Consider the following 223,900-nt stretch of genomic DNA (forward strand, 5'->3'; position numbering starts at 1 on the left):
CTGTTTGCGCTGCAGGAAGCAGCAGCGACCGAGACCGCCCGGGTCAAGCGCCTGAAGGACCGTTTCGAGGCGGCACTGGCGCAGCGCTATGGCACAGCGACCGAGGCCGAGCGTTCAGCACAAGGCAAGACCTCCGGCACCGTCCGGATCGAGGATACGGGCGTGGTGGTGATCGCCGACTTTCCGAAGAAGGTCACGTGGGATCAGGACCGGCTGGCCGCGATAGCAACCCGGATCCGCGAGGCGGGCGACGACCCGACCCAGTACCTGGAAATCGCCTATCGCGTGCCGGAACGCCGTTTCGGGGCCTGGCCCGACGCCATGCGCGAGGGCTTCGCCGCCGCCCGGTCCGAGACCACCGGCAAACCCGTGTTCCGGCTCGAGACCCGAGACCGGTGACGCGCGGCGGCGGGACGCCCGAGCGGCAACGCCGGGCAGGTTCCCCTTCGGCACCCGGTCACCCCTGCCGCCGCGCCCTTTCAATCCTTCGGAGAACCCCATGGCCTTCCGCATCATCACCGCCGACGAACGCCTCTCGGCCGCCGAAAACAAGACCTCGCTCGCCATCTTCGGCCCACCGGGCGTGGGCAAGACCACGCTTCTGAAAACCCTGCCCGCCGAGGAAACCGTCTGCCTCGACCTCGAGGCCGGGATGAAATCGGTGCAGGACTGGCGCGGTGCGTCGATCCCGGTGCGCAGTTTCACCGATTTCCGCGACCTTGCGGTGCTGATCGGCGGGCCGGACCCGGCGCAGCATCCGCAGTCCTGGTACGGGACCGAACGGCATGCGTGGCTGCAGGCCCAGCACCGCGACAGCGGCATCGAAGCCTTCCTTGCCTCGCGCCGCATCGTCTTCGTCGACTCGATCACCGATCTGACGCGGCAGGCGATGGCCTATGCCCGCCAGCAGCCCGAGGCCTTCTCGGACCGGACCGGCAAGCCGGATGTCCGAGGCGCCTATGGTCTTCTGGGGCGTGAGGTCATTCAGGCGCTGAAGCACCTCCAGCACGCGCGCGGCAAGACCGTGATCTTCGTCGGCGTGCTGGAAAAGGTGACCGACGACTTCGGTACCGTCACCTGGCAACCGCAGATGGAAGGCAGCAAGGCCGGGCGGGAGTTGCCGGGCATCGTGGACCAGGTGGTGTCGATGCACCTCTTCGCCCGCGATGCCGAGGGTGGTTGGGTTCTGGACGAGACCGCCACCGACCGCCGCCTCGTCTGCAAGTCCGGCAACCCCTGGCGCCTTCCCGCCAAGGACCGTTCCGGCCGTCTCGACCTGACCGAACCGCCCGACCTTGGCGCGCTGCTCGCCCGGATCGACGGCCGCGCTCCCCATCAACCCGCTTTCGCCTCCTGATCCCTGAAAGGACATGATCCCATGAGCTACGATCTGAACGACGCCCAGCCGCAGATGGCCCCCATCGGCGAACTGATCCCGGACGGCACCTTCGCAAAGGTGCGCCTGACCATCCGCCCCGGCGGCGTGAACGGCGCGACCCCGGCGGATGCGGGGCTTCTGAAGGCCTCGCAATCGAGCGATGCCCGGATGCTCGACTGCGAATTCACCGTGGTCGACGGCCCGCATGCCCGCCGCAAGTTCTGGCAGAGCTTCACCGTGGCGGGCGGCAAACTGGACGAGAAGGGCCAGTCCATCGGCTGGAAGATCTCGAAATCCACCTTTCGCGCCATCGCCGACAGCGCCCTTGGCCTTGATCCAAGGGACGAAAGCCCCGCCGCCAAGGCCAAGCGGATTCTGCCCGGCCTGCGGCATCTCGAGGGCATCGTCTTTGCCGCCCGCATCATGGTGGAGCCCGCCTCCAACCCGCAGTACCGCGACCAGAACCGCATCGCCAACGTCGTTCTGCCCGACGAGCCGCACCATGCCGCCATCATGCGCGGCGAGACCGTGCCTCCGGAGCCCGTCAATGCTCCGCCGCGCAAGGCCGCGAGCGCCGCGGCGCCGGGCTGGCAGGCCCCGGCACCGGCCTGGGGCTCGGCACAACCGTCACCCGCGGCACCGAACTGGGGCGCGGCACCGCAGCCTTCGGCGGCACCGGCGCCCGCCTGGGGGACGCAAAACGCCCCGGCCGCTCCGCCCGCGCCACAGGCCCCCGCGCCCGCCGCGCCGGGCACCCCCGCCATGCCCGCCTGGCTCAATGGCTGAGGCGCGGCGGAAACGGCGGTCGGGTGGTTCCGCAGGTTCACCCACCGCTGAGACCGATGGGGCTGGGCCGGGCGACCGGCCCATGACCCCGGACGAATGGCAGGCGCATGTAACGCGCGCCGCTGCCCTGGAGATCGGAAAATGGCTCGAGGCACGAGGAAGACTGCACCAACCCATCGCAAGCCTTACCCTCGGCGACCTCGAGGCCATGGCGGTGAACGCCATCTCGCGCTGGATCGTGATGCAGTCGGAACGGCTTCACCGACAGGACTGGCCGCAGGACGACCCGATCGTGACGCTCTTGCTCGGGTAGCGCTTTGCGCTGTCTGCGCCCGGGAGGCCCGCGGCTTCGGCTACGTCCACCGTCTCCAGCACGACCGCTATCCCTATCACCGCTTCTGCTCGCTCCGCTGTCAGGACGTGGGCAGCACAATCGCTCAAAGGAACAATGGCATGATCGACAAGACTGCCCGCGAGGCACAGGCCATTCGCGATGCCCGGGTGCTGTTTGCCGAAGCGCTGACCGACCTTGGCCTGATGGCGCCTTTCTTCAACCGCTCCGCCGCCGATATCGACCGGCTGATCGAGGCGGCCGTCACCGGCTACGTCGACAGCATGCTGGCGCAAGGCGCGCACAAGGAGCGGACCGGCACGGCCCATGACGACCCGATTCCGTTCTGAGGGGGCCGTCATGATCGATCTAAACAATGAGGACGCCCCCTGGGCCGACCTTCTCGTCGCCGCGACGGCGAATGCCATCACCGACTTCGAGGTCGAGTTCTGCGACAGCCTGCGCCAAAGGCTAGAGAGGTTCGGAGCGCGCGCCCGGCTGACGGAAGCCCAGCATCACAAGCTGACCTGCATCGCGCAGGCCGGCGGGTTCTGGGAGCGCGACCAATGATCGACCTGAACCACGGTTCCGGCTGCAACTATGGCGAGGCTGCGCCGCGTCCACCGGTCGCCGCCGCCGTCTCGTACGCCATCGATGCCGCCCTGACGGCGCGCAATCGCGCCGAGCGTCCCCGCACCTATGTCAGCTCCTCGGGGTTGGGGCGCGACTGCCTGCGCCAGATTCAGTACGATTTTCTCGCGGTGCCCAAGGATGCGGGCCAGGAGTTCGAACCGCGCATCCTGCGGATCTTCGAGGCTGGCCACCGGGCCGAGGACATCGTCGCGGGCTGGTTCCGGATCGCCGGGTTCGACCTGCGCACGGAACGCCCCGATGGTCGCCAGTTCGGCTTCGAGTCCATGGCGGGTCGGTTCAAGGGCCATATCGATGGCTGCTTCGTCTCGGGCCCCGTCGCGATGGACTATCCCGCGCTTTGGGAGAACAAGGCGCTCGGCGCTTCCAGTTGGAAGGATGTGGTCAAGCGCGGCGTCAGCATCGCGCGGCCTGTCTATGCCGCCCAGATCGCGCTTTATCAGGCTTACATGGACCTGCCCAACCCGGCGCTGTTCACCGCGCTGAACCGCGACACGATGGAATTGCACGCGGAACTCGTTTCGTTCGATGCCCGCCTTGCGCAGGAGATGTCGGATCGCGCCGTCACGGTCGTCCAGGCCTCGGCAGCGGGCGAGTGGCTGCCCCGGATGGCCACCGAGCCGACGGCGGTCGTCTGCCGGGGCGGCATGGCCGGTGGGAAGTGGCACGCGCCCTGTGCTTGGGCGGAGCGGTGCTGGAGGGGCGGCGGTGTCTGATTTTGTCCCCTCGGCGGCGCAGGCCGCCGCCATCGCCGAAGTCCGCGACTGGTTCGAAAACCGCACCGAGGATCAGCAGGTGTTCCGGCTCTTCGGCTATGCCGGGTCGGGCAAGAGCACGGTCCTGAAATTCGCTCTCGACGACCTCGGACTGTCACCCCACCGCAGCGCAAGGGACGGCAGATGCGTGCCGGGCGTCGTCACCGCGACCTTCACGGGCAAGGCCGCACTGGTCCTGAGCCGAAAGGGCACGCCCGCCCGCACCATCCACAGCCTGATCTATTCGGTGATCGAGGCGACCGAGGAGGAAATCGCCGCCGCTGCCGCCAAGGTTCAGGAGGCCGAAACCGCCGCGCGCAAGCTGACCGGTTTCGACAGGACCGCGGCCGAGGCGGGGATCGAGGCGATGCGCCAGGCGCTGTCCGCGATGAAACACCCCCGCTTCGCCCTGAACCCGCAGAGTGATGCCGCGGATGCGCGGCTGATCGTGCTGGACGAGGTGTCGATGGTGGGCGAGGAGATGGCCCGCGACCTGATGAGTTTCGGCAAGCCGATCCTCGTCCTTGGCGACCCCGGACAGTTGCCACCGATCAAGGGCGAAGGGGCCTTCACCCGTGACGCGCCCGACGTGATGCTGACGGAGATTCACCGTCAGGCGGCCGAAAGCGCGATCATCCGTCTGGCCACCATGGCGCGGATGGGAGATCCCATCGGCTTCGGGATCTACGACGCCCATGTCGCCAAGCTGCGCAAGGGCGACATCACGCCGGATCAGGCGCTGCGCGGCGGGCAACTGATCTGCGGGCTGAATGCGACGCGCTTCCAGCTGAACAACGCGATGCGCGCGGCGGCAGGACTGGGCGGGACGTATCTGCCGACCGGCGGGGCGGAAAAGATCATCTGTTTGAAGAACGACAACTCGCTCGGTCTGATCAACGGCATGTTCCTGACCCTCGAGGATATCGTCGATGAGAGTAGCCTCTACTTCTCGGCCGTGGTGCATGACGAAGACGGGCGACGCGTGACGCCATTCGACAGCGACGGCCGTCCGGGCCGGTTGCGCATCTACAAGGGGCATTTCGAGGATCACGTCGCCTACGATGCCAAGCGCCATGACCGCGACTGGCGGGAAAAGCGCAAGCTGACCGAGGCGACCTTCGGCTGGGCGATCACCGCCCACAAGGCGCAAGGGTCGCAGTGGGAGAACGTGATCGTCTGGGACGACGGGCTGGGTCGCAGCGAGATGGACCGCCGCCGCTGGCTCTACACCGCCATCACCCGCGCCGAGCGCGGGCTGGTCCTCCTTGCGTGAGGGGGCGCGATGATCGATCTCAACGATATCGCAAGGCCGAAGGCACGCCACGATCTGGCTGCCGTGAAGGATCGGCTGGCGGCGACCGCAGGCGACTGGCTTCCCGGCATATTCCCGGAGGCGCGGCTTGCGCGCGACCGTCGCAGCCTGAGATGCGCTGACCTTTCCGGCCGGCCGCCGCGCAAGGAGGGGTCGTGCACCATCCACCTCGATGGGCCCTATGCCGGCTGGGGTTTCGACTATGCCACCGGTGAAAGCGCCGGGCCCATCGATCTGATCGCGCAGGCGACGGGGCTGAGCGACGGCGCGCTTTTCGACGAAGCGGCGCGGATTGCAGGTATGGATCGCCCCTCGCCCCAATCCGCGCCGCGCCCGAAGCCCGATCATTCAACTGAGGTTATGCGCCTGGTCGATGGCGCCCAGCCGCTCGCCGGAACCGTAGGTGAGGCATACTTGCAAGCACGGGGCCTCTGCGATCCGGGATGCCCGGATCTGCTCTTTCACCCCGACCTGCCAGATTTCGACACGCGGCGTGGATGGCCGGGGCTGATCGCGTTGCCTCGACTGGCGGACGGCACCCGCGCGCCAGGCATCCACAGGACCTTCCTTTTGGACGATGGCAGCGCCAAGGGCCCGGCTGGCAAGAAGATGTTGGGTTCGGTGGCCGATGCGGCCGTGCGCCTGTTCGCAATGCCTGCGGATGGCCATCTTGGCATTGCCGAAGGGATCGAGACTGCCCTGGCGGCGCATGCCCTGTTCGGCACCGCCGTCTGGGCGGCGCTGTCCGCGGATGGCCTCGCGCGCTTTCGCTGGCCCGAGGGCACGGCGCGGGTCACGATCTACGCCGATGCTGGCGATGCCGGTCGGCAGGCGGCCGCCACGCTCTCGGACCGGCTGAACCGAGCCGACATTCCGAACGAGATCGTGGTCCCGCTGCATGGCGACGACTTCAACGACGATCTCATGCGTGGCGCACGCGCCGAGGACTATGGCCCGCGCCAGGAGCTTCCGTCCGAAGACCTGCCTGCAGAGACAGAGCATTTGCCGTCTGCGGGCGACATGATCGCTAACCTGGTGGCGGCCGCCGATGCGCTGACCAACCCGCCCGATATCTCTGCCCTTGGCGAGCTTCTGGGCCGCATTGCCCTCGCACGGCTGGACCCGTTGCCCGCGCGCCAGATCCTCGCCCGCATCAAAACCACGACCGGCATCGCCATGTCGATCCTCGACAAGCAGCTGGTCGAACTGGTGAAGCGCGTGAACGCCTCGGGCGATCCCCATGCGCGGATCGCCAAACCTGCCTGGTTCAACCGCATGCGACAGGATCTGGCGGGAACGCCCGAGCGCAACGAGGCCAATGTCATCATCGCACTGACGTCCGACATCGCCTTCGCGGGCGTGCTGGCCTTCGACGAATTCTCCCAGGAGATCGTCGTGCGCCAACCGCTGCCATGGGATGCCGCGACAGGCCCGTTTCCCCGCCCGTGGGAGGACGCCGACGATGTCCGGACCGCGGAATGGCTGCAGCTGCGCGGGGTCAATGTCGCGCCGCTCGTGGTCGGCCGTGCCGTTGGCGCCGTCGCCCGCGAACACCGCATTCACCCCGTCCGCGACTGGCTGGAACATCTTCGCTGGGACGGCATCCCCCGGATCGAGACCTGGACCAGCAGCTACCTCGGCGCCGCACCGACCGCGTTCCATCATACCGTCGGCGCGCTCTGGCTAATCTCGGCCGTGGCGCGCATCTTCCGCCCCGGCGTGAAGGCCGATCACATGCTGATCCTCGAAGGCCCGCAGGGCGCGCGCAAATCGACAGCCATCAAGGTGCTGGCGGGTGAAGCCTGGTTCACTGACGAACTCCCCGAGCTTGGGTCCAAGGATGCCGCCATCCACATGCAGGGCGTCTGGATCGTGGAAATCGCCGAACTCGACGCCATTGGCCGCGCCGAGGTCTCTCGCATCAAGGCCTTCCTGACCCGCACCACCGACCGCTTCCGCCCGCCGTACGGCCGCTACACAGTCGAGGTGCCGCGCCAATGCGTATTCGCGGGCACCGTGAACCCCGACACCTATCTGCGCGACGAAACCGGCAACCGCCGCTTCTGGCCGCTCCGCTGCGGGACCATCGACATCGCGGCGCTGGCCCGCGACCGGGACCAGCTCTGGGCCGAAGCCGTCCATCGCTTCCGCGAAGGTGCGATCTGGTGGATCGACGATCCGGCGTTGCTGGCCGAAGCTGCTACCGCGCAGGAAGCGCGCTATCAGGCGGATGCCTGGGACGCCCGTATCGACCGGTGGCTGACGCACGACACCCGCAGCGTCAATCGCGGCCATGCGGGCTATGAGGACTGGCAGAACGAAGAGGTTGAGCGTCCAGAGCCTATCCGTGATGTGTCGGTGGGCGAGATCCTTGAAAGTGCGCTCGGCATCGAGCCCGCGAAATGGACGAAGGGCGATCAGATGCGTGTGGGAGCATGGCTGAAATCGAGGAACTGGGAGCGGTACCGCAGTGGCGCGGGCGCGACCCGCGAATGGCGCTACCGCAGGCCGCAGGGCGGCGGCTGAAGGTAGCTGCAACATGTCCAGCATCGAGAGGGCACCCGTTCGGGTGCCCTTTTGCGTCTTGGCCTTGTCCCACTTCGGGCCTTGTCCCACTTCAAGCCCAAGGTGGGACAGAAAAAGCCTTTCAAGATCAATGCTGTCCCACCTGTCCCACTTGGACCGCCAACTTCTCCCTTTCCTATACGGAGCGCATGATTTCCGGTCGACGTCATTCTTCTTTATGCGACGTAGGGAAAAAGGTGGGACAAGTGGGACAGGTGGGACAAGCATTGTTCTGAAAGGAAAATTTGACGTCCCACTTGAGCGGTGAATGGGACAGCCCAAAGCGAGGTGGGACATGGATGCGGTCGGGAGCATTTTCCTTGATCGAGTGCCTGCAACGTGATTCCCTGCTCATGACCAAAGCCGAAGGCCCACGATCCAGGTGAGCCTTCATCATGACCCCGAACTCCGAAGTGCCGGACCAGCGCCTTGAACAGGGGCGCCTTGCTGTACTCTGCATCCTCGCCCTCGATCTCGGCACATCGACCGGATGGGCGATCCGCAGTCATGACGCCCTGATCACCAGCGGCACCGTCTCGCTGCGTCCCGGCCGCTTCGACGGCGGTGGCATGCGCTACCTGCGCCTCACCAACTGGCTGACCGAGATCGACCGACTGTCCGGACCAATCGCGGCTATCTGGTTCGAGGAAGTCCGTCGCCATGTCGGTACGGACGCTGCCCATGTGTATGGCGGTCTGATGGCCACCCTCACGGCATGGGCCGAACTGCGCGGCATTCCTTATCAGGGCGTTCCGGTCGGCACGATCAAGCGCCATGCCACCGGGAAGGGAAATGCCGACAAGGATGCAATGGTCGCCGCTGCGCGGGCCCGAGGCTTCAGTCCGGCCGATGACAACGAAGCCGATGCCATCGCTATCCTGCACTGGGCGATCGAGACGAACGGGGGTGTCGCATGAGGTGGCATCCGAGGGGCTACGGCGGCCAACGCCGGGATCCCGAGCAGGTCAAGCGGGATGGATGGCAGGAGCAGGGACTGCTGGCGATTTCGGCGGATGATCCGCGCCTGACGTGGCCCGAGCGAGAACTGGTGCGTGAACTGGGCGAAAAGCTTTATGAGCCGCGCATGGCCGAACGTGAGGTCGCAAATGGCTGACTGAACGCTTGCCATGGTCGAGGACCGGCTCGAGCGTGCCGCCGACGTGTTCCGGTCGCTCCCCCGAGGTGAAGCCGCAGGGTTACTTCAACGCGTGGCCTGAGTACTTCCACACCTTCGCCGATCAAGTCGGCCAGGAGCCTCGGATGCGACGGCCGAAGCCAGGCCCGCGTGACATCACGCAGGCCGAGGATACTCTCCTCTGGCTGCGCTGGCTGGACCCCGCCGACGTCCGCCTCTTGTGGCTTCGCGCGAACCGCAAGCCTTGGAAGCCGATCTGCTGGGAGTTGGGCATCAGCCGCGCCACGGCCAACCGGCGCTGGCAGTACGGCATCGCGGTCATCGTCTGGCGATTGAATGGGAAACGGGTGCCATCTAGGCGATCTATCGACTATATCGTGCGAGTAGCTGGCTGAGCACGGGAAGATAGATTTGTTCGCGTTCGTTGACGAAACTGGGAATACTGGCTCGAACATCTTCGACGAAGCGCAGCCAGATTTTTTCACGGGAGCGCTCATTACCAAGTCAAACTTCGATGTTCTGCACAAGAAATCGCTGAGCGCCCTCTGCAGGAAACACGGCATCGCGTCCCTGCATGCCTCGGTCCTTGGCTTCGGACCGATCGAGAAGATCGCGCCCGATCTCCTCAACATCCTCAAGAGGGTCGACGCGAGGTTTTTCGTATCGCGTGTCGAGAAGCGCTATCTGGTCGCCACCAAGCTCTACGACACCTTTTTTGATTCCGGCGAGAACCCGGCGGCGAACTGGAATGCCTACAACGTGAGGGTTCTGAAGCTGACCCTGTGCTTCAAGGTTGCGACGATCCTGACCGAAGAGATTGCCCGCGAGTTCTGGTCAATGCTGATGGCCCGCAACGAGAAACAGGCGCGCGCGAAGATCCCGGCCATTTGCGACGCCATCCTTGAGAACGTGCACCTGCTTGCCGACCAGAGGTCGAGGGATGTCGTCACAGAAACCCTGTTGTGGTCGCGCGGCCACCCGGAAGCCCTCGACATCTTCATCGCGGGGCGCCAAGCCAAGAACGGGCACATGCCGAACATGGTAGCATTCGCCAACCTGCTCGACGGCTTGGAAGGGTTCTCGAAACGGTGGAACCGCCCTCTAAAGAAGATCATCCATGATAGGCAGTCGCAATTCGAGAGTTCGCTTGAAGAGTGGCACCGCTTGTTTTCAAACGCCTCCTGCGAGCCAATCCACCGACCCGGTGAGACAATCGTTCTACGCAAGGTCCCAGGTTCGACCTTCGAGGTCTCGAGCTCCGACGATAGCGCGGGGATACAGATCGCAGATCTGACGCTCTGGCTGTTTCGGCAGTTCCTCGCCGGGAAGGAACTCCCCGAGGGTTCGGCTGCTCTCCTCAGCTACGTGTTCAAGAAGGGCTACCAGCAAGACTTCTCGTTTCGTGGTGTCGGGGCCCAGGTGGAAGTGCAACTCCGCGAGATCATGGAAAAGGATATTCCTCCCGAGGCGATGGAAGCAGGTCGACGTCTGCGCGAAGAGCAGGAACAACTCCGACAGCATCTCATCGCCAAATACGAAGAAGATGGTCTAATGCCGTATCAGCGCGGCCCGTTGAAGTTGGTGTCGCCCGAAGACGACTGAGGCTCTTGTCAATCCCATTCCGGGTAGTGAGACGATTTCTTGCGAGACATCGCATGGTGAGACGGATCGCCCAAAAGCAGCTATCCATAGCGATATACTCGGAGTGGAGCGCGCAGGCAGAGGCCGCGCCGCTGGCTTCCCGGGTCCAGAGAAGGGTCCAGCCGGGGTCCAATCGGCTAACCCATTGAGTTCTTGGTTCCTTCCTAGCGATATTCGTATGCTGGCGGGCGAAGCGCGGGACATCGCCAGCGACAGGGCCGGATTTTTGGGAAGCCACCCGGAAGCCACTGCCGTCTGAACCCGCCTGAAACAACGCAAAATCAGACCCTTGAAGCTGGACACCCCTGGTGGCCGCTGGACCCCACTTGGAGTCCAGTCTGGACCCCGGAGTCCGGAAGCCAGGGGTATCCATCCTGATCCGAGGAATGACCCGCCCATGACGCTGAGCTTCGCCCCAGAGCGGATCGAGATGTGGCCGCTGGCCAAGCTCCAGCCCTACGCAAGGAACGCGAAGGCCCATCGCGCGGACCAGGTCGCGAAGATCGCCGCCAGCATGGCGGAGTTTGGCTGGACGGTGCCCTGCCTCGTGGCAGAGGACGGTGAGTTGATCGCGGGCCACGGCCGGGTGCTTGCAGCCACGCAGTTGGGGCTGACCGAAGCACCGGTAATCGTGCTTGGGCATCTGACCGAAGCGCAGCGCCGGGCTTACCGGATCGCGGACAACAAGCTGACCGAACTCGGCACCTGGGACGAGGCACTGCTGTCAGCGGAGCTGAACGACCTCTTGGCCGAGGATTTTGACCTGTCGCTGGTCGGCTTTTCGGACGGCGAGTTGGACAAGCTGCTGGCCTATGTGCCGGAGGGGGACGGGGAAGAAGGTGCCGCTGGGGGCTCCGTGCCGCCGGTGACCATTCCCGAACCGCCCCGCAATCCGGCGTCTCGCACTGGCGACCTGTGGATCCTCGGCGACCATCGGTTGCTCTGCGGCGACAGCACCAGCGCGGCCGACGTGCGCCGCCTGATGAACGGCGAGCGGGCGATCCTGTTCGCGACCGACCCGCCCTATCTGGTGGACTACGACGGCTCGAACCACCCCACCCGCAACAAGGATTGGTCCGCGTCCTATGGCACGACCTGAGACGACAGTTCGCAGGGCGCGGAGCTCTACGACGGCTTCATCGCCGCCGCGGTCGCAGAAGCCATCACTGAGGATGCTGCCTGGTACTGCTGGCACGCCTCCCGCCGCCAGGCGATGCTGGAGGCCTGCTGGGAAAAGGCGGGGGCCTTCGTCCATCAGCAGATCATCTGGGTGAAGGACCGCGGGGTTCTGACCCGCTCGCACTACCTCTGGAAGCACGAGCCCTGCTTCATGGGCTGGCGCCGCCCGAACCGCCCGCCGAAGGTGGCCGAGCAGACGCTGCCCTCGACCTGGGAGATGCCGTCCTTTGCCAAGGACGAGCGGCCCGACCATCCGACGCCGAAACCCCTCGATGCCTTCGGGATCCCGATGCGCCAGCATGTGGCGCGGGGCGGTCTCTGCTACGAGCCCTTCTCGGGCTCCGGTTCGCAGATCATGGCGGGCGAGGCCAACGGCCGCCGCGTCTTCGCAATGGAAATCAGCCCGGCCTATGTCGATGTCGCCGTGGAGCGCTGGCAGGCCGAGACTGGCAAGGAGACCATCCTCGACGGCGACGGCCGGACCTTCGCGCAGGTGAAAACCGAGCGGCTTGGTGACGGCACCGAACCCGCGACCGATACGCCGGACACGGACGCCGCCCCCGAACCCGCGCGAAAGCGCAAGACCCCCGCGTGACATGCATGACCTGGCTTTACCTTCCTCCGGACGCGCTTCCGGAGCCGGAGACGCATGCCTCTTCGGCCTCTCCCTCTGCTCCGGCGCGGGCGGGCTCGACCTCGGGCTCACCATCGCCATCCCCGGATATCGTGCTGTGGGCCATGTCGAACGGGAAACCTTCGCCGCAGCCACTCTCGTGGCGCGGATGGAAGACGCGTCCCTGGATCGCGCGCCTGTCTGGGACGATGTTGCCACCTTCGACGGCCGCCCGTGGCGCGGCGCGGTGGACATCGTCACTGCGGGCTATCCGTGCCAGCCATTCTCGGTCGCGGGCAAGCGCCGGGGCGCGGACGATCCGCGCCATCTCTGGCCCCATGTCGCCCGCATCATCGGCGAGGTCGAGCCGCCCTTCGTGTTCCTCGAGAATGTCGCCCATCATCTCCGCCTCGGCTTCCTCGAGGTCGCCAGCGGACTGGTCGGCATGGGCTACCGCCTTGCGGCAGGCCTCTTCACGGCGGCGGAAGTCGGCGCGCCCCACAAGCACGAGCGGTTGTTCATCCTTGCCATCCGCGAGGGGGACGAACTTGCCGACCCCGCGCGCCTGCTCTGGCACCCGGTCGAATGGCGGGAACCGGACGGAACTGCTCCGGCTGTGGCCGACGCCCCGTGCCAGCGCCAACGAGAACCGGCAGACGAAGCCGACGCCCTCACAGGCAGCGGGCCAGCACGGCATGAACCTCGCGACGACGGCAGCCCTATGGCCGACGCCGCAGATCGACAGTTTCCGCAGCCGGGGTGGCGAGCGGAAGGACGAGAAGGGTCTGGACCGGATGGCCCGGGACTGGCCGACGCCGATGGCGAACGACGGCTGCAAGCCGAGCGCGGGAAACCGGCGGACGGCCGACCTGACCCATGCGGCGGGGCTGTGGATGACGCCAGCGCGAGTGCGCGCATTGCGCGAGCTCCTTGATGCGGGATGAGGCGTCGGAGCGGTGCAGCTCTGCCGTTCCCTTGGGGAGGGGGGTCACCCCCTCCTGTCGCTGTCATTCATCCTCAGCATCCATGGGAAGCGGACCGTGCATCGTAAAGCACGCCTTGAGTTGCCCCTCATGCGCCAGCAAGTCCGACAGACGCCATCGCACGGAACCCGGACCGGCCTGTCGCGCCCTTGGAAAGTTCCCCTCTCGTCTCCATCGGTGAATCGATGCCGGACTTCACCTTATAGCGCGCTGCGACTTCTTCGATCGTCAGATACTGTTCATCGGCTCGTGCTGCGGGTTCCAAATCTTCTCTCCGGTAGTGCATTCGGCGGTCGGAGTGATTCACCTGAGAACGCGCCGATGTCAATTTGCGCGCAGATGGCGCAGGCGCACCATGTTACCATCTGCCTATCGAGAGGTATCCGCACATGACGCAAGAAGGCCTAGCGAGCGCGGAATGTAGCCCAGATGTAGCCCAGAACTGGGTGAGCACAGCAATGCAGCCTCAACGCTGAAAAATTTGCTTTGCTTTCGGGGGTTTGAAGTGGTGCCCAGAGCCGGAATCGAACCAGCGACACGCGGATTTTCAATCCGCTGCTCTACCAACTGAGCTATCTGGGCACCGGGTCTGCTTAACAAGGTCGTCAAGCCGGTGTTGGTGCGGGGTTACTAGACGAGGGCGCCGGGACTGTCCAGAGGGTATCTGCACTTTCTTGCGCAAAATCGACTGCCCCCGACACCGCGCGGAAAACGCGCACGACACCATATGCGGATCGGCCCCGCCCGCTTTCCCGGGACCTGCGCGGCCCCTTGCGGCGCCCCGTCCCTTGCGCCGCCGCCGGCGCCGCGGCGCCTGGCCCAAGCGGCTTCCGGGGGATTTGCGAGTCGGGCCCCGGCCCATCCGGGCGGAGAATATAATTCCAAAAACACGACAAACTAAGGCGTGATTATTCCCTTGATAATCCCGACTATCTCGGTGGATATTAAATTCATACGCCGATCACCCGCCGGAAAGGAGATGCCGATGATCCGTCCCGTTCAGACCGCTCCCGCCGCAAGCCTGCGCGCGCCGATGCGGGAGATGACCTGACTCGCCCCCCGCCATCCGGGCCCCGGCCATCCCAGCCATCCGCACCCCATCCATCCGGGCCCGCTCAGGCTGCACCCGATCCCGTCCCATCCGCTTCCGCACCTCTTTTCCTGATCGAGAGACCCATGCTCACCACGATTTCGCTGTCCCGCCACATCACCGCCCAGGGCCAAAAGACCGCCGACCATGCCGACGGCCGCGTCACCATCGCCGATGGCGCCCGCCGCCTGACCGGCTGGCCGATCGCCCGGATCGCCCGCACCACCAGCGCGCTGGTGGCCCTGCTGCTGGCGGGCCTGGCCGGGGCACCGCAGCTGCAGGCCGAAACCCTGCTCAATGTCAGCTACGACCCGACGCGCGAACTTTACCGCGAGGTGAACGCCGCCTTTGCCGAACACTGGACCGCCACCGGCCATGATGCGCCGCAGATCGAAACCTCGCATGGCGGCTCGGGCGCGCAGGCCCGCGCGGTGATCGAGGGGCTGAACGCCCAGGTCGTCACCCTTGCGCTGGCCTCGGACATCGACAAGATCGCCAAGGCGGGCAAGCTGCCGAAGGACTGGCAGGGCAAGCTGCCGCACAATTCCTCGCCCTATACCTCGACCATCGTCTTCCTGGTGCGCGAGGGCAACCCGAAGGGGATCAAGGATTGGGGCGATCTGGTCAAGGAGGGCATCGAGGTGATCACGCCCAATCCGAAGACCTCGGGGGGGGCGCGGTGGAACTATCTGGCCGCCTGGGCCTGGGCGGAAAAGAACGGCCAGGATCCGAAGGCCTTCCTGCATGATCTGTTCGCCCATGTGCCGGTGCTGGACAGCGGCGCGCGGGGGGCGACGACGACCTTTGCCCAGCGCGGCATCGGCGACGTGCTGCTGGCCTGGGAAAACGAGGCCTATCTGTCGCTGAAGGAGCTGGGCGAGGATCAGTTCGACATCGTCGTGCCCTCGGTCTCGGTTCTGGCCGAGCCGCCCGTCGCGCTGGTCGAAGGCAACATCGCCAATGACGCGCAAAAGGAGCTGGCGACGGCCTATCTGGACTTCCTGTACAGCCCCGAGGGTCAGGCGATCGCCTACAAGAATTTCTACCGCGCCTGGGATGCGTCGAAAGCCGATCCGGCCGATGTGGCGCGGTTCCCGAAGCTTGAGCTGGTGGACATCGCCCATTTCGGCGGCTGGGCCAAGGCGCAGCCCGAACATTTCGGCGACGGCGGCATCTTCGACCAGATCTACACCGCGAAATAAGCCCGGTCCCGGCCCGGCCCCGGCCCAGCTTGCGGCGCCCCTTCGGGGGCGCCTTTCGTTTTGCCGCAACGGCACGGGCGCCCGCGCGCATCAACGCTTCCTTGTCGGTTTTCCTGCCCTATGATCGGGCCACCGTTCGGCCGGGCATTCCGAATCGCCCGCCCGATCCCCGGACCCGCTGCAAAGGGAGAGACGATGCGCAAGACGGCGCTGCATGGCCCCGCCCTTCCGGCCCTGGCGCTGGCAGGCCTGACCGCTTTCGCCCCGCCCCTGCCCGCCGAAACGCCGCTGGCGGTGGAGCTTGTCACCGCCCATACCGCGCCGGTCTTCGTGCATTTCGAGCTGTCGGGCAGCATCGAGGCGGCCGAGGCCGTGCCCGTGGGCTTTCGCGCCGGCGGCCGGATCGTCGCGCTGCCGGTGCAGGTGGGCGCCCGGGTCGAGGCCGGGCAGGTGCTGGCCGAACTGGACCCGACCCAGGCCGCCGCGGCGCTGCGCGGCGCCAAGGCGCAGGCCGATGCGGCGGCGGCGATGCTGACCCAGGCGGAACAGGCGCTGACCCGGGCGGCAGAGCTGACCCAGCGCGGCGCCGCGACCCAGGCCGCGCTGGATGCCGCGACCGAGGCGGCGCTGTCCGCCCGCTCGGCCCAGGATCAGGCCCAGGCCGCGCTGGCCAAGGCCCGGCAAACCCTTGCCGATTGCACCCTGACCGCGCCCGCCGCGGGGATCGTCACCGCCCGCTCGGCCGAGCCCGGCCAGATCGTCGGCGCGGCGCAGACGGTGCTGACCCTGGCCCGCGACGGCGCCCGCGAAGCCGTGCTTTACGTCCCCGATTTCCCCGCGCTCGACCGCTTTCGCGACCGCCGCGTGACGCTGCGCCCGGTCGAGGGGACCGGCCCCGTCATGGAGGCGGTGGTGACCGAAATCGCCCCCCTTGTCGCGGGCACCACCGGCACCGTCCGGGTCAAGGGCAAGATGCGCGAGGATCTCCCCGCCCCCGGGCTGGGCACTGCCATCGTCGCCGTTCTGGACCTGCCGCTCGGCTCGGCGATGGGGCTGCCCTGGACGGCGCTGGTGACGAAGGATGGCGGCCCCGCGGTCTGGACCGTCGATCCGCAAAGCCTGCGGGCCACGCTGCGCCCGGTGCGGATCTCGCGTTACACCGACCGCGGCATCGACGTCGCCGAGGGCCTCTCCGAAGGCGCGCTGGTGGTGGCCCGCGGCGCGCATCTGCTTTACCCCGGCCGCGCCGTCCGGCCGACGGAGACGACGCCATGATCCGCCCGGTCCTGCTGTGCCTGCTGGCGCTTGCCCCCGCCCCCGCGCGTGCCGAGGCCCCGGTCCGCCCGGTGGTGTCGGAAATCGTCACCGGCTCGGCCATCGCCACGCGCGATTTTCCCGGCGTGATCGCGGCCGAGGTGGAAACCACGCTCGGCTTTCAGACCGCGGGGCGGATCGAGACCCGGCCGGTCAATCTGGGCGATGCGGTCACCGCCGGGCAGGTGCTGGCGACGCTTGATCAGGTGACCCTGGCCGAGGATGTGGCCGCCGCCAGCGCCGGGCTGCGCGCGGCCCGGGCCGAGGCCGATTTCGCCCGGCAAAGCCTTGAGAGGGCGCAGGAATTGCAACGCCGCGGGGTGGCGCCGCTGGCCACGCTCGAAGCCGCCGCGGCCAAGGCCGCCGCCGCCCGCGCCACGGTCGACCGCGCCCGCGCCGATCTGACCCGGGCCCGCGATGCCGAACGCTTCGGCCGCCTCACCGCGCCTTCGGCGGGGGTGGTCAGCCAGATCCTGGCCGAACCCGGCGCCGTCGTCACCCCGGGCACGCCGGTTCTGCGTCTGGCCACCGCCGCCGGGCGCGAGGCGGTGATCGACGTCCCCGACGACCTGCGCGCCGTGCTGCCGAAAGACGCGCGCTTCACCATCGAGACCCGCGGCGACGGCCCGCAGACCCTGCCCGGCCAGCTGCGGCTGATCGAGCCGGTCGCCGATGCCTCGACCCGGGCGCATCGGCTGCGGATCTCGTTCGCCGACGGCGGTCAGGCGCTGCGGCTGGGCACACTCGTCACCGCGCGGCTCGATCTGCCCGAGGCGCCGCTGCTGACCCTGCCCATGGCCGCGATCCGCCCCGACACCGATCCGCCGCAGGTCTGGCGCCTCGGCCCCGACCGCCGCGCCGAGGCGGTGCCGGTGACGCTCGGCCAGCGCCTTGACGACCGCGTGGTGATCACCTCGGGCCTTGCGCCGGGCGACGAGGTGGTGATCCGCGGCATCCGCTCGGTCACGCCGGGCCAGCAGCTTGGACCAAGGGTATCGCCATGACTTTCAACCTGTCCGACTGGGCTTTGCGGCATCGCTCGATGGTCTGGTATCTGATCCTCGTCTCGCTTCTGGCGGGGGTTCTGGCCTATCGCAACCTTGGCCGCGAGGAAGACCCCTCCTTCACCATCAAGATCATGATCGTCACCGCGATCCTGCCCGGCGCCACCGCCGAGGAGACGCGCGAACAGGTCACCGACCGGATCGAGAAGAAGCTGCAGGAACTGCCGAACCTGAAGTTCACCCGCTCGGAGACCTTTCCGGGCCGGGCCGTGGTGCAGCTGGAACTGACCCCCGAAACCCGGGGCGAGGCGGTGACCCGGACCTGGCAGAAGGTCCGCAACATGATGGCTGACATCCGCCCGGATTTTCCGGCGGAATTCGCGGGGTTCTATTTCAACGACAGTTTCGGCGATGTCTATGGCTCGATCTATGCCTTCACCGCCGACGGGTTTTCCCCGCAGGAGGTGAAGACCCGGGTGGAAAAGGTCCGCTCGGCGGTGCTGACGCTGAAGGCGGCGGGCAAGGTCGAGCTGATCGGCACGCAAGACCCTGTTGTCCATGTCGAATTTTCCGCCCGCAAGCTGGCCGCGCTGGGGCTCGATCAGGCGCAGGTGCTGGGCACGCTGGCCGCGCAGAACGCCATCGTGCCCTCGGGCGTGATCCGCACCGCCGACGAGCTGGTCGCGGTGCGGATGTCCGGCCGCTTTGCCGATGCCGCCGAACTGGCCGCGGCGCCGCTGCGCGTGGGCGAGATCTTCTTTCGGCTCTCCGATGTGGCGACCGTGCGCGCGGGCTTTGCCGATCCGCCCGACACCCTGTTTCGCTACAACGGCCAGCCCGCGGTGGGGCTGATCATCGGCATGAAACAGGGCGCCAACATCCTCGAGTTCGGCGCCGAGCTGAGCGCGCTGATGGACAGGGTGGCGGCCGAATTGCCGGTCGGCATCACCCTGCACAAGGTCGCCGATCAGCCGCAGGTGGTCGAGCAATCGGTGAACCATTTCCTGCGCGCGCTGGCCGAGGCGGTGGCGATCGTGCTTCTGGTCTCCTTCGTGTCGCTGGGCTGGCGGGCGGGGCTTGTGGTGACGATGTCGATCCCGCTGGTTCTGGCGCTGACCTTCGTCATTCTGGACGCGATGGGGGTGACGCTGCAGCGGATTTCGCTGGGCGCGCTGATCATCGCGCTGGGGCTGCTGGTCGATGATGCGATGATCGCCATCGAAACGATGATCGCGCGGCTGGAGGCCGGGGACACGATCGCCAAGGCCGCGTCGCATGCCTGGACCTCGATCGCCTTTCCGATGCTGTCGGGCACGCTCGTCACCGTCGCGGGCTTCATCCCGATCGGGCTCAATTCCAGCCAGGCGGGGGAATACACGCTCTCGCTTTTCTACGTCATCGCGATTTCGCTGATGTTGAGCTGGGTCGTCGCCGTGCTGTTTGCGCCGCTGATCGGGGCCAGTTTCCTGCCGAAGACGATGCCGCATCACGACGCCACCCCGGGTCGGCTGCGGCGCGGCTTTCATGCGCTGTTGCGCGGCGCGATGCGGGCGCGCTGGCTGACCATCGTCTTGACCGTCGCGCTCTTTGGCGCCTCGCTTTACGGCATGCGCCAGATCGAGCAGCAGTTCTTCCCCGCCTCGGACCGGCCGGAACTGCTGATCGACGTGACGATGCGGCAGAATTCGGCGATTGCCGCGACCGACGGGGCGATGGCGGAACTGGACCGCTGGCTCGCCACCCGCCCCGAGGCCGCCTATTGGACGACCTATGTCGGCCGTTCCGCACCGCGGTTCCTGCTCTCGCTTGATGCGCCGACGCCGGTGCCCTTCATCGGCCAGATCGTGGTGATGACCAAGGGGCTGGAGGAACGCAACGCCCTGCGCCGGGCCCTGGCGGATCATGCGGCGACCCTGCCCGGGGTCGATGTGTTCTCGAAGCTGATCGAGCTGGGGCCGCCGGTCGGCAAGCCGGTGCAATACCGGCTGATGGGCCCGGACCGCGGCCTGCTTCTGACCGAGGCGCGGCAGCTTGCCGAACGGCTGGCGCAGGATCCGCGGCTGTCGAACATCACGCTCGACGAGGGCGAGCCGGTGCGGGTCGCCCGCGTCGTGCTGGATCAGGAGCGGCTGCGCCAGCTTGGCCTGACGCAAAAGGACGTGGCGCAGGCGCTGCAAACGCTGTTCGAGGGCGTCACCGTCACAGAATTGCGCGACGGTCAGACGCTTGTGGACGTGCTCGCCCGCGGCGCGGCGGCGGACCGCTCGCGGGTGGGGTCGCTTGCCTCGCTGCAGCTGCCCTCGCCCTCGGGGGTGCCGGTGCCGCTGCTCAGCTTTGCGACGCTCGATTGGCAGATGGAGCCGCCGGTGCTGCATGCCCGCAACCGGGTGCCGACGATCACCGTCAAGGCCGCGGTCACGGGGGCGAACCAGCCCGCCACCGTGACCCGCGATCTGGCCCCGGCGATTGCCGAACAGATGGCGCGGCTGCCTGCCGGAACCACGATCGAGCCGGGCGGCGTGGCGGAATCGAGCGGCGAAAGTCAGGCGCCGATCGTCGCCGTCGTGCCCTTGATGGTGCTGATCATCCTGACCCTTGTGATGGTGCAGATGCAAAGCTTCCGGCTGATGTTCATCGTTCTGGCGGTGGCGCCGCTCGGCCTGATCGGCGTCGTCGCGGCCATGCTGCCCTCGGGGCAACCGCTTGGGTTCGTGGCGATATTGGGCGTGCTGGCGCTGGTCGGCATCCTGATCCGCAATTCGCTGATCCTGATGGCCGAGGTGGAGGTGCTGATCGGCGCCGGGAAAAGCCGCTGGGATGCGGTTTTCGAGGCCTCCGACAGCCGGGCGCGGCCGATCCTGCTGACCGCGGCCGCGGCCTCTCTGGCGCTGATCCCGATCTCGCGCGAGGTGTTCTGGGCGCCGATGGCCTTTGCGATGATGGGCGGCATCATCGCGGGCACGCTGATCACGCTGGTCTTCGCCCCCGCGCTCTATTGCGCCGTGTTCCGGGTGCCTGCCCCGCCGCGCCCGCCCCGGCCGCCGCGCCCCGAGCCCGAGGCCATGCCCGGGCGATCTTAACCCGCCGTTCACCAATTCCTGTCATCCTCGGGCATGTTTTGCCCGAGGCCCGCTCATGCTGACGCCCCTGCCTCTGCCCACCGCCCCCAGCCCGCTGCCCGCGGGCACGCAATCGCTGCCGCTGCCGCACGGGGCCCCGACCTTCCGACAGGGGCCGATCCCCCTGCCCGATCTGCCGGACCTGCCCGATGCGGCGCCGACGCCCCAGCCCCGACCCGGCCCCGCCGCCGAAAGGCCGCTGCCGGGCGCTTCGGCCGACCGCGCCGCCGCCCTGATCGCACGGGCCACCGCGCTCTCGGCCGAGGCGCTGGCCAGCGCCACCACCGCCGCGCCCCAGGGCGGCGCCGCAACGCCGATGTCGCTCGTGGCGGCGCAGATGCTGGTCGATCCCACGGCGCTGCAGGCGGTTCTGGCGCAACAGGCCGCCACCCGCGCCCTGCCCGGCGCGCAGCGCCGCCCGGAACCGCATTCCGACGATCCCCCCGCGCCGCTGCTCGCCGCCGCAGATGACAGCTTCGACCCGCATGCGCCGCATCCGCCGCCGGTCCCGCCCGGCACCCACGGGGCACGGCCCCCGCCCGGACCGGATCAGATCGACCCCGCCGCGCCGCAGCCAGAGCGCAAGACCGGCCCGGCGCCGCTGCCGGCGCACCGGCCCGATCTCGCCCCGCCGCCGCCCCTTGGCGATCTGACGCAACGCCCGACGCTCTGGGCGCTGGCGGGGGCGGTCTTCACCGGCGTCTTCGTGCTGGCGCTGCTCTTGATCTGACCGCCGCGAAAAGCAAAAGGCCGCCCCGAAGGACGGCCCTGAACCCTTGCGGTCCGCAAGATCTTACTTGATCTTGCCTTCCTTGTATTCGACGTGCTTGCGCACGACGGGGTCATATTTGTTCACCGTCATCTTCTCGGTCATGGTGCGGGCATTCTTCTTGGTCACATAGAAGTGCCCGGTGCCCGCCGTCGAGTTCAGACGGATCTTGATCGTCGTCGGCTTCGCCATTCTCAGTCTCCCAGAGTCGGATGCGCCTGCATCCGCGAAATCCTTGAAGCCTGCCTTTTAGTCAGCCGCCGCGCGGAGTCAACCGCAAAGGCGCGGGCAGGCGCGTTTTTTCGCACCTCCCCGGACCGGATCACAGCGCCGGCTTGCCCATGCCCAGATGCACCTGCGCCACGACCCCGGGATCCAGCGCCAAAGCCGCCGCAAGATTGCGCAGATAGGTCTTTTCCGCCTCGGTATCGACGGTGATCGCCATCAGCGCGGCGGAATAGACCTGCACCCGCGCCGCCTCGTGGACATCGGCCGCCAGCCCGGCAATGTCGATCGGCGCATCCAGCTCGGCCTGAACGAAAGCCACCTCTTCCTCGGTCGCCTCGCCCAGCTGCGCCAGGATCTGCGCGCGTTCGGCGTCATCGATGGTGCCGTCGGCCTTGGCGGCCTGAATCATCGCGCGGATCATCAGCTTGGCATGCGCCTCGGCACCCGCCGCCACCGCCGGATCGGCCAGCGCGGTGCTCATCATCTCGCCCAGCCCCTTCGCGCCGGTCCCCGCCGCCGCGCTCATCGAGCCCAGCATCGCGCCGATATTCGTCTGCGCCGTCTCGGTCGCCGCCGCGGCCTGGGTGCCGAACGTCGCCAGCATCCGGCTGACCGTCTCCTTGCCGCCCGGAACGCCCATCCGGGCCGCCCAGTCGCCCATCTGCTCGGCCATGCCGCCGGGCTTGCCGGCATCGCGCAGCGCCCCCTTCATCGCGTCGATCCCGCCCGCCTGCTGGAATTTCTGCACGCCCTTGGCAGCGGCAAAGCCCACCGCCAGCGTGGCCAATGTCTTGACGAAACTCATCCCGTTCCTCCCGGTTGGTGATGTCAGCCCGGCAGGGACCGCCCGGAGGCGACCGATCGCGTCCCCCCGCCGCCCCTTGCCTTCGTCTTCCAATCTCGGAGCACAGCCGCCCCGGTTCAAGAGGAATCACGTCAAAGCGAAGCGCCGCAGGCCGCCGCCGCCCCGAAAGGCGGCAGGCGCGCGGAAGACCTGTAAGCCGGATTTTGTCCGGGGTTGCCCCCTGGATGACCATTCCTCTGGGTCTGCGGTCACCCGCAGCCTCAAGCCGCCAACCCGGACACCTCGGGGCGAAGCTCCCCTGCCGTCCCCCGTTTCCGGTTGCGGCGCGGCATCCCTATTCGGCGTTGCTCCCGGTGGGGCTTGCCGTGCCGGTCCTGTTGCCAGTCCCGCGGTGGGCTCTTACCCCACCGTTTCACCCTCACCCCGCAAGCGGGGCGGTCTGTTCTCTGTGGCGCTTTCCCTGGGGTTGCCCCCGCCGGGCGTTACCCGGCACCGTTGCTTCATGGAGTCCGGACTTTCCTCGGAGGCCCAGCTATCCGAAAAACGGAGCTATGGGCCGCCGCGGTCATCCGGTCTTCCGCGCCCTCGTGCCATACGCCGCGCCCGGGGCAAAGGTCAATGGGGGCTCTGCCCCCATACCCCCGGGATATTTGGAGCAAGATGAAGGGAAGGCCGGGTTTGGCTTTCATCTTGCCGGAAATATCCCGGGGGGAGGCGCAGCCGGGGGGCAGAGCCCCCCTCCTCAACTGGCCCGCCAGGCGCCGCCGTCCGAGCCGAAGCGCAAGGCCAGATCGTTGATCATCGCAATGTCGGTGGCATCGAGCGCGCCCTCATGCCGCGGCCGGAACCGCAGCCGGAAGGCCGAAAGCAGCACGTCAAAGGGCGCCTCGGGATAGCCGAAGGTTTCCGCCAGCGCGAGGAAGGCCTCGGGCGTGACCGGCGGCAGCCGCCCCGCGGGCGCGGGCCAGATCGCCAGATCCTGCCGGGCGAGCCGGGCCCAGTCGAAGCGCGGGCCGGGGTCGATCTTGCGCCCGGGCGCACAGTCGGAATGGGCGATCACCGCCTCGGGGCCAAGGCCCCAGCGCGCGAAGATCTCGGGCAAAAGCCGCTCCAAGGCCGCCATCTGCGGTTCGGGAAAGGGCGCATCGCCCGTATTGGCCAGTTCGATCCCGATGGAGCGGGAATTCACATCCGCCTGCCCCATCCAGCCGCCCGCCCCGGCGTGCCAGGCGCGCAAGCGTTCCGGAACAAGGGCTTCCACCCGGCCATCCTCGGCGATCAGCCAATGCGCCGAGACCTCGGCCGCGGGGTCGCAGAGCCGATCCCGTGCCACGGCGCAGCTTTCCATGCCGGTGTAATGCAAAACGATCAACTCGGGCTGCGCGCCGCCGCGCCGCTCTCCGAAATTCGGAGAGGCGGGCGTTCCGGTCATGGACGCGCCGCCTGGAAGGGTCGCGGATCCCAGGCGCAGGCGAAGCCGTCGCCATCGGGGTCCAGATTGCCCGGATCCTTGACCGGACCGCCCTTTTCCAGAAACGCGCGCTGCGCCAGATCCGAGGAGACGAATTTCGCGCAGGCCTTTTCGGTCGAGGTCATCTTGAAGCCGTTGCGCTCATAGACCTTCTGGCCCGGCGTGTTGGTCGCGGCCAGGGCATAGGCGGCAAGGTTCGGCCCTGCCGCGCCCTGGGTCGTCATGTCGGTGACCGGCGCGGCGCGGGTGCCGTCGAAATGCGACATCGCATCCATCGGCAGGCCGGGCGCGCGCGGCTGGCCGTTCACCCCCACATATTCGCCCGTCGCCGGATTGACCGGGGCCGGGCCGGGGCCGGAGGGCGCGGTGGCGCGCAGCGCGGCGATCGCATCGGCGCCGATCGTGCCCTGCGTCGTCTTTGCCGCCGCCGCATCCAGCGCCGCGGTCGAGCTTGCGGGCGCCCCGGGCGGCGGCAGGGTGGTAGCGCTCAGCGGCGCCCCCTGCAGGGCGGCTTCGCGTTGCTGCTGATAGCTTTGATAATCGCCAAAGCCCACGCCCGCCGCCGAATTCGGCACCGAGGGCTCGCAAGCCGCCAGCACCAGCCCCGTCAGAACGAACCCGACCGCCTTGCGCATCACCGTCTCCTTACCACCATTTCGCCGGTTTCGCGGCAAAGCCCGCGGCTTTTTCCAGCACCAGCGCCTGATTGAGCAGATCGCCCTCTTCCCAGGGCCGACCGATCAGCTGCAGCCCCATCGGCAGACCCTTGGCATCCAGCCCCACCGGCACCGAAATGCCGGGCAGACCGGCCAGGTTCACGGTGACGGTGAAGACGTCGTTGAGATACATCTCGACCGGATCGGCATCCTTCATCTCGCCCAGCCCGAAAGCCGAAGACGGCGTCGCGGGCGTCAGGATCGAATCGATCCCGGCGGCAAAGGCCTGATCGAAGTCCTGCTTGATCAGCGCCCGCACCCGGCGCGCGCGGTTGTAATAGGCGTCGTAGAAGCCCGCGGACAGCACATAGGTGCCGATCATGATGCGCCGCTGCACCTCGGGGCCGAAGCCCTCGGCGCGGGTCTTTTCATACATGTCGACGATGCCTTCGCCCGCCGAAAGTGTCGCGCGGTGGCCGTAGCGCACGCCATCATAGCGGGCCAGGTTCGACGAGGCCTCGGCCGGGGCGATCACGTAATAGGCGGGCAGCGCATATTTCGTATGCGGCAGCGAGATTTCAACGATTTCCGCGCCCGCATCGCGCAGCATCGCCGCGCCATCGGACCAGAGCTTTTCGATCTCGGCGGGCATGCCCTCCATGCGGTATTCGCGCGGAATGCCGATCTTCTTGCCGCGGATATCGCCCGTCAGCGCCGCTTCGAAATCGGGCACCGGAATATCGGCGCAGGTCGAATCCTTGGCGTCGTTCGAGGCCATGGTGCCAAGCATGATCGCCGCATCGCGCACCGATTTCGTCATCGGCCCGGCCTGATCAAGGCTCGACGCAAAAGCGACGACGCCCCAACGCGAGACGCGGCCATAGGTCGGCTTGATGCCGACGATGCCGGTGAAGGCGGCGGGCTGGCGGATCGAGCCGCCGGTGTCGGTGCCGGTCGCGGCAAGGCACAGATCGGCGGCGACGGCTGCGGCCGAACCGCCGGACGAGCCCCCCGGCGTCAGCTGCCGGTCATCGACCTTCCACGGGCTGACCACGGGACCATAACAGGCGGTCTCGTTCGACGATCCCATGGCGAATTCGTCCATGGAAAGCTTGCCCAGCATCACCGCGCCCGCATCCCAAAGGTTCTGCGTCACGGTCGATTCATATTCCGGCTTGAACCCCTCAAGGATGCGCGAGGCGGCCTGCGAGGCGACGCCCTTGGTGCAGAACAAGTCCTTGATCCCAAGCGGAATCCCGCACATCGCCGGGGCATCGCCCGCTTTCAGCCGCGCATCGGCGGCCTTGGCCTGCGCCAGCGCGATCTCGGGCGTTTTCGCGCAGAACGCATTCAGCGCGCCCGCGGCGTCGATCTCGGCCAGACAGGCCTCGGTGATCTCGACCGAGGTCACTTCCCCCGCCTTCAGCGCATCGCGGGCGGCGGCGATCGTCAGTTTGTTCAGGCTCATTCGACCACCTTCGGCACGGCAAAGAAACCCTCGCGGGCATCGGGGGCGTTTTTCAGCACGGCTTCGGGATAGTTGCCGTCCGTGACCACATCGGCGCGCCGCTTCAGCCGCATCGGCGTGACCGAGGTCATCGGCTCGATGCCGTCGACGTTCACTTCGTTCAGCTGTTCCATGAAGGTGAGAATGCCCGAGAGCTGCTCGGCCAGTTTCGGCAGGTCGGATTCGGGCACGCGGATCCGCGCCAGATGCGCCACCTTGCGGGCGGTGTCGATGTCGATGGACATGGGTTGCTCCGGTTGACTTGGGCCGGGTTTAGCGTCCGGGGGCGGGTGTTTCAAGCGCCGCTTCCCTTTCGGGCCGCCTGCGCTAGACTTTGCGCGGAAAATGGGAGGAACGGCATGAAACTGACATGGTTCGGGCATTCCGGGTTCCGGCTGCAGATCGAAGGTGCGGTGATCCTGATCGACCCCTGGCTGAGCGGCAATCCGATGTTCCCGATGGACCGGCGGGCCGAGGCGCTGACGGGGGCGACGCATATTCTTCTGACGCATGGCCATGGCGATCATTCCGCCGACACTTTGGCGCTGGCGCGCGAGCTTTCGGTGCCGGTCGTGGGCATCTATGACACGATCAGCCATTGGGAAGCGGCCGAGGGGATCGCGGGGCTGGGCTTCAACAAGGGCGGCACCGTCGATCTGAATGGCGCCAGGGTGACGATGGTGCCCGCCTCGCATTCCTCCTCAATGAGCGGTCCGACGGGGCCGGTCTACGCCGGGACCGAGTCGGGCTACATGATCGCGGGCGAGGGTCACGTGATCTATCTTTCGGGCGACACCGGGATTTCGGCCGAGATGGGCTGGATGGGGGAATATTTCCGCCCCGATATCGGGATTCTGTCCTGTGGCGGGCATTTCACCATGGACATGAAGGCCGCCGCTTGGGCCGCAAGGAAATACTTTGATTTCAAGGTGGTGGTGCCCTGTCACTACCGCACCTTCCCGCTTCTGGAGCAATCCGCCGCGGTGCTGGCCAAGGGTCTGCCCGGCGTGCAGGTGATCGAACCCGAGGTTCTGGTGCCGATCGTGCTGTGAGCGGGAAGATTTGACCGAGGCCATCGCCGAGGTCATGTGACACAGCCGTCCCGGGACCGCCGGGGCGCCAAAGCGTCCCGGCCAGCGCCCGCCCCGCCCCTGGCGGGCGCTTCTCGCCCGCCGGGCCGGGCGCCGGCCTCTGTTGTGCCTCGCGGAAACGGTCCTGCACGCCCCCTGGCGCTGCCGGGCGGGGAAAAGCGGTGCTTTTCCTGATCCGCCCGAAACCAAGGCGGGCTTCGGGCCTTGACCAACTCGGCTGCACAGCCCGCTTGCAAGCCATCGCATCCGCCCTTATATGAGCGCTTGAGAGGTTGGCGCGGGCGAGCGCCTCGCCAACCCGGTCAGGTCCGGAAGGAAGCAGCCGCAACGAGCCCCGCTTGGGTCGATGTCCAGCCTCTCACCCCCCTCCCCCCGTTTCGTCGATTGCCCCGCCCCCGGGCGGATCACTGGCAGGTCTGCCGGATCCGGCACAGGACCGCGGCCACCGCCTCGGGATCGGGGGAAAGATCCGCGGCGGAAACCCCGAAACCGGCCGCATGGGCCGAGACTTTCGCCAGATCCTCGGCGCTGAAGCGCAGCAGATCCGCCTCGCTGCGGATCCCGGTCCCGGATTTGGCCTTTGGCTCGGGGAAGGGCCTGCCTAGCCGCCGCCCGGCCCAGTCGAAGATCTCGCGGTTGACCGCGCGCGTCTGGTCCAGAACCTCGGGATGCAGATCAAAGGGCACATCCGGCAGACGGCCCAGATCTTCGGAGAACCCGTTCTCCAGCCGCCGCGGCCCGCGGTTGGCAAAGGGACAGGCGCCCAGGCGGCGATAGGTGTAGATCAGCTTCACCCCCAGCTGCGACATGCCCTCGTTGCTCTCGAGCGGCGAGAGCGCACCCGAATCGATCCCCAGCGCCGAAAGGAAATGCCGGACCACGCTGCCTTCGGGAAAACCGGCCCGGTCATAGACATGGGCCTGCACCCGGTCCGGCCCGACGCAGCGATCCAGGATCCCGACGATGGCGTGATGCTCCAGCGGCAGCACGGTGCAGCCAGTGGGATCGAACACCGGATTGAGCGGCATCCGCAGCTTGAGAATTTCCTGAAAGCTGGAGCGCAGATAGGTCGCGGGCTCGCGGATGTAGCCGATGAACTCCGGATCGACCGGCAGATCCTGAAAAAAGGCGACCATCGCCTCGGCCTCTTCGGGCACGAAGGACGAGATCGATTCCGCCGACAGGATCAGCGGCCCCCGCGGACAGGTCTCGATCCCCTCGAGGATGATCCGGCGCAGATGCCTGCGCGCCCCGTCCCGCATCGCGGGCAGATCCGCGCGGGTGGCTTCGCTTGCGCGGATCGACAGCAGCTTTTCCGGCCGCAGGAACGCGTTCTGCATCATCGCAGAGCTGTTCGGATGCCCTGCGAACAGCAGAAGGAACCCGTTCTTCGGGTCATTGGCCGCGTGCAGCGTCTCCTGAATCGCCGAGCTGCCGGTCTTGTGGCCGCCGAAATGCACGACAAGCCGGGTGCGGCCGTCGCGCGGGCGGAAGTTTTCGGTGTCAGTCATTCCAGCTGCCCCCGCATGCCGAGACCCCAGACGCCCGCGCCGCAGGCGGACCGATGGCGCGGCCCCTGCCACGAAGCCATCCACGAAGACCGCACCCGTATCAAGCGGCATCTGCCCGCCGCCTTCGGGCGGGGATCGGTTTGACTTGCGCGCCCCCGCGGGTAGAGTGGCGCCGAACCGAGGAGACCCCATGACCGACGCCGACAGCCCCGCCGCGACCTCTTCGGGCTATCAGGTCCTTGCGCGCAAATACCGCCCCGCCACCTTTGCCGATCTGATCGGACAGGAGGCGATGGTGCGCACGCTGAAAAACGCCTTTGCCGCCAGTCGCATCGCGCAGGCCTTCATCATGACCGGCATCCGCGGCACCGGCAAAACCACCACCGCGCGGATCATCGCCAAGGGGCTGAACTGCATCGGCCCCGACGGCACCGGCCAGCCGACGACCGAACCCTGTCTGGTCTGCGAGCATTGCCGCGCCATCGCCGAGGGGCGGCATGTCGATGTGCTGGAAATGGACGCGGCCTCGCGCACCGGGGTCGGCGACATCCGCGAGATCATCGAAAGCGTGAACTACCGGGCGGCCTCGGCGCGCTACAAGGTCTATATCATCGACGAAGTCCACATGCTCTCGACCTCGGCCTTCAACGCGCTTTTGAAAACACTCGAGGAACCGCCCGCGCATGTGAAATTCATCTTCGCCACGACCGAAATCCGCAAGGTGCCGGTCACGGTCCTGTCGCGCTGCCAGCGCTTCGATCTGCGCCGGATCGAGCCCGAGGTGATGATCAACCACCTCTCCAAGGTCGCGACCAAGGAAAATGCGCAGATCGCCGAAGATGCGCTGGCGCTGATCACCCGCGCCGCCGAGGGGTCCGTCCGCGATGCGATGTCGCTTCTGGATCAGGCGATTTCGCATGGCGCGGGGGAAACCACGGCCGATCAGGTCCGCGCCATGCTGGGTCTGGCCGACCGCGCCCGGGTGCTGGATCTGTTTGACATGATCCTCAAGGGCGATGCGGCCGCGGCGCTGACCGAACTTGGGGCGCAATACAGCGACGGCGCCGATCCGATGGCGGTTCTGCGCGATCTGGCCGAAATCACGCATTGGGTCTCGGTGATCAAGATCACCCCCGAGGCCGCCGAGGATCCGACCGTGCCGCCCGAGGAACGCACTCGCGGTCAGGCGATGGCGCAGGCGATCCCGATGCGGGTGCTGAGCCGCCTGTGGCAGATGTTGCTCAAGGCGATCGAAGAGGTGTCTTCGGCGCCGAATGCGATGATGGCGGCGGAAATGGCGCTGATCCGGCTGACCCATGTCGCCGATCTGCCCGACCCGGAAACGCTGATGCGCAAGGTGATGGCGGGCCCCGGCGCCGCGGGCGGGCATGGCCCGTCGCAGGGCGGCGGCGGTGGCGGCGGGCCGCGCGCCGAAGCCACGACGCGGCACATGATGGGCGGGCGGCCGCTGTCGGTGCAGGGATCGGCGGCGCTGGCGGTGTCGCCCGCGGCCTCGGCCCTGGCGAAATATGCGCGCTTTGAAGATGTCGTGGCGCTGATCGGCCGGATGCGCGACGTGAAGCTGCTGGTCGAGGTTGAAAAAGGGGTGCGGCTCGTGCATTACGCGCCGGGCCGGATCGAATTCGAACCCGCCCCCGGGGCGCCGCGCGATCTGGCGCAGACCCTGGCGCAGCGGCTGCAGGGCTGGACCGGCGCGCGCTGGGGGGTTTCGGTCGTCTCCGAAGGCGGGGCCGCCACGATCGACGAGACCCGCAATGCCGCCACCCTCGCCGCCGAGGCCGAGGCGCGGGCGGAAAACCGCGTCGTGCAGGCGATCTTCGCCGCTTTCCCGACGGCGAAATTCGAAGACATCGTGCTGTCGGACGCGCTCGAGGCCGAACAGACCGCCGAGGCCCTGCCCGAGGTCGAGGACGAATGGGACCCGTTCGAAGACGGCTGACCCCCTGCGGCGCTGACTGCCTTGCCCCGGCCCCGGCCGATGCTTATCTGTGAGCGCGAAACCGATCGGAGGACCACGATGTTCAAGGGACTGGGACAGCTTGGCGACATGGCCAAGATGATGAAAGCGGCCAAGGAAATGCAGGAGCGCATGCTGACCCTGCAGGAAGAGCTGGGCCGGATGATCGTCATCGGCGAAGCGGGCGGCGGTCTGGTGAAGGCGCGCGTCACCGCCAAGGGCGAGCTGACCGGCCTTGATATCGACCCGACGATCCTTGTCGCCTCGGAAAAGGAAGTGGTCGAGGATCTGATCGTCGCCGCGGTCAAGGATGCGCAGGCGCGCGCGCAGGACAAGGCCGGCGAGGAACAGCGCAAGCTGATGACCGAGCTTGGCCTGCCCGCCGACATGGGCCTGCCCGGCTGAGATGCGCCCCTGAAATGAGCGGCCCCCGCGACGAGATCGAGGCGCTGATCGCGCAGATGGCGCGACTGCCGGGGCTTGGCCCCCGCTCTGCCCGGCGCGCGGTGCTGCATCTTCTGCGCAAGCGCGAGGGGCAGATGGCGCCCCTTGCGGCGGCGCTGTCGCGGGTGGCCGAAACCGCCCGCGATTGCCCGATCTGCGGCAATATCGCGATGGGCGCCAGCTGCGAGATCTGCGACAGCCCCGCCCGCGCCATCGGCGAAATCTGCGTCGTCGAGGATGTCGCCGATCTTTGGGCGCTGGAACGCGGCGGCGCCTTCAAGGGCCGCTACCACGTTCTGGGCGGCACTTTGTCCGCGCTTGATGCCATCGGCCCCGAGGAATTGCGCATCCCGCAGCTGATCGCCCGCATCCGCGCCGAGGCGGTCACCGAGGTGATCCTGGCGCTGAATGCCACGGTCGAGGGGCAGACGACGGCGCATTACATCGCCGAGGCGCTGGAGGGCACGGGGGTGCGCGTGACCTCGCTGGCGCAGGGCGTGCCGATCGGCGGCGAACTCGACTATCTCGATGACGGCACGATCTCGGCGGCGCTGCGGGCGCGGCGGGCGCTGTGATGGGCACCCGCACCGAAACCGTCGCCTTCTTTCTGGAACAGCTTGACGGGCGCGGGGTCACGGCGCGCAAGATGTTTGGCGAATACGGCATCTATGCGGGCGGCAGGATGGTGGCGCTGATCTGCGACGACACCCTTTTCGTGCGCCCGATCCCCGAGGCGGCCGCCTATCTGGGCACCCCGGTCGAGGGCCTGCCCTACCCCGGCGCGAAACCGCATTTCCGCATCGAACCCGACCTTTGGGAACAGGCCGACTGGCTTTGGGGCCTGATCGCGCTGATGGCGCGCAGCCTGCCCGAGCCGCAGCCCAAGACGCGTAAACCCGCCAAACCAAAGGGAAATGGTTAACGTCCTCGCATGAAGCATTGATCCCACCCCCCGCCGGGTCTATCAGGGGGAAAAGCTTGCAGCGGGTGTTGCCGATGAACCGCCTATATCACGTTGCTCTCTCGCCCTTTTGCCGCAAGGTGCGGCTCACGCTCGCCGAAAAACGCATCGAGGTCGAGCTGGTCGAAGAGCGCTACTGGGAAAAAAGCACCGATTTCCTGCGCCGCAACCCGGCCGGGAAAGTGCCGGTGCTGCGCTATGACAACCGGCTGTTTTCGGAAAGTCAGGCGATCTGCGAATATCTCGACGAGGTGGTGCCCGGCCCGCCGCTGATGCCGCGCGACGCCGATGCGCGTTACGAGGTCCGCCGCCTCTGCACCTGGTTCGACGACAAGTTCAACACCGAGGTCACCGCCAAGGTGATGGGCGAACGGGTCTGGAAGAAAGTGCAGAAAAAGGGCTATCCGGACAGCAAGACGGTCAAGGAGGGCCTCGGCGCGATCAAGTATCACATCGATTACATGGCCTGGCTTCTGGACAGCCGCCGCTGGCTGGCGGGCGACGTGATGACCCTGGCCGATTTCGCCGCCGCCGCGCATCTGAGCTGTCTTGACTATATCTCGGACGTGGATTGGCACCGGTCCGAAGCGGTGAAGGAATGGTATGCGAAGATCAAGTCGCGCCCGGCCTTTCGCTCGCTTCTGGCAGATCAGCTGCCCGGGGTGCCGCCCTCGCCGCAATATGCGGAACTTGATTTCTGAAGCAAGCCGGGGGCTCTGCCCCCGGACCCCCGGGATATTTGAGGCAAGATGAAACACGCCCCTTTCATCTTGCCCCAAATATCCCGGGGGTGAATTTGCCGTCAGGCAAAGAGGGGGCAGCTCCCCCTGCCCCGGCTGAGGGAGGCGGAACTGGAAACCTTGAAGACCCGCCTGATCGAAGAGGCCCGCGCGATCGGCTTTGCGAAAGCGCGGATCACCCGGCCCGACGCCTGTCCGGACCTGCCCGACCGGCTGTCGGCCTTTGTCGCGGCCGGGTATCACGGGCAGATGTCCTGGATGGCCGAGCGGATGGAGTGGCGGGGCAATCCGGCCGCGCTTTGGCCCGAGGCACGTTCGGTGATCCTGCTCGCCGAAAGCTACACGCCCGAGGTTGACCCGCGCGAAGCCACGCGGCAGCCCGGGCACGGCGCGATTTCGGTCTATGCGCAGGGCAAGGATTACCACGATCTGGTGAAGCGGCGGCTGAAGCGGCTGGGGCGCTGGTTGATCGAGAATTCGCCTTGCGAGATCAAGGTCTTCGTCGATACCGCCCCGGTGATGGAAAAGCCGCTTTCGCAGGCCGCGGGGCTGGGTTGGCAGGGCAAGCACACCAATCTTCTGGCGCGCGATCTGGGCAATTGGGTGTTTCTGGGCGCGATTTTCACCACGCTGGATCTGCCGCCCGATGCGCCCGAGATCAGCCATTGCGGCAGCTGCACCGCCTGTCTGGACGCCTGCCCGACCGAGGCTTTTGTCGCGCCTTATCAGATGGATGCGCGGCGCTGCATTTCCTATCTGACGATCGAGCACCGCGGCCCGGTCGATCCCGAGCTGCGCCCGGGGCTGGGCAACCGGATCTATGGCTGCGACGATTGTCTGGCCGCCTGCCCCTGGAACAAATTCGCCGCCACCGCGCGCGACATCGGTTACGCGGCAAAACAGGGCACGCCCGCGCTGACCGAGATCCTGGCGCTTGACGACGCCGCCTTTCGCGCGCGGTTTGCGGGCAGCCCCGTCAAGCGCATCGGCCGCGACCGGATGATCCGCAACGCGCTTTATGCGCTGGGAAATTCCGGGCGCCGGGATCTGGCCGCGGCCGCCCGCCCGCATCTGGACGACCCCGATCCCGCCGTGGCCGAGGCCGCCGCCTGGGCGCTGGCGCGGCTCGGCCTTTGACCCTTTCCTTCGGCCCGCAAAGGCGTAAGCTGGCCGCATGTCTGCCCCCCTTGCCGCGGTCGGCCCGCCCCCCAACCCGGTGACCGGGATCACCCTGAAGATCCTGTCCGTTCTGGTCTTCATCGCCATGTCGACGGTGATCAAGGTTCTGGCCCCGCATGTCCCGCCGGGCGAGACTGTCTTCTTCCGCTCGCTTTTCGCCATTCCGGTCATTCTGGCCTGGCTTTTGTGGCGGCGCGAGCTTTCGGTCGGGCTGAAGGTGCGCCAACCGATGGGCCATGTCTGGCGCGGCGTCGCAGGCACCTCGGCGATGGGGCTGGGCTTTGCGGGGCTCGCCTTTCTGCCCCTGCCCGAGGTCACGGCCCTGGGCTATGCCGCGCCGCTTCTGACCGTGATCTTCGCCGCGATGTTTCTGGGCGAGGAGGTCCGGGCCTTTCGGCTGAGCGCCGTCACGCTTGGTCTGATCGGCGTTCTGATCGTGCTTTGGCCGCGGCTGGGCAGCTTCGAGAGCGGCAATCCGACCGCCACGCTTGGCGCGATGCTGGTGATCATGGGGGCGACATTCGCCGCGCTGGCCCAGGTCTTCATCCGCAAGATGGTCGCGACCGAGCGCACCTCGGCCATCGTGTTCTGGTTTTCCGTCACCTCGACCGGGCTGTCGCTGATCTCATTGCCCTTCGGCTGGGTCGTCCCCACGCCCTATGAGGCCACGCTTTTGATTTCCTGCGGGATTCTGGGCGGGATCGGGCAGATCCTGCTGACCTCCTCCTATCGCTTTGCCGATGCCTCGATCGTGGCGCCGTTCGAATATGTCTCGATGCTGTTTGCCCTGGGCATCGGCTACTGGATGTTTGCCGAAGTGCCGACGGTCTGGATGCTGGGGGGCGCGGGGCTGATCATCGCCGCGGGGGTGATGATCATCTGGCGCGAGCGGCGGCTGGGGCTGGAACGGCAGCGCGCGCGCAAGGCGGTGACGCCGCAGGGCTGACCGAAGCGCGAGATTCCGCCCGACCATGATCCTGAGCAAAGACAGGGCGGTGATTCTGTGCTAGTCTTCCCTCAGATGAAGCGAAGGAGGCAACCATGACCCGTTCCATCATCGATCACGCCGAACAAGCGGCCGAAGGCACGCGGATGCGGCAATTCCTCGACATCGACCGGCGTAGCGGCATGCATCCGGCTGTGGATGCGCTGGTGCGGCGCCCGGCGGAACGCTCGGAAGCTAAGGTCCGGGAGTTCCTGCGCATCGATCGCGAGGAAGCCCGGAGGGACGAGTGAACCGGACCCCCTGAAACCCGGGGGCCGCAACGGTGACGGGCATGTCTCCGGCGTGCCACCGTAGCGGCGGGATGAAAAAGACCAAGGCGGGCCGTGCGCAGACGGCCCCGCCTTGGTCTTTTCGGGGGCGCATTCTCTGAAAGCGCCTGACTTGGCCGCGGCCGGTGACGCGGCCATGCGAGACATCTGCAGTCACCACCGCCGGGGACCAAAGTCCCCGGCCAGCGCCCGCCCCGCCCATAGCGGGCGCTTCTCGCCCGCCGGGGCAGGCGCCGGCCTCTGTTGCGCGCGGGGCAGACGGTCTTGGCGCAAGCGGTGTCCGAACGGGCGGGGAAAGGCGATGCCTTTCCTGTTCCGCCCGAACCGAGGGGGCAGGTTCAGGCCCGCACCAGCTTTTCGTAGCTTTCCGCCACGTCGCGGGTCAGCGCGCCGACTTCGAAGTTGAAATCGCCGATCTGCCCCACCGGGGTCACCTCGGCCGCGGTGCCGGTCAGCCAGCACTGCTCGAAGCCCGCCAGTTCCACCGGCTCGATGTGGCGCTCATGCACGGTGATGCCCTTGCCCTTCAGCATCTCGATCACCGTCTGCCGGGTCAGACCGTTCAGGAAGCAATCCGGCAGCGGCGTGTGCACTTCGCCGTTCTTCACGAAGAACACGTTCGCGCCGGTCGCCTCGGCCACATAGCCGCGGTAATCCATCATCAGCGCATCCGAGCAGCCCTTGGCCTCGGCGGCGTGTTTCGACATCGTGCAGATCATGTAAAGACCGGCGGCCTTGGCGGCGGACGGAATGGTCTTCGGATCGGGGCGGCGCCATTTCGAGATGTCGAGCTTGGCGCCCTTCATCTTCGCATCGCCGTAATAGTTGCCCCATTCCCAACCGGCGATCGCCAGCCGCACCGGGTTCCGACGCGCCGAGACCCCCATGTCATCGCCCGCGCCGCGCCAGGCGATGGCGCGCACATAGGCGTCCTTCCAGCCGTTCGCTTCCAGCATCGCATATTTCGCCGCCTCGATCTCCTGCACCGAATAGGGGATCTCGAAATCCAGCAGCTCGGCCGAGCGGCGCAGCCGCATCGAATGCTCCACCCCCTTGAAGATCTTGCCATTGTAGCAGCGCTCGCCCTCGAAGACGGAGGAGGCGTAATGCAGCGCATGGGTCAGGATATGGACCTTGGCATCGCGCCATTCGACCAGTTTCCCGTCCATCCAGATCTTGCCGTCACGATCGTCGTAAGCCCCGGCCATCACGCCCTCCTTGGCTGCTTCGTTTTCACAAGTTGCGCCATCTAGGTCCGTCTCGGACATAATATTGCGCAAAATCTGCGCTTCGGTAACAATTGATTCTTGGAAAGTCAACAAGGCTGACATAAAGTCGCGCAAAAGCGAGGATCACATGGCCGATACCGGAGCCCCCGGGGGCGAAACGCTCCTGTTTCTGACCGACGAACAGCTGCGCAAGGGCATCGAGGCGATGTTCTTTGCCTATCGCGGCTTCACCGCCGATCCGGACCGGATCCTGGATCAGCACGATTATGGCCGGGCGCATCACCGCGCCATCCACTTCATCAACCGCGAGCCGGGGCTGACGGTGACGACGCTGATCTCGGTGCTGGGGGTGACGAAGCAAAGCCTGAACCGGGTCCTGCGCACGCTCATTGACGATGGTCTGGTCGAAAGCCGCGTCGGGCGGCGCGACAAGCGCGAGCGGCATCTGCACCTGACCGAAAAGGGCGCGGTGCTGGAACGCGAATTGTCCGAGGCGCAACGGGTGCGGATGCGCGCCGCCTATCGCGCGGCGGGGCCGCAGGCGGTGGCGGGCTTCCGGCAGGTGCTGGAGGCGATGATGGATCCGGCGATGCGGCGCCATTACCAGATGCTGAAGGATGCCGAATGATGTCGGCCTCGCCCCCGCATCTTCTGATCGTCGATGACGACGAACGGATTCGTGGTCTTCTGCAGAAGTTCCTGATCCGCAACGGCTTTCTGGTCACGGCCGGGCGGGATGCGGCGCATGCCCGCCGCCTGCTCTCGGGGCTCGAATTCAACCTGATCGTGCTTGACGTGATGATGCCGGGCGAGGACGGGCTGTCGCTCACCCGCGATCTGCGCACGAAGATGGCGACGCCGATCCTGCTTCTGACCGCGCGCGGCGAAACCCGCGAGCGGATCGAGGGGCTCGAGGCCGGGGCCGATGACTACCTGCCCAAACCGTTCGAGCCGAAGGAACTTCTGCTGCGCATCAACGCGATCTTGCGGCGCGTGCCCGAGGCGGTGACGGCGGGGCCGAAATATCTGTCGCTTGGTCCGCTGCGCTATGATCTCGACCGCGGCGAGCTGAGCCAGGGCGATCAGCCGGTGCGACTCACCGCGACCGAGGCCGCGCTGATGCGAATCTTCGCCGCCCATGCGGGCGAGGTGATCGGGCGCACCGAGCTGATCGAGGAGCTGGGCCGGGACCGTTCCGCCAGCGCCGAGGAGGCCGCGGGCGACCGCGCCGTCGATGTGCAGATCACCCGTCTGCGCCGCAAGATCGAGCCCGACCCGCGCGAACCGCGCTACCTGCAGACGGTGCGCGGACTTGGCTACATGCTTGCACCCGATTGAGGCCTGCAAGCGCCTGCCCCAGCGACAAAAAAGCGCGAATCGGGCCGAGCCGCGGCTTTTCGCCTCACCCTCTTGTGAATGTATGCTGGACTGCGGGTTTCCCGGACGCTAAACGGGCACTGTCCGGCCGCATTCTGTGTGGCCCGCAAAGGCGCATCGACTTGAATTTCAAGTTCGGGGAAGGGAGAAGACACGTGTCCCACGCAGAAGACAACGCAGGCACTCGGAGGGATTTCCTCTATCATGCCACCGCCGCCACCGGGGTGGTGGTGACCGGCGCGGCCGTCTGGCCGTTGATCAACCAAATGAACGCTTCGGCCGACGTCAAGGCGATGGCATCGATCTTCGTCGATGTCTCGGCGGTCGAGGTGGGCACCCAGCTGACCGTGAAATGGCGCGGCAAGCCGGTGTTCATCCGGCGTCGCGACGAAAAGGACATCGAGCTGGCCCGCTCGGTGCCGCTTGGGGCGCTGCGCGACACCTCGGCGGAGAACGCGAACAAGCCGGGCGCCGAGGCGACCGACGAAAACCGCACGCTTCCGGCCTTTGACGGCACCAACACCGGCGAGTGGCTGGTGATGCTTGGCGTGTGCACCCACCTCGGCTGCGTGCCGATGGGCGACAAGTCGGGTGATTTCGGCGGCTGGTTCTGCCCCTGCCACGGCTCGCACTACGATTCGGCGGGCCGCATCCGCAAGGGTCCCGCGCCGCGCAACCTCGACATTCCGGTCGCGGCCTTCGTCGACGAAACCACGATCAAGCTGGGCTGAGGGGAAAGACACATGTCCGGAATTCCGCACGACCATTACGAGCCCAAGACGGGCATCGAGAAGTGGCTGCACGACCGCCTGCCGATCGTCGGCCTTGTCTATGACACCATCATGATCCCGACGCCGAAGAACCTGAACTGGTGGTGGATCTGGGGGATCGTCCTTGCCTTCACGCTGGTGCTGCAGATCGTCACCGGCATCGTGCTGGCGATGCACTACACGCCGCATGTCGACCTGGCCTTCGCCTCGGTCGAGCACATCATGCGCGACGTGAACGGTGGCTGGGCGATGCGCTACATCCACGCCAACGGCGCCTCGCTTTTCTTCCTGGCCGTCTACATCCACATCTTCCGCGGTCTCTACTACGGCTCCTACAAGGCCCCGCGCGAGATCACCTGGATCGTCGGCATGGTCATCTATCTGCTGATGATGGGCACCGCCTTCATGGGCTACGTGCTGCCGTGGGGCCAGATGTCGTTCTGGGGCGCCACCGTGATCACCGGCCTGTTTGGCGCGATCCCGGGCATCGGGCCGAGCATCCAGGCCTGGCTGCTGGGCGGGCCGGCCGTCGACAACGCGACGCTGAACCGCTTCTTCTCGCTGCACTATCTGCTGCCCTTCGTGATCGCGGCGCTGGTCGCCATCCACATCTGGGCCTTCCACACCACCGGCAACAACAACCCGACCGGGGTTGAAGTCCGCCGCACCTCGAAAGCCGATGCCGAAAAGGACACCCTGCCCTTCTGGCCGTATTTCGTGATCAAGGACCTGTTCGCGCTGGCCCTCGTGCTGCTCGGCTTCTTCGCCGTCGTCGCCTACATGCCGAACTACCTCGGCCACCCGGACAACTACGTCCAGGCCAACCCGCTCTCGACCCCGGCGCATATCGTTCCGGAATGGTACTTCCTGCCGTTCTACGCGATCCTGCGCGCCTTTGCCGCCGACGTCTGGGTGGTGATCCTGGTCGATGGCCTGACCTTCGGCATCGTCGATGCGAAGTTCTTCGGCGTGATCGCGATGTTCGGCGCCATCGCCGTGATGGCTCTGGCTCCGTGGCTCGACACCTCCAAGGTCCGTTCGGGCGCCTATCGTCCGAAGTTCCGGATGTGGTTCTGGTTCCTCGTGCTCGACTTCGTGGTGCTGACCTGGGTGGGCGCGATGCCGACCGAGTATCCCTATGACTGGATCTCGCTCATCGCTTCGACCTACTGGTTCGCCTACTTCCTCGTGATCCTGCCGCTTCTGGGCGCGACCGAGAAACCGGAACCGATCCCGGCCTCGATCGAGGAAGACTTCAACAGCCACTACGGCAATCCGGCCGAGTGAGGAAAGGAACCGACATCATGAAAAAACTTCTGATCTCTGCGGTTTCGGCCCTGGTGCTCGGCTCTGGCGCGGCCTTTGCGAACTCCAACGTTCCGGATCACGCCTTCAGCTTCGAAGGGATCTTCGGCAAGTACGATCAGGCGCAGCTGCGCCGCGGCTTCCAGGTCTACAACGAAGTCTGCTCGGCCTGCCACGGCATGAAGTTCGTGCCGATCCGCACGCTGGCCGATGACGGCGGCCCGCAGCTCGACCCGACCTTCGTGCGGGAATATGCGGCCGGCCTCGACACGATCATCGACAAGGACTCGGGCGAAGAGCGCGACCGCAAGGAAACCGACATGTTCCCGACCCGCGTCGGCGACGGCATGGGCCCGGACCTGTCGGTGATGGCGAAGGCGCGGGCGGGCTTCTCGGGCCCGGCCGGTTCCGGCATGAACCAGCTCTTCAAGGGCATGGGCGGTCCGGAATACATCTACAACTACGTCATCGGTTTCGAAGAAAACCCGGAATGCGCCCCGGAAGGGATCGATGGCTACTACTACAACAAGACCTTCCAGATCGGCGGCGTGCCGGACACCTGCAAGGACGCCGCGGGCGTGAAGATCACCCACGGCAGCTGGGCGCGCATGCCCCCGCCGCTGGTGGATGATCAGGTCACCTACGAGGACGGCACCCCGGCCACCGTCGATCAGATGGCCCAGGACGTCTCGGCCTTCCTGATGTGGGCCGCGGAACCGAAACTGGTGGCGCGCAAGCAGATGGGTCTGGTCGCGATGGTCATGCTCGGCCTGCTGAGCGTGATGCTTTACCTGACCAACAAGCGTCTTTGGGCGCCCTACAAGGGCCACAAGGCCTGAGAGACGCCGGACAGCTGAAACGGAAACGCGCCCCACGGGGCGCGTTTTGCTTTTCCGCAACGGGAGAGACGACAGGCCGCCGGGGGGGACCCTGGGGGGCTGGGGGGGGCCCTGCCCGCTCAGCCGCGGGCGCCGTAACGGGCGAGAAACATCTCGATCGCGCCCTCGATCACCCGGTCGCGGCGCGCGGGCGGATAATCCGAGGTCACGCCACACAGGAAGCCGTGATAGGCATCGACCTTGCACAGCTCGGCGAACTGATCGGCGGCCAGATCGAAATCCTCGATCACCAGATCGCCCCGCGCCACCGCCGTCCGCAGATATTCGACCATGCGCGCGCGCACCAGAAGCGGCCCCGAGGCATAGAACTGCTGGCCAAGCGCCGGAAAGCGGTCGGTCTCGGCCATGCACAGCCGATAGGTCTGCAGCCCCAGCGGCGAGGTGATGTAATCGATCAGCTTGTGGCCCGCATAGCGCAGCACCTCGCGCACCGGCCTGTCGCCCGCATTGATGAATTCCAGCGCTTCATCGGCCTGGCGCTGGCATTCGCCCGTCGCGATCGCCATGAACAGCAGCCGCTTGTCCGGGAAATAGCTGTAGAGTGTCGCCTTGGACACCCCCGCCTCGCGCGCGATGTCATCGACCGAAGCGCCCTCGAACCCGTCGCGCAGAAACACTTTCCGCGCGCCGTCAAGGACCTGGTCGAACTTGCGTCCCTTCTTGATACCGACTTGAACCTGCGTCATGACAAGCCCGCCTCCACGGGCGTCTTACCTTAGACCCTGGCCGGACCACGGGCAAGCCGCGCCGCTGCGCCGCCCGGTTGCGACGGCGGCGCCATCCGGCCCTTGCCCCCGCGCCCGGGCACGCTAGACTGAGGCCATGTTCAAATTCCTGACGGGCCTTCTGGCCGATCCGCATCCGAAGCCGCTGACCGCGGATGACGCCGACCTTGCGCTGGCGGCGCTTCTTGTGCGGCTCGCACGCGCGGATGACCGCTATGACGAGGACGAGCGTTTCCACATCGATCAGGTGCTTTGCGCACGTTCCGGCCTGTCGCAGGCCGAGGCGGCCGAGCTGCGCGCCCGCGCCGAGGCGCTGGAAGCCGAGGCCCCCGACACCGTGCGCTTCACCCGCGCGCTGAAGGACAAGATCGCCTATGAAGACCGCATCGGCGTGATCGAGGCGCTGTGGCAGGTGGCGCTGGCCGATGACGCGCGCAACCCCGAGGAAGACGCGCTGATCCGCCTCGCCGCCCGGTTGCTGGGCGTGTCCGACCGCGATTCGGGTCTGGCGCGGCAAAGGGTAGCGGCCGGGCTTTGCTGACCCGGGGCATTGCCCGATCTTGCGGCATCTGCCCGGGCTTTTGGCGGCTTCCCCGGCGACAGACGCAAGTCGCCCGTTGCATTTGCCCCCGAAATCGCGCCAACTTGACCGACCGGACAAAGAGAAGCCGCAAAGTGACCAACAGCCCGACTGCCCCGATCCAAGCCGCGCCCGTCATCGAAATCAGGGACCTGCACAAGAGCTACGGCGCCCTTGAAGTGCTCAAGGGCGTGTCGATCCGTGCCGAACGCGGCACGGTCGTGTCGCTGATCGGCTCTTCGGGCTCCGGCAAATCGACGCTTTTGCGCTGCTGCAACCTGCTCGAGGACAGCCAGTCCGGCGAGGTGATCTTTTCGGGCGAGGCGGTGACCTGGACCGGCACCGGCCTTGCGCGCCGCCCCGCCGACCGGGCGCAGGTAACGCGGTTTCGCACCAACCTGTCGATGGTGTTCCAGCAGTTCAACCTCTGGAGCCACATGACGATCCTGCAAAATGTCATGGAAGCGCCGGTGACGGTTCTGGGCCGCAAACCGGCCGAAGTCGAACCGCTCGCCCGCAGCCTTCTGGCCAAGGTCGGCATCGGCGACAAAGCCGACGCCTGGCCCGCGCAGCTCTCGGGCGGCCAGCAGCAACGCGCCGCCATCGCCCGCGCGCTCTGCATGCAGCCGCAGGCGCTTTTGTTCGACGAGCCGACCTCGGCGCTCGATCCCGAATTGCAGCAGGAAGTGGTCAGGGTGATCAAGGATCTGGCCGCCGAACATCGCACGATGATCCTTGTGACGCATGACATGCGGCTTGCGGCCGATGTCTCCGATCATGTCGTTTTCCTGCATCAGGGCCGGATCGAGGAAGAGGGCCCGCCCGAGACCCTGTTTGGCGCGCCGAAATCGGAACGTCTGAAGCAATTCCTGTCGGCGACGCTGCCGGCGTAAGAAGAACAACAAGACCCCAACCGTGGAGAGAGCCATGAAGAAGCTGATCCTGACCGTCGCCGCGCTGGCGCTGAGCGCAGGCACCGCCCTTGCGGGCGATGTCGTGCGCATGGGCACCGAGGGCGCCTATCCTCCCTACAACTTCATCAACGACAAGGGCGAGGTGGACGGGTTCGAACGCGAACTGGGCGACACGCTTTGCGCCAAGGCCGCGCTGAAATGCGAGTGGGTGACGAATGAATGGGACAGCATCATCCCGAACCTGCTCTCGGGCAACTATGACACGATCATCGCGGGCATGAGCATCACCGACGAGCGCAAGCAGACGATCGATTTCAGCGACAATTACAACCCGCCCGCCGCCTCGGCCTATGTGGCGACCAAGGCGGATGCCGATCTCAAGGGCGTCGTCGCGGCGCAGGTGGGCACGATCCAGGCCGATTACGTGGCGAAATCGGGCGCGACGCTTCTGGAATTCCCGACGCTCGATGACACCATTGCCGCGGTGAAGAACGGCGAGGCCGATGCGGTCTTTGCCGACAAGGACGCGCTCAAGCCCTTCGTCACCGAGGGCGGCGAGATCATGTGGACCGGGTCCGACGTGCCGCTGGGCGGCGGCATCGGCATCGGCCTGCGCAAGTCGGACACCGAGCTGAAGGCGAAGTTCAACACCGCCATCGCCGCGATGAAAGCCGACGGCTCGCTGAATGCGATGATCAAGAAGTGGTTCGGCGACGACGCGCCGGTGTTCTGAGAAAGAGCCTCCGGCGGGCGTATTGGACCGAGGAGAGCCCCGGGTTTCTTCTTGGTGCAAATACGCCCCCGCCGGAGGCGCCCCTGACCCATGTTCGACATCTGCGCCGATCCGAAATCCCTCGAGGGCCTGGCCTGGGCTCTGTGCTACCTGACCACGGGCAAGCATCTGCTGTTTTATGGCTCGTTCTTCGTGGTTCTGGCGCTGATGCTGATCGTGGCGCCGATCGCGCTGGCTTTCGGCTTTGGCGGCGCGATTGCGGCGCGCTCCTCCGTGCTGCCGCTGCGCCTGTTCGGCAAGGCCTATACGGCGATGGTGCGCGGCGTGCCCGACATCGTGTTTTTCCTGTTCGTGCCCGTGGCGATGGACCAGGGGCTGGAATATCTGCGCCATCTCTGGGCCTGCCCGCCCTCTGACGGTCCGGTCTGGTCGAACGGCGAATTCGCCGTCTGCGCCGCGGCAAAGCTGCCGCTCTCGACCGCGCCGCAGATCTGGCACGAGATCTACGGCTTCGGCCTGGCCGTGATTGCCTTTTCCATCGTCTTCGGCGCCTTTGCCGCCAATGTGCTTTACGGCGCGATGAATGCGGTGCCAAAGGCACAGCTGGAAACCGCCGAGGCCTATGGCATGACCACCGCGCAGGTGCGGTCCCGCATCCTGATCCCGCAGATGTGGACCTATGCGCTGCCCGGCCTGTCCAACCTCTGGATGATCCTGATCAAGGCGACGCCGCTTCTGTTCCTGCTCGGCGTCGAGGACATCGTCTATTGGGCGCGGGAACTTGGCGCCACGAAATCGGCCCTTTACGACTATCCGCATGGCGACTGGCGCGTCTGGTATGTGCTGGCGCTGCTTGTCTATTACCTGGGCATGACCAAGGTTTCGGAACGCGTGCTGGACCGGGTGACCAACCGTCTGTCCAAGGGACAGGCGACGATGGCGGGCGAAGCGCAACGGAAGGCCGCGGCATGAGCGACAGCTGCACGCAGATCATCGCGGATTACGCCTTCCGCTCGCTGGGCTATGGCAAGCGCGTGCTGCCGCGCAGTGACTTCACGCTCTGCCATGAATTCACCCTGATCGGCTCGGGGCTGATCTGGAACGTCTATTTCGGCACGCTGGCGCTGTTTTTCGGCTTCTTCGCCGCCACGGCGCTGGCGCTGGCCAAGGCCTCGCCCCGGGGCTGGCTGCGCCGCCCGGCCGAGGCCTTCATCTTCGTCTTCCGCGGCTCGCCGCTTTTCATCCAGTTCTTCCTGGCCTACGAGATCCTGGTGCAGCTGCCGAAAGCGGGGATCACGCTGGGCGGGCTGATCATCCCGACCGACTGGACCACCTCGGCCTGGGCGGGGGCGCTTCTGGTTCTGTTTCTCAACACCTCCGCCTATTCGGCCGAGATCTTCCACGGCGCGCTGATGGCAGTGCCCAAGGGCGACATCGAGGCCGCCGATGCCTATGGCCTGACCGGCTGGCAGAAGTTCCGCCGCATTCTCTGGCCCACGACCTTGCGCCTGGCCTGGCCCGCCTATACCAACGAGGCGATCTTTCTGTTTCACGCGACGACGATCGTCTTCTTCTCCGGCTTTCCGGCGTATCAGCAGCGCGGCGACGCGCTTTATTACGCCAAGTTCTTCGCGGACAAGACTTTCAACCCATTCATCCCCTACCCGATTGCCGCCTTCTACTTCATTCTGGTCACGTTGACGCTGATCGGGTTGTTCGGGATGATCAACCGCCGTCTGAACCGGCATCTTCCGGGGCAATCCCGCCCCAAGCTGAGGATCAGACCGCAAATCATCAGGTGAGGACATGGACTGGCTGAAGGAGCATCCCGAGGTGCGCACCATTCGCGTGGCTGCGGCGGACCTCAACGGGGTGGCAAGGGGTAAGCGCATACCCGCACGTTTCGCAAGCAAGGTTTTTTCCGAGGGAACACGGTTTCCGTTCTCGGTGATGAACCTCGACATCTGGGGCGAGGACATCGAGGAAAGTCCGCTGGTGTTTGAAACCGGCGACTGCGATGGCCTGTTGCGCCCGACCGAGAGGGGCTTCATGCCGATGCCCTGGCTCGAGGCACCGACGGCGCTTCTGCCGATCTGGATGTTTCACATGGATGGCCGCCCCTATTCGGGCGATCCACGGCAGGCGCTGGCGCGGGTCAAGGACCGCTACACCGAAAAGGGCCTGACGCCCGTGGTGGCGACGGAACTTGAATTCTTCCTGATCGACGACAGCGGCACGAAGCTGCGCGTGCCGCCCTCGCCCCGTTCCGGCAAGCGCCGCACCGGGGGGGAAATCCTGTCGCTGCGGGCGCTTGACGCCTTTGACGGCTTCTTCACCGCGCTTTACGAGGCCTGCGAGGTGATGGACATTCCCGCAGATACGGCGATTTCCGAGGCCGGCCCGGGGCAGTTCGAGATCAACCTGATGCATCAGGCCGATCCGCTGAAGGCCGCCGATGACACCTGGCTGTTCAAGATGCTGGTCAAGGGTCTGGCGCGGCAGCACGGCTTTGCCGCCTCGTTCATGGCGAAACCCTATGATCTGTGGTCGGGCAACGGGATGCACACGCATTTCTCGATCCTCGATCAGAACGGCGAGAACATCTTCAACGATGGCACCGAAAAGGGCTCGGATGCGCTGCGGTCCGCGGTGGCGGGCTGTCTGGCGGCGCTGCCGGGATCGACGCTGATCTTTGCGCCGCATCAGAACAGCTACACCCGGCTGGTGCCCAATGCCCATGCGCCCACGGGCATCGGCTGGGCCTATGAGAACCGCACCGCGGCCTTGCGGATCCCGTCTTCGGGGCCCGCGGCGCGGCGGATCGAGCATCGGGTGGCGGGGGGCGACGTGAACCCCTATCTGATGATCGCGGCGATCCTTGGTGCGGCGCTGGTCGGGCTTGAAGACAAGATGGTCCCCGACGAGCCGATCGTCGGCAATGCCTATGCGCAATATCTGCCGCAGCTGCCCGCAACGTGGAACCTCGCGATCAACCAGTTCGACAGCTGCCCGCTGATCAAGCGCATCTTCGAAGAAGAGCTGATCGAGAACTTCCTGATGACCAAGCGTCAGGAGATCCACTACATGGCGGAACTGTCCGAAGAAGAGCAGACCGAGCTTTACCTCGACACCGTCTGAGAAAGGCCGGGGGGCGCAAGCCCCCCGGACCCCCTGCGCGTATTTCGACCAAGAAGAAGGCAGGCGCCTTGCTTTTTGATCAAATATCCGAGGGGGCACCCAAGGGGCCGACGGCCCCCCTTGCCCGGGTCGCGCCGCAGGGCTACGCTTGGGCCACCCAATCACGAGACCTTCATGCGTATCGGCATCTTGCAGACCGGCCAATCCCCCGACGTGTTGCGGGGGGAGGCGGGCGATTATCCCGACATGTTCGTGGCGCTGTTGCGCGACCACGGGCTGACGTTTCAGACTTTCAACGTCGAGGCGATGGACTTTCCCGCCTCGGTGCAGGACTGCGAGGGCTGGCTGATCACCGGCTCGCGGCATGGTGCCTATGAAAGCCATCCGTTCATCGCGCCGCTGGAGGCGTTCATCCGCCAGGCGATCGCGGAAAAGGTGCCGATGGTGGGCATCTGCTTTGGCCATCAGATCATCGCCCAGGCGATGGGCGGCAAGGTCGAGCGGTTCCCCGGCGGCTGGGCCGTCGGCCCGCAGACCTATGATTTCGGCGGCGATCCGGTGGTGCTGAACGCCTGGCACCGCGATCAGGTGACCGCGCGCCCCGAGGGCGCGCAGGTCATCGCCTGCAACGACTTTTGCGAGAATGCCGCGCTGGTTTACGGCGACAGCGCCCTGACGATCCAGGCGCATCCGGAATTCCGCGACGCCTTTGTCGAGGGGCTGATGGCGACGCGCGGCCCGGGTCTTGTCCCCGATCCGCTGATGGCCGAGGCCCGCGCAAAAATGGCCGCGGGCAAGGGCACCGATTCCGCCCGCATCGCCGAGCGCATCGCCGCCTTCTTCCGCGCGAAGCGGGGCTGATCATGGTCCCCGCGCCGCAGCCCTGCCCCTCTCCCTTCACCGCCCCCGCGGCGATGGAGGGGCGGCGCGCGGCGGCGGCGCATCGCAAGCCGATCCTGACCGGCTGTGCCGATCCCGAATTCTTTTCCGAAGGCGTGCCGCTGGCCCGGCTGATGCCCGACCCCGAGGCGTGACTGTCCGACTTCCCGCAAACACATTGGAAAGCGAAAGACATGTCACGCAAATCTCCGGACTGGACCGCCCTTATCCCGAAAGCCGCCCGCGACTACATCGCCGGGCGCCGCCTTGACGAGGTGGAATGCATCGTCGCCGATATCGCGGGTGTTGCCCGCGGCAAGGCCATGCCCGCCTCGAAATTCGCCTATCAGGACCGCTTCTACCTGCCGAATTCGATCTTTCTGCAGACGATCACCGGCGAATGGGCCGACAATCCGATGGGCGCCTTTACCGAGCCCGACATGGTGCTGACGCCCGACTGGTCCACCACCTCGGCCGCGCCCTGGACCGCCGACATCACGCTGCAGGTGATCCACGATGTCTTCGACCAGCAGGGCAACCCGATGCCGGTGGCGCCCAGAAACGTGCTCAAGCGCGTCGTCGCGCTTTACGAGGCCGAGGGGCTGAAGCCGATCGTCGCCCCCGAGATGGAATTCTTCCTGGTGGCGCGCAACCTTGACCCGAACCAGCCGATCATCCCGCCGATGGGGCGGTCCGGGCGGCGGGCGGCGGCGAAACAGGCCTATTCGATGAGCGCCGTCGACGAATACGGACCCGTCATCGACGACATCTACGATTTCGCCGAGGCGCAGGGCTTCGAGATCGACGGCATCCTGCAGGAAGGCGGCGCGGGGCAAGTGGAGATCAACCTCGCCCATGGCGATCCGGTCGCGCTCGCCGATCAGATCTTCTACTTCAAGCGGCTGATCCGCGAGGCGGCTTTGCGCCACGATTGCTTTGCCACCTTCATGGCGAAGCCGATCGAGGGCGAACCGGGGTCTGCCATGCACATCCACCAGTCGGTGATCGATGCGAAGACCGGGCGGAACATCTTTTCCAACCCTGACGGCGGCGAAAGCGAGGCGTTTTTGCATTTCATCGCCGGGATGCAGACGCATCTGCCCGCGGTAGTGGCGCTGCTTGCGCCTTACGTGAACAGCTATCGCCGCTACGTTCCGGATTTCGCCGCGCCGATCAACATCGAATGGGGCCGCGACAACCGCACCACGGGGCTGCGGGTGCCGATCTCGGATCCGTCGGGGCGGCGGCTGGAAAACCGGCTCGCGGGGATGGATTGCAACCCCTATCTCGGCCTCGCCGCCTCGATGGTTTGCGGCTATCTGGGGCTGAAAGAGAAAAAGATGCCGCGGCCGGAATGTCAGGGCGACGCCTATATGGGCGAGACCGACCTGCCCTTCAATCTGGGCGATGCGCTGGATCTGTTTTCCGACAGCGGCCCGGTGCGCGAGGCTTTGGGGATCGAGTTCTGCACGGTCTACGAGGCGGTCAAGCGCAACGAATACAAGGAGTTCCTGCAGGTCATCAGCCCGTGGGAACGTGAACACCTGCTCTTGAACGTGTGACGCATGGATCTGTTGCATGTGAATGATCGGGCGGGGGAATACCCCGCCAGCTTCTACGCATCCACCCGTGACCCCGCACCCGAGCGCCCCGCGCTTCGGGGCGAGCTCCGCGCCGATGTCTGCGTGGTGGGGGGCGGCTATACGGGCTTGTCGGCCGCCCTGCATCTGGCGCGGGCGGGGCGCAAGGTCGTCGTGCTGGAAGCACACCGGGCGGGCTTTGGCGCCTCTGGCCGCAACGGCGGGCAGATCGGCTCGGGGCAGCGGCTGGATGTCGGCACGCTGGAAAAGCTGGTGGGCCGGGAAAGGACGCGCAGGCTGTGGGACATGGCCGAGGAGGCCAAGGCCCTGACTTATGCCCTGGCCGATCAGGCGGGCGTGCCCACGCGGCGCGGCGTCGCCCATCTGGGCCGCAAGCGCGCCGAAGTCGCCTGGCTGCAGGAGGAGGCCGCGCATCTGGCCGCCCATTACGGCTATGACCGGATCGAGGTGCTCGACAAGGCCGCGGCGCAGGCGCTTGTCCCCTCGCCCGTCTACACGGGCGGCGATCTCGATCACGGCGCGGGCCATGTGCATCCGTTGAACCTCTGTCTGGGTCTGGCGCGTCTGGCCGAGGCGGCGGGCGCGGTGATTCACGAACGCTCCGCGGTGACCCGGATCACCCACGGGCCGCGCGCCGGGGACACCAGCCGGATCGAGACCGCCGCGGGCCATGTGATCGCCGATCATGTCGTGCTGGGGGCGAATGGCTATCTGGACCGGCTGGAGCCGCAGATCGCCGCGCGGGTGATGCCGATCAACAATTACATCGTCGCGACCGAGCCTTTGGGCGATCGTGTGCGCGAGGTGCTGACCCGCGACATCGCCGCCCATGATCTGAAATTCGTGGTCAATTACTGGCGCCTGCACGAAGACCGGCTGATCTTCGGCGGCGGCGAGACGGTCAGTTATCGCTTCCCCGCCGATATCGCCGCCAAGGTGCGCAAGCCCTTGGAAGAGGTCTATCCGCAGCTGAAAGGCGTGAAATTCACCCATGCCTGGGGCGGCACGCTGGCGATCACCGTGAACCGGATGCCCTGCTTTCGCCGTCCGGCGCCGAATTGCCTGTCGGCCTCGGGCTATTCCGGGCACGGGGTGGCGCTGGCGATCCATGCGGGCAAGCTGATGGCCGAGGCGATCACCGCGACGGGCGACGGTTTCGACGTGATGGCCAGCCTGCCGCAACCCACCTTTCCGGGCGGGGTGGCGCTGCGGTTTCCGCTGCTTCTGGCCGGGATGACCTGGTTTTCGCTGCGCGACCGGCTGGGCCTCTAGGCGGCGCTTGGCCGCGTCGCGAAACTTTCACTTGGCGGGCGCGGGGCACGGGTCTAAAGCGTTTCTGAATGTCACATTCAGGAAAGCTGAACATGCCCCGCGACGGTCAGACCCCTCCGAATTGCTATGATGCCGAACCGATCCCCGAGGCCGCCCGCGCCGAGATCGAGCGGCTGCTCGCCACCGGGGATCTGTTTCGCTACACCTCGGACAATGCGCCGGTCGCAAAACTGGAGGCCGAATTCGCCGAATTGATGGGGGTGCGTTACGCGGTCTGCGTCGCGTCGTGCTCGGCGGCGCTGTTCCTGTCGCTGAAAGCTTTGGACCTGCCGCGCGGCGCGCGCGTGCTGGTGCCCGCCTTCACCTTTGCCGCCGTGCCCTCGGCGATCGTGCATGCCGATTGCGAGCCGGTGCTGGTCGAGGTGGGCTCGAATTTCCGCATCGATCTGGACGACTTCCGCGCCAAATTCGACGACACGATCGCGGCGGTGATGATCAGCCACATGCGCGGCCACACCTCGGACATGGATGTGATCCTGGAGCTGGCCAATGCGAAAGGCGTGCCGGTGATCGAGGATGCGGCGCATTCCTTGGGCACGCTCTGGCACGGGCGCAAGATCGGCACGATCGGCAAGATCGGCTGTTTCAGCTTTCAAAGCTACAAGATGGTGAACGCGGGCGAAGGCGGCGTGCTGGTGACGGATGACCCGGAACTGGCGGCGCGGGCGATCATCATGTCGGGCGCCTATGAGCAGAACTGGAAGAAGCACCCGGGGTTGCAGAACAGCTTCGTGCATTGGCAAAACAAGCTGCCGCTTTACAACACGCGGATGCAGAACCTCTCGGCCGCGGTGATCCGCCCGCAGCTGCCCGAGGTGGATCGGCGCGTCGCCGCCGGGCTGGCGAACCATGATTATGTGGCGGAAAAGCTGAACCAAAGCCCCTGGCTTGACGTGCCGCCGCCGCTGGCGCCCGAGACCCGCGCGCCCGACAGCCTGCAGTTCAATCTGGTGGGTGACTGGACCGATGCCGAGGCGATCCGGCTGCAGGACGAGGCGAAAGCCCGCGGCGTTTCCGTGCAGGTCTTCGGGCTTTCGCCGGACAATGCCCGCGCCTTCTGGAACTGGCAGTTCCTGGGCGAACAGCCCGATCTGCCGAAGACCCGGGCGATGCTGATGCGCGCCTGCGACACCCGCCTGCCCGCGCGGCTGACCCGGCCCGAGCTGGATTTCATCGCCTCCGCCATCGTCGAGGCGGCCGCGGCGGTCAAAGGCTGACACCGCGCCGCCCCGGTTCGGCGGGGGAAAGAGCGTATTTGGGCCAAGAAAAAACCCCGGGGCTTTTTCTTGGGAAAAATACGCTGGGGGGTATGGGGGGCAAACCCCCCCGCCTCACATCCCCAGCCGCGCGATCTCGATTTTCGGGCAGCGGTCCATCACCACAAGCTTGCCCGCCGCCCGCGCCCGCGCCGCCGCCTCGGGGTGGATCACGCCGAGCTGCAGCCAGAGCACCCGCGCCTCGGGGCGGTGCGCCAGCATCTGATCGACCACCCCGGGCACGGCCTCGGGGGCGCGAAAGACATCGACCATGTCGATCACGATCTCTTTCGGGATCGCCGCCAGATCGGCATGGACCGTCTCGCCCAGCGCCACCTGCCCGGCCAGCCCCGGATTGACCGGGATCACCCGGTAGCCGCGCGCCTGCAAAAACGCCGCCACCGCATGCGCGGGGCGGTCGGGATTGGCGGAAAAGCCCAAAAGGGCGATCGTGCGGGTCGCGGTCAGGATCTCGCGCAGCTCGGCATCCGTCATCGGGCCTCCGGTCAGAAAAAGCGCCCGGACCACTTGGGCACCGGGCGCGAAAGTGCGGAACGAGGGACAGTGACAGTCAACGCGGAGGTTCCGGATCCGCGTCTCACCACTGAGACATAGGAATGTGAAAGCCGCGTTAAAGGGTCGCAGCCAAAGATTCCCGAAAAATCGCCCTTTCGTGATCTTGGCCGCCCTCTGTCGGCGGCCCCCGTCAGCCCTTCGTGCGGGCGCTGGTCGCGGCATAAAGCGCCACCGCCGCCGCATTCGACACGTTGAGCGAGCCGAAAGCCCCGGCAAAGGGGATCCGCACCAGATGATCGCAGGTGGCGCGGGTTTTCTCGCGCAGGCCCGGGCCCTCGGCACCCAGAACGATGGCCACGGGCCGCGTGCCCACCTCGGCCAGCCCCTCGGCAAGCGTCATCTCCGCCTCGCCCGCCAGACCGATCAGCACATAGCCCATGTCGCGCAGCGCGCCCATCGCCTCGGAGAGGTTGGTGACGCGCAGATAGGGCTGGCGTTCCAGCGCCCCCGAGGCGGTCTTGGCCAGGGCCCCGGTTTCGGGCGCGGAATGGCGCGCGGGCGCGACCACGGCGCGGGCCCCGAAGACCTCGGCCGAGCGCAGGATCGCGCCGACGTTATGCGGATCGGTGACGCGGTCGAGCATCACGACGAGGGGCAGCCCCGCGCCGGTCAGCGCCACATCGGCAAGCTTGCCCCAGTCGAGCGGCTTCACCTCCAAAGCCGCGCCCTGATGCACCTGATCGGGGCCAAGCGGCACATGCGCGTCGAACTTGCGCGGATCGACGATCTCGGGCGCGAGCCCGCCCGCCGCGATCGCCTCGGCCAGCTTGTCGGCGGCGTTCTTCGTCAGCACGAGGCGCAGCTTCACCCGGGCCGGGTTCATCAGCGCGTCGCGCACGGCATGCAGACCGAAAAGCCAGAGCGTTTCCGCCGCCGCCGCCCGCTTGGCGCGTTCCTTGTCGATCACCCAATCCGGTTTCTTCATCTTGCACCTCTCATGCGATCTCTGTGCGCTGCGGGGCAGGCTTTGGCAAGAGGGCGCAAAATGCTGCTTGACGCCCCCCGCCCCCTTCGTTACATCGCCCCACGTCGGGTGACGAGCTGCAAGGTGCGGCAGCGGACTGTAACTCCGCCGGGGAGACCCACGCCTGGTTCGATTCCAGGGTCACCCACCACTTCCCAAAGTGGTGAGGATACCGACAGGCCCGCTTGTGCCGGGCGCAAATCCCGCTACTGTGACGCCATTGATTGCAGCAGGCGCGAGCAAATGCAGCCGGATTACACTGTTTTCTTCATCGTTCAGGCCGGGCGGCTCGAATATGAGGCGCTGATCTTCGTGGCCTCGTTCCGCGAGGCGAACCCCGATTTCAAGGGCCGTCTGATCGCCGCCGAACCGACCGGGGCGAAATGGTCCACGCCCGTCGCGATCTCGGATCCGGTGCGCCGCTTCCTGCGCGATCATGGCGTCGAGATCCTGCCCTTCGAGAACCGCCATTTCGGCGAAAGCTACCCGCATGGCAACAAGATCGAGGCGATGGCCGCCCTGCCCGCGGGGCCCTTTGTCTTTTTCGACACCGACACGCTGTTTCTGGGCCCGCTGTCGCAGGTGGCCTTCGAGTTCGACCGCCCCTCGGCCTCGATGCGGCGCGAGGGCACCTGGCCCGAGCCGCAGCTTTACGGCGCCGATTACACCACGATCTGGAAAAGCCTGTACGACAAGTTCGGGCTCGATTTCGACAGTTCGCTGGACGAGAGCCAGTATGAAAACTACTGGCAAAGGTATCTGTATTTCAACGCGGGCTGGTTCTTTGGCGCCGATGCCCAGGCCTTCGGCAAGCGCTTCCTGCATTACGCCCATGCGATCCGCTGGGACACGCCCGACGCGCTGGCCAGCCAGTCGCTTGATCCCTGGCTCGATCAGGTGGCGCTGCCGCTCGTCATCCACAGTTTCGGCGGCGGCCGGCCCGGGCCCGGGCTGGCGGGGCTGGATGGCGATGTGACCTGCCATTACCGCGCCCTGCCGCTGCTTTATGCGCGCGAGTCGGATGCGGTGGTGGCGCGGCTCGAGGCGATCTGCGCGCCGCAGCCGGTGAAGCGGATCTTGCGGCTGCACGAACCGGCCCGGAAGCTGATCTACCAGCGCAAGGGGTTGAAGCTGCGCGCGAAAATCGACCGCAACGCGCTGCCGCGGCGGGAATCGATGCTGCGCAACGCGATCAAGCGCGAGAAGCTCTGGCTGCGCTGAGCCTGCTCCATAGTGACGCACGGCGGGTTTCCCTGACTTGCCGGATCGCCACGACGGCGCGACCCTCGCCCCGAGACGCTCGTATACGGTGACACGCGCATCCGTCCGGGGCCTTGCCGACCGGCTTCGGCATCCTGCGGATCCGGGGCGCTCGCGGACTTTGAAGCGCCAGGGGTCATTGCCGGATTCGGATCATCGCCCGGGCGTCAACCATTGCGACCATGCTCAGGGGAAACAGATGCCAGCAACTTTCATCACGACGGATTCCATCGGCGCAGGATACCAGTTCACCTTTTCCGCAAATGACGAGCAGCTGACCGTTCTGGCGGGCGCGACCCTCGGCTCGACGACAACCTCGGCGATCCAGGCAACTTTCGCCACCGGCCTGAGCCTGTCGATCCTCGGCACGGTCTTTGGCGCACGCGGTCTGTATCTTTACGGAGAGGCGACAACGGTGTCGATCGCCACGGGGGGCATGCTGCACACTTCGCAGCAGAACCCGATGGAGATTGGCGTTTACCTCGCCGGGACCGGATCAAGCCTGAGCAATGCCGGAACCATTTCCGCCCCGATGACCATTGGCGTGCTGTCTGCGGGCCACAACATGATCGTGAACACCGGGCGGATCGACGCGGCTTCCGCGGTGTTCATGAACCTGTTTTCGGGCACCGGCGACAGGCTTGTCAACTCGGGCACGATCACGGCCAACAGCGCCTCGGACGGGTCGATGGACAATCGCTACAACAACGCCGTCTTCAACGAGGGCGGCAATGGCCGGATCACCAACCTGGCCGGGGGCGAGATGACCGCAATGTCCAGCGAGGGCGCCGGGGTGCGGCTGGGGGCCTATGGCGGCGGAACCGTGGTGCAGAATTTCGGCCAGATCACCTCGGCGCAGGATTGCGGCATCAACCTGGAAATGGTGAATGCCGGGCAGGCGCTGATCCGGGTGATGAATTACGGCACGATCACCGGCGGCGAGGCGGCCTTTCTGGGCAGCCAGAACGCCGATCTGCTGCTGAACTGCGGGCGGCTTGTCGGCGATGTGACAATGGGCCTGGGGGCTGACACCCTGCGCAATGTCGGCGGCACCATCGACGGGGCGGTGCAGATGGGCGACGGGGCCGATCTGCTGATCAATTCGGGCGGGCGGATCCTTGGCGATGTCGTTCTGGGCGCGGGGGCCGATCGCTACGACGGGCGCAGCGGCGCGCTGGATGGCAGCGTCGATGGCGGCGCTGATGACGACACCTTCATCGGCAATACCCTGGCGGCCGAGACTTTCAACGGCGGCGCGGGGCTCGATCTGCTCGACTTCCGTTTCGGCGCCGCGGTCACGGTGGCGCTGGACGGCACCTTCGCCAATGACGGCGCGGCGCTGGGCGACAGCTACATCGGCTTCGAGAACATCCTCGGATCGCAGCGCGGCGACGTGATCCGCGGCTCGGCGGGCGACAACAGCCTTGCCGGGCTGGGCGGCGCCGACCGGCTCGACGGCGCGGCGGGCAATGACGCCTTCACCGGCGGCGCGGGCGCCGACACGCTGACCGGCGGGCTGGGCAACGACCTTTTCCGCTTCACCGCGCTTGGCGATTGCGGCGACGTGATCACCGATTTCGGCGCCGTCACCGGCAACAACGACTCGTTCCGGATCGTGGCCTCGGCCTTTGGCGGCGGGCTTGCGACCGGCACCCTGGCCGGGTCGGCCTTCCTTGCCCGCAACGACAACCTGGCGCAGGACGCCAGCGACCGCTTCATCTTCCGCACCACCGACACGACGCTGTGGTTCGATGCCGACGGGTCGGGCGCGGGCGCGGCGGTGCTGGTGGCCGATCTGCAGGCGGGCGCGGCCCTGACTGCCGCCGATATCGTGCTGATCTGACCGGCAATATCTTCGACGGCACCACATCTTCGAAGCTGAATGTGTTTGAAGGGGCACGGGCGGGCGGCTAGGCTCGCCCGCGACCATTCAGGGAGACCCCGATGACCGACCAGGCCTTTGACACGCTGCAAATTCACGCGGGCGCCGAACCCGATCCCGCGACGGGCGCGCGGCAGGTGCCGATTTACCAGACCACCTCCTATGTCTTCAAGGACGCCGACCATGCCGCGCGCCTGTTCGGGCTGCAGGAGGTGGGCTATATCTATTCCCGCCTGACCAACCCGACCGTTTCGGCACTGGCCGCCCGCGTTGCGGCGCTTGAAGGCGGCGTGGGCGCGGTCTGCTGCTCGTCCGGCCATGCGGCGCAGATCATGGCGCTGTTTCCGCTGATGGGGCCGGGGCTGAACATCGTCGCCTCGACCCGGCTTTACGGCGGCACGATCACCCAGTTCAGCCAGACCATCAAACGCTTCGGCTGGTCCTGCACCTTTGTCGATTTCGACGATCTGGCGGCGCTCGAGGCCGCGGTGGATGACAACACCCGGGCGATCTTTTGCGAATCGATCTCGAACCCGGGCGGCTACATCACCGACCTGCCCGCCGTCGCGGCGGTGGCGAACAAGGTCGGCCTGCCGCTCATTGTCGACAACACGCTGGCCTCGCCTTATCTCTGCCGCCCGATCGAGCATGGCGCGACGCTGGTTGTCCATTCCGCCACGAAATACCTGACCGGCAACGGCACGGTGACGGGCGGGGTGATCGTCGATTCGGGCAAGTTCGACTGGTCGGCCTCGGGCAAGTTCCCCAGCCTTTCGGCGCCCGAACCCGCCTATCACGGGCTGAAGTTCCACGAGGCACTCGGCCCGATGGCCTTCACCTTCCATTCGATCGCCGTCGGGCTGCGCGATCTGGGCATGACGATGAACCCGCAGGGCGCGCATTACACGCTGATGGGGATCGAGACGCTCAGCCTGCGCATGGACAAGCACGTCGCCAATGCGAAGGCGGTGGCGGAATGGCTGGCCAAAGACCCGCGCATCGACTTCGTCACCTGGGCCGGGCTGCCCTCCTCGCCCTGGCACGAACGCGCCGAGCGGCTTTGCCCGAAGGGGGCGGGGGCGCTTTTCACCGTCGCGGTCAAGGGCGGCTATGAGGCCTGCGTGAAATTGGTCAACAATCTCAAGCTGTTCAGCCATGTGGCAAACCTGGGCGACGCGCGCTCGCTGATCATCCATTCGGCCTCGACCACGCACCGTCAGCTGACCGAGGAACAGCAGATCAAGGCGGGGGCGGCGCCGAATGTGGTGCGGCTCTCGATCGGGATCGAGAATGCCGCCGATCTGATCGCCGATCTGGATCAGGCTCTGGCCGCCGCCACCGCCTGAGGCCTGCAACGAAAAGCCGCCCTCACTTTCCGGTGGGCGGCTTTTCATGCGCGGTTTTCTGCTTTACCTAGCTTTCCCTGTGCGGTGCCCGTATCGGCGCCTCTGTCCCTGTGTTAATGCTGCGACGCCCCGCGGGGCGCCCCTGCCCCTGTGTTGAAGCCAAGGCATGAAACCGAACTTCGCCCTCAATCTCTCGCATGACGGAATCGGATTGCTTCACCGCGGCAAGAGCGGCTGGGAGCGGGTGGGCGAGGTGGCGCTGGACGCCCCCGATTTCGGCGAGCGGCTGACCGCGCTGCGCCGCGCCGCAAAGACGCGCGCGCCCGAGGGCGTGACCACGAAGATCGTCGTCCCCGCCTCGCAGATCCTTTACACCGAGATCACCGCCCCCGGGCCGCAATCCGCCGTGCGGCGTCGGCAGATCGCCGATGCGCTGGAGGGGATGACGCCCTATGCGGTGCCCGATCTGGTCTTTGACTGGTGCGGTCAGGGCGAGGTGGTGCAGGTCGCCGTCGTCGCGCGTGAAACGCTTGCCGAGGCCGAGGCCTTTGCCGATGATTGCGGCTTCTTTCCGGTGTCCTTCGTGGCCGCCCCCGATCCGGCGCAATTCGCGGGCGAGCCTTGGTTCGGCATCACCACCACCGCCCCCGCGCATCTGCCGCAGGGCGCAAGGATCGAACGCGACACCGAGGCGCTGCCGCTGGATCTGCTGCACGCCGCCGCCGCTCCGGTCGCCCCCGCGCCTGAACCCGAACCTGCGCCCGCGCCCGCGCTTCAACCTGCGCCCGAACCCGCGCCCGAGATTTCGCCTCCGGCGCAGGCGCTGACGCCCCCGGCCCCGGCGCAGACCGCGCCCGAACCGCCCGCCGCCAAACCCGCGGCAGAGGTCGCCCCCGTCAAGGCGCCCGCGGCAGAGGCCGCCCCGATCCCGACCGAACCGACCCCGGCCGCCGACCCGAAACCGGCCCCGAAACCGGCGCAAAAACCCGCCGCCAAACCCGCGCCTGAACCGGAAAAGGCCGCCGCCCCGGTTGCCCCGGCCACGCCCGCGACGGAGGCCGCAGAGGCCCCGGCCGCCGCGCCGAAGCCTGCCAAGCCGCAAGCCGCAGAGCCGCCGAAAGCCGCGGAGCCCACGCCGCCCGCCCCCGCCGCGCCGAAAGCGAAGCCCGAGCCGCAACCGAAGCCCGCGCCGCAACCGACGCCGGAAGCGCAGGGCAAGCCGGAAGCGCAGGCCAAGTCCGAGCCGCAGCCCAAGCCGCAACCGAAGCCGGAGGCCCAGTCCAAACCGGACCCCGCCCCGAAAGCGCCCGCCGCCAAGGCGGAGACCCCGGCCCTGGCCGAGAAGGGCCTCGATCTGCTGGCGGCGCTGGAAGAAACGCAGCTGAGCGGCATCGACACCGTGCCGCCGCTGAAGATCGACATGCCCGAGGCCCCCGCCGCCGCGCCGCGTCCGGGCGATGCCGCCCGCGCCGGGGCTGCGGCCCGCAAGCCGCTGCCGGGCGCGGCCCGTCCCGGAACGACGCCCGACGGCGCAGACAGCGCAAAACCCGCGCCGCGCAAACCGCTGCTGGCCGAGACCGACCGCCCCGCTTCCGCCGCCGCCGACCCGGCCGCGCCGCTCAGGCAACCGGACCTGCCCGCCGCCGCCGAGGCCCCCGGCGCGACCGAGCCCTTGCGCAAGATCGCCGAGGACGGGCGCCGTCTGGCGGCGCTTGGGGCGGCGGCGCTCGAGACGACCGCGAGCAAGGCGCTGGCCAAGGCGCGCGACCTGCGTCCGGGCGCGGCCACGGCCGAGCCCTCCGCCGCCGAGGCCGCGCCCGAGGCCGATCCCGCAGAGGCGCGGACGGTTTTCGGCGCCCGCAAGACGCCCCGGATCGGCGGCAAGCCGAAATACGTGGGCGTGACGCTGCTGGGCGGGCTGGTGGCCTTCCTGGCCATCGCCGCGCTGTGGTCGAGCTTCCTGATCGAGCCCGAGGCCCCGACCGAGGCCCCGGCCCCGACCGAGGCGATCGCCACCGCCCCCGCGGCGCCGGACGCCACACCCGAAGCCGCCACCGCCCCGCAGGCGCCCGCCCCGACACCGCCCGCAAGCCCGGCGACGGATGCGGTCCCGGCGACGGACACGCCGCCCGAACCGACGCCGCCCGCGACGGCGACGCCCGCCCCCGAAACGCCTGCGCCAGAGACGCCCGCGACTGCGACGCCCGCCCCTGAAACGCAAGCCCCCGCGGCGGAAGCGCCCCTGACGCTGCCCGCGCTGCCGACCCTGCCGCCGCTCACGACGCCGCCCGCGGCAACGGCCCCCGAGGGTCAGCCGCCCGTTCAACCGGCCGTCCCGGGGGCTCCGGCCGCCGCGCAGGCGACGCCGAGCCGCGACGGCACGCTGACCGCCGAGGGCTTCACCCTGTTCGAGGGCACGCCGCCGTCGAAATCGAAACCGCGGCCCGCCTCGGTCAGCCGTGCCGCGACGGAAGCCGCCGAAGCGGCCGCGGCCCCGCCCGCCGATCCGGCGCTGAAAAACGCCCGGCCGAAAGCCCGCCCGGCCTCGGTCGCGGCGGCTGCGGCGAAAGCGGCCGCGACCCCGCCCGCCGCCACGGAGCCCGCAACGCCCCCCGGCGAGGCCGCCCCGGCCGCCAGCCCCGAGGAGGGCGCGCTGCTGGCCCCGGGCCTCTCGCCCGATCTGGCGCGGGTGCTGCGCCGGGCGCAGCCGAAGGAACGGCCCGGCTCGGTCGAACGGCGTGCCGCTGCCGCGCTGGCCGAGGCCGAGGCCGCGAAAGCCGCCGCCGAGACGGCGCTTGCCGCGGAAACCGCCGCGGCAGAGGCCGGGCTCGCCTCCTCCCGCCGTCCGATGACGCGGCCGCGCAATTTCGAAGCCTCGGTGCAAAGCGCGCTGGCCGCCGCCATCGCCGCCGAACCGCCGCCCCCGGCGCGCGTCGCCGCGGTCGAGCCCGCCCCCGTCGCGCCGGAAAAACCCGTCCGCGCCAAGCCCTCGCCGCCGCCCGAACCGACGGTGATTTCCGGCCCCGATGTCGAGACCGGCGAGGTCGAATCCGCCGCGGTGATCCCGCGCGGGCCCACCGCCGCCTCGGTCGCGCGCGAAGCGACGCAAAAGAACGCGCTCGATCTGAACAAGATCTCGCTGATCGGGCTTTACGGCACCCCCGGCAGCCGCCGCGCGCTGGTGCGGATGCCGAATGGGCGCTTCTTCAAACTGCAGGTCGGCGACCGGATCGATGGCGGCCGCGTCACCGCGATCGGCGACAGCCAGATGACCTATCAGAAGGGCAACCGCCCGATCACGCTCAAGCTGCTCAAGGGCGGTTGAGCCGTTCACATCCGGTAACAGGGCTGAAACCTCGGGCTTTTGCGCTTGGCGCAAAGGCCCTTTCTGTTTAGGGTCGGCGCATCCCCCGCGTTTGACGCCGTGCCGCCGCTGCCCCGCAGCCGGGCGTCTTCTCTGAATGGAATTGCATGGAAAGCTTTCTGCTCCAGGCTACGCTTTATCTTGTCGCCATGGTCGTGGCGGTGCCGCTGGCGACGCGGGCGGGGCTGGGATCCGTGCTGGGCTATCTGATCGCCGGGGTCTGCATCGGGCCGGTGCTGGGGCTGGCGCAGGGCGAGGCGCATGATCTGCAGCATTTCGCCGAATTCGGCGTGGTGATGATGCTGTTCCTGATCGGGCTCGAACTCGACCCGAAGGCGCTGTGGTCGATGCGCGACAAGCTGGTGGGCCTGGGCGGGCTGCAGGTGCTGATCACCACGACCGCGGTGGCGCTGGCGGCGCTGGCGGTGGGGCAGCCGCCGCGGGCGGCGATTGCGCTGGGCGCGATCCTGTCGCTGTCCTCGACCGCAATCGTGGTGCAGATGCTGACCGAAAAGCGGCTGATGCAGACCGCCGGCGGGCGCTCGGCCTTTGCGGTGCTGCTGACGCAGGACATCGCGGTGATCCCGATGCTGGCGCTGTTGCCGCTGCTCGCCCTGCCCGGGGCGCGCGAACTGGCCCGGGCCGAGGCCTCGGGCCATGGTGCGGCGGCTTTCATGGATGCGCTGCCCGCCTGGGGGCTGACGCTGGTGACGCTGGCCGCGGTGGTGCTGGTGGTGGGGATCGGGCATTTTCTGGTGCAGCCGCTGTTTCGCTTCGTGCAGGGCTCGAAGCTGCGCGAGATCCATACGGCGGTGGCGTTGATGCTGGTGGTCGGCATCGCCTCGCTGATGAATCTGGTCGGGCTGTCGCCGGCGCTTGGCACTTTCCTCGCGGGGGTGGTGCTGGCCGATTCCGAATTCAAGCATGAACTGGAAAGCAGCCTCGAGCCGTTCAAGGGCCTGTTGATGGGGCTTTTCTTCATCGCCGTGGGCGCGGGGATCGATCTGGACGTGCTTTACGCCGGGCCGCTGAAGATCGCCGCGCTGGTGCTGGCGCTGGTGGCGCTGAAATCGGCGGTGCTTTACGGGCTGGCGCGGCTCTTCGGGCTTTGGGGTACGGACCGCTGGCTGTTCACCTTTGGCCTCGCGCAGGCGGGGGAATTCTCGCTGGTGCTGGTGTCCTTTGCGACGATGCAGCGGATCTTGCCGCAGGAGACGGCGGAAAAGGCGCTGCTGGTGATCGCGCTCTCGATGCTGCTCTCGCCGATGCTGTTTTTGCTGCATGAACGGCTGGCGCGGCGGCTGAAACCGGCCGCGACGCGCCCCGACCCCGACCAGATCGACGAGGAACAGCCGATCATCATCGCGGGGGCCGGGCGCTTTGGCCAGGTGGTGAACCGGATGGTGACGATGTCGGGCTTTCGCACCACGGTTCTTGATGCCGATCTGAAGACGGTGCAGACCCTGCGCACCTTTGGCTTCAAGGCCTGGTATGGCGATCCGGCGCAGCCGCAGCTGCTGGCGGCGGCGGGGCTGAGCCGTGCGCGGGTGCTGGTGGCGGCGCTGGACGACAAGGAGGCGACGAACCGGCTGGTGGCCTATGCCCGCAAGGAGCGGCCCGACCTGCATATCATCGCCCGCGCCCGCGACCGCTATCACGTCTACGATCTTTACGCCGCGGGCGCCGATGACATCGTGCGCGAGATGTTCGACAGCTCCTGCCGGGCGGCGCGTTATGTGCTGGAAAACGTTGGCCTCAGCGCATTCGAGGCACACGAGCTGGAACGGCTGTTCTGGAAGCTGGACCGGTCGGCCGTGCGCGATCTGGCCGAGGTCTGGAAACCCGGGGTCGAGGCCGAGAAGAACACCGAATATGTGGAGCGGGTGAAGGCGCTGAACACCGAGTTCGAGGCGCAGATGCTGGCGCATTTCACCGAGCGGCGGCGGCAGTCCGACGCCCAGGGCAAGGCGCCGCAGGACCGCGACGTGATCGAGGAGGGCTGAGCCCCCCTGCCCCTTCCTGCCCTTCCGGAAACGAAAACGGGCCCCGCAAGGGGCCCGTTCGATAATGCGGGGGGAACGCCTCAGGCGGCGCGGCCGACCAGAACCTCGTCGACCTTCTTCGCGGCCCCGGCCTCGTCGGTGCCAGAGACGGCCGCCACTTCGCGGGTCAGCCGCTCCAGCGCGGCTTCGTAAAGCTGACGTTCCGAATAGGATTGTTCGCGCTGGTCGTCGGCGCGGTGCAGGTCACGCACCACCTCGGCGATCGACAGCAGATCGCCCGAATTGATCTTTTGCTCGTATTCCTGAGCCCGGCGCGACCACATCGCCCGCTTGACCTTGGCCTTGCCCTTGAGCGTTTCCAGCGCCTTGGTCACGACATCCGGGCTCGACAATCCGCGCATGCCGATATCCACCGCCTTGTGGGTGGGAACGCGGAGCGTCATCTTGTCCTTTTCGAACGAGATCACGAACAGTTCCAGCCGCAGACCGGCGATTTCCTGTTCCTCGATCGAGATGATCTTGCCGACGCCATGAGCCGGATACACAACGAAATCGTCCGGACGGAATTCGGTCTTCTTCATTTTGGTCATTCAGTCGCTTCCTTGCACCCGGTTACGGCCCCATCACAAAAACAGACTCACGCGGCACGGAATGCGCTGCGAGGCCTGATTTTTCGCGAAAGAAGCCCCGTCAGACGAGCAGTTCTGGCCGGGGCATGGGGCGTTCTCCTTTGTAACGACTTTATAGCATAAAAATCAGCCGATTCATAGCTTCGCGCGGGGGAACATGCGCGTGAACGGCCGGAATTTGAGGAAAAATTCAGGTTTTGGCTTAATCTTGCGGCCCGCCGCGCAGCGACGAATCCGCGCATGCAACGGCGCCGCCCGCAAGGGCCGGTCAAACGGCCCCCGCGGCGACTCGGACCGGGGCGGGACAGCCCCGCGCCCCGGGCCCTGACGCGGTGCTCAGTCGCCCGCGCTCAGTCGCCCGTGCCGGGATTGGGCGAGAAGTATTTCTCGCGCTTGCCGGTCTCGCCGTCGTATTTCTTGTGATCGGGCATCGGGTCTTTCTTGATCGTGATCACCGGCCATTGGCTTGCATAGGTGCGGTTGAACTCGACCCAGTCTTCCATGCCCGGCTCGGTGTCCGGACGAATCGCGTCGGCCGGGCATTCCGGTTCGCAGACCCCGCAGTCGATGCATTCATCGGGATGGATCACCAGCGTGTTCTCGCCCTCGTAGAAGCAGTCCACCGGGCAGACTTCCACACAGTCGGTATATTTGCAGGCGATGCAGTTGTCGGTGACGACATAGGTCATTCTTTGTAACCCCAATCTTTGGCGCAGGGATGTCCTAGCCCTCCGGGGGCGATCAATCAAGAGCAGGAGATATACAAAAACCGGGTGCGGCGAAGTGCCGGGGGGCTGAAGCGCGGCTCGGATCGGGCAGACGGGCCGAGGCCATCGCCGAGGCCGCGCGCGACAGAAGCCCCGTGACCCCCGAGGGCCCAAAGGCCCTCGGGCAGCGCCCGCCCCGCCCCTGGCGGGCGCTTCTCGCCCGCCGGGCCGGGCGCTGCCCTCTGTCGCGCCTGGGGAAACGGTCTTGTCACCGCCGCTGCGGCACGGGCGGGGAAAGGCGATGCCTTTCCCGATCCGCCCGAAACCGGTGATGGCAACGGATCACTCCCCCGCCGCGTCGATCAGCGCGTAGAGCGTCACGGCTTCCGGCGCGGGGCCGCGGCGCGTGCCGCAGGCCAGGATGCGCAGCACGCGCACCTCGGCGCCCAGAACCAGCGTCAGCACGTCGCCCGGGCCGACCGCACGGCCGGGCTTTTCAAGCTTCTGCCCGTTCACCCGCACCCGGCCCGCGGTGACCAGATCAACGGCCAAGGCGCGGCTCTTTGCGAACCGCGCCTGCCAAAGCCATTTGTCGATGCGGATGCGATCGCCTTCAGACAAGGGTCAAAGCTTGCCTTTCAGCCCCATCAGCGCCGCCGCAAACGGGTTGTCGGGATCGATCGGCTTGTCCTTTTTCGGCGGATGCGATTCGAAGCCGCGGCCACGGTCGTCCTGCGGCTTGCCCTTGCCCCAGGGCTTGCCGCCCTTCGGCCCGCCCTTGCCGCCCTCGCCACCGAACTTGCGCTCGCCGCGCGGGCCATCCTCGTCGCGATGGCGCGGCTTGCCGCCCTCGTGACGCTTCTCGCCGCCCTTGTGATCACCGCCGCGGTCACCGCCGCGATCACCGCCCTTGTGCGGACGGTCGCCGCCCTTGTGATCGCCACCGCGGGCCTCGCGCGGGCCGCGATGGCCCTCGCCGCCGCCTTCGCGCGGTTCGCGACGCGGGCCGCGTTCGGTGCGCGGACGCGGCGCCCAGGCGAAGGTGTAAAAGCTCTCCATCTCGACCGGAACGGCTTCCACCTCGGCCTGCGCCTCGGCGATCGGCGAGGCTTCCTCGGGGATCGGATTGTCCGAGCCCGCCTCGGGCGCCTTTGCCTCGACCACGGGTTTCGCCTTTTCGCGTTCGCCCTTTTCGGCGCGATAGCCCAGCCCGCCCATCAGATCGGCGAATTGTTCCAGCGTCATGCCGGTGATCGACAGCATGTCCGGCGTGGCTTCAAAGCCTGCCTTGCTGTCTTGCGTGCGCAGCATGTCGGCCAGCCGCTCCAGCATGTCGATGCGGATCGCCCGCACCCCCGCCGGACGATAGCCCGAGCGCGTATAGGCCGAGACCGGCACTTCCGCGATATAGGGGATCGTCACCAGACCGGGCGGCGGGCTTTCGGGGAATTCGGACAGCCCGTCCCAAAGCGAGGCCAGCACCAGCCGCAGCCGCGTCGGCGCGGGTTTCAGCAACAGCTGCTGGAAGATCGTGTATTGGCCAAAGCGCACGCCATGCTTGCGCAGCGCGCCGCGGGCCTCCTGATCCAGCTCCTTGACCTCGGCCGCGACGCCCTCGCGCGGCAGGATGCCCATATGCTCGACCAGCCGGAAGGCAAAGCCGCGGGCCAGACCCGTCAGCGCCTCGTCGCGGCTCATCGCCAGAAGCGGCTCGAAGAGCGCGGCGATCTTGCGGTCGATGAAATGCTGCAGACGGCGGCGGACCTTTTCGGCAACCTCGGGACCGGCTTCCTCGTCGACGAAGGGCTCGACCGCGGGTTTCAGCGGATCGGCGCCCTTCACCAGCTTGCCCACCGCCTGCGTGCCCCACATCAGCCCGCCTTGCTCGGTGAAATCCATCTCGGTGTCGGGGGCATTGTAGAAGCGGTCGGACCGCAGGCTGAATTCGGGCTTCAGCGCCTCATAGGCGGCCCGCGCCAGCATCTTCGCCTCGTCGGGCGAGGACGTGGTGTCCTGCCGGAAGCGGAAGCCCTCAAGACGGCCGGCGAATTCGCCTTCGACCATCACTTCGCCCTTGTCGTTCACCTCGGCCACGAGGGTCTCCTTCTGCTTGAGCCGCCGCAGCAGAACACTGGTGCGCCGGTCCACAAATCGTTGGGTCAGCGCGCCATGCAGCGCATCCGACAGGCGGTCTTCTACAGCGCGCGTCTCTTCGCGCCAATGGGTTTCGTCATCCACCCAGCCTTTGCGTTGCGCAACATAGGTCCAAGTGCGGATGAAGGCGAGACGTTTCGACAAAGTGTCGATATCGCCCGAGGTCCGGTCGATGCGTTCGATCTGGGATTTCAGCCAGTCCGAAGGCACGCCCTTGCCCGTCTGCAAAAAGCCGAAGATGCGCGCCAGAAGGGTCGCATGTTCGGTTTCGGAAATCGAGCGGAAATCGGGGATGCGGCAGGTCTCCCACAACAGCCGCACATCGGCGGGGGCGCGGACGCGGTCGCGGATCTCGGGCATCTCCGACAGGCTTTTGAGCGCGCGCAGATCATCGGCCTCGCGGCCGCGGCTGAGCCATTCGTTCTGCGGGCTTTCCTCGAGCGACTGGATCAGCCGCGGCACGGTGCCGAATTCAAGCCGCGGATTGCGCCATTGCAGCCGCTGGATCGGCGCGAAGCGATGCTCCTCGATCGCCTCGATCACCTCTTCGGGCAGGGGATGCGCCTCGCCGGTGATGCCAAAGGTACCGTCCGTCGTGTGCCGCCCGGCCCGGCCCGCGATCTGGCCCAGCTCATGCGGGAAGAGATGCCGCATCCGCCGGCCGTCGAACTTCGCCGTGGCGGAAAAGGCGACATGTTCGATGTCGAGGTTCAGCCCCATGCCGATCGCATCGGTGGCGACGAGGTAATCGACATCGCCATTTTGATACATCGCCACCTGCGCATTGCGGGTGCGGGGCGAAAGCGCCCCCATCACCACCGCCGCGCCGCCCTTTTGGCGCCGGATCAGCTCGGCGATCGCATAGACATTTTCAACCGAAAAGCCCACGATTGCCGCCCGTGGCTTCATCCGGCTTATCTTTTTCGAACCTGCCCAGGAAAGTTTGGACAAACGCTCGCGCCGGGCGAATTGCACTTTCGGAACCAGCGCCGCGATGGCGCCCTTCATCGCATCCGAGCCCAGAAACAGCGTCTCGTGCAACCCGCGCATGTACAAAAGACGCTCGGTGAAGACATGGCCGCGCTCGGGATCGGCGCAAAGCTGGATCTCGTCGATGGCAACGAAATCGGCGCCCACTTCGGGCATCGCCTCGGTGGTGCAGACCCAGTATTGCGCCCGTTCGGGAACGATCCGCTCCTCGCCCGTGACCAGCGCCACGACCGAAGGGCCGCGCGCTTTCACGATGCGGTCATAGACCTCGCGCGCCAGAAGCCGCAGCGGCAGGCCGATCACCCCGGTGCGGTGCGAGAGCATCCGCTCGATCGCCTAATGTGTCTTGCCGGTGTTCGTCGGCCCAAGGACCGCGGTGATCCGCCCCGTCATCGCATTCCTCCTGCAGGCTCACAAGGTGATGCCCGCAAGCTCCTTTTCCAGCCGTGTGATCGAATCCTTCACATCCTGCTGATGCGGGTTCAAGGCGAAAGAGGCGCGAAAGGCCGAAAGCGCCCGCGCCCTGTCGCCCATGTCGGCGAAAATCATGCCCAGACCCGCCAAGGCGCCCCAGTGCCGCGGTTCCAGCCGCAGCACCTGGGCGATATCGGCCATCGCGGGGCCAAGCTGCCCGGCCATGTAATAGGCGGTCGCACGGGCATTCCAGCCCTCGGGGAAATCGGGGGCGTGATCGGTCAGCGCGGTCAGATGCTCGATCGCGGCGGGCAGATCGCCCGCATCCATCGCTTCCTCGCCGCGTTTCAGAAGCAGATCCATCGTCGAGGACCCCGAGCGCGACCAGGCGCGGCGGATATCCGATTCGGCACTTTGCCAGCCCGCATAGCCCGGATCGGCCAGTTCGGAAAACTGCCGCTCCAGCCCCGTGGTTTCGGCCCCGGCCGGAAAACCGAGGTTGACGAAGACGGCAACTGCCGCAACGATACATTTGTCTCTGATCGATCGCGCCCGCATAGTTGGAACTCTATCCCATATGCCGCGAAAATCGAGGGGGCGGCGTTCACAATCGGAGGCAACATGAGCAAAGTCATCGAAAAAGCCGTGGAACAACTGTCGGCGAAGCTGCCGAACGGCTTTTCGTCCACCGCGAAATTCATCATCGAGGGGGAAGGCAGCATCATCTGCGACCCCGATGGCGTGCGCGCGGGCGATGACGCGGCCGAGGTCACGCTGACCGCCGACACCGACACCTTCCGCGGCATGATCGAGGGCACGGTGAATCCGACGATGGCCTTCATGTCGGGCAAGCTGAAGATCGACGGCGCCATGGGCGTGGCGATGCAGCTCGGCTCGGCGCTTTCGTGATCGCGGACGCCCCCCTTTTCCACGATCTGGCCGAAGGGCCCGCGGGCGGTCAGGCTTGGTGGCTGACCGCCGCCGATGGTGTCCGGCTGCGGCTGGTGCTGTGGGGCGGGGGGGCGAAGGGCACGGTGTTCCTGTTTGCGGGCCGGGCCGAATATGCCGAGAAATACGGTCCCGCGGCGGCGGATCTGGCGGCGCGCGGCTATGGCACGCTGGTGATCGACTGGCGCGGACAGGGGCTGTCGGACCGGCTGATCGCCGATCCGGTCAAGGGCTTCGTCGGCAAGTTCAGCGATTATCAGCGCGATGTCGATGCGATGCTGGCGGCGGCGGCGCAGCTTGATCTGCCGCGGCCCTGGGTCGTGCTGGCGCATTCGATGGGCGGCACGATTGCGCTGCGCCGTCTGATGGGAACGCATCCCTTTGCTGCCGTTGCCTTTTCCGCGCCGATGTGGGGCGTGGGCCTGCCCCGGGCGATCCGGCCTTTCGGGCCGGTGCTGGCGCGGATGACCGGATCAAGCCCCTTTGCGCTGCGCTATGCGCCGGGTTGGGGGCCGGTCACCTTCGTGCATCGCGCGGGGTTTCACGACAATTTCCTGACCACCGATCCCGACATGTGGGCGCTGCTGCTGCGGCAGGTGGCCAAGGCGCCGGGGCTGGCGATCGCCGGGGCCTCTCTGCACTGGGTGGCCGAGGCGGTGCTGGAATGCGAAGCCTTGGCCGACGTGCCCGCGCCCGACCTGCCCTGCCATTGCGCCCTTGGCACGCGGGAGAGGATCGTGCCGAAGGCGCCGATCCGCGACCGCATGGCGAGCTGGCCGCGCGCGGAGCTTGCCCTTTACGACGGCGCCGAGCACGAGGTGATGATGGAAGGCCCCGCGATGCGGGCGCGGTTCTACGACGCCTGCGCCGCGCTGTTCGACGCCAACCGGGGCTGACCGGCCGCCCGGGCGGAGAAGGAAAGGCATCGCCTTTCCCCGCCCGCAGCGCCCCCTGGTCGAAAGACCGTTTCCGCGAGGCACAACAGAGGCCGGCGCCCGGCCCGGCGGGCGAGAAGCGCCCGCCAGGGGCGGGGCGGGCGCTGGCCGGGACGCTTTGGCGCCCCGGCGGTCCCGGGGCCGGTGTCGCGCGTGACCTCGGCGATGGCCTCGGTCATGGCCCGCGAGGCCCTTAAAGCGTGATCCGACCGAAGCCGTCGCGCAGGGCCTCGGACCAGGCCTGCGACATCGCCGCGAATTGCGCGTCGTCCTTTTCGATCCGCTTGCGCAGCCCGACCCGGCAGGCGTCTTTCTCGATCACCGCCAGATCCAGCGGCATGCCCACCGACAGGTTCGAGCGCAGCGTCGAATCCATCGACAACAGAACCGCCTTTTGCGCATCCTCGAGCGACGTCCCCGGCCGCACGACGCGGTCCAAAATCGGCTTGCCGTATTTGTGCTCGCCGATCTGCAAGAAGGGCGTGTCCTCGGTCGCCTCGATGAAATTGCCCTCGGGATAGACCAGGAACATCCGCATCGCCCCGCCCTTGCGCTGCCCCGCCACGATCATCGAGGCAGAGACGGTGACCTTGGACGCGTTCATCTTGTGATCGATGTCCTGGCGCACCGACGCCAGCGTGTTGCCGATGATCTCGGCCACGGCCAGCATCGTCGGCGCCTGCATGATCGAGGTGTCGGCGCTGGTTTCGGGATGCTCGATCGCCTCGCGCAGCCGGGCAATCGTCGTCTGCGTCACCGAAAGCGAGCCCGCGGTCAGGATCGTCACCACCCGCTCGCCCGGCTCCTCGAAGACGAACATCTTGCGATAGGTCGCAATATTGTCCAGCCCCGCATTGGTGCGGGTGTCGGACAGAAGAACCATGCCCTGATCGAGCAGCAGGCCCACGCAATAGGTCATCATTCCCCCGGAAAAGCAGGCGGCCACATTATTGTTGCACGGCCTCCAAGGCAACCGTGACATCGAGACGCTCGGACCCGTCGCCCTGCGCGATGCCCTTGATCGGCGCCGCCTCATGCGCGTCGAGCCCCGAGCCGATGCGGATATAGCGCGCATCGGGGCAGCATTCATTGGCCGGATCAAAGCCGATCCAGCCGATGTTTTCCACCCAGATCTCGGCCCAGGCATGAGCGGCCTCGTGCGGCGCACCATCCTCGCGCGCGAAAAGATAGCCCGAGACATAGCGCGCGGGCATTCCCACGGCGCGGGCACAGGCGATCAAGGCCTGGGCGTGATCCTGACAGACCCCCTCGCCCTGGGCCAAAGCCTCGGCCGCGGTCGTATGGGCATGCGTCGTGCCGGGGCGATAGGCGATGGCGTCGCTGACCGCGCGCGACAGCCGATGCGCCCGGTCAAGCGGCTCCTTGACGCCCGTTACCGCGGTTTCGGCCAGATCGCGCAAGGCATGATCGATCCAGGTCGCCGAGGTCTCGCGCAGATAGGCAAAGGGCGAGACGATCTCGCGGTGGCCGCGCAGCACCCCCGCGGTGTCGGTGGTTTCGACCTGCCCGATGGCGGAAATCGTCACCTCGCTCACCGGACCGCGCAGCGACCAGCCCTCGACCTTGTCGCCCGCGCCGTCGCGGAAATTGCCGCCGCGCAGGCCGCCTTCGACCGCGACATCCCAGCGGATCGTGCGCTGGCCATCGAACCGCGAGGGAAACAGCCGCAAGGATTGCACGGCCCCGCGCATCGGCGCGTCATATTCGTAGGTGGTGACGTGATGGACCGTCAGGATCATCGCGCTTCTCCGCTCAGATAAGCCGCCTGCACCATGTCGGACAATTCGCCGACATCGCGGATGAAGCGGGTCAGGAATTCATGCAGGCCCTCGTCGAAGATCTCCTCGACGCGGGTTTCGGCGATCTCGCCCACAAGCGCGCGCGCCCGCATCTGCGCCGCGCCGGATTTCTGGTACCCCCTTGCCAAGGCATCCAGATTTTCCATCGCCATGGTAACGGTGGTGACCAGAGACCGCGGCGATTGCGGATTGAGGATCAGGAAATGCGCGATCTTCGCCGCGGTGATCTCGCCGCCGTAAGCCCAGTGGAAGGCCCGATGGGCGGAAAGCGCCCGAAGCAGCGTCTGCCATTGGTAATTGTCCAGCCCCGAGCCGATGAAATCGACCGAGGGCAAGAGGACGTAATATTTCACGTCGATCAGCCGCGCGGTGTTGTCGGCCCGTTCCAGCGCGAAGCCAAGGTTCAAAAACGCATAGCCGTCGTTGCGCAAAAGCGTCGCGTCAATCGCGCCGCGCACCAGCGCCGCCTGCCGCGTCACCCATTCGGTCAGCTCGGTCAGCTCCATTTCCGAGCGCGGCTTGCGCTCAAGCTGCCGCATCTCCTGAAACGCGCCATTGAGCGCATCCCAGACCTGAGAGGTCAGCGCCGTGCGCACGATGCGCGCATTTTCCCGCGCCCGTTCGATGCAGCTGACGACCGAGGACGGGTTGTCCCGGTCAAAGAACAGATAGCTTTCGATGTTGCGCTGCACCGGGTCGCCATATTTCGCGGCAAAGCCCTCGGCGGTGCCCGAGGCCTGCAGCAGGCTCTCCCATTCGCTGCGGTAGCCATGCCCGGCCGAGGGCATCAGCGCGATGCGGGCGCCCACTTCCAAAAGCCGCGCCATGGTTTCGGCGCGTTCGATGTAACGCGCGATCCAGAACAGATTTTCAGCGGTCCGGCTCAGCATGCTCTTACTCCGCCAAAACCCAGGTGTCCTTGACCCCGCCGCCCTGAGACGAGTTCACGACCAGCGATCCCTCTTTCAGCGCGACACGGGTCAGACCGCCCGGCACCAGTTCGATTTTCTCGCCCACAAGGCAATAGGGCCGCAAATCGACATGCCGCGGCGCGATCCCCTCCTCGACAAAGGTCGGCGTGGACGACAGCGCCAAGGTCGGCTGGGCGATGTAGTTTTCCGGATGCGCCGCGATCTTGGCGCGGAAGGTCTCGATCTGATCGGCTGTCGATTTCGGCCCCACCAGCATGCCGTAACCGCCCGAGCCATGCACCTCCTTCACCACCAGCTCGCCCAGATGGTCGAGCACATATTTGCAATCCTCGGGCTTGGCGCATTGCCAGGTGGGGACATTGTTCAAAAGCGGCTCTTCGCCCAGATAGAACCGGATCATCTCGGGCACGAAGGTATAGACCGCCTTGTCATCGGCCACGCCCGCGCCGGGCGCCGAACAGATCGACACCCCGCCCGAACGGTAGACATCCATCAGCCCGGGAATGCCCAGCATCGAATCCGGCCGGAAACAAAGCGGGTCAAGGAAAGCGTCATCGATGCGCCGGTAGATCACGTCGAGCTTCTTCGGCCCCTCGGTGGTTCGCATCCAGACGAAGCCGCCTTCCACGAACAGATCGGCGCCCTCGACCAGTTCGACGCCCATCAGATCGGCGAGGAAACTGTGTTCGTAATAGGCGCTGTCGTAATGGCCCGGCGTCAGAATGGCGATCGTCGGCTCGCGTTCGCATTTCGCCGGGGCAACACTGGCCAGCGTGCGGCGCAGCGCATCGGAATAGCCGTCGACCGGCTCGATGCGGTTTTCGCGAAACAGCTGCGGGAACATCCGCATCATGATTTCGCGGTTTTCCAGCATGTAGCTGACCCCCGAAGGCGTGCGGCAATTGTCTTCCAGCACGAAGAACTCATCCGCGCCGGTGCGCACGATGTCGATCCCGACGATGTGCGAATAGATCCCGCGCGGCGGGGTGAAGCCTGCCACGGCGCGCTCGAAGGCCTCGTTCTGAAACACCATCCGCGCCGGGATCTTGCCCGCCCGGACGATTTCGGCGCGGCCATAGACATCGAGCAGAAAGGCATTCAGCGCCCGCGCCCGCTGCTTGATGCCGCGTTCGAGCTTGCGCCATTCCCCTTGCGTGAAGACGCGCGGAAACATGTCGAAGGGGATCAGCCGGTCCGGGTCGCCCCCCTCGCCATAGACCGCAAAGGTGATGCCGATCCGGCGAAAAAGCGCCTCTGCCTCGGCCTGTTTCATTGCGCGCAATGCGGCGGGCATGGCCTTCGTCCAGTCTTCGAGCCGCGCATAGGGCTCGCGGACGGTGCCGCCTTCGTACATTTCGTTGAAATAAGTCGTCATGCGTGATTCCCTCGCCCTGATTGAATCCTAGGCAGGCCGCGGGGGAAGCGGAAGCGCCGCAGCAGGAAACAGGCCAGAAAGCCGGAAGAAGCCGCCCGATCGCTGTGCGTTTGCGTAAAAATTGGGCATCACCGCAATCCAGACCCGGCTTGCACGGTGCCTGCCCTGCCCCTATCTCTGATCCGACCCGCAAGGAGAAAGCCATGATCCGTTCCTTCCCCGCCCCGAAATTCGACGCCGCCCCCGCGCAGGGAGGGGCCGGAGAGTTCGGCGCCCTGCCCGACTGGGACCTGAGCGATCTTTACACCGCCCCCGACGCGCCGGAATTCCTGCATGACATGGCCTGGCTCGAGGCCGCTTGCGCCTCCTTTGCCAAGGATTACGAGGGGCAGCTGGCCGACCTGGACGCCGCGGGCATGGCGGACTGCATCGCGCGCCACGAGGCGATCGAGACCGTGGCCGGACGGATCATGTCCTATGCGGGGCTGCGCTATTATCAGAACACCACCGACGCCGAACGCGCCAAATTCATGTCGGATGCGGGCGACAAGATCACCAGTTTCACCACGCCGCTGGTCTTCTTCAGCCTGGAATTCAACCGCATTGACGACGCGCGCTATGAAGCGGTCTTTGCCGATCCGCTTGTGGCGCGGTTCAAGCCGGTCTTTGACCGGATGCGGGCGATGAAACCCTATCAGCTTTCGGACGAGCTGGAAAAGTTCCTGCACGATCAATCCGTTGTGGGGGCCTCGGCGTGGAACCGGCTGTTTGACGAAACCACCGCGGCGCTGCAGTTCACCGTTCAGGGCGAGACGCTGAACCTTGAAGCCACGACGACGCTGATGAGCGATCACGACCGGGGCAAGCGCGAGGCGGCGGCGCGCGAGCTGGCGCGGGTCTTCGGGCAGAACGTCAAGCTTTTCGCCCGGGTGCACAACACGCTTGCCAAGGAAAAGGAAGTTGAGGACCGCTGGCGCAAGATGCCCACGCCGCAGCTGGGCCGCCACCTGTCGAACCATGTCGAGCCCGAGGTGGTCGAGGCTTTGCGCAATGCGGTCGTGGCCGCCTATCCGCGGCTCTCGCATCGCTATTATGCGCTGAAGGCGAAATGGCTGGGGCTTGAAAAGCTGCAGGTCTGGGACCGCAACGCGCCGCTGCCCAGCGAAACCCCGCGCAAGATCCTCTGGGACGAGGCGAAGGCCACGGTTCTGGGCGCTTACGGCGCGTTTTCGCCCCGCATGGCCGAGATTGCCCAGCCTTTCTTTGACAAAGGCTGGATCGATGCCGGGGTGAAACCGGGCAAGGCGCCGGGGGCTTTTGCCCATCCGACCGTCACCACCGTGCACCCCTATGTGATGCTGAACTATCTGGGCAAACCGCGCGACGTGATGACCTTGGCGCATGAGCTGGGCCATGGCGTGCATCAGGTTCTGGCCGCGAAACAGGGGCCGATGCTCTCGGACACGCCGCTGACGCTGGCGGAAACGGCCAGCGTTTTCGGCGAGATGCTGACCTTCCGCGCGCTTCTGGATGCGGCCAAGACCCCTGCGGAACGCAAGCAGCTGCTGGCGGGCAAGGTCGAGGACATGATCAACACCGTCGTGCGGCAGATCGCGTTTTACGATTTCGAATGCAAGCTGCATGCGGCGCGCGCGCAGGGGGAACTGACGCCCGAGGATATCAACGCGCTCTGGATGTCGGTGCAGGCGGAAAGCCTTGGCCCGGTGTTCGAATTCATGCCGGGCTATGAGACCTTCTGGACCTATATCCCGCATTTCGTGCATTCGCCCTTCTACGTCTATGCCTATGCTTTCGGCGACGGGCTGGTGAATGCGCTTTACGCCACCTATGCGGCGGGCCTGCCCGACTTCCAGACGAAGTATTTCGAGATGCTGGAGGCGGGCGGCTCGAAACACCACAAGGATCTTCTGGCGCCCTTCGGTCTGGATGCCTCGGATCCGGCCTTCTGGGACAAGGGGCTGTCGATGATCGCGGGGCTGATCGACGAGCTCGAGGCGATGGAGGCCTGACGCCACGTTGGCGCTTTGCGCCTGCCCCCGGCCCTGCTAGCCTTTCCGAAACAAGGGGGGGGCGCGCATGGGCTGGGGCAAAGGCATCGGATGGGGCCTGGGCGGGGCCGTGATCCTGGCGGCGGGGGCCTTCTTCGCCCTTGCCCCCGGCATCGTCGAGCGGGGGCAGAACCGGGTCGTGCCGCATGAGCCCTGGCCGGTCTCGGCGCAGGCGGCGGCGCTGCACAAGACGCTCGTCATCGGCGATTGGCATTCCGATGCGCTTTTGTGGGACCGGGATCTGCTGACGCGGTCCGACCGCGGCCATGTCGATCTGCCGCGGCTGCGGGCGGGCAATGTGGCGGTGCAGGTCTTCACCACGGTGACGAAAACCCCCGCCGGGATGAATTACGACCACAATGCCAAGGACGCGCGGGACAACATCACGCTTCTGGTGATGGGGCAGTTGCGGCCGGTGCGGAGCTGGTTCAGCCTTGCCGAACGCGCGCTGGATCAGGCGGCGCGGCTGCGGGCGATAGCCGAGGCGGCGCCCGATCAGCTGGTGGTGGTGCGGCGGGCGGGGGATCTCGACCGGGTGCTGGCGGCGCGGGCGCAAGGCGCGCAGACCGTGGCCGGGATTCTGGGCGCCGAGGGCGGTCATGCCCTGGAAGGCCGGATCGAAAATCTGGATCGGCTTTACGACGCCGGGTTTCGGCTTCTGGGGCTCACGCATTTCTTCGACAACGAACTGGGCGGCTCGCTGCATGGCGAGGATGACGCCGGGCTGACGCCCTTCGGGCGGCAGGTGGTTGAAAGGATGGTGCAAAAGCGCATGGTGATCGACCTTGCCCATGCTTCGGAACCGATGGCGCGCGAAGTGCTGGCGATGCCGGGCACGCGGCCGATCGTCAGCCACGGCGGCATTCACGGCGTCTGCCCGGTGAAGCGCAATTTCCCCGATGCGCTGATGCGGGAGATCGCGGCGAAAGGCGGTCTGATCGGGATCGGCGCCTGGGCCGAGGTGACCTGCGACGCGACGCCCGCGGGCGTGGCCCGGTCGATCGTGGCGGCGGTGCGACTGGTGGGCGAGGATCACGTCGCGCTCGGCTCGGATTTCGACGGCGCGGTCGAGACGGAATTCGACAGCTCGGAACTGGCGGCGCTGACGCAGGCGTTGCTGGATGCGGGGCTGAGCGAGAGCGTGATCGCCAAGGTCATGGGCGGCAACATGATCCGCTATCTGCGCGAGACGCTGCCGCAGTAGGGGAGCAGGATTTCGCCTCGCTTGCGCGAGGCGACCCGCCGGGGGCTTCGCCCCCGGACCCCCAAGAGGCGTATTTTGCCAAGGAAAACCCCTTCGGTTGCCGCCCCGCAACCCGTCGGCGGCCCAGCGCCCTGCTTTTCCTTGGCAAAATACGCCGGGGGGTGCGGGGGGCGGAGCCCCCCGCGGGTCGCCCCGGCTTGCCGGGGCGAAATCCCCCGCTCAGTCCCAGAGACTTTCGACCTCGAACCGGGTCAGACGCGGATGCGCAGGCGGGCCGAAAGCCGCAAGGCTGGCGAATTGCGGGAATTGCGCCTCGAAAAGCGACAGCATCCGCGGATCGATCATCCGCTCCACCCCCTCGCCGGGGTGGAAGGCCTCGACCTCGAGCCCCGCGACGCGCAGCGAGCCGTGCTGTTCCAGCACCACATGATAGACCGTAACCGGCGCCGAGGGGGTGACCTCGATCACGCTGATGCCGTCGAGGAAGGCGCGGGCGGGCACATAGGCCGCCTCGAGGCCCGAAACCCGGCGCAGGCGCGGATCGCGCAGGCACAGCCGCGCCCGCGGGCCCAGCACCAGATCCAGGGCGGGCCGTCCCGCCCCGAAAGCCTCGGCGGTGATCCGCGTCAGGCTGACCTGTTCCTCCAGATCGCGGCCGGTCTCGGCGCCGGGATAGATCACCATCGAGCCGATCCAGCACACCCGTTCCGCCCGGCCCTCGGCGGTCAGGACGCTTTGGCCGGGCTGCAGATCCTCGATCGCGACCGGACCGTCTTCGGTCATCAGCACCGAGCCCCGCGCCAGCGCCGAGAAGGCCTCCTCGAAAAGCGGCGTCGCCGGGGCCAGCCGGGTGCTGGTCTGCACCGCGCCCTCAGGCGTCAGCCAGCAGGACTGATACCGCCGCGTCAGCGGCATCGCGCGCAGCGATTTCGCCGCCAGCAGGGGCGGCTTGCGGGCGCTCAGCCCGGCAGAGGGATCATCGCGGTCCACGGGCAGGGCAGCCTGCCCGGCCCCGAGCCGGTGGGTAATCGACATGGCACAGCCTTCCGGTCTGGTCACATCTGCGACGGCCCCCACCGCATGCAGAAAGACCGGGCCAGAATGCCCGCCGGGCGGCCCTGCGTCAAATTTCGTGAAGAATTGCTGAACGGCGGCAACCAATCCGCCCCGCCTGCCCGCCACTTGTTGCGGTTACGGCAACAATGCCCGGATTTCGCCGCAATCGGATCGAATCATCCGCTTTCGGCCGGGGGTGGCAGCCCCCGGCCGCTGCGGCAGCCGATCATGCCCGAAGGCGCGGCCCCAAAGGCGGAAAGGATCAGCAGGCGGCCAGCGCGGGCCGCTTGGCCGCGACCGGGGCAGCGGCCCCCTTGCGCCGTGCCAGCATCTCGGCCCGGCGGGCACCGCGTTGCCAGGGCATCGCGACGGAGGCCTTGGCGGCGCTGTCAAGGGCGGTCTGCATCCAGCGCGGGGTCGGTTTCAGGGTCATTCTGCTCTCCTGCGGTTCTTGCGGACCGATGCCAGGCATCGGCCCCTGAGGTGTTTTCCCCCCGCAATACGGCGGCGATTGGGCACCAAGCGTGCTTTCCTGCGCCACCCGCGGGCGAAATCATGGCAGGAAGTGTTGCGCGAAACTGCAAAATAAAGGGTTAACGGGCGTTGCGGCGCGGATTGCGCCACAATCCGGGCCCGACAGGCGCGGACCGCCCGCGCCTAAAGCCGAATCGCCGAGATCAGGCGGCCGTAATCGGCCTCGCCCGCATGGGTGGTGCGGCGGAAGGAATAGAACCGCTCGGGATCGGCATAGGTGCAGTGCCGCGTCCATTCCGCCTGCCCGACCCCGGCCGCGCGCAGCCGTGCAAGCCCGTAGCCCGGCAGGTCGAACATCGGCTTGCCCGCGGGGCCGCCCGCAAAGAACCGCGCCGCCTGCGGATCGTCGATCAGGAAGTTTTCCATGAAATCATCGCCGACCTCATAGGCGCGCTGCGAAATGCAGGGCCCGATCACCGCGGAAATCCGCGCCCGATCGGCCCCCAGCGCCTCCATCGCGTCCAGCGTCGCTTCCAGCACGCCGTCGCGGCTGCCGCGCCAGCCCGCATGGGCCGCGCCCACCACACCGGCCACCCGGTCGGCAAACAGCACCGGCTGGCAATCCGCCGTCAGCACGCTGAGCACGATGCCGGGGCGTTTCGTCACCAGCGCATCGGCGCGCATCGTCTCGGCGGGGACCTCCTCGACCACCAGCACATCGGCGGAATGGATCTGATGCACCCCCACCAGCGCCGCGGGCAGGACCCCCATCGCCGTCGCCACCCGCGCCCGGTTCAGCGCCACCGCCTCGGTCTGATCCGAGGACCCATGGCCGCAATTGAGCCCGGCGAAGATGCCGGAAGAGGCCCCCCCCTTGCGGGTGAAAAACCCGTGCGTCACCCCCGAAAGGGCCGGAGAGGTCAGGATTTCAAGCGTCGTGGGCATGGATCAGACATCGAAGCCCGGGGGCACCGGGGCGGTTGCGGGAAAAATGGCAAGACTTTGGAACACCTGACCCATTTCTTCGGGATGGGTCAAGCGCCGATGCGCGGCGACATGCGCCTCCCGCGCCGCCCCGGACAGCCGCGCCGCCAGTGCCTCGGCCCGGGCGGTGATGCCGAGACGTTCCAGCAGCACCCCCTGCGCGGTCATCGCCGAGGCCTGCGCCCCCGCCGCCCGGGCGGCTTCGGCCAAGGGTTCGAAGGCGACATGGGCGGTCAGATCGGCCTCGCCCGGGGTGGCGAAAGGGTCGCAAAAGCCATGCGCCCTGACCGCCTGAAAGGTGTCGCCCAGGCTGCGCCAATGGCCGTAATCGATCACCAGCGCGACGCCGCCATGGGTGGCGATGCGGCGGGCGATTTCCCCCATGATCGGCGCGGCGGCGGGACAGGTTTCCACCACATCGCCCGGTGTCGTATCGACGAGCCGGTGTTCCAGCGCGGCAAAGCGGGTCGGCGGCGCAAGGCCGGGCACAAGGCACTCGCCCACGAGACCCACCTGACGCTCGGCCCAACCTGCCTCGGTGCGCAGGAATTGCCGGATCGGCAGGGCGTCGAAGAACTCGTTCGCGAGCAGGAACAGCGGCGCCTCGGGCAGGGTTGCGACACTGTCATGCCAGCTGACCGGATGCGCGGCGAGCGTCTGGCGCTGCACCGCGCGCAGGGTGGGCGAGGCCTCGATCAGATGCAGCCGCGCCGCATCCGCCATGCCGGGCACGCGGGCGATCACCCGCGTCACATCGGCCAAAAGCGTGCCCCGCCCCGGCCCGATCTCGGCCAAAATGAAGGGCGCGGGGCGGCCCTGATCCAGCCAGACCTGCGCCAGACAGAGGCCCAGCATCTCGCCGAACATCTGGCTGATCTCCGGCGCGGTGATGAAATCGCCCGCCCGGCCAAAGGGATCGCGGGTGGCGTAATAGCCGTGCTCGGGATGCAGCAGGCAGGCGGCCATATACTGGTCCAGCCCGATCGGCCCCTCGGCCGCGATGCGCGCAGCGAGAAGCCGGGCGAGCGGCGTCACCTTGCCCCCCGCATCCGGGCGTAAAGCACCAGCATCAGCCCCATGGCGATCATCGGCGCCGAGAGCAGCTGCCCCATGGTGATGCCGATATCGCCCAGAAAATAGGCATAGCCCATCGGATTGGTCGCGCTGGCGAATTGCGCATCGGGCTGGCGGAACAGCTCGACAAAGGCGCGGGCGAGCCCGTAGCCGATCAGGAACACCCCCATCAGCAGCCCCGGGCGGCGCAGCGCGCCGCGGGCGAACAGCGCCCAGAGCACGGCGCCCAGAACCAGCCCCTCAAGCCCGGCCTCGTAAAGCTGCGAGGGATGGCGGGCGCAGGCGTAATCGACCTGCCCGGCCCAGCCGTTGCAGATTTGCGCCGCCTCGACCGGGAAGATCACGCCCCAGGGCATGTCGGTCGGCCGCCCCCAAAGCTCGGGCTTGATGAAATTCGCGATCCGGCCCAGGAACAGCCCGATCGGCGCCACCAGCGCAAAGGCATCGCCCACGGACAGGGGCGCGATGCCGCGCCGCCAGCAAAAGACGAGCCCCGCGACGACGACGCCCGCAAAGCCGCCATGGAACGACATGCCGCCTTCCCAGACCCGGAAAATCGCCAGCGGATCAGCCAGATAGGTGGCGGGATCGTAGAACAGCACAAAGCCCAGCCGCCCGCCGAGGATGACGCCCAGGATCACCCAGGTCAGCAGATCCTCGACCGCTTCGGGCGGCATCGGCGCGGCCCTGCCCCAGAGCTTCGGGCGCCGCATCAGCGCGACGACGATGCGCCAGCCCGCCAGAAGGCCTGCGATATAGGCCAGCGCATACCAGCGGATCGGCCAGTCGAGGATCGGGATCTCGAACGCGTCGGGGGAGATGTCGGGGAAAGGAAGGGCCATGACGTCCTCGGGCTGAAGCGGTGCCACTTGGCCCTTGCGCTGCGGCGAAGTCAACCTTGTCTCGGCGGGCCTGACAGCCCATATAGGGCGCAAGCGGGGCCGGTGCGGCGGCCCGCAGGCAGAAGGTGAAGACGATGCAAGCTCCGAACAAACTTTTCGACGAGATGTCGAAGCTGATGACCAATGCGATGGGCGTGGCGCAGGGCGCCAAGACCGAGGCGGAAACGGCGATGAAAAGCTGGATGGACCGCTGGATGGCGGATCGCGATTTCGTCACCCGCGAGGAATTCGACGCGGTGAAGGCGATGGCCGCGAAAGCGCGCGAGGAAAACGAGGCGCTGAAGGCGCGTCTCGACGCGCTGGAAGCGAAGTAAGCTTTCGGCTTCTTCCCGGGAAAGATACGCCCGCCGAAGGTTCGCGCCTTCGGCGGTTTTGCTTTGATCGGTCCCTTCGGGCGGATCAGGAAAGGCACCGCCTTTCCCCGCCCGCGGCACGACGCGGATGAAACGACCGCATCCCCGAGCACGACGAGAGGCCAGCGCCCAGCCCCGGCGGGCGAGAAGCGCCCGCCATGGGCGGGGCGGGCGCTGGCCGGGACGCTTTGGCGCCCCGGCGGTCACGGGACATCTGTTTCGCATGGCCTCGGCGATGGCCGAGGCCAGATCAGCGTCACTTCAGCGCCACATCCTGCGCCAGCCCGCCATCGGGGCGATAGACCAGCACCCGGCCGCTTTCCGTCACAACCACGGTAAAGCCCCGCCCGAAGGTCACGGCCTCGGCCTTTTCCCCCGCGGGGAGCGTGATCGCAGCGGGCAGCGCGGGCAGTTTCGTCGCCCCCGGCAGGCGGGTGACAAGCAGGAAGATGATCGTTAGAAGGCCGAAGATCATCACCCCCGCAAGGGTGGTGGTGAGAATCTTCAGAAACTTCACCTCGGGCGGCGGCGCCGGATCGGAAGGCATCATGTCGGACATCGCGGCACACCTCCTGCGCATCGAAATCGGCGAAGACCCCGCCGAGCGGCTTGATAAGGCATTGGCGGCGCTTGTGCCAGAAGAAGCGGCGCTGTCGCGCTCGCGTCTGGCCCGGCTGATCGCCGAGGGCGCGGTGACACGGGACGGCGTCGCGATCACCGATCAGAAGGCCAAGGTCGCCCCGGGCGAGGTCTACATGATCGCGGTTGAGCCGCCCCGCGCGGTCGAAACCCTGGCGCAGGACATTCCGCTGACCGTGCTTTGGGAAGACGAGGACCTGATCGTGATCGACAAGCCCGCGGGGATGGTGGTGCATCCGGCGCCCGGCTCCGAGGACGGCACGCTCGTCAATGCGCTGCTTCATCATTTCGGCGGCAGGCTGTCGGGCATCGGCGGCGAGGCGCGGCCGGGCATCGTGCACCGGATCGACAAGGAAACCTCGGGCCTGCTCGTCGTGGCGAAATCCGACCGCGCGCATCACGGCCTTGCGGCGCAATTCGAGAAACACACGGTGCACCGCCATTACACCGCGCTGGTGCAGGGCGTGCCCTCTGCCGCCGATCCGCGGCTGCGCGGCATCCGCGGGGTGAATTTCGAACAGGGCGGCATCCTGAAGATCACCTCGCAGCTCGCCCGCCACCCGACCGACCGGCAGCGCCAGGCGGTGCTGTTCACCGGCGGGCGCCATGCGGTGACCCGCGCCCGCACGGTCGAGGCCTTTGGCGGCGTCGCGGCCTTGATGGATTGCTGGCTCGAAACCGGGCGCACGCATCAGATCCGGGTGCATATGGCGCATGTGGGGCATGGGCTGGTGGGCGATCCGACCTATGGCGGCAAGCGGAAACTCTCGGTCCGCGCGGTCGGTGCCGCCGCGGCCGAGGCGGTGGCCAATTTCCCCCGTCAGGCGCTGCATGCGACGACGCTGGGCTTTACCCATCCGGTCACCGGCGAGGAGCTCAGCTTCACCTCCCCCCTGCCCGAAGATTTCGAGGCGCTGCTGGCAACCTTGCGCGCCGGGCCGCAGATCACCTGATCTCACGCTTGCGTCATCAGTGCTTGCCCGGCGCCGGATTCCGGCCCATCCTGCGTTCATCCCCATGACCGGCGGCCGAACCCCTTGAAAGGGCAGGCCTCCTTCCCCATCTGGGGCCCGAAGGGAGACTGAACCGATGTCGAGCTATGCCAACCTGCCAGCCCCCAGCCCCGAACAGGGTCTGAACCGCTATCTGCAGGAAATCCGCAAGTTTCCGCTTCTGGAACCGGAAGAGGAATACATGCTGGCCAAGGCCTGGGTCGATCATCAGGACCCGAAAGCCGCGCATCGGCTGGTGACCTCGCACCTGCGGCTGGCGGCAAAGATCGCCATGGGCTATCGCGGCTACGGCCTGCCGCAGGCCGAGGTGATTTCCGAGGCGAATGTGGGCCTGATGCAGGCGGTGAAACGCTTCGACCCGGAACGCGGCTTCCGGCTGGCGACCTATGCGATGTGGTGGATCCGCGCCGCGATCCAGGAATACATCCTGCGCTCGTGGTCCCTGGTGAAGCTGGGCACCACCTCGGCGCAAAAGAAGCTCTTCTTCAACCTGCGCAAGGCGAAATCGAAGATCGGCGCGCTGGACGAGGGCGATCTGCGCCCCGATGCGGTGGCGAAGATCGCGCATGATCTGAACGTCAGCGAAGACGACGTGATCGAGATGAACCGCCGTCTGGCGGGGTCGGATGCGTCCTTGAACGCGCAGGTGGGCGCCAGCGATGGCGAAAGCGCCACGCAATGGCAGGATTGGCTCGAGGACGAGGATGCCGATCAGGCCGAGGCCTATGCCGAGGCCGACGAATTGCAGGCCCGCCGCGCGATGCTGGTCGCGGCAATGGATGTGCTGAACGAACGCGAACGCGACATCCTGATGGCGCGGCGGCTGCGTGACGAGCCGGTGACGCTCGAGGAACTCTCGTCGCAATATGACGTCAGCCGCGAACGCATCCGGCAGATCGAGGTCCGGGCGTTTGAAAAGCTGCAGGGCCGGATGAAGGCGCTGGCCAAGGAAAAGGGCATGAGCCTGCCGGGCTGACATTGCCCGCCCCGGCCCCGCGCGCTAGCTTGGGGCCAAAGGGAGAGGACCATGCAGCCAGTCAATTTCGGAATTCTCGGCGCGTCGGATTTCGCGGCGCGCCGGATGGGGCCTGCGCTCCATGCGGCGCGGGGCGCGCGTCTGGCGGCGCTGGCGACATCCAGCCCCGCGAAAGCTACGGCCTTCACCGCCTTCGCCCCCGATCTGACCCTGCATGAGAGCTACGAGGCGCTGCTGGCCGATCCCGCGATCGAGGCGGTCTATATCCCGCTTCCGAACCATCTGCATGTGGACTGGGGGATCAGGGCGCTTCAGGCGGGCAAGCATGTGCTGATCGAAAAGCCGCTGGCCCTGCGGGCCGAGGAGATCGACCCGCTGATCGCCGCCCGCGACGCCAGCGGCAAATGCGCGGCCGAGGCCTATATGATCGTGCATCACCCGCAATGGCAGCTGGCGCGGCGCTGGCTCGACGAGGGCCGGATCGGGCGGCTGAAACATGCCGATGTCGTGTTCTGCTTCGACAACCCCGACCCGGGGAACATCCGCAACCGCGCCGAGACCGGCGGCGGCTCGATCCCCGATATCGGCGTCTATGCCTATTCCTCGATCCGCTTCGCGGCGCGGGCGGAACCGGTGCGGCTTGCGTCGCGGATCAAACGCGAGAACGGCGTCGACACGTTCGCCCAGGTCTGGGGCGAGATGGCGGGCCCGGGCGGGGAGTTCACCTTTGCCGCGATGACCTCGACCCGGCTTTTCCCGCGCCAGGAGGTGACCTTGCAGGGCGAGACCGGCCGGATCACCTTTACGGCCCCGTTCAACGCCGCCGCCTTCGATCAGGCCGAGATCACCTTGCACGGCATGAGCAGCACCGAAACCCACCGCTTCCCCGGGGTGAACCAATATGTGCTGCAGGTCGAAGCCTTTGCCCGCCACATCCGCGACGGCGAACCCTTCCTCTGGACGCTGGAAGAGGCGCGCAAGGGACAGGCGATGATCGATCTGGTGCGCGCGGGCGAGATCTGAGGGCAAGGCGGGGGGCGCTGCCCCCCTCTTGGCCTGACGGCCAATTCACCCCCCGGGATATTTGGACCAAGGTGAAAGCAGATCCCGGTTTGCCTTTCACCTTGGCGCAAATATCCCGGGGGGAGTCCCGCGGGGACGGGGGGCAGAGCCCCCCTGCCCCCCTGGGGCCGAGCGCTCAGGCGTGTTTGGCGAGCCGCTCTTCGAGCACGTCGAAGGGCACGCCGGGGTCGTCCTTGGCGCAGCGGATGACGAGCGAGGTCTTCACGCTTGCCACATTCTCGGCTGCGGTCAGCTGCCCGGTCAGGAAATTCTGGAACGTGCTCAGATCCGGCGCCGCGCATTTCAGCACGAAGTCGATCTCGCCGTTCAGCATGTGGCATTCGCGCACCAAGGGCCAGGCCTGGCAGCGGCGCTCAAACGCGCTCAGATCCGTTTCCGCCTGGCTGTGCAGCCGCACCATCGCGAAGACCTGCACCTCGAAGCCCAGCTCGCGCGGGTTCACATCGGCGTGATAGCCGCGAATGTAGCCCGCCTCTTCCAGCGTGCGCACCCGCCGCAGGCAGGGCGGTGCCGAAATGCCGACGCGCTTGGCCAATTCGACGTTCGTCATCCGGCCATCCGCCTGCAGCTCGGCCAGAATCTTCCGGTCGATCTCGTCGAGCTTGCTCGTGCCCATGCCGAACCTCCTTGGCTGCGCAAACCTTATCTTCCAGCGCCAAGCTGCGCAATATTGTTTCGCCCTTTCGGGCGCAAGCGCAATCGCCCGGGAAAGCCCCGGGTGCGACACAGCGGTGCCGCGCGGGGGTTTTCCCGGGCCTGTCTGCTGCTTATATGAGCGGCGTCACAACAGGAGTTCCGGCATGAGCGACACGAAGCATACGAAGGTTCTGATCATCGGGTCGGGGCCGGCCGGCTATACGGCCGCGGTCTATGCCTCGCGCGCGATGCTGAAGCCGATCCTCGTGCAGGGGATGCAGCCGGGCGGGCAGCTGACGATCACCACCGAGGTGGAAAACTGGCCCGGCCGCACCGAGGTGCAGGGGCCGGAGCTGATGGTGCAGATGGAAGAACATGCCCGCGCGATGGGCGCCGAGGTCATCACCGACATCATCACCAAACTGGATCTGGGCACCCGGCCCTTTGTCGCGACGGGCGACTCGGGCACGGTCTATACTGCGGACACGGTCATTCTGGCCACCGGGGCGCAGGCGCGCTGGCTTGGCCTGCCGTCGGAGCAGAAATTCCAGGGCTTCGGCGTCTCGGCCTGCGCCACCTGCGACGGGTTCTTCTATCGCGGCAAGGAGGTCGTGGTGGTCGGCGGCGGCAATGCGGCGGTCGAGGAGGCGATGTTCCTGACCAATTTCGCGTCGAAGGTCACCGTGATCCACCGCCGCGACAGTTTCCGCGCCGAAAAGATCCTGATCGAGCGGCTGAAGAAGAACCCGAAGATCGAGGTGATCTGGAATGCCACGGTCGAGGAGGTGCTGGGCACCGAGGCGCCTTTGGGCGTCACCGGCTGCCGCATCAGGGACGTGCAGACCGGGGCCGAACGCGAGATCCCCTGCCACGGTTTCTTTGTCGCCATCGGCCATGCGCCCGCCTCGGAGCTGGTCAAGGACCAGCTCGAGCTGCATCACGGCGGCTATGTGAAGGTGGAACCGGGCACGACCCGCACCGGCATTCCGGGCGTCTTTGCCGCGGGCGATCTGACCGATCACACCTATCGGCAGGCGATCACCTCGGCGGGGATGGGCTGCATGGCGGCGCTCGATGCCGAACGCTGGCTGGCCGAACAGGGCTGAGGCGCAACGAAAAGGGCCGCCCGAGGGCGGCCCGTTTCAGACTGTGACAGGCTCAGGCCGCGACGGCCTTGGCCTTCAGTTTCGCCTTGGCCTTTTCCTTGGCGCGGATCTGCGAGCGTTTGATCGCATCGGCGATCCCCACGACCATCGAGATCACCAGAGCCGCCGAGAGCGTTTCGGCGAAGCTGGCCGGGCCGTAGAGCTGGAACATTTCCATCGGCATCGGCGCATAGTTCCACAGCGCGACCAGCGACAGGCCGACCACGAAGATCCACGAGACGATCCCCGCCGCCAGCACGTTGAAGCGGGACACCAGCATCCGCATCGCCAGCGCGAAGACAAGACACCAGGCAGCCCATTTCATCATGTCGTCGGGATAGGCCATCCCGAGCGTGCTGTAGTATTCTTCCCACTGGCTTTTCAGCCAGACCTGATTGATGCCGTACTCGCAACCGGAGATCCACACCCAACCGGCAATGATAGGCGTCAGACTTGATTTCAGACCCATGACTTCCCCTCAAAGCAAACTTCGGGGCACGATAGCACCGCTTCGGACCGCAACAAACGGCGTGGATTGACGCAGTTTGCAGAAACTTCGTTCCGGCCTTCGGCACAAACGCACCAAAACCGCCTTCTTTCACCGGGCACCCCCGGCTTTTGCTTGAAAAACGCCCTATTTGCGGGCAAAGCCGCGCCCAAGCGCCGGTGTGGCGCGGCGGTTAGCCCTCGAAAAAAAGCAGGTCAAGCGATGACTCTTCCCAATCTGGCTCCCATTCCGGAGCTTTATGTTTCCCACGAATCCGCCCAGAAGCTGAAGATCGAAGCGGGCAACCTGCCGTCCTGGGACCTGACGCCGCGGCAGATCTGCGACCTTGAACTCTTGATGAACGGCGGTTTCTTCCCGCTGAAAGGCTTTCTGGGCGAGGCCGATTACGACGGCGTCGTGGAGAACATGCGTCTGGCCGATGGCACGCTTTGGCCGATGCCGATCACGCTCGACGTGACCGAGAAATTCGCCGAAGGCATCGCGCCGGGCCAGGACATCGCGCTGCGCGATCAGGAAGGCGTGATTTTGGCGATCCTGTCGGTCACCGACAAATGGGTGCCGAACAAGGCCAAGGAAGCCGAAAAGGTCTTTGGCGCCGATGATCTGGCGCATCCGGCGGTGAATTACCTGCACAACACCGCGGGCGCGATCTATCTGGGCGGGCCGATCACCGGCATCCAGCAGCCCGTGCATTATGATTTCAAGGGCCGCCGCGACACGCCGAACGAGCTGCGCGCCTATTTCCGCAAGCTGGGCTGGCAAAAGATCGTCGCCTTCCAGACCCGCAACCCGCTGCACCGCGCGCATCAGGAACTGACCTTCCGCGCCGCCCGCGAGGCGCAGGCGAACCTGCTGATCCACCCCGTCGTCGGCATGACGAAACCGGGCGATGTCGATCACTTCACCCGGGTGCGCTGCTATGAAGCCGTGCTCGATCAATACCCGCAATCGACCACGACGATGAGCCTTCTGAACCTGGCGATGCGGATGGCGGGCCCGCGCGAGGCGGTCTGGCACGGGCTGATTCGCAAGAACCACGGCGTCACCCATTTCATCGTCGGCCGCGACCACGCCGGTCCCGGCAAGAACAGCCAGGGCGTCGATTTCTACGGCCCCTATGATGCGCAGACCCTTTTCAAGCAATATGAAGAGGAAATCGGCGTCACCATGGTCGATTTCAAGCACATGGTCTATGTGCAGGAAAAGGCGCAATATTACCCGGCGAACGAAGTGCCGGAGGGCTGCACCGTCCTGGACATCTCGGGCACCGAACTGCGCCGCCGTCTGCGCGAGGGGCTTGATATCCCGGAATGGTTCAGCTTCCCGCAGGTGGTCGCAGAGCTGCGCCGCACCTCGCCTGCGCGGGCCAAACAGGGCTTCACCGTCTTCTTCACCGGCCTCTCGGGCTCGGGCAAATCGACGATCGCGAACGCGCTGATGGTCAAGCTGATGGAGATGGGCGGGCGTCCGGTGACGCTGCTTGACGGTGATGTGGTGCGCAAGCATCTGTCCTCGGAACTCGGCTTCTCGAAAGAGCACCGCGACATCAACATCAAGCGCATCGGCTATGTCGCCTCGGAAATCACCAAGAACGGCGGCATCGCGATCTGCGCGCCGATCGCGCCCTATACCGCGACCCGCCGCGCCGTGCGCGAGATGATCGAGGCCTATGGCGCCTTTGTCGAAGTGCATGTGGCGACCTCGCTTGAAGAATGCGAAAGCCGCGACCGCAAGGGGCTTTACAAGCTCGCCCGCGAAGGCAAGATCAAGGAATTCACCGGCATTTCCGACCCTTACGAAGTGCCCACGAGCCCGGAACTGGCCGTCGACACCACCGGCGTCGATGTCGATCACTGCGCGCATCAGGTGATCCTGAAGCTGGAATCGATGGGCCTGATCAAGGCGTAAGCCTTTCGAAAGACACAGGAAACGCCCCGGGAAACCCCGGGGCGTTTTGCTTTTGCCCCGTGCTTCAGCTTGGCCGCGGCCCGTGACGCGGCCATGCGAGACATGCGCCCCAGGACCCCGGGGGCCCAAAGGCCCCCGGGCAGCGCCCGCCCCGCCCATGGCGGGCGCTTCTCGCCCGCCGGGGCAGGCGCCGCCCTCTGGTGTGCATGGGGCAGGCGGTCCTGTTGCGGCCGGGGGACACCGGGCGGGGAAATCCCCTGCCGCCCCTGTCGCGATGATGTCGAGCGGTTCAGTGCACGCTGACCGCGGTGATCTCGTTTTGCCGCGCCAGCACGAAGGCCATCTCGCGGTCCTTCACCAGCGCCAGCCGCTCGCCGTTGATGTTGTGCAGCGCATACATGTGGTCGATATGGCCCACCCGGTCGCGGATTTCGGCCGGGATTTCGGTCACCGGGACCGGCCGGACATAAACAATGCGCTCGCCCGCGGCGACGTCGAAGTCAGCTCTGTGATCCATGATGCCCCCTTATTTTCTGCGGATCGGAATCGTCTGCACCACCGGCTCGGGCTGGGCCCGTTTCAGCTCGACGTGCAGCAGGCCATTTTCCAGCGCGGCCCCCGAGACCTCGACGCCATCGGCCAGCACGAAGCTGCGCTGAAAGGCGCGGGCCGCGATGCCGCGGTGCAGGAAGATGCGCTCGGACCCGTCATCGGCCTGTCGGCCGCGGATGACCAGGGCGCGATCCTCCATGGTGATCGCCAGATCGGCCTCGGCAAAGCCCGCCACCGCCAGGGTGATGCGGAATTCGTCCGGTCCCGATTGCTCGATATTGTAGGGCGGATAGGCGTCGGACCCGGATTTTGCGGTCCGTTCGACAAGGCGCTCCAGCTGGTCGAAGCCCAGCAGATAAGGATGTGCGCCGAAGCTCAGTTTCGTCATTGGCAAGCCCTTTGGAAAGCGACGTTGCATGTGGACCCCGCAAGGCGGCAGCCCCATGCTCAGGATATGGGCAGCCCGCCCGCAGGTGCAAGGGGGCGGCGGCGCGTCGCAGTCAGGAAATTTCCCGCAAGGCCCGCGGATTTGATATGATCGGACAAAAGCGGGGCGAGTCGGGGGGGCTTGGCTCTGCTTGTCTGTCTCAGCCGGTGATCGGACCATGCCATGAATGCTCATATCGACAGCCCGATCGAGATGAACTCGGACGAGGTATTGCGCGTCAAGCTTGAAGTGCTGCGGCGCGAGCACCGCGATCTGGACGAGGCGATTTCCGCGCTGGTCAACGCCGCCCACCCCGATCAGCTGCGGCTGGTGCGGCTGAAAAAGCAGAAACTGGCGCTGAAAGACCAGATCGCCCGGATCGAAGACCGGCTGACCCCCGACATCATCGCCTGAGACTTGCCCCTGCGGTCGGTCTGCCTATAGTGCCGCCACAGAATGGGGGGCCGAATGGGCGTGAAAGTGGGAATCATCATGGGAAGCCAGTCCGACTGGGCGACCCTGCGCGAGGCGGCGACGGTTCTGGATGAACTGGGCGTGGCTTACGAAAAGAAGATCGTCTCGGCGCATCGCACCCCGGACCGGCTCTGGGCCTATGGCAAGACCGCGGTTGAACGCGGGTTGCAGGTGATCATCGCGGGCGCCGGGGGGGCTGCGCATCTGCCGGGCATGATGGCCTCGAAAACCCGCGTGCCGGTCGTCGGCGTGCCGGTGCAGACGAAGGCGCTGGCGGGCGTCGACAGTCTTTATTCGATCGTGCAGATGCCCAAAGGCTTTCCCGTCGCCACGATGGCGATCGGCGCTGCGGGCGCGGCCAATGCCGGGCTGATGGCGGCGGGGATCCTCGCGCTGCAGGATCCCGACCTTGCAACCCGGCTCGATGCCTGGCGCGAGGCCCTTTCCGCCTCCATTCCCGACGAGCCGCAAGATGACTGAGATGCTGAAACCGGGCGCCACCATCGGCATTCTGGGCGGCGGGCAGCTGGGGCGGATGCTCTCGGTCGCGGCCTCGCGCCTTGGTCTGACATGCGCGATCTTCGAACCCGGCGCCAATCCGCCCGCGGGTCAGGTCGCCGACCGGGTCTTTACCGCGCCCTATGACGACGAAGCCGCCCTGCGGGCCTTTGCCGAAGCGGTCGATGTCATCACCTATGAATTCGAGAACATCCCGACCTCGGCGCTCGATCTGCTGGAAAGCCTGCGTCCGATCCGGCCGGGGCGCAAGGCGCTGGCCACCTCGCAGGACCGGATCCTGGAAAAGTCGTTCCTGAACGGCATCGGCCTGACCACCGCGCCCTGGGCCGAGGTGACCGATGCCGCTTCGCTGGATGCCGCGATTGCACAGATCGGCACGCCCTCGATCCTGAAGACGACGCGGCTGGGCTATGACGGCAAGGGGCAGGCGCGGATCATGACCCCCGCCGACGCGCCCGGGGCGCTGGCCGCGATGGGCGGGGCAACGGCGGTTCTGGAAGGCTTCGTCGATTTCAGCGCCGAAATTTCGGTGATCGCCGCACGCGGGCTGGACGGGTCGATTGCCTGTTTCGATCCGGGCGAGAACGTGCACAAGTCGGGCATCCTGCATACGACGACCGTGCCCGCCCGCATCCCCCCTGCCCTGCGCTCGGATGCGGTGCTGGTGGCGGCGCGGATCCTCAATGCGCTGGATTACGTCGGCGTGCTGGGGGTCGAGCTTTTCGTGACGCCCGCGGGCCTTCTGGTGAACGAGATCGCGCCGCGGGTGCATAATTCCGGGCACTGGACACAGGCGGGCTGCGCCGTCGATCAGTTCGAACAGCATATCCGCGCGGTCGCGGGCTGGCCGCTCGGCGATGGCGGGCGCTATGCCGATGTCGAGATGCTGAACCTGATCGGCGCCGACGTGGACCGCATCCCCGAATTTGCCCGGGCAAAGAACACGCAGATCCATCTTTACGGCAAGGCCGAAGCCAAGCCGGGTCGCAAGATGGGCCATGTGAACCGCATTCTCTGACCGCGGCAGCGGGGGCTGTCTGCCCCCGCACCCCCGAGGATATTTCCGCCAAGGTGAAAACAACGCCCTTTCACCTTGGGACAATAGTCCCGGGGGGAGACTTGCCGCAGGCAAGAGGGGGGCAGCGCCCCCCTGCCCGGCTCACGGCAGGGCCAGCCGCTGCAAGGCCGCGCCCCAGCCCGGCACCGGCTCGAACTGGCCCGTGTCCAGAAATGCCAGCACTTCGACGATCACCCTTGGATCATCCATCATCCAGGTGTGGGTGACCGGCAGCACGAGGAAATCCCGCATCCCCGCCTGTTTCGCGCTTGCGACCGAGACCTTGCCGTCATCCGGTCCCGGGATCAGCCAGGAGGTGATCGGGTTCAGGCTGTCCGAGCCCGCGATCACCGCGAAATCGAACCGCGGCACGGCCAGGCGCGCGGGCGCATCGGTGGCGCCGGTGCCAAGCGCCAGCCCCGCCGGGCCGTTCATCCAGCCAAACCAGGCCTGATCGCGAAAGGTGTCGACGATCTCGGACCCGCCATTCGGCGGCGCCAGCATCACCGCGCGGCGGATGCGCGGGGCGTTTTCCCCGCGCTCGGCCCAGATCTGCAGCAGGATGCCGCCCATCGAATGCGTCACCACATCGACCGGCCCCGGCCCGCAGGCGGTAAAGCCCGCCTCGATCCGGTCCGCCAGCTGCGCCACCGTCTCCCTCGTCGAAGGATAGCCAAGGTTCACCACCCGCCTGCCCCGCGCTTCCAGCACCCGCTCCAGCACGAAAAGCGAGCGCGGGCTGCGGGCAAGCCCATGCAGCAGCACGACGCAATCGGCCGCGGCCGGGGCGGCAGTCAGACAGAAAAGCAGAAAGGCCCGGATCAGCATGACCCGAGCCTTGTCGAATTCCCCCGGCCTGTCCAGCGGTTACAGCGTCGAATAAAGCCCCTCGTAGATCGGCACCAGCGTGTCGGTCTCGAACAGCGACGACACCGACGTGCCCGACCAGGTGTTCAGGATCGCCTGCGCGAACATCGGTGCGGTCGGCACGATGCGGATGTTGCGGGCGTTCTTCACCTCTTCGGTGGGCTCGATCGAATCGGTGATGACCAGCGATTTCATCACCGAATTCTCCACCCGCTCCACCGCCGGGCCCGACAGGACGCCGTGGGTGATATAGGCATGCACCTCGGTCGCGCCCGCCTCCATCAGCGTCTCGGCCGCCTTGCACAAAGTCCCCGCCGTGTCGCAGATGTCATCGACGATGATGCATTTCTTGCCGGTGACCTCGCCGATCACCGTCATCCCCGCGACCTCGCCCGCCTTTTCGCGGCGCTTGTCGACGATGGCGAGCGGCGCCCCGATCCGTTTGGCCAGTTCCCGCGCCCGTGCCACCCCGCCCACGTCGGGCGAAATCACCATCAGATCTTCCCGCGCGCCCTTGAAATTGTGCAGGATATCAAGGGCAAAGACCGGCGCGGCGTAAAGGTTGTCCACCGGGATGTCGAAAAAGCCCTGAATCTGCGTCGCGTGCAGATCGAGCGTCAGGACGCGGTCCACCCCGGCTTCCGTCAGCAGGTTCGCCACCAGTTTCGCCGAAATCGGCGTGCGGGCCTTGGCGCGGCGATCCTGCCGGGCATAGCCGAAATAGGGGATGACGGCGGTGATCCGATCCGCCGAGGAGCGCTTGAGCGCATCGGTCATGATCAGCAGTTCCATCAGGTTGTCATTCGCCGGGTTGGAGGTCGGCTGGATGATGTACATGTCCTCGCCGCGGACGTTTTCGTAAACCTCGACGAAGATTTCCTGATCGTTGAAGCGCTCGACGCGGGCATCGACCAGCCCCACCGACATGCCGCGATGCATCGACATCCGCCGCGCGATGGCCTGCGCCAGCGGCCGGTTCGCATTGCCGGAAATGAGCTTCGGTTCGGTCATCGCAGCCATGGCAGTTCCTTTCTTGCCGCTGCGGCAGCAGCGGATTCGGCGGATTGCGCCTGCCTTAGCACCGGGCTAGCCTGCCCGCAAACCTTGCAAGCCGGGGGAGCGATAAGATGGCGCAGATTGATTACTTTTTCTCGGTGTTCAGCCCCTGGACCTATCTGGCCGGGGACCGGCTGGAACGGATCGCCGCGAAACATGGCGCGGCCATCAGGTACAGGCCGCTGGACGTGCTGGCGCTGTTTGACCGCACCGGCGGCGTGCGGCCCGCCGCGCGGCATCCGGCGCGGATGGCCTACCGCAATCAGGAGCTGGCGCGGTGGGCGCAGCATCTGGGGATGGAGATGAACGTCAAGCCCACGATCTATCCGCCGAATGCGGCGCCGGGGTCCTATGCCGTGATCGCGGCGCAGGCAGAGGCGGCGAAAGGGGGCGGCGGCGATGTCGGCGCGCTGGTGCGGGCGATCCTGCGCGCCCTTTGGGTCGAGGATCGCAACATCGGCGAAGATGAGGTGCTGCGCGAAAAGCTGGCCGAGACCGGGTTCGATCCGAACCTCGTCACCACCGGGCTTTTCACCGGCGCGATGGCCTATGAGAAGAACCTGGAAGAGGCGGTGGATCGCGGCGTCTTTGGCGCCCCCTTTTATATCGTCCGCGAAACCGATCAGCGCTTCTGGGGGCAGGACCGGCTTGAGTTCCTTGACGCGCATCTGGGGACGCTCTGATGCCCAAGGACATCCGGCAGGGGCAAGAGATCTTCTGGCAAAGCTTTGGCAGCGGCCCGCGGCCGATGCTGGCCATTCACTGCACCCTTGGCACTTCCGGCCTTTGGGGGCCGGTGCTGGAGCCCCTGGGCGAGACTGTCACCGCGACGAGTTTCGATCAGCCGGGGCATGGGCAATCCGCCGACTGGTCGGCCGAGGGGGCGGAACCGGGCGCATTTCAGCGGCTGGTGACGCAGATCGCGGCCAGTTTCATCGACCGGCCGCTGGATCTGGTGGGCCACAGTTTCGGCGCCTCGGTGGCGCTGCGGCTGGCGGTGGCGGCGCCTGATGCGATCCGCTCGCTGACACTGATCGAGCCGGTGCTGTTCCGCGCCGTCGAGGGCAGCGCCGATTGGGTCGCCCTGCGCGGCCATCAGGACCATTTCGAGACGCTGATCGCCGCGGGCGATCACGACACCGCCGCGCGCGGCTTCATGGGCGCCTGGGGCGCGGGCGTGCCTTGGGAGGATCTGCCCGCGCATCACCGCGCCCGCTTTGCCGCGCAGATGCCGATGGTGGGCAATATTTCTTCGGCCAACTTCACCGATCCGGGGCAGATCTGGCGGCAAGACGGGATCGAGGCGATCGACGCGCCGGTGATGATCCTGCATGGCGATCAAAGCCCGGCCATCGTCCCCCCGGTCTGCGAGGCGATTGCGGCGCGGCTTTCCGATGTGGGGGTGGCCTGCATTCCGGGCGGCGGGCACATGCTGCCCGTGACCCATCCGGCGCAGGTCCGCGATCTGATCGCGATGAACCTCGAGCGCAGTTGAGGAGACGGGAACCGGACGCACCGGTTCCCGCCTTTGGCCTCAGCCTTTCGGGCTGATCATGTCTTCCGGGCGCACGACACGGTCGAAGGTCTCGCCATCGACGTAGCCCAGCGCAATCGCTTCCTCGCGCAAAGTCGTGCCGTTCTTGTGCGCGGTCTTCGCCACCTTGGTCGCGGCGTCATAGCCGATGGTCGGCGCCAGCGCCGTCACCAGCATCAGGCTTTCCTTCATCAGCTTGTCGATCCGCGCGGTATTCGCCTGCGTGCCCACCACCATGTTGTCGGTGAAGGCCGAGGCCGAGTCGCCCAGAAGCTGCATCGATTGCAGCACATTGTAGCTCATCATCGGGTTGTAGACATTGAGCTCGAAATGGCCCTGCGAGCCCGCAAAGCCGATGGCGGCATCATTGCCCATGACATGGGCGCAGACCATCGTCAGCGCCTCGGCCTGGGTCGGGTTGACCTTGCCCGGCATGATCGAGCTGCCCGGTTCGTTTTCCGGCAGAATCAGCTCGCCCAGACCCGAGCGCGGGCCGGAGCCGAGCAGGCGCATGTCGTTCGCGATCTTGAAGAGGCTTGCCGCAATGGTCTTCAGCGCGCCCGAGAAGAACACCATCGCATCATGCGCGGCGAGCGCCTCGAACTTGTTCGGCGCGGTGACAAAGGGCAGGCCGGTGATCTCGGCTATCTGCGCGGCGATGCGGGTATCCCAACCGACGCGGGTGTTCAGCCCGGTGCCGACAGCGGTGCCGCCCTGCGCCAGCTCATAGATATGCGGCAGCGCCAGCTTCACCCGCTCGATGCCGCGGTCAACCTGCGTCGCATAGCCGGAGAATTCCTGACCCAGCGTCAGGGGCGTCGCATCCTGCGTATGGGTGCGGCCGATCTTGATGATATCCTTGAACTCTTCCGACTTCGCCCAAAGCGCCTTGGACAGCTTTTCCAGCCCCGGGATCAGCACGTCGCGCGCATGGCAGGCAATCGCCACATGCATTGCGGTCGGGAAAGTGTCGTTCGAGCTTTGCCCCATGTTCACATGGTCATTCGGATGGACGGGCTTTTTCGAGCCCATCACGCCGCCCAGCATCTCGATGGCGCGGTTCGAGATCACCTCGTTCGCGTTCATGTTCGACTGCGTGCCCGACCCCGTCTGCCAGACCACCAGCGGGAAGTTGTCGTCGAACTTGCCCTCGATCACCTCGGTCGCGGCGGCGGCAATGGCATCGGCCAAAGCCGGGTCCAGATCGCCCTGCGCCTTGTTCACCAGCGCGGCGGCCTTCTTGATCACGCCCAGCGCGCGGATGATCGGTTTCGGCTGACGTTCCCAGCCGATCGGGAAATTCTGGATCGAGCGCTGCGTCTGCGCGCCCCAATATTTGTCGGCGGGAACCTCCAGCGGACCGAAGCTGTCGGTCTCGGTGCGGGTCGCGGTCATCGTGGGCCTCCGTGATGCGAAATGTCCCGCGCGTCATAGGACGGCGGGACATTTTTTGCAATCGGCATGCCGAGGTATACCGCCCTCAGGCGTCGACCGACATCCGGTAGACGCGGGCATTGCGGCACAGCGGATGATGCGCCAGCAACTCGGCCAGCGCGGTTTCGACGATCCGCGGCGAGCGGCAGTGGAAATACAGCTCGACCGCGCCCGGATAGGTGCCCGCGCCCTGCAGCCGCCCGGCAGAGCTGACGCGCTCCTCGATCGGGCCCATCAGCGTGGCGGCGACCTGCGCGGCCGACTGGCCCGCGGGCAGGACGGCCGGGTCCAGCTCCAGCACCACGACCTCGGTGGTGCCGAAGCGACGCAGCTCCTTGCCCTCGGCATCGGTGAACCACGAGCCCTTGGGCGAGCCGAGGCTGTCGAAATGCGCCACCAGCCGGTCCAGCAGCCTGGCATCCAGCCCGGTCACGGTGAAAACGACCTGCGAGGCGGTCCCCCGCCCTTCGGCATTCACCGAGGACTTGCCCGAGGTGACGCTGCCAAAGCCCTCGGCGGCAAGCCATTTCTGCACCGGGGCGTCGTAGCGCAGGGCGCGGTCCTCGGCCAGAAGGCAGGTCGGCAGATGCGCGGTAAGGGTGGTGGTGACTTTCGGTTGAGGAAGTTGAACATCACTCGGGTCTCATTTGCGGAATTTGTCGAGACTGACCACTTCGGCTTCGGTCCGGGGTTTTTCCGGTTCCTCCTGCGGTTCGTCCTCGTCGTCCTCGTCCTCGTCCTCTTCGTCGCTGTCTTGCGATTCGAAGCGCAGGCCGAATTCGACCGAGGGGTCGACGAAGGTGTGCACGGCATCGAAGGGGATCACCAGCGGTTCGGGCTGGTTGCCGAAGTTCAGCGTGATCGAGAAGCCCTCGTCGGTGACGACAAGGTTGTCGAACCAGTGCTGAATGACGATGGTCATTTCTTCGGGATAGCGGCTTTTCAGCCAGTCCGCCATTTCCACCTTCGGCGCGCGGGTGTCGAAGGTGATGAAGAAATGATGCGCCCCGGGCAGGCCATGTTCGGCCACCTCGGTCAGGACGGTCTGGATCAGCCCGCGCATCGCGCGGTGCATGAGCGTGCCGTAGTCGATCGAACGGGTCATCTGTCCGCCTTTCCTTTCGGCCCAGCATAGGGGATTCGCCGTGCAAGAAAAGGGGGCAAGAACAAGCCGCAAGCAGCGTGCCACGGGGCGGCGGCCCCGGCATCGGAGAGGCCGCGCGGCGGAAGGGGGTGGGGGAAAGTGCAGGTTTCTGTTGCCAGGCACCTGCGAGCCCCGCCTTAAGCGGCTAAGCGTAAGGACTTTAGGTTTCGGTACCCGAGCTGCTTACGCAGCCAGAGCCACCGGAGCACGGTTGTCGTTGGCAACTGTACATTTGAGCAGATAACGGCTGCGTCCAACCGAGATGCAAGTACCCATTCAACCGTTCGTCGACCCTAATTCACCCCCGCACTCCTGTTAGCCCAGGAGAAATGGTGGAGGTGGGGGGATTCGCACCCCCGTCCGATCCAGCCTAGTTGGCCCGTCTACACCCATAGTCCCTTGCGGAACGGGATCAATCTAGGTGTCGCGGGGCGAAAGCGCAAGACCCCCGCGGCGGCGGCCCGCCATCGGGGCCCCTTTGGCGCCGGCATGGTCCATCTTCATGGCCCCGCTCTTGCGGCGAAGCCGCGCAGCCCGGCACGATTGCGCTTGTGCGGCGGTCCTGCCGACCCTACCTGTAGCGGATCATGCCTGCTGACGCCCCTGCTCCGCCGCCGACCGCGGCCACCCTGCCCTTTTCCAGCCGCCTTTCCCTGACGCCCGGACCCCCCGATGTTTCTTGAAATCGCCATCGTCCTGCTTTTGACCCTCGTCAACGGCGTGCTTGCCATGTCGGAACTTGCCATCGTCTCCTCGCGCCCGGCGCGCCTGAAGCTTCTGGCCGACCGCGGCAGCCGCGGCGCCCGGATCGCGATCCGGCTGGGCGAGGAACCGGGGCGGTTCCTGTCCTCGGTGCAGATCGGCATCACCGCGGTGGGCGTGCTCTCGGGGGCGTTTTCCGGCGCGACCCTGGGCGAGCGGCTCTCGAACTGGCTTTCGCTGCAAGGACTTGCGCCCAGCCTTGCCGACACCCTCGGCGTCGGCGGCGTGGTGGTGGCGATCACCTATGCCTCGCTCGTCTTTGGCGAACTGGTGCCGAAACAGATCGCGCTGCGCCGTCCCGAGGCGGTGGCGGTGCGGATCGCGCCGCTGTTGCAGCTGATCGCGATTGTCGCCGCGCCGGTGGTCTGGCTGCTCGACATTTCCGGGCGGCTGGTGCTGCTGGTGCTGGGCCAGTCGGGCGGCGCCGAAAGCAACATGACCGACGAAGAGGTCAAGATGGTGCTGGCCGAGGCGCAGACCGCGGGCGTGATGGAAGAGGCCGAAACCGAGATGATCGCCGGGGTGATGCGGATTGCCGACCGCTCCGCACGGGGCGTGATGACGCCGCGCCACGAGGTCGATCTGGTCGACATCACCGACAGCCCCGCCGCCATCGTCAAGCGCTTCCGCGAGACCCGTCATTCCCGCCTGCCGGTGCGCGATGGCGGCCCCGATGACATCGTCGGCGTGCTGTCCTCGCGCGATTTTCTCGATCACCGCCCCCGCGCCGAGGCGGGCGATCTGCGCGCGCTGATCCTGCCCGCGCCGGTGGTGCGCGACGGCATGTCGGCGCTGGACGTGGTGGAAACCCTGCGCAGCGCCCCGGCGCATATGGTGCTGGTCTTTGACGAATACGGCCATTTCGAGGGCATCGTGACGCCGATGGACCTGCTCGAGGCGATCACCGGCGATTTCCACGACCCGGGCGAGCCCGAGGAGCCGAAGATGGTGCCCCGCGCCGATGGTTCGGTTCTGGTGGCGGGCTGGATGCCCGCCGACGAATTCGCCGATGCCTTCGGCTTTCCGCTGCGCGAGGGGCGCGATTATCAGACCGTCGCCGGGCTGGTGCTGGACGAGACCGGCCAGCTGCCCGAGGTCGGCGCCGTCTTCACCCTTTACGGGCTGCGCATCGAGGTGGTGGACCTGGACGGGCGGCGGATCGACAAGCTGCTGGTCAGCCGCGCGCCCTGAGCGCCCATTTGCGCGCCGCGCGCGGCTGCGGCCTCAGTGCCGCAGCGCCAGGGTTTCGGCGCGCAGATCGGCGAGGAACTGGCGCGGATGTTTCAGCGCCTCGGCGATCTCGGCGGCCGTCTTCGGCGGCCCGATCACCGGCGCTTGCGGCTTGAAGAGCGCGCGCTTGATTTCATGCAGCAAAAGCCCCTGCCGCAGCGTCGCGCCCAGCTTGTTGGCGATCTGATAGGCGCGCGAATTCTTGCCGGGGAAATAGATCGGCAGCACCGCAGCCCCCGAACGCGCCAGCATCTTTGCGGTGAAGGGGTTCCATTCGCCCTCGATCGCCGGGCCGAAGAAGGTCTTCGAATGCGCCACCGCGCCCGCCGGAAACAGCACGATCACGCCGCCGCGCTTCAGCTGCGCCATGCATTCGGCCCGCATCTTCAGGCTTTCCTCCTGCGCATTCGGCTCATGCGGGAAGGGCACCGGCAGCATGAATTCCTCGATCTCGGGAATGCCGGTCAGCAGCGAACGGGTCAGGATCTTGTAATCGGTCCGCACCTGCCCGATCAGCCAGGCCAGCACCATCCCGTCCACCAGCCCGTGCGGGTGGTTCGCGACGACGACGAGCGGCCCGGTCGCGGGGATGCGGGCGATTTCGGCGGCGGGGGTCTTCACCTCGATCCCCATGATCTCCAGCGCCTGCGGCCAGAACGGCTGACCCACCGGCGCGCCGCGACGCTCGAACTTGCGGATCAGCTGCAACAGCGTCCATTTCGCCGTCAGCCATTCGATGGTGCGGATCGTATTCGCCTTCCACGGGTTGGTGAACGTCCCCGCATAGGACAGCCGCTTGATATCATAGGGTTTTTGTTCGACCAACATGCGGTCGACGGGTTGGCTGTCGGTCACGACACTTCCCTTCTTGCCTTGCGGCTCACATCTCTTCGCCGAAGCGGTCGGCCACCAGCGCCTCAAGCGCGGCGGACAGCTTGTCGGCCTCAGGCCCGAAGGTCGTGACCTCGATCGTGGTCCCGCGCGAGGCGGCAAGCATCAGCAGACCCATGATCGAATCGCCCGAGACCTTCATCCCGTCCTTTTCGACCTCGGCCCTTGCGTCATGCGCCTCGACCACCTCCACGAACCGCGCCGAGGCCCGCGCATGCAGGCCCTTTTCATTCACGATCTTCAAGACCTTGCTGACACTCACTTGGCCGAGGCTCCGCCCGTCGAATAGCAATTGATATATTTGCGACCGGCATCAAGAGAGGCTTCCACCGCCGCATGCACGCCCAAAGAGCGCGATTTGGCGAGCTTTATCAGCAAGGGAAGATTGGCACCATAGATGATCTCGCGCCCGCCGGCCTCGCAGGCCATCAGGCTCAGGTTGGAGGGCGAGCCGCCGAACATGTCGGTGACGACGACAACCCCGGCGCCGCTGTCGACCGCATCGGCGGCGGCGCGGATCTCGGCCTGTTTCGCCGCCCTGTCATGGTCGTCTTCTATGGTGATGGCGCGTATGCCCTCTTGCGGGCCGACGACATGCTCGACCGCCGCGAGATATTCCCGCGCCAAACCCCCATGTGCCACGATCACGATCCCGATCACGCGCCCTCTGCCTCTTTCCCTGTGGGCATGGCCTGTGCCCGACGTTCCAGCTCCCTGTGCCGTTTAGACACTTGCCAGTTCGCCTGTGCAAGGGCCTTGGCTACGGCTTCCGTTACGGCAACCGAACGATGTTGCCCGCCGGTACATCCGAAGCCCACGGCCAGATGGGCCTTGCCTTCGTCCAGATGCGCCGGAAGTTGAAACAGCAGTAGATCACACACCTTCTGAATGAAGGGTTGATAGCGGGCATCGCCCTGCACATGCGCCGCTACCGCCGGATCCAGCCCGGTCAGCGGCCGCAGCGCCTCGACCCAATGCGGATTCGCCAGAAACCGGCAGTCGAACATCATGTCGAGCCCGCGCGGCACGCCGCGCTTGTAGCTGAAACTGTGCAGCGAAATCGCCAGCCGCGAGATCTGCCCCATGTCGAACCAGCGCCCGACCTCGGCGCGCAGGTCATGCGGGCTCATCGTCGAGCTGTCGATCAGCACATCGGCCCGCATCCGGATCGGCGCCAGCATGTCGAATTCCTGCACGATCCCCGAGAGCGGCTGCGCCTGCGGCGCCAGCGGATGGCGGCGCCGGGTCTCGGAATAGCGCCGGATCAGCGCCTCGGGCGTGGCGTCCAGATACAGCACTTCGAGCAGCAGGCCCGGTTCCCGCGTCAGCCAGTCGATCAGCTCGATCAGCGCCGCGACGGAAAAATCGCGGTTGCGCACGTCGATGCCCAAAGCCATCGGCCGGGTCAGCGGGCCATCGATCAGCCGCGGCACCAGGGACAACGGCAGGTTGTTGATCGCCTCGTAGCCCAGATCCTCGAGCGCGACGATCGCGGTGGTGCGCCCCGCCCCCGAAGGGCCGGTGACAAGAACCAGCCGGTTCACCGTCTCGGTTGCCGCGCGTTCGTTCACATCGCTCTCCCGGCCTTCAGCCATTGCAGGATCACCGCCTCAAGATGACCATGTTGCAGGCGCAGCACAAGGGGCAGGGTGACGCCCAGAAACGCAATCTCGCGTGAAGGTGGCAGCCTTTCGGCCTCGTCCCGCCCCATGTCCACCGCCAGCACGATCCGCGCCTGCGCCAGCGTCTCGGCGCGCAGGATGCCCGCGCCCCGCGCCTCGATCAGACCGGCGATCGGCGCGGGGGCACGGGCGATCAGCGCGCCCTCTTCCACCGCCAGCAAAACCCGGTCATCGGCCACCAGCCGCGCCCCGAAGGCCATCAACCGCAAGGCGAGCCCGGATTTCCCCGCCCCCGAGGGACCAAGGATCAGCACCCCCGCCCCGGGCGTCAGCGCAACCGCCGTGGCATGCAGCGGCGGGCCCAAGGCTCAGACCGGCAGGCCGACGACGAAGCGGGCGCCCAGCGGTTCCGAGGTGATGTCGGCATCGGTCGGGCGGATGTTCTCGGCCCAGATCACGCCGCCATGCGCCTCGACGATCTGTTTCGAGATCGCCAGCCCCAGGCCGGAATGGTCGCCGAACTGGCCCTCGGGGCGTTGCGAATAGAAGCGCTTGAAGACCTTGGACAGGGCCTGTTCGGGAATGCCCGGCCCGGTGTCCTCGACCACCACCAGCACCCGGTTTTCGCGTTTGCGCGCCCAGACCCGGACCGCGTCGCCCTCTTCGCAGAAGCTGATCGCATTGCTGATCAGATTGACGAAAACCTGCGCCAGACGGGCCTCGAGGCCGGTGATGCGGATCGGATCCGCGGGCAGGTCGGTGATGAATTCGACCCCTTTCGCCCCCGCCTCCCGGCCCAGATGGTCGCCCAGATTGGCAAGCATCTTCAACAGGTCGAAGGGCTCTTCCTCTTCCTTGACCAGATCGCTGTCGAGCCGCGAGGCGTTCGAGATGTCGCTCACCAGCCGGTCAAGGCGGCGCACGTCATGGTCGATCACCTCCAGCAGGCGCAGACGCTGATCCTCGCGCTTGACCACATGCAGCGAGGCCACGGCCGAGCGCAGGCTGGCCAGCGGGTTCTTGATTTCATGCGCCACATCGGCGGCAAACTGTTCATTCGCGTCGATCCGGTCGTAAAGCGCCGCCACCATGCCGCGCAGCGCGCCCGACAGCCGCCCGATCTCGTCGGGCCGCGCGGTCAGGTCGGGAATGCGGATCCGACCCGGCGTCATCTTGCGGGAATGCCGGTCGCGGCCGATCTCGGCGGCGGCGGCAAGGTCGGAAAGCGGGTTGGCGATGGTCGAGGCCAGCACCAGAGACAGCCCGATCGAAACGATGATCGCCACGACGAACATCTGCAGCACCTGTTCGCGCTCGACCCGGACGAGCTTGTCGATTTCCCCCGCGGCCGAGGTCATCGCCACGGTGCCGACATGGACGTCGTTCTGGAACAGCCCGGTCGCCACCGAAAAGATCGTCGCCCCCGAGGTGTTGCGCCGCGTCGCCATCACCGTCTGCCCGGCCGCGACCTGCGGCACCAGCGCCTCGGCCATGGCCCGGGTATCGACGGGCGGCGCCGCGCCCGGATCGCGATGCGCAAGCCGGGTCAGCCAGTCCCAGGCGCTGTTGAGCAGATCGGTGAGCATCGTCGAGCGGCTGTCGACCCCCAGCCCCTCGACCCTTTCGCGCGGCGCGGTGCCGACGGCGCCGGAGTCCGCCAAAAGATTTCCTGCCGCATCAAAGACATAGATCGTCGCCCCCTCGGGCAGTTCGATCCCGCGCATGACCTCGGCCACGTCAAGGCCGTCGCCCGCCGCCAGATTGACCGGCGCCGACAGCGGCATCCGCGCCTCGAAGACATCGGCGATCAGCTCGGCCTCGCTGACGATGGCGCTTTCGCGCTGAAACACCAGGCTGTCGCGGAACGGGTTCAGATAAAGCACCCCCGCCACCATGACCAGCATCGCCAGAAGGTTAAAGGTGATGATCTTGCGCGCGAGCGGCGAGTGGTTCAGCGAAATGTAGCTGCGCCGCTGACGGCCCTTGGCCAGATCCTCATCGACCGCGCCCGAGGGTGCGACCCAGTCCTCGCCCAGAACCACATCCGTTCTCGGATTTCGCGGCCTTGGTCACACGCCCCCGCCTTGCTGCAAGAAATCCGGCAATGGTCATTCTTCGTTGTAACGATAACCGATGCCGTAAAGCGTCTCGATCGCCGAGAAATCGTCATCCACCGTGCGCATCTTCTTGCGCAGCCGCTTGATGTGGCTGTCGATGGTGCGATCGTCGACATAGACCTGATCGTCATAGGCGACATCCATCAGCTGATCGCGGCTTTTGACGAATCCGGGCCGGATCGCCAGCGCCTGCAGCAGCAGGAATTCGGTCACCGTCAGCGTCACCTCGCGGCCCTTCCAGGTCACCGAATGGCGCAGCGGGTCCATGGAAAGGGAACCGCGCACGATCACCTTGGTATCTTCGGCCACCGGCGCTTCGCCGGTCGAGATCGCCTCCTGACGGCGCAGAAGCGCGCGGATGCGTTCGACCAGAAGCCGCTGGCTGAAGGGTTTCTTGACGTAATCATCCGCGCCCATGCGCAGGCCCAGAACCTCGTCGATCTCGTCATCCTTGGAGGTCAGGAAGATCACCGGCATCGTCGTCTTCTGGCGCAGCCGCTGCAGCAGTTCCATGCCGTCCATCCGCGGCATCTTGATGTCAAGCACGGCCATGTCGGGCAGCCGCTTGCTGAACGCGTCGAGCGCGGCCTGACCGTCGTTGTAGGTCTCGACCTCGTAGCCCTCGGCCTCAAGCGTCATCGAGACCGACGTCAGAATGTTGCGATCGTCGTCGACCAGCGCGATCCTCGACATGTGCTGCACCTCATACTGCCTGTATTATGATTGCCGCCATTGTCCGCTTTCCGGCCCCCGGAATCAACTGCGATGTGCGAATCGCCCACGTGATGCGAATCATCTGAGCGCAAAAAAACGAAGGTTTGACTAATTTGTCTCACCTCTTCGCGATGATGGCGCTAAATCGGCCCTGTTTTGCGCTAGCTGCGACAAACCCTTCTGTTCCTTCGCAATTGCGCCATGGTATAGGGCGCCATCCGCAACATTCTTGCGCGGATCGGTGCCCGCCCGTCACGGTCACCGCGAGGAACCACTGCGCCGCACGGGCGGCAACGGGAGCGAAACATGAGCATCGGACGCGTGAACCCGGCGAAAAAGCTGGAAGATCAGGGCATCACTGGTCTCGGCAACGTCTATTACAACCTGCTGGAACCCGCGCTCATCGAACTGGCGCTCAAGAACGGGGAAGGCACGCTTGGCAAGGGCGGGGCTTTCTACTGCTCGACCGGCAAGCACACCGGCCGGTCGCCGAAAGACAAGTTCGTCGTCCGCACCGCCAGCGTCGAAGACACGATCTGGTGGGAAAACAACAAGCCGATGGATCCGGCCAAGTTCGACGTGCTGCATGCCGACATGCTGGCGCATATGAAGGGCAAGGATTTCGTCGTCGAGGATCTTTATGGCGGCGCCGATCCGGCCCACCGTCTCGATGTGCGTCTGGTCGCCGAACTGGCCTGGCACGGCCTGTTCCTGCGCACCATGCTGCGCCGCCCCGCCCGTGAAGAGCTGGACACGTTCAACCCGGAATGGACAATCATCAACTGCCCGTCGTTCAAGGCCGACCCGGAACGCCACGGCTGCCGCACCGAAACGGTGATCGCGCTGAACTTCGACAAGAAGCTGATCCTGATCGGCAACACCGCCTATGCGGGCGAAAACAAGAAGGGCGTGTTCACCCTTCTGAACTACATCCTGCCCGGCAAGGGCGTGATGGCGATGCACTGCTCGGCCAACCATGCGATCGACAACCCCGATGACTCGGCCGTCTTCTTCGGGCTTTCGGGCACCGGCAAGACGACGCTTTCGGCCGACCCGTCGCGCGTGCTGATCGGCGATGACGAACACGGCTGGTCGGAAAAGGGCATCTTCAACTTCGAGGGCGGCTGCTACGCCAAGACCATCAACCTCTCGAAGGAAGCGGAACCGGACATCTACAACACCTGTTCGATGTTCGGCACCGTGGTCGAGAACATGGTCTTCGACCCGGAAACGCTGGAACTTGACTTCTTCGACAGCTCGCTGACGGAAAACATGCGCTGCGCTTACCCGCTGCACTATATCGGCAACGCGTCCGATACCGCGCTCGGTGGCCATCCGAAGAACGTGATCATGCTGACCTGCGACGCTTACGGCGTCCTGCCGCCGATCGCGCGTCTGACCCCCGCTCAGGCGATGTATCACTTCCTCTCGGGCTTCACCTCGAAGACCCCGGGCACGGAAGTCGGCATCGTCGAGCCGGTGCCGACCTTCTCGACCTGCTTCGGTGCGCCCTTCATGCCGCGTCGTCCGGAAGTCTACGGCAAGCTTCTCGCCGCGAAGATCGCCGAACATGGCGCCTCGTGCTGGCTGGTCAACACCGGCTGGAGCGGCGGTGCCTTTGGCGTGGGCAAGCGGATGCCGATCAAGGCCACCCGCGCGCTGCTCACCGCCGCGCTCGACGGCTCGCTGCACAATGCCGAATTCCGCAAGGACCCGAACTTCGGCTTCGAAGTCCCGGTCGCGGTGCATGATGTCGACAGCAAACTGCTGAACCCGCGCGAGACCTGGGCCGACAAGGCCGCCTTCGACGCGCAGGCGGCGAAGCTGGTGAAGATGTTCTCGGACAACTTCGCGCAATATCTGCCCTATGTGGACGAAGACGTGAAAGCCGTCGCGATCGGCTGAACCGCCTTGGAATGACAAAGGGCCGGGGATTTCCCCGGCCCTTTCCTTTTGTTCAGCGCGCTTACTTGCGGCTGCGTTTGACCTTGCGCGAGATCGCCCGTTCCTTCGCCTTGAAGGCCACGGATTTCCGCCCCGGACGGAACGGCCGCTTGCCGCCCCTGCCCGCGCCGGGCATCGCCTGACCTTCCAGCTCCAGCAATTCCAGCTCCAGCCCGCCGGTCACCGGCACGGCCTCGGCCAGCCGCACCAGAACCCGCTGCCCGATGCCGAGCGTGATGCCGCTGTCGGCGCCGATCAGCTGTTGCGCATCGCGGTCGTAGTGGAAGAATTCCCGCCCCACGGATCGGATCGGCACCAGCCCGTCCGCCCCGGTCTCATCCAGCTTCACGAAGGCGCCGAATTTCTGCACGCCGCTGATCCGCCCGGTAAATTCGCTGCCCACCCGCTCGCTCAGATAGGCCGCCAGATAGCGGTCGGTGGTGTCGCGTTCCGCCGCCATCGAGCGCCGCTCGGTCTCGGAGATGTGCTGCGCGGTGTCTTCAAGCTGGGCGATGTCGTCGCGGCTGAGGCCATCCTTCCCCCAGCCATGCCCGGCAATCAGCGCCCGATGCACGATCAGGTCGGAATAGCGCCGAATGGGGCTGGTGAAATGCGCGTAAGACCGCAGCGCCAGCCCGAAATGCCCCAGATTCTGCGGCGCATAATAGGCCTGCGTCATCGAGCGCAGGGTGGAAATGTTGATCAGCTCGTCAAACTCGCTGCCCTCGGCCTCGGACAAAAGCCGGTTCAGATGCGCGGTCTTCAGCACCTGCCCCTTCGCCAGACTGAACCCGGACGCCTGCGCAACCTCGCGCAAAGCATCGATTTTCTCGGGCGAGGGTTCCTCGTGCACGCGGTAGAGCAGCGGGCGGCGCAGCCGTTCCAGCTCTTCGGCGGCGGCGACATTGGCCAGCACCATGAATTCCTCGATCAGCCGATGCGCGTCGAGCCGTTCCTTGAACTTGACCGAGGCGACCTTGCCCGCCTCGTCGATCTCGATCCGGCGCTCGGGCAGATCCAGATCCAGCGGTTGCCGCGCCGCCCGCGCCCGGGTCAGCGCCCGGTAACAGGCGTAGATCGGCGCGATGATCTCCGCGACGAGCGGCGCGGTCTTGTCATCGGGGCGGCCATCCTGTGCCGCCTGCACCTGCGCATATTCCAGCGAGGCGACCGAGCGGATGATGCCCCGGGTGAAGCGATGCGCAATCTTGCGCCCCTCGGCCGAAACCTTCATCCGCACCGCCAAGACCGCGCGCGGCACATGTTCGTGCAAGGAACACAGATCACCCGACAGCCGGTCGGGCAGCATCGGCACGACGCGGTCGGGGAAATAGGTGGAATTGCCGCGATTGCGCGCCTCGCGATCCAGCGCCGAGCCCGGGCGGACGTAATGCGCCACATCGGCAATCGCGACCCACAGAAGGAACCCGCCCGCATTCGCCGGATCCTCGTCGGGGGCCACGAAACAGGCGTCGTCGCGGTCGCGGGCATCGGCCGGGTCGATGGTGACAAAGGGCAGGCCGGTCAGGTCTTCGCGATCGCCCAAGGCGGCGGGGAGTTCGGCATCGGCCTCGGCGATCACGTCATCGGGGAAATCGTCGGGAATGCCGTGCTGGTGAATGGCGATCAGCGACACCGCCCGCGGCGCGGTCGGATCGCCCAGACGCTCGATCACCCGCGCCCGCGGCAGGCCCATCCGGCCCTTCGGCCCCGACTGTTCCGCCTCGACCAGCTCGCCGTCGCGGGCGTCATTCGTCGCCCCGGGCGGCACCACCCATTCATTCATCTCGCCCTTGTCGATGGGGGTGATCCGGCCCCCTTCGGCGCCCTTGCGGAAGATGCCGACGATGCGATGCCGCGCCTGACCGAGCTTGCGAATGAGCCGCGCCTCGGGCCCCTCGGTCCCTTGCGCAATCCGCGCCAGCACGCGTTCGCCCGGCCCCACCGCGGGATCGTCGCGGCGGGTCAGAAAGGCGATCCGCGGCGCCTCGCCGGGACCCGCCCATTCCACCGGCCGCGCCCAAAGATCGCCCATGGCGTCGGCGGGCAGGATTTCCAGCACCGTCACCGGCGGCAGGCTGGCCTGATCGTGATAATGGCTCTTGCGCCGGGTGATCTGGCCCTCGGCGCTCAGCTCTTTCAAAAGGCGCTTCAACTCGATCTTCGCCGCGCCCTTCAGCCCGAAGGCCTTGGCGATATCGCGTTTCGCCCCCTGATCGGGGTTTTCGGCGATCCAGTCGAGGATCTGCTGCTTCGTCGGGATGGGGCTTTGTGTCATGGCCTTGCCTAGCACGACGGCGTCGCGCAAGAAAGTGGGGCTGCACCGGTGGGCAGAGGGTCGGGGCCGGGGCACAGCAGGGGGGCGGCGCATGCGGATCGCGGGGATCATTCTGGCGGGCGGTCAGGGGCGGCGGATGGGCCGCGAAAAGGCGCTGGTGCCGCTTTCGGGCGTGCCGCTGATCGCGCGGGTGCTGGCGCGGCTGGCGCCGCAGGTCGAAGCGGTGGCAATCTCGGCCAATGGCGATCCGGGCCGCTTCGGCCTTGGCCTGCCGGTGCTGCCCGATCGGCCCGGGGAATCGGGGCTTGGCCCGATGGCGGGCATCCGTGCCGGGCTGGACTGGGCGGCCGGGATCGGCGCCGAGGCGCTGGTCAGCACCGCCACCGACACGCCGTTCCTGCCCGAAGATCTGGTGGAGCGGCTGGCCGCCGCGGGCGGGCCCGCCCATGCGCAAAGCTTCGGGCGCGACCATTACACCGCCGCGCTTTGGCGCGTCGCCGACCGTCCCCGGATCGACGCGCTCTTCGCCGCCGACGAGCGGCGGATGCGCGCCTATCTGGCGGGGGCGGTGGCCGTGCCCTTCGACACCACGCCCGACCCTTTCGCCAATCTCAACACCCCCGAAGACCTTGCCCGGGCCGAGGACCGGCTGCGCCAGAACGCCCCTTAGGCGCGGAAACTGCCCGACTTGCCGCCGTCCTTGGACAAAAGCCGGATCCCCTCGATCCGCATGGATTTTTCCGCCGCCTTCAGCATGTCATAAACGGTCAGCGCCGCGGCCGAAACCGCCGTCAGCGCCTCCATCTCGACCCCGGTCGGGCCGGTGGTGGCCACCGTCGCCTCGATCCGCAGGGAACTGGTGTCCGGCTCGGGCAGCAGCTCCAGCGCGACGCGCGACAGCGCCAGCGGATGGCAGAGCGGAATGAGATCCGCGGTGCGCTTGGCCGCCATGATCCCGGCCACCCGCGCAATGCCCAGCACGTCGCCCTTGCCCGCCCGGCCCGCAATCACCAGCGCCAGGGTCTCGGGGCGCATCACCACCCGCCCCTCGGCCACCGCCGTGCGCTTCGTTTCCACCTTGTCCGAGACATCGACCATATGCGCTTGCCCCGCGTCGTCGAAATGGGTCAGCATGCCGCCCCCTTTCCCCGGCAGACCGGGCAATCCTCGCGCCGATGCGTGCGCAGCAGCCGTTCCTCGTTCCAGAGCGTGTCGATCATCCAAAGCCGTCCCAGCAGGCTCTGCCCCGCCCCGGTCAGGTGCTTGATCGCTTCCAGTGCCATCCGCGCCCCCACCACGCCCGGCAACGCGCCGACGACGCCCTTCGATTGCGCGGGCGGCAGGTGGTCGGGCTCGGGGAAGGTGCAGGCATAGCAGGCCCCGCCCCGCCCCGGCGCATAAAGACCGATCTGGCCTTCCCATTGCGCGATGGCACCGGACAGAAGCGGCACCCCCGCCGCGACACAGGCCCGGTTGATCAGATGCCGCGCCGCCAGATTGTCGGTGCAGTCGATCACCAGATCGAAGCCCGCGACCAGCACCGCCGTCTCGACCCCGAAGCGGATCGCATGGGTCTCGATCTGCACCTCGGGGTTCAGATCGGCAAGCCGCGCCCGGGCAGAGGCGGTCTTGCTTTGGCCCAGCCGCGCCGTGCCGTGCAGCACCTGCCGCTGCAGGTTCGACAGCGACACCACATCGTCATCAGCCAAAGCCAGCCGCCCGATCCCCGCCGCCGCCAGATAGAGCAGCACCGGAGAGCCAAGCCCCCCCGCGCCGATCACCAGAACCGAGGCAGCATTCAGCCTGGCCTGTCCGACCGGCCCGATCTCGGGCAGGATCAGATGCCGGGCATAGCGGCCCTCGGGGTCAAACGCGTGACCGTCCATCTCAACCCCCCGTCATCGGCGGGAAAAACGCCACTTCGCGCACGCCCGCCAGGGGCGCGGTGAAATCGGCCAGGTCCTGATCGAGCGCGACACGCAGCACCGCGGGATCGGCAAAGGCGGCCGCATAGCGCGGATCCTTCGCGCACAATTCGGCCACCAGATCGGCCACGGTCGCGGCCCCGGTTTCCAACCGCTCGCGCGGCTGCCCGATCCGTTCACGGACCCAGGCAAAATAGACGATGTCCAGCATCTCAGCCTCCGGTGTGGTTCATGCCGCGGACCATCTGGCCTGCGACGCTGCAGGGGCCGTAGCCGAAGGCATGGCCCGCAGGTTTCCTTGCGATCGCGGCGCGGATTTCCCGGGCCAGCGCTTCGCCCTCGACGCCCGCGCGCAGCACGGGGCGCAGGTCGCTTGACCCTTCCTGACCCAGACAGGTGTAAAGCTCGCCCTTGCAGGTCAGCCGCACGCGGTTGCAGCTGGTGCAGAAATTGTGGCTGAGCGGCGAGATGAACCCGATCCGCTGCCCGGTTTGTGCCACCGTCACATAGCGGGCGGGACCGCCGGTATTCAGCCCATTGTCGATCAACCGGAACCGGGTTTCGAGATGTGCGCGGACATCATCAAGCGGCCAGAACTGGTCAAGCCGGGTGCCTGCGGGAATGTCGCCCATCGGCATCAGCTCGATGAAGGTCAGATCGCAGTGATGCGCCGCCGCCCAGTCGGTCAGGGCAAAGATCTCGTCGTCGTTCACGCCCTTCAGCGCCATCGCATTGAGCTTCACCCGCAGCCCGGCCGCCTGCGCGGCGGCGATGCCCGCGAACACCTGTTCGATGCGGCCAAACCGGGTCAGCCGGGCATATTTCTCGGCCTGAAGCGTATCCAGCGAGACATTGACCCGCTTCACCCCGCACTCGGCCAGGGACTGGGCATGGGCGGCCAGCTGCGTGCCGTTCGTCGTCAGCGTCAGCTCATCCAGCCGCCCGGCGCGCAGATGCGTCCCCATCGCGGCAAAGAAAGTCCCGATGCCGCGCCGCACCAGAGGTTCCCCCCCGGTCACCCGCAGCTTGCGCACGCCAAGCCGGATGAAGGCGGAACAGAGCCGGTCCAGCTCCTCAAGGCTCAGCACCTGATTGCGCGGCAGGAAGGTCACGTCCTCCTTCATGCAATAGGAACAGCGCAGGTCGCAGCGGTCGGTGACCGAGACCCGCAGGTAACGCACGTCGCGGCCGAAGCCGTCGCAAAGGGGATCAGGCAGCATGGGCAACTCCCCGGCTGTCGTCCAGCCAGTGATGCAGGGTGGTTTCGTCGGGCATCAGCAGCAAAGCCGCGCCCTCGGTGAAGCGGATCCAGTCGGGCAGGTTGCGCGGATGCAGCGCGGTCAGCACCGGGATCTCGCGCGCCAGCGCCGCGGCGATCACGTCGCGAAAGCCGCGACCCTCGGCCTCGGCCTTGCCGAAGCGGTTCAGGATCAGAAGATCAAGCCCGGCGTCGATCTCGCCCAGCAGATCCTGTGCGACCTGCGCCAGCGCGCCGAAATCCAGCCGGCAGCCGGTCGAACCGGGGCCGAGCGGCTGGGCCACGGGCGTGCGGTGGCCGCTGGCCAGCGCCAGAAGCGCCATCTCGGCGCAGCGGCAGCCCGCCGCGGTGGCCGGACGTTCCTGCACCACGCCGCCGACGCGCAGGCCCTGCGCGATCAGGCGACGGGCAAAGCCCGCCAGAAGCGCATCGGGCGGCGTGTCCTGATAAAGGATCGCGGCCAGCGGGCCGATCGGGGCGCGGTCGGGGCGGTCGGATAACAGATCCTGCGCGGTCATGTCCTTGGTCCTTCGGGCCCTGGGTCTCGGGTCTTGGGGCAGCACCGCGCCCGCCGGCGCGGTGGAAGGGAGGGCCCCGGAGGGCCCTCCGTCAGGCGCAAGGGCTTATTCGGCCGCCTTCGGCGCGACAAAGCCGGTCAGGGTGACGGCGGGGCCGGTGTATTTCTCGACCTCGGCCAGCACGGTCTGACCACAGTTGCCCTGCGCCAGTTTCGACGTGCCGATATCGGCCGACAGCACGTTCACGTCGCCGTATTTGTCGAGCGTCCCCGCCTCGGTCACGTCCGAGGGATCATACCAGCCCCCTTCGTAGATCTGGATTACCCCCTTCATCACCGCATCGGTCACCTTGACCCCGGTCAGGATCTGGCCGCGATCATTGTGCACCCGCACCACGTCGCCATCGGCGATGCCGCGCGCGGCGGCGTCGTCGGGGTGCATCAGGCAGGGCTCGTGCCCCTGCACCGCATAGCCTTCGCGCAGCACCGTGCCGTTGAGCTGCGAGTGCAGCCGGTTGAACGGGTGCGAGGCCGCGATGTGCAGCGGATATTTCGCCCCCGGCCCGTCGAGCCGTTCAAGCGGTTCCATCCAGGTCGGATGCGCCGGGCAGTCGTCATAGCCCATCTTCTCGATGTTCTTCGAGTAGATCTCGATCAGGCCGGTCGGCGTGCCCAGCGGGTTGAGCAGCGGATCTTCCCGGAAGCTGGCATAGCGCACGAAGTCCGCGCCGTCGGTGACCGGGAATTCCACGATCCCTTCCGCCCAGAAGGCGTCGAAGGCGGGCATCTCGACGCCGCCGGCTTTGCCCTGCTTGGCGGCATCGTCGTAGAAGGACTTGATCCAGCCCATCTCGTCCTTGCCTTCGGTGAACTCCTTGCCCTTGCCCAGCCGTTCGGCGACCGCGGCGAAGATGTCGTAATCGCTGCGGGCTTCGTAAAGCGGCTCGACGATCTTCTTCATCGCCAGGATGCCGGTGTTCGAATAATCGCCGATCGTCTCGATGTCGTTGCGTTCATAGCTGGTCGTCGCGGGCAGCACGATGTCGGCATGCCGCGCCGTGGGCGTCCACTGGAAGTCATGCACGATGAAGGTTTCCAGTTTTTCCCAGGCCTTGACCATGCGGTTGCGGTCCTGATGGTGCACGAAGGGGTTGCCGCCAACCCAATAGGCCATCTTCACATCCGGGAATTTCGACCGCGTGCCGTTGAAGTCGAATTCGGCGCCGGGGTTTTCCAGCATGTCGACCACGCGCGCCACCGGGATCACCGAAGCGCCGCTCGCCGCCAGCCATTCCGGCCCCTTCGTCGCCGCGCCGCCATCGGTGATGCCCGAAAGCGCCGGACCGCTGCTCGAGGGCGTGCCGCCGCCCGAATAGTGATAGGACAGCCCGAAGCCGCCGCCCGGCAGCCCGATCTGACCCAGCATCGAGGCCAGCGTCACCAGCATCCAATGCGCCTGCTCGCCGTGATGCATCCGCTGCATCGACCAGCCCGCCGCCAGCATCGTGCGTTTCGATTTGAACAGCCGCGCCAGTTCCTTGATCGTCTCGGCCGGAACGCCGCTGATATCCGACGCCCATTCGGCGGTCTTCGGCGTGCTGTCGGTCTCGCCCATCAGATAGGGCAGGAACTTGTCGAAGCCCGAGGTGTAGTTGGCGATGAAGTCCTTGTCATACAGGTCTTCGGCCACCAGCGTATGCGCCATGCCCAGCATGATCGCCACATCGGTCTGCGGTTTCGGCGTGACGTGATCCGCGCCGAAGAATTCGACCGTCTTGGTGCGGACCGGATCGATGACGATGACCTTGGTGCCCTTGGCCTTGAGCGCCTCAAGCCCCGGATAGGCGCCATGTTCGGGGATCACCCAGCCGATCTGGCTGGTCTTGATCGGATCGGCGGCCCAGAACACCATGACTTCGGTGTTTTCCGCCAGCACCGGCCAGGCGGTCTGCTGTTCATAGACTTCCAGCGTGCCGACCACATGCGGCATGATCACCTGCGCCGCGCCGGTCGAATAATCGCCCGCGCCGTTCACATAGCCGCCCGCCAGCGTCAGCATCCGGCGCAGAAGCGTGGTGCAATTGTGCAGCCGCCCCGGGCTTTTCCAGCCATAGGAGCCGCCAAAGACGCCCTGCGGGCCGTAGGTCTCTTCGACCCGTTTCACCTCGGCCGCGACCAGATCGAGCGCCTGATCCCAGCTGACGCGGACGAAATCGCCGTTGCCGCGGGTGGAGCGATCAGCATTCACGCCTTTTTCGAGGAATTCGCGCCGCACCATCGGATATTTGATCCGCGTCGGCGAATAGATCGAGTCCAGCACGCCTTCCAGCATCGGCGTCGGATGCGGGTCTTTTTCCCAGGGGGTGAAGGCGGTGGCGCGGCCGTTTTCGACCGTCGCGGTAAAGACGCCCCAGTGGCTGCCCGACATCACCGTGCCATTGGCCAGCGCCTCGGCGCGGGCGCCCTTGGCCAGAAGCGACGGGCCGAACATGCCCAGCGCGCCCGCGGCGACCGAGTAGCTGAGGAAAGCGCGGCGGGAAAGCTCTGCGCGCAGCTCGTTTCCGGAAATCTTCGTCATTTGACTGTCCTTTCTTCCGGTTGGGGGATGAGTTCGTCGTGATCAAGCGCCGCCAGGAGCAGCGCCGCAGCCCCGGCAAAGAAGCCGGTGCGATCCTCGGCCCGGACCGCGGCGCAAAAGCCGGGCAGCCAGAGCCGCAGCCGGTCGCGCAGCGACCCGGCGCGCGGATCGGCATGGGTTTCAAGATGGGCGAGCAGCATCAGCTCGACCGAGAGATGGTCGGGCGCCTCGCAGCAGCCCTCGGCCAGACGCAGGTCGCAATCGGCCAGAAGCGCGGTCATCTCGGCCACCGGGGCGCGAAACAGCCCGCCCTCGCTCCAGGCCGAGTCGTTCGGCGCCAGCGTGCGCTTGCCGCCCAGACCGAGGAAGAGCCCGTTGAAGGCGATGGTCAGCCGCGTCTGCAGCTGCGCCGTCTCCTGCGGGGCCGCCAGCGCGGCGCCGATCTCGGCGACCGGGGCGGCAAAGGCCGGTTCGGTCGCCAGCGCCGCCAGCCATTTCCGCCCCGCCCCGTCACGCAGCGCGGCCAGAGCATCGGCAGAGGGCGCGGCCAGGAAGACCTCGGCCAGCCAGTGCCAGAGCAGCGCGCGATCGGCCAGGACGGCGGGGGGAAGGGTCATCACGGTCATTCCTCGACCTCCCCGCCCATGTCTTTCGCATGCATCTGCACGTATTTCTGCACCAGCCGGAACTGTTCCTCGTTCAGGGGCGCCTTGGGCTTCATCGCATTCAGCGTGCCGATCCACTGGTTCGCCAGGAAATGGCTGGTATGGGGCAGCACGTGGCAGGTGCCGCAGGCGGCGCTGAACATCGAGCCCGCATAGGACCAGACCTTGTCGAGACTGTCGGTCAGATCGGCATTCTTCACCCAGACCGTCAGCGTGCCGTCGGTCCAGACCTGATCGGTGTCGGGATCGGTCATGCGCGCTCCCGGCACCACCGCGGCCACCGCCGTCGGCGCCAGCGCCACGTTGAAGATCCGCCGCCCCTGCGCGGCATAAAGCATCCGCTCGGCGCCTTCCTGCTGCCAGCCTTCCAGCTTGACCTGCAGCGCCTTGCCCGAGACCGCCTCGACCACCATCGGCGTCGCCGCGATCACCTTGCCCGCCGCCTTCACGCCGTCTTTCGGTTCGTCCAGATAAAGCTCGACCGTCTGCAGCGGATAGACCGTGTCGCCCGCCTTCGGCCGCAGCTGCCCGGCTTCGGCCTGCAGATCCTCGAAGAGCTTCTTGTAGCCCGAGGACATGTCGGGCAGCTTGTGCGCGATGCCCTTGTGGCAATCGATGCAGGTGCCGCCGTCCTTCATCGCCTGCTGCATCTGCTTGGCCGCATCGGGCTTGGTCTGATGCGCGAAATCCATCGCCTCGAAACTGTGGCAGGACCGGCAGCCGACCGAGTCATTCGCCTTCATGTCGGCCCAGACGGTTTCGGCCATCTCGAGCCGGTGCGCCTCGAATTTCTCGGGCGTGTCGACCTTGCCGGTGATCTCGCCCCACAGATCCTTCGCGGCCAGCACCTTGGCCCGGTAAAGCCGCCAGCCCGATTTCGGCACGTGGCAATCGGCGCATTCGGCGCGCACGCCCATCGGGTTCACGTAATGGACGGTGGTCTTGTATTCTTCGTAATTGCCCTGCATCGAGTGGCAGGACAGACAGAATTTCGTCGTCGTCGTCTGCTCGACCGCATAGTGAAAGCCGTTCCAGCCCAGCGCGCCGACGAAGGCCCCGCCCAGCACCAACGTGCCCAGCCCCCAGCGCGTGCTGGGCCTGCGCATCACGCCCCAGATTTTCCTGATCACTTTCGCCTCCGGTCTTGCCACGGTCCGACCCCGTTCGAGTCCCTGTCTGGACCCGCGATGTGAACCGCGTTGCGTCCGGTTGTGAACAGGATGAAAAATCATGTGAACAGGATGTTAAAACCCGGAAAAACCACGGGAAATCGTGCGAAAATCATTGCCCGGCGGGGCTTTTGGCGCGATGACGGGGCAAAGGGGCCGTGATGAAGACGTCCTATCATATCCTTGTCGTCGAAGATGATCCGGTGGGGCGGCAGACGCTGGCCGCCTATCTGGTGAAGGACAATCACCGCGTCAGCGAGGCGGGCGACGGCGAAGAGATGCGCCGCATCTTCGCGCGGGGCGATGTCGACGTGATCCTGCTCGACATCAACCTTCCGGGCGAGGACGGGCTGTCGCTTTTGCGCGAATTGCGGCGGCAATCCGAGGTGGGGGTGATCATGGTCACCTCGCGGCGCGAGGATGTGGACCGGATCGTGGCGCTGGAACTGGGCGCCGATGATTACGTGACCAAGCCCTACAACATGCGCGAGATCCTGCCGCGCACGCGCAATCTGGCGCGCCGAGTGACGGCGGCGCGGGTGGTGAAGGCGGATGAGTCGCGCAAGAGCTTCGAGGGCTGGACGCTTGACATCGCGCATTGGACGCTGAGCGACCCGGCGGGCGAGGCGGTGAAGATGACAAGGGCGGAATTCGAACTGCTGGCCACCTTCGTCACCCATCCGGGGCAGGTGCTGAGCCGCGATCAGCTGATGACGCATGTCAGCCGCCGCGGGCATGAAAGCTTCGATCGCACCATCGACGTGCTGGTGCGGCGGGTGCGCCGCAAGATCGAGCCCGATCCGGCCAAGCCCCGGCTGATCGTCACCGTGCACGGGCTGGGCTACGTGTTTTCGGCCTGAGCGGCACTGCCCTGACCGAGGCCATCGCCGAGGTCATGCGGACCAGAAGTCCCGTGACCGCCGGGGGCCCAAAGGCCCTCGGCCTGCGCCCGCCCCGCCATCGGCGGGCGCATTCGCGCCGCCGGGGCTGGGCGCAGGCCTCTGTCGTGCTTGGGGAAACGGTCTTGGCACAGGTGATGCGCCAGCGGGCGGGGAAAGGCAGTGCCTTTCCCGATCCGCCCGAAACCTGGGGACTCAGCCCGCGATTTCGGCCCAGATCGCCTCGACCAGCCCCACCGCCGAGCGGCACGACAGCACCAGATCGGCCACCGGCCCGGCCAGATCCGCACTGCGCCGCCCGGAGGCAGAGGCCAGCATCTCGGCCCGTTCGGCCTCCTCGGCCAGCGCGCGCAGCCCCACATGCCGCGCCGAGCTTTTCAGCCGATGCGCGATCATCGCCACCTCGTTCCAGCGCTCCGCCCCGACCGCCGTTTCCAGCGCCGCCGCAGTATGCCCCAGACTGGCCTTGAACGTGGCGACGATCCGCCCGGTCGGCCCCGTCCCCAGCGCCTCGGCATGGCCGCGCAGCACCGTCAGATCGACCAATCCCGCGCCCTGCCCCGCGCCGTCGTCCCGCAAAGGCCCGCCCGAGCCGACCGGCCGCGGCGAGGCAAAGCCGGTCAACCGGCGCAGCAGATCTTCCAGCCGGGCAAAGGCGAAGGGTTTCGCCAGAAAGCCGCCGATCCCCGCCGCCGCCAGCGCCGCCGCATCGACCGCGGGCCCATGCGCCGACAGCGCCGCGATCGGCAGCCGCGCAATCGCCGGATCGGCATGGGCGCGGATCGCCCGGCCCAGATCGAAGCCGCTCAGATCGGGCAGGTTGAGATCGGTCAGCACCAGATCGAACGCCTGCCCCGCCAGGGCCTGCAACGCCGCCTCGCCGGTCTCGGCCAGCCGCAGCTGATGCCCGGCCTGACGCAACAGCGTCTCGGTCACCAGCCGGTTCACCGCGTCATCCTCGACGATCAGCAACCGCAGCGCCTTCGCGGGCAGCGCCTGCGCCTTGGCCCGCGCCCGGGCGCAATCCGCCCCCTGCCGCGCCGCCAGATCAAGGGACACCGCCAGCCGGAAACAACTGCCCTCGCCCGGATGGCTTTCGACCGTCAGCTCCGCCCCCATCAGCTCGGCCAGCCTGCGCGAGATCGCCAGCCCCAGCCCGGTGCCGCCATGCTTGCGCTCGATCGAGCTGTCGGATTGGGTGAAGGGGCGGAAGATCTGCTCCAGCCGCTCGGACGCGATGCCCGGGCCGGTGTCGCGCACCGAAAACCGCACCAGCACCCGCCCCGGGCTGCGCGAGATCAGGTCAAGCCCGATCACCACCGCCCCCGCCTCGGTGAATTTCACCGCATTGCCCGCCAGATTGAGCAGGATCTGCCGCAGCTTCGCCGGATCGCCGCTGACGCAGGGCAGATCGGCCGGGGCATCGACATGCAGCACCAGCCCGGGCTTGCGCGCCACCAGCGGCTCGATCACCCGGGCGACCTCGGCCGTCACCTCGCCCAGCGGAAAATCCACCCGTTCCAGCATCATCCCGCCCGCCTCGATGCGGGAATAATCGAGGATCTCCGAGACGATCGAGGTCAGCACCCGGGCCGAGCGGTCGATCGCCTCGACATAGCCCGCCGCGCGCGGCGGCAAGTCGTCCTGCCGCAACAGCTCGACGATGCCGCCGATGGAATGGATGGGGGTGCGGATCTCGTGGCTCATCGTCGCCAGGAAATCGGTCTTCGCCCGGGCCAGCGCCTCGGCCTCCTCGCGGGCGCGGCGCTCGTCGGTGACATCGGTGAAGCTGATCACCGTGCCCAGAAACTTGCGCGACACATCCAGCATTTCCTGCGTCGAGACCGAGACCCAGCGCCGCCCGTCGATCGTGTCGATCTCGTGTTCGGGCAAAAGCGGGCCGATGCCGCGCGGATCAAGCCCGAACAGCCCCTGAAAGCTGCGCCGCGCCGCCGCGCCGTAATAGACCGAGCCGGGCACGACATCCTTCGACAAAAGCAGCGCCGCGGCATGGTTCATGTTCTCGATCGCGCCCTCGGCATCGATCAGGAAGACCGGGGTCTGGATGCTTTCGAAAATCGTCAGATACTTGTTCTTTTCGGTCACGACGCGCTGGTTTTCCGCCAGAAGCTGTTCCTGACCGGCATCGACGACACCGCGCCCCCATTGCGTGCAGATGCCGATTTCGGCGCGGTCGAAAAAGCCGCGCAACAGCCGCAGATACAGCGTCTCGGTCGCGGCGGGAAAGCCCGTCATCTGCACCAGCCGCAGATAGCTGTCACGGTAGCCCTTGAAATTGCTCAGAAACATCGCCAGCGGCACGCCGCGCAGCCCGTGCCTGCGGGCGACCTCGATGCCATAGGCGGTCGAGGGATCCCCGCCGATGTCGCTGTCGTAATCGGCCTCGGCGGCGCCGCGGGTTTCCAGCATCAGCGCGATGGCGCCATTGAGCCCCTGCACCGAGGCCCGCCAGGCCTCGGGCAGCGTCGAGACATGGGCATTGTAGCTGCGGGTGATCGAATAGGCGATGTGCATCTCGATCAGCCGGGTCTCGTTCGCCTGCAGGAACCGTGTCAGCGCGGTCAGATCGGCGCGGGCGGCCTCTTCCGCCGCCGGAGGGGCAAACTGGCCTTGATGTTCGGATATCATTCGCAACGTCCAGATCGTGGCACCCCTGCGGGCGCGTCTTCTTGTGCCGGTCCCCCGGCGCCAACCCCAAGCCACGGCCCAAGGGCCCGCATCATCGTCACGAAACAGCATCCCTGTTAGCGCAGACGGCGCCGCCCCGCCTTGATCGGGATCAAAGGCCCCGCTCGCAGCCGCGACAGGAGCGGCAATCCGCGCGGCCGCGGCGGAAACATCCTGTCCCCGGCCACTGGACAAGCCCCGCCATCCGTGCTTCCCTGCCCTTGCGACAGGGGCGTCCGGGCATCCGGGCTGAGAAGCACCCTTTGAACCTGAACCAGATCATGCTGGCGTAGGGAGTCCGCAACCGGTGTCGGACCCAGCGTCCGCCCGGCTTCGGTCTTCCGCGTCATGGGAGGACCGATGACCGAAACCGGATCGTTCGCAGCTGTGGGACAGCCGCTTGCGCAGATGCGGGCCACTGCGCCGCTTGTGCACAACATCACCAATTTCGTCGCGATGAACGTGATGGCGAATGTGCAGCTGGCCGTTGGGGCCTCGCCCGCGATGCTGCATGCTTTGCCCGAGGTGGCGGAATTTGCCGCGCTCTGCGGCGCGCTGACGGTGAATATCGGCACGGCGGATGCCGACTGGGCCGAAGGCATGGTGCAGGCGGCGCGGATGATGCACCGGCTGAACCGGCCCTGGGTGCTCGATCCGGTCGGCATCGGCGCGACGCAGTTCCGCAAGGATCTCTGCGCTAGGCTGCTCGATCTGCGCCCGACGGTGATCCGCGCCAATGCCTCGGAGATCCTGGCGCTGGCGGGGCTGGGCGGGCAGGCGCATGGCGTCGATGCGCGCGACACGGTCGCGGCGGCCGAGGTGGCGGCGGCGCAACTGGCCGCGCGGACGGGCGGCGTCGTCGCGGTCTCGGGGCCCGTCGATTACGTCACCGACGGGAGCCGCGCCTTCCGCATCGGCAATGGCCATGCGCTGATGCCGCAGGTGACGGCGCTCGGCTGTTCGCTCAACGGGGTGATCGGCGCCTTTCTGGTCGGGCAAAAGCCGCTTGAGGCCACGGTGGCGGCGCTGGCCTATTACGGTCTGGCGGGCGAGATCGCCGCAAGGGAGGCCAAGGGCCCGGGCAGTTTCGCCGTGGCCTTCCTTGACGCGCTGGCCAATCTGACGCCCGAGGCGCTGAGTGCCGGGGCAAAGGTGCGCGCGGCATGATCGGGCCCGTCTATGTCATCACCGACCCGGGGGCGGCGCTTTCCGTGCCCGATCAGGCCCGGGCCGCGGCCCGCGGCGGCGCCCGCGCGGTGCAGTTGCGCGACAAGACCGCCTCCGATGCAGATCTGCTGGCGCTCGCCCGGCAGCTGTTGCCCGAGATGCGGGCGCATGGGGTGAAGCTCTTCCTGAATGACCGGATCGAAGTGGCCATCGCCGCCGGGGCGGACGGGCTGCATATCGGGCAGGGCGACGGCGACCCCGTTGCCATCCGCGCCCGGATCGGGGCGGGGATGCTGCTGGGGCTCTCGATCGAGACCGAGGCGCAGGCCAGCCGCCTTCCCGGCTGCGTCGATTACATCGGCGCGGGGCCGGTGCGGGCGACGGCGACGAAACCCGATGCCGCCGCGCCCATAGGCTTTGACGGGCTGGCCCGGATCGCCCGGCTGGTCGCGGTGCCGACGCTCGCCATCGGCGGGCTGACCCGGGCCGACATTCCGGCGCTGAAAGCCGCGGGCGTGGCCGGGATGGCCGTCGTTTCCGCCGTCACCCGCGCCCCCGACGCCGAAGCCGCCTGCCGGGCACTCGTGCAGGACTGGAGGCCGCGATGATCCCCAACATTCTGTCGATTGCCGGCTCCGACCCCTCGGGCGGGGCGGGGATTCAGGCCGATCTGAAAGCGATTTCCGCCAATGGCGGCTATGCGATGGCGGCGCTGACCGCGCTGACGGCGCAAAACACCCGCGGCGTCACCGCCGTCGATCCGATCCGCCCCGCGATGGTCACGGCGCAGATCGCCGCGATCCGGGCCGATATCCGCATCGATGCGGTGAAAATCGGGATGCTGGGCGACAGCGCGATCATCGCCGCCGTGGCCGCCGCGCTCGAGGGGCTTTCGGCCCCCCTCGTCCTTGATCCGGTGATGGTGGCCAAGGGCGGCGACCGGCTTCTGGCGATGGATGCCGTCACCGCCCTGCGCCAGATCCTGCTGCCCCGCGCCGCGGTGATCACCCCGAACCTGCCCGAAGCGGCCGATCTTCTGGGCTGCGCCGTGGCGCAAGGCCGGGCCGAGATGGTCGCGCAGGCCCGCGGGCTTCGGGTGCTGGGCGCGCGGGCGGTCTATCTCAAGGGCGGGCATCTGCCCGGGGCCATCTGCCCCGATCTGCTGCTCGATGCCGCGGGCGAGGTCTGGTTCGAGGCGCCGCGGGTCGAGACGAAAAACACCCATGGCACCGGCTGCACCCTGTCTTCGGCCTGGGCGACGCAGCTGGCCCGCATCCCCGATCTGCGCCAGGCCGCCGCCGCCGCCCGCGCCTATACGCTGCGCGCCATCGCCGCGGCCGACCGGCTTTCGGTCGGACAAGGCCATGGCCCGCTGGATCATTTCTTTTCGATGAGGTCGTAAGATGAAACCGCTTCTGCTTGCCCTTTTGCTGCTGGCCCCCCGGGCCGAGGCCGCCGAGAGCCTCTCGGTCATGCTCGATTGGTTCGTGAACCCCGATCACGGGCCGATCATCGTCGCCGCCGAGCGCGGCTATTTCACCGAGGCCGGGCTGGACGTGACGCTGATCCCGCCCGCCGACCCGTCCGACCCGCCGAAGATGGCCGCCGCCGGGCAGGTCGATCTGGCGGTCAGCTACCAGCCGCAGCTGTATCTTCAGCATGCCGCGGGGCTGGGCCTGAAACGGGTCGGAACGCTGATCAATGCGCCGCTTTACTGCGTCATGGCCGATGCGGCGGGGCCGGTGCACACCATGGCCGATCTGCGCGGTCGCAAGGTCGGCTATTCGCTGGCGGGGATCGAGGCGGCGCTGATGCAGCGGATGCTGCGCCACAACGGCGTCGATCCCGCCGAGGTCGAGACGATCAACGTCAATTTCGCGCTGACCCCCGCGGTGGCGACGGGGCAGGTCGCGGCGGTCTCGGGGGCGTTTCGGAACTTCGAGCTGCATCAGATGGCGGCCGTCGGCCATCAGGGCCGCTGCTTCCTGCCCGAGGAAAACGGCGTGCCCGCCTATGACGAGCTGATCTATCTGGCCCGCGCCGATCTGGCGCATGATGACCGCATCGCCCGGTTTCTGGCCGCGACCGGCCGCGCCGCCGCCGAGATCGCCGCCGATCCGCAGGCGGGCTGGGACACGTTCCGCGCCCATGCGGCGGAACTGGATGACCCGCTGAACGCCAAGGCCTGGCCCGACACCTGGCCGCATTTCGCCCGCGATCCGGCGGCGCTGGATACAGCGCGCTACCGCGATTTCGGCGCCTTCCTGGTGGAAACCGGGCTGATTCCGACCGCCCCGCCGGTGGAGACGATCGCGGTGGGCAAATGACCGTTGCGATCGCGGGTCAGGTCTGGCTGGGCGGGCGCCCGCTTGTCGCCGCGCTTGATCTGCGGCTGACCCCCGGCTGGACCTGCCTTCTGGGGGCCTCCGGCGCCGGGAAGTCGACGCTTTTGCGGCTTTTGGCCGGGCTGCCCGTCGCGGCCCGGCTGGAGGGCACCCGGCAGGCGCCCGACCGCATCGGCTGGATGGCGCAGGCCGATCTGTTGCAGCCGCGGCTCTCGGTTCTGGGCAATCTGCGGCTGATGGCGCGGCTGCGCGGCGAGCCCCTGCCCCGCCCCCGGGCCGAGGCTTTGCTGGAGGCCGTCGGGCTGGCGGGCCGCGGTGCCGACCGGCCCGAGGCGCTGTCGGGCGGCGAGCGGCAGCGCCTTGCGCTGGCCCGGGTGCTGGCCGATGATGCCGCGCTTGTGGCGCTCGATGAACCCTTTTCCGCGCTTGATGTCCCCACCCGCGCCGCGATGCAGGATCTGGCGGCGGCCTGTCTTGCGGGCAAGACCGTGGTGATGGTGACCCATGATCCGACCGAGGCTCTGCGGCTGGGCGACCGGGTGTTGCTGCTGCAAGACGCCCTGCTGCACGAGATCCCGCCCCTGCCCGGGCCGCGTCCGGTGCCGCTTTCCGATCCGGGGCTGGCGCAGGCGGCGGCGGCGCTTCTGGCGCGGATGCGGCGGCCATGAGCGCGCGTATCTGGCCGGTTCTGGCGATTTTCGCGCTGTGGCAGGCGGTCTGCGCCGCGGCGCTGGTGCCCGCCTTCGTGCTGCCGCCGCCCTTGCGGGTGTTCGAAACGCTGTGGCACGAGCGCGGCCTGATCGGGCAGCACGCGCTGACCACCCTGGCCGAGACCGGCGCGGGGCTGGCGCTTGGCATCGGCCTGGGCGTCACGCTGGCACTGGCGATGGCGCTGGCGCCATGGCTGCAAAGGCTGATCGGCCCGGTGCTGGCGGGGGCGCAGGCGCTGCCGGTCTTCGTGCTGGCGCCGGTGCTGGTGCTGTGGCTGGGCTATGGGCTGGGGCCCAAGGTGGCGATGGTGGCGCTGCTGGTGGTCTTTCCCGTCGCCTCGGGGCTGCATGACGGGCTTTGCGCCACGCCCGCGGCGGTGCTCGATCTGGCGCGGATCGCCCGGGCGTCACGGCTGCGCACGCTGCTCTGGCTGCGGCTGCCGCATGCGCTGCCGCAGGGCGCCGCCGGGCTGCGCATCGCCGTCACCTATGCGCCCACCGGCGCGGTGATCGGCGAATGGGTGGGCGCGTCGCAGGGGCTCGGCTATCTGATGCTGATGGCGAACGCCCGGATGCGCATCGATCTGATGTTCGCGGCGCTTCTGGTCATTCTGGCGCTGACGCTGCTGCTGAACCGGCTGACCGACCGGGCGCTGGCGCGGGCGGGGCTGTGACCGCCCGCGCCGCGTTCATGCCATGCGCTGCGTGCGCTGGAACATCCGCATCGTCGTGCCGATCCCCTCCGAGAGCCGCATGATCGTTTCCAGCCGCAGCCGGATGTCGGAATGCGAGACATCGAGCTGGTCGATCGTCGCCGACAGCTGCGTGTTGGTGCCGCGCATCCGCCCGGTCTCCACCCGGCCCAGCACCCGGATCGTGTCGAGCCCCAGCATCTGACGGCGGATCTCGGCGCTGGCGCGGCCCAGCACCTCGGCATGGGCGATCGCCTGTTCCATCGCCGTGCCGGTGTCCTGCTGCGCCTGTGTCTCGATCGCGCGCAGGGTCTGGCGTTCCCGCGCCCAGTCGATCCCCGGCACCGGCGTCGCATCGGCGAAGTTCTGCCGCATCTCCGACAGCACCCGATGCGCCCCGATCAGGAACAGCGCCTTCGACGCCTGCCGGGACACCCGGTCGCACAGGTTGTCGGGCCCGGAGACGAAGCTGCGCAGCCGTTCCGAAATCACCTGCGAGGAGCTGCGGTAGTTTTCCGAAATCGCCGAGACCGGCCCGCCCGAGGGCTCCAGCCGCGAGGCGATGATACGCATGTTGTTGGGCACCGATTGCAGCGCCTCGAAGCTGCGCAAAAGGTTGCGCTGCTCGCGCGAGACCTCTTCGAGCGAGGTGTTCAGCGCGATCAGCTGCGCGGTGCGGGCATCGGCCGGACGGCCCAGCCGGGCATCGCGGGCCGCCAGCTCCTGCCCCATCGCCGCGGCCATGAAGCTCGTGTAGCTGGAATATCCGGCCGCGGCGGCAAAGTCGCGCAGCGCCCGGGCCCCCTCGGCCGGGTCGAGCCCCTCGGCGCGTTCGCGCTGCGCGATTTCGGCATAGATGTCGCGGACCCGGGCAAACAGCGGCGTCGAGGGTTTCATCCGCACCGACAGGAACCCGCCCGGCACCGGCAGCAGCACCGCGAAGACCCAGTAGTGATCGCCGTTGCGGGCGCGGTTCTTCACATAGCCGCCCACCGGATCGCCCCTGCCAAGCGCGGTCCACAGGATGCGGAACACCCCGCGCGGCGTGTCGGGATGGCGCACGACCTTGTGCGGGGCGCCCAGAAGGTCGCTCCAGCCAAAGCCGGAGACGCGCCGGAAGACCTCGTTGCCGGACAGGATCACGCCGCGGGGGTCGGTGCGCGAGAAGAAAAGCTCATGAAAGCCGAAATCGGCTTCTCCCTCCCGGGGGGGGGAGGTCGGACAGACTGCGTTCATCGGGGCTCTCGTTGAGTGGGAGGAGGGTCGAGTGCGGTGGGTGGTGCCCCAGCCTAACCGCGGGATCGTTAGCCAAAGATTGACAAGGCCCCTTGATCACAAAGGCGTTTTTCAACCCGGGCGGGCAGCGGCGGGCGATTGCGGGCAAAATCCTGCGTCACCGGGCGGTGCGGACAAAATGTCGCAGAAGCGCTGCGCAACGCCTGCGTGTGCAGGGATGCCGCCCCGAACGCCCCGCGCGAAATCGTCTCGGTCCTATCCTTTTGCGCCGTTGGAAACGCCGCATTAACGGGTTCCGGGTTTTGTGAGTCGCATCCACTCGAAGGGGTCCGTTCCCGATGTCCCTGACTGCCACGCCGCTCATCGCCCTGCTTGCCGCCTGCCCCGGCGCCGCTTTCGTCGTCTCGCGTCCGGGGCGGATTCTGGCCGCCAACGCCGAGGCCGACCGGGTCTTCGGCACGGCCCGGCCCGCCGTCGCGGGGACCGGGCTCTCCGGCCTGCGCCTGGCCGAGGTGATCCCCTGCGCGCTGGGACACCGGATCATGGCGGCGCTGCGACGCGACGGGGTCCGGGAGGCGACGCGGTTCCGGCTGGCGCTCGACCGGGTCGAGGGCAGCCCCCATGTCGTCGAGACGCTGGTCTGGCCCGCCACCGCCGAAACGACCGACGACACCGCGGCGCCTTGCGGGTCGGCGGGGCCGCTCTGGATCGTGCTGGTGCTTGACGTCGGCGCACAGGCCGCGGCGACGGGGGGCGGGCGGATCCTCTGCACCGGCCTTGCCGCGCTGCGCGCCACCGAGGAAGCCCGCCGCAAGGCCCGGGAAAGCGCGGAAATCCTGCGCATCTCGACCGAAAACAGCGATCTGGCGCCCTGGGTCCACCATCCCGGCCATGGCAGCGGCGAGCTGAGCCCGCATCTGGCGACGATGCTCGGCCGTCCGGCCAATCCGCCGCTGGATCTGGCCGCTCTGGCCGCGCTGATCCACCCCGAGGACAGCCTCCGGATGCGGCGGGCCTTCGTCGCGCTGACACGTGGGCGCAGCGACCGGTTCAGCCAGGACATGCGGCTGCGCCGCGCCGATGGCCAATGGGCCTGGTTCACCGCGCGCGGCTACCGGATGCCGCAGACGACGCCCTGCCAGCCGGTGACCCTGTGCGGCAGCCTGACCGACATCAGCGCCCGCAAGGCCGACGAGGCGCTGGTGGCCCGGACCCTTGCCGAAGCGCTGCACGCGCGCAGCCGCGCCCAGCAACGCGAGGAAATGCTGCGCACCTCCGGGCTTTGCGCCGGGATCGGGCATTTCTGCGCCAGCCCGCTGCAGGGCGAGGCCTGGACCCCCGACGAGACCTATCGGCTGTTCGGCTTCGAGCCGGGCGAATTCGCCGCCACCGATGCGGGCTGGCGCAGCCTGATCCATCCCGAGGATCTGCCCGCGGCGATCGCCGCGATGGAGGATCTGAAGGCCGGTAGCACGATGCTTTACGACCATGTCCACCGGCGCCAGCACAAGGACGGCAGCTATCACTGGTATCGCGCCGTCGCCCGCCGGGTCGAGCGCAGCGATCTGGGCCTGCCGCCGCTGGTCGCCGGGGCGCTGATCTGCGTCGATCAGGCCAAGGAAACCGAGATCCGGCTGGCCGATGCCGCCGATGCGGCGCGGCTGGCGCGCGAACGGCTCGACACCCTTGCCGACAATGCGCCGGGCGCGCTGTTCGAATGCCGGATGGCGGCCTCGGGGCAGATGATGCTGCCCTATTTCAGCGCCCGGCTGCCCGATCTGGCCGGGGTCTCCGGCTCCGAGATCCTGTGCGACGCCTGCGTCGTCTTCCGCCATGTGCCGCCGCAGCAGATGACACGGCTGTTGCGCCGCGCGATGACCGCCCTGCGCAGCGGCGCCGCGATCGAGATGCGGCTGTCGGTCCGCCATCCGCTGCGCGGCCTGCGCTGGGTCAGCGTCGCCGCCGCGCCCTTCCGCCGCGAGGATGCCTCGGTGTGCTGGTTCGGCCAGATCCTCGACGTCACCGAGAATGTCGAAACCGAAGCCCGGGCGGCGCTGGCCGCCGAGGCGGCGCTGAAAGCCCATGCCCGGCTCGCCTCGATCGCCGCGGTCGCCCCGGCCGGGCTTTACGAGATCGAGCGGTTCCCCGAGGGGGCGGCCACGATCCCCTATGCCAGCCCGCATTTCCGCAATCTGCTGGGCCTTGATCACCGCGACACGATCCGGCTGGGCGAGGGCGGCGGCGGCGCGCAGGAAGTCAAGCTGGACGACCTGCCCGCCTTCCTGACCCGGGATGCGGCCTCTCCGGTGCCGCCCGGCGGCGTGGCGCGGCGGTTCTGCATCCAGCATCCGCTGCGCGGCGCGGTCTGGCTGTCGAATTCGGCGACGGCCAAGCCGCAGCCCGATGGCACCGTGGTCTGGACCGGGGCGCTGCACGATGTCACCGGCGATGTCCGCCGCGAGGCCGAGCTGCATGCCGCCTATCGTCTGGCCGAGGACCGGCGGCAGGAAAACGAATGGCAGGCGCTGCATGACGGGCTGACCGGGCTGCCGAACCGGCGCTATTACGATCAGGTGCTGGCGAACCGGATCGAACAGGCGAAGGCGGGGGGCAAGTCGGGCTGCACGCTGATCCGCATCGATCTGGACCATTTCAAGCATGTGAACGACACGCTGGGCCATGATGCGGGCGATCTGGTGCTGTGCCGCGTCGCCGAGGTGCTGCGCGCCAGCCTGCGTCAGGGCGATTTCGCCGCCCGTCTTGGCGGCGACGAATTCTCGGTGATCCTGGCGCGCGGGCTGGGCCGCGAGGATGCCGGGGCGCTGATCCGGCGGGTTCAGGACCGGCTCGTCGAGCCGCTGATGTTCGCCGGGCGGCAATGCCGTTTCGGCGCCTCTTTCGGCATCGCCGAGGCCGAGGATCTGGCCAGCACCGGCCCCGAGATCCAGTTCTTCGCCGATGCCGCGCTGTATCGGGCCAAGGAAACCGGCCGCAACCGGATGGAATTCTTCACCCCCGAGCTGCATCAGAACCTGCGCCGCGACCGCGAACTGGCCGCCGAGATCCAGGAGGGGCTCGACCGCGACGAATTCGAACCGTTCTTTCAGGCGCAGGTTTCGGCCCGCGATCACCGTCTGACCGGGGTCGAGACGCTGCTGCGCTGGCGCCATCCCGAACGCGGCCTGCTGACGCCCCACGCCTTCATGCATGTGGCCGAACAGCTGCGTCTGGTGCCCGAGATCGACCGCGTGGTGATGGAACGGTCGCGCGAATCGCTGGCCTTCTGGCGCGAGCGCGGGCTGATCGTGCCGAAGATCAGCTTCAACGTCTCCTCGGGGCGGATGCACGATCCCGATGTGGTGAAGGCGGCGCAGACGATCGCACGCGGCGAGACGCGGGTGACCTTCGAGCTGCTCGAATCGATCCTGGTCGAGGATGAAAGCGATCTCTTCCGCTTCCATCTCGACGCGATCCGCGAAGCGGGCATCGACATCGAGATCGACGATTTCGGCTCGGGCCATGCCTCGATCATCGGCTTGATGCAGATCGGCCCCTCGGCGCTGAAGATCGACCGCCGCATCGTCGAGCCGCTGGGCCGCGATCCGCAGGCCCGCCATCTGGTGCGCGCGATCATCGAAATCGCCGAGACGCTGGGCACCGCCACCGTGGCCGAGGGCGTCGAAACCGAGGCCCAGGCCGAGATCCTGCGCGATCTGGGCTGCGACGTGCTGCAGGGCTTCCTGTTCTCGGTGCCACTCTCGGCGCCCGATTTCGTCGCGTTCTGGCAGCGCCACCGCAAGCGGCTGCCCGCCTGAACCCGGCTCAGACGGGCTCGTCGCGCCCGCGTCCGAAGCCTGCGGGGAAGGTCAGCACATTGCCGCGCGACGGCGGATGGGCCTCGGCATGCCAGGCTTCCTGCGCGCGCAAGAGCCGGGTTTCGACCTCGTCCAGCCCCTGACTGTGGCAATAGCGGGCCAGCTCGTCGATCACCTCGCCCAGCCAGCGGTCCTGCTGATCCTCTGCCAGCACGTGACTGCGCGGCCCGCATTGCGCCACCAGCGCCACCCGCGCCGCCTGCAGCCCGGCCGCGGTCGATCGCAGCGACTGGATTTCGCAATGCGCGATCAGATCGTCCAGAATCGGCAACAGCCACCCATGATCTTCAAACATCGGGACAAAACACCTTCCACCATCTGCCCGCAGCTTCCCCCGGTTTCGCGCTTCGGGCAACCCTGAACCGACACGCCGGTCGATGCGACGGCCGCGCCACCGCCTTGGGGAAGTGGTTGAAATGCTGCGATGTTTGGCGGCACGGATAATGAATTTACAGAATTGACCACCAAAGTGATAACATCTTTACAGTTTTCCCTTTTTATTTTAAGGGTTTACATGCGCCATCACGTTCTGTTTACAATATCCCCGAGGAACGGGGCCAGGGCTTCGCCCGGCGCCGACGGCGACAGCCGCATGCCGTCAGAGAGGGAGGGACAGATGGGGAAGCAGGAACAGGTGGTCGCAGCGCCCGAGATGCGGGAGGTTCCGGCGGGGTTTGAGTCTGCGCATGCGAATGGCGCGAAATACCTCGAGATGTATCGGGAATCGCTCGAGAATCCGGATGCGTTCTGGGGGCGCGAGGGCAAGCGGCTCGACTGGATCACGCCCTATACCAAGGTCAAGAATACCGATTTCACCTTCGGCAAGGTCTCGATCAAATGGTTCGAGGATGGGGTGCTGAACGCGTCCGTGAACTGCATCGACCGGCATCTGCGCGACCGCGCGCTGCAAACCGCGATCATCTTCGAGCCCGATGACCCGAAGGAACCGGCCCGCCACATCACCTACAAGGAGCTCTCCGAAAAGGTGAACCGGATGGCGAATGTGCTGCTGTCCCAGGGCATCATGCGCGGCGACCGGGTGGTGATCTATCTGCCGATGATCCCGGAGGCGGCCTATGCGATGCTGGCCTGCGCCCGGATCGGCGCGATCCATTCCATTGTTTTCGCGGGCTTTTCGCCCGATGCGCTGGCGAACCGGATCAATGATTGCGGCGCCAAGTTGGTGATCACCGCCGACACCGCGCCGCGCGGCGGGCGGCGCACGCCGCTGAAAGCGAACACCGATGCGGCGCTCTTGCACTGCTCGGACAAGGTGCGCTGCCTGGTGGTCAAGCACACCGGCGATCAGATCAGCTGGGTGCATGGCCGCGATGTCGACCTTTTGTACCTGATGGAGCACGTCAGCCCGGAATGCCCGCCCCGCCCGATGAATGCGGAAGATCCGCTCTTCATCCTCTACACCTCGGGCTCGACCGGCAAACCCAAAGGCGTCGTGCATACGACCGGCGGCTACCTCGTCTATGCCGCGATGACGCACCAATACACGTTTGATTACAAGGACGGCGACGTGTTCTGGTGCACCGCCGATGTGGGCTGGGTGACGGGGCACAGCTACATCATCTACGGGCCCTTGGCGAATGGCGCGACGACCTTGATGTTCGAGGGCGTGCCGACCTTCCCCGATGCGGGGCGGTTCTGGGCGGTGTGCGAAAAGCACAAGGTCAATCAGTTCTACACCGCGCCGACGGCGATCCGCGCGCTGATGGGTCAGGGCCCGGAATGGGTTGAGAAATATGACCTTTCCTCGCTTCGGGTGCTGGGGTCTGTGGGCGAGCCGATCAACCCCGAGGCCTGGGTCTGGTACGACAAATATGTCGGAAAAGGGAAATGTCCGATCGTCGACACCTTCTGGCAGACCGAGACCGGCGGGCACATGATCACGCCCTTGCCCGGCGCGACACCGACGAAACCGGGCTCGGCGACGAACCCGTTCTTTGGCGTCAAGCCGGTGGTGCTGGACCCGCAGACCGCGGTGCGGATCGGCGAGGTCGAATGCGAGGGGGTGCTCTGCATTTCCGACAGCTGGCCCGGGCAGATGCGGACGGTCTGGGGCGATCACGACCGCTTCCAGGAGACCTATTTCGGCCAGTATCGCGGCTATTACTTCACCGGCGACGGCTGTCGGCGCGACAAGGACGGCTATTACTGGATCACCGGCCGGGTCGATGACGTGATCAACGTCTCGGGGCACCGGATGGGCACGGCCGAGGTGGAATCGGCGCTCGTCGCGCATCCGCAGGTGGCCGAGGCGGCGGTGGTGGGCTATCCGCATGACATCAAGGGCCAGGGCATCTACGCCTATGTGACCCTGATGAACGGGATCGAGCCCAGCGAGGATCTGCGCAAGGATCTGGTCAAGTGGGTGCGCACCGAGATCGGTCCGATCGCCTCGCCCGATCTGATCCAATGGGCGCCGGGCCTGCCGAAGACGCGCTCGGGCAAGATCATGCGCCGGATCCTGCGCAAGATCGCCGAGAACGACTATGGCGCGCTTGGCGACATCTCGACGCTGGCCGATCCGGGCGTGGTGCAGGAGCTGATCGACAACCGGATGAACCGGGCCTGACCGGAGGCGGGGGGCGCCGCCCCCCGACTTGCCCGCGCCACCTCTCCCCCCGGGAGATTTGCGCCAGGGTGAACGGGCAAAAGTCTGTGCTTTTTCCTGGCGCAACTACGCCACGGGGGTGCGGGGGTGTGAAACCCCCGCCGCTACGGGCGGGTCAAGAGCAACGGCCGGGGCAACACGGCCAAACCGCGCCGCGCAAGCCGGAGCGGACGACTTCAACGAGGAGGAAAACACATGCAAGACACGATGCTGGAACGCATCGCCAGGAGCCCGGCCTACCACGCGCTGAAGACAAAGCGCTTGCGGTTCGGCTGGCTGCTCACCATCGCGATGCTGCTGGTCTATTACGGCTTCATCACCGTCATCGCCTTTCGCAAGGACCTTCTGGCCGTGCCGATGGGCGAGGGGGTGATGACCTGGGGGATCCCGGTCGGCTTCGGGGTGATCCTGTTCACCATCGTGGTGACGGCGATCTACGTCTTCCGCGCCAACAGCGACTATGACGAGCTGACCGCCCAGGTGAAGCGCGAGGTGCTGAAATGAGCCCGGTCACGACCTTCACCCGCCTTGCGGCGGTCTCGGCGCTGAGCCTGACGCCCGGCCTTGCCCTTGCGGCGGGCGCGATCGAGGGGGCGGTGCAAAAGCAGCCCACGAACTGGACCGCGATCGCGATGTTCGGCTTTTTCGTGGTGGCGACGCTGTTCATCACGAAATGGGCGGCCGGGCGGACGAAATCGGCGGCCGATTTCTACACCGCGGGCGGCGGCATCACCGGCTTTCAGAACGGGCTGGCGATCGCGGGCGATTACATGTCGGCGGCGTCCTTTCTGGGGATTTCGGCGGCGGTGATGCTGCAGGGCTATGACGGGCTGATCTATTCGATCGGCTTTCTGGTCGGCTGGCCGATCCTGACCTTCCTGATGGCCGAGCGGCTGCGCAACCTTGGCAAGTTCACCTTCGCCGATGTGGCGGCCTTCCCGTTCGCGCAGACGCCGGTGCGGGTCTTTGCGGCGATGTCGACGCTGGTCGTCGTGGCCTTTTACCTGATCGCCCAGATGGTGGGCGCGGGGCAGCTGATCAAGCTGCTGTTCGGGCTGGAATATCTTTATGCGGTGATCGTCGTCGGCATCCTGATGATGGTCTATGTGCTGTTTGGCGGCATGACCGCGACGACCTGGGTGCAGATCATCAAGGCCTGTCTGCTGCTGGGCGGGGCCAGCTTCATGGCGCTGATGGTGATGGTGCATTACGGCTTCAGCCTGGAAAGCCTGTTTGCGGACTCGGTCAAGGTGAAGACCGATCTGGCGCTGGCGGCGGGCAAGACCCCCGAGGAGGCGGCGGCTGCGGGGATCTCGATCATGGGGCCGGGCACCTTCGTGAAAGACCCGATCTCGGCGATTTCCTTCGGCATGGCGCTGATGTTCGGCACCGCCGGTCTGCCGCATATCCTGATGCGCTTCTTCACCGTGCCTTCGGCCAAGGAAGCGCGCAAGTCGGTGATGTGGGCGACGGTCTGGATCGGCTATTTCTACATGCTGACCTTCATCATCGGCTTTGGCGCCATCGTCTATGTCCTGACCAACCCGGGTCTGGTCAGCTATGATGCCAAGGGCGCGCTGACGCTGGTGGGCGGCAACAACATGGCGGCGATCCATCTGGCGCAGGCGGTGGGCGGCAACATCTTCCTCGGCTTCATCTCGGCGGTGGCCTTTGCCACGATCCTGGCCGTGGTCGCCGGTCTGACGCTCTCGGGCGCCTCGGCGGTGTCGCATGACCTTTATTCGACCGTGTTCAAGAACGGCAAGGCCGACAGCGCCTCGGAGCTGCGGGTCTCGCGCATCACCACGATCTGCCTTGGCATCGTCGCGGTGGTTCTGGGTCTGGCGTTTGAAAAGCAGAACATCGCCTTCATGGTGTCGCTGGCCTTTGCCATCGCCGCTTCGGCGAACTTCCCGGTGCTCTTCATGTCGCTTCTGTGGAAGGGCATGACGACGCGCGGCGCGGTGATCGGCGGTTCCCTCGGGCTGATCAGCTCGGTGGCGCTGACCGTGATCTCGCCCTCGGTCTGGGAGGCCACGCTCGGCTTTGAAAAGGGCTCGGCGCCCTTCCCCTATACCTCGCCCGCGCTCTTCTCGATGGTGCTGGGCTTTGCGGGGATCTGGCTCTTTTCGATCACCGACAAGAGCCGGCGCGGCGATCAGGACCGGGACGGCTATCTGGCGCAGGAGATCCGTTCGGAAACCGGCATCGGCGCCGCCGAAGCCTCGGCGCATTGATCCGGCGGCGGGCGGGGTCCTCCCCGCCCGTTCCCCCGCCTTCACGGGCCCCGCCTGCACAGGAGAGATCATGGAACCCGACCGTCAGGCCGTCCTTGCCTTTCTGGAAACCGTCCATCCCTATGATACCCTGCCGCGTGACGAGCTGGCCGAGGTGGCCCGTTCCTTTCGCCGCATGGAATTTTGCGCCCAGGCGCTGATCTATGTGCATCAGACGCCCCTGGGCGGGCTTTACCTGATCAAGCAGGGCGCGGTGGAAATCACCGACGGCAATGGCGGGCTGGTCTCGCTTCTGGGTCCGCGCAATTCCTTTGGCGAGCGCGGTCTTCTGCGCGACGGGCTGGCCGCGACCCAGGCGCGGGCGACGGCGCAGACGGTCTGCCTTGTGCTGCCCACCCCCAGCTTCAAGCGGCTGATCGAGACCTATCCGGCGTTCGAGCGCTTCTTCAACAGGAAGCGCGGCGAGAAGGTCTCGACCGAGATCGCGACGCAGAAAGTGGCCGATCTGATCGCGCGCAAGCCGCTTGCCTGCGCGCCCGACACCCCCGCGATCGCGGCGGCGCAGCAGATGCGCGCGGCGCATGTTTCCTCGCTCGGCGTCGTCGCGGCGGACGGGACGCTTTTGGGCATCGTCACCCAGCGCGATCTGTCGAACAAGATCCTGGCCGAGGGGCAAGCGCCCGAAACCCCGGTGGCGGCGGTGATGACGGCGGATCCGGTCAGCCTGCCGCCCACCGCGCTCGGCTCCGACATCCTGCATATCATGCTGGAGCGGCGCATCGGCCATCTGCCGATCACCGAGGCGGGGCGTTTCGTCGGCATGATCACCCAGACCGATCTGACGCGGTTTCAGGCGGTCTCGGCGGCGGTGCTCATTCGCGACGTGGTCTCGGCCGAGACCCTGGCCGAGATGGCCGCGGTCACCGCGCGGATCCCGCAGCTGCTGGTGCAGCTTGTCGGCGCGCATCACGCCCATGACGTGGTGACGCGGCTGATCACCGACATCGCCGATGCGGTGACGCGCAGGCTTCTGGTGATGGCCGAACGCGATCTCGGGCCGCCGCCGGTGCCCTATCTCTGGCTCGCCTGCGGCTCTCAGGGGCGGCAGGAACAGACTGGCGTGTCCGATCAGGACAATTGCCTGATTTTGGATGATGCGGCAAAGCCCGAAGACATGGAGTATTTCCGCGCTTTGGCGAAGATCGTCTGCGACGGGCTTGACGCCTGCGGTTACGTGCATTGCCCGGGCGAGATGATGGCCACGGCCGCGCGCTGGTGCCAGCCGCTCGGGGTCTGGCGGCGCTATTTCCACGACTGGATCGACACGCCGAACCCCGAGGCGCAGATGCTGGCCTCGGTGATGTTCGATCTGCGCCCGATCGGCGGCACTGGCGCCGATCTCTTCACCGCGCTGCAGGAAGAAACCCTGCGGCTGGCGGCGCAAAGCCCGATCTTCATCGCGCATATGCTGGGCAATGCGCTCAAGCACACGCCGCCTCTGGGCCTCTTGCGCGGCTTTGCCACGATCCGCTCGGGCGAGCACCGCAACCACATCGATCTGAAGATGAACGGGGTGGTGCCGGTGATCGATCTGGCGCGGGTGCAGGCGCTGCGCGGGCGGCTTGGTCTCGCCAATACCCGCGCCCGGCTGAAGGCCGCCGAGGAGGCCGGGACGATCGCCCCCGGCGAGGCGCGCGATCTGATCGAGGCCTATGACCTGATCGCGACGACGCGGCTGGAAAACCAGGCCCGGCTGATCCGCTCCGGGCGGGCGCCGGACAATTTCCTCGCGCCCTCGGATCTGAGCGATTTCGAACGCGCGCATCTGCGCGACGCTTTCGTGGTGGTGCGCACGATGCAATCGGCGCTGGGTCATGGCAAGGCCGTGGTGGGCTGACATGCAGCGGGCGGAGAGGCGGCGGGCAGAGATGGCCCCCGCGCGGGAGGACGGAATGACCGGGGAAAGCGGCGGCAGGCCGCGCGTGCTGATCGTCGAGGACGAGGACAACATCGCCATTGCGCTTGATTATCTTCTGGGCCGCGAGGGGCTGGATCATGCGCGGCTGGCCACCGGGCTGGGCGCGGTCGAGCGCATCCGCGCCGAGCGCCCCGATCTGGTGCTGCTCGACGTGATGCTGCCCGAGGTCTCGGGCTACGAGATCTGCCAGCAGGTCCGGGCCGATGGCGCGCTGGCCGGGGTGCGGATCGTGATGATGACGGCGCGCGGCTCGGCGCTGGAGCGGCGCAAGGCGCTGGCGCTTGGCGCCGACGGGTTCATCGCCAAACCCTTCGAGCTGAAGGAGCTGCGCGACGAATTGCACCGGCTGCTGGACCCGGAGGGGGCGTGATGGGGCTGGCCCGGCTCAGCCTGCGCCTCCGGATCTTCCTGTTCTTCGCCGCGCTGGCGATGGGCAATCTTGCGGCGCTGGTCGCGGGGCTGGTCTTCGGCTTTCACAAGCTCGCCCGGCCCGAGGCGCTTTCGGGCTTCGTGATCGGCGGCACCGTGGCGGGGCTGGTCATCCTGGGCCTGATCGGGGTGGTCTGGGCGCTGTTCGACGCCAATCTGGCGCGGCCGATCGAGCGGCTGGCGGGCTCGATCCGGGCGCGCACCCAGACCGCGGTCGACAGCGCGCTGGATGAAAGCGCGGGGCGCTATCTGGGCGATCTGGCCCCGGCGGCGGCGGCGATCGCGCAGCATCTGAACGAGACCCGCTCGGCGCTGACCGAGGCGGTGCAGCGCGAGACCACCCGGCTTGCCCGCGAAAAGGACCGGCTGGAGACGCTGCTGTCGGACGTGCCGGTGGGGGTGCTTTTGTGCACCGCCGATCATGCCCTGGTCTTTTACAACGGTCAGGCGGTCGATCTGCTGGGCGGGGCGCATGCGCCGGGGCTCGACCGGCGGGTCTTCGACTATCTGCACCCGGCGCCGATCCGCCATGCCCATGCGCGGCTTCTGGCGACGGCCGATCCCGATGCCGCCTCGGATCTTCTGTGCGCGACGGTGGCCGATGGCCGCACGCTCGCCGCGCGGATGCGGCTGATCTCGGAGGGGGAGGATCATCAGGTGCGGCGCCTGGCGGGCTATGTGCTGACCTTGCGCGATGTCTCGGCCGATCTGCGCGCCCATGCCGGGCGCGAGGCGCTGATGGACGAGCTGTTCGACCGCATCCGCCGTCCGGCCGCGGCGCTGCAATCGCTGATGGGCGTGCTGATCGCCGAGGACGGGCCCGCCGATCCGCAGGCCCGCGCGCAGCTGCGCGAGGCCGCCCGGGCCGAGGCGGGCCATCTTGCGCAGGCGATCCACAGCCTGCACGACCGCCACGAGGCGATGCGGGCCGACTGGTGGCCGCTTGCGATGATCCGCGCCTCGGATTTCGGCGCCGCCGTGCAGGCCCGCGTCGCGGCCGAGGGGGCGGGCGATCTGCTGCCGGTGACCGCGGCCCTGCTGCTGCGGCTGGAGGGCTTCGAGATGGTGGCGCTGATCGCGCATCTGGTGCGCCGTCTGGGCCCGGGCCGGGCCGAGAAGCGGCTGGAGGTGCTTGAAGACGGCGCGGGGGCGCTGATCGCGCTCGAATGGCGCGGCGCGGCGGTGGCGATTGCCGATCTGGAGCTGTGGCTCTCCGAGCCGCTGGATGTGGGCCAGGCCGAGGTGACCGGGCGGCGGGTGCTCTCGGTCCATGCGACCGATCTGTGGCCCGAGCGGCTGCACGAGGGGCGGCACCGGCTCTGCCTGCCGCTGCGCGAGGCACGCCGGATCGGCCCGGATCCCCATCCGGTGCCCCGTCCGGTGCCGCGCCAGGTGGTCTATGACTTTGATCTGCTGGGGCGGGGCGGCGAAAGCGCGCTGGCCGAAACCCCGCTCGACAAGCTGACCTTCGTCGTCTTCGACACCGAGACGACGGGGCTCTTTCCCACCGGCGGCGACGAGATCGTGCAGATCGCGGCGGTGCGGATCGTCAACGGGCGGCGGGTGGCGGGCGAGGTCTTTGACACGCTCGTGAACCCGGGGCGGCCGATCCCGGCGGCCTCGACGGCGGTTCACGGCATCACCGAGGCGATGGTGGCAACCGCGCCCGCGATCGCCGAGGTCGGGCGGCGGTTCCACAAATTCGCCGAGGGCGCGGTGCTGGTCGCCCATAACGCGCCCTTCGATCTGGAATTCCTGCGCCGCAAGGAATTGCTGATCGGCAAGAATTTCGACAATCCGGTGCTCGACACGGTGCTTTTGTCGGCGGTGGTCTTCGGCGCCGCCGAGGGCCACAGCCTGGACGCGCTGACGCATCGGCTGGGCATCACCATCCCCGAGGAAGCCCGCCACACCGCGCTTGGCGACACGGTCGCCACGGCCGAGGCCTTCCTGCGCCTGCTGCCCGCCCTCAAGGCCCGCGGCCTGACCACCTTCGGCGCCGTCCTCACCGAAGTCCGAAAACACCGCCGCCTCATGCGCGACATGAACGCCTGAAACGGGGCGCTCAGAAGGCGGTCAGCCCCCGGGCGCGAAACACCGCCCGCGCCGCCTCGGTCGCTTCGGGCGCGGGCGTCGGGGTGTCGGCCAGCGCATAGGGATGGCCAAGCATCGCCCATTTCGAGGCGCCAAGCTGATGGAAGGGCAGCACCTCGACCAGCTCGACCGCGGGACCCAGCCGCGCGACGTGATCGGCCATGCGGGCGATATCCTCGGGCGCGTCGGTCCAGCCGGGCACCAGCACGTAGCGAATGCGCATCTTTTTCCCCAGCCGCACCATCCGGTCGGCGCAATCGAGCGTCGGCTGCAAGGGCTGCGCCGTCAGCGCCAGATGCCGCGCCGGGTCGATGTGCTTGATGTCGAGCATCACGAGGTCGATCGGATCGAACCAGTCGTCGGTCACGCGATCATGCAGATGGCCCTGCGTATCCAGCGCGACATGCAGCCCGAAGCGGTCCTTCAGTGCCCGGGCGGTGGCGTGGACAAAGGCCGCCTGCATCATCGGCTCGCCGCCCGAAAAGGTCACCCCGCCCGCGAATTTGAGGAAACTGGCCAAGGGCGCAACCTCGGCCACGAGATCCTCGACCGCCACCCGGCGGCCTGCATGCAGTTTCCAGGTGTCGGGGTTGTGGCAGTAAAGGCAGCGGAACTGGCAGCCCGACAGGAAAAACACGAAGCGCATCCCCGGCCCGTCGACCGCCGCCCCGGATTCGAGCGAATGCAGGAAACCGTGACAGGCGGCCTCGTGCGGATCGCAGACAGCGTCAAACCCGGGATGCGGCGTCAGGATCGTCATCGCGGCTCACAGGCTGGCGTGGAAGGTGCGGCTGATCACGTCAAGCTGCTGCGCCCGCGTCAGCTTGACGAAATTCACCGCATAGCCCGAGACGCGCACGGTCAGCTGCGGATAGGCCTCGGGGTGGTGCATCGCATCTTCCAGCATCTCGCGGGTCAGCATGTTGACGTTGACGTGAAAGCCCCCTGCCCCGCAGAAGCCGTCCAGACAATTGGCCAGGTTCGTCACCTGCTCGGCCTCGGTATGGCCCATCGAGCCGGGGGTGGCCGAGGCCGTCCAGGACACGCCATCAAGCGCGGCATCGTAAGGCAGTTTCGCGACCGAGGCGCCCGCCGCCACGAAGCCCTTCTTGTCGCGCCCGTTCATCGGGTTGGCGCCGGGCGCAAAGGGTTCGCCCGCGCGGCGGCCATCGGGGGTGTTGCCGGTCTTCTTGCCGTAAACCACATTCGAGGTGATCGTCAGGATCGACTGCGTCGGCATGGCGTTGCGGTAGAAATGCGGCTGCGCGGCGATCTTGGCCATGAAGGCCTCGGTCACGGCGACGGCGATTTCGTCCACCCGGTCATCGTTGTTGCCAAAGGCCGGATAGTCGCCCTCGATCGCGTAATCGACGGCAAGACCGGCGTCGTTGCGGATGACCCGAACCTTGGCATGCTTGATCGCCGAGAGGCTGTCGGCGACGATCGAGAGCCCCGCAATCCCCGTCGCCATCGTGCGCAGGATATCGCGGTCATGCAGCGCCATCTCGATCCGTTCATAGGCGTATTTGTCATGCATGTAGTGGATCGCGTTCAGCGCCTTGACATAAGTCCGCGCCAGCCAGTCCATCGCCAGATCGAATTTGGCCCGCACCTCGTCATAGTCGAGCACATCCGCGGTGATCGGGCTCAGCCCCCTGGCCACCAGCGCCCCCGACTTTTCATCGACGCCGCCGTTGATCGCGTAAAGCAGCGCCTTGGCCAGGTTTGCCCGCGCGCCAAAGAACTGCATCTGCTTGCCGATCCGCATTGCGGACACGCAGCAGGCGATGCCGTAATCGTCGCCCCATTTCGGCCGCATCAGATCGTCGTTTTCATATTGGATCGCCGAAGTATCCTTGGACACCTTGGCGCAGAAGGTCTTGAAGCCGCGCGGCAGGCCGACCGACCAGAGCACGGTCAGGTTCGGCTCGGGCGCCGGGCCAAGGTTGTAAAGCGTCTGCAGCACCCGGAACGAGGTCTTCGTGACCAGCGTCCGGCCGTCTTCGCCCATGCCGCCGATGGCCTCGGTGACCCAGGTGGGATCGCCCGAGAAGAGCTCGTCATAATCCGGCGTGCGCAGGAAGCGGATGATGCGCAGCTTGATCACCAGATCGTCGATCAGCTCCTGCGCCGCTTCCTCGGTCAGACGGCCCGCCGCCAGATCGCGTTCGAAATAGACGTCAAGGAAGGACGAGACCCGGCCCAGCGACATCGCCGCGCCGTTTTGTTCCTTTACCGCCGCCAGATAGCCAAGATAGGTCGCCTGCACTGCCTCACGCGCGGTAAAGGCCGGGGCGGACAGATCGATGCCGTATTTGCCCGCCATCTCGCGCAGCTCTTCCAGGGCGCGGAACTGTTCGGAAAGCTCCTCGCGCAGGCGCAGCGTGTCTTCGTCGAAGACCGCCTCATCCAGCGCATGGAATTCCGCCAGTTTCGCCGCCTTCAGCCGGTCGATGCCATAAAGCGCCACGCGCCGGTAATCGCCGATGATCCGGCCGCGGCCATAGGCATCGGGCAGGCCGGTGATCACGCCCGATTTCCGCGCCGCCAGAATGTCGGGGGAATAGGTGTCGAAAATGCCCTGATTGTGGCTCTTGCGGTATTTCGTCCAGATCTCGGCCACGGTCGCATCCGGGGTGAAACCATAGGCCTTCAGCCCGGCCTCGACCATGCGCAGCCCGCCGTTCGGCATGATCGCCCGCTTGAGCGGCGCATCGGTCTGCAGGCCGACAATGAGTTCGTTGTCGCGGTCGATATAGCCCGCCTCATGCGCGGTGATCGTCGAGGGCCGGTCGGCCGAGACATCCAGAACCCCCCTTTCGCGTTCCAGTTTCAGCAGCGCCGCGACATCGGCCCAAAGCTTGCGCGTCCGCGCCGTCGGCCCGGTCAGAAAGCCCGCATCGCCGGTGAAGGGGGTGTAGTTTTCCTGAATGAAGCCGCGCAGGTCGATCGTCTCGCGCCAGGCCCCGGCCGAGAACCCGTGCCACGGATCGACGGCGGCGGCAGTCATCGGGGTTTCGGTGAAGGCATTCATGGGGCGGTCCTTTCCCGCGGGGGGCGCGCGCGGCGCGATTGGCGGCCTGATCGGTCGGAGAACGGAGGATCGACCCGGACCGGCCCCGGCAACGCGCCGCCGGAAGGGAAGAGGCCGATCCTCCGGTAAGATTATCTGACCGGATTCCGCGGCTCAAAGCAACCGGGATGACCCAGCGTCACTTCAAATTATGCAAGCAATTTCAAAAGCCTGCCGCTCAGGCTGGGGCGGGTTTGCAAATTCGGCATGACAAGAATCTTATCCGGAACCGACCCGTGCCGAAAGAAAAGACCCGGCTGAAACATTGTTGTGCGGGGCGGCGCCGAAACAACGGATCCTGTCGGGTCGAAGCGCTTTGGGCAATCATCGGGACCCGCGCGGGGAACCGTTCAGGGCCGGATGAATTTCGCCCCGCCGATGCGGCGCGTCTCGTTCACCGGGGCGGTGCTGTCGGGCAGGTCAAGTTCCGCCCGGACCGCCTCCACCCGCTCGACCAAAGTGCCGAGCGAAACCTTCTTGCCGCGCAGCTCCGCCTTGGCCGAGACGACCGAGACGATCTTCGGCTCGAAGCTGCGCATCGCGAAGACCGGCGCCCCCGACGATCCGAAATCGGCGGCGCAGTTCATCAGCACGACATCGCTGTCGCGGGTCAGCACGTTGCACATGCTTTGCAGCGCCGGCGCCTCGGCGCGGTCATGGGCATAGGAAACGACACCGACGGTATCCCCCTCGGCGGGCGAGGTGTCGAGCGCGAAGGGCTGCACCTGCGGCAACCGGATCGGCTGATCCAGCTGCACCAGCGCCAGATCATAGCCCACAAGGTCGAACTGCCGCGGCCCGAGATATTGATAGGACGGATGCGCGACGGCACGGCGCGCGTTGCGATAGGCGACGGCACGGCCATTGCGCAGCCCGGCCTGAAACTCGATCGCGCGGGTGTCGATCATCTGCCGCGTCTTCGGATCATAAAGACAATGCGCCGCCGTCAGCACCAGATCGGCGGCAATCAGCGTGCCGGTGCAGAAACTGCCATGGCCCAGATCCAGCCGCCCGACCGCCTCCCAGCCGCGGCTGTCATTGCCGGTGGCCAGCAGCTTCAGCCCGCTTTCAAAGGCCGCGGCAGGCGCGGCGCAAAGCGCGATCAGGGCAAGGGCAAGGCGCAGGCGCATGGGTCACTCCGGTCCGGTCCCGCAGCCTAGCCCGCGCCTTGGGCAAGATTAAGGCAGCGCGACCAGCCGCGGCGGTTTCGGCCCGCCCGTGGCCCAGTCGAGCAGCTCGACCGTATGCACGACGGGCAGCCCGGTGCCCGAGCCGATCTGCATCATGCAGCCGATATTGCCCGTCGCGATCAGCTGCGGCGCGGTGGCTTCAAGCGTCGCGACCTTGCGCCGTTTCAGCTCGCCCGAAATCTCGGGCTGCAGCAGGTTGTAGGTCCCCGCCGAGCCGCAGCACAGATGGCTTTCGGAGGGTTCCACCACGGTGAAGCCCGCGGCTTTCAAAAGGTCCTTGGGCGCGGTCCTGATCTGCTGGCCGTGCTGCAGCGAACAGGCGGCGTGATAGGCGACGCGCAGCGGCTTCGGCGCCGCCTCGGGCAGGCCGACATGCGCCAGAAACTCGGTGATGTCGCGGGCAAGGCCCGCCACCTGCGCGGCCTCCTGCTGCAGGGGCGTATCGGCGAAATAGCTGCCGTAATCCTTCACCGTCGTGCCGCAGCCCGAGGTGTTGATGATGATCGCATCCAGCCGCCCCGCCGCCAGATAGGCGCGGATATTGGCCTCGGCCTGGCCATGCGCCTCAGCCTCGCGGCCCATGTGATGCACAAGCGCGCCGCAGCAGCCAAGGGTCTTCGGAATGACCACCTCGCAGCCCAGCCGCCGCAACAGCCGGATCGTCGCATCGTTGATATCGGTATCCAGCGCCTTTTGCGCGCAGCCGGTCTGCAGGGCAACGCGGAAGCGCCGGGCGCCCAGCGCCGGAAAGACCTGCGGTTTCACATTGGGCGAGGGCTTGGGCAGGCTTTCCGGCGCCATCGCCAGCATCGCGCGCAGCCGCGCATCGGGGAAGGCCCGGGCAAAGGGCTTGGCCCACCGCGCCGCGGTCATCGCCAGGCGGAACCGGGTCGGATGCGGCACCGTCTTCGCCAGCAGGAAGCGCAGCGCCCGGTCCAGCAGCGGCCGCTTGAAAGTGCGGTCCACATGCGCGCGGGCCTGATCGATCAGATGCATGTAATCGACGCCCGAGGGGCAGGTGGTCATGCAGGCGAGGCACCCCAGACAGCGGTCGATGTGCCTGGCCGTGCGGGCATCGGCCGGGCGGCCGGTTTCCAGCATCTCCTTGATCAGATAGATGCGCCCGCGCGGGCTGTCGAGCTCGTCGCCCAGCACCTGATAGCTGGGGCAGGTGGCGGTGCAAAAGCCGCAATGGACGCAGCTGCGCAGGATCTGGTTGGCGCGGGCCAGCGCGGGATCGGCCAGCTGCTCGGGCGTGAAATTCGTCTGCATCAGCCCATCTTTCCGGGGTTGAAAAGTCCTTTCGGATCAAAGCGGTCGCGAAGCCCGCGGCTCAGCGCGGCAACCGGCGCGGCCTCGGGTTCAAAGGCGGGCAAGCCGCCGCGCAGGCAGGTGGCATGGCCCGCATAGGGCGCGGCCAGCTTGCGCGCATCGGTGTCCGGCGCCACCAGCGCCCAGACCAGCCCGCCGCCCCAGTCGAGCACCGCCCGCCCACCGAGCCGCGCCGCGACCAGCGGCCCGTCGGAGGGCTTGACCGAGAACCGCCACAGATCGCCCGGCAGCCCCTGCAGGGGCGCCGCCCCGGCCAGATCGCGCCAGAGCCCCGCGCCCTCGTCGCGCATCACCTTCGGTGCCCAGGCCGCGAGGACCTCGGCCAGCCGCCCGGCGCGATAGGATACCGATTGTTCGAGCCCCTCGATGCGAACCACCGCCCCCACCCCGGGCAGCCAGCCCGCGCCGGAAACATCGAATTGCGACCCCAGCGCTGCCGCCAGCACCGCCGCCGCCTCGGCCAAAGGCACATCCATGACCAGCGTCGCCTGCGCGGGCGCGGCGGGCAAAAGCTTGAAGGCCACCTCGCTCAGCACGCCCAGAGTGCCCCAGGACCCGGCCATCAGCTTCACCAGATCATAGCCGGTGACATTCTTCATCACCCGCCCGCCGTTCTTCACCGCCGCGCCGGTGCCATCGACGAAACGCACGCCGATCAGACTGTCGCGGCAGGCCCCCGCCTGCACCCGCCGCGGCCCCGAGACATTGGCCGCCACCACGCCGCCGATCGTGCTTTCGCCCGCAGCGCCCAGCACCGCGCCCCAGCGCGCCGGTTCAAAGGGCAGCCGCTGCCCCTCGGCCGCCACCGCCGCCTCGATCTCGGAAAGCGGCGTGCCCGCCCCGGCCATCAGCGTCAACGCCCCCGGCTCGTAAAGCGAAATCCCGGAAATCGCCACCTGCAGCGGCTCCCCCGCCAAAGCGCCCAACGGCCGCGTGCCGCCGCCGACGATCCGCAGCGGCGCCTTGGCCCCGCGCACCGCCTCGACCAGCTGACTTTCGCTTTCAACCCTCATCGGCCCTGCTTTCATCTTGCCGTAAATATCCCGGGGTGCGGGGCAGAGCCCCGCGACTTACCCCCGCCGCGACGCACTGACATCGAGCGGAAACACCTTCGCGGCATTCAGCAACCACTTCGGATCAAACACATCCTTGACCCGCATCTGCGCCTCCAGATCCTCGGGCGCGAATTGCACCGCCATCAGATCGCGCTTTTCGATCCCCACGCCATGTTCGCCGGTCAGACAGCCGCCCGCCTCGACGCACAGCTTCAGGATCTCCGCCCCCATCCGCTCGCACAGTTCCTGCTGCCCGGGCTGATTGGCGTTGTAGATGATCAACGGGTGCATGTTGCCATCGCCCGCGTGAAAGACATTGCCGACCTCCAGCCCGAAGTCGCGCGAGATCTCGCCGATCCGGCGCAGCACCATCGGCAGGGCGGAAACCGGAATCGTCCCATCGAGACACATGTAATCGCCCTTTTGCCCCATCGCGCCAAAGGCCGATTTGCGGCCCAGCCAGATCCGCTTCGCCTCCTCGGGCGATTGCGCCTCGCGGAACTCCACCGGGTCATGGCCCGTCGCAATCTGCCGGATCAGGCCCAGCTGCTCGGCGATCTCGGCCGGGCTGCCCTCGCATTCGACGATCAAGAGCGCCTCGCAATCGGGGTAGCCCGCATGGCAAAAGGCCTCGGTCGCCTCGATGCAGGGGCGGTCCATGAATTCGATCGCCACGGGCAGGATGCCCGCGCGGATGATGTCGGCGACGCAGGCGCCCGCGACCTCGTTTGAGGAAAACCCGATCAGCACCGGCCGCGCGCCTTCGGGCTGGCGCAGGATGCGCAAAGTGGCCTCGGTCACCACGCCCAATTGCCCTTCCGAGCCGCAGATGACGCCCAAAAGGTCCAACCCGCCCGCGTCACAATAAGGCCCGCCGATCTCGACCACCTCGCCCTGCATGGTGACCAGCTTGACGCCCAGCAGGTTGTTGGTGGTGACGCCGTATTTGAGACAATGCGCGCCGCCCGAATTCATCCCGATATTGCCCGCGATCGCGCAGGCGAGCTGGCTGGAGGGGTCGGGGGCGTAGAACCAGCCCTCGCCCTCGATCGCGCCGGTGACGGAGAGGTTCGTGCGCCCGGCCTCGACCCGGATGAAGCGGTTGGCGTAATCGACCTCCAGCACCCGGTTCATCCGCGCCAGCCCCAGCACGACGGCATCGGCCGAGGGCATCGAGCCCCCGGCAAGCGAGGTTCCCGCGCCGCGCGGCACCACCGGAACGCCCATCTCGTGGCACAGCTTCAGGCAGGCCGCGACTTCTTCGGTGGTGCGCGGCAGCACGACCGCCAGGGGCGCGCAGCGATAGGCCGAGAGCGCATCGCATTCATAGGCCCGGGTTTCCGCCGGATCGTCGATCACCGAATCGCGCGGCAGGATTGCCCGCAAGCGTTTGACGATCAAAGCCTTTTCGGCCAGCACCCTGGCGCTGGGAAGGGGCATTTGCATGGCGTTCTCCTCCGCTCCGGTCAAAAGTTATGACCAATTTTGCGGATTCGCGCAACCGAAACGATGGGCAGGCTGACCGAGGCCATCGCCGAGGTCATGCGGAACAGTGGCCTCGTGACCGCCGAGGGCCCAAAGGCCCTCGGCCAGCGCCCGCCCCGCCCATGGCGGGCGCTTCTCGCCCGCCGGGGCGGGCGCCGGCCTCTGCTGCGCCTGGGGAAACGGTCTTGGCACCGCCCGGGCTCCGGCGGGCGGGGAAAGGCAGTGCCTTTCCTGATCCGCCCGAAATCCCCCTCAGCGCAGGATCGGCGGCTTCGCCGGGTCCATGCCGGGGGCGGTCAGCTTCAGCTCCTGCACCTCTTCCTCCACCCGCTCGGGCAGGGGCAGCACCAGCCCCTTGTCCAGCAGCTCCCGCGCCGCCGGATCTTCGGCGTCAAGGAAGGTCACGTCCAGTTCCCCGGCCTCAAGGCCCGAAAACAGCAGCGCCTCGCCCATCGCCTTGGCAATGCCCGCCCGCGCCGGTTCGGGCGCGCCCAGAAAGGCCAGCACATGCCCGTGCCGCCCGTCGTCATAGGTGACGCCGCCCAGAACCGCCTCGGTCGCCAGCCCCGCAAGCTGCTCGAATTTCGCCTGAAAGGCGGGCAGCAGCAGCGCCAGGACCGCGGGCGACAGCCCCGGCCCGGCAAAGGCCACCGGCCGCCCGGCACTGGCCTGCGGCGCATGGGTCAGCGTGTGCGACAGCCATTCGAGCGCCTCGGGCGGCAGCAGCATCGCGCTGTCGGCCACGCCAAGGTTCACCCCCAGACCGACCCCCTCGCCCGCCAGAACCTGCGCGATCACCCGGCCCGGCAGCGCCACATAGGGCACGGGTTCGTCGGAAAAGGAGGCCAGCCGCTCCTCGGTGTCGAAGGCCAGCACGAAATCGCCCTCCTCGGTCTCGAAGACCTGCGGGACGATGTCGTCTTCTGCGTCCGGCTCGCGTTCGAGCAGCACGAACAGTTCGGCATCGGCCAGCCGGTCATAGACGGCCAGCCGCAGCGCCTCGTTTTCGGGCGCGGCCTCCATCGCGGCATGGGCGCGGTCGTAGGCGGTCGGATCGGATGTCATCGCGGGCTCTCCTTCCCCCGGGCGCGGGGCGGGCGGCGCCGTCCCGGCCATCCCGGATTGCGTTTCAGCCCCCCCGTATTGCGCCCGGAGGAAGGGGGCAAGGGAAACATGGGATTTCCGCGCCGCGCCGTCCTGCGCGGGGAGTGTAGACGCCTGCGCCATTCGGACATATTCTCGCCCCAATGCCTCCTTAGCAGATGAGGCCCCGGGGCGGCGTCCCCCCGATCAGGCGGGATGCACCGACCGGGGCAAGAGGCGGCACGGCAGGCCGGGAAGCGATGCTCGAATTCGACAATGTCAGCAAGTCCTTCTGGACCGGCAAGCGGCGCAAGGTCATCCTGGACCGGGCGTCTTTCCGCGTCGAACTGGGCAATTCGCTGGGCATTCTTGCGCCGAACGGCACCGGCAAGACGACGATCATCAACATGATGGCGGGGCTCGAAAAACCCGACGAGGGCGAGATCCGCAAGACCTGCCGGATCTCGTTTCCGCTGGGCTTCATGGGCGGCGTCGTACCGCGTCATTCCGGCCGCGAGAACACCCGCTTCATCGCCCGCCTTTACGGGCTTGACCCCGATTACGTCGAAGCCTTCTGCCGCTGGCTCTGCGGGCTTGAAGAATATTTCGACATGCCGGTGGGCACCTACAGCCAGGGCATGCGGGCGCGGCTGACCTTTGCCTTGCTGCTGGCGCTGGAATTCGACATCTACCTGATCGACGAGGGGATGCCCTCGACCACCGATGTCGAATTCAACCGCAAGGCCGGGGCGATCCTGCGCGACCGGCTGAGAGAAGCGACGGTGATCGTCGTCTCGCATCAGGCCAGCACGTTGGAGAAGTTCTGCCGCTCGGCGGCGGTGCTGCGCGACGGGCAGCTTTACATGTTCGACACTCTGGAAGAAGCGAAACGGATGTATGACTACCATTCCTAAGGCGATCCGGTACCGCATCCGCCCCGCAACGCCGGTCCCGGCGGCCCGGCCCGGCCCCCCGGCCGATCTGACCCCGGTCGAGGATCTGCTGCGCCGCCGTGCCGAACGGCTGGGCGCTGAAACCGCCGCCGGGACCGCCGCCGAGACCACCGCCGCATCCGAGCCGCCATCCGATCCGCCGCCGGAACCGCCCCGCGCGGCGGCACCGACGCCTTCGCAACCGCTGTCGGGCGATGGCAGCGATCTGTTCCAGCCGCAGGAAGACGGCTTTGACGCGGCGCTGTTTCCGACCGCCGCCCCCCGCGTCCCCCCCGGCGCCGCGGCACCGGGGCTGACCCCCGCCGAGATCGCCGGCGACGCCGATATCGCCACCATCCGCGCCGAGGGGCTGACCGGGCGGCAGCTGCGGCTGGCGCGGCGGACGGCGCAGAAACACGGGATCGAGGCGTCCTCGGATTTCGAGGCGGTGCTGCTGTTGCGCCGCCGCGGCATCGACCCTTTCGACCGCAACGCGCTGATGGCGCTCGAACGTGCCGATGCGGCGACGGCGGCGCAGGCGGCGGCTGTGCCGACCCCCACTCTTGCCCGCGGCGGCTCTGCGACCACCAAGGCGCTGGCGCGGATCGACGACGCGGGCGCCGACACCCGGGTGCAGCTGCCGCAGACGATCACCCCCGCGCAGGTGCCCGCCCCGCCGCGCGGCGCCCCGGCGGTGGACGAAGGCACCCGCGCGCGCGAGATCATCAAGATCCAGCGCGACATCGCCCGGCGCAGGCGGCGGCGCATCGCGCTTTTGCTGGCGCGGCTGAGCTTTTTCGTCTTCCTGCCGACGCTGATCGCGGGCTGGTATTATTTCGTCGTCGCCACGCCGATGTATGCGACCAAGACCGAATTCGTGATCCAGAAGGCCGACAGCATGGGCGGCGGGGGTTCCGGTCTGGGCAGCCTGTTTTCGGGGACGCAGCTGGCCACGAACCAGGATTCGGTGACGGTGCAAAGCTTCCTGCAATCGCGCGATGCGATGCTGCGCCTCGAGGCGGACAAGGGGTTCAAGGAGCATTTCTCGCAGCCCGGGATCGACCCGATCCAGCGGCTCGCCCCCGACGCGACGAACGAGGCCGCCTACAAGCTTTACAAGCGCAACGTGAAGATCGGCTACGACCCCTCCGAGGGGCTGATCCGCATGGAGGTGATCGCCGCTGATCCGCAGGTCTCGAAGGCCTTTTCCGAGGCGTTGATCTCCTATGCCGAGGGGCAGGTGGACAAGCTGACCGCGCGGCTGCGCGAAGACCAGATGCGCGGCGCCCGCGAAAGCTATGAAGACGCCGAGCAGAAGGTCTTTGCCGCCCAGGGCAAGGTTCTGGAATTGCAGGAAAAGGTGGGCATTCTGGACCCGGCCGCCGAAGGCGCGGGCAAGATGAGCCAGGTCACGGGCTTCGAGACCGAGCTGCAGAAGAAACGTCTGGAACTGGGGCAGCTGCTCGACAACCCGAGCCCGTCGCCCGCGCGGGTGGCGGGGGTGCGGGGCGACATCTCGCGGCTGGAGACGATGATCGCGGAACTGCGCCGGCAGCTGACTGAAAAGACCGGCAGCACCGAATCGCTGGCCTCGGTCACCGGCCAGCTGCGCATCGCCGAGGCCGAGCTGGAAACCCGGCAGGGGTTGCTCGCGGCGGCGGCACAGCAGATGGAAGTGGCGCGGATCGAGGCGAACAAGCAGGTGCGCTATCTGGAAATGGGGGTGCGGCCGGTGGCGCCGGACGAACCCACCTATCCGCGCGCCTTCGAAGACACGCTGCTGGCCTTCCTCGTGTTTTCGGGTATCTACCTGATGCTGTCGCTGACAGCCTCGATCCTGCGCGAACAGGTCTCGAGCTGATCCCGGAGTTTGCCATGAAGAACGTGACGATCGGCCGCCTGACGGTGGCCAACGACCTGCCCCTGACGGTGATCGCGGGGCCCTGCCAGCTGGAAAGCCTGCCGCATGCGCTGATGATCGCCGAGGTGATGGCCGAGGCCTGCGCCGCGGCGGGGGCGCAATTCGTTTTCAAGGGCAGTTTCGACAAGGCGAACCGCACCAGCCTGAAGGGCAAGCGCGGGGTCGGCCTTGAGGCCGGTCTGGCGATCCTCGACACGGTGCGGGCGAAGCTGGGCTGCCCGGTCCTGACCGACATCCACGACCCGGAACAGGCGCGGATCGCGGCGCAGGTGGTCGATGTGATCCAGATCCCGGCGTTTTTGTGTCGGCAGACCGATCTTCTGATCGCGGCGGGCGAAACCGGCCGGGTGGTCAACATCAAGAAGGGGCAGTTCCTGGCGCCCTGGGACATGCCGAACGTGGCGGAAAAGGTCGCCTCGACCGGCAATGAAAAGATCCTGCTGACGGAACGCGGCACGTCCTTTGGCTACAACACGCTGGTGGCCGACATGCGCGGGCTGCCGGTGATGGCGAAGACCGGCTATCCGGTGATCATGGATGCGACGCATTCGGTGCAGCAGCCGGGCGGGCTTGGCGGCGCCTCGGGCGGGCAGCGCGAGATGGCGCCGGTGATGGCGCGCGCGGCGGTCAGCCTTGGCATCGCCGGGGTCTTCATCGAGACGCACGAGGCCCCCGACACCGCGCCCTCGGACGGGCCGAACATGATCCCGCTTGACCAGATGCCGAAGCTGATCGCGACGCTGATGGCCTTTGACCGGCTGGCCAAGGCCGACCCGATCCGGCTGTAACAAAGGGGGGCGCTGCCCCCCGTCCGCAAGCGGAGGCCCCCCGGGAGATTTGCGCCAGGGTGAAAGGCAAACCGGGCCGCGATCCGGCACCCGGCCGGAACGCAACCACGGAATGAAATGCGCCCCGGAACACTTCCGGGGCGCATCGCCTTCGCCGTGAGTGACGTCTCAGGCGTTCTTCAACGTCAGGAAAAGCTCGTAAGCTTCCTTGGCGGTGAAGTTTTCATGCACGACCTTGGCCACCGCCTGGATCATCGCCACCGGAGCCTCCGACTGGAAGATGTTGCGGCCCATGTCGACGCCCGCCGCGCCCTGATCGATGGCTTTATACGCCATGTCGAGCGCCTCGAGTTCCGGCAGTTTCTTGCCGCCCGCGATCACCAGCGGCACCGGGCAGCCGGCCGCGACCTTCTCGAAGCCCTCTTCGACGAAATAGGTCTTGACGTATTGCGCGCCCAGTTCGGCGGCGATCCGCGTCGCCAGACCGAAGTAGCGGGCGTCGCGGGCCATGTCCTTGCCGACCCCGGTCACGGCCAGCGTCGGAATGCCGTAGCGGGTGCCGGTGTCGATCAGTTTCAGGACGTTGGTGATCGATTTGTGCTCGTACTCCGAGCCGATATAGACCTGCGCCGCCATCGCGCAGACCCCGAGCCGGATCGCATCCTCGATCTCCACCGCGACGGTTTCGTTCGAAAGCTCGGTCAGGATCGAGTTCCCGCCCGAGCAGCGCAGCGCCACGGGCTTGGTATTCGTCGGCGGCACGGTCGAGCGCAAGGCGCCGCGGGTGCACATCAGCACGTCGGCATGATCGCACAGCGGCAGGATGTTCAGGTCCATCCGCTCAAGCCCGGTGGCCGGGCCCTGGAAATAGCCGTGATCGAAGGCGAGCATGACCGTGCGGCCGGTCTTCGGGTTGAAGATCCGCGACAGGCGGTTCTTCATCCCCCAGTCGTAATGGGCCGCGCCCTTGAGGTAGAAGCCCTGCAGGTCGGCAGGCCGGTCGAGCCCGAAATCCTTGCCTTCCTTGATGTCGTCGAGATCGGCCATGAGCAGTCCTTTCGTGGTCTGGGGTGGGGGGCGCCCGAAAACGCCCCCCGGGGAGGACCCGCCGCCCGGGAAGGGGCGACGGGCAGGATCGCCGTCAGAAGTCGTAATTGTCGATGTTCTCGGCGGTGAAGACGGTGCGTTCGGGTAGCAGGATGATGCCGTTGTTCTCGGCCTCGGTGGTGTAGCCCTGCACGGCGTTCGGGCTGATTTCGACGGTGCCGACGCCGGGGACGTCAAGCTTGTCGCCCTTTTGCCAGACCGCGCCCTTGACCAGCTGATCGGCGATAAAGACCGACAGCTTGCCCTGCATCACCACATCCCACAGGCCGAACTGATCGACCGTGCCCGATTTCACATATTGCCGCATCGTGTTCGGCGTCGAGAAGCCGGTGACGATCAGCTTGCCGTTCAGGCCAAGGTTTTCCGCAGCCTGTGCCGAGCCCGGCAGCGCATTCGCATCGGGGCAGATGATCGCGTCAAGATCAGGATAGGTCTGGTAAAGCGCCGTCGGCACCTGCACGGCCTTTTGCGCATCCTGGTTCGAGAACTCGGTCGCGACGATTTCCCAGCTCGGATAATCCTTGGCGATGATCGCCTTGGCGACCTCGGCCCATTGGTTCTGGTCGGTCACGGTGGGCGAGGAATAGTGGAAGGCCACTTTCTTCGGCGCCGTCGGATCTTCCATCTGATCGGCGGTCATCTTGACCAGCAGCGCGCCCAGCTGTTCCGGCGTGCCCTGGTTGATGTAGTAGCTGCGGCATTCCGGGTTCACGTCGCTGTCCCAGGTCAGCACCTTGACGCCCTTGTCCATCGCGCGTTTGAGCGATTCACACAGGCCATCGGGCGAGAGCGCCGAGATCGCGATGGCATTGTAGCCCTGGTTGACGAAGTTGTTGATGAACTCGACCTGGCCCGAGACCGAGGCCTCGCTCGGCCCGTCGTATTTCACGTCGATGCCCAGCTCCTTGCCCATCGCCTTGGCGCCCGCGCCGCCGCTTTCGAAGAAACCGACCCCGGTCAGTTTCGGGATGAAGGCGACGCGCGCGTCATCGGCGCTGGCCGAGACCGATCCGAGGGCCGTGGTGAGCGTGGCAATCGCGAGCCCGGTCACGAAACGTCCGAAAGTCATGGTAGTTCCTCCGCTTGGTTATCCCTGTTTCCGGGTCGAGACCCGGCCTCCTTCCGACCGACGCCCGGGCGGGCGTCAGCCATTCCCTCCCACGGCCGCGCGTTCGGCCTCATAGGCCGCACGGTTGGCCCGACGGGCGGCAAGCGCCCCCGTCCCGATGCGCAGCGCGACCGAGCCGATCAACAGACCGCCCACGATCACCGGCACGACATCCGAGCTGACCCCCAGCGCCAGCAGGCCCTGCCGCAGGTAGCCCAGCACCAGCCCGGCCAGGAACGTGCCCAGAACCGAGCCCTGCCCGCCGTAGATCGACGACCCGCCCAGAACCACGGCGGTGATGATGTTCAAGAGCGCCTCGGCCCCCAGATCGGACCGCGCCGAGGTGAAATAGGCGGTCAGCACCAGCCCGGCGACGGCGCAGGCAAGCCCGTTGAGCGCATAGACCGTGACCAGCGTGCGCGTCACCGGCACGCCGGTGAAGCGGGCCACCTCGGCCGAGACGCCGATCAGCTTCAGGAAGCGGCCAAAGCGGGTGCGGTGCATCGCAAAGGTGGCGGCGGCGGCGATGACCAGCGTCAGGATCAGCGGCACCGGAACCCAGCCCAGCGCGCCGGTGCCGATCCAGGTGAAGCTTTTCGGCAGGCCGGTGATGCCTTCGTATTGATAGGCCTCGAACCCCCCGGCCCCGGCGACGGCAAAGCCCATCATGTCCAGAAGCGTCGGCAGACCCGTGGCCACCCCGGCATAGAAGAACAGCATGGCCAGAGTGATGACGAGCGGGTTGACGTCGGTCCTGGCGATGACGGAGCCGTTGAACGCCCCTGCCCCAAGGCCGACCATCAGCGCCAGCCCCACCCCCGCCCAGATCGGCACCCCGGCGACGAAGCCAAGGCCAAGCACGATCGAGCACAGCCCCATGATCGAGACGCCGGAAATATCCATCCCGCCCGTCATGATCACCAGCGTCAGCCCGACCGCGCAGATGATCACATGCACGAAGTCAGAGGTCGAAAACAGCAGGTTCTCGATGTTCAGGAAGGCGGGGTTGATCAGACCGAGCACCACCAGTTCCAGCACCAGCGCGACGGCCAGCATGGCTTCCCAGCTTTTGAGGACAGAGCGGTTCATCGGGCCATCTCCCGGCGGTTGACGGTGGGTCTTTGCGCCTCGGCATCGGCTTCGGCACGGGCCATTTCGGCGGCCCGCGCGGCCAGCTGGCGGTTGCGCACGGTGCGGCGGATCAGATAATCGGCGACGACGACCGAAAGCAGCACCGCCCCCGCCACCGCATTGTTCCAGCTGCCCGGCACATGCAGGAAGATCATCATCGAATCGACCGCGGTCAGGAACAGCGCCCCGATCACCGCCGACCAGACCGAGCCGGTGCCGCCCATCAGGCTGACGCCGCCCAGAACCACCGCGGCAATCGCCTTGAGTTCCTGGCCGTTGCCGGTCTGCATCGGCACGAAGCCGATCTGACCGACGAAGACGATGGCGGCAGCCCCCGCAAAAAGCCCCGAAAGGGTGAAGGCGGCAAAGCGCGTCGCCTTGACATCGATGCCCAGCAGATAGGCGCCATCGGCATTGTCGCCCACCGCATGAAAGGCCCGCGCGGCGCGGATCTTCCAAAGCAGGATCGCCACGATGATCACCAGCGCCGCCACCGCCCAGACCATCAAGGGCACGTTGAAATAGCGGGTGACGGCGAAGCTCTTGATGTTTTGCGGGATCGACTCGATCCAGCTGCCGCCGGTCAGGACCCGCATCAGCCCGCGATAGGCGCCCAGCGTGCCCAGCGTCATGATGATCGGCGGAATGCCGATGAAGACGACGCCGACCGCATTGACCGCCCCCGCCGCAGCCCCCGTGGCCAGCGCGCAGAGCATCGCCAGCGGCAGCGGCATCCCCGCATTCAGCGCAAAGCCGAAGATCACCGCGGAAAGCCCCGCGATCGCGCCCACCGAAACGTCGATGCCGCGCGTTTGCACCACGAACATCTGTCCGATGGCGATCAGCATCAGAAACAGCGAGGAGTTCGCGATGTTGATCAGGGTAAAGGGGTACAGCACCGCCTTGTTCTGCGTCGCCACCGCCAAAAGCATGGCGACGAGCAGGATCAGCACCAGAAATTCACGACTTTTCAGGATCTTGGTCATTCTCTTGCGCCTCCGGCCGCGTCGAAGGTTGCAGCCGAGATCTGCTCGACCGAGGTCATGCCCTCGGGCAGGTCGATCAGACGGCCGCCCTTCATGATCAAGACCCGGTCGGCCAGCTCGGCGATCTCGCCCACTTCCGAGGAAATCACCACCACGCCGACCCCATCCGCGGTCAGCTCGCGGATGATGCGGTAAACGTCCTGCCGCGCCCGGGCGTCGATGCCGCGCGTGGGCTCATCCAGGATCACCACCCGCGGCGCGGGGGCGAGCGTCTTCGCCAGCACGATCTTTTGCTGATTGCCGCCCGACAGCGTGCGCGCCGTCTGCATCGGCGACGACAGCTTGATCCGCAGCCGCGCGATGAAGCGCGAGGCCAGATCGGTTTCCGCCCGTGCCGACAGGAACCGTCCCCCCGGCAGCGACAGCACCCCCGCCGAAATCGTCTGCGCCGACGGCAGCGCCAGGAAGATCCCGTGCGCGTGGCGATCCTCGGGCACATAGGACAGGCCCATCTGCTGGCAGATCTGCGGCGAGCGTTTCGGCGCGGGCTGACCGGCAATCACCACTTCGCCGGTGGCCTTGGGGTCGATGCCATAGATCGCCTCGGCAAATTCGGTGCGGCCGGAGCCGACGACGCCGGAAATCCCCAGCACCTCGCCCGGATGCACGGCAAAGGTCACGTCGCGGAAGGCCTGGCCTGACAGGCCGCGCACTTCCAGCACCGGCGCCGCATCGCCGCGCCGCGCGCTCTGGCGGCTTTTCGCGGCGGGCGGGGTGAAATCTTCGGGCAGCATCGCCTCGACCAGCATGTCGGCGGTCAGTTCCGACGCCGGACGCGAGAGCACGAAATGCCCGTCGCGCAGCACGCTGACCCGGTGCGACAGGTCCAGCACCTCGTTCAGCCGGTGGGAAATGAACAGGATGCCGATCCCCTTGGCGGTCAGATGGTCGATCTGCTTCGCAAGGCAGGCCACCTCGCGGCGCGTCAGCGAGGAGGTCGGCTCGTCCAGGATCAGCACCCGGGCCTTGCGCAGCAATCCGCGGGCGATTTCCACCAGCTGCTGGTTGGCGATCGACAGATCCCCGCCGGGCGCGGTGAAATCGACGGCAAGCCCGATATCGGCCGCCACCGTCGCCGCCCGCCGGGCGATCTCGGCCGCGTCGCCCGCAAGACCCAGCGTCAGGTTTTCCAGCACCGAAAGGTTCGGGAAGATATGCGGTTCCTGCGGCACCATGTAGATGCCGCGGGCATGCGCGTCAGAGGGTTTCGACAGGCTGACCGGGGTGCCGTTCACCTCGACCGTGCCCGCGGTGGGGCGATAGGCGCCCGAGATGATCTTGACGATGGTCGATTTGCCCGAGCCGTTGCCGCCCAGAAGCGCATGGACCTGACCGGGCAGGATCTCGAAATCGATGCCGCGCAGCACGGTGACGCTTTCGAAGATCTTCCAGATGCCGCGCAGGGCGACCAGCGGGGTTTGCGTCTCAGCCATTGGGAGCCCCCCCCACCTGCTGCAGCGCCGCCTGCTGCACCGCCGCCAGCCGCGCCAGCATCGCGGCGGGATCGGCGGCCTTGAAGATCGCACTGCCCGAGACCACCAGATCGGCGCCGGTCAGGCAGGCCTCGGCGATGGTCTCGGCGGTGATGCCGCCGTCGATCGCCAGAACCGGGGCGAAATCGGCGCAAAGCGCGCGCAGCTTGGCCAGACGCGCGGCGGCGGCGGGCACATCGGCGGGGGCGCCGTCGCGCGGATCCAGCGCCAGAACCAGGATCACGTCGGGACGCAGCGCCAGAAGGCCCGAAAGCGCCGCCAGCGCCGTGCCCGGCATCACCGCCAGCCCGGCCAGGATCGGACGCCCCAGCCGCGCGCTTTCGGACCGGATCCGGGCCAGCGCCAGGGCCGCATTCGGCGCCTCGGCATGAACCGAGATCAGATCGGCCCCCGCCTCGGCGCAGGCCGCGATCTGCGCCAGCGGATCGGCCACCATCAGATGCACGTCCAGAAAGCCGCGGCCGCGACAGGCCGCGACAAAGGCCGGACCGGCGGTGAATTGCGGCACGAAGACCCCGTCCATCAGATCGAAATGCAGCACCTCGGCCGCCTCGAGCCGGTCCAGCGCCGCGCCCATCGCGGCGGGCGGCGCGGCAAAGACGCCGACCCCGATGCCGCGAGCCCGGGCGCGCAGGGTGGCGCGCGAAACCCCGTCCATGGCCCTACTCCCCGTTCATCGCGGCGGCATGATCGGGCATGACCATGCGGAAGAACTGCTTTTCGCGCCCGCCGGTCTGGATCTTCGCCAGCCCCTCGACGACGACGGCATAATGCGCGGTCTTGCGGTGGGCATCGACGGCGGCCTCGTTCTCGAAGGCCTCGTAGATGACGAAATGATGGTCGTCCTCGGGGTCCTGCAACACGTCGAAACGATAATTGCCGGGCTCGGCGCGGGTGCCTTCGAAGTTGACGCGGAACACGTCGAAGAACTGCTGCACGCAGCCCGGCTTGACGCGGATATGGACCAGTTGAACGAACATCGCACTCCTCCTTGTGCGAGCCCCCGCAGCTGCGGGCAGGGCCGCGACACTGCGCCCCCGGATCGGCGGAGGGCAAAGGCCCCGGGACTCGATTTGCCGATCATTTGTTCCATGGAAGACGTTTTGAACACTTCTGTCAAGCGAGACGCGATGACCCCCTGACGAATTTTCTTCTTTCTGCACCTGCGAAATAACTGATATGAAAATGAAAATATGAATCGCCGCCGCAACAAGCCGAAAGCAGGCTGTTGACAGGGTGACGTTCAAGTGATCCTTTGACCGACAGGAGGAGCAGACGATGAGCGAGATCACGTCAGCACAGGACAGCGGTTTCGCGCTGGATGCGGAAGAGATCGAACAGATCAGCCGCGCCGCCTGGTATTATTACAATGACGGGCTGACGCAGAACCAGATCGCCGACATGCTGGGGGTGTCGCGCATCAAGGTCTCGCCGCTTCTGGAAAAGGGCCGCCAGACCGGGCTGATCGAATTGCGCATCAATTCCCCGCACGAGGGCAGCCTTGGCCTGCAGGAGGAACTGGTCTCGGCCTTCGGCCTGACCGATGCCCGCGTCGTGCCCACGGCCGAGGGGCTGGCGGCGCCGCCGCGGATCGGGCGAGCCTCGGCCAGCCTGCTGACCCAGGCGCTGGCCCCCAATGATCTGCTGGCGATCGGCTGGGGCGAGGCGGTCTCGACCACGCTGCGCTACATGGCGCCGGTGTTTCCGCAATCGAATGTCTCGCTGGTCAGCCTGACCGGCGGGGTTTCGGCCTATATCGGCAATACCGGGCTTTACGGGCCGCAGGGGTTCGCGCATCTGATCCCGACGCCGCTGCGCGTCTCCTCGCCCGATCTGGCCGAGATGCTGCGGGTCGAACCCTATGTGCGCAACGTGCTCGACATGGCGCTGACGGCGCGGACGGCGCTGATCGGGGTGGGGTCGGTGGCGCGGTCCGCCACGCTGGTGCGCTATGGCTATTGCACCGCCTCCGAGATCGAGCTGTTCACCCGGCGCGGCGCGGTGGGCGACATTCTGGGCTATTTCTACGACCGGGACGGGCAGATCCTGGATCTGGACCTGCACCGCCATGTCGTGGCCGTCACCCCCGACGGGCTGCGTCAGATCCCCTCGGTGATCGGCGCGGCGGCGGGACCGGAAAAGGTGGAGGCCATCCTGGGCCTGTTGCGCGGAAAGCTGGCGAATGTCCTTGTGACCGACGAGCCGACCGCGCGCGACTTGTTGCGGAGGATCTGATGACGACTCATCTGCTGGTTCTGGATGCGGGCACGGGCTCGGGCCGGGCCGTTGTTTTCGACCGGGCGGGCAACCAGGTCGGCGTGGCGCAGGAAGAATGGCGCCATCTGCCCGAACCCGGCGTGCCCGGCTCGATGGCCTTTGACATCGCGGGGGGCTGGGCGCTGTTGCGGCGCTGCATTCAGGGCGCGCTGGCCAGCTGCGGGCTGACCGGCCGCGACATCGCCGCGATCAGCGCCACCTCGATGCGCGAGGCGATCGTGCTTTATGACGGCGCGGGGCGGGAAATCTGGGCCTGCGCCAATGTCGACAGCCGCGCCGGCGCCGAGGTGGCCGAGCTGCGGGCCCGCTCGGCCGGTTTCGAGCGCGACTTCTATGACATCTCCGGCGAGGCCTTTGCGCTGGGCGCCCTGCCCCGGCTGAACTGGGTGCGGCGGCACGCCCCCGAGGTTTTCGAACGGGTGCGGGCGATCTCGATGGTGAACGACTGGATCGGCAAGCGGCTGACCGGGGAAATCACGGTGGAGCCGACGAATGGCTCGACGAACGGGCTTCTGGATCTGACGACGCGGCAATGGTCGGAGGTTCTGATCGCCAAGGCCGGGCTTGACCGCGCGATCTTTCCGCGCATCGTCGAGCCGGGCACGGTGATCGGCGAGGTGACGGCCGCGGCCGCCGCCGATACCGGGCTGCGCGCAGGCACGCCGGTGGTGGCGGGCGGCGGCGATGTGCAGCTGGGCGCGATCGGGCTGGGCGTGGTCGAACTTGGCGCGGCGGCGGTTCTGGGGGGTACTTTCTGGCAGCAGGTGGTGAACATCCCGCAGGGCAAGGTGGATGAAACCATGCGGCTGCGGGTGAATGCGGCGGCGCTGCCGGGGATGAACCAGGCCGAGGCGCTGACCTTTTTCGTCGGCCTGACGGCGCGCTGGTTCCGCGATGCCTTCTGTCAGGAAGAGGTGCGACGGGCGGCCGAGACCGGCCGTGACGCCTATGCGCTGATGGAAGAGCTGGCGATGCAGGTTCCGGCCGGGTCGCACGGGATCATCCCGGTCTTTTCCGATGCGATGGATTTCGGCAACTGGTATCACGCCGCGCCCTCGCTGCTGAACCTGTCGATCGATCCGGCGGTGGCCAACAAGGGCTCGATCTTCCGGGCGATTCAGGAAAATGCGGCGATCGTCGCGGCAGTGAACCTGGCCCGGGTCGAGGCTTTCGCGGGCGTCGGCGGCACCGGGCCGCTGGTCCTTGCGGGCGGCGCGGCCAAGGGGGTGCTCTGGCCGCAGATCCTGGCCGATGTGACCGGCCGCGAGATCCACATTCCGGTGGTGCGCGAGGCGACGGCCTTGGGCGGCGCGGCGGCGGCGGCGACGGGCGTGGGCCAGTTCGCCACCATCGCCGAGGCCGGGCGGGCCTTCGTGCGCTGGGACCGGACGATCCGCCCCGACGCGACCAATCGCGCGGTCTACGACGAGGCCCGCGGGCGCTGGCAGGCCGCCTATGCGGCGCAAAAGGCGCTGGTCGATGCCGGGCTGACCACCTCGATGTGGCGCGCCCCGGGCAGCTGAGCCCCGGACGCGTCGCGCAGATGACAGCCGGGCCGATCGGCTCAGCGGCCCGGTGTCGGCGCGGCGGCGACCTGATCCGCCTGCGGGCGGTGCGCTTTCGGATCGTAAAGCGGCGTCAGGCTGGCCTCGGCCGTGAAGATCCGCCCCGCCACATCGATCGTGTAACGCGCCGACAGCAGCTCTGCCGCCGTCTCTCCGGCGCGGCAGGGCACATAGCCAAGCCCGATCGCGCCGCCCAGCGCATGGCCGTAATTGCCCGAAGTAAGCTGCCCGACGATCTTGCCATCGCGCAGGATCGGCTCGTTGTGAAACAGCAGCGGCTCCGGATCGGTCAGGCGAAACTGCACCAGCCGCCGCGTCAGACCGCTCTCGCGCTTGCGCAGCACCGCCTCGCGGCCCAGGAAATCGCCCTTCTCCGGCTTCACCGCAAAGCCCAGCCCGGCTTCCAGCACGTGATCCTCGTCGGTGATGTCATGGCCGAAGTGGCGATAGCCCTTTTCGATCCGGCAACTGTCCATCGCATGCAGCCCGCACAGCCGCAGCCCGACCTCGGCGCCCGCCTTGGCCAGGGTCTCGAACACATGCGCGGCCTGATCGGTCGAGATGTATAGCTCCCAGCCGAGTTCGCCCACATAGCTGACCCGATGCGCCCGCGCGAGGCCCATGCCGATCTCGATCTCCCGCGCCGTGCCAAAGGGATGCGCGGCGTTGGAAAAATCGTCGGGCGAGACGCGGCGCAAAAGATCGCGCGCGCGCGGCCCCATGATCGGCAGCACCGCTTCGGCGGCGGTGACATCGGTGATCGTCACCCGCTCCTCGGTCAGATGCCGCCGCAGCCAGGCCAGATCGCGCGGCAGCGTCGCCCCGGGCACGACAAGGAAGAAGGCGGTTTCCGAAAGCCGGGTGACGGTCAGGTCGCTTTCGATGCCGCCGCGAGGGTTCAGCATCTGCGTATAGACGATGCGGCCGACCGGGACATCGATCTGATTGGCGCAAAGCCGCTGCAGGAAGGCCGTCGCATCGCGCCCCTCGACCCGGATCTTGCCGAAAGAGGTCATGTCGAGAAGCCCCACGCCTTCGCGCAGCGCCATGTGTTCGGCGCGCTGGTTTTCGAACCAGTTCTGCCGCTTCCAGCTGTAGCGATACTCCCGTTCCTGCCCCTCCCGCGCGAACCAGTTCGCGCGCTCCCAGCCCGCCACCTCGCCAAAGACCGCGCCGCGCGCCTTGAGCGCCTCGTGCAGCGGCGAGCGGCGGATGCCCCGCGCGCTTGCCATCTGCCGGAACGGGAAATGATCGGCGTAAAGCAGGCCCAGCGTCTCGCTGACCCGGTCGCGCAGATAGCGGCGGTTGCGCTGGAACGGCTGCGCGCGGCGGATGTCGACCTCCCACAGATCAAAGGGCGGCGCGCCGTCGTGCATCCATTGCGCCAGCGCCATCCCCGCCCCGCCCGAGGAGACGATGCCGATCGAATTGTAGCCCGCCGCCACCCAGTAGCCGCGCAGCTCCGGGGCCTCGCCCAGATAATAGCGGTCGTCGGGGGTGAAGCTCTCGGGACCGTTGAAGAAGGTGTGGATGCCCGCCTTGGCCAGCATCGGCATCCGCGCCACCGCCTGTTCCAGGATCGGTTCGAAATGATCGAAATCCTCGGGCAGCTGGTCGAAGCAGAAGTCCTCGGGAATGCCGTTCATGCCCCAGGGCTTGGCCTTCGGCTCAAAGGCGCCCAGCAGGATTTTCCCTGCATCTTCCTTGTAATAGGCGCATTCGTCGGGCACCCGCAGCACCGGCAATCGCGCCAGATCGGGGATCGTCTCGGTGACGATGTAGAAATGCTCGCAGGCATGCAGCGGCAGGGTGACGCCGTTTTGCGCCGCCAGATCGCGCCCCCACATGCCGCCGCAATTGACCACGTGATCGGCCGCGATATGGCCGCGCGCCCCCGCCATGTCCCAGTCCACGCCGGTTACCCGGCCCGCGACCGAGGTAACCCGCGTCACCTTCACCTGCTCGACGATCCGCGCGCCCGCCATCCGCGCCCCCTTCGCCAGCGCCAGCGCGATATTGCCCGGATCGGCCTGGCCGTCGCCGGGCAGATGCACCCCGGCCACCACGCCGTCGATGTTCAGATGCGGGTAAAGCCGCTGCACCTCGGCCGGGGAAAGCTCGTCGACCGCGACGCCGAAGGCCCGCGCCAACGCCGCCTGCCGAAAGATCTCCTCGCGCCGCTCCGCGCTCAGCGCCACGGTGATCGAGCCGCAGCGCCGGAACCCGGTGGCAAGGCCGGTCTCCGCCTCGAGCCGACCGTAAAGATCGGCGGAATATTTCGCGAGCCGGGTCATGTTCTGGCTGGCGCGCAATTGCCCGATCAGCCCCGCCGCATGCCAGGTGGTGCCCGAGGTGAGCTGCTTGCGCTCCAAAAGCACGATGTCGGTCCAGCCCAGTTTGGCCAGGTGATAGGCGACCGAGCAGCCCGAGATGCCGCCGCCGATGATGACGACGCGGGCTTTTGCGGGAAGATCGGGGGCGGCAGGATCGGGCATGGCGGTATCCGGGGCTGAGGGGAACGGCGGGGCAACGGCCCGCCCCTTCAGCTAGCCCTTGCGCGAATGAAATTTCAACATGAAATTTCATTTTTGGGAATTTGAGGAAAGAAAGTTCATCCCGCGCCGCCGCATGGCTTGAGGTTTTCACCCGCTTTCGGCAGGATGCGGCGCAAAAGGGACCTTTGATGCGCCATCATGTCGGCGATGATATCCGCGCGCTGCGCAAGACGCGGGGGCTGACGCTGAAGCGGCTTGCGGCCGATGTCGGGCGCTCGCTTGGCTGGCTCAGCCAGATCGAGCGCGGCCAGACCACCCCCTCGGTGCGCGACCTCGGGCTGCTGGCAGAGCGGCTGGGGGTCACGCTCAGCTTCTTCTTCCGCTCCTCGGGCCGCGCGCCGCAGGAACAGGGGCTGGTGTTGCGCGCCGCCGACCGCCCCAGCATCGGCTCGGCCGAAACCGGTCTGACCGAGGAGCTGCTCTCGCCCACGCTCGGCGGTTCGTTCGAGATGATCCGCTCGGTCTTCGCGCCGGGGGCCTCCAGCGGCGGCCCGCGCAAGGCCCGCCCGACCGAGGATGGCGGCGTGCTGCTGTCGGGTCGGCTGACGCTGATCCTCGGCGAAACCGAGGTCGCGCTGGCCCCCGGGGACAGTTTCCAGTTTGCCGGGGCCGATTACGGCTGGCGCAACGAGGGCCCCGACCCGGCCGTGGTGATCTGGGTGGTGTCGCCGCCGATCTACTGACGGCGGATCGGCGGCCCCGGATCTGCGGCGCCGCAAGACCATTCGCAGTATGTTAAGCTGTGCGCTTTAAGCTGCGGGGTCTGTCCCTGTGCTCATCTTCGAAGGCCCGGCATGTTTTCATGGTTGAATGCGTTGGATCTCTCGCGGCGTCTGCCGGTGATGATGACGCTTGTCGCGCTGGTGGCGGGGCTTTGTGCCGCCCTGCCCGCCTATCTGATCACCCGGCAGGCACTGCTGGAAAGCTCCGAGGCGACGCTTGACACGCTGGCCCGCGGCCCCGAACAGACGCTGGGCCTGCTGCTCGACGGCACCCGGGCCGATCTTTTGTCGATGGCGCAGGATCGCGCGCTTCAGCGCGCGCTAGTGGCGATGACAGCGGCCTTTGGCACGCTTCCCAACGCCCGGGAGAGGTTGCAAAAGACCTATATCGACGACAATCCGAACCCGCTTGGCGAAAAGAACCGGCTGGTTTCGGCGCAGGATGGCAGCCCCTATGACGCGCTGCATGCCGACCTGCATCCCGGCCTCGCCACGCGTCTGGCCGAGCGCGGCTTTTACGACATCTTCCTGATCGATCCGACGGGCAATGTCGTCTACACCGTCTTCAAGGAACGCGATTTCGCGACGAACCTTCAGACCGGCGAGGGCAAGGAGACCGGGCTTGCCGCGGTCTTCCGCGAGGCGATGACGCTTCCCGGCGGGGGCGCCGCCTTTCGCGATTTCGCCCGTTACGCGCCGAGCGCCGATCTGCCCGCCGCCTTTGTCGCCGCGCCGGTTCTGGACGATGCCGGCAACCGGCTTGGCGTGATCGCGATCCAGCTGCCGATCGGGGCGATGAATGCCGCCGTGCAGAATGTCACCGACGGCAGCGACAGCAAGGCCGCCTATCTGGTCGGGGCGGACGGGCTGTTGCGCTCGGATCTGACGGCGACGCCCGCGGACGACATCCTGACCACGCGCGAGGACAACGCCGCGACCCGGGCCGCGCTGGCGGGCGAAACCGGTGTGCTGCGGGTGCAAGATGCGCGCGGGGATCGCTTCATCGCCTACCGGCCGCTGATGTTTCTGGGCACCAGATGGGCCTTGCTGACCAGTCAGTCGGCGCCCGAATTGTTGTCTCCGCTTTTCCGGATGAGCCTTGCGGTGCTGGGCATCGGCCTTCTTGTGATCGCGGCGGCGGCGGCGCTGGCGGTGCGGCTGTCCGGGTCGATCAGCGGGCCGCTGACCCGGCTCACCTTCGCGATGGACGAGGTCGGACAGGGGCATCTTGACAACGACGTGCCGCATCGCGACCGATCCGACGAAATCGGGCGCATGGCCCGCACGCTGGAACGGTTCCGGCTGGCGCTGGTGCAGGCGCATGAGACCGAAACCCGCCTTGCCGCCGAACGCGAAGCGAATGCCGCGCTGGAACGGGACCGCACACGGCAGGAAATCGAGCGCGAACGTCTGGAGCAACACCGCGCCCGCGAGGCCGAAGACGCCCGCCGCGCCGCGGAAGATGCCCGCCGCGCCGCCATCGACGCCGAACGCGCCACCGCCGACGCCGCCTTGCAACGCGTCGTGACCTCGCTCAGCGCGTCGCTTCGGGCGATGGCCGAGGGGCGGCTCGACGTGACGATCGATCAGTTCTCCGGCGAATCCTTCAAGACATTGCGCACCGATTTCAACGCCGCCGCCGACAGCCTGCGCCAGATCGTCAGCGAAATCTCGACCGCCGCCCGCAGCATCGGCACCGACAGCGACGAGATCGCGAATGCCGCCGTCAGCCTGTCGCGGCGGACGGAATCCTCGGCCGCGGCGCTGGACGAGACCGCCTCGGCCATGCATCAGATGCTGGCCGCGGTGGGCCAGACCAATTCCGGGATCAACAGCGTGCGCAATCTGGCGCAGGATGCCTGTGACCGGGCGAGCCGGTCGCAGGTGACGATGCAGGCGGCGGTCGAGGCGATGCAGCGGATCGAAGCCTCCTCCCAGGCGATCACCCGGATCATCAACGTGATCGACGACATCGCCTTCCAGACCAATCTTCTGGCGCTGAATGCCGGGGTCGAGGCCGCCCGCGCCGGAGAGGCCGGTCGCGGCTTTGCCGTCGTCGCCTCGGAAGTGCGGGCTCTGGCGCAACGGGCGGCCGATTCCGCGGCGCAGATCGGCGCGCTGATTGCCGACAGTGGCGCCCAGGTGAGCGAAGGCGTGTCGCTGGTGCGCGATTGCGGCACGGCGCTGGAAACGATCTCCAGCGCGGTTTCCGACATTTCCGGACGCGTCCGCGAGATCGCCGCAAGCGCCACCGAACAGGAACAGGGCATTTCCGAAGTGACCCGGGCGCTGGGGCAGCTTGATACCGCCACGCAGGAAAACGCCGCGATGTTCGAAGAGACCACCGCGGCAACCACCTCGCTTGCGGCGGCGGTCGCCGATCTGGGCAAGCTGATCGCGCATTTCCGCGGCTGGGAAGAGACGCCGCAGGCAGAGCGGCTGCGCGCCTGAGGCAGGGGCCCGCCAGGTCTCGGCTGCGGCCGGGCGCAGGCTCGAGCGCGGGCACAGCTTCGGCGGCGGGTCCGGGACGGTCGGGCGGCGGTTCGTCGTCAACACCGATCACGTCCAGATCGCGCGCCATCAAGCAGCCGAAGGCCAGCAGATCAAAGCTGTCCCCTTTGTCGGCGGTCTGATCCCCGAACCCGGGCCATGCGACGGCCGGTGTCATGGATATCTGCCGCGCCGAAAGCGGCTTGATTCCACTGGAAACGAATTGCATCACTGCTCCCGGGTTCTATGCCGCCGATCTGATGAAGCTGGCGGCGGCGATCGACGCGCTTGGCTGAGCCGCCCGGGGGCAAGATGGGTTTTGTCTTTCGACATCTGCTGCTGTTCGTCCTGCCGATCGCGCTGGCGATCGGGCTGAACCTTGCCACGGCGCCCTTGCGGCGGGAGCTTTATCAGCGATCGGGCGCGTTTCTGCGCGATCTTTTCTCCAATGACCCGGAGCGTGTTCGGACCACGCTGGAGAAGGCGGGCCAAGGCGGCATCAGCCTGTCGGATGGGCTCGACTGGGGCCTGCGCGCGGCTGTGGTGATCGGGTTTCTGGCCTTTTCGCGGCTGATCCCGAAATCGGCCTCGTCACAAAGTGCGGTGAATTATCTGACCACGCTTTGCATCGGTTTCGGTTTTGCGAAACTCAATGGCGGGTTTGCCGGGCTGGACTGGGTGGAATTGGGCCTTTGCCTGATCATCGGGCTCTGTCTTGCGGTTGTGGGTCTGAGCCGACGGCTGACATCGCTGGCCAGACCCGTCAGCTGAGCCAGCGGCAGACGGGTCTGACAACCGGATGGGATATGGTCGTCATGCCGGGCGGCGGCACCGCCCTGCAAGCGGAGCTTCGGCACCCCCGCCCCGAATTTCGCCGCCAGATGCGGTTCCGGAAATATTCGGCTTGGCAAGACGCGGCAAAGGGCCCCTTGCGCTTGTCGCGGTTCGTTCCGGGGCGTTATTTGCGGCCTGTCATGACACTCTCAACGGCGTGGAACTCGATCCCGGTCAAGCGCCGCGGGATCAGGCGACCCGTTGCGCCGCCTTGCGCTTTGCATAGCGCAGGTCCCGGGCGGCCTTGCGGGCCGCGTCATCGGACAGCACCAGCGCAATGCGGCGCGCTTGCGCCTGTTTTCCCGCCTCGAGGGCCGCAACTTCGGCGGCTTTTCGCTGCGCCTCTGCCTCGGCCACTGCGGCGGCTTCGGCGGCGGCACTCTCCTGCGCTTTCCGCTTCTCCGCTTCGCGCGCCGCCTGCCTTGCGTCGCGCAACCGTGCCACCTCGGCGCGGGCAGCGCGCTTCAGGACCAGATCCGGCGCGGAAGTCGCGCTTTTGAATTTCTCCAGCAGCGCCACTTTGGCACTGATCGCATCGTGTCTGCGATCAGAATAGTCCTTGGTTTTCAACATGCGATGTCCTTGATGTGCGGGATGAAGCCAACCGGATCCGTCCGGCCGGTTTCATGCGGTGGTTTTGGCGCGCAGAACGGCAATCGCCTTTCCGGCCTGTTCCCTTTCAAGACGCGCCGTTCTGAGCCGGAGGGTTTTGGCGGCGCGTTCGGAGATCTCGCTATCCTGTTCCTGCAGGGCGCGGGTGCGCTCCAGAAATTGCGATTGCGTCTTGCTGAAGGCGATTTCCGCAAGCTGACGCGCCTTGCTCATTTGACCAGACATGAGAACCTCCGATGTCGAGAAAGCTGCAATCCGGCCCGGAAGGACGATTTCTCCCACCGGCACCGCAGTATTCGGGCGCTGAAAACGAACCTGGCGGCGCGGGATTTCCGGCCCGCGCGGCGCAGCGGTTACGCGCAGCCGACGGGCTGTTCGACCGCGCGCCGGGCGGTGTAGCCGACCAGGTCTTCCGGGACGAAACCGGCCGACCTTGCCGCGGCGGTAAAGGCACGCCGCGCCACCCCCACGGGAACCAGACAATCCATGGCGGCTTCGACCTGCTTGAGGGCCGTCAACCGCGCCTCATCGGCAATCGGCCATCTTTTCAGCAACCAGTATTTCACTTGTTCGATCGTGCTGAACTGCTGCACGTCCCCTTCCGGAGACATGACGAAGGACAGGGGTTTCCCCCAGATAATTTCAATCAACCGTAAGTCTTTCTTGAACGGGAAACGGGAAAAGCGGATCGCCTCTCCGACGTTGCCGGGAAAGCGGGTCCGGCCTCCGGCCGATCCCGCTTTCGATCTTGCCTGAATCTCAGGCGAGGACGAGATTCGTGGCCGACTCGCGGCCATTGCGATCCCGCTCGAGATCGAACGAAACCGCCTGGCCATCATTCAGCCCGCGGAGGCCCGCACGTTCCAGCGCGGTCACATGGACGAAAACGTCCTTCGTGCCGCTTTCCGGGGCGATAAAGCCGAAACCTTTGATTGCATTGAACCATTTCACGGTGCCATTGGCCATCGTGTTCACTCCTTCAGGGGAATGCTGCCCGCAGAATGCGACAGCCCGGCTTGGTCAGACGAGAGAGCAGACTGAAGCCGATGAAGGAGACAGGGTGCGGTCGGGAAAAACTTCGCTGAAACCTGTATAGCTGAATTTGCAGATTTTGCAACGAGTCTTTCGGGGTTTTCAAAACAATCCCTTTGCGAAGGGTCCGGGCGGGTTGCAGCCGCAAGCTGCATCCCGATGGGGCCTGTCGGCGGGGCTTGCGAGGCGAGGAAGACGCGGCCTCCACCAAATCTCCACAAACCCTGCGCAAATCATCGACGCGGGGCTGTCATGGGCCTGGCCGAACCGATCTGGGACCGATTGCCATGACCTGCCCGCCCGTCTTGCCCCTTCTTCTTCTCTGCGCCCTGATCGCAACGCCGGTTTTCCGCCTGACGGCCGGGGTGCCGGAGGAGGAGAGCCCGCCGCCGCTGCGCCTTGGCATTGCCACCGTGACCGCCGAGCCGGTCGTGCTGTCGGACACCGTTCCGGGGCGGGTGGCGGCGTCGCGGCGGGTCGAGATCCGGCCGCAGGTCGGCGGGCTGATCCTTGAACGCCCTGCGGAGGGGGGCCGGGTCGCGGCGGGCGACGTGCTTTTCCGCCTCGATCCCGCGCCGCTCAGCGCCGAGCTGGCCAGTGCCGAGGCGGTTCTGGCCCGGGCCCTTGCCGCAAGGGATCAGGCCCGCCGTGCGCTGGGTCGGTCCGAAACCCTGCTGGCGCGCGATGTCACCAGCGCCGAAAAGACCGAGGCCGCCCGCAGCGATCTGGCCTTGGCCGAGGCCAGCCTGGCCGAGGCGCAGGCCAGTGTCGAACGCCGCAGGCTTGATCTGCAACAGGCCACGTTGAAGGCCCCGATCACGGGCCATGTCGCGGCAGGGGTGGCCGAGATCGGCACGCTGGCCGTGCCGGGGGCCGACCGGCCGCTGGCGGTGGTTCAGGATCTCGACCGGGTTCACATCGATCTGCGGCTGCCCGCGACGCAGCTTGCGGCGATTCGGGCCGCCGCAGCGGCGGGGCTGGGCGATGTCGAGATTCTGGGCGATGACGCGCAGCCCCATCCGGCGCGGGGGCGGCTCGATTTTGCCGATACCGTCATCGATCCCGGCACCGGCACCGTCACGCTGCGCGTCACGGTCGCAAACCCCGGCCTTGCGCTTTTGCCGGGCCAATATGTCCGGGCACGGCTGCCGCGCGGGGTGTTGCCCGCGGCGGTTCTGGTGCCCGAGGAAGCGGTCTTGCGCGACAGCGCGGGCGGCGCGCAGATCGTCGTCGTCTCGGACGGCAACCGCGCCGAACGCCGCCCCGTCACCCTGGGCGAGCGCCTTGGCGGGCGGGTGATCGTCGCCGCCGGGCTGCGTCCGGGCGAGACCGTCGCCGTTCTGGGCCAGGACCGCGTCGCCGAAGGCCCCGCCGTTGCCGTCACCACCACGCCCGCCCCAATCAGGTAAGCCGAACCGATGCCGCGTTTCTTCATCGACCGCCCGATCTTCGCCATCGTCATCGCGATTTTCATTGCGCTGGCGGGGCTTGTGGCGATTCCGCAGCTGCCCGTCGCGCGCTTCCCCGAGGTGGCGCCGCCTTCGATCAGCATCTTTGCCACTTATGCCGGGGCCGATGCGCAGACGGTGAATGACAGTGTCGTGCGCCCGATCGAGCGGGAACTGGCCAGCGTCAAGAACGTGATTTCGGTCGACTCGAGCGTCGATGCCACCGGCGGGGCGACGCTCTTCCTGACCTTCAAGCCGGGCACCAACCCCGAGATGGCGCAGGTCGATGTGCAGAACCGGCTGAAAAACGCCGAGGCGCTGCTGCCCGAAGAGGTGCGCCGGGCCGGGATCGGGGTCGAGGCGGCCGAGCAGGGGTTCCTGATGGTGCTGACGCTGAAATCGCGCAGCGGTGCCATGGACGAGCTGAGCCTTGGCGATTACCTCAGCCGCACCCTGTCGGAGGAGTTGAAACGCCTGCCCGGGGTCGGGCGGGTGCAGCCTTTCGGCTCGGAACGGGCGCTGCGGATCTGGGTCGATCCGGCGAGGCTGGCGGCTTACGGGCTGGGCCTGTCCGACGTGACCGAGGCGATCGCGCGCGAAAACATCCGCGCGACGCCGGGCCGGGTGGGCGATGCGCCGACGGTGCCGGGCACCCGCGTTTCGACGCCGCTGATCCTGCAAGGCCAGCTGACCACGCCCGAGGCCTTTGCCGCCATTCCCCTGCGCGCGGGCCTGGACGGATCGCGGCTTACGCTCGGCGATGTCGCGCGGGTGGAGATCGGCGCGCAGACGCTCGCCTTCAGCGTCAGCGCGAATGGCAAGCCCGCCGCGGCGGCCGCCGTGCAGATGGCGCCCGGCGCCAATGCCCTGCGCACCGCCGCCGCGATCGAGGCGCGGCTGGACGAATTGCGCCCAAGCCTGCCCGGTGACATGGAGGTGACGATCTCCTACAACACCGCGCCCTTCGTGAAGGTCTCGATCGCCAAGGTGATCAGCACGCTCTTCGAGGCGATGGCGCTGGTGTTCCTTGTGATGCTGCTCTTCCTGCAAAACCTGCGCTACACGCTGATCCCGACCATCGTGGCGCCGATCGCGCTTTTGGGCACCTTTGCCGTGATGGCCCTGGCGGGCTATTCCATCAACGTGCTGAGCATGTTCGGCATGGTGCTGGCGATCGGCATCATCGTCGATGACGCCATCGTCGTGGTCGAGAATGTCGAGCGGATCATGGCCCGGCAGGGGCTGTCGCCCAAGGCCGCCACCCGGCAGGCGATGGACGAGATTTCCGGCGCCATCATCGGCATCACCCTGGTGCTGGCCGCGGTCTTCATTCCGATGGGGCTGGCGGGCGGATCGGTGGGGGCGATCTACCGGCAGTTCACCCTGTCGATGGCGGTCTCGATCCTCATCTCGGCCTTCCTTGCGCTGACGCTGACGCCCGCGCTTTGCGCCACGCTGCTCAAACCCGCCACCGCCCATGCAAGCACCGGATTTTTCGGCGCCTTCAACCGCGGCTTTGCGGCGCTTTCTGTGCGCTATACCGGCTGGGTCGGCCTGGTGCTGCGGCGCGGCGGGCGGATGGCGGGGCTGTATCTCGCCCTGCTTGCCGTGCTGGCCATCGGCTACACGCGCCTGCCCACCGCCTTCGTCCCCGAGGAGGATCAGGGCAATTTCATCACCACGGTCGAGCTGCCCGCCGGGGCCACGGCCGAACGCACCCGCGCCGTCGTCGCCGCCTTCGAGGCCCATGCCGCGACCCGCCCCGCCATCGACGAGACGACGGTGATCCTGGGCTTCGGCTTCACCGGATCGGGCCCGAATGCCGCGCAGGCCTTTGCCAGCCTCAAGGACTGGTCGGATCGCGAGGTCAGCGTCGATGACGAGATCGCCGCGGCCGAGGCGGCGATGGCCGAGGTGCCCGAGGGCACGGTGAGCGTGATGAAACCGCCTGCCATTGAATCGCTTGGCACCACCTCGGGCTTTTCGCTGCGGCTCGAAGACCGCGCCAATGCGGGGCCGGTCGCGCTGAAAGCTGCCGTCGATCAGCTGGTTGCGATGGCCGCCGAAAGCCCGTTGCTGCGCGACGTGATGTCCGAGGGGCTGCCAGACGGCCCGAGCATTGCCTTGCAGATCGACCGGCCCAAGGCGCAGGCGCTGGGGCTGTCCTTTGCCGCGATCAATGACACGATCTCGACCGCCATCGGCTCGGGCCATGTCAGCGATTTCCCGAACCAGGGAAGGATGCAGCAGGTGATCGTGCAGGCCGATGCCCCGGCGCGGATGCATGTCGAAGACGTGCTGCGCCTTGAGACCCGCAATGCCGAAGGGGGCATGGTGCCGCTCTCTGAAGTGGTGCGGCCGGTCTGGACCTTTGCGCCCTTGGCGCTGAGCCGCTTCAACGGCTATCCCGCCACCGGGATCTCGGGCGCCGCCGCGCCGGGGGTGTCGAGCGGCGCCGCCATGGCCGAGATGGAGCGGCTGGCGCAGACCCTGCCCAAAGGCTTCGCACTCGACTGGGTCGGGCAATCGGCGCAGGAAAAGCAGGCCGCGGGGCAAGCGCCCCTGCTGCTCGCCGCTTCGATGCTGGTGGTGTTTCTGGTGCTGGCGGCACTTTACGAAAGCTGGTCGATCCCGGTCGCGGTGCTGCTGGTGGTGCCCCTCGGCGTCCTTGGCGCGGTCACGGCGGTGCTGATCCGCGGCGGCGAGAATGACGTCTTCTTCAAGGTCGGTCTGATCACGATCATCGGGCTGTCGGCGAAGAACGCGATCCTGATGATCGAATTCGCCCGCCATCTGCGCGACCAGGGGTTCGGCCCCTGCCGCGCGATCCTGCAAGCCGCGCGGCTGCGGCTGCGGCCGATCCTGATGACCTCGCTTGCCTTTATCCTTGGGGTGGTGCCCTTGATGCTGGCCCATGGCGCGGGGTCCGAGATCCAGAACGCCATCGGCACCGGGGTGTTCGGCGGCATGATCTCGGCCACGGTGCTGGCGGTTTTCTTCATTCCCGTGCTCTATATCCTTGTCAGCCTGCGCGCTGCCCCTTTCCGACGGACCAAGCCATGACGAACGCGCTGATCCTGATCATCGAAGACGAACCCGAGATTGCCGAGATTCTGGAAAGCTATTTCGCCCGCGAAGGATTCCGGGTGATCTGCGCGGGCGACGGGCCTTTGGGTCTGGCGCATCACCAGCGGCTGCGCCCCGATCTTGTCGTGCTCGACATCAAATTGCCCGGGCTGGACGGCTACGAGGTGCTGGCCACGATCCGGCGCCGGGGCGAGACGCCGGTGATCATGGTCACGGCGCTGGCCGAGGATCTGGACAAGCTGCAGGCCCTGCGCATCGGCGCCGATGATTACGTGGTCAAGCCCTTCAACCCGCTTGAGATCGTGGCCCGCGCCCGCGCCGTGCTGCGCCGCACCTTGGGGCGCGCGCCCGAAACCCTGCTGCGGCTGGGTCCGCTCAGCGTCGATCCGCAGGCGATCCGCGCCGTGGTCGAGACCGCCGCGGGGCCGGTGCCGCTCGATCTGACACCCACGGAATTTCGCATCCTTGCGCATATGGCCGCCGCGCCGGGCCGGGCTTTCGCCCGCGCCGATCTGGTCGATGCCTGCCTGCCCGAGGGCGAGGCGCTCGATCGCACCGTCGACAGCCATGTCAGCAACCTGCGCCGCAAGCTTTCCGCCGCCGGGGCCGAGGGGCTTTTGACCGGGGTGCGCGGTATCGGCTACCGGCTGGAGGCGCCGCATGGCCGGTAAGGGCGCCAATCTCCGCTCGCAGATCACCCGCGCGATGATCGGGCTGACGCTGACGGCCTTTGCGGTCGTCTATTTCGGCATGATGGCCTATTTTTTCGTGATTTACGAATGGCTTTACCCCGATGCCACGGCGGATGAAAGCTGGCGGCTGGGCGATACGGTGATGGTCGGGCTGGTGCTGGGCTTTGGTCTTCTCAGCGCCGCGCTGATCGGCTGGCGGCTGGGGCGGCGGATCCTCGCGCCGCTGGAAACGGTGGCCGTCGCGGCCCGCCAGATCGCCAGCGGCGATTTTTCCGCCCGTGCCGGTCTGCCGCGGGGCAGCTTCGGCGAGGCGGGCGATCTGGTGGCCGATTTCAACCGCATGGCCGAGCGGCTGCAACAGGCCGAGGCGGAACTGGCCTATTCGAATTCCGCTATCGCGCATGAATTGCGCACCCCCCTGACGATCCTGCGCGGGCGCTTGCAGGGGCTGCTCGATGGCGTCTTCGCGCCCGGCCCGCAGCTTTACGCCCGGCTGATCGCCCATGTCGATGATCTTTCCGCCATCGTCGAGGAGCTGCGCACGCTGGCCCTTGGCACCGCCGGGCAGCTCGATCTGATCTGCGCCCCGGTCGATCTGGCCGCGGAGGCCGAGGCGGCGCTCGACGCGCTCGACGCAGAGCTGGCCGGGGCCGGGCTGGTCGTGACCCGCCGCCTTGCCCCCGCCGTGACCCGGGCCGACCGGGCGCGGCTGCGCCAGGCCTTTGTCGCGGTGCTGGAAAACGCCTGCCGCTATGCGCCGCAGGCCGGGCTTTTGGTCGAAACCGGCGTCGCCGGGGAGACGGTCTATTTCCGCTGCACCGACAGCGGCCCGGGCCTCTCGCCCGAGGGCCGCGCCCGCGCCTTCGAGCGGTTCTGGCGCGCAGAGGCCTCGCGCGGGCGCAGCCTTGGCGGCTCGGGGCTGGGCCTGCCGATCGTGCGCGCCATCGCCCGCGCCCATGGCGGCGAGGCGCTGATCCTGCCCGACAGCCCCGGGCTGACGGTGGAAATCCGTCTGCCCTGCCGCAAAGTTTCCCTTTCGGAGCAAGACTTTGATGACCAATGATCCCGACACCGCCGAGACCTACGACACTCTCGCCGCCCGGCATGTCTCGCTCGCCCGGGTGCTTGCCCTTTTCGCCCCCTATCGGCGCCGCATCGCCGGGGTGGTCGCGCTGATGCTGCTTGCCGCCGCGATCGGTCTGGCCGGGCCGTTCCTGTTGCGCGCCGTGATCGATGTGGCGCTGCCCGGGCAGGATCTGGGGCTGCTCCTGCTTCTGGTCGGCGGCATGGTCACGGTGGCGCTGGCCGCCGCGGCGGTGGGCGCCTGGCAGGTGGTGCTGACCGCGCGCATCGGCCAGGCGATCCTGCACGATCTGCGGGTCCGGCTTTACGCGCATCTGCAAAGCCTGTCGCTGCGCTTCTTCACCGGCACCCGGACGGGCGAGGTGCAATCGCGCATCGCGGGCGACATTTCGGGCCTGCAGGCGATGCTGACCGAGACCGCCTCGGAACTCGGCCGGGCGCTGTCCGCGGTGGTGATGACCGCCATCGCCATCGTGATCCTGGATTGGCGGCTGGCGCTTTTCGTTCTGGTCATCGTGCCGGGCACGGTGCTGATCAGCCACCGCGTCGCCAGGCTGCGCGAGGCGCTGATGTGGCAGCGTCAGGCCCGGGCCGCCGATCTTTCCGCCGCGGTGCAGGAGACGCTCTCGGTGCCGGGGATCATTCTGGCCCGCACGATGGGGCGCGGCCCGCATCTGACGCGCCGCTTTGCGCGGCTCTCGGACGATCTGGCGCGGCTTGACGCGCGGGCGCAGACGGCGGGCGAAGGGCAGTGGATGCTGATCGGCTTTGCGCTCGCCGTTCTGCCCGCGCTGACGCTGCTCGCAGGCGGGCTGTTGATGCGCAGCGACGATCCGGCCAGCATCGGCACGCTGGTGGCGATGATCGCGCTGCAGGAACAGCTTCTGTGGCCCTTTGAACAGCTTCTGGAAATCGGCCGCGACCTGCGCAAGACTCGCGCGCTCTTCGCCCGGATCTTCGAATATCTCGACACGCCGGTCGAAATTACGGAGCGCCCGGCGCCGGTCACGCTGGAGCGTGCCCGGATGCGCGGCGCCATCGAGCTGGACCATGTCAGCTTTTCCTATGCCGGCGCCGCCCGCCCGGCGGTGGACGATATCAGCCTGAACATCCCGGCGGGCAGCCATGTCGCCATCGTCGGGCCGACCGGCTCGGGCAAGACGACGCTCGGCTATCTCTTGGCGCGGCTTTACGATGTCGATCACGGCGCGATCCGTTTCGACGGGATCGACCTGCGCGATCTGAGCTTCGGGACGCTGTCGCAGATGCTGGGCGTGGTCTCGCAGGAACCCTATCTGCTGCATGCCTCGGTGGCGGAAAACCTGCGCTTTGCCCGCCCCGAGGCGAGTGACGCCGAGCTGATCGCCGCGGCGAAAGTGGCGCAGATCCACGATCATATCGCCGCCCTGCCCGAGGGCTACGAGACCCGGGTTGGCGAAGGCGGGTTCCGCTTTTCGGGCGGCGAGAAACAGCGTCTGGCGCTGGCCCGCACGATCCTGCGCGACCCGCCGATCCTGCTTCTGGACGAGGCGACGAGCGCGCTCGATACCCGCACCGAAAGGGCGATGTCGGAAGCGCTCGACGGGCTGGCAAGGGGGCGCACCACCATCACTATCGCGCATCGGCTCTCGACGGTGCGGCATGCCGACCGGATCGTGGTGATGCAGGCCGGGCGGGTGGTCGAAGAGGGCCCGCATGAGACCTTGCGCGCGCAAGGCGGTCTTTACGCCAAACTGCTGCGCGGCACCTGAGCGCGGGATGCGGGCCTGTGTTCAGTCCCTGCATCTGGTGGGCCATGTTGCGCGCGATCAGCTTCCGGACGGACGTTGAACAGCTTTCGGACGAAAATTTTTACCAGCACGCAAATCCTGACGCGCTCCGACCGCCTCTGCCTTGGCAACGCCCCGGTCGATCCGGTCAGAGCGCCCCGGCCGGATAAAGGCTGAGCAGGAAGAGGCTTCCGGCGCCGATCGTCAGCGCCCCGCCCGGATGCGCGCCCCCCTTTGGTGACGGTCGTTCCCGCGGCCTCGGTCGGAATGACCGAACTGACGGCGGCGCCGGTCTCCAGCTGCGCCCCCCACAGGCAAAGCTCCGAGGCGCCATCCCCCGGGTAAGAGGTCGCGCCATTCGCACTGGCAATGCTCGGGTAAAAGTTGAAATTGCCGCTTGCCGCCTGCGTCTGCGTCACGCTGCAGCGATACCAGCCATTCCCCGCCGCCACGATCTGCGCCACATGCCCCGCCGCGCCCTGCGACACCACCCCGAGCGTCCCCGTCTGCAGGTCGAAATAGGTGGTGCGGAAGGCATTCGCGCTGTCGGCGGTCACCAGGGCAAACCACCGACGCTCGGCCGCCTTGACGAAGATCGAGGCGGTCACGGAGGTCCCCGCCGCGATCTGCGTCCCGGTGCGGGCGACGAAATGGCTGTTGTTGCTGGTATCTTCGACAAGCTTGTCGGCCGTCATCGTGCCATTCGGGGCCAGCGCGGCATTTGCTAGCACGCTGGCCCGGGTTTTCCCCCAGGAGGCGGCCTCGAACTGCGCGCTGCTGTATTGACCCAGTGAAATCCTGCTCATTCTACACAGGAGAACGTGGCCATGAGTATGACGATGGACGACAGCATCAAACGTTGGACGGCGAAGCGGAAGACCGCCTTGGTGACCGAGATCATTCAGGGCAAGACGACGGTGGCCGAGGCGAGCCGGTCGTTTGACCTGACACCTTCCGAGATCGAGGGCCGGGTCGAGGACGCGAAGCGGGGCATGGAGAATTCCTTGCGCGCCAACCCTCTCGACATTCGCGAGCACTACGAAAAGCAGCTCCAGGATCTGCAAGAAGCCTATGGCGAGGCGATGCTGGAATTGCGTGCCCGAAAAAAGCTGGCGGCCCTCATGGAGCGGGATGGAGTGAGGGGCGAGCGTGCCACCGGTTCAAGCGCCGCCCCGAACCAATGATCCGGACGCTCCATGAGGGCCTGCTGGCCGATGGTATTGCGGTGTTGATCGCCAAGCTTTGCACCTGGTTCGGCGTGCCGCGGCGCACGGTCTATGATAGGCCGACCAAAGCAGCGCCCAAAGTTGATGACCGGTTCGCGGTCCCGATCAAGGCGATGATCGAGGATGGAGGAGGATCAGAAAAGGCCCCAGTGGGGCGTTTTCCCGACGACACCCTCGTTCGGCTACCGCACCGTGGCGTGGTTGCTCGGGTGCAACAGTGAGGCCCCGAACGCCATTGGTCCGAGTGAGCGGGCCGAACGACGGTGCAGCGGATCTTTCAGATCAAGGGCTGGCAGGTGCGCAAGCGCGCCATCGGCATGCGGCCGCGGATCGAGGCGGTGCCCTCGGTCGCCACGGCGCCGAACGAGCGCTGGTTGTAGCGCGCCACGAATTTTTGCAGTGCGTGCCACAGATATTTGCAGCAGACGCGTTTTCGTTAAACGGCCCTTTATGACCCATTGAAACGCCACCGTGGCCACCTTGGCCGTGGCAAAGCCCCGGTCGATCGGTCACAGCGCCCCGGCCGGATAAAGGCTCAGCAGGTGAATGGCCCCGGCGCCGATCGCCATCGCCCCGCCCGGATGCGCAACCCCTTTGGTGACGGTCGTTCCCGCGGCATCGACCCGGCGAATATCATAGCTTCCCGCCGCCACCGCCACGCTGGCCAGATCCGCCGCCCGGGTCACCGCCGCGGCCTCGGTCGGAATGAGCGAACTGACCGCGGCGCCGACCTCCAGCTGCGCGCCCCAAAGATAAAGCCCCGAGGCGCCATCCCCCAAGTAAGAGGTCGTGCCATTCGCGCTGGAAACGCTCGGGTAAAAGTTGAAATTGCCGCCCGCCGCCGCCTGCGTCTGCGTCACGCTGCAGCGATACCAGCCATTCTCCGCCGCCACGATCTGCGCCGTTTGCCCCGCTGCGCCCTGGGACACCACCCCGAGCATCCCCGTCTGCAGGTCGAAATAGGTGGTGCGGAACAGGTTGGCACTGTCCGCGGTCACCAAGGCAAACCACCGACGCTCAGCGGCCTTGGCGAAGATCGACGCCACCATAGCCGTTCCCCCGGCGATCTGCGTCCCTGTGCGGGCCGCGAAGTGGCTGTTGTTGCTGGTGTCCTCGACAAGCTTGTCGGCCGTCATGGTGCCATCCGGGGCCAGCGCGGCATTTGCCAGCACGCTGGCCCGGGTCTTCGCCCAGGACGCGGCATCGAACTGCGCGCTGTTGGGCAGCAGGTTGGTCGAGGATGCCTCAAGCAGAAGCGCCCGCTTGCCCGCACTGTAATCATAGCGGGGCTGATCGACCGGGGCAGACATGATCAGCCCGTCAGCACCCACATAGGTCGCCGGGCTGGCCCGCGTCAGGGACCAGGGCGACCCGAGGGCAGACCCGTCACAAAATCATGCAGCATCACCGGCATGACCCCGCCCACTGCATAGCCTGCGAGCGGTTGCACGCCGCCGCCCATCCCGCACCCCGGAAGCCCCATCATCAAACCCACCCCGTCATCCCCTCGGCCGTGGTGCCGGTCGCCCAAATGCGGCTGGCCCAGATCGGATGCTGCCCGATCGGAAGATAGCCGGTGGTGCAAACGGCCCCCCCGCGCGCGGCGGTATATTTGACGACGCCGCCCCGCTCTCCGATCGTCACCGCCCGCACGGGCGCGGGCAGGTCCGCCGCATCATTGGGGGTGACCGCAAAGGACGACAGGGCCGGGCCGGTCAGATCGGGAATATCGTAAATCAGATCGCTCATCTTACACCTTTACAGTTTGAGCCAGATCGCGGGGGCGGACGCAGCATTGATCTCGGCCGCGTTGAAGCCCCATGTGGTGGCGGCCGCCGTGCCGAATGTCCTCGTGCGCCGCAGGATCTTGCGGGCTGCAGTGGACGGCGCGCCGCCGTTGATGCAGGGCGTGGCCGTCACGGGCCATCTGGAGATCGACGCCGTGGACGAGTGCCGGAACCCGACCCAATAGGTCGCCCCGGCGCGCATGTTGAGGCCGGTCATCACCGCCTCCTTGACGCCGGTGCTCGACAGATCGACGGTCCCGCTCTCGACCGCCAAGGCCGCCGGTTGCCCGTTTGCGTCGGACCAATACACGACGAACTTGCCCTGCGCCCCCGCCACGGCCGTCACGCAATTGACCGCGAGCGCGGCCACCGCCAGATCGGCGCGCGGGACATAGGGATAAAGGTCGATCGAATTGGCGATCCCGGCCGCGACCTCCAGCGCGGTGCCGCCAGCGCCCAGCGTCGTCATCACATATTGACCGGCAGGAGGCACCAGCATCGGGATGTCCGCCTGCCCGTCCAGTACCCGCACCGCCCCGCTGATGTAGGCCTTGAGGTGCGTCCCGTCCTGCCAGATCTGCCCCGACTCGGGTGACGCAGGATCGGCCGCGCGGGGCTGCAGAACGAACGCGCCGCTGGCCGAAAACCGCTTGGTGCCAGCGATGGTCTGGGTCGCATCCATCAGCACCAGATTGTCAGCAGTCCAAGTGCCGTCAGAGCGCAGGAACGCCCCCGCGACCCCACCCGTGGCGGGAGCCAGCCCCGCGCCAAGCGCGGTGACGACCGGCAGCATCGCCAGCACATCCGCGGCGGTCAGCTCCTTGGCCTCGCCCCCCGCCGCGGCGTTGTTGCCCAGGATCGTTTTCGCGGCGAGCGTCTGAGGCAGGAAGCGCAGAATCCGCCACCCGGTGCCGGTGCAGATCACGATGACCGCGCGCTGCGCGGTGATGTCATAGGCCGCCAGCCCGGCGATCAGGTCCGACCCGGCGGGCGTCAGGGTAATACTGGCCCCCCCGGAAGCCGCGACGACGATGCACCAGCCCGCACCGGCGGCCGCGGCGCTCGGCAATGTCAGCGCCCAGATCCCGGTGCAGCTGAAGAACGTGCCGCGATCGGTGACGGCGACCGTCGTGGCGGCCGCTTCGGTGCGATAGCGCGCCAGCACCGCGCCCAGCGTTGCAAGCGCCGTCGCCGTCTCGCCATCGGCGCCCAGCAGCCCGGCCAGATACGACCGCAGATTGGCCAGGTTGGTCCGCATCGCCGCGTGGCTGGACGGCGGGGTGGTCAGGGTTGCGGTGCTCGGCAGCGGGGTTGCCATGTCAGGTGCTCCAGAATGCGGTGGCGTCGCCGAGCCAGAACGGCGCGGCATCGGCCAGCCAGAAATCAGGGATCAGGGCGCCCAGAGTGGTGGTCACCCAAGGCCCCGCGGTCAGACCGATCGCGCGGACGCGGATCATCGTGCGGTTGGGATAAAGGATATCGCAGGCATAGGCGGTCGAGGTGGTGTCGCCGACGCGCGTCCAGGTGACATCATCGGCAGCCGGATCGTCGCCCTCGGCCATCTCGATCTGGTAACTTTCGGCGCCTGCCGCGGGTTGCCAGGCGAAGACCGCCTTGGTCAGGCTGTCGGTCGATCGGCGCCCGATCAGGCCGCGCACGACCGGCCGGGTCGCCCGCGACGGCAGCTGCGACCGGACCACCGGCGGGGCGACTGTGCCGTCTTCGGCGGTGTGCACGGACGGGTCTTCAACGACCGCTTGAAGGCTGTATTCAGTGAGCGATTTGGCCTTGATGTCGGCGACCTTGGCCAGCACCGCCCAGGTGGTGCCGACGCCGAAGGAAATCTTCGTGCGCTCCATCCCGGGGCCGGTCGCGATCTCGAAATCCGGCGCCTCGGCCAGGACGATCTGCTCGGGCAACGACCCGGCCGTGACGACGATCGGACCGCAAAGCGATCCGTCGGGGCACCGCAACCCGAGATGATGGGTGCCGCCCGGGGCAAAGGTCATCGGCTCCGACACTGTCAGCAGCCGCGCGGCCGGATCCCAGTCCAGCGCCTCGGCCTGCGCGCCCCAGGCGGGCATGGAATGCTGCACCGAGATCAGCTCGCCGATCATCGGCATGCGGCCTTCCAGCTCGACATCGAAGCGCACGATACGGCGGCGGCGTTGGTTGGCGGCGGCCAGATAGGTGCCGTCGCGCACGGCCTGATCGCGGCCGGTGACGCCGAACAGCTGCACCTTGGCCGCCTTTGGGGCGCGGCTGCCCGGGATCCGGCAGCGCACCGTCTGCTCGGACCAGGATGTCGCGTCGAAATAGCTCGCGAGGATCGTGTCCGCCGTGTCCGCGGTGGGCATCAGATAGTCCACCGCGAACGACCCGCGGGTGATGTTGCGCTCGGAAAAATGCAGCGTCGGCACCGAGGCCGGGCCGTCGCGCACCGTGCGCAACACGCCGCCCTGGACGAAACAGGCGGCCCGGCCCGCCCGGGCGATTTTCTGGATCTGGTCCCACCAGGTCCCGGGCTGGTCGAAGCGCGCATCGAAACGATCCTCGCGGGCCTCCCAGAGCGCATCCAGATCCAGCAGCGCATCCAGATCGATCTCGGCATCGGCCATGCCGGGGCCGTAATCGGCGTTGCGGGCGGCGTCCGCGATTGCCCAGGCGATCGAACGCGTGGCGACGGGGGCGGTCCAGCCGGTGCCGGTCCAGACCGGCAGACGGCGCGTGGCCAAGACCGCGATTTGCCGTGACGCCTGCATCGACAGGTTGTTGGTGGCCCGCATCCGCACGGCGATCAGCGTCACCGGCCCGAAATTCTGCGGCTGGCGCAGATAGGCCCGCAGCCCGGCCCAGAGCACGACATGCCCGTCCGAGGTGCTGGTCGATTTGGCGTCGTCGCGCACAGCGCGCACGGCATAGCGGCCGGGGGCCACCGCGAACCGGTAGGACCGCCGGATTGGCGTGTTGGTGCGGTCGGTGATCGTGCGCGTGCCAAGCACCTGCCACTCCCCGACCGGCTGGCCCTGATCATCGATCGGCCGCGCCTCGAAGGTGACCGTCAGGCTCTTGGTTTCGAGCGACCCGCTCGCCCCCGCGAACAGGCCGTAGGGCAACACGAGATCGACGCCGATATGGCGCGTGATCGTGTCGGCCGGGGCACTGACAAATCCGACCGCCCCGCCCAGCATGTCGCGGATGATGACGCTGCCAGAGGTCCCGATCGACAGGGACGAGGTGACGGTCCAGCTGTTGTCATCGGGCATCGCGGCGATCTGCAGCACCTCGCTCGGCCCGGTCAGGCTGACGAAGGTCAGATCGACGTCCGTGGCTATCGGCGGCACGAAGCTGCCAGCCGAGAGAAAGGGGTGTCCGATGGACGTTTCCGGGGCGGCCGGTCCGGTAATGGTGATCGTGGTGCCGGACCAGACCCAGGTGCCACTGAACGTCCTGTAGACGTCACCTTCGCCGCGGGTGTCCGTCCAGCTGCCGGTAACGGTGCCGGACCCGGACCCGTCGGGCGCCGTCACGGTGATCGTGCCCGGCCCGGTCGGCGTCACCGCCCGCACCCCCGCGGCGGGCGCCGGATAGGGGAACATCAGCATCACCATCTGCCCGGTGGCCCGGCCATGAGCGGCCTCTGCCACGGTGATCGTGGTGCCGGACCGGACATAGGTCCCGGCCCTGGACCCTGCGAGCTCCTGGCCCGAGACCTCCTCCGACATCACCACGGCGGTCGGAAACAGCGTGACAGTGCCGCCCGGCGGGATGATCTCGGTCTCGATCTCGGCGAAGGCGTCGATCGCGGTGTCCTTGATCCGGATCTCCTCGATGTCGTAGTCTCCCGCGCCGAGGCACAGCAGCTGATACAGATACTGCTCATTGCCCGCGAACTCGGTATAGGGCTGGGCCGCCAGATCCGGATAGGCGAGCAGCCGCCCGTATTGCACCGGGATCGGCGCGCCCAGGCGGGCATAGTTGCCCTGGGCATCGAGCTGATAGGTCGGCGACGGGCTCGGCAATTGCGACGGCCGCGGGATCGGGAACAGCGCGTTGATCGCCATCGAGCCCAGCATCAAGATCCCCGCAGCCCCAATCTGGGTTGCAGAGAGGCCAAGCACCGACCATGTCGAATTGGCAAACAGCATCCCGCTGAGCGGGGTGGCGAACGCCGCGAGCGCAATCATCAGCAGCGTGCGCAGCGGGTTCGAGCCGCCGCCCCCGCCTGCGGGCAGGACGGCAAAGACCAGCTGATCGCCTTCCGCCAGCTTGCGCCGCCACTCGGCGCGCAGCACCGGGCGCCCGTTGAGGATCGCAACGACCGGCACGTCCCGCGGCGCCAGCGCCCGGATTCGCACCCGGCGGCGCAGGACCGCGACCTCGCGCGAGCGCAGCGGATCGAGCGGATTGCGGACGATGACACAGACGGCCCTCATGCGCGGCCTCCCAGCGCCGGATGACGCCAGTATCCGCAGACCCCATAGCCCAGATCGCGCAGCATGGCCCGGGTGGTAAAAACCACGCCGGTCCTCTCGACCCAATGCAGGCAACCGCGGCTCTCGGCCTCGATCCAGATGCCGATGTGGCAGGGCCGGATGCCTTTGGTCATCAGCACCGCATCGCCTTCGCGCGGCGCCTCGACCCGCTCCCAGCCATGCTGCGGCGCCTCGCCGAAGGCCCGCCGCACCAGCCGCGGATCGTTCGGATCATAGGGCATCGACGGCACTTGCAACCCGAACCGCTCCGCCCAGACCTGGCGGGCAAAGGCCCAGCAGTCAGACGCCTCGGCCCCGACGTAATTTGCTGCCCAGTGTTTCATGGCACGAGCCCCGGGAAGGTTTCGGCCTCGTATTCAAGGGCCGGAAAAGCAGCGTTCAAAAGGTCCCTGAAGCCGATCGTGGCTGTGACCCGCAGCGGCCCCTGGGTCACGGTCTTGAGTTCCATCTGCACCGGCGGCAGATGCTCGGGGCCGTCGAGCTGGTGGCCCGACAGATAGGTGCGCCAGATCACCAGCGTCACATCGCCCGCCATGATCGCCGCATCGAGCTCCCGTCCGATCTCGCGCGAGACGTTGTCGATCTCCAGCCGGGCTTGCGGCGGCGCCGCGCGCGACAGGTCGGGGGCGACGAAGTCGAACGCCCACGGAACGAAGGTGACGACCTCGCCCGGGTTGCGCGCGGCCGTGGCCTCGATCCGGGCATCAAGCGCCACCCGATCCCGCACGACGCGGATCGGCACGGTCCAGCTCGGATGCCAGATCTCCAGGGTCTCCCAGATCACCTGACCGACAGGGGCCGAGGCATAGGCCTCGCGAATCGCGGCGCTCATGGCGGGATCAGGCATTGCGGCTCTCCACGGTGGCGGTGACCGACCATTCGAGCCCCGCGCCGCCCTGGGCGCTCCAGGGACCGACGAAGCGGGTCTCGACGAATGAAAAGCCGCCGCCAGTGGCGATCGGCATCTCGGCCCAGGCGGATCCGCCCGCAGCCCCCAAAGCGCGCCCGTCGGCGCCGGAGCGCACGAACAGGTCAAAGCCGGTCCGCTCGCGCACCATCACCTCGCAGACATCGATGCTGCGCCCGGCCCCGCCGAACTCTTCGGTGGCCGCGCTCGCCATCACGATCAGGGCCAGCCGCGGATCAGCCGCGCCGATGCCGGTGGACAGGTCGAGCCGCAGTCGCCAGAAGCCCGCGCCCCGCGCGGTGACGGCACTGACGACGGCGGCCGCGTCCGTGACCGCGCCGCTGGCCAGATCGAGGGTGACGTCGATCGACAGACCCGCGCGATCCGTCCATCTGATCCTGGCATGGCCGGTGGCGGCCGAGGCAATCGAGAGCCAGACCACGACGCCGACGGAGTCGCGGGCCAGCGCCGGAAAGCCCTTGCTGGCGCCATGCGATGCCACGGCGCTTGTCTGGGTGATCCGGGTCGCGAGGCAACCGTCCGGGCCGGTCAGCGGGGCGATTGTCAGCGTCGCGGCCGACGCATCCCAGCCGCGCAGATCGTCACTGTCGCCCGCGACCGACACCGGCAGATCGTCGAACCAGGCGCGGAACGCCGCCATTTCGGCATCCGAGAAAATCCAGGCGCAGCTGATCTTGTCGGCCCGCGCCAGGGTCGTGCGCCGCACGCGGGCCGCGCCGACATCGAAGTCGGTGCGCAGCACGGCGTCATAAGGCGTCAGGCCGAAGCCGGGAAATGACGGGGTGGGCAGCACATCGGGCCAGCGGCGCATCGTCACCTCCCCACCCGGCCCAGACCATAGGTCCCGGCCATGACGGCAGGCAGCGGCCCGCGCCCGGTGGCGATGTCCTCGGCGATCACGCCGCGGATCTGATCGATCATCACGTCGATGATCCGGTCCCCGCCCTCCTGCCGCTCGACCGTCTCGGCCTTGGTGCCGGGGGCATTGTTGTAGACGTTGACCGTCACCGGAGCGCCCGCGCCGCCGGAGGCCCGCACCCCGAGCTTGCCCGTCGAATCGCGATCGAGCGGCAAGATCGCCTCGGGACCGGCCTCGCCCATCAACCCCGTGCCCTTGGCAAAGGCAAAGAGCGTCGGCCGATCGACGATCGTGCCGCTGTAGGCAGAGATGCCCGCCCCGGAATAGACGCCGCCCTTGGCGTTTGCCGCCACGGCCGTCGGACCGAAGACCGCGCCGACCAGGCTGTCGATGATCGGGTTGAAGACGGCATCGGCGATGCGCTGCGACGCGATGCGGGCAAAGGTGTCCAGCACATGCTGCCCGAAATCCGAGATCGCGTCCTTGCCGCCCTTGGCGCTGCGGATCCAGTCGTAAAGGCTCGACTGCGCGGCCTTTTTGGCCGACTCGGAGATCTTGTCATTGACGTCGTCATAGTCGTCGGCCAGGCCGCGCACCTCTAGCCGCCACTTTTCGACGGCCTTGGCCGCCTGATCGCCCGAGACGTCATTGGCGGCCTGCATCTTCGGGATCAGCTCGGCGATCGAGGCCGCGGCGCGGTCCTTGGCGCGCGAAATCGCCTCCTCGCCCTCGGCCGTGGACATCAGCCCCAGCGCGACCTTTTCGTGGATCGCGGCAATGGCCAGGTCCATCGCCGCCAGCGCCTCTTCGGCCGCCTTGGTCACGGCGTCGAAGCTGTCGCGATCAACCGACCTGGCGCCGCCACCGCCTCCCGCCGCCCCGCGGCGGGCTTCAGCCCTCAGCCGGTCCCGGGTGTACCCGGTGCCGCTGTGGACCTGCGGGCGCTGCGATCCGCGCTCGTCATCCATCGCCGTCAAGCCGGTCGGATCCGTCGTCGCCGTTGCGGCCGCCCGGGCCTTGGCCGCATCCCAAAGCTGCGAGGCCAGCCGCGAGGCACCAGAGATCGCCCCGTCCAGCCACCCGGCACCGGGCACGCTGGCCCCCAGCATCGACGCGGCCCCCGCCGCCGAGTCGAGCGCCGTCATCAGCGCATCGCCCATGGTTTGCGCCACGGTCAGGCTGTCCGAGGCCTCGGACGCGCGCCGCTGCATGTCGGCCAGCGCTTCTGCGGCTTGGCGCAACGGCTTCGTCATGGCCTGCGAGTCAGGATAGATCTGCTGGATGATGGCCAAGGCTTCACCGGCTGATGCTGCGATGTCGACGAAAGACGTCGAGGCCCCGACGTCATCCATGGCATCCGCAAGTTGGCGCGCCTCTTCGGCGGACATCCCGAGTTTGGCGGCCGCCGCATCGGCTTCTTCTTGGAGCATCCGGACGTTGTCCGCGTAAAGCAGCACCTGCTCCGAGCTCGCCATGGGGTTGCTTTGCGCATTTTCGAGCGCCGCTTGCGCCTTGGTCAGCTCAGCGAACGTCTGTTGGATGCCGAGCAGCTGCCCCTTCAGCGGATCAATGGACGCGCTCAATCCATCCAGAGCTTCGCTTGTTTCGACGCCCTTCATGTACTCCGAAAACCCCTGCACCTCGGAAGCGAAGCCGTGGAACTTCTGCTGCACTTCAAGGGTCTGCATCGCCGCGATCTCGGCATATCTGGCGTAAGCGTCGAAGGCCTCATTGGTTTCGGAGACGGTTTTCTCCAGCTCCTTGCCGCTGGTCGATGTCCCGGTGAACATGTTGACCAGCAGCGGCAGCGACACACCGGCGATCCCGCCGATGATCGTGCCCAGAAAGCCGAAACTGGACGCGATGTCCGGGATCTGAACGGCGATGGCCTGCACGTAATTGCCGGTCACCGACCCCATCTGCATCATCTGATTGAACTGGAATGCCAGCTGCCGGGCCATGTAGCTGACATTCGTTCCGGCCGTTCCGGCGGCCGTGCCAAGGTTGCTGAACTCTTGCTGCAGCGGCAGCACCTTCGGCGGCAGATTGTCGAGCTCTTCGCCGATCTGCCGGATCCCCGGCGCCACGGGCGCCAGCGCCGGGCTGAGGTTGCGCAGCGGCTCGACCAGCGCCGGTCCGAGCTGCTTGCCCTTGGTGCTTGCCTGCTCGGCAGCGGCCCCGGTCTTTTCGATTTCGCCCCGCACTTGCGACATCTCGGCCTTGGCCTGATCGGCCTTGGCACGGATTTCGAAGGCTGCAACCATGTCGGTCATTTGGGGTCCTCAGAGGAAGCGGATATCGCCGTCGATGGGGGCGCCGGGCCGGGGTGCGGCCGCACGCGGCTGGGTGTCGGCAAAGGCGGCATGGATTGCGGCCACCAGATTGCGATGCTCGATCTCGTCCACCGCGCGATGGCCGCGCATCAGGACCTCGACCTGATCGACCGTCAGCTCTCCGACGGCGGCAAGGTCGTGTCCCCAGCGGACGAGGCGGGCGACGGCGGTTGCCCAATCGAGGCTTTCGTGATCGCCTGCATCCGCTCGCGCAGCTGGTCCCGCACCGGCAGCAGGCGCTCGGCGAAAAAACGCAGGTTGATCTCCATCACCTCGGCCAGGACCTGCATCACCTGGTCAGAGGTCATGTCCTCGAACACCGCCGCGGGCTGGCCGGTGGCGATCTCCAGCGCGGCGATGACGGCGGCGGGGTGCTGCACCACGGCCGCCAGATAATCGCCGGCGATGACGAAACCCGCAAAGGGCTCTGCCGCCTTGGAAAAAGCCCCGAACTGGCGCACCTTGAGCGGGCCAAGCGCAACTGCGACGCCCGCGATGGTGATGTGCCGCTGCCCGGGGAAGAGCGCTTCGAGGTCCTCGGAATTGGACATGGGATTACCTCGCGATGATGGTGATTTCGGGGGCGCCGGTCTGGCCGGGCAGGAAACGCAGATCGCTTTGGATCAGCACGGACCCGTCATCGTCGATCGCTTGCGGATTGGTCCGCTGCACCCGGCCGCCGAAGAGCGCAATCCGTTTGCCCGCGGCCGTGCCGTGCTGGAACGCGACCGAGGTCAGCGCCACCGCATTGATGTCGCTGCGCCAGGTGATCTCGTCCTCGGCCGTCAGATCGACTGCCATCTGTCCGGACACGCTCCGGTCGCCGATCCGGATCTGCTCGCCGCTCAAAATCTTGCGATGCGAGACCTTGTTGCCGATGTCGATCGTGAGGCCCTTGGAGGCCAGCACCTGGCCACCGCTGATCGTCCCGGTGGCCAGCGTCGCGCCCAGTCGGATGTCGCCCGAGGCGGCATCGGTCACCACTTCGGGGGCGATGAAGGCGGACAGATCGATCGCGGGCACCCCGGCGGGCACCGCCAAGGTGTCGAAAGCCTGGAACTCGAACGAGGCGGTGGGCACCGCATAGGCGGCCAGATTGAGCTTGACGGTGCCCCGCCCGCCGCGCGCCACATACCGCACGCCGTCGCGGAAAAACCGAAAGGTCAGCCCCTCGAAGCCCGTGTTGACCGGCGTGTACTCGACCCGGTTGCCCGCCACGATCGTCTCGGCAAAGCCGCAGCCGCGCAAGAACTTGCCCCAGGCGGGCGGAGTGCCGGGCGTGCCCGAGCCCACCAGTTCGACGTCGAACTTGAGACGGGCGCGGCGGGTGGCGGGCAGCTCCTCCGAATTGCCGAGCCAGGGCAGCGCCAGATTGCGCGGCACGTTGTCCGGCTCGATCGCAAAGGACGGCGGATTGACCAGCAGCACCGCATCGGTGGCCGCAAAGGTCGTTTCGGCCGTGCCGTAGACGGCTTCGACTTTCGCCATGACGGCGGCGCGGCGGGTCAGACGGTCGGACATCACTGCGGCTCCTGCTCGGGGGTGGGCTCGGGCCCGGTTTCAACGTCGGTTTCAACGGGGCCTTGAACGGGGGTGTCATCCGCCGTCTCGCCGGGTTTGGGCACGGGCGTCAGGGTCATGCTCCCCTCATCGAGGACGAACGACCCGCCCCGATCGGGGTAGGGTTGGACGGACGGCGCGGGCGTGGTTTTGCTCTTGCTCATGTGGGCGTGAACCTCAGCTGATCGGTGATCGAAAACGAGATGTCGTAGACGAAGCCTGCGACGGCGCGGCTCAGGGTGCAGCCGCGGAAGACCATCACGCCGACGCGGCCGCCCCAGTCCCAGCCCGCCAAAGCGGCGATGATGGCGGCGATCAGTTCGCCGATCACCGGCAGCGCCCGGGCGCCCGAGACATCCCCCGCCTTGACCGTCAGGACGACCGAATAAAGCCGCTCGATCGACTGGACATAGGCGCCGGTGCGGGACGCCTGCGGTCCGCCCTTGATCCCGGTCGGGATGACATGGGCGGCGGGCGTCACCTGCGGCAGCTGGCCCGTGGCGGTCAGCGCACCAAACTCGGCCGCCCCCCAGGCACGCCCGCCCAGACCGGGCACGCGCTCCTTGAGCCGGGCGGTGATGTCATCGACCTCGGCCATCAGATGAAGCCCGTCATCGTGCTGGCCGAGAGCGGCCGAGGCCGGTCGGTCATCCGCACGCCGCTTGCCGCCGTGGTCTGCGGCTCGGCCCCCGCCACGGCCAGCTTGACGCGGCCATCGGCGATATCCCTGAGCATCCGCTGGGCGGTGTCGTAATCGGCCTTGGTCTTGGCGTCGGGCTCGGTCAGGTGCAGCGACCAAAAGGCCAGCACCTGCGCGATCGGCGGCAGCTGCGGCGGCACGGTGGCCAGCGGCAGCGCATAGTGGCGGGCCAGATAGCCGTCGATCGTCGCATCGGCATCGGCCAGCGCGCGGGTGATCATCGCCGCATCGATCGCGCCGGTGGCGATCTCGGCGCGGTCGGTCAGCATCACCAGCGCCGAGGCGCCGTAACGGTCGATCATCTGCTGTTGCGTCGCATAGGTCATGGGGCCGATCCTGAAGGGTGGTGCCGGTGCTCTCCCGGCTGTCACGCCCGCGTTTTTGCGCTGTTGCCTGGCCTTGCGGCCTCACGCTGAGGGAGGACGTTTGCTCGCTGCCTCAAATCTCAGGTGGCCTCGGCGGGCGGCGCGGGGTCCGTCGCGCCGTCTTCCTCGGCGGGCGCCTCGGGGACCGTCGCCGCCGCGTCGAAAGTCACGACGCCAAGCCCGCGCAACTTGAGCGCTTCGGGCCGCGGCAGATCGACGGTGTCGCCGGGGCCATAGACCGTGCGGTCATGGTCGAGGGCGTCGATCACCTGGGCGGTGACCGTATCGGGTTCGGGGGTGGGTTCGGGCTTCTTCGCCATCATCTTCTCCTTTGGGTGGGAGCACGGCGCCAGGGCGCCATGCCGCGGTCGCATCAGGCCAATCAGGCGATAACGTTCTGGATGAAGTAGCCGACGTCCTGCGCCGAGATCAGCTCGCGCACCCGCTCGCCGACGCGGATACGGAAACCGCCCTCCAGCCCGATGTCCGGATCCTCGATCCGCCCGGCCAGCCGGTCGCCGAACTGCGCCGTAAAGCCGAAGGTGATGCCGCCCTGCTCGACCGAGGCCAGCGGGTTGAGGTGCAAAAGCGCCAGGTGATTGCCCCAGGTGCGCGCCAGCGCCGGGTTCTGCCCCGGCTTGGCCGTGTTCGCCCAAGCATCGCCCACCAAGACCTCGGTGATCCCGTCGCCCGCCAGCAGCTCCTTGAACTGCTCGATCGAGATCCGGCCCTGGTTCGACACGTTGCCCTTGACCGCGTTGACGATTTTCGGGTGCGACGACAGCTTGGACCAGACCGCGCGGCCCATCACGACGGTGTTCGGGCGATAGACCAGGGTCGCATCCATCCCGGCCGCGATCACGCCGATCGGGTCCGAGTTCGCATAGTCGGAAAACTGCGACGTGCCCGACAGCGTGATCCGGCGGCTCGCCGCATAGGAGGCCGCGTTGAAGACCATGTTCGCGACCCGCAGTTCGCGGATGTTCTCGATGGTCTCGGTCAGCATCTCGGCCGCGTGGGCCTCGGGGTCATAGATCGTGCGGCCCTCGGCCTTGGCGGCATTCGCCGCGTTGATGTCCGATTGCGGGATCGGGCTGTCGAGACCGTAATCAGCCACGTCCGAGGTCGTTTCGGTGCCGCTGAATTCGAGCTGCTTCACGGCACCCTTGCGACCGACGCGGGCGTCGGGCGTGTTGAAGGCTTCCGAGATCGGATAGACCGTGTACTTGAACTTTTCGGCCGAGACCGGCAGGCGCGGCAGGACCTTGTCGGCAATCCGCATCGCGGAGCCATTTTTGAAGCCGATCGCCACGGCGGTAAGCGTGGCATCGACGATGAACGGGCGGCTGGTGGCCATTGGGACCTCTTGCTGTTGGGGGATCAGGCGCCGCGGTAGAACGCGCGCGGACCGACCAGGATTTCGATGACGTCGCCCGCGACACCGGGGGCCTGCGCCTTGCCGACGACGGACATGAAGACACCGGCGGTGGGGACGGCCGCGATGGCGTTGCCGTTGGCATCCGCGGTCAGCTCGGCACCCGCGGTGACGGTGCCGCCCAGCGTGACCTGACCGATGCCGGACTGCGTGACATCGACCATGTCGCCCGCCGCACCGCCGAACTGGCCGGTCACGCCCAGCACCGGATCGGTGTTGGCGGCGGCCGGGCCGATCTTGGTGCTGGCCGCCGCGTCCGAGAATTTGGCGATCTTGTAGGGGCCGATCGCGGCGCTGGCCTCATAGGCCCGGATCAGGGTGGGGATCACAGCCGCATCTCCTTTTTCACATGCTGGATGGCGTCGATCATGCTGATCGAAAGGCCTTTCCCGGCCTGCTCGGTCTGGAAGGCCTTCGCCTTGTCATGCAGGACGCGCCCCTGCCGTTCGGCGTTCAGCGACAAAAACTCGCCGCCGGTCTTGATCGCGCTCGGCAGCTGCGCGGTGTGGGTCTCGCCCGCAATCGGCATGCCTTCGATCAGCTTGCGCGCCGTCTCGGGCTGCGACATGTGCAGCGAGACGAATTCGTCCCGGTTCGCGGCGTTCAGCCCGACCCGCTTGCGGGCGATCTCGCCATCCACGAAGGCCTCGGCCGTGGCGCGGGTCGCGGCGTCGCGGATGCCTTTCAGCTCGGCCGCCTGCGCCGTCACCTGCGCCTGCAGTGCGATCAGCGTGTCCTTGCCAGAGACCGCCAGGCGCGTGGCGGCGATCAGCGCCTCGCGGTTGCCATCGACACCCAGGATCGTGCCCAGCTCGGACTGCAGGGCCACATCCTCTTCCGCTTTGCCCTTTGCTCCGGTCAGGGCTTCGACCGCGGCGATGATTTCTTCGAGCGTCGCGGTTTCGGCCAGGCCGAGCGCGCGCGCCAGTTTCGTCAGATCCATGTCGGACTCCGAGTTGAGCGCGACGAGGCCGCGCAGGTTGGGGTAATTGACAAGAGAGGCCCGGGCGATCCGGCGCACCGTGCCATCGGCGGCGTAGATGATGACGGGCGAGATCCCGCGATACGCACGCTCTGCCAGCAGCGCGACACCCGCCGGGCTCCATTCGACCTGCCCCCAAACCCCGTCGGGGCGGGCTTCCATCGCGACGATCCGCCCGCGCGCGGGCGACGGGAGCCCGAGAGGGGCAGCCAGATCTGCCGCATGGTTTTCGTCGATGATCAGCCCGCCAGCGTCGCGGGCATCGGCTTGCAGAGACGCCGCGATGATCGCGACCGGGTCGGTGACCCGATACGGGCCGCGGCCATCATGGGTGCCGATCGTGCCCCCGGCCGAGGGCAACAGATGCACCCACTCGGGCGCATCCCCTTCGGGGAGCGGCTGGGCAGCGCAGAGCGCGAGGGAGGTGGAGGGTTTGTGCGTCATGCCGACACAATGGCGGCAAAGACGGGGCGGAATAATCCGCAACACCTTGCGGGGTGGTCAGATCAAGCCTGTCCCGCGCAGCCTGCGCGGGCAATGGGGGGGCTGTCAATCGCCGGTAAACGCGCCCGATAGCCAATCGCGGGTTTCGGCGAGGATGTTTTCCTTGTCCTCGTCCGAGAGGCCGAGATAGGGCCGCGCCGGGATGTCTCCCCAAAGGTGCGGCCACTGCTCCTTCGTCCCGCCGAACTGCATCATCGCGGCATAGACGCGATCCGAGCCGATTTGGACATAATCCGCACCGGCCGCGGAGAAGATCTGGCTGTTGAGGCTGCCGGAGGTGCCAAAGAGCGGCCGACTGTCCGTCTTGCGGGCGAGCGTGACCGGTGAGTTCGGCGCCCAGGCCGTGCCATCCGGCGCCGTACCCGCCGGAAATCGCGCCTTGGTCGAGGCCACCAGCAGCTCGCCAAGATCGCTCATGAACGTGGTCATGTCGCCCAGCTGATCCTGCAGCCGGTCGATGCCCGCCAGGATCTCGCCGTCGCGGAATTCGATGGTGATCACGACAGCGCGCCGTCGGGCAGAGGATCGGCTTCGGGGGGCGGGTACTTCGCCAGCTCGCCTTCCAGCGTCCAGCCGATCGCCATCAGTTGCCACGCCATGGACTTGGGCACATGCATTGGATCGGGTGCGGGGTAGCTTTGCTGCCAAGCAAAATGCGCGGGCTCATCCGGATGGGCAGACAGGTCCGTCAAGATTGACCGGACGTAGGCCTCGTGGGCCGGATCGACGACCAACCCCTCGATTTTCCCCGTTGCGAAGTCGATGTCAAACTCGATCCGCCCCGCGCCGCGCGGGTGATCATGAACAGCGATGACGCGGGTTTTTGGCATCTGGACCTCACACCTTCCAATAGAAAAGCACGCCAAGCGCCATTTCAAGCATCTCGGGATCGACTTTCATTAAATCTCGCAGCATCCGGATCGATTTGATATCGGCCCCCAGAACCGGCTGCAGCGCCATCGTCAGCATTTCCAGCGCCGGGTTTGGTTTGGCGAAAGCATATTCGCGGCCTTGATAGGCGTTGTAATAATGGTCTTTTCGCGCCCACTCGCCCCTGCGGATCTGGACCAGCGGCTCGCCTTTGGTGCGTTGCCGGTGCAGATCCTGGAACAGCAGATCAAGGTCAGGACACACCGCCTGCAGGTGGTGAGGTAATCCTTCTCGGGTTGACCGCGCCCACGGCCTGAATACTTAGCCACCGTGGCTAAGTATTCCCCGAACCGGCGCAACGCCGCGTCATTGCGCTCGATCAGGCGCATCATCGTCTGCCGCCGGGCGATTCCCAGCCGGTCTGCCAGCAGCGCCGCCGACATGCGCGGCTCGTCTCCCGCAGAAACCACAAGCTCGGTCGCTTCAAACAGTCCGTCCATCGGTCGCCTCCATGGAAAAGACCGGCATGGCCGCCGACTGCCCGAAAGCGGATGGCCGGATGATGTTGGATTGATCGGTGCCGTTCATGGCACGCACTTCCTGCGCCCAGACCTCAACCTCGGCTTCCAGCTGATCCTCGACGCAGCGGCACAGCCCTCCGGCCTTGTCCGCCACTCCCATCGTCGCGCAGGCGATGGCATAGCCAAGGAACGAGGTGAGATCGGTCATCATCTGATTGAGGGCGCCAATGTCGCCCGCAGCCCGTGCCGCTTCAAATTCGCCGCAAAGATGGGCTTTGATCAGCGCTTCAAGGCCCATCACGCGGCCTCGCGGCGCAGGCGTTCGGTGTAAAGGCGCAGGAAGGTTTCTTCCCCCACCTCGTCGATCATCTTTTGCCGCAGCGCCCGCGCCTTGGTGCCGTTCCAACCGCCCGTGGCCGCGCTTTTGGCATTGGTCGCCGTCACCCCATGCGGGGCGCACCAGTCCTTCAGATTGGTCCCGATCACCCGCAGGTAGACTAGGAACACATCGTAGAAGATCGGCCCCGGCTGGATGGATTTCACTTTATCTGCCATATGCTTTTTCCCTGATCGGTCACACAAAGACCGTAATTCCCGTTCAATCGCAGATTTGACGGCTATTTACGGTCATGTCAACAGGTTTTATCGCTATGAACGCTGAGTACGGTCTTAGACTGTCGTCATGGAGAAAAGAGCAGAAGCTCTCGCAGCGGGCGCTTGGCTCTGTTCTTGGTGTAAGCCAAGGATATATAAGCGATATTGAGTCTGGCCGAAGCGAGCCGTCGCGCAACTTCCTGCAGGCTCTCACAGAGCGGTTCGGGGTCAGCGCCGACTGGATTCTCTATGGTGTCGGCCTGCCACAGACCGAGCGATCCGGCGGTTTCGAGGCTCGAAAGCCCGGAAAACGCATCGAACCTCCCGACCTCGGGCGGCCTCTTTCGGGTGATTTCCGATTCGCCGACGAAGATTTCTTCTTGATCGAGCGGATGGATCTCGACGTTTCTGCGGGCCATGGCATCGTACCCATACCTGGCGCCGAAACCGAGAGGATCGCCCTGCCGCGCTCGATGTTCCTGCGCAGTCGCCTGACGCCCGATTTCACGGTGCTGGTGCGGGTCAAGGGCGACAGCATGGCCCCGACCATTCCGGATGGAGCGCTGATCCTGCTCGACTGCAGTGTCAGGCGGGTTGACCGCGCCGGGATCTTTGCCTTTTCGCTGGACGGTCAGTCCTATGTGAAGCGCCTGGTGCCATCGGGGACGATGGCGGACGGCAGGCCGCAGATGTTGATGCTGGTGTCCGACAACCCGGCATTTCCGCCGGTAGCCTTGGCGGGACCAGAAATGGACCGGTTGCTGATCGCGGGGCGGGTTCGGGCGTCGATTGGCCAGTTCGATTGACGCGCGGGCCTGCGACGACGCCAACGGGTTGCAGATTATCGGTCAGGTTGTATGGTCGAGGCATTCTTGGGGATAGCGAGGTTCGTGATGAAAAGCCTGACTTCGTTCACCAGCTGCGCCGGGCGAAACCTTTCGGCCTTCGCCTTGGTCGCAGTTCTGGCTGGATGCACATCGCAAGCCGCCCTCGACGCTCGTTCTCCCGATCTGACATTTGATTTGCCTGACAACTATCAGGCCGTCTACGCGCGGACATTGACTTCGATACGCCGTTGCTGGCCAGTCGAGAACTTCGCGAGCTCGTCTGAGTTCATCCAAAGCGACCTATTCAATGAGCTTGGGTACGCGGAGATCAATCGGGGACGGGCCGATCTGATGAGCACCAGCGCTGTCGCGAAGATAAAGATTTCGCGGGCCGGGCGCGGGTCGCGCGTCGAAGTTACGGCCCCATTCCTGGAAGCGCATCCGGCCCAAAAGGACTGGCTCGTCTACTGGATGAAGGGTGGCCAGAAGTGCCGGAAGATCGGTGAAGGCGCACCGCCGCCGCTCTGATATAGGCAGGCTGACGATGCAAAATCACTTGCATGTTCGGCGCGCAGTCATGCACCAAGTGATCTTGATAAATCGCATTAAGATTAGATACTTAGCTTAACATGCAACGGTTTTACGAACTCGCGGCCCGATTTGCATGTTCCGATGCTGCGGCAAGCCTGCAATCCACCCTTCAAAGACCGTTTTAACACCTGTTTTTATTGGCGTTATCGGCGCTCTGCACCTGCGCCTCGGCGTATCCTCGATAGACGCCAGATCGCGCCAGAACGGCCGTTTTCCGCATCACTGCATGACATGGCGCCTGGGGCGCTTCGGCGGCGCTCGATGGCTGTAAGCCCTTTGTTTTATTGACCCATCCAAGGTCTTCCGCCTTCAGACGGCTTCTTCCGGCTTCCTGCAGATTGTCGTGTCAAACAACACAGAAAACGTGACTTCGGCCGAGCACCTGAACAAGCGCGAAGCAGATGTTGGGAATGTTGTTGGTATAAGCCCGCATTGCACGATGAACGGCAATGATATCAATGGCTTACTGAATGGGCTGGCGGACGGGATGAGCCCAAGGCGGTTTCGGAGCACTAATTTATTCATTATAAATCAGATACTTGCAAGACCTCTGAGGTGTGAGTGATAACTGGGTGGCGGATTTGTGTAACCTCTGTGCGGCGTCATTAAGGTAAGATCAGGCGATCTATATTTGGTTATCCAGCTTGACCACTCCGCAAGATATACGAATGCGCCCACACTTCACAGCGCAAGACGGGACAGCACGTTGTCGCAAGTGAGGCGGTATTGCCATTTATTGAATGCACGTGACGAACTCCGATGAGGGAGAGCACAACGGCAATGTTGCCGCTTGCAGAAATGAACCGCAACAAGTTGGCTACGACGAAGTGCGTGCCCAAGCTAGGAGATCTAGTTCGAACCGAAAACGAGCGAGTAGAACCGCTAAAGGACTAAGGCGGCATCAATCCGGAACAACCTCCACTACTGGCATCAGGCAGACAAGTCGCTCTACGGTATGTCATAACATCGAATTTATTTTCGAAACTAGCGAGATTGCGCATCAAAGAAGGTTACGATCATTTTCATGGCAACGTCACATGCATTGAGCGCTGCGACATCTTGCCAATTATCTGTTTTTCCCATGCCCCAGTCGCATATCCCCTTTATCATCACCCACTCTTTACCATTAAATTGACCAGACGCCGAAACTGCATTGCCCTCCATTTCCCCACCTATTGCGCCAGGAAACTCTGTCCTCAAATTTTCAACAAATTCCTTGCTGTCGACCAACTTCTGCCCAGAGATAATTTGACCGAAGTATATTTTAAAATCAGCCTCAGCAAAATTTGGCCTAACCAGACGCGCGGCCTGAAGTAGGCCAGTTCCCGCAGGAAGCTTTTCGCCTCTATTAATTGTTTTCTCTGTCCCAATGCGGGCTGTCTCATAGTCCTGGATCTCCGTTGAGACAAGTACATCTCCGCATTTTTGATAAGGCTCGCCGTTCTTCTCCGGCAAGAGCCCAAAGCAGATCCCAACGCTTATTAGATGTGTAGCCCCAAGTTCCTTAAGTGCTGCAGGAAGGATCAAACCAGCGCTGTTAACTCCCAGTGATCCTGCACTAGTTCTCAGATGATATACGTGCTGACTTGTTCCTCGTGTGTACTCCGTTGCGAACCCATTGCCCACTCGCACAGGTCGACTGGAAGTAAATCCACTTTCTTTTAATTTTTGGATTAGAGCATCATCCTCACTGTCGGTTGCCGTTGTAACTGCAATTACGTCGTTATTTTGGTGACTCACCTGACTACTCCATGTTGAGTTAAAGATCGGGTCCAATTGAGAAATTCTCGCAGCGCACTGAATTAATCGCTCGATTCCAAATCTATAGAATTCTTCAGGGTTTCCAAATTTTTTCACATAATCAATATCAAGATACTGAATAAAAACCCTATCAATGTGCAATCGAATTGAACTCATGTCGCTGCTGTCGTTAACCTTATTTCGAGCAGAGATCGCCAAGGCATCAAGAAAAATCTGAAGATGATAGGAGAAATGCCTGTGGGGCAAACTCCCATAATGTTCGATAATATCATCAATTGACCACAAAGAAACCTGCCGCAATGCGCCTAGCGCTTGGAGCGCACGTTTCAAAAGGGGAAAGTCAAATGCAGGAAAATTTTCAACGACATCCCGGTACGAGAATTGAGGTATGCCTGTGCAAGTGGCAAGCGAACGGCGATCAGCGTAGTTCTTCATATATAAAGCAGAAATTGCCCGAGTCGCCGCCTCAATTTGCCTGGCGCTCATCTCGCCACCAGCTATGTTGGAGACCAGGAGATCTCTAGTGATTGCAAGGTCTTCTCTTTTGAAAACTTTGGACTGAATGACATTCAATCCGGATTCGAACACCGCCCTATCTGACGGACTTAGACGAACAAGATCAAAATCGAATTTGCTCTGATCGTAAGCTAAAATTAGCCTGGATAGATCGCCAGTCATACTGAATGGGTTTCTGGTACCCAGCTGTAAATCCACTAGCCCTCCTTGGTCTGAAAAGTAAAATGGGTACCTCTCAGGCACATGGGAATATCTTGCTCGGCGGTCCTCAATAAATTCCGAAAGCGTTGCATTCGAACTGGTTGCATCTATTACGCCTCGCTGCATAAGCTTTATTACCTGCGAGAATAATTTTGGTCGAGAATTGCAATACTCAGCCACCTGAGAAATATTAGCCGAGAACCCATGAGCAAGAGATACCACCAAAATTCTGATGATGGCAATGTCGTCATCCTCAGGTCGATCGCAATTCGCCGCCCGTCCAGCTTCACGGTTTAGAAAATCAAGAAATACCGGCTTCGAAATAATTGTCACGCAAGCCTCGCGAGAAGCCAAGATCTATATTTTTCCGTATCATCATCAAAATTTCGCAAGCCATCAAAACAAAATTCCGACCACTCCGGGCCATTTATCTCCAGCCGCCTCTTCGAATTTGGCCTAAAATCAAGAATATTTACTAATATCAAGCAGACTCACCATAACAAATGCGTCCGTCTCAGCGGAGTAAAATGCAAACCTATTTGAAAGCAAGTCAGCAACTTGATAGAAGTAAATCTTTTCTTCAGGCATTAATTTCCCATGCTCCAATCTGTGACGGCGCCCATTAAGCAGAACCGGCAATACCGCACGCGCGGTGCTCGAAGTTGCCCCGCTTCCATCAACTTCGAACAAATCCAGATCATATTCATCCAGGAACTTTCTCAATAGCGCAGTCCGCTTGGAAATTATTGGATTGAAGTGTGTATGAGCGCCAACCGAGAACGAAAAGAATAATTCATTCCATTTTAGCATCGGCGCCGTGACTACCGGGACTGATCCCTCCGGTATTTCACTTTGATAGCTATAACTGGCCTCTGCGAACAACGCAGAAGCGGAAGCCCAATCAACAATTGCATCGACCTTGGATGCGAGACTTCTGGGAATAATTAAAATTCGATAAGGATGCTCCGGCTTTGCCCTCCGGCCCAGATAATTAAAATTTCGCTCACGAATCCATGGATGACTCTGCCGGTGCAGATTTCTTAGAAAATATTTACCAACTCCAGTTCGTATAAAGCGCGAATGTCCGCGATTGGATAGGATTTCCTCTGCTATTCTAGCCTGCAGCGTTTTAACAATTGTCTCGTAATTCTCATATGGAAGTGCGTTATAGTTTTCGGCAAACGATATAATTTCAGCTCCGGTAAGCGGGATGCCGCGAGCGTCGATGATTTTTTCTGCCAAGTTGAGATATTGGCTTCCTGCTGACATAGTCGCTGATATCTCCTCGCAGGCACTCAAGCGTTTTGATGCGTCACCGAAGCTGACGCAACTCAGTCATCATCTTATTACATCATTAAGCTCCGGCAACAGCTTTGAAGGACCAATAGCTGCGTCAAGTGTCAACGCCGGGCACTGGCTGCATCTGAGGGAGTGCTTACGTTGACTGACAGTTGCAGGCAGACAGGCGCGTCTCTTTCGACGTTTGCGCAACGGCAACGCTGCTTCATCACCCCAAACCTCATCCGCTCAACCTGGAGGGTAGCTTTAGGCATCTCCACAAACCGCCCCAGGAGCGGGCTTGAACCTACTCCCAGGGCGTCTGGATTGCGATTTCGGGGCTGCCTCCCCTCCCTCAGCCTCACCCCCTCCTGTCAGCCCCTCCCTGGCCCTTAGCGATGCGCTTCAGAAGCTCATGGTTCTCCAGGGCCAGGGCCATGTTCCCGGCAAAGACGATGCTGCAGAACAGCCCTCCAAGGGCCATCATCAGCCCCGTCTCTCGGGCCTTGGGCGTGTCCCCTGCGATGAAGAAGCCAAGCCCCACGATCAGGGCCACGGCCAGGAACAAGCCGCACCAGGCGAAGAAGACGATGCGGTAAAGGGTGATGAGTTTGCGAAGCATGATGCTCTCCTGTGTCGTGATGTTTGGGGGGGATGCTCAGGCCGCAGCCGAGATGACGCGGTAGACCGAACGCTCAGAGATGCCGAGCTTGCGGGCGATCTCCCGCTTCGGCGTCCCTGCCGCCAGCAAGGCCAGAGCTTCGGCCTGCTTGAACTGAGCCGTGGGCTTGCGGCCCTTGTACTTCCCATCGGCCTTGGCCTTGGCGATGCCTTCCCGTTGCCGCTCCAGCATCATCTCCCGCTCGAACTGAGCCACGGCCCCAAGCACATTCAGCATCAGCTTGCCGGTGGCATTGGCCGTATCCAGCCCCAGGTCGAGCACCCTCAGCCCCACCTTCTTGCGCTCCAGGGCCTCCACGATCTCGCCCAGGTGACGCACGGAGCGGGCCAGACGGTCGAGCTTGGTCACCACCAGAGTGTCGCCTTCCCGAACGAACTCCAGCGCCGCAGAGAGGGCGTCTCGCTGCCCCACCGAACTCACCTGCTCCTCAAACAGCTTCTCGCACCCGAGGGCCTGCAGGGCCTTCCTCTGGGCCACAAAGCCCGCGATCTGGTCCAGGGTCGAGGTGCGGGCATAACCGATCAGCATGTGATCCTCCTTTGCTGCCAATAGGGTCAAAGAGGTGGGGGAGAGGCGTCTGCCAAAACTCCGAACCCACTTCCATGACGGGGCTATTCCGCCACAGATGACCCTGCCTCTGGGGCAAGCTTCAGTGGCAGAGGGGATTGGCTGGGGCCTGAACCTGGGATGGCCCTGGGAGACTCGGAGAGGGCCGTAGAATGGCCTTCCTGGGCTTTCCCGCGGGTGAGACTCGGGACGGCAAGAGGCGACTCCACGGCCCTCCCAGGGACTCTGGCGAGGCGCTGGGCTTTGGGACTTTTTCAACCCGTCAGAGGGGGGTGGGGGGTTTGGGACGTGACTTCAAAAAGAGGGGTTATATTATTACTATTATTGTTCTTCTTGACGCTGAGCCCCCACCTCTGACCGAAAGGGGTGACCTTGGGGAACACTTACGTTTCCAAGTAATTAGCTGCTCTTACGTTTCCAAGTAATGCCCTGGTCGTCCTGAGAGAACCTTAGCTTCCAAGGTATACCAAGTATCTGATGATAGGGGTATATTACCTTAGATACCTACCCTGGATCATCCAAGGCTACCCCCAAGTTCTCCCAAGAATCGACCTTGGAGGGCCAAGGGGCAGCCGAGGGGAGGACTTATTTGCATCTGACCTCAGGTAAGCAACCAAAGCGGTTCCCGTAAGCTTCCACCAGACAGGTGAGAGCCACGTCCCGATGCTGTTTGGCGACGATCAAGCTGTCAAAGACGGGCAAGGCAGCGACACCGTGATCATGCCCAAGACGGGTCAGGCACTCCATGAAGCACTCGGATTCCTCATATTGCAGCCGAGCCCAATCCATCGAGCCCTTCTTTAGCTTGTTCAGGATCGGATGCTTGGCGATCAGGGCGTCAAGAACCTTTCCGAGCTTGTAGACGGTGCTTATTTTCCGGCCTGTGGGCTTCATGTAGTCCTCGCTTAGCTTCTTCGGGAAGCGGGTCAGGCGCGATCCTTTCCCCGTCATCGCCGCAAAGAGCCCCTTCACCACCTCCCGCTCGACACCAGGCAGGAAATAGGGATCGTCGTCGGTGTCCAATTCCAGATCGTGCAGGGCGTAGAGGATGAAGAGATGACTTGACCCAACGTCAAGCTCGACTGTGGGCTCACCCCGGCAGGTGATCAGGGCGCGGTCTTCTTTCGGCCTCTGCTGCCAATCATCCTCGGAACAGCAATAGAGCCTTCCGCCCATGTTGAAGTCGAAGTTGTGGAAGTTGCCTCTGCTGAACAGCCGATAGACCCGAGGTGTTTCCGCCAGGTCGAAGCCTCCTTGGCCCAGGATTGCGTTGATCTCCTTGACCCTTTGGACCTCAGCCTCATACTTTGGCCCGGCAAAGCGCATATTGGCCGAGGTAACGCCTGTGCCATGCCGATTGGCAACTTCAGAGCGCACCGTGACCGGAGACAGGCGTCCCGTTTCCTTCTGGAAGTGATCCTTGAGCGTGTCCGGGGTGATGCCGAAGCCCTCGGCCAAGCTCAGCAACTCCGCTGTTGCCCGAAAGCGTCTGGCCCTGCCAAAGCCCGTCCCCGTGTCTTCCCCCTCCCAAGTCTCCCTGACCCGAAAGAAGCGGGTGACCTCCATCAGCCCCATCTCTGCCCAGAACTGCAGCAATTGCTCGAAGCATCGCACCGAGACAAAGGTTTGCCCCAGGGCCTCCTTGTCGTAGGAGCGATAGAAGAATCCTTCGGCCTCCTGAAACCGGGCATGGTGGATCAAATCGGCGGCGAAAGCAGACACGGCCCCTGTAAAGCTCCTCTGAGCCTCTGCCTGCCTTTTGCGATTCCTGGGCTTCACCTTGGCTTCATGGTCAAGCGTGATGGCCGTCAGATGCGCCACCAGAGCCCTTGCCGCATCGGTCTTCGGGACAAAGACGAATTCCGCCATGCGGGCCGCTTCAAGGTGATCCCGGGAATGCCCCAGCGCCGTGACGCGGAGAGTGTCAGTGTTCATGTCGTTCATGTTGAGTGACCACGAAAGGCGAGGCGAGCTGACCCCGCCTCAGCGTTGCGTTATGACCTTTAGACGAGATTCAAAGGAGATTCAGGCAGCAGAGGCTTGCTCAGCGGGGCCTTCTCCCGGCAACGGCAGCACCGTCTTCAGCATGTAGCGCTGCATCAACTCCAGGCTGTGGCCCTTGCCGTAAGTCTCCCCGACACCCTTCCCGGCCCATCCACCGATCCGGTCGATCAGATCGGGCGGGGCTTCCACGTTGCGAAGGCGATCCCGCATCGTGTGCCGGAAGCTGTGGAGCGTCTGGCCTGTTCGCGCCAACTTGTTTTCCTTGAGCCACTTGTTCAGGGCAGCGGAAGCCGCCCCGGAATGAAACTCATCTTTCGGAACATCCTTGGCGATGCTTGGGAAGAGGAACTTTCCTTCGGTAGTCATGGCGCGCTGGGCAGCCCAGAGAGCGGCACCAACGAGGGGAACCGACCTCGCAGAGCTTCCCGTCTTCAGGTTGCGAACATCGGTCACGCGAAGCCTGACATGGGGGACCGGATCGTGCAGCCGAACGTCCTCTTTCATGATCTGCTGCAATTCTGCCAAGCGGGTCATGGTGTCTGAGAGCATCGCAATCAGCCACCGCCGTTCGTCGTCCTTTTCGCGGCAAGCAGCCTGAATCGCCATCAACTCTTCGATTGTGAAGGTGTCTCGGGGTTTGCGTGGCCCCTCGTCACGGTTGGGAATCGCCAGCTTCTCGAAGGGATTGACCTTGCTCATCTCGAATTCAAGCAGACCTGTCTGGATCACAGGGCGCACCTGAGCCAAGTAGCGTCTCACCGTTTCAGCGCTGAGCCCCCTTTTGATCAACTTCTGCACGAATTCATTGGCATGGTCGCGGCTGAGATGGTCGAGGGGAATGTCTCCGGTGATCTCAAGAAGATGGCCCCAAGCCCGCTCGAACTGGTCCACGGCCACTTTTGCCTTTGGCCCCTTGCCCAGATCGAAATGCTTCTCCCTGGCATCGCTGAGGAGCTTCGGCACAGATGGGCTGTAGAGGTAATCCAAAGAAAGCTGCTCGGTCGGAGACAAGAGTGCAATAGCCTCTTCTTCCCTGCCCGGGCCAACAAGGTTGTCGATGTAGGCCTCAATGGCGGGGTGACCACGATGTCTGAGGGCATCGCCTGGCTTCAGGTGGCGGGCTTCAAGCATTGCCAAGGCAGCATGAGGGTCGGCCCCGGCCTTGCTCCCCTCCCGATGCGCCTTCCAGAGGGCATCCAGGCGACGGGTTTGGGCATCAGCCAGGCGACACGCTTCGGCCTTGTCGGCGGTCTTCAGGCTGAACATCAACTGCTCACGTGCCCGCTTGCCCGGCACCTTGTAGAGCGATCTCACATCCTCAGGGATGCGGCGGCGGTAATAGTAGGTATTTCCTTTGAGTAGGAGGTGCATGCACATGACCCTTAAGGCACCTGCGGCGAACATCACTATCATGGTTTGTGTAACCTCGTGTGTTACCTCAGGCAACTCACGAGAGCCACTTAAGTCTCTGATATTAAAGGATAATACAGAGATTTGGTGGCGGACGGGATGGGCTCAATACCATGTCCGCAAAGCATTGATTTTTATATGTAATATAAAAGCCGCGCAATGCTTCCCTAGCAAATTCCCTAGCGCGCCGAAATCCGAACATTCGAGGGCGGCGTGTTGCCGCATCCGCCACACTATCCGCTAGGGACGAGACGGCAATCCCTATCGTGCCTTCCGGCAGATCGAAGCACCCGCCCTATCTGCCCGATCCTGATCGCGGCCCTTGCGGCCTTCCCCTGCCCGATCACCGAGCCCGCCGCGGATCCGGGCGCGACAAGCGCCCCGCCCTCGGGCATCCTGCGCCGGACGCAGCGACGGCAGGGAGGCGGGGGCATGTGCGGGCGGATTGTCGATCCGAACCTTCGGAACACCGAGGTGGACATGTCGCAGATCAGGATCGACCCGTTCGGGGGCCGGTTCAACGTCAAGCCGACCGAGACGGTGGTGATCCTGGCGAAGACGCCTCTGATCGCGATGGAGGCGCGCTGGGGCCTTATCCCGTCATGGTTCGATGGCGGCAGCAGCCCGAAGGCGTGGAAAGCCGCGACGTTCAACGCCCGCATCGAGGATGCGCGCGAAAAGCCCGCCTTTCGGCAGGTGTGGCGGCACGGCCGCTGCCTTGTGCCGGTAGGCGGTTTTTACGAGTGGAGCGGTCCCAAGGGCGCTCGCCAACCGCATTTCTTCCGGCCCGGGGGCAACGAGGCGAACCTGTATCTGGCCGGGCTGGCGAGCCGGTGGCGCGATCTGCTGACCTGCACGATCATGACGCGGGCGGCGACGGGGGCGATGGGCGGGCTGCATGACCGGATGCCGGTCGTCCTGAACGCGGACGAGCGCGAGGCCTGGCTGGGCAGCACCGACGATGTGTCGGCCCTCGGGGCCGGGGCGATGCTGGCGCATCATCCGGTTGCGCCGTTCGGGCTGCAAGACGATGGCCCGGAGTTGATCGAGGCGCTTGAGGGGTGATCAAGCGGGCGGTGCAGATCTTGCCAATCCGCGCCGTTTGCCCCACCGGCGGGCTCGGATCCTCCTTCAAAGCAGCGTTTTTTTCGGTCAGCGACACCGGAAACGACAAATTAACAATGCCGAGATCATCATTGGCTGCGACGCTTTTACTGTTGGATTATTTCCAACTTCGAGCGACATTGAGAAGATGATAGTGATCCGCCGAAGCAACGGCAACGTGGCGCATGGAACCCGAAGAAATGATCAATCCGGCGGTCCTGAAGTGGGCGCGCGAGACCGCGGGGCTATCCATTGAGGAGGCCGCGAGCAAGATTGGTTTGACGTCTGGCCCTCGCGGTTCTGCCGCAGAAAAACTTGCGGCTATCGAAGTGGGAGCTCGCGTGCCTTCTGAAGCGCAGCTTCTTAAGATGGCCGTCGCCTATCATCGCCCCCTTGTTGCACTATACATGGCAGAGCCGCCTCGGCCAGCAGAGCGCGTTGAAGACTTTAGAACGATTGGCGCACCAGTTGCCACCCGCGAGGCAGTTCATCTTGACGCGCTGGTTCGGGATGTGCGGATGCGGCAAAGTATCCTGCGCGAAATGATGGAGGATGATGAGGATTCCGAAGCTATCGAATTCGTGGGAACCTTGACGGTTGCAACCCCGATCACCCAAGCAGCGAGCCGGATCAAGGCGGCTCTCGGGATAGAGGACGACCGCAGTCTTCGTCGGGGAATGCACGAGCCACAAGATCTCTTTAACGAGTTGCGCCGCAGGACCGAAGCGCTTCGCATTTTCGTCATTCTTCTGGGCGACCTCGGCAGCCATCACACGGCAATATCTCCGAATGTGTTTCGAGGTTTCGCCGTTGCTGACAACCTTGCTCCGATGATAGTCATCAACGACCAAGATGCGAAGGCCGCTTGGTCTTTCACCCTCGTTCACGAATTGACGCACATTTTCGTCGGCAATAGCGGCGTAAGCGGTCTTCCGGTCACTACAGAGCCACGCACACCGAACGCCCGCATCGAGCGCTTTTGCAATGACGTTGCCGGGGAGGTATTGCTTCCTTCCCAGGCGTTGGCGCATGTGCCGAAATTGGCTAGCGTTGAGGCAACAATGCGGGAGGCCGAAGCGCTCTGCCGGGACTGGCATGTGAGCAAGGCCATGGCGGCCTATCGGCTTTGGCGCGAGCGAAAAACAGATAGCGACACCTATGGTGAAGTTGTCCGCATCTTTGGTGCGCAATGGCAAGGCCAGCGGGAGCGCGAAAAGGAAAAGAGCCGGGATATTGATGGCGGGCCGAATTATTATATCGTGCGGCGGCATCGGTTGGGGGATGCCTTGTTGCGATTTGTGGGGCGCGGGCTTCGAGCCGATGCAGTAACTCACACCACCGCAGCAAAAGTCTTCGGAGTTCGTCCCGGAGCCGTTGAGCCCTTACTTGCGAGCATTGCGGGGCTCGGCAATGGCGCTCCAAGGAGGAAGGCGGCGCAGTGATTTACCTCCTTGATGCCAATACATTGATCAGGGCTAACGCCGACTATTATCCGATTGAGCGAATTCCGCAGTTTTGGGATTGGCTGATAGGATGCGGCCAAACAGGTTTGGTGAAAATACCAAACGAGATCGCAGACGAGGTGACCGCAGGTCGGGATGACGTTGCGGATTGGCTGAAGGAGGCAGAGGCTAAAAATGCACTTCGGCTCAGCGAGAGAGTAGATATCACAGCCCTCCGGCATGTCGTTGCCACAGGTTACGCGCCAGACCTCGACTCGACGGAGATGCAGAAGATCGGCAAAGACCCCTTCCTCATTGCTTATGCACTCGGAAAGCCCGACCGCAGGGTAGTTACCAAAGAACAGTCAAAGCCCTCCAAAATCCGTTCCAATCGGAAGGTGCCCGATGTGTGCGATGCTTGCGGAGTAACTTGGTTGAACGATTTCGGCTTCTATCGAGAGGCGGATTTCAGGATCTGCTGACCTTTTGTCAAGTATTCGTTTAGGCTTATGGTCAACTGAATTCCCTAATCAGACTTTGGAAGCATTTCGCCGTCCTTATCTAACCCTTGGGAAATGATCGACAGGGCCTTGTCGCGCATCTGGATTGCGGCGCCCCGGCTGATCGTGCCCCGGGCCTTGATCGCCGCATCGAAGGGCTTTTTCGTCACCTTGCAGCGCAGCCAAAGGGCCAGGATCTTGGCGCTGCCTTCGTGGTCCTTGAGATAAATGCGGGGCCAATCGAGCGCGGCTTCATGGCGGCTGATCTGTTCGGGCGACGGCATGACGCGCAGGCGCCGGGGATCGGGGTCTTCGTCACCGGCCACCTCGGGCAGGCCCCAGCCCTCGGCCAGATGCTCGTCAAGGCTCGCGATGAAGGGCAGCGCCACCGTCTTGATGCCGCCCGGCCCGGTCCTGCCTGCCGACCATTGCGCCCACCGCAGCGCCTCAAGCATCGCCTCGCCCACCGCCTTCGGGGTCCATTGCTCGGCCGGGGCATAGCGCGCCGCCAGCACGGCGTTTTCCCGTTCGCGGAACCGCTCGGAATACTCGGCCAGCAGGGAGGCCATCTGGGGATTGCGCACGGTTACTCGGGCGTTCATAGGCGGCTGCCTCCTGCTTGTGGGGATGCGACAAGATAGCACTGGCCCACGGGCAGGGAAAGCCCGCAGCGCCCACGCGCTGGCGCGTGGCGCGCATCTTGGGGCTTCCGCTACCTCACAGCCGCCAGCGCAAAGTGCGCATCAGCGGGCCGGAAATCGGCCCCTCCGTCGATCCGCCCGCTGCGAGAGTGCTTGCCAGCGCTCTGACACGCTCAGAGGTAGCTTTTGACGGTTGCCTCGATCTGCTCCGCGAATTTGTAGATGTCGGACAAATCTTCGATCTGAACCTTCGTTTCCGACTTGTCGGGCTGCGGCGCAAAGATGCCCACCGACTTGCTGCTCTTGGCGTTGAAATAGAGGCGGCAGATCGGCTTGCGGTTGTTGTCGTCCACGAAGATGCTGCAATAGGACAGCGCGTCACGCATCGTGATCCGGTTCACATTCGCAACTCTCGAAGCGATGGCCCGAACGATCATGAAGGCCTGCATTTCGTCATCAGTCGTCACGGGCTCACTGCCCACAGGGGCATCGGCTGGCTTCTTGTCGGGGCTGTCGATCTGCGGGGCGTCTTTTCCGAAGGTGATGTTCAGCCGCTCCTGAATGCGGTTGCGCACGATGTCATCCAGTGCGGCCTGAATGGCCGGGCGCAGCAATTCAATCGCCCCTTTGGTGAGGCTGCCCTCGTAGATGTGCTTGCCGAAGAAGCGCACGAAATCATCGTCCGGGTTCGCAAGCTGGCGCGAAATCTCGGCCGAGGCGGCTTTGACGTATTTAAGGTTCGACGCCGCCTCAAGGATTGCCTCGATGTCGAAGCCTTCCTTCTGGAACCGGGCGAGTTCGGCCACCTGCCTGTCATCGTAGTTCTGCAGATCGAAGACGAAGAAGGGCTTTTTGTCCATCTTGTTCGTCTCGTCAATGTCCGAGAAGAACCAGACCTCGCGGCCATTGGTCAGGATCGCAAGCCGCGCCTCAACCGTCGAGAAATAGCGGAACAACTGACTGTATTGCGCCGACCCCAAGGCCATTGAGATGGGTTTCGCTTCCACGAGGATGGCGGGCTTGCCCGCGATCTTGAGGGCAAAGTCGATCTTTTCGCCCTTCTTGATGCCGACATCGGCAATGAACTCGGGCACCACCTCTTCGAGATTGAAGGGGTCAAACCCCAGCGCCTTGATCAGCGGCAGGATCACCGAAGTCTTCGTCGCTTCCTCGGTCAGCGCGTGCTGGCTGGCGTGCCGCGACCGAGCCCCGAGGTCATCCACGCGCTGTTTGAAATCCATTTCGCCGTTCCTCCATAAACCCAATGGTTGCACGGTGGGACACTTCTTGACGATTCTCAAGGTCTTGAATGTGACCTGCCGCCAGACCACAGCGCCAGTTTGACAGATCAATGACGCGCCTTCAGTCTGGAAGCTGGGCAAGATCTGCGGCGATGGCCCCTTGCGCACGGCGCAGCGCATCTTCGATGGCCCGCCGCTCACGCATGTCGCGGGTGACGCGGGCAGGCAAGCCGCCGATCTGATCCGCGATCACGCCGCAGAGGAAATCGGTCGCGGTTTCCGCCTCGGCATAGGGGATCACGTCACGGCGGGCGACGGCAAGAGCAAGTTCGCTGGCCTCGGCCCGGGCGTCCCGGGCGCGGGCCATCGCCGCCGAGGCGCTGGCGGTGCGGTTATTGTCGCGCAGGTGGGCGAGATAGGATTGAACCGCCGAAATCATCGGCAGCTTGTCGCCGTCGAGCGGCGGAAGCGTGCCTGCCGCGATCAGGTTTTCGATCTCCCCCGGTTCGGCGCAGGTCAGGCGGCGCAGGCCGCTCAAGGTGATCGTTGCAGTCGGGCGGGCAGTCGTCATGCTTTCACCTCTTTCGGCCCAAGGCCGCGCGCGGCCCGGGCGTTTCGCTTGGCAAGGGCCGCGGCCAGCTGGTCCAACTCCACAGCCAGCCGGGCAATCCGGCGGGCCTCGTCAGGCTGATCAGGGGCCTGTGCGTGGGAGAGAGCGACGAGGCGGGCCAGCGCTTGTCGATCACGTCAACGAGATCTGCGCGGCGCGGGCTGCGTCACGGCGCAGGCGGCGAAGATACAATGGCGTGCCGCGAAGGCCCGGCGGTGGCCCCCGGCGGGTCGGGCGCAGGGCCGCGTCAATTGCAGCATCACCTCCAGCGATCCGGCCCTTGTAATAGGTAATGGCCTCGTTGACGGCATCCGAGAAGACAATGCGCCCATCGGCGCCCGCGGCCTGACGGATCACAGAGGCGGGCGCGCGCAACTCGCGCGCCGCCACCTCGAAAGGCAACTCCTGCGCCATGAGGCGGGCGACGGCGCGGGGAAGATCAGTCATCGCCGCCCCCAAGGTCGCGAAGGTCGCCCGTCGAGAGTGCCGCCAAGGCTCGGACCTTGGCCGCTTCAATGGCACGGCAAGCTGCGCTGATTTCCGTGGACAACACCTTGCGGGTCGCGGGCGTGAGCCCCTTGTCAACGGGGGCTTTGCGCAGGCGCGAAACCGCGGTGCGCGCGATGCGCTCGATGACGGCCTCAGCCTCGGCCAGGTCGATAAGTTCGGCCCGGCGGCGCTCGGTCGAAGCGGCGATCAGAGCCGCCTTCGCCTCATGAGACCGGCTGGCCGCGGTGCTGGCGGGGGTCTTTCTGGCCTCGGCTTTCAGAAATCTGACGTATCCCTGCACCGCCGAAGTCGCGGTCGTGTGGCCCCGGGCAACCTTGGCGACGTATCCCATCTTCGCCAGTTGTCGAAGCCGCTCAGGCCCGATGCCCAGGAGGCGTGCCGCCGCCTCCATCGGCAGGGCGTCCGGGGGCAGATCGGCGGGCGTGGTCATAGTCAGCCCCGCGTCAGATCGGCCATCGCCCCACCGGCCAGCCCAGCGGCGCCGATGGACGCATTCGCATCCTTGACGGCTTTCGCCCACATGCTGTCGATACGCTCGCCCTTCGACATGCCGCCGCCGTTGTCAAACGAGGGGCCGAACGAACCCGCCTCGCGCTGACGCTGCTCGAAAGTTGGATATTTCCGCGCTTCCGCTTTGGGCGCAGCCAGCAGCGCGGAAACCGCCTGCGCGAGCGTGAGGTCAGTTTCAAGCGCAAGAGCCGAGGCGGTCGCGAAACGGTCGGCGGCTTCGGGATGGCCGAGGATCGAAGCGACCCGGCGCCGTTCGTTCACCGCCGCCTGGGTGCCGAATGTGCCGATGGCCTCGGGGATCGCCAGCGCCTCGGCGGTGGCGGAAGCGTCAGGCGGCAGGGTGGCCAGAACCGCCCGTGCGCCCGTGGCATCGAGAGGTGTCGAGATGGCCAAACGTGCCGCTTGCATGGCCTTGCCCGCGTCGGCACCGGTCTTGATCACGCCCGCAATGCGCTGGCGCTCGGCTTGCGCCTCGGCGGCGATGGCGGCAGCGGCCTTGGCCTGCTCGGCGGCCTTGGCCTCTGCGGTCAGTTCGGCCTCGATCCGGGCAGCTTCCGCTTCGCGCTCGGCAGGCGAAAGCCCGGTTGCGAACGCACGGCGGGCGGCAACGGATTTGATTTCAGCGGGTGTCATCGTTTACTCTCCTTGGATTTTCGCGCGGCGAAGACGGCTTCGATTGCCTCGGTCCGCGCGCTGGCGATGGCGCGGAAGGCCTTCGCCCTTTCGACCGAGCGAAACTTTGGCCACGCGGCCACGAACCGGCCAAGCAATTCGGAATTGGAAATTGTCAGCCACACCGTCGCCGAGAGTTTCAGCGCCTCGCGCGGATGGCCGAACCCGACGAACTGCCGAGCTGCTTCTCGCAGATCAGGCATCTATATTTTCCACTTCCATTCCGGCGGGTCGGATTTGCTCGGCGGCGCGGCTCATGAGGAACGCCAGGCCGGGACGCGGCTGCGCTTGCCGATCTTGAAGTTCAGCGCGCGCTGCCCGAGGGTCTTTTACGGCGGAGATGTGTGTCTTTTCGGTCACTTACTGTCCTTCCGGTGTTGCAGAAATACAACCAAAATGCGTTTTTCACGGGTCGGAAAACGACGAAAAGCCGGGCCGTCGAAGCGCCGCTCCTGGGAGGGGGCCGGGTAAGGTCCCTAGACCGGGGGGGCCCCGCAGCGTCCCGGAGCGGCCCACCCACAACCCTCTCGCTCTGGCCGCTGGGGTAGTGGGACTGCACGCGGGATGCGCGCCCATGGCCTTGCTGCGCGGTCCGGCGAAGGGGATGGCCCGGGCGCAGGGGCACCCGGGCCGCGCCGTGGCATCTTGCCGAAGGATGCCCGACGACTTCGATGCGCGAACGGGCCAGCCGGAAATCGGAAGCCTGCCCATCCGTGCATCGCATCTTCACGGGATCAGCGCGGCGTCAGCGGCCAGCGCGACAAGCGGCGACAGGTCAGACCGGCGGGCGATGCTGACGCCCTGCGCTTCGAGCCGCCGGATCGCGCTTTCCTCGGCCAGTTCGGCGCGCAGGATCTCGGCATCCAGTTCGGCCAGCCGGGCAACCCGGTCGGCGTCGGTCATGCCCGGCCGGGCGCTTTCGAGGTCTTCGAGTTGTCCGACGATCAGATCGCGGATCGCGGCACGGTTCGTCGCGACGAACAGGCCGAACAAGGTCTGAACGGCGACGTCCGCACGCCCGCTTTCGGACAGCTTCAAGCCCGACATGCCGCGCCGATCTCTCAACTGGTGAAGCGAAAGCGCATCGACCGCCTCGGTGGCGATGGCGTCGAGGTGGGCGTCGAGATCGGTCATCACGTCGGCCAGCACCCGCGGCGCTGCTTCGATCTGGGCGCGATCAGCGCGCAGGCTGGCGATCTGGTCGCGATGCGCGTCAATGGCGGTCAGCAAGGCGTTGATGCCATTGGGCACGGCGGGGGCACTCGCTTTGGATTTCGGGGTTTTCAGCATTTCAGCGCACTTCCCCGGCAAGCGTGATCGGCACGGTGGCGCCATGGTCGAGGGCGAAGCGAAGGGCCGAACGCAGCAGCCGGTCGGCTTGCGCCGCGGCATCCGAGGCGGTTTCGGCTTCCGCGACTGCGGCCTCACGGGCGGCCATCAGTTGATCGATTTCGGCATTGATCTGCGAAATCTCGCCTTCCGCGCGAAAATCGCCCGCAATGTCGATGCGCTCCGAAATGAGACGCACGCGCACGCGCCGCTCCTCAATTTTCTCACGCAGCGCGTGCATCTGATCCGATGCGAACCGGGCCGTGGAGCGATGCCGGTCGCGGATCTTGGCCAGGGCTGCCAGTCGCTCGGCCGGGCGGATTTCGATGCCATCGACGGTCAACGCCGCGGTCGGGTGGGCGGGCTTCGGCGTCGGCGGGGGCGGCAACGGTGCGGTGCGGCGGGGCTGGCCGCCGTTCACGAATGCGCCGAGGTCGCGAAAGCGGTCTCGATAGTCGGACATGTTATGGCCTTTCGGTTTCTTGTCCCAACCATGCCACTGTCGCCACCGTCCGAGGATACCCCCCCTGAAATGCGACGCCCGCCGGATCGGCGGGCGCTTCGGGTCATGCGAGAGACGATCAGAAGGAAAAGCTGGCCTGCGGCTCGGCCTCGGCCCGGTCCAACCTGATCCGCGCGGCCAGAAGGTCCACCGCGGGCATCGCGTGGTGGAGGTCAAGTTTCATCACCTGAAACCACGTCTCCGCCTCACCTTGAGGTCTGGCCGTCCGTTCCTCCCGGTCGCGCAACCATTGCCCGGAAGCATACCTGGCGCACGATGCGCGCAACGCCTTGGCGGCGGCGGTGGCCGTCATGCTCGCATATGGCGCCTCGCGCGACAGAGCGAGAACGAGGGCGTTCCGCTCGGCGATTTTTGCCGTGAATGCCAGCGGCCTGCGGCCATCCCGAGGCCGCAAGCCGAGGTGAAAGTCCAAGAAATCGTGCTGGCCGAGATCGCTTTCGAGCCAATCGCGGATCAAAGCCGACAGTTCTCTGACCGACCGATCAAGGCTCATTTCGCCCATCTCCACCAATCGCGCCAGTGCCGATCCGATAGCAACTGGCCCGGCCGCAAGAAGGGCCATCGGGTCATCTGCACCCCATTCGGCCGAGGTCGCCCACGCAGGCAAATCGGGGCGCTGGATCCACGCGCAGTCCATCCGTTCAGGCACGTCTTCGTGGTCTATCTCGAAGCCTCGGAGGGCCTCTGGGGCCGAGCTGCTCATGCTGCCCCCCGCGCACGACGGCACGCGGTCAGATCAAAAACGGTCGCGCTCGGTTTCTGGGGCGCGGTCGGGAGGGGCTTGACCGGGACAGGGCCAAGGGCGGCACTTCCCCGGATCGCGATCAGTTCCAGCCGCACCGCAGTCGAGAGGTCTTCGATGCAGTGTTGCCGCATCAGGTCAGGTAGACGTTTCCGTTCCAGAACGCGCACGGCTCGCTCGCGCCAGTTGCGCCAAAGCGCCGTCGCCCCCGCCCGGTCGCCACGATCCAACAAAGGCACGAGCGACCGGGCGAAGGCACGCTCGTCGAAGCCGGGCAGCAGTTTCTCGCGCGTGCCCCAGATGACAAAAAGCTTGTCGTCGTCCATCAAAAGCCCTCCCGGCCGTCATCCTTGATCGGATAGCCTGCCGCCTCCAGCATGTCTTCGAGCGCCAAAATCGCCTCGGACGTCCTCTCAACTATCCTCACCGCGCGACGGAAATCGCGCGCTGCCTTTTCAGTGTGCGTGATGATTTCCGCGAGTTCGGGCATGTAGGACGAGGCGCGGATGGCACGGTGAAGCCCGGCGGCAACGACGCAGGCAGGCCAGCGGTTTTCGTCTGCTTCGATGGTCAGGGCCAACGTGAGCGAGGCCAGATAACCGCCGTGTGCCTCCTTGAGGTTCGGCTTCAGCGTAAGCAACGCGGCGATGCTTTCGGCGACATCAGGGGCTGCAGCCTTCTTCGCCAGCGTCGATTCGATCCGTTTGCCGGTGCTGACGAGCCATTCGACATCCGGCAACCGGGCGTATAACTCAGCAGCCTCAGCGGGATCGGACGGAATGCAAAGCCGTAACCCTGATGTGCTTTCCGCCCAAAGCCCGGTCAGTTCAGGGGCCAAAATTTCTCGGACAGCCCTAGCCGGGGCAAGGATGCGGCCGAGCGCATCTTGCGACGGCGCACGCTGCGCAGGGCTTTGCTCGATCTCGTTGCGCCCCGTTTCCAGATTTGTGGGGAGATTCTTGGTCGGTTCCATCGTTCGCCTCACCATTTATGCGATAGTTGCGCTGCGGCGTATTCAGCCAGCGCGGCAGCGTCAGGAACTGCGCCACCCCGGGGACTTGCAGAACGCGGGCGCGGCGGCGCCGGAATATCTGTCCAGCGTTTTTCCGCGAGCCAGTTCTTCGCCACTTTCGTAAAATGTAGCACGTCTCGGGGATCCTCGCCTGCATCGATTTTTGCGCGCAGCGACATGGCGTAAATTTCTGCGCCGCGGATGATCTGAGCCGGATCTTCGCCTGACGCGATGGCCGCCGCCCAAGCCGACTGCGCCGCAGATTTTGAGATGCGCTTGGGGTAGGTGCGCCAGAACACTTCAAAGCCGGTCGCGTCGATAATCTCTCCCGCCGCGGGTTCCATTACCGCGACGACTGCGGCAGCATCATCAGCTTGGGGGATATAGGGGGAACTCTCCCTAATATCTTCCAGTTGTTGAGGTCTAGTAGTTGGGGTTCGATTTTGTGGACTTTTATCCACCTGTTCGTGGACTTTATTCGAGATTAAGTCCACGTTCGTAGACTTTATTGCCTCATCGAATTGGTTCGATTTCGTGGACTTTATTGCGGGGATGATCGCCTGATAGGTTGCGGCGTCGCGGCCACGGCGCCGGTCTTCATCCGAACGTGACGACAGTTTCTGCGATGCCAGCGCCAGTAGTCCGGCGGCCTTGAGGCGCGCGATGACCCCAGCGGCGGCGGCGCGTCCCACGCCGAGGTCGGATTGCAAATCAGTGTAGGATCGGAAAAAGCGACCATCGTCGCCGACCCAGCGCAAAAGCAGAACGGCGGCGGTTACATCGAGGTCGCGCAGATCGTGGTGTCGTGTCGCGACCATTGAAGCGACCGCCTTGACCCACGCAACCCCGTTGAAATCACTCATGCTGCACCTTCACGCGGCAGTGTCGGTCGGAAGCAGGGTCGCCACGTAGCGGTCAAGCTCGATCTTCGCGACGAGGGATTTCCCGTGGATTTTCGAAAGGCGGATCTCGCCCGCGCTGACGAGTTCGTAAAACTTCGACCGCCCAAGGCGCAGCACTTCGCGGGCCTCGTTCACGGTCAGGAAGATGGGGGTGGTCATCGGTTGGGCTCCTGTTATCCGCGCCAATCCGCGTTGGCGCATTAATGTTTTTGCGCCCGAACCCCCTCACATGGCAAAGAAGGAACCTAAGATTTTTCCCCGAGGTTTTTTCGCGCGGCGGCTATCGTCTCGGGACGATCAAGCCGGATGGCATCGACCGCGGCCATTGCCGCGTCGATGATGCGCGCCACCAAATCGGCGTCGAAATTGTCAAGGGCAGAGCGCAGGCGCCAGTCCAGATCCTCGCGCCAGGCTTTGCGCGGCGCACCGTTCTTCCCGTTCGTTGCGTGGTCAATCGCCGCCAAATCGCGCGCAAGGGCTTCGGCGGCGACGGCGGCGGTCATGGCGTGCCCCGTCGCGGAAGCGGTCAGCGCCGCACCAAGCGCCTCACCCTGCGCCTGCACACGCGCGCTCAGTTCTTGCGCTTTGCGGGCAAAGTTCGCCACCTGTTCGTTCAGCGACTTGAATTCCGGTCGAGAAAAACCGCCAGACCGGGCGCGCAGCGCCCTGATCACCGCCGTCTCAACCTCGGGCGGAAGGCCACCTGATCTAGCAATCAAGACAATCTCGCGATCATGCAGCGCGGCGTTGATCGCGCACACTACAGCCGACAAGGCCGCCGCCTCGAATTGTGTTCGCGCCGCTGGTTCGATCAGGAACGGAAGATCGTCGTCACCATCCGTAGGCGCGCGGGGCGGGTATGCCTCGGGCATCCGCTCGGTGCGAACGGTTGCATCGGGCGAGGCGGTGATTTCCAGCACCCGCAGGTTTCCCACCGCATCATGCAGCAGGCCAGATAGGTCGATCCGCTCGGCATCAAGGCGAATGCGCATTCAGCCCTCCCCGCCCGCGGCCCGCAGCGGCACGACGTTTTCCGCGTCCGGCGGGGCAGCGACGAAAGCCGCCCATTGCTCCATAAGCACGCGGCGCCGGTCGAAAAGATCAGACCGAAGATAGGCCCTCACGGTCGCATCACCGATCTGGTGCGCCAGGGCTTGCTCGATCACGTCGAAGGGCGCGCTCGAACATTCGGCAGCCCAATCCCGAAATGCAGATCGGAACCCGTGAACCGTGGCATCGACGCCCATGCGCTTGAGAACCGCCCCGAGCGTCATGTCTGAAAGCTGGGCATGGCGCAGGCCGGGGAACACCAGCGCCCCCGGCCGATCTTCCGGGCGGCGCGGGCGCAGCGGCAGCATCGTTTCGATGACCTCCACCGCCCTATCCGTCAACGGGACGCGATGTTCCCGGCCTGCCTTCATCCTCTCACTCGGGATAGTCCAGACCCGAGCGTCTAGGTCGAATTCGCCCCATCGTGCGCCGCGTACCTCGCCCGAGCGCGACGCGCATAGGATCAGAAATTCTAGCGCGCGGGCGGCCACGCCCTCGCGGTCGGCCAGCGCGGTCATGAACGCGGGCAAGTCACGCCATGGAAGGGCCGTGAAATGACCTTTGCTCAGCACTCCATGCGCGGGTAGAAGCAGTGCAAGGTGGCCCTGCCAGCGCGCGGGGTTCAGCCCCATCGGGCGCAGCCCTTCGACCATCGCGGCATCGAGAACCTTTTCGATCCGCTGTCTGATCCGGCTGGCCGTTTCTCGTTTCGTGTTCCAGATCGGCCGGATGACGGTCAGCACGTCGTCCACTCCGACCTC

Annotated in this window: 222 protein-coding genes, 2 tRNA genes, 3 other RNA genes, 2 pseudogenes and 1 riboswitch (2 of these 230 cut by a window edge); of the genes and pseudogenes, 106 read left to right on the forward strand and 123 right to left on the reverse strand. The window is 66.3% G+C overall.

Annotated elements, in window-relative coordinates; translation table 11 throughout:
• From RCAP_RS13510 to RCAP_RS19945, 16 genes and pseudogenes are all read left to right on the forward strand, one after another.
• Nucleotides 1-399, forward strand: the 3' portion of a protein-coding gene (locus RCAP_RS13510; protein ID WP_013068436.1) for a hypothetical protein. It extends 120 nt beyond the left edge of the window; 399 of the gene's 519 nt are visible here — the last part of the coding sequence; the start codon falls outside the window, past its left edge; it ends in the stop codon at nt 397-399.
• A gap of 100 nt (nt 400-499) precedes the next feature.
• Nucleotides 500-1,357: an ATP-binding protein gene (locus RCAP_RS13515; protein ID WP_013068437.1), complete on the forward strand. Its 858-nt coding sequence runs from the start codon at nt 500-502 to the stop codon at nt 1,355-1,357.
• Nucleotides 1,358-1,378: 21 nt separating this feature from the next.
• Nucleotides 1,379-2,164, forward strand: a complete 786-nt coding sequence (locus RCAP_RS13520; RefSeq protein WP_013068438.1) for a hypothetical protein — start codon at nt 1,379-1,381, stop codon at nt 2,162-2,164.
• Between the two features lie 82 nt (nt 2,165-2,246).
• Nucleotides 2,247-2,477 (forward strand): hypothetical protein, encoded by a 231-nt coding sequence (locus RCAP_RS13525; protein WP_013068439.1) that lies wholly within the window; start codon nt 2,247-2,249, stop codon nt 2,475-2,477.
• Nucleotides 2,478-2,617: 140 nt separating this feature from the next.
• On the forward strand, nt 2,618-2,845 hold the full coding sequence (locus RCAP_RS19660) for a DUF6511 domain-containing protein (protein WP_031321475.1): 228 nt from the start codon (nt 2,618-2,620) through the stop codon (nt 2,843-2,845).
• 10 nt (nt 2,846-2,855) lie between these two features.
• Nucleotides 2,856-3,065 (forward strand): hypothetical protein, encoded by a 210-nt coding sequence (locus RCAP_RS13535; RefSeq protein ID WP_013068440.1) that lies wholly within the window; start codon nt 2,856-2,858, stop codon nt 3,063-3,065.
• Nucleotides 3,062-3,862, forward strand: a complete 801-nt coding sequence (locus tag RCAP_RS19935) for a hypothetical protein (RefSeq protein WP_013068441.1) — start codon at nt 3,062-3,064, stop codon at nt 3,860-3,862. Before RCAP_RS13535 ends, RCAP_RS19935 begins: the two co-directional genes overlap by 4 nt.
• A complete protein-coding gene (locus RCAP_RS13545) occupies nt 3,855-5,174 on the forward strand; it encodes an ATP-dependent DNA helicase (RefSeq protein WP_013068442.1) in 1,320 nt (439 codons plus the stop codon). Before RCAP_RS19935 ends, RCAP_RS13545 begins: the two co-directional genes overlap by 8 nt.
• Before the next feature lie 9 nt (nt 5,175-5,183).
• Nucleotides 5,184-7,739 (forward strand): VapE domain-containing protein, encoded by a 2,556-nt coding sequence (locus tag RCAP_RS13550; RefSeq protein ID WP_013068443.1) that lies wholly within the window; start codon nt 5,184-5,186, stop codon nt 7,737-7,739.
• A 434-nt stretch (nt 7,740-8,173) separates the two neighbouring features.
• Entirely contained in the window at nt 8,174-8,695 is a 522-nt protein-coding gene (locus RCAP_RS13555) for a crossover junction endodeoxyribonuclease RuvC (RefSeq protein ID WP_013068444.1), read from the forward strand.
• Nucleotides 8,692-8,892 carry a hypothetical protein gene (locus RCAP_RS13560; protein ID WP_013068445.1) on the forward strand — a complete coding sequence of 67 codons (201 nt, stop codon included), beginning with the start codon at nt 8,692-8,694 and terminating at the stop codon, nt 8,890-8,892. Before RCAP_RS13555 ends, RCAP_RS13560 begins: the two co-directional genes overlap by 4 nt.
• 68 nt (nt 8,893-8,960) lie before the next feature.
• On the forward strand, nt 8,961-9,308 hold the full coding sequence (locus tag RCAP_RS13565; RefSeq protein WP_238530262.1) for a DUF6362 family protein: 348 nt from the start codon (nt 8,961-8,963) through the stop codon (nt 9,306-9,308).
• Nucleotides 9,309-9,324: 16 nt separating this feature from the next.
• Nucleotides 9,325-10,515, forward strand: a complete 1,191-nt coding sequence (locus RCAP_RS13570) for a DUF3800 domain-containing protein (RefSeq protein WP_013068447.1) — start codon at nt 9,325-9,327, stop codon at nt 10,513-10,515.
• A 436-nt stretch (nt 10,516-10,951) separates the two neighbouring features.
• Nucleotides 10,952-12,328, forward strand: a pseudogene (locus tag RCAP_RS13575) (site-specific DNA-methyltransferase).
• A gap of 1 nt (nt 12,329) precedes the next feature.
• Nucleotides 12,330-12,836: pseudogene (locus RCAP_RS19940) on the forward strand (DNA cytosine methyltransferase); the annotation flags it as partial.
• A gap of 205 nt (nt 12,837-13,041) precedes the next feature.
• Nucleotides 13,042-13,290, forward strand: coding sequence for a hypothetical protein (locus RCAP_RS19945; RefSeq protein WP_238530269.1), 249 nt, complete (start codon nt 13,042-13,044; stop codon nt 13,288-13,290).
• 63 nt (nt 13,291-13,353) lie between these two features.
• On the opposite strand, the gene RCAP_RS20200 is transcribed toward RCAP_RS19945, so the two are convergent.
• Both RCAP_RS20200 and RCAP_RS13585 read right to left on the reverse strand, forming a co-directional pair.
• Nucleotides 13,354-13,512 (reverse strand): helix-turn-helix transcriptional regulator, encoded by a 159-nt coding sequence (locus RCAP_RS20200; protein WP_115503982.1) that lies wholly within the window; start codon nt 13,510-13,512, stop codon nt 13,354-13,356.
• A 323-nt stretch (nt 13,513-13,835) separates the two neighbouring features.
• Nucleotides 13,836-13,911, reverse strand: a tRNA-Phe gene (locus RCAP_RS13585).
• Between the two features lie 594 nt (nt 13,912-14,505).
• Between RCAP_RS13585 and RCAP_RS13590 the strand changes: the two genes are divergently transcribed.
• The 5 genes from RCAP_RS13590 (at nt 14,506) to RCAP_RS13610 (ending at nt 21,788) form a co-directional block, all read left to right on the forward strand.
• Nucleotides 14,506-15,621 carry a sulfate ABC transporter substrate-binding protein gene (locus RCAP_RS13590; RefSeq protein WP_013068452.1) on the forward strand — a complete coding sequence of 372 codons (1,116 nt, stop codon included), beginning with the start codon at nt 14,506-14,508 and terminating at the stop codon, nt 15,619-15,621.
• Nucleotides 15,622-15,816: 195 nt separating this feature from the next.
• A complete protein-coding gene (locus RCAP_RS13595; protein ID WP_013068453.1) occupies nt 15,817-16,896 on the forward strand; it encodes an efflux RND transporter periplasmic adaptor subunit in 1,080 nt (359 codons plus the stop codon).
• Nucleotides 16,893-17,939, forward strand: a complete 1,047-nt coding sequence (locus RCAP_RS13600) for an efflux RND transporter periplasmic adaptor subunit (RefSeq protein WP_013068454.1) — start codon at nt 16,893-16,895, stop codon at nt 17,937-17,939. The genes RCAP_RS13595 and RCAP_RS13600 overlap by 4 nt, the downstream gene beginning before the upstream one ends.
• Complete coding sequence (locus tag RCAP_RS13605; protein WP_013068455.1) at nt 17,936-21,019, forward strand: efflux RND transporter permease subunit; 3,084 nt, start codon at nt 17,936-17,938, stop codon at nt 21,017-21,019. Before RCAP_RS13600 ends, RCAP_RS13605 begins: the two co-directional genes overlap by 4 nt.
• A 55-nt stretch (nt 21,020-21,074) precedes the next feature.
• A complete protein-coding gene (locus RCAP_RS13610) occupies nt 21,075-21,788 on the forward strand; it encodes a hypothetical protein (protein ID WP_013068456.1) in 714 nt (237 codons plus the stop codon).
• Nucleotides 21,789-21,851: 63 nt separating this feature from the next.
• On the opposite strand, the gene rpmG is transcribed toward RCAP_RS13610, so the two are convergent.
• The 7 genes from rpmG to gatC all read right to left on the reverse strand — a co-directional run bounded on the left by rpmG (nt 21,852) and on the right by gatC (nt 26,739).
• The gene (gene rpmG / locus RCAP_RS13615) at nt 21,852-22,019 is read right to left on the reverse strand and encodes a 50S ribosomal protein L33 (protein WP_011750518.1); all 168 of its coding nucleotides are present in this window, start codon (nt 22,017-22,019) and stop codon (nt 21,852-21,854) included.
• A 130-nt stretch (nt 22,020-22,149) separates the two neighbouring features.
• Nucleotides 22,150-22,860: a tellurite resistance TerB family protein gene (locus RCAP_RS13620; RefSeq protein WP_013068457.1), complete on the reverse strand. Its 711-nt coding sequence runs from the start codon at nt 22,858-22,860 to the stop codon at nt 22,150-22,152.
• 176 nt (nt 22,861-23,036) lie between these two features.
• An RNA gene (rnpB, locus tag RCAP_RS18715) (RNase P RNA component class A) lies at nt 23,037-23,441 on the reverse strand.
• A gap of 161 nt (nt 23,442-23,602) precedes the next feature.
• Entirely contained in the window at nt 23,603-24,292 is a 690-nt protein-coding gene (locus RCAP_RS13625) for an N-acetylmuramoyl-L-alanine amidase (RefSeq protein ID WP_013068458.1), read from the reverse strand.
• The gene (locus RCAP_RS13630; protein WP_013068459.1) at nt 24,289-24,966 is read right to left on the reverse strand and encodes a hypothetical protein; all 678 of its coding nucleotides are present in this window, start codon (nt 24,964-24,966) and stop codon (nt 24,289-24,291) included. The genes RCAP_RS13625 and RCAP_RS13630 overlap by 4 nt, the downstream gene beginning before the upstream one ends.
• A gap of 10 nt (nt 24,967-24,976) precedes the next feature.
• Nucleotides 24,977-26,455: an Asp-tRNA(Asn)/Glu-tRNA(Gln) amidotransferase subunit GatA gene (gatA, locus tag RCAP_RS13635; RefSeq protein ID WP_013068460.1), complete on the reverse strand. Its 1,479-nt coding sequence runs from the start codon at nt 26,453-26,455 to the stop codon at nt 24,977-24,979.
• The gene (gatC, locus tag RCAP_RS13640; protein WP_013068461.1) at nt 26,452-26,739 is read right to left on the reverse strand and encodes an Asp-tRNA(Asn)/Glu-tRNA(Gln) amidotransferase subunit GatC; all 288 of its coding nucleotides are present in this window, start codon (nt 26,737-26,739) and stop codon (nt 26,452-26,454) included. The genes gatA and gatC overlap by 4 nt, the downstream gene beginning before the upstream one ends.
• 114 nt (nt 26,740-26,853) lie before the next feature.
• Between gatC and RCAP_RS13645 the strand changes: the two genes are divergently transcribed.
• Nucleotides 26,854-27,546, forward strand: a complete 693-nt coding sequence (locus tag RCAP_RS13645) for a metal-dependent hydrolase (protein WP_013068462.1) — start codon at nt 26,854-26,856, stop codon at nt 27,544-27,546.
• Nucleotides 27,547-27,850: 304 nt separating this feature from the next.
• An RNA gene (gene ffs, locus RCAP_RS19010) (signal recognition particle sRNA small type) lies at nt 27,851-27,949 on the forward strand.
• Nucleotides 27,950-27,989: 40 nt separating this feature from the next.
• Here ffs and RCAP_RS13650 read toward each other — a convergent pair.
• A complete protein-coding gene (locus RCAP_RS13650; RefSeq protein WP_013068463.1) occupies nt 27,990-29,096 on the reverse strand; it encodes a hypothetical protein in 1,107 nt (368 codons plus the stop codon).
• Between the two features lie 15 nt (nt 29,097-29,111).
• On the opposite strand from RCAP_RS13650, the gene RCAP_RS20075 reads away from it, so the two are divergent.
• The 9 genes from RCAP_RS20075 (at nt 29,112) to RCAP_RS13690 (ending at nt 35,634) form a co-directional block, all read left to right on the forward strand.
• Nucleotides 29,112-29,240 carry a hypothetical protein gene (locus RCAP_RS20075; RefSeq protein ID WP_274378164.1) on the forward strand — a complete coding sequence of 43 codons (129 nt, stop codon included), beginning with the start codon at nt 29,112-29,114 and terminating at the stop codon, nt 29,238-29,240.
• Nucleotides 29,241-29,286: 46 nt separating this feature from the next.
• On the forward strand, nt 29,287-31,056 hold the full coding sequence (locus RCAP_RS13655; protein WP_013068464.1) for a DNA polymerase III subunit gamma/tau: 1,770 nt from the start codon (nt 29,287-29,289) through the stop codon (nt 31,054-31,056).
• A 78-nt stretch (nt 31,057-31,134) separates the two neighbouring features.
• Complete coding sequence (locus tag RCAP_RS13660) at nt 31,135-31,479, forward strand: YbaB/EbfC family nucleoid-associated protein (protein WP_013068465.1); 345 nt, start codon at nt 31,135-31,137, stop codon at nt 31,477-31,479.
• Between the two features lie 14 nt (nt 31,480-31,493).
• Nucleotides 31,494-32,093 carry a recombination mediator RecR gene (gene recR, locus RCAP_RS13665; RefSeq protein ID WP_013068466.1) on the forward strand — a complete coding sequence of 200 codons (600 nt, stop codon included), beginning with the start codon at nt 31,494-31,496 and terminating at the stop codon, nt 32,091-32,093.
• Nucleotides 32,093-32,440, forward strand: coding sequence for a TfoX/Sxy family protein (locus RCAP_RS13670; RefSeq protein WP_013068467.1), 348 nt, complete (start codon nt 32,093-32,095; stop codon nt 32,438-32,440). The genes recR and RCAP_RS13670 overlap by 1 nt, the downstream gene beginning before the upstream one ends.
• A 74-nt stretch (nt 32,441-32,514) precedes the next feature.
• Nucleotides 32,515-33,180 carry an FtsZ-binding protein FzlA gene (gene fzlA / locus RCAP_RS13675; RefSeq protein WP_013068468.1) on the forward strand — a complete coding sequence of 222 codons (666 nt, stop codon included), beginning with the start codon at nt 32,515-32,517 and terminating at the stop codon, nt 33,178-33,180.
• A gap of 159 nt (nt 33,181-33,339) precedes the next feature.
• Nucleotides 33,340-34,356, forward strand: coding sequence for a tRNA epoxyqueuosine(34) reductase QueG (queG, locus tag RCAP_RS13680; protein ID WP_013068469.1), 1,017 nt, complete (start codon nt 33,340-33,342; stop codon nt 34,354-34,356).
• A 37-nt stretch (nt 34,357-34,393) separates the two neighbouring features.
• On the forward strand, nt 34,394-35,344 hold the full coding sequence (locus tag RCAP_RS13685; RefSeq protein WP_013068470.1) for a DMT family transporter: 951 nt from the start codon (nt 34,394-34,396) through the stop codon (nt 35,342-35,344).
• A 95-nt stretch (nt 35,345-35,439) separates the two neighbouring features.
• Complete coding sequence (locus tag RCAP_RS13690) at nt 35,440-35,634, forward strand: hypothetical protein (RefSeq protein WP_013068471.1); 195 nt, start codon at nt 35,440-35,442, stop codon at nt 35,632-35,634.
• A gap of 377 nt (nt 35,635-36,011) precedes the next feature.
• On the opposite strand, the gene RCAP_RS13695 is transcribed toward RCAP_RS13690, so the two are convergent.
• Nucleotides 36,012-36,881, reverse strand: a complete 870-nt coding sequence (locus RCAP_RS13695; protein WP_013068472.1) for a branched-chain amino acid aminotransferase — start codon at nt 36,879-36,881, stop codon at nt 36,012-36,014.
• A gap of 148 nt (nt 36,882-37,029) precedes the next feature.
• Here RCAP_RS13695 and RCAP_RS13700 point away from each other — a divergent pair, with 148 nt between their 5' ends.
• From RCAP_RS13700 to RCAP_RS13720, 5 genes are all read left to right on the forward strand, one after another.
• A complete protein-coding gene (locus RCAP_RS13700; protein WP_013068473.1) occupies nt 37,030-37,530 on the forward strand; it encodes a MarR family transcriptional regulator in 501 nt (166 codons plus the stop codon).
• Nucleotides 37,530-38,240, forward strand: coding sequence for a response regulator (locus tag RCAP_RS13705; protein WP_031321486.1), 711 nt, complete (start codon nt 37,530-37,532; stop codon nt 38,238-38,240). The genes RCAP_RS13700 and RCAP_RS13705 overlap by 1 nt, the downstream gene beginning before the upstream one ends.
• Nucleotides 38,241-38,434: 194 nt before the next feature.
• Complete coding sequence (petA, locus tag RCAP_RS13710; protein ID WP_013068475.1) at nt 38,435-39,010, forward strand: ubiquinol-cytochrome c reductase iron-sulfur subunit; 576 nt, start codon at nt 38,435-38,437, stop codon at nt 39,008-39,010.
• A 12-nt stretch (nt 39,011-39,022) separates the two neighbouring features.
• Complete coding sequence (petB, locus tag RCAP_RS13715; protein WP_013068476.1) at nt 39,023-40,336, forward strand: proton-pumping cytochrome bc1 complex subunit PetB; 1,314 nt, start codon at nt 39,023-39,025, stop codon at nt 40,334-40,336.
• A gap of 17 nt (nt 40,337-40,353) precedes the next feature.
• Nucleotides 40,354-41,193 (forward strand): cytochrome c1, encoded by an 840-nt coding sequence (locus RCAP_RS13720; RefSeq protein ID WP_013068477.1) that lies wholly within the window; start codon nt 40,354-40,356, stop codon nt 41,191-41,193.
• Between the two features lie 119 nt (nt 41,194-41,312).
• Here the strand turns inward: RCAP_RS13720 and RCAP_RS13725 are convergent, their stop codons facing one another.
• The gene (locus RCAP_RS13725) at nt 41,313-41,939 is read right to left on the reverse strand and encodes a TetR/AcrR family transcriptional regulator (protein WP_013068478.1); all 627 of its coding nucleotides are present in this window, start codon (nt 41,937-41,939) and stop codon (nt 41,313-41,315) included.
• Between the two features lie 136 nt (nt 41,940-42,075).
• Between RCAP_RS13725 and RCAP_RS13730 the strand changes: the two genes are divergently transcribed.
• From RCAP_RS13730 to RCAP_RS13775, 11 genes are all read left to right on the forward strand, one after another.
• A complete protein-coding gene (locus RCAP_RS13730; protein WP_013068479.1) occupies nt 42,076-42,519 on the forward strand; it encodes a tellurite resistance TerB family protein in 444 nt (147 codons plus the stop codon).
• Between the two features lie 134 nt (nt 42,520-42,653).
• On the forward strand, nt 42,654-43,451 hold the full coding sequence (locus RCAP_RS13735) for an ABC transporter ATP-binding protein (protein ID WP_013068480.1): 798 nt from the start codon (nt 42,654-42,656) through the stop codon (nt 43,449-43,451).
• Nucleotides 43,452-43,485: 34 nt separating this feature from the next.
• Nucleotides 43,486-44,205: a transporter substrate-binding domain-containing protein gene (locus RCAP_RS13740; RefSeq protein WP_013068481.1), complete on the forward strand. Its 720-nt coding sequence runs from the start codon at nt 43,486-43,488 to the stop codon at nt 44,203-44,205.
• A 90-nt stretch (nt 44,206-44,295) separates the two neighbouring features.
• A complete protein-coding gene (locus tag RCAP_RS13745; protein WP_013068482.1) occupies nt 44,296-45,177 on the forward strand; it encodes an ABC transporter permease in 882 nt (293 codons plus the stop codon).
• The gene (locus tag RCAP_RS13750) at nt 45,174-46,007 is read left to right on the forward strand and encodes an ABC transporter permease (RefSeq protein ID WP_013068483.1); all 834 of its coding nucleotides are present in this window, start codon (nt 45,174-45,176) and stop codon (nt 46,005-46,007) included. Before RCAP_RS13745 ends, RCAP_RS13750 begins: the two co-directional genes overlap by 4 nt.
• A 4-nt stretch (nt 46,008-46,011) precedes the next feature.
• Entirely contained in the window at nt 46,012-47,343 is a 1,332-nt protein-coding gene (locus tag RCAP_RS13755) for a glutamine synthetase family protein (RefSeq protein ID WP_013068484.1), read from the forward strand.
• A 174-nt stretch (nt 47,344-47,517) separates the two neighbouring features.
• Nucleotides 47,518-48,204, forward strand: a complete 687-nt coding sequence (locus RCAP_RS13760; RefSeq protein WP_013068485.1) for a type 1 glutamine amidotransferase — start codon at nt 47,518-47,520, stop codon at nt 48,202-48,204.
• Between the two features lie 2 nt (nt 48,205-48,206).
• A complete protein-coding gene (locus tag RCAP_RS19665; protein WP_013068486.1) occupies nt 48,207-48,377 on the forward strand; it encodes a hypothetical protein in 171 nt (56 codons plus the stop codon).
• A 39-nt stretch (nt 48,378-48,416) separates the two neighbouring features.
• Complete coding sequence (locus RCAP_RS13765) at nt 48,417-49,784, forward strand: glutamine synthetase family protein (RefSeq protein ID WP_013068487.1); 1,368 nt, start codon at nt 48,417-48,419, stop codon at nt 49,782-49,784.
• Between the two features lie 3 nt (nt 49,785-49,787).
• Nucleotides 49,788-51,095, forward strand: coding sequence for an NAD(P)/FAD-dependent oxidoreductase (locus RCAP_RS13770; protein WP_013068488.1), 1,308 nt, complete (start codon nt 49,788-49,790; stop codon nt 51,093-51,095).
• Nucleotides 51,096-51,187: 92 nt separating this feature from the next.
• Nucleotides 51,188-52,372, forward strand: coding sequence for a DegT/DnrJ/EryC1/StrS family aminotransferase (locus RCAP_RS13775; RefSeq protein WP_013068489.1), 1,185 nt, complete (start codon nt 51,188-51,190; stop codon nt 52,370-52,372).
• 114 nt (nt 52,373-52,486) lie between these two features.
• Here the strand turns inward: RCAP_RS13775 and RCAP_RS13780 are convergent, their stop codons facing one another.
• Nucleotides 52,487-52,906 (reverse strand): CoA-binding protein, encoded by a 420-nt coding sequence (locus RCAP_RS13780; RefSeq protein WP_013068490.1) that lies wholly within the window; start codon nt 52,904-52,906, stop codon nt 52,487-52,489.
• A 211-nt stretch (nt 52,907-53,117) separates the two neighbouring features.
• On the reverse strand, nt 53,118-53,912 hold the full coding sequence (gene rlmB, locus RCAP_RS13785; protein WP_013068491.1) for a 23S rRNA (guanosine(2251)-2'-O)-methyltransferase RlmB: 795 nt from the start codon (nt 53,910-53,912) through the stop codon (nt 53,118-53,120).
• 106 nt (nt 53,913-54,018) lie between these two features.
• On the opposite strand from rlmB, the gene RCAP_RS19375 reads away from it, so the two are divergent.
• The 6 genes from RCAP_RS19375 to RCAP_RS13810 all read left to right on the forward strand — a co-directional run bounded on the left by RCAP_RS19375 (nt 54,019) and on the right by RCAP_RS13810 (nt 63,806).
• Nucleotides 54,019-54,102, forward strand: a tRNA-Tyr gene (locus RCAP_RS19375).
• A 92-nt stretch (nt 54,103-54,194) separates the two neighbouring features.
• Nucleotides 54,195-55,172: a hypothetical protein gene (locus tag RCAP_RS13790; protein WP_013068492.1), complete on the forward strand. Its 978-nt coding sequence runs from the start codon at nt 54,195-54,197 to the stop codon at nt 55,170-55,172.
• Nucleotides 55,173-55,410: 238 nt separating this feature from the next.
• The gene (locus RCAP_RS13795; protein WP_013068493.1) at nt 55,411-57,054 is read left to right on the forward strand and encodes a calcium-binding protein; all 1,644 of its coding nucleotides are present in this window, start codon (nt 55,411-55,413) and stop codon (nt 57,052-57,054) included.
• A 101-nt stretch (nt 57,055-57,155) separates the two neighbouring features.
• On the forward strand, nt 57,156-58,439 hold the full coding sequence (locus tag RCAP_RS13800) for an O-acetylhomoserine aminocarboxypropyltransferase/cysteine synthase family protein (protein WP_013068494.1): 1,284 nt from the start codon (nt 57,156-57,158) through the stop codon (nt 58,437-58,439).
• 166 nt (nt 58,440-58,605) lie between these two features.
• Entirely contained in the window at nt 58,606-61,764 is a 3,159-nt protein-coding gene (locus RCAP_RS18620; protein WP_013068495.1) for a hypothetical protein, read from the forward strand.
• Nucleotides 61,765-61,910: 146 nt separating this feature from the next.
• Entirely contained in the window at nt 61,911-63,806 is a 1,896-nt protein-coding gene (locus tag RCAP_RS13810) for a cation:proton antiporter domain-containing protein (protein ID WP_013068496.1), read from the forward strand.
• A gap of 80 nt (nt 63,807-63,886) precedes the next feature.
• Here RCAP_RS13810 and RCAP_RS13815 read toward each other — a convergent pair whose 3' ends face one another.
• The 5 genes from RCAP_RS13815 to RCAP_RS13835 form a co-directional block, all read right to left on the reverse strand.
• Nucleotides 63,887-64,396 carry a CarD family transcriptional regulator gene (locus tag RCAP_RS13815; RefSeq protein ID WP_013068497.1) on the reverse strand — a complete coding sequence of 170 codons (510 nt, stop codon included), beginning with the start codon at nt 64,394-64,396 and terminating at the stop codon, nt 63,887-63,889.
• A gap of 389 nt (nt 64,397-64,785) precedes the next feature.
• Entirely contained in the window at nt 64,786-65,124 is a 339-nt protein-coding gene (fdxA, locus tag RCAP_RS13820) for a ferredoxin FdxA (protein WP_013068498.1), read from the reverse strand.
• 360 nt (nt 65,125-65,484) lie between these two features.
• A complete protein-coding gene (locus tag RCAP_RS13825) occupies nt 65,485-65,763 on the reverse strand; it encodes an RNA-binding S4 domain-containing protein (RefSeq protein WP_013068499.1) in 279 nt (92 codons plus the stop codon).
• 3 nt (nt 65,764-65,766) lie between these two features.
• Complete coding sequence (locus tag RCAP_RS13830; RefSeq protein ID WP_013068500.1) at nt 65,767-68,610, reverse strand: helicase-related protein; 2,844 nt, start codon at nt 68,608-68,610, stop codon at nt 65,767-65,769.
• Between the two features lie 87 nt (nt 68,611-68,697).
• Nucleotides 68,698-69,258: a tetratricopeptide repeat protein gene (locus RCAP_RS13835; protein WP_013068501.1), complete on the reverse strand. Its 561-nt coding sequence runs from the start codon at nt 69,256-69,258 to the stop codon at nt 68,698-68,700.
• Nucleotides 69,259-69,321: 63 nt separating this feature from the next.
• Between RCAP_RS13835 and RCAP_RS13840 the strand changes: the two genes are divergently transcribed.
• Entirely contained in the window at nt 69,322-69,609 is a 288-nt protein-coding gene (locus RCAP_RS13840) for an SCP2 sterol-binding domain-containing protein (RefSeq protein WP_013068502.1), read from the forward strand.
• Entirely contained in the window at nt 69,606-70,544 is a 939-nt protein-coding gene (locus RCAP_RS13845; protein WP_013068503.1) for an alpha/beta fold hydrolase, read from the forward strand. The genes RCAP_RS13840 and RCAP_RS13845 overlap by 4 nt, the downstream gene beginning before the upstream one ends.
• A 232-nt stretch (nt 70,545-70,776) precedes the next feature.
• On the opposite strand, the gene RCAP_RS13850 is transcribed toward RCAP_RS13845, so the two are convergent.
• The 4 genes from RCAP_RS13850 to RCAP_RS13865 are packed head-to-tail and all read right to left on the reverse strand — an operon-like array spanning nt 70,777 to nt 74,710.
• Nucleotides 70,777-71,502: a proteasome-type protease gene (locus RCAP_RS13850; RefSeq protein WP_013068504.1), complete on the reverse strand. Its 726-nt coding sequence runs from the start codon at nt 71,500-71,502 to the stop codon at nt 70,777-70,779.
• A 28-nt stretch (nt 71,503-71,530) separates the two neighbouring features.
• Nucleotides 71,531-72,343, reverse strand: a complete 813-nt coding sequence (locus RCAP_RS13855) for a transglutaminase family protein (RefSeq protein ID WP_013068505.1) — start codon at nt 72,341-72,343, stop codon at nt 71,531-71,533.
• Nucleotides 72,340-73,293, reverse strand: coding sequence for an alpha-E domain-containing protein (locus tag RCAP_RS13860; RefSeq protein ID WP_013068506.1), 954 nt, complete (start codon nt 73,291-73,293; stop codon nt 72,340-72,342). Before RCAP_RS13860 ends, RCAP_RS13855 begins: the two co-directional genes overlap by 4 nt.
• Nucleotides 73,294-73,297: 4 nt before the next feature.
• Nucleotides 73,298-74,710, reverse strand: coding sequence for a circularly permuted type 2 ATP-grasp protein (locus tag RCAP_RS13865; protein WP_013068507.1), 1,413 nt, complete (start codon nt 74,708-74,710; stop codon nt 73,298-73,300).
• A 203-nt stretch (nt 74,711-74,913) separates the two neighbouring features.
• On the opposite strand from RCAP_RS13865, the gene RCAP_RS13870 reads away from it, so the two are divergent.
• Nucleotides 74,914-76,740 (forward strand): M3 family oligoendopeptidase, encoded by a 1,827-nt coding sequence (locus RCAP_RS13870; RefSeq protein ID WP_013068508.1) that lies wholly within the window; start codon nt 74,914-74,916, stop codon nt 76,738-76,740.
• Between the two features lie 67 nt (nt 76,741-76,807).
• A complete protein-coding gene (locus RCAP_RS13875) occupies nt 76,808-77,983 on the forward strand; it encodes a dipeptidase (RefSeq protein ID WP_013068509.1) in 1,176 nt (391 codons plus the stop codon).
• A gap of 219 nt (nt 77,984-78,202) precedes the next feature.
• Here the strand turns inward: RCAP_RS13875 and RCAP_RS13880 are convergent, their stop codons facing one another.
• The 5 genes from RCAP_RS13880 to lgt form a co-directional block, all read right to left on the reverse strand.
• Nucleotides 78,203-79,018: a Hint domain-containing protein gene (locus tag RCAP_RS13880; protein ID WP_013068510.1), complete on the reverse strand. Its 816-nt coding sequence runs from the start codon at nt 79,016-79,018 to the stop codon at nt 78,203-78,205.
• 283 nt (nt 79,019-79,301) lie between these two features.
• Nucleotides 79,302-79,472, reverse strand: a complete 171-nt coding sequence (locus tag RCAP_RS19670) for a hypothetical protein (protein WP_013068511.1) — start codon at nt 79,470-79,472, stop codon at nt 79,302-79,304.
• A gap of 224 nt (nt 79,473-79,696) precedes the next feature.
• A complete protein-coding gene (gene pgeF, locus RCAP_RS13885; protein WP_013068512.1) occupies nt 79,697-80,458 on the reverse strand; it encodes a peptidoglycan editing factor PgeF in 762 nt (253 codons plus the stop codon).
• 3 nt (nt 80,459-80,461) lie between these two features.
• On the reverse strand, nt 80,462-81,532 hold the full coding sequence (locus RCAP_RS13890; RefSeq protein WP_013068513.1) for a class I SAM-dependent methyltransferase: 1,071 nt from the start codon (nt 81,530-81,532) through the stop codon (nt 80,462-80,464).
• On the reverse strand, nt 81,529-82,413 hold the full coding sequence (gene lgt, locus RCAP_RS13895) for a prolipoprotein diacylglyceryl transferase (protein WP_013068514.1): 885 nt from the start codon (nt 82,411-82,413) through the stop codon (nt 81,529-81,531). Before lgt ends, RCAP_RS13890 begins: the two co-directional genes overlap by 4 nt.
• Before the next feature lie 134 nt (nt 82,414-82,547).
• On the opposite strand from lgt, the gene RCAP_RS13900 reads away from it, so the two are divergent.
• Nucleotides 82,548-82,787, forward strand: coding sequence for an accessory factor UbiK family protein (locus RCAP_RS13900; protein ID WP_013068515.1), 240 nt, complete (start codon nt 82,548-82,550; stop codon nt 82,785-82,787).
• A gap of 295 nt (nt 82,788-83,082) precedes the next feature.
• Here the strand turns inward: RCAP_RS13900 and RCAP_RS13905 are convergent, their stop codons facing one another.
• Nucleotides 83,083-83,385 carry a DUF6476 family protein gene (locus RCAP_RS13905; protein ID WP_013068516.1) on the reverse strand — a complete coding sequence of 101 codons (303 nt, stop codon included), beginning with the start codon at nt 83,383-83,385 and terminating at the stop codon, nt 83,083-83,085.
• Here RCAP_RS13905 and RCAP_RS13910 point away from each other — a divergent pair.
• The 3 genes from RCAP_RS13910 (at nt 83,375) to RCAP_RS13920 (ending at nt 86,477) form a co-directional block, all read left to right on the forward strand.
• The gene (locus RCAP_RS13910) at nt 83,375-84,418 is read left to right on the forward strand and encodes an RluA family pseudouridine synthase (RefSeq protein ID WP_013068517.1); all 1,044 of its coding nucleotides are present in this window, start codon (nt 83,375-83,377) and stop codon (nt 84,416-84,418) included. The two genes, RCAP_RS13905 and RCAP_RS13910, sit on opposite strands and share 11 nt — an antisense overlap.
• Nucleotides 84,419-84,554: 136 nt before the next feature.
• The gene (gene rpoH, locus RCAP_RS13915; protein WP_013068518.1) at nt 84,555-85,454 is read left to right on the forward strand and encodes an RNA polymerase sigma factor RpoH; all 900 of its coding nucleotides are present in this window, start codon (nt 84,555-84,557) and stop codon (nt 85,452-85,454) included.
• 51 nt (nt 85,455-85,505) lie between these two features.
• On the forward strand, nt 85,506-86,477 hold the full coding sequence (locus RCAP_RS13920) for a Gfo/Idh/MocA family protein (RefSeq protein WP_013068519.1): 972 nt from the start codon (nt 85,506-85,508) through the stop codon (nt 86,475-86,477).
• Between the two features lie 175 nt (nt 86,478-86,652).
• Here RCAP_RS13920 and RCAP_RS13925 read toward each other — a convergent pair whose 3' ends face one another.
• Nucleotides 86,653-87,153, reverse strand: a complete 501-nt coding sequence (locus tag RCAP_RS13925; RefSeq protein WP_013068520.1) for an Lrp/AsnC family transcriptional regulator — start codon at nt 87,151-87,153, stop codon at nt 86,653-86,655.
• A gap of 184 nt (nt 87,154-87,337) precedes the next feature.
• Between RCAP_RS13925 and trxB the strand changes: the two genes are divergently transcribed.
• Nucleotides 87,338-88,279, forward strand: a complete 942-nt coding sequence (gene trxB / locus RCAP_RS13930) for a thioredoxin-disulfide reductase (RefSeq protein WP_013068521.1) — start codon at nt 87,338-87,340, stop codon at nt 88,277-88,279.
• Between the two features lie 52 nt (nt 88,280-88,331).
• Here the strand turns inward: trxB and RCAP_RS13935 are convergent, their stop codons facing one another.
• A complete protein-coding gene (locus RCAP_RS13935) occupies nt 88,332-88,745 on the reverse strand; it encodes a hypothetical protein (protein ID WP_131726001.1) in 414 nt (137 codons plus the stop codon).
• Between the two features lie 282 nt (nt 88,746-89,027).
• Here RCAP_RS13935 and RCAP_RS13940 point away from each other — a divergent pair, with 282 nt between their 5' ends.
• The gene (locus tag RCAP_RS13940) at nt 89,028-90,734 is read left to right on the forward strand and encodes a bifunctional sulfate adenylyltransferase/adenylylsulfate kinase (protein ID WP_013068523.1); all 1,707 of its coding nucleotides are present in this window, start codon (nt 89,028-89,030) and stop codon (nt 90,732-90,734) included.
• Nucleotides 90,735-91,023: 289 nt separating this feature from the next.
• Here RCAP_RS13940 and RCAP_RS13945 read toward each other — a convergent pair whose 3' ends face one another.
• Nucleotides 91,024-91,251, reverse strand: coding sequence for a DUF1150 domain-containing protein (locus RCAP_RS13945; protein WP_013068524.1), 228 nt, complete (start codon nt 91,249-91,251; stop codon nt 91,024-91,026).
• A 9-nt stretch (nt 91,252-91,260) separates the two neighbouring features.
• Nucleotides 91,261-91,674, reverse strand: a complete 414-nt coding sequence (locus RCAP_RS13950; RefSeq protein WP_013068525.1) for an Hsp20 family protein — start codon at nt 91,672-91,674, stop codon at nt 91,261-91,263.
• Between the two features lie 222 nt (nt 91,675-91,896).
• Here RCAP_RS13950 and RCAP_RS13955 point away from each other — a divergent pair, with 222 nt between their 5' ends.
• Genes RCAP_RS13955 through RCAP_RS13965 form a run of 3 tightly spaced genes read left to right on the forward strand, consistent with a single transcriptional unit; the run spans nt 91,897 to nt 93,724 of the window.
• Nucleotides 91,897-92,127 carry a YdcH family protein gene (locus RCAP_RS13955; protein WP_013068526.1) on the forward strand — a complete coding sequence of 77 codons (231 nt, stop codon included), beginning with the start codon at nt 91,897-91,899 and terminating at the stop codon, nt 92,125-92,127.
• Between the two features lie 54 nt (nt 92,128-92,181).
• A complete protein-coding gene (gene purE, locus RCAP_RS13960) occupies nt 92,182-92,667 on the forward strand; it encodes a 5-(carboxyamino)imidazole ribonucleotide mutase (RefSeq protein ID WP_013068527.1) in 486 nt (161 codons plus the stop codon).
• Entirely contained in the window at nt 92,660-93,724 is a 1,065-nt protein-coding gene (locus RCAP_RS13965) for a 5-(carboxyamino)imidazole ribonucleotide synthase (protein ID WP_013068528.1), read from the forward strand. The genes purE and RCAP_RS13965 overlap by 8 nt, the downstream gene beginning before the upstream one ends.
• A 141-nt stretch (nt 93,725-93,865) precedes the next feature.
• Here RCAP_RS13965 and RCAP_RS13970 read toward each other — a convergent pair whose 3' ends face one another.
• Together RCAP_RS13970 and RCAP_RS13975 are read right to left on the reverse strand one after the other, a co-directional pair.
• Nucleotides 93,866-94,591 carry an alpha/beta fold hydrolase gene (locus tag RCAP_RS13970; protein ID WP_013068529.1) on the reverse strand — a complete coding sequence of 242 codons (726 nt, stop codon included), beginning with the start codon at nt 94,589-94,591 and terminating at the stop codon, nt 93,866-93,868.
• 39 nt (nt 94,592-94,630) lie between these two features.
• Nucleotides 94,631-95,650, reverse strand: a complete 1,020-nt coding sequence (locus tag RCAP_RS13975) for a ribose-phosphate pyrophosphokinase (RefSeq protein ID WP_013068530.1) — start codon at nt 95,648-95,650, stop codon at nt 94,631-94,633.
• 107 nt (nt 95,651-95,757) lie between these two features.
• Between RCAP_RS13975 and RCAP_RS13980 the strand changes: the two genes are divergently transcribed.
• Complete coding sequence (locus RCAP_RS13980) at nt 95,758-96,369, forward strand: 2-hydroxychromene-2-carboxylate isomerase (protein ID WP_013068531.1); 612 nt, start codon at nt 95,758-95,760, stop codon at nt 96,367-96,369.
• The gene (locus RCAP_RS13985; protein WP_013068532.1) at nt 96,369-97,181 is read left to right on the forward strand and encodes an alpha/beta fold hydrolase; all 813 of its coding nucleotides are present in this window, start codon (nt 96,369-96,371) and stop codon (nt 97,179-97,181) included. The genes RCAP_RS13980 and RCAP_RS13985 overlap by 1 nt, the downstream gene beginning before the upstream one ends.
• A gap of 39 nt (nt 97,182-97,220) precedes the next feature.
• Here RCAP_RS13985 and fumC read toward each other — a convergent pair whose 3' ends face one another.
• The 4 genes from fumC to ssrA form a co-directional block, all read right to left on the reverse strand.
• On the reverse strand, nt 97,221-98,615 hold the full coding sequence (fumC, locus tag RCAP_RS13990) for a class II fumarate hydratase (RefSeq protein ID WP_013068533.1): 1,395 nt from the start codon (nt 98,613-98,615) through the stop codon (nt 97,221-97,223).
• Nucleotides 98,616-98,700: 85 nt separating this feature from the next.
• Nucleotides 98,701-99,189: a hypothetical protein gene (locus RCAP_RS13995; protein ID WP_013068534.1), complete on the reverse strand. Its 489-nt coding sequence runs from the start codon at nt 99,187-99,189 to the stop codon at nt 98,701-98,703.
• A gap of 108 nt (nt 99,190-99,297) precedes the next feature.
• The gene (locus RCAP_RS14000; protein WP_013068535.1) at nt 99,298-99,759 is read right to left on the reverse strand and encodes an SspB family protein; all 462 of its coding nucleotides are present in this window, start codon (nt 99,757-99,759) and stop codon (nt 99,298-99,300) included.
• 137 nt (nt 99,760-99,896) lie between these two features.
• Nucleotides 99,897-100,245: a transfer-messenger RNA gene (gene ssrA / locus RCAP_RS19015) on the reverse strand.
• A gap of 225 nt (nt 100,246-100,470) precedes the next feature.
• On the opposite strand from ssrA, the gene RCAP_RS14005 reads away from it, so the two are divergent.
• A complete protein-coding gene (locus RCAP_RS14005; RefSeq protein WP_013068536.1) occupies nt 100,471-101,751 on the forward strand; it encodes a hemolysin family protein in 1,281 nt (426 codons plus the stop codon).
• 33 nt (nt 101,752-101,784) lie between these two features.
• On the opposite strand, the gene RCAP_RS14010 is transcribed toward RCAP_RS14005, so the two are convergent.
• From RCAP_RS14010 to RCAP_RS14040, 7 genes are all read right to left on the reverse strand, one after another.
• Nucleotides 101,785-102,618, reverse strand: coding sequence for a lysophospholipid acyltransferase family protein (locus tag RCAP_RS14010; protein WP_050759987.1), 834 nt, complete (start codon nt 102,616-102,618; stop codon nt 101,785-101,787).
• Nucleotides 102,619-102,670: 52 nt separating this feature from the next.
• Complete coding sequence (locus RCAP_RS14015; RefSeq protein WP_013068538.1) at nt 102,671-102,943, reverse strand: HPr family phosphocarrier protein; 273 nt, start codon at nt 102,941-102,943, stop codon at nt 102,671-102,673.
• The gene (locus RCAP_RS14020) at nt 102,940-103,341 is read right to left on the reverse strand and encodes a PTS sugar transporter subunit IIA (protein ID WP_013068539.1); all 402 of its coding nucleotides are present in this window, start codon (nt 103,339-103,341) and stop codon (nt 102,940-102,942) included. The genes RCAP_RS14015 and RCAP_RS14020 overlap by 4 nt, the downstream gene beginning before the upstream one ends.
• On the reverse strand, nt 103,338-104,276 hold the full coding sequence (rapZ, locus tag RCAP_RS14025) for an RNase adapter RapZ (RefSeq protein ID WP_023911810.1): 939 nt from the start codon (nt 104,274-104,276) through the stop codon (nt 103,338-103,340). Before rapZ ends, RCAP_RS14020 begins: the two co-directional genes overlap by 4 nt.
• Nucleotides 104,249-104,668 (reverse strand): HPr kinase/phosphorylase, encoded by a 420-nt coding sequence (locus RCAP_RS14030; protein WP_013068541.1) that lies wholly within the window; start codon nt 104,666-104,668, stop codon nt 104,249-104,251. Before RCAP_RS14030 ends, rapZ begins: the two co-directional genes overlap by 28 nt.
• Before the next feature lie 3 nt (nt 104,669-104,671).
• A complete protein-coding gene (locus RCAP_RS14035) occupies nt 104,672-106,345 on the reverse strand; it encodes a sensor histidine kinase (RefSeq protein ID WP_013068542.1) in 1,674 nt (557 codons plus the stop codon).
• Between the two features lie 66 nt (nt 106,346-106,411).
• Nucleotides 106,412-107,113 (reverse strand): response regulator transcription factor, encoded by a 702-nt coding sequence (locus RCAP_RS14040; RefSeq protein WP_013068543.1) that lies wholly within the window; start codon nt 107,111-107,113, stop codon nt 106,412-106,414.
• 327 nt (nt 107,114-107,440) lie between these two features.
• Here RCAP_RS14040 and RCAP_RS14045 point away from each other — a divergent pair, with 327 nt between their 5' ends.
• Nucleotides 107,441-109,039, forward strand: a complete 1,599-nt coding sequence (locus tag RCAP_RS14045) for a phosphoenolpyruvate carboxykinase (protein ID WP_013068544.1) — start codon at nt 107,441-107,443, stop codon at nt 109,037-109,039.
• A 61-nt stretch (nt 109,040-109,100) separates the two neighbouring features.
• On the opposite strand, the gene rnr is transcribed toward RCAP_RS14045, so the two are convergent.
• Complete coding sequence (gene rnr, locus RCAP_RS14050; RefSeq protein WP_013068545.1) at nt 109,101-111,356, reverse strand: ribonuclease R; 2,256 nt, start codon at nt 111,354-111,356, stop codon at nt 109,101-109,103.
• A 91-nt stretch (nt 111,357-111,447) separates the two neighbouring features.
• On the opposite strand from rnr, the gene mobA reads away from it, so the two are divergent.
• Nucleotides 111,448-112,026 carry a molybdenum cofactor guanylyltransferase MobA gene (mobA, locus tag RCAP_RS14055; protein WP_013068546.1) on the forward strand — a complete coding sequence of 193 codons (579 nt, stop codon included), beginning with the start codon at nt 111,448-111,450 and terminating at the stop codon, nt 112,024-112,026.
• Here the strand turns inward: mobA and moaC are convergent.
• The 8 genes from moaC to torC all read right to left on the reverse strand — a co-directional run bounded on the left by moaC (nt 112,023) and on the right by torC (nt 119,429).
• Nucleotides 112,023-112,490: a cyclic pyranopterin monophosphate synthase MoaC gene (moaC, locus tag RCAP_RS14060; RefSeq protein WP_013068547.1), complete on the reverse strand. Its 468-nt coding sequence runs from the start codon at nt 112,488-112,490 to the stop codon at nt 112,023-112,025. The genes mobA and moaC overlap by 4 nt on opposite strands.
• Entirely contained in the window at nt 112,484-113,242 is a 759-nt protein-coding gene (locus RCAP_RS14065; RefSeq protein WP_013068548.1) for a HesA/MoeB/ThiF family protein, read from the reverse strand. The genes moaC and RCAP_RS14065 overlap by 7 nt, the downstream gene beginning before the upstream one ends.
• Nucleotide 113,243: 1 nt before the next feature.
• The gene (gene moaD / locus RCAP_RS14070; RefSeq protein ID WP_013068549.1) at nt 113,244-113,492 is read right to left on the reverse strand and encodes a molybdopterin converting factor subunit 1; all 249 of its coding nucleotides are present in this window, start codon (nt 113,490-113,492) and stop codon (nt 113,244-113,246) included.
• A 1-nt stretch (nt 113,493) separates the two neighbouring features.
• Entirely contained in the window at nt 113,494-114,501 is a 1,008-nt protein-coding gene (gene moaA / locus RCAP_RS14075; protein ID WP_013068550.1) for a GTP 3',8-cyclase MoaA, read from the reverse strand.
• A complete protein-coding gene (locus tag RCAP_RS14080) occupies nt 114,491-115,057 on the reverse strand; it encodes a DUF2478 domain-containing protein (protein ID WP_013068551.1) in 567 nt (188 codons plus the stop codon). Before RCAP_RS14080 ends, moaA begins: the two co-directional genes overlap by 11 nt.
• A gap of 105 nt (nt 115,058-115,162) precedes the next feature.
• Nucleotides 115,163-117,634 carry a trimethylamine-N-oxide reductase TorA gene (gene torA, locus RCAP_RS14085; RefSeq protein WP_013068552.1) on the reverse strand — a complete coding sequence of 824 codons (2,472 nt, stop codon included), beginning with the start codon at nt 117,632-117,634 and terminating at the stop codon, nt 115,163-115,165.
• A complete protein-coding gene (locus tag RCAP_RS14090) occupies nt 117,631-118,260 on the reverse strand; it encodes a molecular chaperone TorD family protein (RefSeq protein WP_013068553.1) in 630 nt (209 codons plus the stop codon). The genes torA and RCAP_RS14090 overlap by 4 nt, the downstream gene beginning before the upstream one ends.
• A complete protein-coding gene (gene torC / locus RCAP_RS14095) occupies nt 118,257-119,429 on the reverse strand; it encodes a pentaheme c-type cytochrome TorC (RefSeq protein WP_031321502.1) in 1,173 nt (390 codons plus the stop codon). The genes RCAP_RS14090 and torC overlap by 4 nt, the downstream gene beginning before the upstream one ends.
• A 200-nt stretch (nt 119,430-119,629) precedes the next feature.
• Between torC and dorR the strand changes: the two genes are divergently transcribed.
• Nucleotides 119,630-120,328, forward strand: coding sequence for a two-component system response regulator DorR (gene dorR / locus RCAP_RS14100; RefSeq protein WP_013068555.1), 699 nt, complete (start codon nt 119,630-119,632; stop codon nt 120,326-120,328).
• Between the two features lie 234 nt (nt 120,329-120,562).
• On the opposite strand, the gene RCAP_RS14105 is transcribed toward dorR, so the two are convergent.
• On the reverse strand, nt 120,563-123,016 hold the full coding sequence (locus RCAP_RS14105; protein ID WP_013068556.1) for an ATP-binding protein: 2,454 nt from the start codon (nt 123,014-123,016) through the stop codon (nt 120,563-120,565).
• 257 nt (nt 123,017-123,273) lie between these two features.
• Nucleotides 123,274-123,369: riboswitch (TPP riboswitch) on the forward strand.
• A gap of 46 nt (nt 123,370-123,415) precedes the next feature.
• Between RCAP_RS14105 and thiM the strand changes: the two genes are divergently transcribed.
• Genes thiM through RCAP_RS14135 form a run of 6 tightly spaced genes read left to right on the forward strand, consistent with a single transcriptional unit; the run spans nt 123,416 to nt 127,951 of the window.
• Nucleotides 123,416-124,222: a hydroxyethylthiazole kinase gene (gene thiM / locus RCAP_RS14110; RefSeq protein WP_013068557.1), complete on the forward strand. Its 807-nt coding sequence runs from the start codon at nt 123,416-123,418 to the stop codon at nt 124,220-124,222.
• Nucleotides 124,219-124,830 carry a thiamine phosphate synthase gene (gene thiE, locus RCAP_RS14115; protein ID WP_013068558.1) on the forward strand — a complete coding sequence of 204 codons (612 nt, stop codon included), beginning with the start codon at nt 124,219-124,221 and terminating at the stop codon, nt 124,828-124,830. Before thiM ends, thiE begins: the two co-directional genes overlap by 4 nt.
• Nucleotides 124,827-125,624 (forward strand): bifunctional hydroxymethylpyrimidine kinase/phosphomethylpyrimidine kinase, encoded by a 798-nt coding sequence (gene thiD, locus RCAP_RS14120; protein WP_013068559.1) that lies wholly within the window; start codon nt 124,827-124,829, stop codon nt 125,622-125,624. Before thiE ends, thiD begins: the two co-directional genes overlap by 4 nt.
• Nucleotide 125,625: 1 nt before the next feature.
• Complete coding sequence (locus RCAP_RS14125; protein ID WP_013068560.1) at nt 125,626-126,549, forward strand: ABC transporter substrate-binding protein; 924 nt, start codon at nt 125,626-125,628, stop codon at nt 126,547-126,549.
• Complete coding sequence (locus RCAP_RS14130; RefSeq protein WP_013068561.1) at nt 126,546-127,235, forward strand: ATP-binding cassette domain-containing protein; 690 nt, start codon at nt 126,546-126,548, stop codon at nt 127,233-127,235. The genes RCAP_RS14125 and RCAP_RS14130 overlap by 4 nt, the downstream gene beginning before the upstream one ends.
• Entirely contained in the window at nt 127,232-127,951 is a 720-nt protein-coding gene (locus RCAP_RS14135) for an ABC transporter permease (RefSeq protein ID WP_013068562.1), read from the forward strand. Before RCAP_RS14130 ends, RCAP_RS14135 begins: the two co-directional genes overlap by 4 nt.
• 15 nt (nt 127,952-127,966) lie before the next feature.
• Here the strand turns inward: RCAP_RS14135 and RCAP_RS14140 are convergent, their stop codons facing one another.
• Nucleotides 127,967-129,205, reverse strand: a complete 1,239-nt coding sequence (locus RCAP_RS14140) for a PAS domain-containing protein (RefSeq protein ID WP_013068563.1) — start codon at nt 129,203-129,205, stop codon at nt 127,967-127,969.
• 338 nt (nt 129,206-129,543) lie between these two features.
• Between RCAP_RS14140 and RCAP_RS18625 the strand changes: the two genes are divergently transcribed.
• Entirely contained in the window at nt 129,544-133,020 is a 3,477-nt protein-coding gene (locus tag RCAP_RS18625; protein ID WP_013068564.1) for an EAL domain-containing protein, read from the forward strand.
• 7 nt (nt 133,021-133,027) lie between these two features.
• On the opposite strand, the gene RCAP_RS14150 is transcribed toward RCAP_RS18625, so the two are convergent.
• On the reverse strand, nt 133,028-133,375 hold the full coding sequence (locus RCAP_RS14150) for a hypothetical protein (protein ID WP_013068565.1): 348 nt from the start codon (nt 133,373-133,375) through the stop codon (nt 133,028-133,030).
• A 357-nt stretch (nt 133,376-133,732) separates the two neighbouring features.
• Between RCAP_RS14150 and acs the strand changes: the two genes are divergently transcribed.
• From acs to RCAP_RS14180, 6 genes are all read left to right on the forward strand, one after another.
• Nucleotides 133,733-135,667, forward strand: a complete 1,935-nt coding sequence (gene acs, locus RCAP_RS14155) for an acetate--CoA ligase (RefSeq protein ID WP_044033724.1) — start codon at nt 133,733-133,735, stop codon at nt 135,665-135,667.
• 234 nt (nt 135,668-135,901) lie between these two features.
• Entirely contained in the window at nt 135,902-136,210 is a 309-nt protein-coding gene (locus RCAP_RS14160; RefSeq protein WP_013067834.1) for a DUF485 domain-containing protein, read from the forward strand.
• Nucleotides 136,207-137,943 carry a cation acetate symporter gene (locus RCAP_RS14165; RefSeq protein ID WP_013067833.1) on the forward strand — a complete coding sequence of 579 codons (1,737 nt, stop codon included), beginning with the start codon at nt 136,207-136,209 and terminating at the stop codon, nt 137,941-137,943. The genes RCAP_RS14160 and RCAP_RS14165 overlap by 4 nt, the downstream gene beginning before the upstream one ends.
• Nucleotides 137,944-138,013: 70 nt before the next feature.
• Nucleotides 138,014-139,840 carry a DUF294 nucleotidyltransferase-like domain-containing protein gene (locus RCAP_RS14170; RefSeq protein ID WP_013067832.1) on the forward strand — a complete coding sequence of 609 codons (1,827 nt, stop codon included), beginning with the start codon at nt 138,014-138,016 and terminating at the stop codon, nt 139,838-139,840.
• Nucleotides 139,841-139,895: 55 nt separating this feature from the next.
• Nucleotides 139,896-140,291 (forward strand): response regulator transcription factor, encoded by a 396-nt coding sequence (locus RCAP_RS14175; RefSeq protein WP_013067831.1) that lies wholly within the window; start codon nt 139,896-139,898, stop codon nt 140,289-140,291.
• Complete coding sequence (locus tag RCAP_RS14180) at nt 140,291-142,405, forward strand: 3'-5' exonuclease (protein ID WP_013068567.1); 2,115 nt, start codon at nt 140,291-140,293, stop codon at nt 142,403-142,405. The genes RCAP_RS14175 and RCAP_RS14180 overlap by 1 nt, the downstream gene beginning before the upstream one ends.
• A 10-nt stretch (nt 142,406-142,415) precedes the next feature.
• Here RCAP_RS14180 and pflA read toward each other — a convergent pair whose 3' ends face one another.
• The 7 genes from pflA to RCAP_RS14215 form a co-directional block, all read right to left on the reverse strand.
• Nucleotides 142,416-143,204, reverse strand: coding sequence for a pyruvate formate-lyase-activating protein (pflA, locus tag RCAP_RS14185; protein WP_013068568.1), 789 nt, complete (start codon nt 143,202-143,204; stop codon nt 142,416-142,418).
• 6 nt (nt 143,205-143,210) lie between these two features.
• Complete coding sequence (gene pflB / locus RCAP_RS14190) at nt 143,211-145,454, reverse strand: formate C-acetyltransferase (protein ID WP_031327450.1); 2,244 nt, start codon at nt 145,452-145,454, stop codon at nt 143,211-143,213.
• Nucleotides 145,455-145,867: 413 nt separating this feature from the next.
• Nucleotides 145,868-146,647, reverse strand: a complete 780-nt coding sequence (locus RCAP_RS14195) for a trypsin-like serine peptidase (RefSeq protein ID WP_013068571.1) — start codon at nt 146,645-146,647, stop codon at nt 145,868-145,870.
• 48 nt (nt 146,648-146,695) lie between these two features.
• A complete protein-coding gene (gene glcF / locus RCAP_RS14200; protein ID WP_013068572.1) occupies nt 146,696-147,979 on the reverse strand; it encodes a glycolate oxidase subunit GlcF in 1,284 nt (427 codons plus the stop codon).
• Nucleotides 147,979-149,052 carry an FAD-binding protein gene (locus RCAP_RS14205; RefSeq protein ID WP_013068573.1) on the reverse strand — a complete coding sequence of 358 codons (1,074 nt, stop codon included), beginning with the start codon at nt 149,050-149,052 and terminating at the stop codon, nt 147,979-147,981. Before RCAP_RS14205 ends, glcF begins: the two co-directional genes overlap by 1 nt.
• A 57-nt stretch (nt 149,053-149,109) precedes the next feature.
• Entirely contained in the window at nt 149,110-150,540 is a 1,431-nt protein-coding gene (locus tag RCAP_RS14210; RefSeq protein ID WP_013068574.1) for an FAD-linked oxidase C-terminal domain-containing protein, read from the reverse strand.
• Between the two features lie 291 nt (nt 150,541-150,831).
• Nucleotides 150,832-151,644 (reverse strand): SseB family protein, encoded by an 813-nt coding sequence (locus RCAP_RS14215; protein WP_013068575.1) that lies wholly within the window; start codon nt 151,642-151,644, stop codon nt 150,832-150,834.
• 278 nt (nt 151,645-151,922) lie between these two features.
• On the opposite strand from RCAP_RS14215, the gene RCAP_RS14220 reads away from it, so the two are divergent.
• The 3 genes from RCAP_RS14220 to kdsA are packed head-to-tail and all read left to right on the forward strand — an operon-like array spanning nt 151,923 to nt 155,303.
• A complete protein-coding gene (locus tag RCAP_RS14220; RefSeq protein WP_013068576.1) occupies nt 151,923-152,576 on the forward strand; it encodes an ABC transporter ATP-binding protein in 654 nt (217 codons plus the stop codon).
• Nucleotides 152,560-154,455, forward strand: coding sequence for a capsule polysaccharide transporter (locus tag RCAP_RS14225; RefSeq protein WP_013068577.1), 1,896 nt, complete (start codon nt 152,560-152,562; stop codon nt 154,453-154,455). Before RCAP_RS14220 ends, RCAP_RS14225 begins: the two co-directional genes overlap by 17 nt.
• A gap of 14 nt (nt 154,456-154,469) precedes the next feature.
• Nucleotides 154,470-155,303 carry a 3-deoxy-8-phosphooctulonate synthase gene (gene kdsA, locus RCAP_RS14230; RefSeq protein WP_013068578.1) on the forward strand — a complete coding sequence of 278 codons (834 nt, stop codon included), beginning with the start codon at nt 154,470-154,472 and terminating at the stop codon, nt 155,301-155,303.
• A gap of 168 nt (nt 155,304-155,471) precedes the next feature.
• On the opposite strand, the gene lsrF is transcribed toward kdsA, so the two are convergent.
• The 7 genes from lsrF to RCAP_RS14265 all read right to left on the reverse strand — a co-directional run bounded on the left by lsrF (nt 155,472) and on the right by RCAP_RS14265 (nt 162,168).
• Nucleotides 155,472-156,350 (reverse strand): 3-hydroxy-5-phosphonooxypentane-2,4-dione thiolase, encoded by an 879-nt coding sequence (gene lsrF / locus RCAP_RS14235; RefSeq protein ID WP_013068579.1) that lies wholly within the window; start codon nt 156,348-156,350, stop codon nt 155,472-155,474.
• 94 nt (nt 156,351-156,444) lie between these two features.
• Nucleotides 156,445-157,479, reverse strand: coding sequence for an autoinducer 2 ABC transporter substrate-binding protein LsrB (gene lsrB / locus RCAP_RS14240; RefSeq protein ID WP_013068580.1), 1,035 nt, complete (start codon nt 157,477-157,479; stop codon nt 156,445-156,447).
• A 75-nt stretch (nt 157,480-157,554) separates the two neighbouring features.
• Nucleotides 157,555-158,607, reverse strand: a complete 1,053-nt coding sequence (locus RCAP_RS14245) for an ABC transporter permease (protein ID WP_013068581.1) — start codon at nt 158,605-158,607, stop codon at nt 157,555-157,557.
• Complete coding sequence (locus tag RCAP_RS14250; protein WP_013068582.1) at nt 158,604-159,635, reverse strand: ABC transporter permease subunit; 1,032 nt, start codon at nt 159,633-159,635, stop codon at nt 158,604-158,606. The genes RCAP_RS14245 and RCAP_RS14250 overlap by 4 nt, the downstream gene beginning before the upstream one ends.
• The gene (locus RCAP_RS14255; protein ID WP_013068583.1) at nt 159,632-161,128 is read right to left on the reverse strand and encodes a sugar ABC transporter ATP-binding protein; all 1,497 of its coding nucleotides are present in this window, start codon (nt 161,126-161,128) and stop codon (nt 159,632-159,634) included. The genes RCAP_RS14250 and RCAP_RS14255 overlap by 4 nt, the downstream gene beginning before the upstream one ends.
• Nucleotides 161,121-161,846, reverse strand: a complete 726-nt coding sequence (locus tag RCAP_RS14260; protein ID WP_013068584.1) for an orotidine 5'-phosphate decarboxylase / HUMPS family protein — start codon at nt 161,844-161,846, stop codon at nt 161,121-161,123. The genes RCAP_RS14255 and RCAP_RS14260 overlap by 8 nt, the downstream gene beginning before the upstream one ends.
• Nucleotides 161,847-161,850: 4 nt before the next feature.
• Nucleotides 161,851-162,168, reverse strand: a complete 318-nt coding sequence (locus RCAP_RS14265; RefSeq protein WP_013068585.1) for an antibiotic biosynthesis monooxygenase — start codon at nt 162,166-162,168, stop codon at nt 161,851-161,853.
• 298 nt (nt 162,169-162,466) lie between these two features.
• Between RCAP_RS14265 and RCAP_RS14270 the strand changes: the two genes are divergently transcribed.
• Both RCAP_RS14270 and lsrK read left to right on the forward strand, forming a co-directional pair.
• Nucleotides 162,467-163,423, forward strand: coding sequence for a sugar-binding transcriptional regulator (locus RCAP_RS14270; protein ID WP_013068586.1), 957 nt, complete (start codon nt 162,467-162,469; stop codon nt 163,421-163,423).
• Entirely contained in the window at nt 163,423-164,988 is a 1,566-nt protein-coding gene (gene lsrK / locus RCAP_RS14275) for an autoinducer-2 kinase (RefSeq protein ID WP_013068587.1), read from the forward strand. Before RCAP_RS14270 ends, lsrK begins: the two co-directional genes overlap by 1 nt.
• 41 nt (nt 164,989-165,029) lie before the next feature.
• Here lsrK and RCAP_RS14280 read toward each other — a convergent pair whose 3' ends face one another.
• Nucleotides 165,030-167,525, reverse strand: a complete 2,496-nt coding sequence (locus tag RCAP_RS14280) for a GcvT family protein (protein WP_013068588.1) — start codon at nt 167,523-167,525, stop codon at nt 165,030-165,032.
• Between the two features lie 188 nt (nt 167,526-167,713).
• Between RCAP_RS14280 and RCAP_RS14285 the strand changes: the two genes are divergently transcribed.
• The 3 genes from RCAP_RS14285 (at nt 167,714) to RCAP_RS14295 (ending at nt 171,568) form a co-directional block, all read left to right on the forward strand.
• A complete protein-coding gene (locus RCAP_RS14285) occupies nt 167,714-168,268 on the forward strand; it encodes a helix-turn-helix domain-containing protein (RefSeq protein ID WP_013068589.1) in 555 nt (184 codons plus the stop codon).
• A 111-nt stretch (nt 168,269-168,379) separates the two neighbouring features.
• The gene (locus RCAP_RS18630; RefSeq protein ID WP_013068590.1) at nt 168,380-170,758 is read left to right on the forward strand and encodes a methyl-accepting chemotaxis protein; all 2,379 of its coding nucleotides are present in this window, start codon (nt 168,380-168,382) and stop codon (nt 170,756-170,758) included.
• A 351-nt stretch (nt 170,759-171,109) separates the two neighbouring features.
• Nucleotides 171,110-171,568: a hypothetical protein gene (locus tag RCAP_RS14295; protein ID WP_013068592.1), complete on the forward strand. Its 459-nt coding sequence runs from the start codon at nt 171,110-171,112 to the stop codon at nt 171,566-171,568.
• 252 nt (nt 171,569-171,820) lie between these two features.
• Here the strand turns inward: RCAP_RS14295 and RCAP_RS14300 are convergent, their stop codons facing one another.
• The 4 genes from RCAP_RS14300 to RCAP_RS14315 all read right to left on the reverse strand — a co-directional run bounded on the left by RCAP_RS14300 (nt 171,821) and on the right by RCAP_RS14315 (nt 173,209).
• The gene (locus RCAP_RS14300) at nt 171,821-172,204 is read right to left on the reverse strand and encodes a DUF6481 family protein (protein WP_013068593.1); all 384 of its coding nucleotides are present in this window, start codon (nt 172,202-172,204) and stop codon (nt 171,821-171,823) included.
• A gap of 51 nt (nt 172,205-172,255) precedes the next feature.
• A complete protein-coding gene (locus RCAP_RS14305) occupies nt 172,256-172,456 on the reverse strand; it encodes a hypothetical protein (protein ID WP_238530200.1) in 201 nt (66 codons plus the stop codon).
• 140 nt (nt 172,457-172,596) lie between these two features.
• Nucleotides 172,597-172,854, reverse strand: a complete 258-nt coding sequence (locus RCAP_RS19950; RefSeq protein ID WP_238530201.1) for a DUF982 domain-containing protein — start codon at nt 172,852-172,854, stop codon at nt 172,597-172,599.
• A 148-nt stretch (nt 172,855-173,002) separates the two neighbouring features.
• Nucleotides 173,003-173,209 carry a cold-shock protein gene (locus tag RCAP_RS14315; protein ID WP_013068596.1) on the reverse strand — a complete coding sequence of 69 codons (207 nt, stop codon included), beginning with the start codon at nt 173,207-173,209 and terminating at the stop codon, nt 173,003-173,005.
• A 371-nt stretch (nt 173,210-173,580) separates the two neighbouring features.
• Between RCAP_RS14315 and RCAP_RS14320 the strand changes: the two genes are divergently transcribed.
• Genes RCAP_RS14320 through RCAP_RS14340 form a run of 5 tightly spaced genes read left to right on the forward strand, consistent with a single transcriptional unit; the run spans nt 173,581 to nt 181,336 of the window.
• The gene (locus tag RCAP_RS14320) at nt 173,581-174,684 is read left to right on the forward strand and encodes an efflux RND transporter periplasmic adaptor subunit (protein WP_238530202.1); all 1,104 of its coding nucleotides are present in this window, start codon (nt 173,581-173,583) and stop codon (nt 174,682-174,684) included.
• Nucleotides 174,685-174,693: 9 nt separating this feature from the next.
• Nucleotides 174,694-177,786, forward strand: a complete 3,093-nt coding sequence (locus RCAP_RS14325; RefSeq protein ID WP_013068598.1) for a multidrug efflux RND transporter permease subunit — start codon at nt 174,694-174,696, stop codon at nt 177,784-177,786.
• Nucleotides 177,783-178,481, forward strand: a complete 699-nt coding sequence (locus tag RCAP_RS14330; protein WP_013068599.1) for a response regulator — start codon at nt 177,783-177,785, stop codon at nt 178,479-178,481. The genes RCAP_RS14325 and RCAP_RS14330 overlap by 4 nt, the downstream gene beginning before the upstream one ends.
• Complete coding sequence (locus RCAP_RS14335; protein ID WP_013068600.1) at nt 178,471-179,565, forward strand: ATP-binding protein; 1,095 nt, start codon at nt 178,471-178,473, stop codon at nt 179,563-179,565. Before RCAP_RS14330 ends, RCAP_RS14335 begins: the two co-directional genes overlap by 11 nt.
• Nucleotides 179,555-181,336 (forward strand): ABC transporter ATP-binding protein, encoded by a 1,782-nt coding sequence (locus RCAP_RS14340; protein WP_013068601.1) that lies wholly within the window; start codon nt 179,555-179,557, stop codon nt 181,334-181,336. Before RCAP_RS14335 ends, RCAP_RS14340 begins: the two co-directional genes overlap by 11 nt.
• Here RCAP_RS14340 and RCAP_RS14345 read toward each other — a convergent pair.
• On the reverse strand, nt 181,309-182,160 hold the full coding sequence (locus RCAP_RS14345; RefSeq protein WP_013068602.1) for a phage head spike fiber domain-containing protein: 852 nt from the start codon (nt 182,158-182,160) through the stop codon (nt 181,309-181,311). The genes RCAP_RS14340 and RCAP_RS14345 overlap by 28 nt on opposite strands.
• Nucleotides 182,161-182,181: 21 nt before the next feature.
• On the opposite strand from RCAP_RS14345, the gene RCAP_RS14350 reads away from it, so the two are divergent.
• Together RCAP_RS14350 and RCAP_RS19675 are read left to right on the forward strand one after the other, a co-directional pair.
• A complete protein-coding gene (locus RCAP_RS14350) occupies nt 182,182-182,538 on the forward strand; it encodes a DUF1153 domain-containing protein (RefSeq protein WP_013067809.1) in 357 nt (118 codons plus the stop codon).
• Complete coding sequence (locus RCAP_RS19675) at nt 182,535-182,801, forward strand: hypothetical protein (protein WP_157834370.1); 267 nt, start codon at nt 182,535-182,537, stop codon at nt 182,799-182,801. The genes RCAP_RS14350 and RCAP_RS19675 overlap by 4 nt, the downstream gene beginning before the upstream one ends.
• Nucleotides 182,802-183,089: 288 nt before the next feature.
• Here the strand turns inward: RCAP_RS19675 and RCAP_RS14360 are convergent, their stop codons facing one another.
• The 23 genes from RCAP_RS14360 to RCAP_RS14470 all read right to left on the reverse strand — a co-directional run bounded on the left by RCAP_RS14360 (nt 183,090) and on the right by RCAP_RS14470 (nt 200,475).
• Nucleotides 183,090-183,890 (reverse strand): phage head spike fiber domain-containing protein, encoded by an 801-nt coding sequence (locus tag RCAP_RS14360; RefSeq protein WP_013068603.1) that lies wholly within the window; start codon nt 183,888-183,890, stop codon nt 183,090-183,092.
• A gap of 175 nt (nt 183,891-184,065) precedes the next feature.
• Entirely contained in the window at nt 184,066-184,329 is a 264-nt protein-coding gene (locus tag RCAP_RS14365) for a spike base protein, RCAP_Rcc01079 family (RefSeq protein WP_013068605.1), read from the reverse strand.
• Nucleotides 184,330-184,338: 9 nt separating this feature from the next.
• On the reverse strand, nt 184,339-185,685 hold the full coding sequence (locus RCAP_RS14370; protein ID WP_013068606.1) for a hypothetical protein: 1,347 nt from the start codon (nt 185,683-185,685) through the stop codon (nt 184,339-184,341).
• A 1-nt stretch (nt 185,686) separates the two neighbouring features.
• Nucleotides 185,687-188,803, reverse strand: a complete 3,117-nt coding sequence (locus tag RCAP_RS18640; protein WP_013068607.1) for a host specificity factor TipJ family phage tail protein — start codon at nt 188,801-188,803, stop codon at nt 185,687-185,689.
• Nucleotides 188,800-189,186: an NlpC/P60 family protein gene (locus RCAP_RS18645; RefSeq protein WP_013068608.1), complete on the reverse strand. Its 387-nt coding sequence runs from the start codon at nt 189,184-189,186 to the stop codon at nt 188,800-188,802. Before RCAP_RS18645 ends, RCAP_RS18640 begins: the two co-directional genes overlap by 4 nt.
• Nucleotides 189,183-189,710, reverse strand: a complete 528-nt coding sequence (locus RCAP_RS14390; protein ID WP_013068609.1) for a DUF1833 family protein — start codon at nt 189,708-189,710, stop codon at nt 189,183-189,185. The genes RCAP_RS18645 and RCAP_RS14390 overlap by 4 nt, the downstream gene beginning before the upstream one ends.
• Nucleotides 189,703-190,602, reverse strand: a complete 900-nt coding sequence (locus tag RCAP_RS18650; protein WP_013068610.1) for a hypothetical protein — start codon at nt 190,600-190,602, stop codon at nt 189,703-189,705. The genes RCAP_RS14390 and RCAP_RS18650 overlap by 8 nt, the downstream gene beginning before the upstream one ends.
• A gap of 2 nt (nt 190,603-190,604) precedes the next feature.
• Nucleotides 190,605-192,923 carry a phage tail tape measure protein gene (locus RCAP_RS19380; RefSeq protein WP_013068611.1) on the reverse strand — a complete coding sequence of 773 codons (2,319 nt, stop codon included), beginning with the start codon at nt 192,921-192,923 and terminating at the stop codon, nt 190,605-190,607.
• 9 nt (nt 192,924-192,932) lie between these two features.
• Entirely contained in the window at nt 192,933-193,073 is a 141-nt protein-coding gene (locus RCAP_RS19680; RefSeq protein ID WP_013068612.1) for a hypothetical protein, read from the reverse strand.
• Between the two features lie 23 nt (nt 193,074-193,096).
• Nucleotides 193,097-193,534: a hypothetical protein gene (locus RCAP_RS14405; RefSeq protein ID WP_013068613.1), complete on the reverse strand. Its 438-nt coding sequence runs from the start codon at nt 193,532-193,534 to the stop codon at nt 193,097-193,099.
• Nucleotides 193,535-193,538: 4 nt separating this feature from the next.
• Complete coding sequence (locus tag RCAP_RS18655; RefSeq protein WP_013068614.1) at nt 193,539-194,504, reverse strand: phage tail tube protein; 966 nt, start codon at nt 194,502-194,504, stop codon at nt 193,539-193,541.
• A 199-nt stretch (nt 194,505-194,703) separates the two neighbouring features.
• Nucleotides 194,704-195,141, reverse strand: a complete 438-nt coding sequence (locus tag RCAP_RS14420) for a phage tail terminator protein (protein WP_013068616.1) — start codon at nt 195,139-195,141, stop codon at nt 194,704-194,706.
• Nucleotides 195,141-195,569 carry a gp436 family protein gene (locus RCAP_RS14425; RefSeq protein WP_013068617.1) on the reverse strand — a complete coding sequence of 143 codons (429 nt, stop codon included), beginning with the start codon at nt 195,567-195,569 and terminating at the stop codon, nt 195,141-195,143. The genes RCAP_RS14420 and RCAP_RS14425 overlap by 1 nt, the downstream gene beginning before the upstream one ends.
• A 119-nt stretch (nt 195,570-195,688) precedes the next feature.
• On the reverse strand, nt 195,689-195,931 hold the full coding sequence (locus RCAP_RS14430; protein WP_023911835.1) for a hypothetical protein: 243 nt from the start codon (nt 195,929-195,931) through the stop codon (nt 195,689-195,691).
• Between the two features lie 59 nt (nt 195,932-195,990).
• Nucleotides 195,991-196,965 carry a major capsid protein gene (locus RCAP_RS14435; RefSeq protein WP_013068619.1) on the reverse strand — a complete coding sequence of 325 codons (975 nt, stop codon included), beginning with the start codon at nt 196,963-196,965 and terminating at the stop codon, nt 195,991-195,993.
• Nucleotides 196,966-196,988: 23 nt separating this feature from the next.
• The gene (locus RCAP_RS14440; RefSeq protein ID WP_013068620.1) at nt 196,989-197,372 is read right to left on the reverse strand and encodes a DUF2190 family protein; all 384 of its coding nucleotides are present in this window, start codon (nt 197,370-197,372) and stop codon (nt 196,989-196,991) included.
• Complete coding sequence (locus RCAP_RS18660) at nt 197,369-198,469, reverse strand: phage protease (protein ID WP_013068621.1); 1,101 nt, start codon at nt 198,467-198,469, stop codon at nt 197,369-197,371. The genes RCAP_RS14440 and RCAP_RS18660 overlap by 4 nt, the downstream gene beginning before the upstream one ends.
• 105 nt (nt 198,470-198,574) lie before the next feature.
• Complete coding sequence (locus RCAP_RS14450; RefSeq protein ID WP_013068622.1) at nt 198,575-199,030, reverse strand: phage virion morphogenesis protein; 456 nt, start codon at nt 199,028-199,030, stop codon at nt 198,575-198,577.
• The gene (locus tag RCAP_RS14455; RefSeq protein ID WP_023911836.1) at nt 199,027-199,359 is read right to left on the reverse strand and encodes a hypothetical protein; all 333 of its coding nucleotides are present in this window, start codon (nt 199,357-199,359) and stop codon (nt 199,027-199,029) included. The genes RCAP_RS14450 and RCAP_RS14455 overlap by 4 nt, the downstream gene beginning before the upstream one ends.
• A 7-nt stretch (nt 199,360-199,366) precedes the next feature.
• Entirely contained in the window at nt 199,367-199,498 is a 132-nt protein-coding gene (locus RCAP_RS20080; protein ID WP_258533808.1) for a hypothetical protein, read from the reverse strand.
• Nucleotides 199,492-199,899 (reverse strand): hypothetical protein, encoded by a 408-nt coding sequence (locus tag RCAP_RS19685; RefSeq protein ID WP_013068625.1) that lies wholly within the window; start codon nt 199,897-199,899, stop codon nt 199,492-199,494. The genes RCAP_RS20080 and RCAP_RS19685 overlap by 7 nt, the downstream gene beginning before the upstream one ends.
• On the reverse strand, nt 199,883-200,218 hold the full coding sequence (locus tag RCAP_RS14465) for a hypothetical protein (protein WP_013068626.1): 336 nt from the start codon (nt 200,216-200,218) through the stop codon (nt 199,883-199,885). Before RCAP_RS14465 ends, RCAP_RS19685 begins: the two co-directional genes overlap by 17 nt.
• Nucleotides 200,218-200,475: a hypothetical protein gene (locus RCAP_RS14470; protein ID WP_013068627.1), complete on the reverse strand. Its 258-nt coding sequence runs from the start codon at nt 200,473-200,475 to the stop codon at nt 200,218-200,220. Before RCAP_RS14470 ends, RCAP_RS14465 begins: the two co-directional genes overlap by 1 nt.
• A 95-nt stretch (nt 200,476-200,570) precedes the next feature.
• Here RCAP_RS14470 and RCAP_RS18665 point away from each other — a divergent pair, with 95 nt between their 5' ends.
• On the forward strand, nt 200,571-201,320 hold the full coding sequence (locus tag RCAP_RS18665) for an XRE family transcriptional regulator (protein WP_013068628.1): 750 nt from the start codon (nt 200,571-200,573) through the stop codon (nt 201,318-201,320).
• An 87-nt stretch (nt 201,321-201,407) separates the two neighbouring features.
• Nucleotides 201,408-201,869 (forward strand): hypothetical protein, encoded by a 462-nt coding sequence (locus tag RCAP_RS14480; protein ID WP_131618322.1) that lies wholly within the window; start codon nt 201,408-201,410, stop codon nt 201,867-201,869.
• A gap of 1,047 nt (nt 201,870-202,916) precedes the next feature.
• On the opposite strand, the gene RCAP_RS19385 is transcribed toward RCAP_RS14480, so the two are convergent.
• The 6 genes from RCAP_RS19385 to RCAP_RS18670 form a co-directional block, all read right to left on the reverse strand.
• Entirely contained in the window at nt 202,917-204,743 is a 1,827-nt protein-coding gene (locus RCAP_RS19385) for a 5'-methylthioadenosine/S-adenosylhomocysteine nucleosidase family protein (protein ID WP_013068629.1), read from the reverse strand.
• 129 nt (nt 204,744-204,872) lie between these two features.
• Nucleotides 204,873-205,679 (reverse strand): hypothetical protein, encoded by an 807-nt coding sequence (locus RCAP_RS19390; protein ID WP_148214856.1) that lies wholly within the window; start codon nt 205,677-205,679, stop codon nt 204,873-204,875.
• A 370-nt stretch (nt 205,680-206,049) separates the two neighbouring features.
• The gene (locus tag RCAP_RS14485; RefSeq protein ID WP_013068631.1) at nt 206,050-206,310 is read right to left on the reverse strand and encodes a hypothetical protein; all 261 of its coding nucleotides are present in this window, start codon (nt 206,308-206,310) and stop codon (nt 206,050-206,052) included.
• Between the two features lie 36 nt (nt 206,311-206,346).
• Nucleotides 206,347-206,898 (reverse strand): recombinase family protein, encoded by a 552-nt coding sequence (locus RCAP_RS14490; protein WP_013068632.1) that lies wholly within the window; start codon nt 206,896-206,898, stop codon nt 206,347-206,349.
• 624 nt (nt 206,899-207,522) lie between these two features.
• A complete protein-coding gene (locus RCAP_RS14495) occupies nt 207,523-208,881 on the reverse strand; it encodes a hypothetical protein (protein ID WP_013068633.1) in 1,359 nt (452 codons plus the stop codon).
• Nucleotides 208,882-208,962: 81 nt separating this feature from the next.
• Nucleotides 208,963-210,354, reverse strand: coding sequence for a DUF6538 domain-containing protein (locus RCAP_RS18670; protein ID WP_013068634.1), 1,392 nt, complete (start codon nt 210,352-210,354; stop codon nt 208,963-208,965).
• Nucleotides 210,355-210,783: 429 nt separating this feature from the next.
• Here RCAP_RS18670 and RCAP_RS14505 point away from each other — a divergent pair, with 429 nt between their 5' ends.
• The 3 genes from RCAP_RS14505 to RCAP_RS19030 all read left to right on the forward strand — a co-directional run bounded on the left by RCAP_RS14505 (nt 210,784) and on the right by RCAP_RS19030 (nt 213,379).
• Nucleotides 210,784-211,416, forward strand: coding sequence for an SOS response-associated peptidase (locus tag RCAP_RS14505; protein ID WP_013068635.1), 633 nt, complete (start codon nt 210,784-210,786; stop codon nt 211,414-211,416).
• Nucleotides 211,417-211,640: 224 nt separating this feature from the next.
• Nucleotides 211,641-212,897, forward strand: a complete 1,257-nt coding sequence (locus RCAP_RS14510; protein WP_013068636.1) for a helix-turn-helix domain-containing protein — start codon at nt 211,641-211,643, stop codon at nt 212,895-212,897.
• Nucleotides 212,894-213,379, forward strand: coding sequence for a DUF4411 family protein (locus RCAP_RS19030; protein ID WP_013068637.1), 486 nt, complete (start codon nt 212,894-212,896; stop codon nt 213,377-213,379). The genes RCAP_RS14510 and RCAP_RS19030 overlap by 4 nt, the downstream gene beginning before the upstream one ends.
• Nucleotides 213,380-213,423: 44 nt before the next feature.
• On the opposite strand, the gene RCAP_RS18675 is transcribed toward RCAP_RS19030, so the two are convergent.
• From RCAP_RS18675 to RCAP_RS14585, 16 genes are all read right to left on the reverse strand, one after another.
• Entirely contained in the window at nt 213,424-213,966 is a 543-nt protein-coding gene (locus RCAP_RS18675) for a hypothetical protein (protein WP_023911840.1), read from the reverse strand.
• 245 nt (nt 213,967-214,211) lie between these two features.
• Nucleotides 214,212-215,459 (reverse strand): type I restriction endonuclease, encoded by a 1,248-nt coding sequence (locus RCAP_RS14520; RefSeq protein ID WP_238530204.1) that lies wholly within the window; start codon nt 215,457-215,459, stop codon nt 214,212-214,214.
• The gene (locus RCAP_RS14525) at nt 215,401-215,850 is read right to left on the reverse strand and encodes a hypothetical protein (RefSeq protein ID WP_013068640.1); all 450 of its coding nucleotides are present in this window, start codon (nt 215,848-215,850) and stop codon (nt 215,401-215,403) included. Before RCAP_RS14525 ends, RCAP_RS14520 begins: the two co-directional genes overlap by 59 nt.
• A gap of 171 nt (nt 215,851-216,021) precedes the next feature.
• A complete protein-coding gene (locus tag RCAP_RS14530; RefSeq protein WP_013068641.1) occupies nt 216,022-216,336 on the reverse strand; it encodes a hypothetical protein in 315 nt (104 codons plus the stop codon).
• Complete coding sequence (locus tag RCAP_RS14535; RefSeq protein ID WP_013068642.1) at nt 216,329-216,829, reverse strand: hypothetical protein; 501 nt, start codon at nt 216,827-216,829, stop codon at nt 216,329-216,331. The genes RCAP_RS14530 and RCAP_RS14535 overlap by 8 nt, the downstream gene beginning before the upstream one ends.
• A gap of 2 nt (nt 216,830-216,831) precedes the next feature.
• Nucleotides 216,832-217,542 (reverse strand): hypothetical protein, encoded by a 711-nt coding sequence (locus RCAP_RS14540; protein ID WP_013068643.1) that lies wholly within the window; start codon nt 217,540-217,542, stop codon nt 216,832-216,834.
• Entirely contained in the window at nt 217,539-217,784 is a 246-nt protein-coding gene (locus RCAP_RS14545; protein WP_013068644.1) for a hypothetical protein, read from the reverse strand. The genes RCAP_RS14540 and RCAP_RS14545 overlap by 4 nt, the downstream gene beginning before the upstream one ends.
• A 523-nt stretch (nt 217,785-218,307) precedes the next feature.
• Nucleotides 218,308-218,871: a hypothetical protein gene (locus RCAP_RS14550; protein ID WP_013068645.1), complete on the reverse strand. Its 564-nt coding sequence runs from the start codon at nt 218,869-218,871 to the stop codon at nt 218,308-218,310.
• Between the two features lies 1 nt (nt 218,872).
• A complete protein-coding gene (locus RCAP_RS14555) occupies nt 218,873-219,373 on the reverse strand; it encodes a hypothetical protein (protein ID WP_013068646.1) in 501 nt (166 codons plus the stop codon).
• Nucleotides 219,374-219,491: 118 nt separating this feature from the next.
• A complete protein-coding gene (locus RCAP_RS14560; RefSeq protein WP_013068647.1) occupies nt 219,492-220,136 on the reverse strand; it encodes a hypothetical protein in 645 nt (214 codons plus the stop codon).
• Nucleotides 220,133-220,501, reverse strand: a complete 369-nt coding sequence (locus RCAP_RS14565) for a hypothetical protein (protein ID WP_013068648.1) — start codon at nt 220,499-220,501, stop codon at nt 220,133-220,135. Before RCAP_RS14565 ends, RCAP_RS14560 begins: the two co-directional genes overlap by 4 nt.
• The gene (locus RCAP_RS19400) at nt 220,501-221,148 is read right to left on the reverse strand and encodes a hypothetical protein (RefSeq protein ID WP_013068649.1); all 648 of its coding nucleotides are present in this window, start codon (nt 221,146-221,148) and stop codon (nt 220,501-220,503) included. The genes RCAP_RS14565 and RCAP_RS19400 overlap by 1 nt, the downstream gene beginning before the upstream one ends.
• An 8-nt stretch (nt 221,149-221,156) precedes the next feature.
• Complete coding sequence (locus tag RCAP_RS19405) at nt 221,157-222,050, reverse strand: hypothetical protein (protein WP_131618324.1); 894 nt, start codon at nt 222,048-222,050, stop codon at nt 221,157-221,159.
• Between the two features lie 9 nt (nt 222,051-222,059).
• Nucleotides 222,060-222,248, reverse strand: coding sequence for a helix-turn-helix domain-containing protein (locus RCAP_RS14575; RefSeq protein WP_013068651.1), 189 nt, complete (start codon nt 222,246-222,248; stop codon nt 222,060-222,062).
• A gap of 86 nt (nt 222,249-222,334) precedes the next feature.
• Nucleotides 222,335-223,081 (reverse strand): hypothetical protein, encoded by a 747-nt coding sequence (locus tag RCAP_RS14580; protein ID WP_013068652.1) that lies wholly within the window; start codon nt 223,079-223,081, stop codon nt 222,335-222,337.
• Nucleotides 223,082-223,900, reverse strand: partial view of a tyrosine-type recombinase/integrase gene (locus RCAP_RS14585; protein ID WP_013068653.1) — the 3' portion only. It continues 474 nt past the right edge of the window; 819 of the gene's 1,293 nt are visible here — the last part of the coding sequence; its start codon lies beyond the right edge, outside the window; it ends in the stop codon at nt 223,082-223,084.

Source organism: Rhodobacter capsulatus SB 1003 (assembly GCF_000021865.1).
GTDB classification, from domain to species: Bacteria; Pseudomonadota; Alphaproteobacteria; order Rhodobacterales; family Rhodobacteraceae; genus Rhodobacter; species Rhodobacter capsulatus_B.

Coding starts and splice junctions, on each gene's coding strand:
- RCAP_RS13525 (WP_013068439.1), top strand. CDS start 2,247: ATGACCCCGGACGAATGGCAGGCGCATGTAACGCGCGCCGCTGCCCTG.
- RCAP_RS14065 (WP_013068548.1), bottom strand. CDS start 113,242: ATGGACGGTCACGCGTTTGACCCCGAGGGCCGCTATGCCCGGCATCTG.
- RCAP_RS14280 (WP_013068588.1), bottom strand. CDS start 167,525: ATGCCCGATCCTGCCGCCCCCGATCTTCCCGCAAAAGCCCGCGTCGTC.
- RCAP_RS14210 (WP_013068574.1), bottom strand. CDS start 150,540: ATGCAAATGCCCCTTCCCAGCGCCAGGGTGCTGGCCGAAAAGGCTTTG.
- RCAP_RS14575 (WP_013068651.1), bottom strand. CDS start 222,248: ATGACCACCCCCATCTTCCTGACCGTGAACGAGGCCCGCGAAGTGCTG.
- RCAP_RS19660 (WP_031321475.1), top strand. CDS start 2,618: ATGATCGACAAGACTGCCCGCGAGGCACAGGCCATTCGCGATGCCCGG.
- RCAP_RS13940 (WP_013068523.1), top strand. CDS start 89,028: ATGACTCTTCCCAATCTGGCTCCCATTCCGGAGCTTTATGTTTCCCAC.
- RCAP_RS14520 (WP_238530204.1), bottom strand. CDS start 215,459: ATGCGCTGCGCCGTGCGCAAGGGGCCATCGCCGCAGATCTTGCCCAGC.
- RCAP_RS13810 (WP_013068496.1), top strand. CDS start 61,911: ATGGAAAGCTTTCTGCTCCAGGCTACGCTTTATCTTGTCGCCATGGTC.
- RCAP_RS14165 (WP_013067833.1), top strand. CDS start 136,207: ATGAGCCCGGTCACGACCTTCACCCGCCTTGCGGCGGTCTCGGCGCTG.
- RCAP_RS14255 (WP_013068583.1), bottom strand. CDS start 161,128: ATGGCTGAGACGCAAACCCCGCTGGTCGCCCTGCGCGGCATCTGGAAG.
- RCAP_RS14160 (WP_013067834.1), top strand. CDS start 135,902: ATGCAAGACACGATGCTGGAACGCATCGCCAGGAGCCCGGCCTACCAC.
- RCAP_RS13920 (WP_013068519.1), top strand. CDS start 85,506: ATGCAGCCAGTCAATTTCGGAATTCTCGGCGCGTCGGATTTCGCGGCG.
- RCAP_RS14390 (WP_013068609.1), bottom strand. CDS start 189,710: ATGCCTGATCCCGCCATGAGCGCCGCGATTCGCGAGGCCTATGCCTCG.
- RCAP_RS13815 (WP_013068497.1), bottom strand. CDS start 64,396: ATGACCAAAATGAAGAAGACCGAATTCCGTCCGGACGATTTCGTTGTG.
- purE (WP_013068527.1), top strand. CDS start 92,182: ATGGGCGTGAAAGTGGGAATCATCATGGGAAGCCAGTCCGACTGGGCG.
- RCAP_RS19665 (WP_013068486.1), top strand. CDS start 48,207: ATGGTCCCCGCGCCGCAGCCCTGCCCCTCTCCCTTCACCGCCCCCGCG.
- moaA (WP_013068550.1), bottom strand. CDS start 114,501: ATGCTGCCTGATCCCCTTTGCGACGGCTTCGGCCGCGACGTGCGTTAC.
- RCAP_RS18670 (WP_013068634.1), bottom strand. CDS start 210,354: ATGATAGTGATGTTCGCCGCAGGTGCCTTAAGGGTCATGTGCATGCAC.
- RCAP_RS13655 (WP_013068464.1), top strand. CDS start 29,287: ATGACCGACGCCGACAGCCCCGCCGCGACCTCTTCGGGCTATCAGGTC.
- kdsA (WP_013068578.1), top strand. CDS start 154,470: ATGAAGAACGTGACGATCGGCCGCCTGACGGTGGCCAACGACCTGCCC.
- RCAP_RS13730 (WP_013068479.1), top strand. CDS start 42,076: ATGTTCAAATTCCTGACGGGCCTTCTGGCCGATCCGCATCCGAAGCCG.
- RCAP_RS14080 (WP_013068551.1), bottom strand. CDS start 115,057: ATGACCGCGCAGGATCTGTTATCCGACCGCCCCGACCGCGCCCCGATC.
- RCAP_RS14565 (WP_013068648.1), bottom strand. CDS start 220,501: ATGGACGACGACAAGCTTTTTGTCATCTGGGGCACGCGCGAGAAACTG.
- pflA (WP_013068568.1), bottom strand. CDS start 143,204: ATGACGATCCTGACGCCGCATCCCGGGTTTGACGCTGTCTGCGATCCG.
- RCAP_RS13975 (WP_013068530.1), bottom strand. CDS start 95,650: ATGGCTGCGATGACCGAACCGAAGCTCATTTCCGGCAATGCGAACCGG.
- RCAP_RS13595 (WP_013068453.1), top strand. CDS start 15,817: ATGCGCAAGACGGCGCTGCATGGCCCCGCCCTTCCGGCCCTGGCGCTG.
- RCAP_RS13900 (WP_013068515.1), top strand. CDS start 82,548: ATGCAAGCTCCGAACAAACTTTTCGACGAGATGTCGAAGCTGATGACC.
- RCAP_RS14295 (WP_013068592.1), top strand. CDS start 171,110: ATGGGTTTTGTCTTTCGACATCTGCTGCTGTTCGTCCTGCCGATCGCG.
- RCAP_RS18645 (WP_013068608.1), bottom strand. CDS start 189,186: ATGAAACACTGGGCAGCAAATTACGTCGGGGCCGAGGCGTCTGACTGC.
- RCAP_RS13740 (WP_013068481.1), top strand. CDS start 43,486: ATGAAGAAGCTGATCCTGACCGTCGCCGCGCTGGCGCTGAGCGCAGGC.
- RCAP_RS13560 (WP_013068445.1), top strand. CDS start 8,692: ATGAGGTGGCATCCGAGGGGCTACGGCGGCCAACGCCGGGATCCCGAG.
- RCAP_RS13725 (WP_013068478.1), bottom strand. CDS start 41,939: ATGACGCAGGTTCAAGTCGGTATCAAGAAGGGACGCAAGTTCGACCAG.
- RCAP_RS13800 (WP_013068494.1), top strand. CDS start 57,156: ATGACCGACCAGGCCTTTGACACGCTGCAAATTCACGCGGGCGCCGAA.
- RCAP_RS14360 (WP_013068603.1), bottom strand. CDS start 183,890: ATGTCTGCCCCGGTCGATCAGCCCCGCTATGATTACAGTGCGGGCAAG.
- rpoH (WP_013068518.1), top strand. CDS start 84,555: ATGTCGAGCTATGCCAACCTGCCAGCCCCCAGCCCCGAACAGGGTCTG.
- RCAP_RS19670 (WP_013068511.1), bottom strand. CDS start 79,472: ATGACCCTGAAACCGACCCCGCGCTGGATGCAGACCGCCCTTGACAGC.
- RCAP_RS19380 (WP_013068611.1), bottom strand. CDS start 192,923: ATGACCGACATGGTTGCAGCCTTCGAAATCCGTGCCAAGGCCGATCAG.
- RCAP_RS14220 (WP_013068576.1), top strand. CDS start 151,923: ATGCTCGAATTCGACAATGTCAGCAAGTCCTTCTGGACCGGCAAGCGG.
- RCAP_RS13955 (WP_013068526.1), top strand. CDS start 91,897: ATGAATGCTCATATCGACAGCCCGATCGAGATGAACTCGGACGAGGTA.
- RCAP_RS14435 (WP_013068619.1), bottom strand. CDS start 196,965: ATGGCCACCAGCCGCCCGTTCATCGTCGATGCCACGCTTACCGCCGTG.
- RCAP_RS13850 (WP_013068504.1), bottom strand. CDS start 71,502: ATGACCTATTGCGTGGGCCTGCTGCTCGATCAGGGCATGGTTCTTCTG.
- RCAP_RS13760 (WP_013068485.1), top strand. CDS start 47,518: ATGCGTATCGGCATCTTGCAGACCGGCCAATCCCCCGACGTGTTGCGG.
- RCAP_RS13590 (WP_013068452.1), top strand. CDS start 14,506: ATGCTCACCACGATTTCGCTGTCCCGCCACATCACCGCCCAGGGCCAA.
- lsrB (WP_013068580.1), bottom strand. CDS start 157,479: ATGACTTTCGGACGTTTCGTGACCGGGCTCGCGATTGCCACGCTCACC.
- RCAP_RS14540 (WP_013068643.1), bottom strand. CDS start 217,542: ATGACACCCGCTGAAATCAAATCCGTTGCCGCCCGCCGTGCGTTCGCA.
- RCAP_RS18650 (WP_013068610.1), bottom strand. CDS start 190,602: ATGCGCCGCTGGCCCGATGTGCTGCCCACCCCGTCATTTCCCGGCTTC.
- RCAP_RS14350 (WP_013067809.1), top strand. CDS start 182,182: ATGAGTATGACGATGGACGACAGCATCAAACGTTGGACGGCGAAGCGG.
- RCAP_RS14090 (WP_013068553.1), bottom strand. CDS start 118,260: ATGACCGTGATGACCCTTCCCCCCGCCGTCCTGGCCGATCGCGCGCTG.
- RCAP_RS13605 (WP_013068455.1), top strand. CDS start 17,936: ATGACTTTCAACCTGTCCGACTGGGCTTTGCGGCATCGCTCGATGGTC.
- RCAP_RS18675 (WP_023911840.1), bottom strand. CDS start 213,966: ATGGCCTCCCTGCTGGCCGAGTATTCCGAGCGGTTCCGCGAACGGGAA.
- RCAP_RS13695 (WP_013068472.1), bottom strand. CDS start 36,881: ATGGCCGGGGCTTACGACGATCGTGACGGCAAGATCTGGATGGACGGG.
- rpmG (WP_011750518.1), bottom strand. CDS start 22,019: ATGGCGAAGCCGACGACGATCAAGATCCGTCTGAACTCGACGGCGGGC.
- RCAP_RS13775 (WP_013068489.1), top strand. CDS start 51,188: ATGCCCCGCGACGGTCAGACCCCTCCGAATTGCTATGATGCCGAACCG.
- RCAP_RS14000 (WP_013068535.1), bottom strand. CDS start 99,759: ATGACCCGTTCGATCGACTACGGCACGCTCATGCACCGCGCGATGCGC.
- RCAP_RS14285 (WP_013068589.1), top strand. CDS start 167,714: ATGCGCCATCATGTCGGCGATGATATCCGCGCGCTGCGCAAGACGCGG.
- RCAP_RS19945 (WP_238530269.1), top strand. CDS start 13,042: ATGAACCTCGCGACGACGGCAGCCCTATGGCCGACGCCGCAGATCGAC.
- RCAP_RS14330 (WP_013068599.1), top strand. CDS start 177,783: ATGACGAACGCGCTGATCCTGATCATCGAAGACGAACCCGAGATTGCC.
- RCAP_RS13870 (WP_013068508.1), top strand. CDS start 74,914: ATGATCCGTTCCTTCCCCGCCCCGAAATTCGACGCCGCCCCCGCGCAG.
- fumC (WP_013068533.1), bottom strand. CDS start 98,615: ATGACCGCGACCCGCACCGAGACCGACAGCTTCGGTCCGCTGGAGGTT.
- trxB (WP_013068521.1), top strand. CDS start 87,338: ATGAGCGACACGAAGCATACGAAGGTTCTGATCATCGGGTCGGGGCCG.
- RCAP_RS14140 (WP_013068563.1), bottom strand. CDS start 129,205: ATGAACGCAGTCTGTCCGACCTCCCCCCCCCGGGAGGGAGAAGCCGAT.
- RCAP_RS13745 (WP_013068482.1), top strand. CDS start 44,296: ATGTTCGACATCTGCGCCGATCCGAAATCCCTCGAGGGCCTGGCCTGG.
- RCAP_RS14040 (WP_013068543.1), bottom strand. CDS start 107,113: ATGTCGAGGATCGCGCTGGTCGACGACGATCGCAACATTCTGACGTCG.
- RCAP_RS13535 (WP_013068440.1), top strand. CDS start 2,856: ATGATCGATCTAAACAATGAGGACGCCCCCTGGGCCGACCTTCTCGTC.
- RCAP_RS14305 (WP_238530200.1), bottom strand. CDS start 172,456: ATGAGCAAGGCGCGTCAGCTTGCGGAAATCGCCTTCAGCAAGACGCAA.
- RCAP_RS13830 (WP_013068500.1), bottom strand. CDS start 68,610: ATGCTCTCGCACCGCACCGGGGTGATCGGCCTGCCGCTGCGGCTTCTG.
- mobA (WP_013068546.1), top strand. CDS start 111,448: ATGCGGATCGCGGGGATCATTCTGGCGGGCGGTCAGGGGCGGCGGATG.
- rapZ (WP_023911810.1), bottom strand. CDS start 104,276: ATGGCTGAAGGCCGGGAGAGCGATGTGAACGAACGCGCGGCAACCGAG.
- RCAP_RS13945 (WP_013068524.1), bottom strand. CDS start 91,251: ATGGATCACAGAGCTGACTTCGACGTCGCCGCGGGCGAGCGCATTGTT.
- RCAP_RS13620 (WP_013068457.1), bottom strand. CDS start 22,860: ATGAGTTTCGTCAAGACATTGGCCACGCTGGCGGTGGGCTTTGCCGCT.
- RCAP_RS19675 (WP_157834370.1), top strand. CDS start 182,535: ATGATCCGGACGCTCCATGAGGGCCTGCTGGCCGATGGTATTGCGGTG.
- RCAP_RS13790 (WP_013068492.1), top strand. CDS start 54,195: ATGCAGCCGGATTACACTGTTTTCTTCATCGTTCAGGCCGGGCGGCTC.
- RCAP_RS18630 (WP_013068590.1), top strand. CDS start 168,380: ATGTTTTCATGGTTGAATGCGTTGGATCTCTCGCGGCGTCTGCCGGTG.
- RCAP_RS14430 (WP_023911835.1), bottom strand. CDS start 195,931: ATGATGGCGAAGAAGCCCGAACCCACCCCCGAACCCGATACGGTCACC.
- RCAP_RS13755 (WP_013068484.1), top strand. CDS start 46,012: ATGGACTGGCTGAAGGAGCATCCCGAGGTGCGCACCATTCGCGTGGCT.
- RCAP_RS14510 (WP_013068636.1), top strand. CDS start 211,641: ATGGAACCCGAAGAAATGATCAATCCGGCGGTCCTGAAGTGGGCGCGC.
- RCAP_RS13835 (WP_013068501.1), bottom strand. CDS start 69,258: ATGCGGGCGCGATCGATCAGAGACAAATGTATCGTTGCGGCAGTTGCC.
- RCAP_RS13660 (WP_013068465.1), top strand. CDS start 31,135: ATGTTCAAGGGACTGGGACAGCTTGGCGACATGGCCAAGATGATGAAA.
- RCAP_RS13780 (WP_013068490.1), bottom strand. CDS start 52,906: ATGACGGATGCCGAGCTGCGCGAGATCCTGACCGCGACCCGCACGATC.
- RCAP_RS13650 (WP_013068463.1), bottom strand. CDS start 29,096: ATGACTGACACCGAAAACTTCCGCCCGCGCGACGGCCGCACCCGGCTT.
- RCAP_RS19390 (WP_148214856.1), bottom strand. CDS start 205,679: ATGTCAGCAGGAAGCCAATATCTCAACTTGGCAGAAAAAATCATCGAC.
- RCAP_RS13670 (WP_013068467.1), top strand. CDS start 32,093: ATGGGCACCCGCACCGAAACCGTCGCCTTCTTTCTGGAACAGCTTGAC.
- RCAP_RS13860 (WP_013068506.1), bottom strand. CDS start 73,293: ATGCTGAGCCGGACCGCTGAAAATCTGTTCTGGATCGCGCGTTACATC.
- RCAP_RS14265 (WP_013068585.1), bottom strand. CDS start 162,168: ATGTTCGTTCAACTGGTCCATATCCGCGTCAAGCCGGGCTGCGTGCAG.
- RCAP_RS18655 (WP_013068614.1), bottom strand. CDS start 194,504: ATGTCCGACCGTCTGACCCGCCGCGCCGCCGTCATGGCGAAAGTCGAA.
- RCAP_RS13645 (WP_013068462.1), top strand. CDS start 26,854: ATGAAACTGACATGGTTCGGGCATTCCGGGTTCCGGCTGCAGATCGAA.
- RCAP_RS13905 (WP_013068516.1), bottom strand. CDS start 83,385: ATGTCCGACATGATGCCTTCCGATCCGGCGCCGCCGCCCGAGGTGAAG.
- RCAP_RS14490 (WP_013068632.1), bottom strand. CDS start 206,898: ATGCTGATCGGTTATGCCCGCACCTCGACCCTGGACCAGATCGCGGGC.
- RCAP_RS14250 (WP_013068582.1), bottom strand. CDS start 159,635: ATGACCAAGATCCTGAAAAGTCGTGAATTTCTGGTGCTGATCCTGCTC.
- RCAP_RS14470 (WP_013068627.1), bottom strand. CDS start 200,475: ATGGCAGATAAAGTGAAATCCATCCAGCCGGGGCCGATCTTCTACGAT.
- RCAP_RS14495 (WP_013068633.1), bottom strand. CDS start 208,881: ATGAACGACATGAACACTGACACTCTCCGCGTCACGGCGCTGGGGCAT.
- RCAP_RS13970 (WP_013068529.1), bottom strand. CDS start 94,591: ATGCTGATCCGGGCCTTTCTGCTTTTCTGTCTGACTGCCGCCCCGGCC.
- RCAP_RS13865 (WP_013068507.1), bottom strand. CDS start 74,710: ATGACGACTTATTTCAACGAAATGTACGAAGGCGGCACCGTCCGCGAG.
- gatA (WP_013068460.1), bottom strand. CDS start 26,455: ATGAGCCTGAACAAACTGACGATCGCCGCCGCCCGCGATGCGCTGAAG.
- RCAP_RS19935 (WP_013068441.1), top strand. CDS start 3,062: ATGATCGACCTGAACCACGGTTCCGGCTGCAACTATGGCGAGGCTGCG.
- RCAP_RS20080 (WP_258533808.1), bottom strand. CDS start 199,498: ATGCTGACGATGGCGCTGCAGCCGGTTCTGGGGGCCGATATCAAATCG.
- RCAP_RS13520 (WP_013068438.1), top strand. CDS start 1,379: ATGAGCTACGATCTGAACGACGCCCAGCCGCAGATGGCCCCCATCGGC.
- RCAP_RS14560 (WP_013068647.1), bottom strand. CDS start 220,136: ATGAGCAGCTCGGCCCCAGAGGCCCTCCGAGGCTTCGAGATAGACCAC.
- rnr (WP_013068545.1), bottom strand. CDS start 111,356: ATGACACAAAGCCCCATCCCGACGAAGCAGCAGATCCTCGACTGGATC.
- RCAP_RS13985 (WP_013068532.1), top strand. CDS start 96,369: ATGCCCAAGGACATCCGGCAGGGGCAAGAGATCTTCTGGCAAAGCTTT.
- acs (WP_044033724.1), top strand. CDS start 133,733: ATGCGGGAGGTTCCGGCGGGGTTTGAGTCTGCGCATGCGAATGGCGCG.
- RCAP_RS13765 (WP_013068487.1), top strand. CDS start 48,417: ATGTCACGCAAATCTCCGGACTGGACCGCCCTTATCCCGAAAGCCGCC.
- RCAP_RS14215 (WP_013068575.1), bottom strand. CDS start 151,644: ATGACATCCGATCCGACCGCCTACGACCGCGCCCATGCCGCGATGGAG.
- gatC (WP_013068461.1), bottom strand. CDS start 26,739: ATGTCCATCGACATCGACACCGCCCGCAAGGTGGCGCATCTGGCGCGG.
- RCAP_RS14550 (WP_013068645.1), bottom strand. CDS start 218,871: ATGCTGAAAACCCCGAAATCCAAAGCGAGTGCCCCCGCCGTGCCCAAT.
- RCAP_RS14175 (WP_013067831.1), top strand. CDS start 139,896: ATGACCGGGGAAAGCGGCGGCAGGCCGCGCGTGCTGATCGTCGAGGAC.
- thiM (WP_013068557.1), top strand. CDS start 123,416: ATGACCGAAACCGGATCGTTCGCAGCTGTGGGACAGCCGCTTGCGCAG.
- RCAP_RS14130 (WP_013068561.1), top strand. CDS start 126,546: ATGACCGTTGCGATCGCGGGTCAGGTCTGGCTGGGCGGGCGCCCGCTT.
- RCAP_RS18640 (WP_013068607.1), bottom strand. CDS start 188,803: ATGAGGGCCGTCTGTGTCATCGTCCGCAATCCGCTCGATCCGCTGCGC.
- RCAP_RS14525 (WP_013068640.1), bottom strand. CDS start 215,850: ATGACGACTGCCCGCCCGACTGCAACGATCACCTTGAGCGGCCTGCGC.
- RCAP_RS13720 (WP_013068477.1), top strand. CDS start 40,354: ATGAAAAAACTTCTGATCTCTGCGGTTTCGGCCCTGGTGCTCGGCTCT.
- RCAP_RS13515 (WP_013068437.1), top strand. CDS start 500: ATGGCCTTCCGCATCATCACCGCCGACGAACGCCTCTCGGCCGCCGAA.
- RCAP_RS13880 (WP_013068510.1), bottom strand. CDS start 79,018: ATGTCGATTACCCACCGGCTCGGGGCCGGGCAGGCTGCCCTGCCCGTG.
- recR (WP_013068466.1), top strand. CDS start 31,494: ATGAGCGGCCCCCGCGACGAGATCGAGGCGCTGATCGCGCAGATGGCG.
- RCAP_RS14245 (WP_013068581.1), bottom strand. CDS start 158,607: ATGAACCGCTCTGTCCTCAAAAGCTGGGAAGCCATGCTGGCCGTCGCG.
- RCAP_RS13625 (WP_013068458.1), bottom strand. CDS start 24,292: ATGACCGGAACGCCCGCCTCTCCGAATTTCGGAGAGCGGCGCGGCGGC.
- RCAP_RS14465 (WP_013068626.1), bottom strand. CDS start 200,218: ATGGGCCTTGAAGCGCTGATCAAAGCCCATCTTTGCGGCGAATTTGAA.
- RCAP_RS14455 (WP_023911836.1), bottom strand. CDS start 199,359: ATGCCAAAAACCCGCGTCATCGCTGTTCATGATCACCCGCGCGGCGCG.
- RCAP_RS13855 (WP_013068505.1), bottom strand. CDS start 72,343: ATGATCCTGACGGTCCATCACGTCACCACCTACGAATATGACGCGCCG.
- RCAP_RS13965 (WP_013068528.1), top strand. CDS start 92,660: ATGACTGAGATGCTGAAACCGGGCGCCACCATCGGCATTCTGGGCGGC.
- RCAP_RS13705 (WP_031321486.1), top strand. CDS start 37,530: ATGTCGGCCTCGCCCCCGCATCTTCTGATCGTCGATGACGACGAACGG.
- RCAP_RS14205 (WP_013068573.1), bottom strand. CDS start 149,052: ATGAGGGTTGAAAGCGAAAGTCAGCTGGTCGAGGCGGTGCGCGGGGCC.
- RCAP_RS14170 (WP_013067832.1), top strand. CDS start 138,014: ATGGAACCCGACCGTCAGGCCGTCCTTGCCTTTCTGGAAACCGTCCAT.
- moaC (WP_013068547.1), bottom strand. CDS start 112,490: ATGCTGACCCATTTCGACGACGCGGGGCAAGCGCATATGGTCGATGTC.
- RCAP_RS13950 (WP_013068525.1), bottom strand. CDS start 91,674: ATGACGAAACTGAGCTTCGGCGCACATCCTTATCTGCTGGGCTTCGAC.
- lsrK (WP_013068587.1), top strand. CDS start 163,423: ATGACGACTCATCTGCTGGTTCTGGATGCGGGCACGGGCTCGGGCCGG.
- RCAP_RS13840 (WP_013068502.1), top strand. CDS start 69,322: ATGAGCAAAGTCATCGAAAAAGCCGTGGAACAACTGTCGGCGAAGCTG.
- RCAP_RS14545 (WP_013068644.1), bottom strand. CDS start 217,784: ATGCCTGATCTGCGAGAAGCAGCTCGGCAGTTCGTCGGGTTCGGCCAT.
- RCAP_RS19400 (WP_013068649.1), bottom strand. CDS start 221,148: ATGGAACCGACCAAGAATCTCCCCACAAATCTGGAAACGGGGCGCAAC.
- moaD (WP_013068549.1), bottom strand. CDS start 113,492: ATGCTGGACATCGTCTATTTTGCCTGGGTCCGTGAACGGATCGGGCAG.
- RCAP_RS14530 (WP_013068641.1), bottom strand. CDS start 216,336: ATGACTGATCTTCCCCGCGCCGTCGCCCGCCTCATGGCGCAGGAGTTG.
- RCAP_RS13690 (WP_013068471.1), top strand. CDS start 35,440: ATGACCCGTTCCATCATCGATCACGCCGAACAAGCGGCCGAAGGCACG.
- rlmB (WP_013068491.1), bottom strand. CDS start 53,912: ATGAAGAAACCGGATTGGGTGATCGACAAGGAACGCGCCAAGCGGGCG.
- RCAP_RS13610 (WP_013068456.1), top strand. CDS start 21,075: ATGCTGACGCCCCTGCCTCTGCCCACCGCCCCCAGCCCGCTGCCCGCG.
- RCAP_RS14135 (WP_013068562.1), top strand. CDS start 127,232: ATGAGCGCGCGTATCTGGCCGGTTCTGGCGATTTTCGCGCTGTGGCAG.
- torA (WP_013068552.1), bottom strand. CDS start 117,634: ATGACGAAGATTTCCGGAAACGAGCTGCGCGCAGAGCTTTCCCGCCGC.
- RCAP_RS14195 (WP_013068571.1), bottom strand. CDS start 146,647: ATGCGCCTGCGCCTTGCCCTTGCCCTGATCGCGCTTTGCGCCGCGCCT.
- RCAP_RS14370 (WP_013068606.1), bottom strand. CDS start 185,685: ATGGCAACCCCGCTGCCGAGCACCGCAACCCTGACCACCCCGCCGTCC.
- thiD (WP_013068559.1), top strand. CDS start 124,827: ATGATCCCCAACATTCTGTCGATTGCCGGCTCCGACCCCTCGGGCGGG.
- petB (WP_013068476.1), top strand. CDS start 39,023: ATGTCCGGAATTCCGCACGACCATTACGAGCCCAAGACGGGCATCGAG.
- RCAP_RS18620 (WP_013068495.1), top strand. CDS start 58,606: ATGAAACCGAACTTCGCCCTCAATCTCTCGCATGACGGAATCGGATTG.
- RCAP_RS13795 (WP_013068493.1), top strand. CDS start 55,411: ATGCCAGCAACTTTCATCACGACGGATTCCATCGGCGCAGGATACCAG.
- RCAP_RS14005 (WP_013068536.1), top strand. CDS start 100,471: ATGTTTCTTGAAATCGCCATCGTCCTGCTTTTGACCCTCGTCAACGGC.
- RCAP_RS14365 (WP_013068605.1), bottom strand. CDS start 184,329: ATGAGCGATCTGATTTACGATATTCCCGATCTGACCGGCCCGGCCCTG.
- RCAP_RS14270 (WP_013068586.1), top strand. CDS start 162,467: ATGAGCGAGATCACGTCAGCACAGGACAGCGGTTTCGCGCTGGATGCG.
- RCAP_RS14260 (WP_013068584.1), bottom strand. CDS start 161,846: ATGGACGGGGTTTCGCGCGCCACCCTGCGCGCCCGGGCTCGCGGCATC.
- RCAP_RS19685 (WP_013068625.1), bottom strand. CDS start 199,899: ATGGACGGACTGTTTGAAGCGACCGAGCTTGTGGTTTCTGCGGGAGAC.
- RCAP_RS14315 (WP_013068596.1), bottom strand. CDS start 173,209: ATGGCCAATGGCACCGTGAAATGGTTCAATGCAATCAAAGGTTTCGGC.
- RCAP_RS14580 (WP_013068652.1), bottom strand. CDS start 223,081: ATGCGCATTCGCCTTGATGCCGAGCGGATCGACCTATCTGGCCTGCTG.
- RCAP_RS14420 (WP_013068616.1), bottom strand. CDS start 195,141: ATGGCCGAGGTCGATGACATCACCGCCCGGCTCAAGGAGCGCGTGCCC.
- RCAP_RS14150 (WP_013068565.1), bottom strand. CDS start 133,375: ATGTTTGAAGATCATGGGTGGCTGTTGCCGATTCTGGACGATCTGATC.
- RCAP_RS14485 (WP_013068631.1), bottom strand. CDS start 206,310: ATGCTTCGCAAACTCATCACCCTTTACCGCATCGTCTTCTTCGCCTGG.
- RCAP_RS13875 (WP_013068509.1), top strand. CDS start 76,808: ATGGGCTGGGGCAAAGGCATCGGATGGGGCCTGGGCGGGGCCGTGATC.
- RCAP_RS13685 (WP_013068470.1), top strand. CDS start 34,394: ATGTCTGCCCCCCTTGCCGCGGTCGGCCCGCCCCCCAACCCGGTGACC.
- glcF (WP_013068572.1), bottom strand. CDS start 147,979: ATGCAGACGAATTTCACGCCCGAGCAGCTGGCCGATCCCGCGCTGGCC.
- RCAP_RS13750 (WP_013068483.1), top strand. CDS start 45,174: ATGAGCGACAGCTGCACGCAGATCATCGCGGATTACGCCTTCCGCTCG.
- RCAP_RS14340 (WP_013068601.1), top strand. CDS start 179,555: ATGACCAATGATCCCGACACCGCCGAGACCTACGACACTCTCGCCGCC.
- RCAP_RS14180 (WP_013068567.1), top strand. CDS start 140,291: ATGGGGCTGGCCCGGCTCAGCCTGCGCCTCCGGATCTTCCTGTTCTTC.
- lsrF (WP_013068579.1), bottom strand. CDS start 156,350: ATGGCCGATCTCGACGACATCAAGGAAGGCAAGGATTTCGGGCTCGAC.
- RCAP_RS18660 (WP_013068621.1), bottom strand. CDS start 198,469: ATGACGCACAAACCCTCCACCTCCCTCGCGCTCTGCGCTGCCCAGCCG.
- RCAP_RS19405 (WP_131618324.1), bottom strand. CDS start 222,050: ATGAGTGATTTCAACGGGGTTGCGTGGGTCAAGGCGGTCGCTTCAATG.
- RCAP_RS14345 (WP_013068602.1), bottom strand. CDS start 182,160: ATGAGCAGGATTTCACTGGGTCAATACAGCAGCGCGCAGTTCGAGGCC.
- RCAP_RS13630 (WP_013068459.1), bottom strand. CDS start 24,966: ATGCGCAAGGCGGTCGGGTTCGTTCTGACGGGGCTGGTGCTGGCGGCT.
- RCAP_RS18625 (WP_013068564.1), top strand. CDS start 129,544: ATGTCCCTGACTGCCACGCCGCTCATCGCCCTGCTTGCCGCCTGCCCC.
- fdxA (WP_013068498.1), bottom strand. CDS start 65,124: ATGACCTATGTCGTCACCGACAACTGCATCGCCTGCAAATATACCGAC.
- RCAP_RS19680 (WP_013068612.1), bottom strand. CDS start 193,073: ATGCGCGGCCATCGCGCGGTGGACGAGATCGAGCATCGCAATCTGGTG.
- RCAP_RS14480 (WP_131618322.1), top strand. CDS start 201,408: ATGAAAAGCCTGACTTCGTTCACCAGCTGCGCCGGGCGAAACCTTTCG.
- RCAP_RS14105 (WP_013068556.1), bottom strand. CDS start 123,016: ATGATATCCGAACATCAAGGCCAGTTTGCCCCTCCGGCGGCGGAAGAG.
- RCAP_RS14535 (WP_013068642.1), bottom strand. CDS start 216,829: ATGACCACGCCCGCCGATCTGCCCCCGGACGCCCTGCCGATGGAGGCG.
- thiE (WP_013068558.1), top strand. CDS start 124,219: ATGATCGGGCCCGTCTATGTCATCACCGACCCGGGGGCGGCGCTTTCC.
- RCAP_RS18665 (WP_013068628.1), top strand. CDS start 200,571: ATGAACGCTGAGTACGGTCTTAGACTGTCGTCATGGAGAAAAGAGCAG.
- RCAP_RS13555 (WP_013068444.1), top strand. CDS start 8,174: ATGACCCCGAACTCCGAAGTGCCGGACCAGCGCCTTGAACAGGGGCGC.
- RCAP_RS14425 (WP_013068617.1), bottom strand. CDS start 195,569: ATGACCTATGCGACGCAACAGCAGATGATCGACCGTTACGGCGCCTCG.
- RCAP_RS20075 (WP_274378164.1), top strand. CDS start 29,112: ATGCCGAGACCCCAGACGCCCGCGCCGCAGGCGGACCGATGGCGCGGC.
- RCAP_RS13910 (WP_013068517.1), top strand. CDS start 83,375: ATGTCGGACATCGCGGCACACCTCCTGCGCATCGAAATCGGCGAAGAC.
- RCAP_RS13550 (WP_013068443.1), top strand. CDS start 5,184: ATGATCGATCTCAACGATATCGCAAGGCCGAAGGCACGCCACGATCTG.
- RCAP_RS13925 (WP_013068520.1), bottom strand. CDS start 87,153: ATGGGCACGAGCAAGCTCGACGAGATCGACCGGAAGATTCTGGCCGAG.
- RCAP_RS19950 (WP_238530201.1), bottom strand. CDS start 172,854: ATGTCTCCGGAAGGGGACGTGCAGCAGTTCAGCACGATCGAACAAGTG.
- fzlA (WP_013068468.1), top strand. CDS start 32,515: ATGAACCGCCTATATCACGTTGCTCTCTCGCCCTTTTGCCGCAAGGTG.
- RCAP_RS14225 (WP_013068577.1), top strand. CDS start 152,560: ATGACTACCATTCCTAAGGCGATCCGGTACCGCATCCGCCCCGCAACG.
- lgt (WP_013068514.1), bottom strand. CDS start 82,413: ATGGCCCTTCCTTTCCCCGACATCTCCCCCGACGCGTTCGAGATCCCG.
- RCAP_RS14405 (WP_013068613.1), bottom strand. CDS start 193,534: ATGTCCAATTCCGAGGACCTCGAAGCGCTCTTCCCCGGGCAGCGGCAC.
- pgeF (WP_013068512.1), bottom strand. CDS start 80,458: ATGCCCACGACGCTTGAAATCCTGACCTCTCCGGCCCTTTCGGGGGTG.
- RCAP_RS13980 (WP_013068531.1), top strand. CDS start 95,758: ATGGCGCAGATTGATTACTTTTTCTCGGTGTTCAGCCCCTGGACCTAT.
- pflB (WP_031327450.1), bottom strand. CDS start 145,454: ATGACTGCCGCCGCCGTCGATCCGTGGCACGGGTTCTCGGCCGGGGCC.
- dorR (WP_013068555.1), top strand. CDS start 119,630: ATGAAGACGTCCTATCATATCCTTGTCGTCGAAGATGATCCGGTGGGG.
- RCAP_RS14010 (WP_050759987.1), bottom strand. CDS start 102,618: ATGTTGGTCGAACAAAAACCCTATGATATCAAGCGGCTGTCCTATGCG.
- RCAP_RS14325 (WP_013068598.1), top strand. CDS start 174,694: ATGCCGCGTTTCTTCATCGACCGCCCGATCTTCGCCATCGTCATCGCG.
- RCAP_RS14125 (WP_013068560.1), top strand. CDS start 125,626: ATGAAACCGCTTCTGCTTGCCCTTTTGCTGCTGGCCCCCCGGGCCGAG.
- RCAP_RS14045 (WP_013068544.1), top strand. CDS start 107,441: ATGAGCATCGGACGCGTGAACCCGGCGAAAAAGCTGGAAGATCAGGGC.
- RCAP_RS14505 (WP_013068635.1), top strand. CDS start 210,784: ATGTGCGGGCGGATTGTCGATCCGAACCTTCGGAACACCGAGGTGGAC.
- RCAP_RS14555 (WP_013068646.1), bottom strand. CDS start 219,373: ATGTCCGACTATCGAGACCGCTTTCGCGACCTCGGCGCATTCGTGAAC.
- RCAP_RS13600 (WP_013068454.1), top strand. CDS start 16,893: ATGATCCGCCCGGTCCTGCTGTGCCTGCTGGCGCTTGCCCCCGCCCCC.
- RCAP_RS14335 (WP_013068600.1), top strand. CDS start 178,471: ATGGCCGGTAAGGGCGCCAATCTCCGCTCGCAGATCACCCGCGCGATG.
- RCAP_RS13770 (WP_013068488.1), top strand. CDS start 49,788: ATGGATCTGTTGCATGTGAATGATCGGGCGGGGGAATACCCCGCCAGC.
- RCAP_RS14300 (WP_013068593.1), bottom strand. CDS start 172,204: ATGTTGAAAACCAAGGACTATTCTGATCGCAGACACGATGCGATCAGT.
- RCAP_RS13700 (WP_013068473.1), top strand. CDS start 37,030: ATGGCCGATACCGGAGCCCCCGGGGGCGAAACGCTCCTGTTTCTGACC.